222 protein-coding genes and 1 riboswitch (2 of these 223 only partly in view) are annotated in these 230686 nt (G+C 57.1%); of the genes, 128 read left to right on the top strand and 94 right to left on the bottom strand.

The window, feature by feature from the left end:
- Positions 1-799, bottom strand: the 5' portion of a protein-coding gene (locus B150_RS0108245) for an MFS transporter (RefSeq protein WP_020399435.1). The gene continues 563 nt to the left of window position 1, outside the view; the window shows 799 of its 1362 coding nt (coding positions 1-799); its start codon is at positions 797-799; the stop codon falls past the left edge of the window.
- Positions 800-949: 150 nt separating this feature from the next.
- Here B150_RS0108245 and B150_RS0108240 point away from each other — a divergent pair, with 150 nt between their 5' ends.
- Together B150_RS0108240 and B150_RS0108235 are read left to right on the top strand one after the other, a co-directional pair.
- Entirely contained in the window at positions 950-1975 is a 1026-nt protein-coding gene (locus B150_RS0108240) for a LacI family DNA-binding transcriptional regulator (RefSeq protein ID WP_020399434.1), read from the top strand.
- Between the two features lie 206 nt (positions 1976-2181).
- Positions 2182-4719: a glycoside hydrolase family 3 protein gene (locus B150_RS0108235; protein WP_020399433.1), complete on the top strand. Its 2538-nt coding sequence runs from the start codon at positions 2182-2184 to the stop codon at positions 4717-4719.
- A 119-nt stretch (positions 4720-4838) separates the two neighbouring features.
- On the opposite strand, the gene nhaC is transcribed toward B150_RS0108235, so the two are convergent.
- Positions 4839-6323 (bottom strand): Na+/H+ antiporter NhaC, encoded by a 1485-nt coding sequence (gene nhaC, locus B150_RS0108230; protein WP_020399432.1) that lies wholly within the window; start codon positions 6321-6323, stop codon positions 4839-4841.
- A gap of 268 nt (positions 6324-6591) precedes the next feature.
- On the opposite strand from nhaC, the gene B150_RS0108225 reads away from it, so the two are divergent.
- Complete coding sequence (locus tag B150_RS0108225; protein ID WP_020399431.1) at positions 6592-7953, top strand: amidohydrolase family protein; 1362 nt, start codon at positions 6592-6594, stop codon at positions 7951-7953.
- A gap of 3 nt (positions 7954-7956) precedes the next feature.
- Positions 7957-9165 (top strand): dipeptidase, encoded by a 1209-nt coding sequence (locus B150_RS0108220; RefSeq protein WP_020399430.1) that lies wholly within the window; start codon positions 7957-7959, stop codon positions 9163-9165.
- 3 nt (positions 9166-9168) lie between these two features.
- Here B150_RS0108220 and B150_RS0108215 read toward each other — a convergent pair whose 3' ends face one another.
- Both B150_RS0108215 and B150_RS0108210 read right to left on the bottom strand, forming a co-directional pair.
- On the bottom strand, positions 9169-9672 hold the full coding sequence (locus B150_RS0108215; RefSeq protein WP_020399429.1) for a hypothetical protein: 504 nt from the start codon (positions 9670-9672) through the stop codon (positions 9169-9171).
- Between the two features lie 50 nt (positions 9673-9722).
- Complete coding sequence (locus tag B150_RS0108210) at positions 9723-10268, bottom strand: methylated-DNA--[protein]-cysteine S-methyltransferase (RefSeq protein WP_020399428.1); 546 nt, start codon at positions 10266-10268, stop codon at positions 9723-9725.
- A gap of 243 nt (positions 10269-10511) precedes the next feature.
- Between B150_RS0108210 and B150_RS0108205 the strand changes: the two genes are divergently transcribed.
- The 6 genes from B150_RS0108205 (at position 10512) to B150_RS0108180 (ending at position 15732) form a co-directional block, all read left to right on the top strand.
- Positions 10512-11159, top strand: coding sequence for a penicillin-binding protein activator LpoB (locus B150_RS0108205; RefSeq protein ID WP_081611368.1), 648 nt, complete (start codon positions 10512-10514; stop codon positions 11157-11159).
- 77 nt (positions 11160-11236) lie between these two features.
- Entirely contained in the window at positions 11237-12862 is a 1626-nt protein-coding gene (locus B150_RS20215) for a hypothetical protein (RefSeq protein WP_020399426.1), read from the top strand.
- Entirely contained in the window at positions 12862-13344 is a 483-nt protein-coding gene (locus tag B150_RS0108195; protein WP_020399425.1) for a putative periplasmic lipoprotein, read from the top strand. Before B150_RS20215 ends, B150_RS0108195 begins: the two co-directional genes overlap by 1 nt.
- Positions 13345-13346: 2 nt before the next feature.
- Positions 13347-14267, top strand: coding sequence for a hypothetical protein (locus tag B150_RS0108190; protein WP_020399424.1), 921 nt, complete (start codon positions 13347-13349; stop codon positions 14265-14267).
- A gap of 101 nt (positions 14268-14368) precedes the next feature.
- Positions 14369-15070, top strand: a complete 702-nt coding sequence (locus tag B150_RS20210; protein WP_020399423.1) for a sigma-70 family RNA polymerase sigma factor — start codon at positions 14369-14371, stop codon at positions 15068-15070.
- On the top strand, positions 15067-15732 hold the full coding sequence (locus B150_RS0108180; RefSeq protein ID WP_020399422.1) for a ChrR family anti-sigma-E factor: 666 nt from the start codon (positions 15067-15069) through the stop codon (positions 15730-15732). The genes B150_RS20210 and B150_RS0108180 overlap by 4 nt, the downstream gene beginning before the upstream one ends.
- Here B150_RS0108180 and rnr read toward each other — a convergent pair.
- The 12 genes from rnr to B150_RS0108120 form a co-directional block, all read right to left on the bottom strand.
- On the bottom strand, positions 15719-18022 hold the full coding sequence (gene rnr, locus B150_RS0108175; protein WP_020399421.1) for a ribonuclease R: 2304 nt from the start codon (positions 18020-18022) through the stop codon (positions 15719-15721). The genes B150_RS0108180 and rnr overlap by 14 nt on opposite strands.
- A 65-nt stretch (positions 18023-18087) precedes the next feature.
- A complete protein-coding gene (topA, locus tag B150_RS0108170) occupies positions 18088-20622 on the bottom strand; it encodes a type I DNA topoisomerase (RefSeq protein WP_020399420.1) in 2535 nt (844 codons plus the stop codon).
- A 132-nt stretch (positions 20623-20754) separates the two neighbouring features.
- The gene (gene dprA / locus B150_RS0108165) at positions 20755-21879 is read right to left on the bottom strand and encodes a DNA-processing protein DprA (protein ID WP_020399419.1); all 1125 of its coding nucleotides are present in this window, start codon (positions 21877-21879) and stop codon (positions 20755-20757) included.
- Positions 21880-21930: 51 nt separating this feature from the next.
- Complete coding sequence (gene plsY / locus B150_RS0108160) at positions 21931-22530, bottom strand: glycerol-3-phosphate 1-O-acyltransferase PlsY (protein ID WP_020399418.1); 600 nt, start codon at positions 22528-22530, stop codon at positions 21931-21933.
- 42 nt (positions 22531-22572) lie between these two features.
- Entirely contained in the window at positions 22573-23817 is a 1245-nt protein-coding gene (locus B150_RS0108155; protein ID WP_020399417.1) for a dihydroorotase, read from the bottom strand.
- Complete coding sequence (locus B150_RS0108150; RefSeq protein WP_020399416.1) at positions 23814-24818, bottom strand: aspartate carbamoyltransferase catalytic subunit; 1005 nt, start codon at positions 24816-24818, stop codon at positions 23814-23816. Before B150_RS0108150 ends, B150_RS0108155 begins: the two co-directional genes overlap by 4 nt.
- Positions 24819-24887: 69 nt before the next feature.
- On the bottom strand, positions 24888-25457 hold the full coding sequence (locus tag B150_RS0108145) for a carboxymuconolactone decarboxylase family protein (RefSeq protein ID WP_020399415.1): 570 nt from the start codon (positions 25455-25457) through the stop codon (positions 24888-24890).
- A gap of 73 nt (positions 25458-25530) precedes the next feature.
- Positions 25531-25884, bottom strand: coding sequence for a winged helix-turn-helix transcriptional regulator (locus B150_RS0108140; RefSeq protein ID WP_020399414.1), 354 nt, complete (start codon positions 25882-25884; stop codon positions 25531-25533).
- A 5-nt stretch (positions 25885-25889) separates the two neighbouring features.
- Complete coding sequence (locus tag B150_RS20205) at positions 25890-26393, bottom strand: GNAT family N-acetyltransferase (RefSeq protein ID WP_020399413.1); 504 nt, start codon at positions 26391-26393, stop codon at positions 25890-25892.
- Complete coding sequence (gene ruvX / locus B150_RS0108130; RefSeq protein WP_020399412.1) at positions 26383-26841, bottom strand: Holliday junction resolvase RuvX; 459 nt, start codon at positions 26839-26841, stop codon at positions 26383-26385. The genes B150_RS20205 and ruvX overlap by 11 nt, the downstream gene beginning before the upstream one ends.
- Complete coding sequence (locus B150_RS0108125; protein WP_020399411.1) at positions 26838-27992, bottom strand: DUF3089 domain-containing protein; 1155 nt, start codon at positions 27990-27992, stop codon at positions 26838-26840. The genes ruvX and B150_RS0108125 overlap by 4 nt, the downstream gene beginning before the upstream one ends.
- A gap of 14 nt (positions 27993-28006) precedes the next feature.
- Positions 28007-28570 (bottom strand): GNAT family N-acetyltransferase, encoded by a 564-nt coding sequence (locus B150_RS0108120; protein ID WP_020399410.1) that lies wholly within the window; start codon positions 28568-28570, stop codon positions 28007-28009.
- 134 nt (positions 28571-28704) lie between these two features.
- Here B150_RS0108120 and B150_RS0108115 point away from each other — a divergent pair, with 134 nt between their 5' ends.
- The 6 genes from B150_RS0108115 (at position 28705) to B150_RS22280 (ending at position 34884) form a co-directional block, all read left to right on the top strand.
- Positions 28705-29271 (top strand): PAS domain-containing protein, encoded by a 567-nt coding sequence (locus tag B150_RS0108115; protein WP_020399409.1) that lies wholly within the window; start codon positions 28705-28707, stop codon positions 29269-29271.
- Between the two features lie 121 nt (positions 29272-29392).
- Positions 29393-29683, top strand: a complete 291-nt coding sequence (gene gatC, locus B150_RS0108110) for an Asp-tRNA(Asn)/Glu-tRNA(Gln) amidotransferase subunit GatC (RefSeq protein ID WP_020399408.1) — start codon at positions 29393-29395, stop codon at positions 29681-29683.
- A gap of 9 nt (positions 29684-29692) precedes the next feature.
- A complete protein-coding gene (gene gatA / locus B150_RS0108105) occupies positions 29693-31174 on the top strand; it encodes an Asp-tRNA(Asn)/Glu-tRNA(Gln) amidotransferase subunit GatA (RefSeq protein ID WP_020399407.1) in 1482 nt (493 codons plus the stop codon).
- A gap of 5 nt (positions 31175-31179) precedes the next feature.
- The gene (gene gatB / locus B150_RS0108100; RefSeq protein ID WP_020399406.1) at positions 31180-32667 is read left to right on the top strand and encodes an Asp-tRNA(Asn)/Glu-tRNA(Gln) amidotransferase subunit GatB; all 1488 of its coding nucleotides are present in this window, start codon (positions 31180-31182) and stop codon (positions 32665-32667) included.
- Between the two features lie 121 nt (positions 32668-32788).
- Complete coding sequence (locus tag B150_RS0108095) at positions 32789-33253, top strand: hypothetical protein (protein ID WP_020399405.1); 465 nt, start codon at positions 32789-32791, stop codon at positions 33251-33253.
- A 302-nt stretch (positions 33254-33555) separates the two neighbouring features.
- Positions 33556-34884 carry a glycine zipper 2TM domain-containing protein gene (locus tag B150_RS22280; protein ID WP_155859982.1) on the top strand — a complete coding sequence of 443 codons (1329 nt, stop codon included), beginning with the start codon at positions 33556-33558 and terminating at the stop codon, positions 34882-34884.
- 163 nt (positions 34885-35047) lie between these two features.
- Here the strand turns inward: B150_RS22280 and B150_RS20195 are convergent, their stop codons facing one another.
- Positions 35048-35632, bottom strand: a complete 585-nt coding sequence (locus B150_RS20195) for a glycine zipper domain-containing protein (RefSeq protein ID WP_155859981.1) — start codon at positions 35630-35632, stop codon at positions 35048-35050.
- Between the two features lie 230 nt (positions 35633-35862).
- Here B150_RS20195 and B150_RS20190 point away from each other — a divergent pair, with 230 nt between their 5' ends.
- The 3 genes from B150_RS20190 to B150_RS0108070 all read left to right on the top strand — a co-directional run bounded on the left by B150_RS20190 (position 35863) and on the right by B150_RS0108070 (position 38378).
- A complete protein-coding gene (locus tag B150_RS20190; RefSeq protein ID WP_020399403.1) occupies positions 35863-37041 on the top strand; it encodes a sensor histidine kinase in 1179 nt (392 codons plus the stop codon).
- 213 nt (positions 37042-37254) lie between these two features.
- Entirely contained in the window at positions 37255-37533 is a 279-nt protein-coding gene (locus tag B150_RS0108075; RefSeq protein ID WP_020399402.1) for an SEL1-like repeat protein, read from the top strand.
- A 74-nt stretch (positions 37534-37607) separates the two neighbouring features.
- A complete protein-coding gene (locus tag B150_RS0108070) occupies positions 37608-38378 on the top strand; it encodes an SDR family NAD(P)-dependent oxidoreductase (RefSeq protein ID WP_202899797.1) in 771 nt (256 codons plus the stop codon).
- Between the two features lie 79 nt (positions 38379-38457).
- On the opposite strand, the gene B150_RS0108065 is transcribed toward B150_RS0108070, so the two are convergent.
- From B150_RS0108065 to B150_RS0108045, 5 genes are all read right to left on the bottom strand, one after another.
- Positions 38458-41139, bottom strand: coding sequence for a zinc-dependent metalloprotease (locus B150_RS0108065; protein WP_020399400.1), 2682 nt, complete (start codon positions 41137-41139; stop codon positions 38458-38460).
- Positions 41140-41327: 188 nt separating this feature from the next.
- A complete protein-coding gene (locus B150_RS0108060; RefSeq protein ID WP_020399399.1) occupies positions 41328-41669 on the bottom strand; it encodes a hypothetical protein in 342 nt (113 codons plus the stop codon).
- A 68-nt stretch (positions 41670-41737) separates the two neighbouring features.
- The gene (locus tag B150_RS0108055; RefSeq protein ID WP_020399398.1) at positions 41738-42253 is read right to left on the bottom strand and encodes a DUF6702 family protein; all 516 of its coding nucleotides are present in this window, start codon (positions 42251-42253) and stop codon (positions 41738-41740) included.
- Positions 42254-42266: 13 nt separating this feature from the next.
- Positions 42267-43418, bottom strand: a complete 1152-nt coding sequence (locus B150_RS22275) for a sensor domain-containing diguanylate cyclase (protein ID WP_081611367.1) — start codon at positions 43416-43418, stop codon at positions 42267-42269.
- Between the two features lie 203 nt (positions 43419-43621).
- Positions 43622-46000 (bottom strand): M1 family metallopeptidase, encoded by a 2379-nt coding sequence (locus tag B150_RS0108045; RefSeq protein ID WP_020399396.1) that lies wholly within the window; start codon positions 45998-46000, stop codon positions 43622-43624.
- 232 nt (positions 46001-46232) lie between these two features.
- Between B150_RS0108045 and B150_RS0108040 the strand changes: the two genes are divergently transcribed.
- The 3 genes from B150_RS0108040 (at position 46233) to smpB (ending at position 48422) form a co-directional block, all read left to right on the top strand.
- The gene (locus tag B150_RS0108040) at positions 46233-46781 is read left to right on the top strand and encodes an EF-hand domain-containing protein (protein ID WP_020399395.1); all 549 of its coding nucleotides are present in this window, start codon (positions 46233-46235) and stop codon (positions 46779-46781) included.
- Positions 46782-47028: 247 nt separating this feature from the next.
- Positions 47029-47919, top strand: a complete 891-nt coding sequence (gene dapA / locus B150_RS0108035) for a 4-hydroxy-tetrahydrodipicolinate synthase (RefSeq protein WP_026168273.1) — start codon at positions 47029-47031, stop codon at positions 47917-47919.
- An 8-nt stretch (positions 47920-47927) separates the two neighbouring features.
- Positions 47928-48422: an SsrA-binding protein SmpB gene (gene smpB / locus B150_RS0108030; protein WP_020399393.1), complete on the top strand. Its 495-nt coding sequence runs from the start codon at positions 47928-47930 to the stop codon at positions 48420-48422.
- On the opposite strand, the gene B150_RS0108025 is transcribed toward smpB, so the two are convergent.
- The 3 genes from B150_RS0108025 to B150_RS0108015 all read right to left on the bottom strand — a co-directional run bounded on the left by B150_RS0108025 (position 48419) and on the right by B150_RS0108015 (position 50962).
- Positions 48419-49210, bottom strand: coding sequence for a cyclic nucleotide-binding domain-containing protein (locus B150_RS0108025; RefSeq protein ID WP_020399392.1), 792 nt, complete (start codon positions 49208-49210; stop codon positions 48419-48421). The two genes, smpB and B150_RS0108025, sit on opposite strands and share 4 nt — an antisense overlap.
- Before the next feature lie 423 nt (positions 49211-49633).
- Positions 49634-50269, bottom strand: coding sequence for a uracil-DNA glycosylase (locus B150_RS0108020; protein ID WP_035922500.1), 636 nt, complete (start codon positions 50267-50269; stop codon positions 49634-49636).
- Between the two features lie 90 nt (positions 50270-50359).
- Entirely contained in the window at positions 50360-50962 is a 603-nt protein-coding gene (locus B150_RS0108015) for a LabA-like NYN domain-containing protein (protein WP_020399390.1), read from the bottom strand.
- Between the two features lie 147 nt (positions 50963-51109).
- On the opposite strand from B150_RS0108015, the gene folK reads away from it, so the two are divergent.
- The 10 genes from folK to parC all read left to right on the top strand — a co-directional run bounded on the left by folK (position 51110) and on the right by parC (position 61145).
- Positions 51110-51691: a 2-amino-4-hydroxy-6-hydroxymethyldihydropteridine diphosphokinase gene (gene folK, locus B150_RS0108010; protein WP_020399389.1), complete on the top strand. Its 582-nt coding sequence runs from the start codon at positions 51110-51112 to the stop codon at positions 51689-51691.
- Between the two features lie 132 nt (positions 51692-51823).
- Positions 51824-52126: a DNA-directed RNA polymerase subunit omega gene (gene rpoZ, locus B150_RS23615; protein WP_025896584.1), complete on the top strand. Its 303-nt coding sequence runs from the start codon at positions 51824-51826 to the stop codon at positions 52124-52126.
- Between the two features lie 191 nt (positions 52127-52317).
- Complete coding sequence (locus B150_RS0108000; protein WP_025896583.1) at positions 52318-54453, top strand: RelA/SpoT family protein; 2136 nt, start codon at positions 52318-52320, stop codon at positions 54451-54453.
- A gap of 102 nt (positions 54454-54555) precedes the next feature.
- The gene (pyrE, locus tag B150_RS0107995) at positions 54556-55140 is read left to right on the top strand and encodes an orotate phosphoribosyltransferase (RefSeq protein ID WP_020399386.1); all 585 of its coding nucleotides are present in this window, start codon (positions 54556-54558) and stop codon (positions 55138-55140) included.
- Positions 55141-55155: 15 nt separating this feature from the next.
- Entirely contained in the window at positions 55156-55734 is a 579-nt protein-coding gene (locus B150_RS0107990; protein ID WP_020399385.1) for a DUF2062 domain-containing protein, read from the top strand.
- A 12-nt stretch (positions 55735-55746) separates the two neighbouring features.
- Positions 55747-56481 (top strand): pyridoxine 5'-phosphate synthase, encoded by a 735-nt coding sequence (locus B150_RS0107985; protein ID WP_026168271.1) that lies wholly within the window; start codon positions 55747-55749, stop codon positions 56479-56481.
- A complete protein-coding gene (gene rnc / locus B150_RS0107980; RefSeq protein WP_020399383.1) occupies positions 56478-57140 on the top strand; it encodes a ribonuclease III in 663 nt (220 codons plus the stop codon). The genes B150_RS0107985 and rnc overlap by 4 nt, the downstream gene beginning before the upstream one ends.
- Positions 57140-58042, top strand: coding sequence for a GTPase Era (era, locus tag B150_RS0107975; protein WP_020399382.1), 903 nt, complete (start codon positions 57140-57142; stop codon positions 58040-58042). Before rnc ends, era begins: the two co-directional genes overlap by 1 nt.
- Positions 58043-58051: 9 nt before the next feature.
- Positions 58052-58795, top strand: coding sequence for a DNA repair protein RecO (gene recO / locus B150_RS0107970; RefSeq protein WP_020399381.1), 744 nt, complete (start codon positions 58052-58054; stop codon positions 58793-58795).
- 97 nt (positions 58796-58892) lie between these two features.
- On the top strand, positions 58893-61145 hold the full coding sequence (parC, locus tag B150_RS0107965) for a DNA topoisomerase IV subunit A (protein WP_020399380.1): 2253 nt from the start codon (positions 58893-58895) through the stop codon (positions 61143-61145).
- A 60-nt stretch (positions 61146-61205) separates the two neighbouring features.
- Here the strand turns inward: parC and B150_RS0107960 are convergent, their stop codons facing one another.
- A complete protein-coding gene (locus B150_RS0107960; RefSeq protein ID WP_020399379.1) occupies positions 61206-61592 on the bottom strand; it encodes a VOC family protein in 387 nt (128 codons plus the stop codon).
- Between the two features lie 242 nt (positions 61593-61834).
- On the opposite strand from B150_RS0107960, the gene B150_RS22270 reads away from it, so the two are divergent.
- Positions 61835-64009: an ATP-binding protein gene (locus B150_RS22270; protein WP_020399378.1), complete on the top strand. Its 2175-nt coding sequence runs from the start codon at positions 61835-61837 to the stop codon at positions 64007-64009.
- Between the two features lie 3 nt (positions 64010-64012).
- On the opposite strand, the gene B150_RS0107950 is transcribed toward B150_RS22270, so the two are convergent.
- The 7 genes from B150_RS0107950 to B150_RS20170 all read right to left on the bottom strand — a co-directional run bounded on the left by B150_RS0107950 (position 64013) and on the right by B150_RS20170 (position 73555).
- Positions 64013-65593 carry a TRAP transporter large permease gene (locus tag B150_RS0107950; protein ID WP_020399377.1) on the bottom strand — a complete coding sequence of 527 codons (1581 nt, stop codon included), beginning with the start codon at positions 65591-65593 and terminating at the stop codon, positions 64013-64015.
- Positions 65594-65596: 3 nt separating this feature from the next.
- Positions 65597-66094, bottom strand: a complete 498-nt coding sequence (locus B150_RS0107945) for a TRAP transporter small permease subunit (RefSeq protein ID WP_020399376.1) — start codon at positions 66092-66094, stop codon at positions 65597-65599.
- A gap of 3 nt (positions 66095-66097) precedes the next feature.
- Positions 66098-67228, bottom strand: a complete 1131-nt coding sequence (locus B150_RS0107940; protein ID WP_155859980.1) for a TRAP transporter substrate-binding protein — start codon at positions 67226-67228, stop codon at positions 66098-66100.
- A gap of 177 nt (positions 67229-67405) precedes the next feature.
- Positions 67406-68143, bottom strand: coding sequence for an arginyltransferase (locus tag B150_RS0107935; RefSeq protein WP_020399374.1), 738 nt, complete (start codon positions 68141-68143; stop codon positions 67406-67408).
- A gap of 20 nt (positions 68144-68163) precedes the next feature.
- The gene (locus tag B150_RS0107930; protein ID WP_020399373.1) at positions 68164-69996 is read right to left on the bottom strand and encodes an SLC13 family permease; all 1833 of its coding nucleotides are present in this window, start codon (positions 69994-69996) and stop codon (positions 68164-68166) included.
- Positions 69997-70129: 133 nt separating this feature from the next.
- On the bottom strand, positions 70130-71038 hold the full coding sequence (locus B150_RS0107925; protein WP_026168270.1) for a flagellar motor protein MotB: 909 nt from the start codon (positions 71036-71038) through the stop codon (positions 70130-70132).
- A 63-nt stretch (positions 71039-71101) separates the two neighbouring features.
- On the bottom strand, positions 71102-73555 hold the full coding sequence (locus tag B150_RS20170) for a penicillin acylase family protein (RefSeq protein WP_020399371.1): 2454 nt from the start codon (positions 73553-73555) through the stop codon (positions 71102-71104).
- Positions 73556-73695: 140 nt separating this feature from the next.
- Here B150_RS20170 and B150_RS0107915 point away from each other — a divergent pair, with 140 nt between their 5' ends.
- From B150_RS0107915 to B150_RS0107885, 7 genes are all read left to right on the top strand, one after another.
- Positions 73696-74580, top strand: a complete 885-nt coding sequence (locus B150_RS0107915; protein WP_020399370.1) for an NAD(P)-dependent oxidoreductase — start codon at positions 73696-73698, stop codon at positions 74578-74580.
- A 97-nt stretch (positions 74581-74677) separates the two neighbouring features.
- Positions 74678-74932, top strand: coding sequence for a metal-sensitive transcriptional regulator (locus B150_RS0107910; RefSeq protein ID WP_020399369.1), 255 nt, complete (start codon positions 74678-74680; stop codon positions 74930-74932).
- A gap of 16 nt (positions 74933-74948) precedes the next feature.
- Positions 74949-75482 carry a rhodanese-like domain-containing protein gene (locus tag B150_RS0107905; protein ID WP_020399368.1) on the top strand — a complete coding sequence of 178 codons (534 nt, stop codon included), beginning with the start codon at positions 74949-74951 and terminating at the stop codon, positions 75480-75482.
- A gap of 151 nt (positions 75483-75633) precedes the next feature.
- Complete coding sequence (locus B150_RS0107900) at positions 75634-76422, top strand: hypothetical protein (protein WP_155859979.1); 789 nt, start codon at positions 75634-75636, stop codon at positions 76420-76422.
- Positions 76419-76628, top strand: a complete 210-nt coding sequence (locus B150_RS0107895) for a hypothetical protein (RefSeq protein ID WP_020399366.1) — start codon at positions 76419-76421, stop codon at positions 76626-76628. The genes B150_RS0107900 and B150_RS0107895 overlap by 4 nt, the downstream gene beginning before the upstream one ends.
- A 165-nt stretch (positions 76629-76793) precedes the next feature.
- Positions 76794-77405, top strand: a complete 612-nt coding sequence (gene rpsD / locus B150_RS0107890; RefSeq protein WP_020399365.1) for a 30S ribosomal protein S4 — start codon at positions 76794-76796, stop codon at positions 77403-77405.
- A 54-nt stretch (positions 77406-77459) separates the two neighbouring features.
- Positions 77460-78299, top strand: coding sequence for a hypothetical protein (locus B150_RS0107885; protein WP_020399364.1), 840 nt, complete (start codon positions 77460-77462; stop codon positions 78297-78299).
- 301 nt (positions 78300-78600) lie between these two features.
- On the opposite strand, the gene B150_RS22265 is transcribed toward B150_RS0107885, so the two are convergent.
- The 4 genes from B150_RS22265 to B150_RS0107865 all read right to left on the bottom strand — a co-directional run bounded on the left by B150_RS22265 (position 78601) and on the right by B150_RS0107865 (position 80671).
- A complete protein-coding gene (locus tag B150_RS22265) occupies positions 78601-79488 on the bottom strand; it encodes a hypothetical protein (protein WP_025896579.1) in 888 nt (295 codons plus the stop codon).
- Between the two features lie 53 nt (positions 79489-79541).
- Positions 79542-79844, bottom strand: a complete 303-nt coding sequence (locus B150_RS20160) for a hypothetical protein (RefSeq protein ID WP_155859978.1) — start codon at positions 79842-79844, stop codon at positions 79542-79544.
- A gap of 175 nt (positions 79845-80019) precedes the next feature.
- Positions 80020-80265, bottom strand: coding sequence for a hypothetical protein (locus B150_RS0107870; protein ID WP_020399361.1), 246 nt, complete (start codon positions 80263-80265; stop codon positions 80020-80022).
- Between the two features lie 223 nt (positions 80266-80488).
- Complete coding sequence (locus B150_RS0107865) at positions 80489-80671, bottom strand: hypothetical protein (RefSeq protein WP_026168269.1); 183 nt, start codon at positions 80669-80671, stop codon at positions 80489-80491.
- A gap of 124 nt (positions 80672-80795) precedes the next feature.
- On the opposite strand from B150_RS0107865, the gene B150_RS0107860 reads away from it, so the two are divergent.
- Positions 80796-81275: a GNAT family N-acetyltransferase gene (locus tag B150_RS0107860; protein ID WP_155859977.1), complete on the top strand. Its 480-nt coding sequence runs from the start codon at positions 80796-80798 to the stop codon at positions 81273-81275.
- Between the two features lie 280 nt (positions 81276-81555).
- Positions 81556-82227, top strand: coding sequence for an outer membrane protein (locus tag B150_RS0107850; RefSeq protein WP_020399357.1), 672 nt, complete (start codon positions 81556-81558; stop codon positions 82225-82227).
- 89 nt (positions 82228-82316) lie between these two features.
- On the opposite strand, the gene B150_RS0107845 is transcribed toward B150_RS0107850, so the two are convergent.
- Positions 82317-83243 (bottom strand): LysR family transcriptional regulator, encoded by a 927-nt coding sequence (locus B150_RS0107845; RefSeq protein WP_020399356.1) that lies wholly within the window; start codon positions 83241-83243, stop codon positions 82317-82319.
- 113 nt (positions 83244-83356) lie between these two features.
- Here B150_RS0107845 and B150_RS0107840 point away from each other — a divergent pair, with 113 nt between their 5' ends.
- The 7 genes from B150_RS0107840 (at position 83357) to B150_RS0107810 (ending at position 91415) form a co-directional block, all read left to right on the top strand.
- Positions 83357-83746 carry a VOC family protein gene (locus B150_RS0107840; RefSeq protein WP_020399355.1) on the top strand — a complete coding sequence of 130 codons (390 nt, stop codon included), beginning with the start codon at positions 83357-83359 and terminating at the stop codon, positions 83744-83746.
- Positions 83747-83848: 102 nt separating this feature from the next.
- Positions 83849-83975: riboswitch (TPP riboswitch) on the top strand.
- Complete coding sequence (gene thiC / locus B150_RS0107835; protein WP_020399354.1) at positions 83971-85809, top strand: phosphomethylpyrimidine synthase ThiC; 1839 nt, start codon at positions 83971-83973, stop codon at positions 85807-85809. It overlaps the preceding riboswitch by 5 nt.
- 77 nt (positions 85810-85886) lie before the next feature.
- Positions 85887-86207 carry a hypothetical protein gene (locus B150_RS0107830; RefSeq protein WP_020399353.1) on the top strand — a complete coding sequence of 107 codons (321 nt, stop codon included), beginning with the start codon at positions 85887-85889 and terminating at the stop codon, positions 86205-86207.
- A gap of 69 nt (positions 86208-86276) precedes the next feature.
- On the top strand, positions 86277-87593 hold the full coding sequence (locus B150_RS0107825; protein ID WP_020399352.1) for an alkaline phosphatase PhoX: 1317 nt from the start codon (positions 86277-86279) through the stop codon (positions 87591-87593).
- Positions 87593-88024 (top strand): DUF3574 domain-containing protein, encoded by a 432-nt coding sequence (locus B150_RS0107820; RefSeq protein ID WP_020399351.1) that lies wholly within the window; start codon positions 87593-87595, stop codon positions 88022-88024. Before B150_RS0107825 ends, B150_RS0107820 begins: the two co-directional genes overlap by 1 nt.
- Positions 88025-88234: 210 nt before the next feature.
- Positions 88235-90400 (top strand): catalase/peroxidase HPI, encoded by a 2166-nt coding sequence (katG, locus tag B150_RS0107815; RefSeq protein ID WP_020399350.1) that lies wholly within the window; start codon positions 88235-88237, stop codon positions 90398-90400.
- 181 nt (positions 90401-90581) lie between these two features.
- Complete coding sequence (locus B150_RS0107810) at positions 90582-91415, top strand: hypothetical protein (protein WP_155859975.1); 834 nt, start codon at positions 90582-90584, stop codon at positions 91413-91415.
- An 85-nt stretch (positions 91416-91500) separates the two neighbouring features.
- Here B150_RS0107810 and B150_RS0107805 read toward each other — a convergent pair whose 3' ends face one another.
- On the bottom strand, positions 91501-92391 hold the full coding sequence (locus B150_RS0107805; protein WP_020399348.1) for a LysR family transcriptional regulator: 891 nt from the start codon (positions 92389-92391) through the stop codon (positions 91501-91503).
- Between the two features lie 151 nt (positions 92392-92542).
- Here B150_RS0107805 and B150_RS0107800 point away from each other — a divergent pair, with 151 nt between their 5' ends.
- The 3 genes from B150_RS0107800 to B150_RS20155 all read left to right on the top strand — a co-directional run bounded on the left by B150_RS0107800 (position 92543) and on the right by B150_RS20155 (position 94152).
- Positions 92543-93529: a DMT family transporter gene (locus B150_RS0107800; RefSeq protein WP_020399347.1), complete on the top strand. Its 987-nt coding sequence runs from the start codon at positions 92543-92545 to the stop codon at positions 93527-93529.
- 68 nt (positions 93530-93597) lie between these two features.
- Positions 93598-93801 carry a hypothetical protein gene (locus B150_RS0107795; protein ID WP_020399346.1) on the top strand — a complete coding sequence of 68 codons (204 nt, stop codon included), beginning with the start codon at positions 93598-93600 and terminating at the stop codon, positions 93799-93801.
- A 96-nt stretch (positions 93802-93897) separates the two neighbouring features.
- Positions 93898-94152: a glycine zipper domain-containing protein gene (locus B150_RS20155; protein WP_020399345.1), complete on the top strand. Its 255-nt coding sequence runs from the start codon at positions 93898-93900 to the stop codon at positions 94150-94152.
- A gap of 7 nt (positions 94153-94159) precedes the next feature.
- Here the strand turns inward: B150_RS20155 and B150_RS0107785 are convergent, their stop codons facing one another.
- A complete protein-coding gene (locus B150_RS0107785) occupies positions 94160-95107 on the bottom strand; it encodes a sulfite exporter TauE/SafE family protein (RefSeq protein ID WP_020399344.1) in 948 nt (315 codons plus the stop codon).
- A gap of 173 nt (positions 95108-95280) precedes the next feature.
- On the opposite strand from B150_RS0107785, the gene B150_RS0107780 reads away from it, so the two are divergent.
- Positions 95281-96006 carry a cytochrome b/b6 domain-containing protein gene (locus B150_RS0107780; protein WP_020399343.1) on the top strand — a complete coding sequence of 242 codons (726 nt, stop codon included), beginning with the start codon at positions 95281-95283 and terminating at the stop codon, positions 96004-96006.
- A gap of 36 nt (positions 96007-96042) precedes the next feature.
- Here B150_RS0107780 and B150_RS0107775 read toward each other — a convergent pair whose 3' ends face one another.
- From B150_RS0107775 to B150_RS22260, 9 genes are all read right to left on the bottom strand, one after another.
- Positions 96043-96438 (bottom strand): hypothetical protein, encoded by a 396-nt coding sequence (locus tag B150_RS0107775; RefSeq protein WP_020399342.1) that lies wholly within the window; start codon positions 96436-96438, stop codon positions 96043-96045.
- 11 nt (positions 96439-96449) lie between these two features.
- Positions 96450-96890, bottom strand: a complete 441-nt coding sequence (locus B150_RS0107770) for a thiol-disulfide oxidoreductase DCC family protein (protein WP_020399341.1) — start codon at positions 96888-96890, stop codon at positions 96450-96452.
- Positions 96883-97344 carry a hypothetical protein gene (locus B150_RS0107765; protein WP_020399340.1) on the bottom strand — a complete coding sequence of 154 codons (462 nt, stop codon included), beginning with the start codon at positions 97342-97344 and terminating at the stop codon, positions 96883-96885. The genes B150_RS0107770 and B150_RS0107765 overlap by 8 nt, the downstream gene beginning before the upstream one ends.
- 25 nt (positions 97345-97369) lie before the next feature.
- On the bottom strand, positions 97370-97768 hold the full coding sequence (locus tag B150_RS0107760; protein ID WP_155859974.1) for a hypothetical protein: 399 nt from the start codon (positions 97766-97768) through the stop codon (positions 97370-97372).
- Positions 97769-97876: 108 nt separating this feature from the next.
- Entirely contained in the window at positions 97877-98428 is a 552-nt protein-coding gene (locus B150_RS0107755) for a GbsR/MarR family transcriptional regulator (RefSeq protein ID WP_020399338.1), read from the bottom strand.
- Between the two features lie 147 nt (positions 98429-98575).
- Positions 98576-99403 (bottom strand): DUF4062 domain-containing protein, encoded by an 828-nt coding sequence (locus tag B150_RS0107750; RefSeq protein WP_020399337.1) that lies wholly within the window; start codon positions 99401-99403, stop codon positions 98576-98578.
- Between the two features lie 43 nt (positions 99404-99446).
- Positions 99447-100067 (bottom strand): HD domain-containing protein, encoded by a 621-nt coding sequence (locus B150_RS0107745; protein WP_020399336.1) that lies wholly within the window; start codon positions 100065-100067, stop codon positions 99447-99449.
- 54 nt (positions 100068-100121) lie between these two features.
- Positions 100122-101492: an MFS transporter gene (locus B150_RS0107740; RefSeq protein WP_020399335.1), complete on the bottom strand. Its 1371-nt coding sequence runs from the start codon at positions 101490-101492 to the stop codon at positions 100122-100124.
- Positions 101482-102105: a PadR family transcriptional regulator gene (locus B150_RS22260; protein ID WP_020399334.1), complete on the bottom strand. Its 624-nt coding sequence runs from the start codon at positions 102103-102105 to the stop codon at positions 101482-101484. Before B150_RS22260 ends, B150_RS0107740 begins: the two co-directional genes overlap by 11 nt.
- A gap of 185 nt (positions 102106-102290) precedes the next feature.
- Between B150_RS22260 and B150_RS0107730 the strand changes: the two genes are divergently transcribed.
- Both B150_RS0107730 and B150_RS0107720 read left to right on the top strand, forming a co-directional pair.
- Positions 102291-102791 (top strand): DUF3291 domain-containing protein, encoded by a 501-nt coding sequence (locus B150_RS0107730; RefSeq protein ID WP_020399333.1) that lies wholly within the window; start codon positions 102291-102293, stop codon positions 102789-102791.
- A 307-nt stretch (positions 102792-103098) separates the two neighbouring features.
- Positions 103099-103863 (top strand): class I SAM-dependent methyltransferase, encoded by a 765-nt coding sequence (locus B150_RS0107720; RefSeq protein WP_020399331.1) that lies wholly within the window; start codon positions 103099-103101, stop codon positions 103861-103863.
- Positions 103864-103917: 54 nt separating this feature from the next.
- On the opposite strand, the gene B150_RS0107715 is transcribed toward B150_RS0107720, so the two are convergent.
- From B150_RS0107715 to B150_RS0107700, 4 genes are all read right to left on the bottom strand, one after another.
- Positions 103918-104409 (bottom strand): GNAT family N-acetyltransferase, encoded by a 492-nt coding sequence (locus B150_RS0107715; RefSeq protein WP_020399330.1) that lies wholly within the window; start codon positions 104407-104409, stop codon positions 103918-103920.
- Positions 104410-104434: 25 nt separating this feature from the next.
- Complete coding sequence (locus B150_RS0107710) at positions 104435-105490, bottom strand: aldo/keto reductase (RefSeq protein WP_020399329.1); 1056 nt, start codon at positions 105488-105490, stop codon at positions 104435-104437.
- A 33-nt stretch (positions 105491-105523) separates the two neighbouring features.
- A complete protein-coding gene (grxD, locus tag B150_RS0107705) occupies positions 105524-105856 on the bottom strand; it encodes a Grx4 family monothiol glutaredoxin (protein WP_020399328.1) in 333 nt (110 codons plus the stop codon).
- A 104-nt stretch (positions 105857-105960) separates the two neighbouring features.
- The gene (locus tag B150_RS0107700) at positions 105961-106194 is read right to left on the bottom strand and encodes a BolA/IbaG family iron-sulfur metabolism protein (RefSeq protein ID WP_020399327.1); all 234 of its coding nucleotides are present in this window, start codon (positions 106192-106194) and stop codon (positions 105961-105963) included.
- A gap of 472 nt (positions 106195-106666) precedes the next feature.
- Here B150_RS0107700 and B150_RS0107695 point away from each other — a divergent pair, with 472 nt between their 5' ends.
- From B150_RS0107695 to B150_RS0107675, 5 genes are all read left to right on the top strand, one after another.
- Entirely contained in the window at positions 106667-108061 is a 1395-nt protein-coding gene (locus B150_RS0107695) for an MBL fold metallo-hydrolase (protein ID WP_155859972.1), read from the top strand.
- Positions 108062-108071: 10 nt separating this feature from the next.
- Positions 108072-109016 (top strand): glycosyltransferase family 8 protein, encoded by a 945-nt coding sequence (locus tag B150_RS0107690; protein WP_020399325.1) that lies wholly within the window; start codon positions 108072-108074, stop codon positions 109014-109016.
- Positions 109009-110043 carry a glycosyltransferase family 2 protein gene (locus B150_RS22255; RefSeq protein ID WP_020399324.1) on the top strand — a complete coding sequence of 345 codons (1035 nt, stop codon included), beginning with the start codon at positions 109009-109011 and terminating at the stop codon, positions 110041-110043. Before B150_RS0107690 ends, B150_RS22255 begins: the two co-directional genes overlap by 8 nt.
- 64 nt (positions 110044-110107) lie before the next feature.
- Positions 110108-110953 (top strand): alpha/beta hydrolase family protein, encoded by an 846-nt coding sequence (locus tag B150_RS22250; protein ID WP_020399323.1) that lies wholly within the window; start codon positions 110108-110110, stop codon positions 110951-110953.
- A gap of 62 nt (positions 110954-111015) precedes the next feature.
- Positions 111016-111429: a DUF1330 domain-containing protein gene (locus tag B150_RS0107675; protein WP_020399322.1), complete on the top strand. Its 414-nt coding sequence runs from the start codon at positions 111016-111018 to the stop codon at positions 111427-111429.
- A gap of 126 nt (positions 111430-111555) precedes the next feature.
- On the opposite strand, the gene B150_RS0107670 is transcribed toward B150_RS0107675, so the two are convergent.
- Positions 111556-111969 (bottom strand): hypothetical protein, encoded by a 414-nt coding sequence (locus tag B150_RS0107670; RefSeq protein WP_020399321.1) that lies wholly within the window; start codon positions 111967-111969, stop codon positions 111556-111558.
- 242 nt (positions 111970-112211) lie between these two features.
- On the bottom strand, positions 112212-112655 hold the full coding sequence (locus B150_RS0107665) for a DUF6694 family lipoprotein (RefSeq protein WP_020399320.1): 444 nt from the start codon (positions 112653-112655) through the stop codon (positions 112212-112214).
- Positions 112656-112828: 173 nt separating this feature from the next.
- Here B150_RS0107665 and B150_RS0107660 point away from each other — a divergent pair, with 173 nt between their 5' ends.
- Positions 112829-113278: a hypothetical protein gene (locus B150_RS0107660; RefSeq protein WP_020399319.1), complete on the top strand. Its 450-nt coding sequence runs from the start codon at positions 112829-112831 to the stop codon at positions 113276-113278.
- 24 nt (positions 113279-113302) lie between these two features.
- Here B150_RS0107660 and B150_RS0107655 read toward each other — a convergent pair whose 3' ends face one another.
- The 5 genes from B150_RS0107655 to purC form a co-directional block, all read right to left on the bottom strand.
- Positions 113303-114463 (bottom strand): hypothetical protein, encoded by a 1161-nt coding sequence (locus B150_RS0107655; RefSeq protein WP_155859971.1) that lies wholly within the window; start codon positions 114461-114463, stop codon positions 113303-113305.
- 92 nt (positions 114464-114555) lie between these two features.
- Entirely contained in the window at positions 114556-116760 is a 2205-nt protein-coding gene (gene purL, locus B150_RS0107650) for a phosphoribosylformylglycinamidine synthase subunit PurL (RefSeq protein ID WP_020399317.1), read from the bottom strand.
- An 11-nt stretch (positions 116761-116771) separates the two neighbouring features.
- The gene (gene purQ, locus B150_RS0107645) at positions 116772-117434 is read right to left on the bottom strand and encodes a phosphoribosylformylglycinamidine synthase subunit PurQ (protein ID WP_020399316.1); all 663 of its coding nucleotides are present in this window, start codon (positions 117432-117434) and stop codon (positions 116772-116774) included.
- Between the two features lie 5 nt (positions 117435-117439).
- The gene (purS, locus tag B150_RS0107640) at positions 117440-117679 is read right to left on the bottom strand and encodes a phosphoribosylformylglycinamidine synthase subunit PurS (protein WP_020399315.1); all 240 of its coding nucleotides are present in this window, start codon (positions 117677-117679) and stop codon (positions 117440-117442) included.
- An 81-nt stretch (positions 117680-117760) separates the two neighbouring features.
- A complete protein-coding gene (gene purC, locus B150_RS0107635) occupies positions 117761-118531 on the bottom strand; it encodes a phosphoribosylaminoimidazolesuccinocarboxamide synthase (protein WP_020399314.1) in 771 nt (256 codons plus the stop codon).
- 210 nt (positions 118532-118741) lie between these two features.
- Between purC and B150_RS0107630 the strand changes: the two genes are divergently transcribed.
- The gene (locus tag B150_RS0107630; protein ID WP_020399313.1) at positions 118742-119065 is read left to right on the top strand and encodes a DUF1476 domain-containing protein; all 324 of its coding nucleotides are present in this window, start codon (positions 118742-118744) and stop codon (positions 119063-119065) included.
- A gap of 58 nt (positions 119066-119123) precedes the next feature.
- Here the strand turns inward: B150_RS0107630 and B150_RS0107625 are convergent, their stop codons facing one another.
- Positions 119124-119738, bottom strand: a complete 615-nt coding sequence (locus tag B150_RS0107625) for a hypothetical protein (protein WP_020399312.1) — start codon at positions 119736-119738, stop codon at positions 119124-119126.
- 27 nt (positions 119739-119765) lie between these two features.
- Positions 119766-120419 carry a hypothetical protein gene (locus B150_RS0107620; RefSeq protein ID WP_020399311.1) on the bottom strand — a complete coding sequence of 218 codons (654 nt, stop codon included), beginning with the start codon at positions 120417-120419 and terminating at the stop codon, positions 119766-119768.
- A 285-nt stretch (positions 120420-120704) separates the two neighbouring features.
- On the opposite strand from B150_RS0107620, the gene B150_RS0107615 reads away from it, so the two are divergent.
- The 3 genes from B150_RS0107615 (at position 120705) to B150_RS0107605 (ending at position 125887) form a co-directional block, all read left to right on the top strand.
- Positions 120705-122768 carry a tetratricopeptide repeat protein gene (locus B150_RS0107615; protein WP_040565255.1) on the top strand — a complete coding sequence of 688 codons (2064 nt, stop codon included), beginning with the start codon at positions 120705-120707 and terminating at the stop codon, positions 122766-122768.
- Positions 122769-122865: 97 nt separating this feature from the next.
- A complete protein-coding gene (locus B150_RS0107610; protein ID WP_020399309.1) occupies positions 122866-124044 on the top strand; it encodes an MFS transporter in 1179 nt (392 codons plus the stop codon).
- Between the two features lie 106 nt (positions 124045-124150).
- Positions 124151-125887 carry an amidohydrolase gene (locus B150_RS0107605; protein ID WP_020399308.1) on the top strand — a complete coding sequence of 579 codons (1737 nt, stop codon included), beginning with the start codon at positions 124151-124153 and terminating at the stop codon, positions 125885-125887.
- A 62-nt stretch (positions 125888-125949) separates the two neighbouring features.
- Here B150_RS0107605 and B150_RS0107600 read toward each other — a convergent pair whose 3' ends face one another.
- Positions 125950-126225 (bottom strand): Lrp/AsnC family transcriptional regulator, encoded by a 276-nt coding sequence (locus tag B150_RS0107600; RefSeq protein WP_020399307.1) that lies wholly within the window; start codon positions 126223-126225, stop codon positions 125950-125952.
- Between the two features lie 233 nt (positions 126226-126458).
- Here B150_RS0107600 and B150_RS0107595 point away from each other — a divergent pair, with 233 nt between their 5' ends.
- The 3 genes from B150_RS0107595 to B150_RS20135 all read left to right on the top strand — a co-directional run bounded on the left by B150_RS0107595 (position 126459) and on the right by B150_RS20135 (position 130278).
- Complete coding sequence (locus B150_RS0107595; RefSeq protein ID WP_020399306.1) at positions 126459-128045, top strand: phytoene desaturase family protein; 1587 nt, start codon at positions 126459-126461, stop codon at positions 128043-128045.
- A gap of 202 nt (positions 128046-128247) precedes the next feature.
- The gene (locus B150_RS0107590) at positions 128248-128550 is read left to right on the top strand and encodes an STAS domain-containing protein (RefSeq protein ID WP_020399305.1); all 303 of its coding nucleotides are present in this window, start codon (positions 128248-128250) and stop codon (positions 128548-128550) included.
- 36 nt (positions 128551-128586) lie between these two features.
- Positions 128587-130278: an ATP-binding SpoIIE family protein phosphatase gene (locus B150_RS20135; RefSeq protein ID WP_020399304.1), complete on the top strand. Its 1692-nt coding sequence runs from the start codon at positions 128587-128589 to the stop codon at positions 130276-130278.
- A gap of 8 nt (positions 130279-130286) precedes the next feature.
- Here the strand turns inward: B150_RS20135 and B150_RS20130 are convergent, their stop codons facing one another.
- The gene (locus B150_RS20130) at positions 130287-131471 is read right to left on the bottom strand and encodes an aminotransferase class I/II-fold pyridoxal phosphate-dependent enzyme (protein ID WP_162139674.1); all 1185 of its coding nucleotides are present in this window, start codon (positions 131469-131471) and stop codon (positions 130287-130289) included.
- Between the two features lie 154 nt (positions 131472-131625).
- Between B150_RS20130 and B150_RS0107575 the strand changes: the two genes are divergently transcribed.
- Complete coding sequence (locus B150_RS0107575) at positions 131626-132858, top strand: sensor histidine kinase (RefSeq protein WP_162139673.1); 1233 nt, start codon at positions 131626-131628, stop codon at positions 132856-132858.
- The gene (locus B150_RS0107570) at positions 132858-133907 is read left to right on the top strand and encodes a response regulator (protein WP_020399301.1); all 1050 of its coding nucleotides are present in this window, start codon (positions 132858-132860) and stop codon (positions 133905-133907) included. The genes B150_RS0107575 and B150_RS0107570 overlap by 1 nt, the downstream gene beginning before the upstream one ends.
- A 23-nt stretch (positions 133908-133930) precedes the next feature.
- Here B150_RS0107570 and B150_RS0107565 read toward each other — a convergent pair whose 3' ends face one another.
- A complete protein-coding gene (locus B150_RS0107565; RefSeq protein WP_020399300.1) occupies positions 133931-134845 on the bottom strand; it encodes a LysR family transcriptional regulator in 915 nt (304 codons plus the stop codon).
- Between the two features lie 185 nt (positions 134846-135030).
- On the opposite strand from B150_RS0107565, the gene B150_RS0107560 reads away from it, so the two are divergent.
- On the top strand, positions 135031-135513 hold the full coding sequence (locus tag B150_RS0107560; RefSeq protein ID WP_020399299.1) for a tetratricopeptide repeat protein: 483 nt from the start codon (positions 135031-135033) through the stop codon (positions 135511-135513).
- A 62-nt stretch (positions 135514-135575) separates the two neighbouring features.
- On the opposite strand, the gene B150_RS0107555 is transcribed toward B150_RS0107560, so the two are convergent.
- Entirely contained in the window at positions 135576-136514 is a 939-nt protein-coding gene (locus B150_RS0107555; RefSeq protein ID WP_020399298.1) for a hydroxymethylglutaryl-CoA lyase, read from the bottom strand.
- A 337-nt stretch (positions 136515-136851) separates the two neighbouring features.
- On the opposite strand from B150_RS0107555, the gene B150_RS0107545 reads away from it, so the two are divergent.
- The 6 genes from B150_RS0107545 to B150_RS0107520 all read left to right on the top strand — a co-directional run bounded on the left by B150_RS0107545 (position 136852) and on the right by B150_RS0107520 (position 143492).
- A complete protein-coding gene (locus tag B150_RS0107545) occupies positions 136852-138864 on the top strand; it encodes an elongation factor G (protein WP_020399296.1) in 2013 nt (670 codons plus the stop codon).
- A 114-nt stretch (positions 138865-138978) separates the two neighbouring features.
- A complete protein-coding gene (locus B150_RS0107540; protein WP_020399295.1) occupies positions 138979-140421 on the top strand; it encodes an alpha/beta fold hydrolase in 1443 nt (480 codons plus the stop codon).
- A 10-nt stretch (positions 140422-140431) separates the two neighbouring features.
- Positions 140432-141184, top strand: coding sequence for an ABC transporter ATP-binding protein (locus B150_RS0107535; protein WP_020399294.1), 753 nt, complete (start codon positions 140432-140434; stop codon positions 141182-141184).
- Positions 141181-142350: an ABC transporter permease gene (locus B150_RS0107530; RefSeq protein ID WP_020399293.1), complete on the top strand. Its 1170-nt coding sequence runs from the start codon at positions 141181-141183 to the stop codon at positions 142348-142350. The genes B150_RS0107535 and B150_RS0107530 overlap by 4 nt, the downstream gene beginning before the upstream one ends.
- A gap of 21 nt (positions 142351-142371) precedes the next feature.
- The gene (locus tag B150_RS0107525) at positions 142372-142878 is read left to right on the top strand and encodes an RNA polymerase sigma factor (RefSeq protein WP_020399292.1); all 507 of its coding nucleotides are present in this window, start codon (positions 142372-142374) and stop codon (positions 142876-142878) included.
- On the top strand, positions 142875-143492 hold the full coding sequence (locus tag B150_RS0107520; RefSeq protein WP_020399291.1) for a hypothetical protein: 618 nt from the start codon (positions 142875-142877) through the stop codon (positions 143490-143492). The genes B150_RS0107525 and B150_RS0107520 overlap by 4 nt, the downstream gene beginning before the upstream one ends.
- Here the strand turns inward: B150_RS0107520 and mnmC2 are convergent.
- Entirely contained in the window at positions 143468-145363 is a 1896-nt protein-coding gene (gene mnmC2, locus B150_RS0107515; protein WP_162139672.1) for a tRNA (5-methylaminomethyl-2-thiouridine)(34)-methyltransferase MnmC2, read from the bottom strand. The genes B150_RS0107520 and mnmC2 overlap by 25 nt on opposite strands.
- Before the next feature lie 130 nt (positions 145364-145493).
- Here mnmC2 and B150_RS0107510 point away from each other — a divergent pair, with 130 nt between their 5' ends.
- The 4 genes from B150_RS0107510 to B150_RS0107495 all read left to right on the top strand — a co-directional run bounded on the left by B150_RS0107510 (position 145494) and on the right by B150_RS0107495 (position 149134).
- Entirely contained in the window at positions 145494-146024 is a 531-nt protein-coding gene (locus B150_RS0107510) for a gamma carbonic anhydrase family protein (protein ID WP_020399289.1), read from the top strand.
- 77 nt (positions 146025-146101) lie between these two features.
- Complete coding sequence (locus tag B150_RS0107505; protein WP_020399288.1) at positions 146102-147061, top strand: DUF2336 domain-containing protein; 960 nt, start codon at positions 146102-146104, stop codon at positions 147059-147061.
- A gap of 36 nt (positions 147062-147097) precedes the next feature.
- The gene (locus B150_RS0107500) at positions 147098-148231 is read left to right on the top strand and encodes an aminotransferase class V-fold PLP-dependent enzyme (RefSeq protein ID WP_020399287.1); all 1134 of its coding nucleotides are present in this window, start codon (positions 147098-147100) and stop codon (positions 148229-148231) included.
- A 411-nt stretch (positions 148232-148642) separates the two neighbouring features.
- On the top strand, positions 148643-149134 hold the full coding sequence (locus B150_RS0107495; RefSeq protein WP_020399286.1) for a lysophospholipid acyltransferase family protein: 492 nt from the start codon (positions 148643-148645) through the stop codon (positions 149132-149134).
- 1 nt (position 149135) lies between these two features.
- Here B150_RS0107495 and B150_RS0107490 read toward each other — a convergent pair whose 3' ends face one another.
- Complete coding sequence (locus tag B150_RS0107490) at positions 149136-150560, bottom strand: FAD-binding oxidoreductase (protein ID WP_020399285.1); 1425 nt, start codon at positions 150558-150560, stop codon at positions 149136-149138.
- Entirely contained in the window at positions 150560-151516 is a 957-nt protein-coding gene (locus B150_RS0107485; protein WP_020399284.1) for an L-threonylcarbamoyladenylate synthase, read from the bottom strand. The genes B150_RS0107490 and B150_RS0107485 overlap by 1 nt, the downstream gene beginning before the upstream one ends.
- A gap of 106 nt (positions 151517-151622) precedes the next feature.
- On the opposite strand from B150_RS0107485, the gene B150_RS0107480 reads away from it, so the two are divergent.
- The 7 genes from B150_RS0107480 to B150_RS0107450 all read left to right on the top strand — a co-directional run bounded on the left by B150_RS0107480 (position 151623) and on the right by B150_RS0107450 (position 159958).
- The gene (locus B150_RS0107480) at positions 151623-153416 is read left to right on the top strand and encodes an acyl-CoA dehydrogenase (RefSeq protein ID WP_020399283.1); all 1794 of its coding nucleotides are present in this window, start codon (positions 151623-151625) and stop codon (positions 153414-153416) included.
- 27 nt (positions 153417-153443) lie between these two features.
- The gene (locus tag B150_RS20125) at positions 153444-154661 is read left to right on the top strand and encodes an MBL fold metallo-hydrolase (protein WP_020399282.1); all 1218 of its coding nucleotides are present in this window, start codon (positions 153444-153446) and stop codon (positions 154659-154661) included.
- Positions 154662-154757: 96 nt separating this feature from the next.
- A complete protein-coding gene (locus B150_RS0107470; protein WP_020399281.1) occupies positions 154758-155015 on the top strand; it encodes an exodeoxyribonuclease VII small subunit in 258 nt (85 codons plus the stop codon).
- A gap of 11 nt (positions 155016-155026) precedes the next feature.
- On the top strand, positions 155027-155923 hold the full coding sequence (locus B150_RS0107465; RefSeq protein ID WP_020399280.1) for a polyprenyl synthetase family protein: 897 nt from the start codon (positions 155027-155029) through the stop codon (positions 155921-155923).
- 72 nt (positions 155924-155995) lie between these two features.
- Positions 155996-157942 (top strand): 1-deoxy-D-xylulose-5-phosphate synthase, encoded by a 1947-nt coding sequence (gene dxs / locus B150_RS0107460; RefSeq protein ID WP_020399279.1) that lies wholly within the window; start codon positions 155996-155998, stop codon positions 157940-157942.
- A gap of 14 nt (positions 157943-157956) precedes the next feature.
- Entirely contained in the window at positions 157957-158700 is a 744-nt protein-coding gene (locus B150_RS0107455) for a TlyA family RNA methyltransferase (RefSeq protein WP_020399278.1), read from the top strand.
- Complete coding sequence (locus B150_RS0107450) at positions 158693-159958, top strand: class I SAM-dependent RNA methyltransferase (protein ID WP_020399277.1); 1266 nt, start codon at positions 158693-158695, stop codon at positions 159956-159958. Before B150_RS0107455 ends, B150_RS0107450 begins: the two co-directional genes overlap by 8 nt.
- 14 nt (positions 159959-159972) lie before the next feature.
- Here B150_RS0107450 and B150_RS0107445 read toward each other — a convergent pair whose 3' ends face one another.
- From B150_RS0107445 to B150_RS0107435, 3 genes are all read right to left on the bottom strand, one after another.
- Positions 159973-160944 (bottom strand): alpha/beta fold hydrolase, encoded by a 972-nt coding sequence (locus B150_RS0107445; protein ID WP_020399276.1) that lies wholly within the window; start codon positions 160942-160944, stop codon positions 159973-159975.
- Between the two features lie 61 nt (positions 160945-161005).
- On the bottom strand, positions 161006-161620 hold the full coding sequence (locus B150_RS20120; protein WP_020399275.1) for a DUF2306 domain-containing protein: 615 nt from the start codon (positions 161618-161620) through the stop codon (positions 161006-161008).
- A gap of 22 nt (positions 161621-161642) precedes the next feature.
- Complete coding sequence (locus tag B150_RS0107435; protein WP_020399274.1) at positions 161643-162404, bottom strand: MipA/OmpV family protein; 762 nt, start codon at positions 162402-162404, stop codon at positions 161643-161645.
- A gap of 284 nt (positions 162405-162688) precedes the next feature.
- Between B150_RS0107435 and B150_RS22245 the strand changes: the two genes are divergently transcribed.
- Positions 162689-163540: a LytTR family DNA-binding domain-containing protein gene (locus tag B150_RS22245; RefSeq protein WP_025896526.1), complete on the top strand. Its 852-nt coding sequence runs from the start codon at positions 162689-162691 to the stop codon at positions 163538-163540.
- A 1-nt stretch (position 163541) separates the two neighbouring features.
- Here the strand turns inward: B150_RS22245 and aroC are convergent, their stop codons facing one another.
- From aroC to B150_RS20105, 4 genes are all read right to left on the bottom strand, one after another.
- Positions 163542-164615, bottom strand: coding sequence for a chorismate synthase (aroC, locus tag B150_RS0107425; RefSeq protein ID WP_020399272.1), 1074 nt, complete (start codon positions 164613-164615; stop codon positions 163542-163544).
- Positions 164616-164622: 7 nt separating this feature from the next.
- Positions 164623-165444, bottom strand: a complete 822-nt coding sequence (locus tag B150_RS0107420; RefSeq protein ID WP_020399271.1) for an enoyl-ACP reductase FabI — start codon at positions 165442-165444, stop codon at positions 164623-164625.
- Positions 165445-165517: 73 nt separating this feature from the next.
- A complete protein-coding gene (locus B150_RS22240; RefSeq protein WP_020399270.1) occupies positions 165518-166516 on the bottom strand; it encodes a YihY/virulence factor BrkB family protein in 999 nt (332 codons plus the stop codon).
- Positions 166513-167478: a DnaJ C-terminal domain-containing protein gene (locus tag B150_RS20105; protein WP_025896521.1), complete on the bottom strand. Its 966-nt coding sequence runs from the start codon at positions 167476-167478 to the stop codon at positions 166513-166515. The genes B150_RS22240 and B150_RS20105 overlap by 4 nt, the downstream gene beginning before the upstream one ends.
- 149 nt (positions 167479-167627) lie before the next feature.
- On the opposite strand from B150_RS20105, the gene pdxH reads away from it, so the two are divergent.
- The 9 genes from pdxH (at position 167628) to B150_RS0107365 (ending at position 177334) form a co-directional block, all read left to right on the top strand.
- Positions 167628-168230 carry a pyridoxamine 5'-phosphate oxidase gene (gene pdxH, locus B150_RS0107405; RefSeq protein WP_020399268.1) on the top strand — a complete coding sequence of 201 codons (603 nt, stop codon included), beginning with the start codon at positions 167628-167630 and terminating at the stop codon, positions 168228-168230.
- Between the two features lie 150 nt (positions 168231-168380).
- Positions 168381-170525 carry a methyl-accepting chemotaxis protein gene (locus B150_RS22235; RefSeq protein ID WP_020399267.1) on the top strand — a complete coding sequence of 715 codons (2145 nt, stop codon included), beginning with the start codon at positions 168381-168383 and terminating at the stop codon, positions 170523-170525.
- Between the two features lie 113 nt (positions 170526-170638).
- Positions 170639-172087: a coniferyl aldehyde dehydrogenase gene (locus B150_RS0107395; RefSeq protein WP_020399266.1), complete on the top strand. Its 1449-nt coding sequence runs from the start codon at positions 170639-170641 to the stop codon at positions 172085-172087.
- A 25-nt stretch (positions 172088-172112) separates the two neighbouring features.
- Complete coding sequence (locus B150_RS0107390; RefSeq protein ID WP_020399265.1) at positions 172113-173249, top strand: iron-containing alcohol dehydrogenase; 1137 nt, start codon at positions 172113-172115, stop codon at positions 173247-173249.
- Position 173250: 1 nt separating this feature from the next.
- Positions 173251-173697, top strand: coding sequence for an acyl-CoA thioesterase (locus B150_RS0107385; protein WP_020399264.1), 447 nt, complete (start codon positions 173251-173253; stop codon positions 173695-173697).
- A gap of 29 nt (positions 173698-173726) precedes the next feature.
- Positions 173727-174530 carry an SDR family NAD(P)-dependent oxidoreductase gene (locus B150_RS0107380; RefSeq protein WP_020399263.1) on the top strand — a complete coding sequence of 268 codons (804 nt, stop codon included), beginning with the start codon at positions 173727-173729 and terminating at the stop codon, positions 174528-174530.
- 12 nt (positions 174531-174542) lie between these two features.
- Entirely contained in the window at positions 174543-175310 is a 768-nt protein-coding gene (locus B150_RS0107375; RefSeq protein ID WP_020399262.1) for a glucose 1-dehydrogenase, read from the top strand.
- Positions 175311-175321: 11 nt separating this feature from the next.
- A complete protein-coding gene (locus tag B150_RS0107370; protein ID WP_020399261.1) occupies positions 175322-176395 on the top strand; it encodes a phosphotransferase family protein in 1074 nt (357 codons plus the stop codon).
- A 186-nt stretch (positions 176396-176581) separates the two neighbouring features.
- On the top strand, positions 176582-177334 hold the full coding sequence (locus B150_RS0107365; protein ID WP_020399260.1) for a class I SAM-dependent methyltransferase: 753 nt from the start codon (positions 176582-176584) through the stop codon (positions 177332-177334).
- Between the two features lie 38 nt (positions 177335-177372).
- Here the strand turns inward: B150_RS0107365 and B150_RS0107360 are convergent, their stop codons facing one another.
- The 3 genes from B150_RS0107360 to B150_RS0107350 form a co-directional block, all read right to left on the bottom strand.
- The gene (locus tag B150_RS0107360) at positions 177373-178236 is read right to left on the bottom strand and encodes an acyl-CoA thioesterase (protein WP_020399259.1); all 864 of its coding nucleotides are present in this window, start codon (positions 178234-178236) and stop codon (positions 177373-177375) included.
- 24 nt (positions 178237-178260) lie between these two features.
- Complete coding sequence (locus B150_RS0107355) at positions 178261-179040, bottom strand: class II aldolase/adducin family protein (RefSeq protein WP_020399258.1); 780 nt, start codon at positions 179038-179040, stop codon at positions 178261-178263.
- Between the two features lie 86 nt (positions 179041-179126).
- On the bottom strand, positions 179127-180551 hold the full coding sequence (locus tag B150_RS0107350) for an MATE family efflux transporter (RefSeq protein WP_020399257.1): 1425 nt from the start codon (positions 180549-180551) through the stop codon (positions 179127-179129).
- 265 nt (positions 180552-180816) lie between these two features.
- Between B150_RS0107350 and B150_RS0107345 the strand changes: the two genes are divergently transcribed.
- The 18 genes from B150_RS0107345 (at position 180817) to B150_RS0107260 (ending at position 201657) form a co-directional block, all read left to right on the top strand.
- Entirely contained in the window at positions 180817-181986 is a 1170-nt protein-coding gene (locus B150_RS0107345) for an acyl-CoA dehydrogenase family protein (RefSeq protein ID WP_020399256.1), read from the top strand.
- 11 nt (positions 181987-181997) lie between these two features.
- Positions 181998-183134, top strand: coding sequence for an acyl-CoA dehydrogenase family protein (locus tag B150_RS0107340; RefSeq protein ID WP_020399255.1), 1137 nt, complete (start codon positions 181998-182000; stop codon positions 183132-183134).
- Between the two features lie 8 nt (positions 183135-183142).
- The gene (locus B150_RS0107335; protein WP_020399254.1) at positions 183143-184876 is read left to right on the top strand and encodes a class I adenylate-forming enzyme family protein; all 1734 of its coding nucleotides are present in this window, start codon (positions 183143-183145) and stop codon (positions 184874-184876) included.
- A 17-nt stretch (positions 184877-184893) separates the two neighbouring features.
- A complete protein-coding gene (locus tag B150_RS0107330; protein ID WP_020399253.1) occupies positions 184894-186129 on the top strand; it encodes an acyl-CoA dehydrogenase family protein in 1236 nt (411 codons plus the stop codon).
- Positions 186130-186139: 10 nt separating this feature from the next.
- On the top strand, positions 186140-186928 hold the full coding sequence (locus B150_RS0107325) for an SDR family oxidoreductase (RefSeq protein ID WP_020399252.1): 789 nt from the start codon (positions 186140-186142) through the stop codon (positions 186926-186928).
- Positions 186929-186960: 32 nt separating this feature from the next.
- Positions 186961-187425, top strand: coding sequence for a MaoC family dehydratase (locus B150_RS0107320; protein WP_020399251.1), 465 nt, complete (start codon positions 186961-186963; stop codon positions 187423-187425).
- A gap of 35 nt (positions 187426-187460) precedes the next feature.
- Positions 187461-188381: an SDR family NAD(P)-dependent oxidoreductase gene (locus B150_RS0107315; RefSeq protein ID WP_020399250.1), complete on the top strand. Its 921-nt coding sequence runs from the start codon at positions 187461-187463 to the stop codon at positions 188379-188381.
- A gap of 11 nt (positions 188382-188392) precedes the next feature.
- Complete coding sequence (locus B150_RS0107310; protein WP_020399249.1) at positions 188393-189574, top strand: acetyl-CoA C-acyltransferase; 1182 nt, start codon at positions 188393-188395, stop codon at positions 189572-189574.
- A 78-nt stretch (positions 189575-189652) separates the two neighbouring features.
- The gene (locus B150_RS0107305; RefSeq protein ID WP_020399248.1) at positions 189653-190627 is read left to right on the top strand and encodes an NADPH:quinone oxidoreductase family protein; all 975 of its coding nucleotides are present in this window, start codon (positions 189653-189655) and stop codon (positions 190625-190627) included.
- Between the two features lie 82 nt (positions 190628-190709).
- Positions 190710-191783, top strand: coding sequence for a glycosyltransferase family 2 protein (locus B150_RS22230; protein WP_081611359.1), 1074 nt, complete (start codon positions 190710-190712; stop codon positions 191781-191783).
- A gap of 31 nt (positions 191784-191814) precedes the next feature.
- Positions 191815-193086 carry an NDP-hexose 2,3-dehydratase family protein gene (locus B150_RS0107295; protein ID WP_162139670.1) on the top strand — a complete coding sequence of 424 codons (1272 nt, stop codon included), beginning with the start codon at positions 191815-191817 and terminating at the stop codon, positions 193084-193086.
- Between the two features lie 100 nt (positions 193087-193186).
- A complete protein-coding gene (locus tag B150_RS0107290; protein ID WP_020399245.1) occupies positions 193187-194254 on the top strand; it encodes a patatin-like phospholipase family protein in 1068 nt (355 codons plus the stop codon).
- Between the two features lie 46 nt (positions 194255-194300).
- A complete protein-coding gene (locus B150_RS0107285) occupies positions 194301-195992 on the top strand; it encodes an AMP-binding protein (RefSeq protein WP_020399244.1) in 1692 nt (563 codons plus the stop codon).
- 32 nt (positions 195993-196024) lie between these two features.
- Complete coding sequence (locus tag B150_RS0107280; protein ID WP_020399243.1) at positions 196025-196783, top strand: SDR family NAD(P)-dependent oxidoreductase; 759 nt, start codon at positions 196025-196027, stop codon at positions 196781-196783.
- A gap of 89 nt (positions 196784-196872) precedes the next feature.
- On the top strand, positions 196873-198618 hold the full coding sequence (locus tag B150_RS20090) for an ATP-binding protein (protein ID WP_020399242.1): 1746 nt from the start codon (positions 196873-196875) through the stop codon (positions 198616-198618).
- A 140-nt stretch (positions 198619-198758) separates the two neighbouring features.
- Positions 198759-199040: a hypothetical protein gene (locus tag B150_RS0107270; RefSeq protein ID WP_020399241.1), complete on the top strand. Its 282-nt coding sequence runs from the start codon at positions 198759-198761 to the stop codon at positions 199038-199040.
- An 83-nt stretch (positions 199041-199123) separates the two neighbouring features.
- Positions 199124-199417 (top strand): hypothetical protein, encoded by a 294-nt coding sequence (locus B150_RS0107265; RefSeq protein WP_020399240.1) that lies wholly within the window; start codon positions 199124-199126, stop codon positions 199415-199417.
- 71 nt (positions 199418-199488) lie between these two features.
- Positions 199489-201657: a TonB-dependent receptor gene (locus B150_RS0107260; RefSeq protein WP_020399239.1), complete on the top strand. Its 2169-nt coding sequence runs from the start codon at positions 199489-199491 to the stop codon at positions 201655-201657.
- A gap of 67 nt (positions 201658-201724) precedes the next feature.
- Here B150_RS0107260 and B150_RS0107255 read toward each other — a convergent pair whose 3' ends face one another.
- Positions 201725-202711: an isoaspartyl peptidase/L-asparaginase family protein gene (locus tag B150_RS0107255; protein ID WP_020399238.1), complete on the bottom strand. Its 987-nt coding sequence runs from the start codon at positions 202709-202711 to the stop codon at positions 201725-201727.
- A gap of 175 nt (positions 202712-202886) precedes the next feature.
- Between B150_RS0107255 and B150_RS0107250 the strand changes: the two genes are divergently transcribed.
- Positions 202887-204680, top strand: a complete 1794-nt coding sequence (locus tag B150_RS0107250; protein WP_020399237.1) for a DUF885 domain-containing protein — start codon at positions 202887-202889, stop codon at positions 204678-204680.
- Between the two features lie 180 nt (positions 204681-204860).
- Positions 204861-205862 (top strand): cysteine synthase A, encoded by a 1002-nt coding sequence (locus B150_RS0107245; protein ID WP_020399236.1) that lies wholly within the window; start codon positions 204861-204863, stop codon positions 205860-205862.
- Here B150_RS0107245 and B150_RS0107240 read toward each other — a convergent pair.
- A complete protein-coding gene (locus B150_RS0107240) occupies positions 205859-206521 on the bottom strand; it encodes a cysteine hydrolase family protein (protein ID WP_020399235.1) in 663 nt (220 codons plus the stop codon). The genes B150_RS0107245 and B150_RS0107240 overlap by 4 nt on opposite strands.
- A complete protein-coding gene (locus tag B150_RS20085) occupies positions 206518-207003 on the bottom strand; it encodes a MarR family winged helix-turn-helix transcriptional regulator (RefSeq protein WP_020399234.1) in 486 nt (161 codons plus the stop codon). The genes B150_RS0107240 and B150_RS20085 overlap by 4 nt, the downstream gene beginning before the upstream one ends.
- 180 nt (positions 207004-207183) lie before the next feature.
- Here B150_RS20085 and B150_RS0107230 point away from each other — a divergent pair, with 180 nt between their 5' ends.
- Positions 207184-207594 carry a disulfide bond formation protein B gene (locus tag B150_RS0107230; RefSeq protein WP_020399233.1) on the top strand — a complete coding sequence of 137 codons (411 nt, stop codon included), beginning with the start codon at positions 207184-207186 and terminating at the stop codon, positions 207592-207594.
- On the opposite strand, the gene B150_RS0107225 is transcribed toward B150_RS0107230, so the two are convergent.
- A complete protein-coding gene (locus B150_RS0107225) occupies positions 207591-208064 on the bottom strand; it encodes an Lrp/AsnC family transcriptional regulator (protein ID WP_020399232.1) in 474 nt (157 codons plus the stop codon). The genes B150_RS0107230 and B150_RS0107225 overlap by 4 nt on opposite strands.
- Positions 208065-208239: 175 nt before the next feature.
- Between B150_RS0107225 and ald the strand changes: the two genes are divergently transcribed.
- Genes ald through B150_RS0107210 form a run of 3 tightly spaced genes read left to right on the top strand, consistent with a single transcriptional unit; the run spans position 208240 to position 211432 of the window.
- Complete coding sequence (gene ald / locus B150_RS0107220; protein ID WP_020399231.1) at positions 208240-209358, top strand: alanine dehydrogenase; 1119 nt, start codon at positions 208240-208242, stop codon at positions 209356-209358.
- Between the two features lie 25 nt (positions 209359-209383).
- On the top strand, positions 209384-210346 hold the full coding sequence (locus B150_RS0107215; RefSeq protein WP_020399230.1) for an asparaginase: 963 nt from the start codon (positions 209384-209386) through the stop codon (positions 210344-210346).
- 51 nt (positions 210347-210397) lie between these two features.
- Positions 210398-211432: an EAL domain-containing protein gene (locus B150_RS0107210; RefSeq protein ID WP_026168256.1), complete on the top strand. Its 1035-nt coding sequence runs from the start codon at positions 210398-210400 to the stop codon at positions 211430-211432.
- On the opposite strand, the gene B150_RS0107205 is transcribed toward B150_RS0107210, so the two are convergent.
- Entirely contained in the window at positions 211429-211887 is a 459-nt protein-coding gene (locus B150_RS0107205; RefSeq protein WP_020399228.1) for a MarR family winged helix-turn-helix transcriptional regulator, read from the bottom strand. The two genes, B150_RS0107210 and B150_RS0107205, sit on opposite strands and share 4 nt — an antisense overlap.
- Before the next feature lie 153 nt (positions 211888-212040).
- Here B150_RS0107205 and hppD point away from each other — a divergent pair, with 153 nt between their 5' ends.
- The 6 genes from hppD to B150_RS0107175 all read left to right on the top strand — a co-directional run bounded on the left by hppD (position 212041) and on the right by B150_RS0107175 (position 219104).
- Complete coding sequence (gene hppD, locus B150_RS0107200) at positions 212041-213129, top strand: 4-hydroxyphenylpyruvate dioxygenase (RefSeq protein ID WP_020399227.1); 1089 nt, start codon at positions 212041-212043, stop codon at positions 213127-213129.
- Between the two features lie 70 nt (positions 213130-213199).
- Positions 213200-213751 carry a VOC family protein gene (locus B150_RS0107195; protein WP_020399226.1) on the top strand — a complete coding sequence of 184 codons (552 nt, stop codon included), beginning with the start codon at positions 213200-213202 and terminating at the stop codon, positions 213749-213751.
- A gap of 46 nt (positions 213752-213797) precedes the next feature.
- Positions 213798-214805: a fumarylacetoacetate hydrolase family protein gene (locus tag B150_RS0107190; RefSeq protein WP_020399225.1), complete on the top strand. Its 1008-nt coding sequence runs from the start codon at positions 213798-213800 to the stop codon at positions 214803-214805.
- A 14-nt stretch (positions 214806-214819) separates the two neighbouring features.
- Positions 214820-215473 (top strand): maleylacetoacetate isomerase, encoded by a 654-nt coding sequence (maiA, locus tag B150_RS0107185; protein ID WP_020399224.1) that lies wholly within the window; start codon positions 214820-214822, stop codon positions 215471-215473.
- A 35-nt stretch (positions 215474-215508) separates the two neighbouring features.
- A complete protein-coding gene (gene phhA, locus B150_RS0107180; protein WP_020399223.1) occupies positions 215509-216390 on the top strand; it encodes a phenylalanine 4-monooxygenase in 882 nt (293 codons plus the stop codon).
- Positions 216391-216698: 308 nt separating this feature from the next.
- Positions 216699-219104: a TonB-dependent receptor gene (locus B150_RS0107175; RefSeq protein WP_026168254.1), complete on the top strand. Its 2406-nt coding sequence runs from the start codon at positions 216699-216701 to the stop codon at positions 219102-219104.
- A 60-nt stretch (positions 219105-219164) separates the two neighbouring features.
- Here B150_RS0107175 and B150_RS22225 read toward each other — a convergent pair whose 3' ends face one another.
- The 10 genes from B150_RS22225 to B150_RS0107125 form a co-directional block, all read right to left on the bottom strand.
- Positions 219165-219623: a YybH family protein gene (locus B150_RS22225; protein ID WP_020399221.1), complete on the bottom strand. Its 459-nt coding sequence runs from the start codon at positions 219621-219623 to the stop codon at positions 219165-219167.
- Between the two features lie 67 nt (positions 219624-219690).
- Positions 219691-220020: a helix-turn-helix domain-containing protein gene (locus B150_RS0107165; protein WP_020399220.1), complete on the bottom strand. Its 330-nt coding sequence runs from the start codon at positions 220018-220020 to the stop codon at positions 219691-219693.
- 100 nt (positions 220021-220120) lie between these two features.
- The gene (locus tag B150_RS0107160; RefSeq protein WP_020399219.1) at positions 220121-221245 is read right to left on the bottom strand and encodes a Glu/Leu/Phe/Val family dehydrogenase; all 1125 of its coding nucleotides are present in this window, start codon (positions 221243-221245) and stop codon (positions 220121-220123) included.
- A 379-nt stretch (positions 221246-221624) separates the two neighbouring features.
- On the bottom strand, positions 221625-222152 hold the full coding sequence (locus tag B150_RS0107155) for a hypothetical protein (RefSeq protein ID WP_020399218.1): 528 nt from the start codon (positions 222150-222152) through the stop codon (positions 221625-221627).
- 116 nt (positions 222153-222268) lie between these two features.
- The gene (gene lpdA / locus B150_RS0107150; RefSeq protein ID WP_020399217.1) at positions 222269-223666 is read right to left on the bottom strand and encodes a dihydrolipoyl dehydrogenase; all 1398 of its coding nucleotides are present in this window, start codon (positions 223664-223666) and stop codon (positions 222269-222271) included.
- Positions 223667-224965, bottom strand: a complete 1299-nt coding sequence (locus B150_RS0107145; protein WP_020399216.1) for a dihydrolipoamide acetyltransferase family protein — start codon at positions 224963-224965, stop codon at positions 223667-223669. It abuts the gene before it with no gap.
- Positions 224966-224967: 2 nt separating this feature from the next.
- Positions 224968-225981, bottom strand: coding sequence for an alpha-ketoacid dehydrogenase subunit beta (locus tag B150_RS0107140; RefSeq protein ID WP_020399215.1), 1014 nt, complete (start codon positions 225979-225981; stop codon positions 224968-224970).
- Positions 225982-225983: 2 nt separating this feature from the next.
- Entirely contained in the window at positions 225984-227210 is a 1227-nt protein-coding gene (locus B150_RS0107135) for a 3-methyl-2-oxobutanoate dehydrogenase (2-methylpropanoyl-transferring) subunit alpha (protein ID WP_020399214.1), read from the bottom strand.
- A 515-nt stretch (positions 227211-227725) separates the two neighbouring features.
- Positions 227726-229942 (bottom strand): TonB-dependent receptor family protein, encoded by a 2217-nt coding sequence (locus B150_RS20075; protein ID WP_020399213.1) that lies wholly within the window; start codon positions 229940-229942, stop codon positions 227726-227728.
- Positions 229943-230248: 306 nt separating this feature from the next.
- Positions 230249-230686: the 3' end of an isovaleryl-CoA dehydrogenase gene (locus B150_RS0107125; RefSeq protein ID WP_020399212.1), read on the bottom strand. Its footprint extends 729 nt past the window's final position; 438 of the gene's 1167 nt are visible here — the last part of the coding sequence; its start codon lies off the right edge, out of view — the gene reads right to left on this strand; its stop codon occupies positions 230249-230251.

The raw sequence follows: 230686 nt of genomic DNA, 5'->3' as shown, positions 1-230686 counted from the left end.
TGCGGTCGCCGAGGTGGGTCTCGAAATAGTAAAGCAGGGTTTGCGCGACTGTGTTGGTGGCAATGGTTACAAGGCTGATGCCGCCCACGATGAGGAGGAAAGGCCGGTTCTGGAAAATGGCCGCAATGCTGGCGCTGCCCTCCTTTGGCGCGCTGTGCCGGTTGATGGGATTGGCACTTTCCCGCGACAGCAGGGCACACGCCACCAGCACAACAATGGCAACCACGCCGGCTACGATGCCCATGTAGAAAAACGCGGTGGGGTCATCATAGTTTTCCTGCAGCTTTTTGGCCGTGAAGCTGATGAAAACGCCGCCCATGAAACCAAAATACATGCGGATGCCAGCAAGGCGCGTGCGGCCGTCAAAATTGCGCGTCACCCGTGCGCCAAGCGCGGAATAAGGGATCGAAACAATGGTATACGTCGTGCGGAACAACAGCAGCGCCAGGCTAGCATAAATGATCTGGCCGCTTTCGGTCCCCATATCGAGGGGGGAGAACATGAGCATGAAGGAAAGCGAGAGCGGCACCGCGCCGTAAAGAAGGTAGGGCCTGTATGGCCCAAGGCGCGATTTTGTGCGGTCCGCGATATAACCCATCATGGGGTCAGAGACCGCGTCCCAAAGGCTTGCCATCAGGAAGATGGTGCCAACCACACTGCCGGAAAGGCCCAGCACATTGGTGAAGAAATAGAACAGGAAAAAGCCTGTTCCTTGCCAGAACAGGTTAAGCGCGAAATCCCCCGAGCCATAGCCAAGGAAGGTCGGCAGTTTCGAGTTTTGGCGGCTGCTACTTCCCATCGCGGCGCTTGAACTCTTTTCTTTTCAAGTATTTGCAATAATGACAGCGCTATCATGTTCGCGTGACATTCGCAACGTACTTGTTATAGTGGACTTATGATCCGCATTCACGCATCAATATAGCGGCAAATAGGCTGGGCTGGCACAAGAATGGCAAACGGAAAACCAAAAAACGCGACGATGAGCGATGTGGCGCGCCTTGCTGGCGTGTCGATGAAGACCGTCTCGCGGGTTTTCAATAATGAAAAATATGTCAGCGAGGACAAGAAGAAAAAAATCCTCGAAGTCGCCGCCGAGCTGAACTTTCGCCCGTCCTTGCAGGCGCGCGGCTTGGCGGGTAGCAAATCCTATATCGTCGGCCTGTTTGTTGATGACCCGAGCGGGGATTATATCAGCAAGGTTTTGCGCAGCATCCTCAACCGCTGTGAAGCCATTGGCTGCCACTTGGTGGTCGAAGTATTCAAGGAGCAGGGGGACGAGGCCAAGCTCCGTCAGGTGCTGAACAGCATCAAGTTTGATGCGGTTATCCTGTCCGCGCCCATCTGCGACGACATGGTGGTGCTGAATGCCTTGCGCGCGAGCGGTGTACCAACAGCGCGCATCGCGGCGGGCGTTACAGCCGATGATATGGTCAAGGTCACCATTGACGAATTCCAGGCCGCCTTCGAGATGACGGAATATCTTATCAGCATGGGGCATGAGAAGATTGCCTTTGTAAAAGGTGACCCGAACCACGCCTGTTCCGTGGACCGGGAACGCGGCTATATTCGCGCCATGCAAACCCATGGCTTGCGCGTAAAACACGAGATGGTGGTGGCAGGCATGTTCTCTTACGCGAGTGGCAGGGCGGCGGCTGAGGCATTGCTGGCGCTTGAAGATAAGCCAACAGCGGTTTTTGCCTCCAACGATGAGATGGCATCGGGCATTCTGGCTGTCGCGCGGGAGCGGGGAATGAAGGTGCCGGAGGAGCTGTCGATCGCGGGCTTTGATGATGATGCGATTGCCTCTATCGTCTCACCGGCGCTCACGACCGTGAAACAGCCGGTTGAAGAAATGGCACGTACTGCCTTCGACCTTGTCATGAAGACGGAAGAGGGGGAGGAAGACGCAGTTCTGACGCCGTCTGTACACAGTTTTTCCCTTGTTAAACGGGATTCCGTCGCGAAGCTGGCTTGATCCCAGTTCATTTAAATTAAGACAGCGCTGTCATATTTTTTCTGGACATTTCGCCGGATTCTGTCAATTTTAAATGACAGCGCTGTCTTATTTGGCAGGCGCACGAAATTCATGCCGCGAGGGGAAGGAACTGGCGGCGAAAAAGGGTCGGACCTTGGGGGAGGTTACACACTGCCATTCTCCCGAGGACACATCTGGAGAAAATTATGTCCATCCATGTCACGTTGAAAAAGCGGAGCAAGCTTTCTGCTATCGCCAGCCTGATGCTGTGCGCATCCGTACTGCCATACACCACCGCCTGCGCGACCGAAGCTGACTTCTGGCCCGCTGCGGAAAGCCCGGTGAAGAAGGACGCGGCTCAGGAAGCGCAGATCAAGGAAATCATCTCCCGCATGTCGGTGGAGGAGAAGGTTGGCCAGATCATGCAGGTGGAAATCCAGTATGTGACGCCTGACGACATCATCAAATATCATGTGGGCTCTGTTCTCAATGGTGGTGGTTCGCTGCCGAACCGCAACAAGCACGCCACACCGGGCGAGTGGCTTGCGCTTGCGGACAGCTTTTATAAAGCCTCGATGGACGACAAGGACGGCGGTGTCGCGGTGCCGATCATTTGGGGCAGTGACGCTGTGCACGGCCACAACAACGTGATTGGGGCGACGATCTTCCCGCACAACATTGGCCTTGGTGCGATGAACAACCCGGAGCTGATGAAAAAAGTGGGCGCTGTTACCGCGCTTGAAATGCGCGCGACCGGCATCGACTGGACCTTTGCGCCGACAATTGCTGTGGCCCAGAATGACCGCTGGGGCCGTACCTATGAAAGCTATTCCGAGAAGCCTGAGATCGTAGCCGCTTATGCGCGCGCCATGGTGCTGGGCCTTCAGGGTGTGCCGGGCACAGATGAGTTTCTGGACGTGAACCATGTGGTGGCGACCGCCAAACACTTCCTCGCTGACGGCGGCACCGAGGATGGTGACGACCAGGGTGATGCCAAGATTTCCGAGAAGGAACTGAGGGACATTCACTCAGCCGGGTATACCGCCGCGATCGAAGCGGGTGTGCAAACGGCGATGGCCAGTTTCTCGTCCTGGAACGGCACCAAGATGCACGGTAACAAGTACCTGCTGACCGACGTGCTGAAGGGCCGTATGGGCTTTGATGGTCTGATCGTGGGGGACTGGAACGGCCACGGCCAAGTGCCGGGCTGCAACAACGCTTCCTGCGCTGCTTCTGTGAACGCTGGCCTCGACCTCTTCATGACCATTGAAGACTGGAAAAAGCTCTATGCGAACACACTCGAGCAGGTGAACGCGGGCGAGATCCCGATGGCGCGCCTTGATGATGCGGTGGCCCGTATCCTGCGCGTCAAACTGCGCGCTGGTCTGTTCGAGAAGGGCATGCCGTCTGCGCGCGGTGTCGCGGGGCAAGACGATATCATTGGCCGGGCGGAAAACCGTGCGGTAGCACGGCAGGCTGTGCGCGAGAGTCTCGTGCTTCTCAAGAATAACGGTCAGGTGCTGCCAATCCAGCCGGGTAAAACCGTGCTGGTGGCAGGGGATGCCGCTGACAATATTGGCAAACAGTCCGGTGGCTGGACCATTAGCTGGCAGGGCACGGGTAACGTGAACAGCGACTTCCCGGGTGCCACGTCCATCTTCAAAGGCCTTGAGGACGCGGTGGAAGCTGCGGGCGGCGATGCTGTACTGTCTGTGGATGGCAGCTACGAGACCAAGCCTGACGTGGCGGTCGTTGTGGTGGGTGAAAATCCCTACGCCGAAGGGCAGGGTGACATTGAAACGCTTGAGTTTGAGCCGGGCACCAAGTCCAGCCTCAAGCTGATTGAGAAACTCAAGGCCGACGGCGTGCCTGTGGTGACCGTGTTCCTGTCTGGTCGCCCCATGTGGGTAAACCCGGAACTGAACGCATCTGATGCATTCGTCGCCGCGTGGCTGCCGGGCACGGAAGGCGCGGGGATTGCGGACGTGCTGGTCGCAGGCGAGGACGGCAAGGCAGCGCATGACTTCAAAGGGCGGCTCTCTTTCTCCTGGCCGAAGTCGCCGCTGCAGGATGTGCTGAACCCGCACCATGAAAATTATGATCCGCTGTTCGCTTATGGCTATGGCCTTGATTACACGAGCGATGTGACCGTGCCGTCCGACCTGCCGGTGAATATTGAAGGTGTTGCCTCCACAGACGTGGCGGACATCAAGCTTTATGCGGGCCGCACCATCGCGCCTTGGATGATCATCCTCAGCGATGCAACATCCTTTGCGCAGCTGAGCGGCGCCTATGCTGCACTGCCGACGGAAAGCGCACGCATTGCCCAAGTCGACAAGGACATTCAGGGCGATGCGCTCCGCATGGAAGCGCTGCATGATACGGCAGCGAATGTTGCCATCAGTGCGGGGCCAGCGCTTGACTGGTCGAAGGAATACAAGGCGGACGCCGCCTTTGTGTTTGATCTCAATGTTGCTGCGGCGGGTGCAAATGGCGCCATGGTCAGCCTTGCTTGCGGTGAAGGCTGCACGCGTGAATATGACCTCACCGCCACTTTCCGCCAGATTGAAGGCAAGGGCTGGCAAACGGTTACCGTGCCGCTGTCGTGCCTCGCAGAAGAAGGTGACAGCTTTGACAAGGTGTCTGAGCCGTTCCGCCTGACCGCAGTTGGCAAGGCCGATGTGACGGTCGCGAACATTGCGCTGAAGCTCGGTGTTGGCAAAGACGCCAAGTGTCCGATGTAGCGTAAAAAGTTACCTCACCCACTGTTCCTCCCGCCTCCTCTTCCCGCGGAGGGCAGTGAAAGAAAAACCCGGCCAGTTATGGCCGGGTTTTTTGTTGGGTAAGGATTTACCTGCCAGGCTTACGCGTCCGCAGATGCCAGCCTTTCTTCATTCTCGGCTTTCACAATCTTGATGTTGAAGAAGCCGTAGATGATCGCAACGATCGGGTTGAGAATATTGAAGAAGGCGTAAGGAGCGTAGGCGAAGGTGGCAACACCAAGCGTGGTAGCCATGAAGGCACCACAGGTGTTCCACGGAATAAGCGCTGAGGTCATGGTGCCCGCATCCTCAAGCGTGCGGCTGAGGTTTTGCGGTGCAAGGCCACGGCGCTTGTATTCCATCATATACATGCGGCCCGGCAGCACGATGGCGATATACTGGTCACCCGCCACAATGTTCATGCCGATGCTCGTCAGTACTGTGGTGAGGATGAGCGACCCTGTACCGCGCACACCTGTGAGTGCGGCGGTTACAATACGGCCAAGGAAGCCCGTTTTTTCCATGATGCCACCGAAACACATGGCTGAGATAATCAGCCATACGGTGTTCAGCATGCTAGACATGCCGCCGCGGGACAGAAGCTCGTCAAGCGTGCCGTCGCCGGTGTTGGCGGTGTAACCGTCGGCCATGGCGGTCCACAGCGCCTTGAGCGTTGCCAGCACATTGCCGCCGGTCTCTTCGCCGCCGCCAAATGCGATGGTTGCATCCGCCTGATAGAAAGCTGCCACGAGGCAGCCAACCAAAGCACCAATGGTGATGGTCGGCAGTGCAGGCACTTTCCTGAGTGCCAGCGCGAGCAGCACAATGAGCGGAATGAAGGCCGGGAACCCGAGGTTATAGCTCTGTTCCAGTAGCAGGCGCGTGCTCTCGATACTTTCCACCACGCCGTCACCGGTGCTGAGACCGGAGCCGAGCCAAGTAAAGAGCACGAGCGAGATCAGAAGCGACGGTGTTGTGGTCCAAAGCATGTGGCGGATGTGCACAAAGAGGTCCACATTCACCATGGCAGGCGCAAGGTTGGTAGTGTCCGACAGTGGGGACATCTTGTCACCAAAGTAAGCGCCGGAGATCACGGCACCTGCGGTCATCTCAACCGGCACGCCAAGGATGCTCGAGATACCGATGAGCGCGAGACCGACTGTTGCTGCCGTTGTCCAGGAACTACCGATAGAGGCCGCGACAAACGCACAGATGATGAGCGACGCGGGCAGGAGGAACGCTGGGTCCAATACCCCAAGGCCGAAGTGAATGATGGCGGGCGCGGTTCCAGCGAGCATCCAGCTACCAATCATGGACCCAACCATGAGAAGGATGAGGCAGGCGCGCATCGACAGCATGATGCCGTGCACCAGCGCGTCTTCAAGCTCAAGGTAGGTTTGGCCGCGCCACATGGCGATGGCGATACCAACACCGGACGCCATCATCAGCGCAATCTGGTTGGGGCCGTAAGATGAATTATCTGAGAAGAGATAAACGGAACAGGACAGCATCACGATCAGCGCGATCAGCGGCGTCAAAGCTATCCAAAGCGGAATTTTTGAAGAATCGGGCGTGTTGTTATCCACGAAGGTCCCCCCACACTAGGTACAGAATTGTTGTCATTGGACGGCGGCGCCGTCACGCCCGCGCTTTCTGTATCCCCACTCCCCATGATTGGTTGGATACTGGCGGGCTTCCCTAGCGGCATCATGCCGATTTTTACCGCCGCTGCCAGCAAAAATACGGGGATTGCGGCGATTTGATCCACGTGTGATCGGTTGCGGTACGCCCCAAAGCTGTGGCAGGCTGTCGCCTCAGATCAGGTTCCGATCAAGTTCAGGGGAGCGAGTGACTATGGTTCGCGGGGTAAAGGCGGCGCTGTGTGCGGCGCTGATGTTGGGCGTTGCCGCAAGCGCGGTGGCAGAGGAAATGGGCGCGCCTGCACGCGCTTACGTGGGCGTCACGCTTATTGACGGCACCGGCGCTGAGCCGCAGCCGGATATGGGGGTGCTCATCGAGAATGGCCGCATCACGGCAGTCGCGTCATCAGCGGATCTCCGCAAGCAGGCGCCTGAAGGCACCAAAATTGTCGATGCAAGCGGCCACTATCTGCTGCCGGGCTTGATTGACAGCCACGTGCACTTGGCCACGGTCCCCAATGCCACAAAGGCAAAAGCTTATATGCGGCGCTATATTTATAGCGGTATCACCAGCGTGCGGGATATGGCGGGCGATATGCGTGCACTGGCGGAGCTTGCGCGGGAAAGCCGACTGCAGAAAATCCCCGCGCCGGACCTTTATTATTCTGCCCTTATGGCGGGCCCAAGTTTCTTCCAGGACCCCAGGCCTGGCGCGGCAGCCGAGGGGGAAGTGCCCGGCGCCGTGCCATGGATGCAAGCCATCACACCGGAAGTGGACATGAAACTCGCGGTCGCGCGCTCCATCGGTACATGGGCTACGGGCATCAAGATTTACGCGAACCTGCCGGCTGACGAAGTGCGCCGCATCACGGATGAGGCGCACACACAGGGTATCAAGATATGGGCGCATTCCATGGTCTTTCCGGCGTACCCGAGCGAAGTCGTGGATGCAGGCGTGGATGTGATTTCCCATGTTTGCCGCCTCGCGTTCGAGATCGCAGGCGAGCGGCCTGACGTTTACCACCATAAGGTGGCGCTTGATTTTGATGCCCTAGACCCACGCTCACCGGTGGTGGAAGGCATCTATAAGGATATGCTTGCGCGTGGCACCATTCTGGACGCGACCGTTTGGCTTTATGCAAACCGGGAGGCTCGTGAGGCCGAAAAACCGGCAGACAAACGCGATAGCAGTATCTGCCCCGCCGGTTTCGCAGGCAAGCTGACCGAAGCGGCATTTGATGCGGGCGTGGATATTTCCACCGGCACAGACGGCATGCTCTCCTTCGATGCAGCATATCCAGCCCTTTTTGATGAGTTTGACGTGCTGGCTGACAAAGCCAATATGCCGCCGCTGCAGGTCATCCGCTCCGCCACCTATGTGGGAGCAAAGGTTTTGGGGCTGGAGGACGACCGCGGCACGGTTGAGCCGGGCAAACGGGCGGACCTTGTGTTCCTTGCGCAGAACCCGCTTGAGGATATTGCCAACATGCGCTCCGTCATCCTGACTGTGAAGGGCGGTGCCGAATACCCGCGTGAGAATTATCACGGCATCAGTAAAGACGAAGTGGGGGAATAAGCCATGACAACAGACCTTAAACTGGCGCTCGCGCGCCGTGATTTCCTCCGTCTTGCCGGTGCCGGGCTTGCCGTAATGCCGATGGCGTCCATGGACAGCGTTTCTGCGTTCGCGGACGGTGAAACTTGGAATGGCCTCAAGGACGCAATCCTGATCAATAACCTTGGCGGTATTTCAAACCCCAATGTACGGCTTGCCAATTTCCAGAAGAAGAAAGAAACCGGCAACCCGGTGATGGCGAAAGCTGGCATCAGCCTTGACGAACGCGCGCTTGAGGACATGATCGCCTCGGGCACCACGGCAATCAACATGACACTTGGTTATGTATCGGGCGACATGGACCCCTTTGCCTACAGTGTGCAGGAAATTGCCAACTGGAACCGCCGCATTCGCCGCTATGATAACAAGCTTCTCAAGGTCTGGTCGGCGGCGGATATCCGCCGGGCCAAAGCGGAAGGCAAGGTGGGCATCATCATGGGCTTTCAGAACGCCGCGATGATGGGCGACGATGCCGCGCGCGCCGACACCTTCGCGGGGCTTGGCGTGAAAATCATCCAGCTGACCTATAATGTACGCAACCAGATTGGCGATGGCAGCATGGAAGCGGAGAACAAGGGCCTGACCGACTTTGGCCGCGAGGTGGTCGAACGCCTGAACGACGCACGTGTGGCGGTGGATCTGAGCCACAGTGGCGAACAAACCTGCCTTGATGCCGTGCGCGCTTCAAAGGCGCCCATCTGCATCTCCCATACCGGCTGCCGCGCGCTGGCGAACCTGCCGCGCAACAAGACGGATGAGGAACTGCGCCTTGTGGCTGAGAGGGGTGGCGTTGTGGGCATCTATTTCATGCCCTTCCTCAAGGAAGACAGTTTCCCCAATGCAATGGATGTGGTCCTCCATATCGAACATGCCATCAAGGTATGTGGTGAGGACCATGTAGGCATCGGTACCGATGGCGGCACCACAGCGGTGGATGACCTAGAAGGCTACCGCGCTGTAATTGATAACGAGATCAAACGCCGCCAGGCTGCGGGCATTTCCGCCAAGGGCGAAAAACCGGGCGTGGTACCCTTCATTCCTGACCTTCAGGGGCCGGGCCAGTTCCAGAAGCTTGCGGATATGATGCTGGCCCGTGGCCATAGCACGGCACGCATCGAGAAGGTGCTCGGCCTCAACTTCCTGCGTTATTACGAGAACATCTGGGGCGAATAGGGCCTACCAGCGCATGTGTTCCATGAAGATTGCGATCACCGCCCGGTCCTGAAAACCGACCGGGTAGTGCACCATGGCGTCCTCCAGCGAGAGAAATTTGCGCTCGGACCCCGGCGTGGGCGCGAGCGGCACGTCATCGTGATGGTAGACATAATAAGCCTGAAGCCATAGCCGTACGTGGGCAAGGTAGGTTTCGCGGTGCTCAAAGCCTTTTGCCTGCACATCCAAACTCTCGAGGAATGATGTGCAGTCATGTGCGTAAAGGCGGTCACGCTGTTCTTTCCAGAGCGCGTCAAGCGCCGCATGTTCTTTTGACAGTGGATCGGTCCTTACATAGCCGGGCAGGTACCAGAAGTCTTTACTTGATGCGATACCACGCGGGTCACCTACCTTCACGTTGCGCTCAAGCATGATGTTGCAGTCTTCATCAAGGAAGACCCACACTTGCAGGTGCGCTTTGATGGTAATGGTATTCTTGTTCGCTACCATGGCTGTGTCCCCCGTCATCACCCTTCCCGGGTAGCAGAAAATGCTGCGTCATGGAAGCCGGGGAGGATTTACATGTCCGCGAAATCGAACAGGGTAGGCGGCTCAGGCTCTATCGCACCTTCAATCTCCAGAAGCCTGCGCTTGCTAGCTACACCGCCGGGGGCAGAGAAGCCGTGCATGGCGCCGTTTGCTGCAACAATGCGGTGGCAGGGGATGATCAGCGGAATAGGGTTGTCGCCAAGCGCACGACCAACGGCTTGCGCGGCACCCTTGTCGCCAATCGCTGACGCAAGCATACCGTAGGTAATGGTCTTGCCGTGCGGAATTTTGAGCGCTTCGGCATAGACCCGTTTGTTGAAGGCCGAGACCTTGCGTAAGTCCAGCCGGGTGTTGGAAAGATCGATATCGGCACCATCCAGAAGTGTCCGCGCGGCATCTATGACCAGAAGGATATCTGCAGGAATATCAGCCGGCAACTGATGGTACCCGTCTCCTGCGCCAGATTGCGCCGACTGTGCGATGTCAGGCAGCCTAAATCGGCAAACGCCGTGATTGGTCCAGCTGATTTCGCACAGGCCAACGGCCGACATGAAGTTTGCTGTGCCATCTTCCATTAATTCGATCCTGTATGATTCGTTGGGTATGCGACCATAAGACTCGGTAGCGGCCTAACGTCAAAAATCAGTATTACTTTGTTGCACGACACAGATGTCGTTTTCAACGCCCACAAGTGTTGCCTTCTTTCAACTTTATGCTGAAAAGCTTCAAGTAATAGGTACCTAAATTTTTGATGACTTGAATTATATTTAAATCGTCGCTAGCGTTTTTTACAGCTAACGCTTTGATGGGGGAGGTTTATGACCTTTAATCGCGCTTCTTGGAAACGCGTAACGCAGTGTGCGTGCGCATCCACAATTGCCCTGTTGCTTGCCGCTTGCGGTACTGACAATTCGCCGGGCGTCTCTACAATCAACCAAGACCCTGGTCGTCAGGGTGCCGTTGCTGGTGTGGGTATCGAGTCCAACGATATTCAATCCATGACGGACCGCATGATGCGGGACATGCTTGCTAACCCGATGCTTGCCAACGCGGCCAACCCGCCGCAAGTTATCGTGGATAGCGAGTTCTTCATGAATGACAGCACCCAGCGTATCAACAAGGACCTGATCACGAACCGGCTTCGGGTAAACCTGAACCGTGCGTCGCAGGGCCGCATGGTATTTGTGGGCCGCAACTATTCGAACATGGTTCAGCATGAACGCAACCTGAAGCGTGATGGTGTGGTTGATACCGGCACCCGCGGCATGACCGCAGCGCAAGCAGGTGGTGACTACCGTCTTGGTGGCACGATCGCATCGGCTGACAGCCGCGATGCACGGACCGGTATGGTTCAGCGCTATACGCAGATCACCTTTGAAATGGTGGATCTTGAGCGTGGCGTGATCGTCTGGAGCGGCATGTACGAGCTTTCCAAAGCTGCCGCGGACGACGTAGTCTATCGCTAAAATTTGTACAGGGCGGCAAGGGGTTGCCGCCTTTTTTCTTATGTTCTGTTCTAACTAGTCGCCAAAGGAGTCGAGCGATGACGATCTCTGCTGGCCGAATTTCGGCCATTGCCGTTGCGAGTGTTCTGTTCTTCCAAACCGCTTATGCCGAGGATAGCGAGCGCCTTCTGGAGCTGCGCGCTAACCCGCCAATCTCTGCTGAAGCTATTCAGCAGGAGCAAAGCCTGTCCGCGCGCTATGAGGAGCTGCAAGGCGCCCTCAAGCAAAAGGACCTGAGCAAGGAAGATAAAAAAGCACTCAAAGCTGAACTAAAAACCGTTAAATCTGAACTGAAGTCGATCCAGAAGGCCAACAAGAAGGCCAGCAAGGACTACGACAAGGAAGTGGCGAAGCTTGAGAAAAACCTTCGGAAAACCTACGGCATGGGCCCGTATCCTGCGGATACCCGACTGTATGTTGAAAGCCGTCCGGAGCCTTTGCAGCCTTATTACCGCAGCCTTTTCATTGAAGGTGAGCGTAATGCGGTGCTGAACTTCAACCGCCTTGGCCTTGCCGCCATGGAACTCGGTTACCTTGACCATGCTGAATGGGCGTTCGACCGTTCGATCGACAAGATCGAAGCGATCTTTGCCGACAATGATCAGGCAAAAGCGGCCAAGTCCAAATTCCAGGCGGAAAGTGTAAAAGAATACAAGGGCGAGCCCTATGAGCGCGCCATGGCCTACTACTATCGTGGCCTCCTGTATCTTGCGCGTGATGACTATGAAAACGCCCGCGCCATGTTCCGTTCCGGCGAATATCAGGACACCGTTTCTGAAGCCGAGGATTTTCAGGCTGACTTCGCGCTTCTCAACTATCTTGATGGTTGGGCGCTTCAATGTCAGGGCCGCAGCGGCGACGAATCTTACGCCAAAGCCGCAGAATTTCGTGAAGGGCTGACCGCGCCCGCGCCAGATCACAACATGCTGTTTGTGACCGAGCTTGGTGCTGCCCCGGTCAAGTTCGGTGATGGCCAATACAAGGAAATCCTCAAGTTCCGTCCGGACCAGCAGTTTGGCGAGACCTCAGCCCAGCCGATTGTTGTGAATGCAGACAGCGGCGTGGTTCATGCTTCACCAGCAGCCTATGTGGTAGAGGACATCTACTTCCAGGCCTCCACCCGCGGCGGTCGCCCGGTTGACGGTATCCTTGAGGGCAAGGCCCAGTTCAAGGAAACGACGGCAGCTGTTGGCAACGCGATGAACACAGCCGGTACGGTAACAGCACTTGCTGGTCTTTATGGCGGCAACAGCGATACGGCGCTTGTGGGTGCTGGTATCGCGCTCATCGGTGGCCTGTTCGGTGCCGCGTCTGAGGCTGCGAAACCGGAAGCAGACACCCGCCAGTGGGATAACCTCCCGCACTTTGTCTCGGTCGCGACCGACAAAGCGCCGGGTAATGGTTATGTCTACGGTGCTGAATTCTCCGGCACTGGTGCACAAATCCCAGAAATGCAAAGCGCGGCCATGGTTGCTGGCGGTGATGCCTGTACCGTGGTTTGGACACGTTCGCGGTCCGCAACTGCGGTGGGTGAATCCAGCCCAGGTGCGCGCCTTGACTGGAACCAAATGCGTAAACAACCGGAAGCCGTCCAGCGCATGGATGTTGCCTTCCGCACCTGGCTTAACGCTGAAACGCCGGGTGAGGTCATGGGAGCCGAGTGATGAAAAAACTCTTGAAACCGTTTGTGGTTGCAGTGTCGGCAGTTCTCGCGTCCAGCGTGATGATGACTGGCAGTGCAAGTGCTCAGAAGGTTGTTAAGTGCGATTTTCGTGGTTTCAAAAGGCTGGGCCCATCGGGCCCGGCCATCGTTTCCGGCGTGCCGGGTACGATGACGCCAATCGCGCTCAATTCTATCCAGATCATTGATAAGAACATCGCCAAGAAGATCCTGCCGCAGGCGGTTTTCGCCCGTCGCACGGATACCGGCACGCTTGAGGTGATGGCGCGGCTCATCAACTGTACTGACTATCCGCAGGAAGTGCTTGTGCGCACCTCTTTCCTTGACCCGGACCAGTTCCCGGCAGAGCCGGAAACCGCTTGGCAGCGTGTGTTCCTGCAGCCCAAATCAACGGCTGTCTATAGCGAGATGTCCACCTCCATGGATATCGGCTACTACCTCATTGAAGTGGATGAAGGGGAATAGTCATGAAACGCATGATCGGTGGTGCAAGCCTTGCAGTCCTGTCGGCAGTTCTGATTGCCGGGCCGGAAAATGTTCAGGCGGCGCAGGAGATGCGGCAAGGTGTGCCAGCGGTCCTGACCCCGCGGGAAGTCGAGCCACTTCCTGACCCAACCCCGGCGATCAACGCTTTCCGCGAAGAAAACAAGCGGGTCAAACGCCCGCGCTTTGTCGTCTTCTGGAACCGCGATCTCTCGGACGAAGTTGTCACCTACTATATTGACTATCAAGCCCGCGGCCTTGAAGTACGCACGCCTGAAGTGACGCGTGAGCGTACGACCACGACCAACATGCACACCCACTATAATGGTCAGCTGCATGGTGAGCGCGAAGTGCGTGACACGGTCCGCGGCAATCCGGGTAGTGTTTCCGCGCAGGCCTATGATTACAGCGGTACTGTGCGCCTCAATAAAGATCAGGCGCGTAAAAACCTTGAGGAAATCCTGAACTGGAAAGTGCAGGGCGGCTTCAAGAACCTGATGATCAAGGGCGGCGCCCGCCTGATTGACCGTGACATGATCAACCGTGTCGAAGGTGCCGGCGCGCAGTCCAACGAGCAGGTGAACACCCACGCCATCGAGATCAACGCCATGCTTGGCAAGGCAGACTATATGATCGAGGTGCTGCTCGCGCCGAGTGCGGAGAGCGAAAGCGGCCTCGCGTTCCAGGTGAATGTCGTTCAGATCGAGACCGGCGAAACCATCACCAGCATGTATAGCGACGCCATGCCGCCGACCCGTGAAGTGAAGCAATATGAAGCGACACGCAATGGCTTCAAGGAATATTATGAGGTCGAGGGTTATAGCGAACAGCGCGTCGGTGAAGAGCTTGCCATCCGTACCATGATGGAACTGACTGACTATTGGCGCATGATGGCTGATAGCTGATCTCAGGCGAGAAAACCATTCAGAAGGCGGTCCCATTCGGGGCCGCTTTTTTTTAATTATCGAGTGGTCCGGATGTCAAATGCCAGCGTAAAAGAGGCATGATGGCAAAAACGCCCGAAAATATTGCAGCCCCCAAGGATGCGCCGTGCGGCAAGATGGCCGTGCGGCGCTTGACAGAAGAGAGGGCAGGTGCTTCGCTGGAAGCGGTCAAACCGCAATCTGGTGAGGTAAGGAATATTTTCAGCGCACGGAAAGACACAGCTGCCTCGCATGAAATGCTGGTGCTGCGTATCGCGGAGCACCGCGACCGCTCCGCATTTGCTGAGCTCTTCTCGCATTATGCACCGCGCCTGAAGTCGTATCTGATGACTTTGGGCCTCGATGACGAGAAAGCCGAGGATATCGCGCAGGAGGTGATGGTCACGCTGTGGCGCAAGGCGGTGCAGTTTGACCCCGAGAAAGCGCGGCTGTCCACATGGCTTTTCCGTGTGGCCCGGAACCGCTTTATCGATCACACGCGCAAACAGAAATATACCGAGGTGGATGCGGACGATCATGTAGCCCATATGGTTGCACCGGAACAGACCGATACTCCAACCCTGCAGCGGCAATATGCCGAACGGGTGTCGGCTGCCATGGCGGAGTTGAAACCCGCGCAAAAGCAGGTGATAGAGCTTTCTTTCTATCACGAGAAATCACATTCCGAAATCGCGGCAGAGCTGGAGTTGCCGCTCGGAACCGTTAAATCAAGGATCAGGATCGCCTTTGAGGCCCTGCGTAAAGAGTTGAGGGATATGGCATGACGGCACATACAGGTCTTCTGCCCGATGAATGGCTGGTTTCCTATGCAGCAGGCGCACTCACGGAGGCGCAGGCGCTCGTGGTGGCTTGCCACGCGGAATATCATGACGAGATGAAAGAGCGTATCGCGGATGCTGAAGCCGTGGGTGGTGTGCTCCTTGAGGGTGTCGTGCCCGCCCGGCTTTCTGTTGGCGCGCTTGATGATGCTTTCAAAGCCATTGAAGCGCTTGAAGACGAGCCGAGCTCGGTTAAGCCTACTGCTCCTGCGTTCACGGACCCCCGTATGCCGGCGCCGCTCGCGGCACTTCTTGGCAAGGGCTTTGACGAGCTCAAGTGGGGCTTTATGGGGCCGGGCATGAAAAAGCTGATGCTCAAAACCTATGAGAATGGTGAGCGCCTGTGGCTACTGCGCGCGAAGGGCGGTACGGAAATGCCGTTCCACGACCACCGGGGTCTTGAGTTCACGCTTGTGCTGACCGGCGGCTACAAGGTTGGCGATGCGCACTACACGCCCGGCATGATGGAAGTGGCGGGGCCTGAGGATACGCACCACCAGCCGATCATTGATGAGGGTGAGGATTGTATCTGCCTTGCGGTGACCGATGCGCCCATCAAGTTGCACAGCTTTGTCGGGCGCATGTTCCAGCCCTTTATCGGCCTCTAGACTTCGCTTTTTTGGAAGATGCTGACGGCTTGCCCCGGCCCCGCGCCGGGCGACCGCCTGAACGTGCGTGACGCGCACCGAGCTTCTTATGCTGCTTGCGGGACGTGAGGCCCGGGATATCTTCATCCTCGCGCACCAGATTGAGTTTCAGCCCACCTGTGAAGCGGTTGGCTTCCGTCAGCCGCACCTTGATGCGGTCACCAAGCTTGAATTCCTCGCCAGAACTTTCACCCACCAAGCGGTGGTGCGCTTCATCATGGCTATAGAAATCCATGCCGATTTCCGAGATCGGGATCAGGCCATCACCGCCTGACGGCTCAAGGCTCACGAACAGGCCAAAGCGGGTCACGCCGGTGATGCGGCCCATGAACTCGTCGCCCACATGGTCAGCCAGATAGTTGGCCAGATAACGGTCGGTCGATTCACGCTCCGCCGCCATGGCACGGCGTTCGGTACTCGAAATCTGCTCACCAATGCTCGACAGCTTGTCCATCTGCTCATCTGTCAGCCCATCCTTGCCGAGGCCAAGTGCACGGATAAGCCCGCGGTGTACGATCAAGTCGGCATAGCGGCGGATCGGCGAGGTGAAGTGGGCATAGCGGGGCAGGGCCAGGCCGAAGTGGCCCATATTATCTGGCGAATAATAGGCCTGCGTTTGCGAACGCAACACAACCTCGTTGACCATATGCTCGTGCGGGCTGCCCTTGACCTGCTCAAGGATGCCATTGAACAGCCGCGGCATCATCACATTGCCGCGCGACAGGTTGAGGTCAAGCGTGCCAAGGAATTCGCGCAAGGACTCCATCTTGTCCATCGGCGGTTCCTCGTGCACCCGGTACATGGCGGTCACACGGTGTTTCTCAAGCTCCTCGGCCGCACACACGTTCGCGGTGATCATCAATTCCTCGACGATCTTGTGAGCATCAAACCGGTCGCGAAGGGTGATCGCCGCCACATGGCCGTGGTCATCCAGCTGGATTTTGCGTTCCGGCAGGTCAAGTTCAAGCGGTGCGCGTTTCGCGCGCGCCTTCATGATGGCTTTGAACGTGCCGTAGAGTGGCTTGAGGACTGGCTCAAGCAGTGGTTCGGTTAGTTCGTCCGGCATGCCGTCCAGCGCTGCCTGCGCGCGCTCATACGAGACGTTGGCAGCGCTTTTCATCAGGCCACGAACAAACTTGTGGCGGATTTTCTGACCGTCCTTATTGAACCAGATATGCACCGCCATGCAGGCGCGTTCTTCGCCTGGCATCAGGCTGCAGAGCCCCGCCGACAGCGCTTCCGGCAACATAGGCACCACGCGGTCCGGGAAATAGCAGCTGTTGCCGCGCTTCAGTGCTTCGCGGTCGAGCGCATTGTCGGTCTTCACATAGTGCGCCACGTCGGCGATGGCGACGATGGCGTGCCAGCCGCCCGGGTTATCCGGGTTATCGTCCGCTTCAGCCCAGATGGCGTCATCATGGTCGCGCGCGTCAGAGGGGTCGATGGTAATCAGCGGAATGTCGCGCAGGTCTGTGCGGTTGCCGAGGGTGACGGGCTTGGCTTTCTCCGCCTCGCGGATCGCGTCTTCCGGAAATTCATAAGGAATATCAAGGCTGTGGATCGCGATCATGCTGATCGACCGCGCGTCTGACACGTCGCCCAGCCGCTCTTTCACCCGCACACGTTTTGCACCCATGTGCTTGCGGGAGGGAACGGGTTCGGCAAGCACAAGCTCACCCTCAACCGCGCCGTTCACATCGCCTTGGTCAACCCAGTATTCATCCCGGTTTTTCTTGTCGGTCGGGTGGATGCGACCACCATTGGGGCCGCCATGAAACACCCCCATGATCGACGCAGGTGCCGGCTTCAATATCTTGAGCACAGACGCACGGTAGACAGGTGGCTCGTCTTTCACGCAGGTAAGGCGTACAAGTGCTCGGTCACCAGGTCCCATGGCCGGGCCGGGCTTTTTGCCCTTCTTGGCACTGAGGAAAATACGCGGCGGTTTGCCTTCACCCTCAAAGTTCACCGGTTTAACGACGGCATCACCTTCGTTCGTGAGGCCCGCGAATTCAACAACTTGCACGCCGGGCAAGCGGTCAGCCGGGCGCAGGGATTGCCCGACATCTTTTGTCAGCATGCCGTCGTCCGTCAACTCGCGGATCAGTTTCTTGAGGAAAACCTTATCTGGCCCCTTCACGCCAAAGGCGCGGGCGATATCCCGTTTTGTGACTTTGCCACCCGGAAAGGTGCGGATGAAGTTCATCACTTCTTCACGACTGGGAAGCTGGCCGGGTTCGTATTTCGCCAAGGGCGGGTCCTTTCTTTTACGCGAGTGTAGCGCGTAAGGGATTATGCTTCAAAAAAAGCGCCCGGTCAGGACGCTTTCTTTTTCTTTCTCGCCGGGGCTTTTTTCTTGCCCGCTTTTTCCGCGAGCCATCCGAGCGCCTGTTCCAGCGTCACGCTCTCTGGCTCGGTGCCTTTGGGGAGCGTCGCGTTGGTGCGCTTGTGGTTCACATAAGGGCCATAGCGACCATCGAGCACGCGGACCGCGTCGCCGTCATCCGGGTGTTCGCCCAGTTCCTTCAGCACGGTCTTGGCGCTGCCGCCTTTCTTTGCTGCAGCATCCGCGAGCAGGGCTACAGCGCGGTTGAGGCCCACATTGAACACTTCCTCAGTGGAGGCGAGTTTACCGAACGTGCCGTCATGCGCCACATAGGGGCCGTAGCGGCCGATGGCAGCAGTGATCGGCTTGCCGGTCTCAGGGTGTGTGCCCACTTCACGCGGGAGCGAGAGCAGCGCAAGCGCCTTCTCAAGGCTCAGGCTCGCTGCATCCATATCCTTCGGGATGCTGGCGCGCTTCGGTTTTTCGCCCTTCTGGGCTTCACCCACCTGAATGTAGGGACCAAAACGACCTGTGCGTACGCTGATTGGCTCGCCGGTCTCGGGATCATCACCCAGATTGGCTGGCTCGTCAGCGCCTTCACCGTCTTCGCCATTGCTGCCGAACGGGCGGGTATAGCCACATTCCGGATAGTTGGAACAACCGACAAAAGCGCCATAACGGCTGGTCTTGAGGCCAAGGCGGCCGTTTTCGCAGCTCGGGCACTTGCGCGGGTCCTTGCCGTCTTCGGTTTCTGCGAACAGCATGGGCTCGAGATATTCATCAAGCGCATCAATGACTTCGGCGTTACGAACCCCAAGGATTTCTTCGGTGCGCGGCTTGAAGGAGGCCCAGAATTCCTTGAGGACTTCTTTCCACTCTTCTTCACCAGCTGAGATATGGTCGAGCTGTTCTTCAAGGTTCGCGGTGAAATCATATTCCACATAGCGCTGGAAGAATTTCTCGAGGAAGGCGGTTACAAGGCGGCCTTTATCCTCGGGGATGAAGCGGTTGCGCTCCATATGCACATAGTTCCGCTCACGCAGTACCGTGAGGATGGATGCATATGTGGATGGGCGGCCAATGCCGAGCTCTTCAAGGCGTTTCACCAGCGAGGCTTCAGTGAAGCGTGGCGGCGGGTCGGTGAAGTGCTGCTTCGGCGTGACGCTATCAAGCGTCAGGACTTCGCCTTCCTTCATCTGCGGCAGGCGGGTGTCTTCCTCGTCACCGTCATCGTCCTTGCCTTCCTGATAGACTGACAGGAAGCCTTCAAACTGGATGACTGTACCGGTTGCGCGCAGCTCGGCCGACTGGTCCTTGTTAAGGATGGTTACCGTCGTGCGCTCAAGCTGGGCGCTTTCCATCTGGCTCGCGATCGTCCGGCGCCAGATCAGCTCATAGAGCTTCTGTTCGTCACTGTCGAGCGCATGGGCAACATCAGCGGGTTTGCGCATCGGGTCGGTCGGACGGATGGCTTCGTGCGCCTCCTGGGCGTTTTTCGCCTTGGTTTTATAAACACGTGGGCTATCCGGCAGGAATTTCTTGCCAAAACGGTCTTCAATCACCGCGCGGGTCGCGTTCAGCGCTTCCTGTGCGATGGTCACGCCATCCGTACGCATATAGGTGATAAGACCCGTAACCTCACCGCCGATGGACTTACCTTCATAAAGGCTTTGCGCCACACGCATGGTGCGGTTGGCCGGGAAGCCATACTTGCGTGCGGCTTCCTGCTGCAGGGTCGATGTGGTGAACGGCGGCTGCGGGTGGCGGCGGGCAGGCTTGCGCTCAACCGACGTGACCGTCAGCGGCGTGCGTTCCACCAGCGCGGCTGCCGTCTTGGCCTCTGCCTCGTTACTGATGCCGTACTTCTTGATCTTCTCGCCGTTCATGGCGAAGAGGCGGCCGATGAGCGAACGGTCACCGCTTGCGCTCAGCGCAGCCTCGATGGACCAGTATTCCTGCGCGCGGAATTTCTCGATCTCGCTCTCACGCTCACAGACAAGGCGGAGGGCGACGGACTGCACACGGCCAGCCGAACGTGCGCCCGGCAGCTTGCGCCACAGAACCGGCGACAGGGTAAAGCCCACAAGGTAATCAAGCGCGCGGCGGGCGAGATAGGCGTTGACCATCTCTGTATCAAGCTCGCGCGGTTCGGCCATCGCCTTCAGGATCGCGGATTTGGTGATCTCGTTAAAGACCACACGTTTGACTTCCACGCCCTTGAGGGCGCGTTTTTTCGCCAGCACCTCAAGCACGTGCCAACTGATTGCTTCCCCTTCACGGTCGGGGTCAGTCGCGAGATAGAGGCGGTCGGCGTCTTTCACCGCTTTTGCGATGTCGGTGAGGCGTTTGTTCGAATCACGGTCAACGACCCAATCCATCGCAAAGTCCTCATCGGGCTTTACGGAGCCGTCCTTGGCAGGCAAGTCGCGGACGTGACCAAAACTGGCCAACACCTTGTAATCCTTACCAAGATACTTGTTGATGGTTTTCGCTTTAGCGGGTGATTCTACGATAACGACGTTCATACGTCCGTCTGTCCCTATCCTTGCTGGTTACGTGCGTGTCAGGTGGACCTTCTGCCCATCACCTAGTTCGAAGCCGCGCAGATTGCAATGCCTTCTTGTATATGGCCCTGTAATTAAAGTGCGGCGGAAACCTCATGCGAGGCTGACTTTTCCGCCTGCGTGACGGGTTATTTCGCCCGCGATCTCATGCTCCATGAGCGCGACCAGCACCTCATCAGCGCGCATGCCGCTTATCCTGATCACCTCATCCACATGTACAGCGGTGTGGCTGAGGAAGTCGAGGATGTTGCCACCGGCTTCAGGTGCGCCATTGTCGGTAGCAGGCAATGTCTCAGCGGTTGGCGTTGTCGTGCGTATACGAATGACAGGGGTATCCGGTTTGATGGGAGTCAGTTCCGCAAAGATGTCTTCTGCATCCTGTACGAGCGAGGCGCCGTCCTTGATCAGCTTGTTGCAGCCTCGCGCACGGGCATCAAGCGGCGAGCCGGGTATAGCAAACACATCGCGGCCTTGCTCCAGCGCAAAACGCGCTGTGATGAGCGAGCCGGAGCGCTCCGCCGCTTCCACGACCAGCACACCATCTGACAGGCCAGAGATGATGCGGTTGCGGCGCGGGAAATGCCGTGCCTGTGGCTGGGTCCCGGGCGGCATTTCGCTAACCACAAGGCCGCGTTCGGCAATTTTATGGAAAAGTTCCGTGTTCTCGCGCGGGTAAATCACATCAAGCCCGCCAGCCACACAGGCGACGGTGCCGCCTTCCAGTGATGCTGCGTGGGCCGCCGTATCAATACCGCGCGCGAGGCCAGAGATAACGGTCACCGCCGCATCAGCCATCGCGCCTGCAATCATTCGCGTCAGTTTCTGGCCATTGATGCTGGCGTTGCGCGCACCCACGATCCCAAGCGAAGCGGGCGGTGAGATGAGGTCGTGCGAACCAAGGGTATGCAGTAGTGGCGGCGCATCCCCCGTCGCAGCAAGCCGGTAAGGGTAGAGCGCCTCGCCATGAAAGATTGTGCGTGCACCCAATCTGTGCGCGGCTTCAAGCTCCCGCTCACACGCGTCTTTTGTCGCGACACTACCGCCGCGTTTGCGTTTGGCGAGGAGGGAGGGTAGGGCGTCCAGCGCGGCTGTACCGCTGCCGTAGCGTTCGATCAGATTGCGAAACAGGATGGGGCCAATGCCGTCTGTACGGATGAGGCGCAGACGCGCCAGCCGCTCAGAATGCGAAAACTCCCCAAATGTTTCCGTTTTGTTCATGGGGTGAGACTGGCGCGAAAGTGCGCGCCTGTCAATGGAATTGGAAAAAGACTATTTGTCTTTTTTGCCGATTTTCGGCTCTTCACCGCGAAGAATACGCTCAATATTCGTCTTGTGACGGATATAGATGACCAGGGTCATGAAGGCGATTGGCAGCCATGTGTCCGGCCCGATCAGATAATAGCTGACAAGCGGTGCGAGCAGCGACGCGACCAGCGCGGATAGCGATGAGATGCGGAAGATCGCGGCGGACAGTAGCCAGATGCCAGCCGTGGCAAGGCCGAGCATCCATGATATGGCGAACAGTGTGCCCATGAATGTGGCAACACCCTTGCCGCCCTTGAAGCCAAGGTAGACCGGAAAGCAGTGGCCAATGAAGGCCGCAGCACCTGCAAGCGGCGCAAGCTCTGGCGAGATGAAGTGGCGGGTGATGAGCACAGCGATTGCTGCCTTGCCTGCATCCAGCACGAGGGTCGCGAGCGCAAGGTCCTTGCGCCCGGTGCGCAACACGTTCGTCGCGCCAATATTGCCCGAGCCGATATCACGGATATCCCCAAGGCCAGCCATACGGGTGAACACAAGGCCAAATGGCACCGCGCCCAGAAGATAGCTCAGGATAAGGACAATGCCGGTCTCGATTGTAAAGCTCATCTGCGATCTCCCCTGCGCATTACCCTGCGCATCGCGTTACCTTCAGGCAGCGGTATAAAGTGGCTTCCCTGCCACCACCGTCTGCCAAACCTGCCCCTGAACCGGGAGCGTGTCAAATGGCATGTTCTTCGCGCTCGAGACCAGATCATCTTGCGAGATACGCCATGGTTTCTCCGGGTCGAAGATCACAAGGTCAGCTTGCACACCTTCCTTGAGGCGGCCCATGGGCAGGCGCAGGAGGTCAGCTGGTGTGCTGGTGAGCGCGCGCAGGAGCGTCATGAGCTCAAGCTTGCCCGCATGCACTTGTGCGAGCGCTAGCGGCAGCATGGTCTCAAATCCGACAACACCTTCAGCGGCCTGACCAAAGGGCAGGCGCTTCACGTCCGCGCTTTTGGGGTCATGGTCCGATACGAGCGTGTCGATGGTGCCGTCCGCAAGGCCGGCGATCAGCGCCAAACGGTCCTCTTCCGAGCGCAGCGGCGGGCGCACCTTGGCAAACGTGCGGTAGCCTTCAAGCGCGTTATCGTTGAGGTGCAGATAATGCGGCGCGACCGAGCAGGTGGCGCGCACACCACGTTTCTTGGCGGAGCGGATGGCGTCCACCCCTTCACGGGATGAGATCAGCGCGAAGTGGATACGGGCGTCCGTCAATTCAGCGAGGCGGCAGTCACGCTCAATCTGAATAACCTCAGCGGCAGCTGGCACACCGGAAAGGCCAAGCCGCGTCGCGATTTCGCCCTCGTGCGCGACAGCGCCACTTGCGAGGCTCTTGTCCTCGGCGAACTGAACGATAAGTGCATCAAAGTGGCCCGAGTATTCGAGCAGGCGGCGCATAACCTGGCTATCGGACACAGGCGTGCGGCAGTCGGTAAAGCCCACGGCGCCCGATTGCATCATCTGGCCGATCTCGGCGATCTGGCTTCCCTGCATGCCGCGTGTGGCGGTGCCCATGGGGAATACGTTCACGGTTTCACTGTCTTCCGAGCGGCGGCGGATACGCTCCACAACCGCGTCGGTGTCGATCACCGTGGTCTGGTCCGGCTGCAGGATGACGGTGGTGATGCCACCCTTGAGCGCGGCTTCGGCGTCCACCCGGTGGGCGCGCATATCAATAAAACCGGGGCACAGGATGCGGCCTTTGCAGTCCACAACCTTGGCGCCCTCGGGGGCCGTTTCATCCGCGCCAAAAGCTTTGATTTTTTCGCCTTCGGTGACGAGCGTGCCTTTGGTGTCGAGTCCCGATGCGGGGTCGATCAGGCGGGCATTGATGTAAGCTGTCATGCTCATTGTCCGTCCTCCTCGCGCAAGCCGCGGGTCAGGATGTCAAGGCAGGCCATGCGCACGGCGACGCCCATTTCCACCTGTTCTTCAATCGCCGACCGGTCAAGGTCGTCCGCCACATCGGAGGAGATTTCAACGCCGCGGTTCATCGGGCCGGGGTGCATCACCAGTACGTCTTCCTTGGCGTATTTGAGTTTTTCATGGGTCAGGCCCCAGAATTGGTAATATTCCCGGAGGGAAGGCAGGAAGGCGCCTTGCATGCGCTCCTGCTGCAGGCGCAGCATCATGACCACGTCAGCGCCTTCGAGGCCTTCCTCCATGCGGTGGCAGATTTCGACACCGAGCCGGTCCACATCCTTCGGCAGGAGGGTGGAGGGTGCAACAAGGCGTACCCGCGCGCCCATAGCGTTGAGGAGGTAGATGTTTGAGCGCGCAACACGGCTATGCGCCACGTCGCCTGAGATCACGATGGTCTGGCCGTGGATGCGGCCCTTGCGGCGACGGATGGTGAGGGCATCGAGAAGCGCTTGCGTCGGGTGTTCCGACCGGCCGTCACCGGCGTTGATCACCGCGCAGTCCATTTTCTCAGAGAGAAGCTTCACCGCACCGCTGTCCGCATGGCGCATTACCAGTACATCAGGGCGCATGGCATTGAGCGTCGCGGCAGTATCCAGAAGTGTTTCACCCTTCTTGATCGAACTCGTACCCGTGGACATGGAGGTTACTTCCATGCCGAGGCGCTTGCCCGCGATCTCGAAGCTCATCAGCGTTCGCGTCGAGTTCTCGAAGAAGAGGTTGATTTGGGTCAATCCCTCACATTTGTCGGTAGACTTTTTTGCCTGCCGGTTCTGCTCGGCATAACCGTCAGCTGTATCAAGCAGATGCTTGATTGCCGTGGGGTCCAAGCCCCAGATGCCAAGAAGGTGTTTGTGAGGAAAAAGCTCGCCCGAGGGCGGAGAAACTTCCGCGCGCGGGTAGGGTGCCGGTCCGGTCGAATGCGTGCTCATCAAGCTGGCCTTATAGGGGCAAATGCCCCCTGCTGCAAGATGCTTGTGTACGCTTTTGGCGCCTGTTTTTTATCGGTAGGCTGCGAAAGTGTCTGCCCATGGCTCGCCTTGTTCGCACACAGTATTGGCAAGGCCCGCAATCAGCCGGTACCAGCCAACAAGGCAGATGATGGCAAGGATGGTGGCTTCATCAAAATGCGCCTTCAGTTTTTCGCGCACGGCAGGTGCGATGGTTGCAGTCTCCATCAACTGATCACAGGCAGAGAGTATAGCTTGCTCAGGCGCTGGCCAGTGCGGCGATTCGGATGCGCCGAATGTCAGTTCCTGAATGTCGACTGTGGAGAGTGAGGCTTCGCGGGCGAATGCGGTGACATGCACACCCCATTCGTATTCGCATGCGGCTTTCGCGCAGGTGCGCAGGATGAGCATTTCACGAAACCTGACCGACAGGATGGATTTGGGGCCAAGGAAATATGAGCCAAGCCCGCGCATGGCCGTCATCAGGCCATCGTTCCTGGCAAGGCTGCGGAAAAGCGCGAGGGGCTCGAACGGGGCACCGGGTGGCATCCAGCGCTTAAGCATCGCTTCTGTATCAGGTTCATATGGCGGGGTGAGCGGCGGCACGAGGGACATGGTCATGAAGGACTCCTGTTTAATTGCTACTAAAAAAGTAGCATTCAGGTAGCCGCATTCAAGGGCGGAGTGCCGAAATTTATTCAGATTGTTCGATAAGGACGCGCCAGTCTTCGGCCCATTTGTTGAGAGGACCCAGCGATTTGATCAGCTTTTCGCCGTGATCGGTGAGGGCCCACCGGCGGTCATCGTCTGCCGCGACAACTTTTGCTGTAGCCAGTTCGCCAAGGCGGGTGGAGAGCACACTCGGTGACATGTTTTCGCAGCGTGCCTGAAGGTCGCGGAAGCCGACAGCGCCGTCCCGAAGTTCCCAGATAATACGGAGTGTCCAGCGGCGACCGAGAAGGTCGAGTGCCGCCATGATAGGCCGGCCTGTGCGCGAACTTTTGGTGGGGCGTCCCGGTAATGGTGTTTTGCTGGTGCCTTTCGGCATAAAGTCTACTCCCGGTAAAAGGCGTCCTCATAGAGCACGTGACCTGCGTGCCCGTCAAGCGCACCTTTCCAGCATTCGAGCGCAAAAAAGGCGCTCTCACGCGTGCTGTCGTCACCGTATGTGAGGCCGAATTCCGATGCAGGGCGAAAACCGTGTTTGGCATAAAACTCTGCGTGGCCGACAAGCACAACCGCATCAACTTCGATATAATCGAGGCTCTCAGTGAGGAATTTGCTGCCCACGCCCTGGCGCTGGTGCGCGGAATCAATTGCCATCGGGCCAAGGCCCCAAATCTGGCGTTTGCTGTCCACACCTTCTATGCGCACGCGAGTATAACCGATATATCCCACCAGCGAACCATGGTCCCACAGCCCATGCTCCGCACACATCTTGCGCGAATTACGCAGGCCGGAGACAAGGTTTGCTTCAAATTCTGTCGGGAAATTGGCGCGCAGCAGGTGGTCTATATTGGGGGCTGATTCAGCGTCGAGGTTGGGGTCAAAGCGCATGGAGGGCTCCTTGCAAAATATAGGCGGCCGCCATTTTGTCGACGAGTTCCTTCCGCCGCGCACGGCTCCTGTCCGCCTCGATGAGCGTACGCTCAACTGCGGCAGTAGAAAGGCGCTCATCCCAAAATATTTGGGGAAGGTCGCTTAGTTTTGCAAGGTTGTCCGAAAAGGCTTTGGTGCTTTGGCAGCGCGGTCCTTCGCTGCCGTCCATATTGACGGGCCAGCCAAGAACAAAGCCACCAACGCCCTGTTTTTGCACAATATCCAGCAGTTTCGCGGCATCGTCCTTGAACTTGGTACGCTTGATGGTCTCCATCGGTGTCGCGATGGTCAGCGTGGTATCTGAAAGGGCGAGGCCGATGGTTTTTGAGCCAATATCAAGCCCCAGAAGCCGCGCGCGGCGCGGCAGCAGGTCTTTCAGTTCCCGAACGCTGGTTACGACACTCACCGGTGCGTCTCCAGCCACGTTTTGGCACGGTTTGCGGCGTTCGCACGGATGTTCATGTAAAAGAGGTTATAGTCATAGGCGTGGTAGTTCTCGCCCGTCATCATGAACTCGCGCCAGCTGCCTTGCGGTGGCTCGGTCAGGTAAAGGATGCCGCGCTGGCCACAGCGTGCGCCGGTAAGGCCTGGGGTAGGTGCGGCGATGCCTTCAGCACCCGATACCAGTTCAACAGCACCCAGATTGGCGTCCTTCGGTGCCTTCGCGCCCACATGCCAGTTGAGCGGATTGGTGCAGAGCATAGTGGTGCCCGCGCGCGGTTTGCCGTTCAGGCCCGGCGTTTTGGCGAACATCTCGAGAATGCCGGATGGGTCACCGTCCTTCGAGAAGCTTTGGAACGAAACCACACAGCCCGTGTCTTTGGGGCTTTCGCACGCGTCAATGCCGCCAAGAGGGGCAAGGTCGCCTTCAAGGCTGACTGGCCAGCCGATGATGTAAGCCGCGATCATGCGTTCCTTGAGGTCTTCGTTGATGGCAATGCGTTCGGCGAGCAGCAGAAGGGCATGCAGCGCGCCTTGGCTGTGGCCCGCAAGGATGAAAGGCCGACCATCGTTGTCGTTTGCCATATAGTGGTCAAACGCCGCCAGCACGTCAGCGTGGGCTTTGACGAGCGCCTGAACGCCTTGGCCGCTGTCGTCAAAGAAGGCGCCGAAGGCGGCCTGGCGGTATTTTGGTGCATAAACCTGCCCCGCGAGGCCGAAGGCGCTGGCCTGATATTTGAGGGCAAAGTTGGCGCGGCGGCCAAGGGCTGCTTCGTCACCGTCAAGCGGGGCGTTCCAGCGTTCTTTTGAAAGATATGTCGTGGGGTGGATATAGAATACGTCGGCTTCCGGCACCTGCATGGTTTGCATGATACCTTCTGGCAGCAGAAGCGCATTTGTGCTCATGCCCGGGCGTGCGGCCCATGCCGTTTCGCTGGAATAATCTGGCGCTTCGGTTGCTTCTTCGGTGGCGATTTCATGGCTTGGTACAAACGCCCATTTCATCATGGTGCTTTCGTTCGAGGTGAACAGCACCCCGGCAATCAGGATCAGCACGATAACGCCTGCGATTGCTAGCAGGAATTTGGCTGCCGGTGCGGTCTTGTGTTTAGCCATGATCTCTCTCCCCTTCAGTGCCCACGCGGTGGGGTCATTTTATCGTTCTTTGGCCAGAACGCCATGATATGGTCGTCGGTGACGGTACCGTCTTCATACCGGATCACACCGCGCCGTGTTCCCTCAAGGACAAACCCGATGGACCGGTACAGCGCCAGTGCCGCCAAATTGTCCGCATGCACGTGCAGTTCAATGCGTTCAAGCCTTGCATGCTTTTGCACCCAATCAGCGAAATGCAAAAGTAGTTTTTTGCCAATGCCGCGCTTTCTGAAACCTGCGTGTACCGACATGGCGATGGTGGTGCTATGGCGCACACGCTGGCGTTTATCTGTCCAGCATTCCAGCATACCCACGATGGTGTCATCCTCAAACGCGAGCAAGCAGGTCTCGTCAGGGTTCACACCTTTCCGCGCGAGCCAGAATCGCTGCCTGAGGGTCGAGGCGCGGAACTCACCGGGGCGCGTGATCATGCCGGTGCCCTCAGTATAGATGGCGCGCACATAGGCATTGAGGGCGGCGGCGTCCGAAGGGCGCGCAGCGCGGATGGTGATGGGCTTCTGGTCTGGTGTGTCATTCATGAGGCCGATTTGGCGGTGTACAGGACATTAAATCAAGGAGAAATCGGAGTACACACATGGCTGTGACGTGAAGTTTTTGAAACATGTGGACGGTGTAGGCGCAGGGCGGTATTTTCCCTATTGGCGAACAGGCGGTGCCAGGACCACCGATCGCCAATAGGGAGGTCCTCATTTCTTCTTTCGATACAGACATTGACGGGATTGGTGAGAAGGAAGGCTACGGTCTTGGTGACTATGAATTGCATGGCACCGATGTAGCGCCCAAGCTGGGTGCGGACTTCGTCCATATTCTCAGCTATTTTGAGGGCAAACGCGGCGGCAGGCAGTTCAATAGTCGGTCTGATGTCTCTCCATCCGACCTCAAGGACTATTTACCTTGGGTGGCTCTTCTTGAACCAATCTGGGGTGAGGGCGGCGGTGTTTGTGACGCCAGGGTCACGCTCCACGGTTCGCAAGCTGCAGCTGCCTATAACGATGTCACCGGCAAACGTGTACGCGATGTGCATAAGGAAGAAGTCGCCAACCGCGTTATCGCGTCACTTGATGCATCGGTAAAACGCGGGCAGGGCGTCATTGGCCGTAGCGAGGAACGCACGGGCCCGCCGCCTCATGTTCGCCTGAATATCCTTTATCTGCCGCTTTCCGCTGACGGCAGCATGATCAGCCATTTTTTCGCCTACGGGCGGCTTGATCGGCTTTGATGGCGCTGGTGCCCGAGTAAACTTTCGCACACCGTGCATTCCCGCTTGCCGTACGCGTGTTCAGGCGCTAAGTTCCGCGCAGAATTCAACGGTTTTTCCTGACAGTTCATAGGGAATTTTCATGTCGAACATTGACAAGGCGACCGTGGCTAAGATTGCCCGGCTTGCACGCATTAAAATTGAGGACGAAAAGCTGGAGCCGCTTGCCGGTGAGCTCAACAACATCCTTGGCTGGGTGGAGCAGCTTGACGAAGTAAACACCGACAATATCGAGCCGATGTCGAGCGTGGTGGATGCCAAGCTCCGCTGGCGCGCCGATGAGGTAACCGACGGCGACAAGCAGCAAAGTGTGCTCAAGAATGCGCCGCGCGGTGAATACGGCTTCTTCGCCGTCCCCAAAGTGATCGAGTAGGACTGGCCAATGACTGACCTGACGAAACTCAAGATCGCGGAAGCGCGCGATCTGCTGAAAAAGGGCGATATTTCTGCCCGCGAACTGACGGAAGCGTACATCAGCGCGGTGGAAGCTGCCGACGCGCTCAATGCCTATGTCGCCAAAACGCCGGAGATGGCGCTTGAAATGGCAGACAAGGCCGACGCTATGATCAAGGCGGGCGGGCAAAAAGGCATGACCGGTATTCCGGTTGGCATCAAGGACCTGTTCGCGACCAAAGGTGTGCACACGCAGGCGTGCTCGCACATTCTTGACGGTTTCAAGCCGGAATATGAAAGCACGGTTTCCCAGAAGCTTTGGGATGACGGCGCTGTCATGCTCGGCAAGCTCAATATGGACGAGTTTGCCATGGGCTCCTCTAACGAGACGAGCTACTACGGCCCGGTGAAAAACCCGTGGCGCGCAAAGGGCTCCAACAATGACTTCGTGCCGGGCGGTTCCTCGGGCGGTTCGGTGGCGTCTGTCGCCGGTTACTGCGCGATGGGTGCAACGGCATCTGACACGGGTGGTTCGATCCGCCAGCCTGCTGCCTTCACCGGCACTTTTGGTATCAAGCCGACCTACGGGCGTTGTTCGCGCTACGGCATGGTGGCCTTTGCCTCAAGCCTTGACCAGGCTGGCACCATCACCCGCGACGTGCGTGACGGCGCGATCATGCTTGAAAGCATCTCGGGCTTTGACGCGAAGGACAGCACCTCCGTTGACCTGCCGGTGCCGAACTTTGAAGCGGCGCTGACGGGCGATATCCGCGGCATGAAAATCGGTATCCCGCAGGAATATCACCTCGCTGGCATGCCGGCTGAGATCGAAGCGCTGTGGCATCAGGGTATCGAGTGGATGAAAGCTGCGGGTGCTGAGGTTGTCGACATCAACCTGCCGCACACCAAATACGCACTGCCGACCTATTATATCGTGGCACCGGCTGAGGCTTCCTCGAACCTCGCGCGCTATGACGGCGTTCGTTATGGCCTGCGTGAGACGGTTGAAGGCGGTGGCCTTGTCGACATGTATGAAGCGACCCGCGCCGCCGGTTTCGGTGACGAAGTGAAGCGCCGCATCATGATCGGCACCTATGTGCTGTCGGCTGGCTACTATGACGCCTATTACCTCAAGGCGCAGAAGGTGCGGAAACTTATCTCCGACGACTTCAAGCGTGCATTCGAGAAAGTGGACGCGATCCTGACACCGACAGCACCAAGCGCGGCTTTCGCCTTCGGTGAAAAGTCGGACGACCCGATCGCCATGTACCTCAATGACGTGTTTACCGTGCCGGCGTCGCTTGCCGGTATTCCGGGCTCGAGCGTGCCTGCGGGCCTCGACGCAAACGGTCTGCCGCTTGGCCTCCAGATCCTCGGCAAGGCGTGGGACGAAGAAACAGTATTGAAAGTATCGGGTGTGATCGAGGAAGCCGCAGGCTTCACGGCGAAACCTGAAGAGTGGTGGAGGTAAGCGTCATGGGTAAATATATCGTACAAGGCGCAACCGGTGATTTTGAAATCGTGCTCGGGCTTGAAGTCCACGCGCAGGTGATCTCGAACGCGAAGCTCTTCTCGGGCGCGGCGACTGAATTCGGTGCGGAGCCGAACGCGCAAGTCAGCCTCGTAGACGCGGCCATGCCCGGCATGCTGCCGACAATCAACGCTGAGTGTATCCGCCAGGCGGTGCGTACGGGCCTCGCGCTTGGTGCGCAGATCAACAAATTCTCGGTGTTTGACCGCAAGAACTATTTCTACGCTGACCTGCCGCAAGGCTACCAGATCAGCCAGTTCAAGCATCCGATTGTGGGTGAGGGCACGGTAACGCTCGACCTCGCAGACGGCTCGACCAAGGAAGTCGGTATCGAGCGTATCCACCTTGAGCAGGATGCGGGCAAATCGATGCACGACCAGCATCCGCAATATACCTATGTGGACCTGAACCGCTCTGGTGTGGCGCTGATGGAAATCGTCTCCAAGCCGGATATGCGCAGCCCCGAGGAAGCCGGTGCTTACCTCACCAAGCTTCGCACCATCCTGCGCTATATCGGCAGTTGCGACGGCAACATGGAGCAGGGCAGCATGCGCGCCGACGTGAACGTGTCCGTGCGTCGCCCGGGCGAGCCTTTTGGCACGCGCTGCGAGATCAAGAACGTGAACTCGATCCGTTTCGTGCGTCAGGCGATTGAATATGAAGCGCAGCGTCAGGTCGATATCATCGAGGCTGGCGGCAAGGTAGACCAGGAAACGCGCCTGTTTGACCCGAACAAGGGCGAAACACGCTCGATGCGTTCCAAGGAAGAAGCGCACGATTACCGCTACTTCCCGGACCCCGACCTGCTGCCGGTTGAGTTTGACGACGCCTTCATTGAAGCTGCCCGCGCAAGCCTGCCGGAACTGCCTGACCACAAGAAAGCCCGCTTCGTTGAGGAACTTGGCCTGCCGGACTATAACGCCAGCGTGCTGGTGGCCGAGAAAGAGTCGTGCGACTATTTCGAGGACCTGATCGCAGCCCTCGCGAAGAAAGTTGGCAAGGACGTCAAGGACGTGGCCGCCAAGGCATCGAACTGGGTCACAGGTGACCTCTTTGGTGCGCTCAACAAGGCAGGCAAGTCCGTGACCGAAAGCCCGGTATCGGCGGCACAAGGCGCTGATCTGCTGGCACTCATTGAGGACGGCACCATCTCCGGCCGCATCGCCAAGGACGTGTTCGAGATCATGTTCGAGACCGGCAAGGACGCAGACGTGATCGTTGAGGAAAAAGGCCTCAAGCAGGTGTCCGACACTGGCGAGATCGAAAAGATCATCGATGAAGTGATCGCGGCAAACCCGGGCCAGCTCGAACAATACCGCGCCGGCAAGGACAAACTGATCGGCTTCTTCGTTGGCCAAGTGATGAAGGCAACGGGCGGCAAGGCCAACCCGGGCCTCGTCAACCAGCTCCTGAAGCCGAAGCTGGACGGCTAGGCATCCGGTACAAAATACAGATTATGAGGCCCGCTTTGGCGGGCCTTTTCTTTTTCAGCTTCCTTGCCGTATTTCTGCCGCGACTGTGCTATAATGGTCAGGTGGATAAGGAGCGAAAACCGTGAACACCATGAACATTGCGATCGTCTCAGCCTGCCTGTTAGCTGCAAGTCCTGTGCTTGCAGAGGACGCTGCGCCGGGTTTTGAGGATGCACAGCGCCTTTGTGACGCTGAACGGTGCTCGCTCTTCACGTCGCTACCGGCGGCAGCACCAGAGGGGCTCGTGCCCCTCAGCATGCGTGCTGAAAGAAGCTACCGCACGTCAGGTGACGGCATAAGCCTTGTTGACGTGGGCCTCGGTGGTCTCGCAGGGTCCCTTATTGGTGACGAAATCGGCGGCCCAGCGGAAGCGGTGGTGTTTGGCCTTCTGGGTGCCGGGCTTGCGCTTGGTGGTGTTGGCAAAGACATCGACGAAGAGGAAGCCCGCCGCCGCGATGAAGCATGGCGGCGCGGTGATGACATGGTCTACAACCCCGCGCACCCGCTGCCGTTCAACGCACACTGGCTTGGCTCCCGCAAGAAATAAGCTGCCGAGTTACGCTAATCCGCTGTTATTGCGTGTATTTTCGGGTCTTGTGTGCCTCGGGCGCGAATCTGGAATAATTTGCCACAATTTTGCCTTTTCAGGTTATCATCTTAAAACTGATGATGGATGCAGATGCACCTGCGCCGGGAAGAGCCACAAGAGCTCGCCACAGTATGGCCGGTTAAGGTGAGATGGGGGAATGTGCTGGACCTTGGAAAATATTTCCAAAATTTCGCAAATCAGGTTCATGCACCGTTCAGTTTCAGCCCGCTAAGATTTCTGCAATGATAACGGAGGTTGAAATGCTGAGAAAATCTCTACTCCTACTGACGACAGCGATGCTGATCGTGCCGAGCACGGCATCATTTGCAGACCGAGACAAGAAAGAAGATCGCCGCGAACGTGCGCGCCAGGAAGCGCCCTCGCGACCGCAGGCTAAACAGCAGCGTGCGCCGCGTAACGAAGCGCGCCCGCAGCGTGCTGACCGCCGCGATGTTGCCGCACAGTCCGGCAAATACCGTAATAATGACCGCCGTGACGTGTCGCAGCGCAGTAACACGCCGCGTAATGTGTCGCGGGCAGAGCGGCCACGCAACGTGGAGCGCGCGCAGGACCGCACGCGCACGAACCGTAATAAAGAATTCAACCATACACGGCCAATGCCGGTGCGTGACCGGGACACCACGTCTCGTGTGAACCGTGACGTACGGCGTGACCAGTCACGCGATGTGCGCAACGTTCGTCGCACCACTGATACGTCACGTGTTGCGCGCAACAGCACGCGTCCGGTTGACCGGCGCGATGTGATGGGCAGCAACGCCTTCAATACGGACTATAAGCGCCGCACCAATAGTGTGCCGACAAGCTATGGCAACCGTAATGACCGCAACGTGAGCTACGACGACCATCGTCGTGGCGGTAACGATCATCGTGGCGGGCGGGATGGTCATCGCGGTCGCGACCATGACCGTGGCCGCAACGATCACCGCTATGATCACCGTGACCGTCGTGACCATGGCTATCGCGGTCGCAGCCGGACAAATGTCTATATCGGTTTTGGTACCTATCCCTATGGCTACTGGGGTCGCCACAACTATTATGGTCACTATAGCTACGGTGACTGGCCGTTCTATTCCGGCTACTGGCATGCGCGTGCGCATTGGGCCTGGAACGGGCACCACAGCCACTATCACTATGGCGGCTATTGCCCGGGCCTGAGCCATGGCTACACCACCAACTATTATTATAACGAGCCTACCTACCACACGACCTATTCGTCCTCGAATTCGGGGAACGAGGTGGCTGGCACCATCCTTGGTGGCGTAATCGGCGGTATCCTTGGCTCGGAAATCGATGGTGGCCGTAACCGTACGGCAGGCATTGTTGTCGGTTCGCTTCTGGGCGCGACGGTGGGTAACTCAATCGCCCGCAGCAACAGCAGGACGGTGTCCAGCTACCGCTACAGCGCGGACGACAACTATTACTACAACGATGTAGATGCCGACGCCTATCGTTACGAGAACGAAACATACTCAGCACCGTCAGGTGCCGAGGTTCGCAAATGTATCGAATACGATGTACGGGCTGGCAACTATGTCTGCCGCCGCTGGATCGTCGAATACGCCAATTAAAGCGTGCAGGTTTAGAAGTCACATCAAGGCGACCTTTCGGTCGCCTTTTTGTTTGGCTGTGCAGGGTGGTGGGCTACTCGCGCGGTACCGGCCATAAGAAAAACGGCTGGAAAACCAGCCGTTTTGTCAATGTTAGGAACGCTAAGCAAAGAGGGCGAGTGAATCAGTTTCCCTTGGGTTCAATCACGTCATCTTCGTCAAAAGGCTCCATCGGCGGTACGTCCCGGTAGCGCGTGTCGCGGCTGCTGGTTTCCACGCCGCGATTGTCTTCATAGGCGCTGTGATCCAGGATCACGCGGCTGCGGTCGCGGGCAAAAACCACAACAACCGGCGTACCGTCTGCAAACGGATGACGGTCTTCCTGTACGATCGAGATCAACGCCCCGCTTTCGGTGCGGATAAGATATTCAAAGCCACTCGATTTGCTGGAAGACTTGTCGACGCTGTTACCAATAAGGCCACCGAGCAGCGCACCACCGATGGCGCCGATGATGTTCTCTGCGCCGCTGTTGCCGACAGTGGAACCAGCAGCCGCGCCAACGCCCACGCCGACCGCGGTGCCCACACCGCTATTTTCGCCACGGATTTCGACCCAGCGGTAACTTTCAACCACACCGCGCTCAACACGGCGGGCCTCACCGACGGCACGGCCTTCATAGGAATGGGGTGACATATTCTGGCTGCATGCCGTTGTCATCAGGGCAAGTGGCAGCGCTAGGGCTACCAGTCTGGATTTTGTTTTCATCATGCTTTTCAGCTCCTCGCTGGCCTCATTCCCCAGTTTTGGACGGGAAAGCGGCAGTTTGAAGGCGGTTTGGTACTTTGCGTGCACTATGACACATGCGGCTGAATAGGCGATGAACAGGGGCAAGGCCCGCCCGGCAGATAGTGTTTTCTTTTTCTTGAGCGTGCTCAGGCTTTGTCATGAGGCCGTAACGAATTCCCGGCATCTTGACTGCTAGTCTAGGAAGAGCCTGTATGAGTAAGCCTTATATCATATCCATGCCCATAATCCCGGTGCCGCCACATGCCACATGTGGTGAGGTTTATGAGCGTTTCCATACAGATCCTGATCTCGTTGCCATCCCTGTTGTGACCGGGGACAAGCCTGTTGGCCTTCTCAAGCGCATCGATTTCCTCATTCGCCTTGCGGACCGCTATGGCCGCCCCCTTTATGAAAATCGGCCTGTCGCCCAAATCATGGACGCCAACCCGCTGATTATTGAAAACAATGTCGCGCTCGACCAGCTCAACCGCGCGCTGGTGGGTGAGAACAAGGACAGCCTGCAGGCAGGCTTTATTGTGGTGGAGGATGGTGTTTATGTTGGCATCGGCACAGCTTATACGCTCCTCAAAGTAAATATGGAACGTGCCGAGCGGCGGATGAAGGACCTTGAGGTCGCGCGCATGGAGGCTGAAGCCGCGACACGTGCCCGTACCCAGTTCCTCGCGAACATGAGCCATGAGCTGCGTACACCGCTGAATGCCATCATCGGCTTTGCGGAGTTTATCATGTCCGAAGATGTGCGTGGCCGGGATATCCGCGACCATCGTGGCTATATCTCCGACATTCGTGATAGCGGCAAACATCTGCTGAGCATGATCAACTCGATCCTCGATCTCTCCAAGCTCGAAGCCAGCGCTTTTGTTCTGAGGGAGGATTACGAGTCCCCGCGGGAGATCACAGGGCAGGTGGTGCGTATGATGGAAGGCATGGCCAAAGCGCGGGGTATTGTGATCGAGCATAAGTCCGGCGGGCATCATTTCGACCTGCATGCCGATATTCAGGTGGTCAAACAGGTGCTGATCAACCTGATCTCGAATGCGATCAAATTCTCGCCCAACGGTTCTGTCGTGAGAGTCTATGACCGGCTGAACCGGGACGGATGTATCGAATTCCAGATCGCGGACAGTGGTCCGGGCATGACGCCGGATGTAATGAAACGTGTGATGCAGCCTTTTGTACAGGCGGATACGGGCCTTGCCCGCAAGCATGACGGCACAGGGCTTGGCTTGCCGCTGGTGAAAGCCTTCATGGATGCCCATGGCGGTGCGTTCACGCTCACGAGCACGGTTGGCGTAGGCACAACGGCCCAGGTTGTCTTCCCCGCAGGCCGCGCGATCGAACATCAAACCGCGCTCTACGCCACTATCTGACCTATGCTCCTTATAAATGCACCCCATGGGTGCGCTTGTTGTTCCGGTTCGCCGATTTTTTTGATATGCTCAATTCATAAAGCGCGCCCATGAGAGGCGACGCGACTATAAAGTCCGCCATATAACAACATCCTGCCTGCCTCGGGTTACGGTCTCTACCGTGACAGGGAATGCGCTTGTTTGCGCGCCCGAAAAATGGACGGAGCACTCAAAATGGGTCAAAAGGACAGAGATTTATATGACTATGTGACCGAGCGATTGGCCAAGGCTGAAGCGGGCGCTGCTGACGCTTTCTATGACCTTGGGCTTCTGTATTCAACCGGCCACGGCGTGGACCAGGATTTTGTGCAGGCGCACAAATGGTTCAACCTCGCCGCTATCCGGGGTCTTCGCCGCGCGGCTGTTGACCGCTGCGAACTGGCCAAAGACATGGACACATTGCAAATCGCCGAAGCACAGCGCCAGGCACGTGAATGGTTGAATACCCACTAGGGCCTCTCATGTCGCGAGCCTGTAGCCAAGTCTGATCCACTCGTTATACTGACGCCAAATCAGGGAGTGTCAGTATGTCCAGTCTTACAATGAATCTAGAAAACCAGACTATTCTTGTGACCGGTGCCTCGCGCGGCATTGGGGCGGCGACTGCGCGTGCGCTACTCATGGCTGGTGCCAATGTTATTGGCTCCTATGCGCGGGCGCCGGGCGAGCTTGATGCCTTGGCAAGTGAATATGGGGCAGGCAGGCTACTGGCCGTTCAGTCCGACCTTGGGGAGGCGGGTGCCGCGGATGCGCTCTGGCATCAGGCACTGGCGTTCAAGGGCGATATCACAGGCCTCGTCAACAATGCCGGGGTAATGCCCGACACGCCGCTTGATAGCGCGGACAGCAAATGGGCGGCGGATTGGGCCCATATCATGGCTGTGAACGTTCAGGCCGTGGCGGACCTGTGTCGTCGCGCGATCCTGCATTTCGAGAGCCGAGGCGGGCAGGGTCGCATTGTCACCATCGCCAGCCGGGCAGCCTTCCGCGGTGATGGGCCTGACTATATGCATTATGCCGCTAGCAAGGGGGCTGTTGTCTCGCTCATGCGCTCTATTGCGCGGGCCTATGCACGGCAAGGCATCTACGCTTTCCTAATCGCGCCCGGTTGGGTGAAGACCGATATGGCTGCCGTCGCCTACGAGCCGGGTAACGAATGGATGCTGGATGAAATCCCGACAGGGGAGGCCGCACCGCCTGAGAATATTGCCAACATGTCGGCCTTCCTGCTCTCGGGTCTGTGCGATCATTCCACAGGCGCAACGTTTGATATCAATGGTGCCAGCTACGTGCGCTAACGCTGCACACAAAGCGCACACCTGTTGCACACACAAAAACGGCGGCCGAGGCCGCCGTTTCTTATTATATTTTAAATCTTTAGCCCTTGTTTACTTCCAAGGCCTTGTCGATCAGGTAGGCGATATGGTCACGGTGTGCGCGGGTTGCCGCGTCACCACGCCAGCGCGCCATGTCTCCCCGAAGTTCCTTCAGGTTCGCATAGGCGTTTGACTGCGCGATATAGTCATGGTCCGTTCCATTCAGGATCTTGATCAGTGCGTTCACATACATCACCTGCAGTTCCTGCCGGAAGCTGTTGACCGTGCCCCGGCTGTCATCCTGGAAGATGGCTGCTGTCAGGTCGCCCATCATCTCTGTCAGGGTATAGCTGTTGCCGTAAAGCGCGCTGTCGGTGATACGCATCATGGTAACAGGGTGCAGCAGGTGATTGAGGATATCCGCCTGAATGGCAGCGGCGCGGCCATGCACCTTCGGGTCCTCAGTGCCTGCGAAGTGGAAGAAACCACGACGCTGGATCGCAAGCGACTGCAGCAGCGACGCATCAGCCGCAAAAGCATCGGGCGCGAATATATAGTCGCGCAGCAGCTTCATGGCCTGGCGCTGTTTGTCTTCCGGTACAGGGCGGTAGGGCGCCTTGGCGCCGCCCTGTCCTTGTACCGCGCGGTCAACATAGATACCGCCAATGTAGCGGGATGCTACACGGCCTTGCCATGCCATATCGGCGGTCAGGATCAGGTAGGCGTTGCGCAGTTCCTGATAGCTGTCGCCATTCGCGGCGAACTTCTGGCGAAGTTTGCCAAGGGCTTCCTGCTCAAGCTTCAGGCGGTCTTCCGCGAACTGAACGGCATCGTCGGTCATGTCGTAGATGTTCACGCTGGGGTCGATACCCTTGCCGGCGGTGCGCATGTCATCCGCGTCGTTACCAAACGCCAGTGCCTTCTCGGTCGAGCGCGCAAGGTGCGCTTCCCGTTTCACAGGGTCGTCAAGCTCGGGATCGTAACCGAACTGGATGGCCCAGATGTCATAGTCGCCGGGACGCACGGTGTAATAGTGCGCCTGCTTTTCGCCGGGAGGGGCAAAGTTGATGCTGGGGTAGTCCATGACAGACCCCGCAAGGCCATTGCCTTGCTTGGAGATGTCATAGGCTTCCTTGTAGGCGCGTGCCTGCGTGGCCTTCATGTTGTGGTTGAGGCCAAGTGTATGCCCCACTTCGTGCAGCATCAGGTAGTAGATCGATTCTTCCACCAGTTTCTCGCTGGCTTGCGGGCCGACAGACAGCACAGAGCTCAGCGTTTTACCCACAAGGTTGTTGAGCTGCAGATGGCCCGCCATGTTACAGTTGCGCTCATGCGCGCGCAGGCGTTCCATGAAGGATGCTGTTTCCTTGTCTGCAGCTTTCTGCGCTTCAAGGCCGAGGGCCGCGCTCTCGAACACTTTGGACGCGTTCATGCGGTTGGTGAGAAACGTATATTCCAGCATGATGTCGGCACCAAGGATTTGGCCCGTGCGCGGGTTGGTGAAGCTTGGGCCATAGCCGCCGAAGGGCGGCTGCGGGCTTGAGGTCCAGCGCAGCACGTTATAGCGAATGTCGCCCGCGTCCCAATCCGCATCATCAGGCTGTTCCTTGACCACAACAGCATTCTTGAAACCGGCTTCCTCAAAGGCGATGTTCCAGGCTTCAACGGCCTTTTTGATGGTCGGGCGAAGCTCGGTCGGCGTGGTGTTTTCAATCCACCAGACGATGGGCTCTACCGGCTCGGATACCTTCGCGCTCGGGTCTTTCTTGACCAGATGCCAGCGGTTGATCATGTCACGCCACGGGGCCGCGTCGCGGCTCGTCATGTCGTTCACATAATCAAGGAAATAGCCGACACGGGCATCATCGAACCGCGGTTTGAAATCATTTTCCGGCATCGCAACAAAAGTGTGCTGCACCTTTACGGTAACGTTGCGGGCGTCTGTGATGTCAAACCAGTTGCCGTAGTTTTGAGGGCTTGGGTTCGAATAGACATAGTCCACCACCACAGCAGTGTTTTCAGGGTAGTTGTGGATTTCGTCGATCTTGGTTTTGGAAGATGACAGCTTGCCAAGGTTGAAGGATTCCCAAGGCTTCTGGCGCGGGTCTCCACTTGGCTTGACCTGGTCAAAGGTCTCATCCGTGAACAGATCATCGGCCTTGATCAGGTAGCTGTTGCCGTCCTCGGACTTGGCTGCGATCTTGTGCACCGAAATGCTGGAATTGCTGATGTTGGCGTCTGCCGCGCGGGAAATGGCATTATCAGGGTCGAAGTAGAAATAAGGGTTTACCTCGACAAACTCGATCTGATCGAAGTGTTTCTCGATCTTGAACACCTTCTGCTGGCGGTATTGGCCACGGAAATGGCCACCTTCAACAACACCGTCGGCAGTGTGGGAGAAATAGATGAATTCCTTGCCCAACTGGTCGGCGCGCACTTCCATCATCAGGTCGCCTTTTTCAGGGTCCTGATACAGTTTGAAAAGGCCGTCCATCGCGGTTTTGCCTTCAACGAGGTCGGCGATGGTTTTCTCTTTTTTCTTTTTCTTCTTGTCGGATTTGTCCTCGTCCGACGCTTTGTCTTCTTCCGCTTTCGCCTCATCGGGCGCCGCTTCTTCGTCCTGCGTGGCCTGAGCCGGTTTTGCAGGCTTCTCATCCTGTGCATAAACTGGAACGGCGATGGTCATGGCGCTGAGCGCGACCCCCGCAAGTAGTGCCTGAATGCGTTTATTGAGCTCGTTCACCCAGTGTCTCCTGTCGTTGTTATTGTAGCCTTTTGGCCAGCCCCCAGCCTGCACAGCCTGTGACGATCCGCGCAGGAAGGACTGAGTTTCGACCGATCAGGCATGATGTGTCAATGCCGTGCATACCCCCCGGTCGCGGGAGGCACACAGCCTGTCGCAAAGATTGGAATTTTCAGGGAAAACGGCGCCTAGCGTTCGCTTTTGACGGCCTGTTCAAACAATGGCAGGAAAGCCTTGCAACCGCCTTCGGGCTCCTTGGCGCTGGCTGCGGTCATCAGATTCTTGAATTCGATCTGCAGCACAACTTTTTCGTATTCATCTTTTGCGAGCGCGCGCAATTTGCCTTCGCTGCGGCCAATATATTCGTCCACCAGTTCTTCATCGGCTTTGCAGTAGCGGGCGCCGCCAGCCATGCGAGCGCTGTCCTGTGCCACAAGCACGGGATCATCGGCCCAAGCGTGCACTGGTGCTGTGCTCAGGGCCGCGAGAAGTGCAACGGTTGCTGTCAGTGTTGTTTTTGCTTTTGACATGGTCATTCTCTTTGTTGTGCCAGCAAACAATAATGGCGCAGATTGTGGCAAGCAAGTGGTGATCGCGGTTAGAATTCCATCAATACCGGTCCGGTGCCGGAAAGGATTTCACCGGCCTTGCGCACACCGTTCACCTGCGCCATCACGGAATTATTCTGTCCCGGCAGTTCATCAAGGAACAATGCGTTCATGAACTTGATGGATTTGGGTGCCTTGGGCCAATTGGTTTCCATGTAGATGAATACGGTCTGGCCCTGCATCTCCATACCGAGATAATTGATTTCGGCATAGTCGCTGTCCAATTCAAGTGCGGTTTTGCTTGTCACCAAGGGGCCTACAGCCGCTTCAAGCTTGGGGAAATCGTCTTCGTTGAGGAAGGTCAGGCGTTCATTCAGATCAAGCGACAAGTGCGCCTCAAGCTCGTGCGCGTGCATCTGCATCACCAGTTCCACCGAATTGTCGTTCGCGTTCCATTCAATGGAGGTGAAGGTCGCATAGACATTGTGGGCAGTCGCGGCAGCAAAGGGCAGCAGCATAAGGGCGGCAGCCACAAGGGCATGGCGAAGGCGGAGGAGCTGGTGCACTATGAGTATTCCTCTAAACAGACGCATATTCAAAGCCGACCACGCGGTTGCGGCCGTAAGCCTTGGCGCTATAGAGCGCCTGGTCAGCGCGGTCGAGCGCGGGTTCGATGGTCACCTCACGCGGCATCCACTGTGCGACACCGACACTGGCAGTGAAGCGGAACTTTTCGTTGTCACTAACGGTCTGGTGATGCGCTGTGGCGCGGCGAATTTTTTCCGCGAGTGTAATGGTTTCATCCTGATTGAAGCCAGGAAGGATAACCGCAAATTCTTCGCCGCCCATACGGCCAACAAAACCGCGCTCACCCACGGCTTCACTGACAATGTTCGCAAAATCGCGGATGGCCACATCGCCGGCGGCATGGCCATAGGTGTCGTTGATGCGTTTGAAATGGTCGATATCCATCATCACAACCCAGATCTCGGACCCCATGGTCGCGTCCGTCACTGCTTTTTCGCCAAGCGCAGTGAAGCGGCGGCGGTTCAGGAGGCCGGTCAGCGAATCTGTGTTGGCGAGGCGGGTAAGCTCCGCCTGCTTGGCTTCAAGCTCGGCCTTTGCGTGATATAGCTGTTCAGCGAGTTCCGCTGTGCGCGCGGCATCCGCCTCCACCATGGAACGGTGCATCGCGCTGTCACTGTCAGCCAGTTGCATATGGGTGATGTCGCGCAGGATCCAGAGGCGTTCGCCCTTCTTGGGCACGGGGCGCGTTGTGCGCTCAACCGTGCGGCCATCGGCGAGATAAAGCATTTCAGAGAACTGGATATCGGGGGAGGCGAGAACGGCCTCAACCACCTGGTCTGCCTGAGACCGGTCCGTCAGCATACGGTGCCAGTCTTCAAACAGGGTCTTGATATGGGTCGGTTCCTCGTCGAGATCGAAGAGCGTGAAGGCGCTGCGGTTCAGGACGGTGATGCCACCATTGACGCTGGAGACAATCACGGCGTCAGGCAGGGCGTCGGGGTCGATTTTGGCTTTGTGGCCGGGTGTCGCGGCGGCTGCCAACATATTTTCGCGGATCAAAAGGGCCGTAAGGCCACCGGCCATCAAGACAGCGCCGGTAAACAGAATAGAGCCGACAACCGGGCCGTCTGCCACCTTCGTCAATAGAAGAAGGGCGAGAGTCCCAAGTCCCAATCCTACCTTGAGCGTCGCGCGAATAGTCATCGAGCCTGTTTTTTACCTCCGATCCCTGTGCCGGAAAGGACCCTACCGTGTCCTTTTTGTCAAGGAATTATACCGTACCCTGCCAAGCTGTCGCACCAATCTATACCGCACCGGCTTAACAAATATTTTAGGGCAATTGCGTGACCAAATAAGAAAAAGGGAGGCATGGCCTCCCTTTCCCAAGGTTTACGATCTGTGTGAGATCAATCCTTCGGCTTGTCTGCCTTTTCCGCTTCCTGAGTATCGAGATATTCTTTCATCAGGTTACGTTGTTCGGCACGGTTCTTGTAGAGCTCGACACGGCTCATATGGGGCTTCGGAGGCCACACATTGTTTGCCTTCTCCGCGTCGGCGATCTCGTTATAGGGGTCGAGCGTCACGGATTTGATCTTCTTGTCGCGAACAAGAACCTTGGTGGCTTTCCTGGGGCTCTCCCGCCAGATTTCAGCGGCCACACGGACTTCCTCGTGACTGCCGTCCTCGAACTCGACATCAAGCACAAGCGGCATAACAAGGCCGCCAATGTTCTCGAAGTCGATGAAATACAGCTCGTGGCCGTATTTCAGCAGTTCTTTCTGCCAGTCCTCGAGGCCTTTCAGCATGCCTTCATAAGCGTCTTTCTGCTTCTTGGTGACAATGAAATCATCGTTTTCATTGTAGAAGTCGAGAAGCTCGGGGAAACGGTCAACACGGCGCGGCATACCGTCGGCCTTGTTGCGCATTTCCGCGATGTAACGCTCGTTCTCAAGGCTCTCCTGACGGTCGAACTCGTTCTCAACCTCAGGATTCTGCGTGCCGATACGGGCGTGGGTCATGCCGGTGATAGCAATATCCACATGGTCGGTGGTGTAGAACCAGCCGCGGAAGAACCAGTCAAGATCCTTGCCGGAAGCATCTTCCATGGTGCGGAAGAAATCAGCCGGGTAGGGGCGCTTGAATTTCCAGCGGCGGGAATATTCCTTGAACGCGAAGTCAAAAAGCTCACGGCCCATGACGGTCTCGCGCAGGATGTTGAGCGCGACAGCGGGCTTGGTGTAGGCGTTCGGGCCGTAGCCAATGATGCTGTCAGACTGTGTCATGATCGGCGTCTGGTTCGGGCTGATCATGTAAGGAATGGCCTCCTTGGCACGACCATAGCGCGACGGATAGTCGGCTTCCCACTCACGCTCTGCCTGGCTCTGGAGGAAACTGTTCAGGCCTTCGTCCATCCATGCCCAGTTACGCTCATCAGAGTTTACCACCATCGGGAAATAGATATGGCCAATCTCGTGAATGATCACAGAGATAAGGCCGTATTTCGCCCGTTTGGTATAGGTGCGAACTTCTGTGCCGTCGTCTTTCTTCTCGATCACCGGCTTCGGGCCGTTTGACGTAATCATCGGATATTCCATACCGCCGCCGATCGGGCCGTTCACCGACCATGCAACAGGGTAGGGATATTCGAACGAATAGCGGCTGTAGGTGTCGAGCGTGTGCGCAATCGAATGAGTGGAATATTTGTCCCAAAGCGGCATGGCCTCATTGGGGTAAAGCGACATGGCCATAACCGTGCGGCCGCTTTCCGGCATTTTCACGCCAAGTGCGTCCCAGACAAACTTGCGCGAGGAAGCAAAGGCGAAATCGCGAACGTTATCAGCCTTGAAGTGCCATGTTTTGGTTTTGTCCGTGCCTTCTTTCTCGTTCTCAAGCGCTTCGTCGCTGGTGACGATGAAAACAGGGCGGTCAGCGGTCTTGGCTTCGTCCAGACGCTTGCGCTGGTCCGCGCTCAAAACGTCCTTGGCGTTCTGAAGTGTACCGGTGGAGCCAACGATATGGTCAGCCGGTACGGTGATCTCAACGTCATAGTCGCCAAATTCAAGCGTAAATTCGCCAGTGCCGAGGAACTGCTTGTGCTCCCAGCCGGCGAGGTCAGTGTAGGCCGCAAGGCGCGGGAACCACTGCGCGATAAAGAAGACATCGTTGCCGTCGCGGCTATAGGGCTCGTAACCGCCCCGTGCGCCCATGGCCTTGCCCTCGGGGATGTTGAAGCTCCAGTCGATATCGAAGCTGAAGGTCTCGCCCGGCTTGAGCGGTTTATCAAGGTCGATGCGCATCATCGTATCGTTGATGGTGTAGCGCACGTCCTTGCCGCCGGACTTAACCTTGGACAGTTTGAAACCCCACTCGTTGTCTTCCGTGCGCGCAAGGAAACGCAGCGTCGAGAAAGACATCTTCTTCGAAGCTTCGCGGCCCATTTCCATGGTGGCATAGGCGTCGGAGTGCTTGGAGAAGCGGTTCTGGTCAAGCTGCAGCCAGAGGTAATTCAGCGTATCCGGCGAATTATTCTGGTAGACAACGCTTTCGCTGCCACTGATGGCGCGGTTTTTCTCATCAAGTTTTACCTTGATCTTGTAGTCGACTTCCTGCTGCCAGTAGGCATGGCCCGGTGCGCCTGAACCTGTGCGGTAGACGTTCGGTGTTGGCAGGTGCTCTTCGAGCTGGCGGAATTTATCCTCAAAGTCGCCTTTGGTCTGCTTGACGGCTTCTGCATGTGCAGCTCCCAGCCCCAGGCAAAGCGACAGTATGATCCCTGTGAGACGCATGAATTCAGTCCCTTTTTATTCTTGCGGTTGGCCCCTTTGGTGTTGATTGCGGGAAGGTAGGGCAGAAACGGGGGCTAGGCAAGCGGGCGCACCCTTTGCCGGTAACAAAACGGTGATCAGCGGACTGCGAAGGGTATAACTGCACGTTTCCGTAGAAGGGGTGTACGCAGCGGCGAGGCGCGGCGAAGACACTAAGAAACAACGTTCTGAAACGAATATAAGGAACCTAAAAATGAAAATGTCAGGCAAGATTATCAGTGCAGCCCTTCTTGGTACCATGATCGCAGGTGCGTCCTTCGCGGGCGGCGGCAAAGGTGAACGCTTCAAGGAGTTGGACAAAAACAGCAATGGCGTCATCACTCATGACGAGATGATGGCTGCAGTCAAAACCCACTTCGACAAGTTCGACACAAACGGCGATGGTTTCCTGACGCTGGCGGAGCTCCCGAAAGAGATGCCGATGCCGGAGCGCATGGAAAAACGCATGGAAAAGCGGATGGAGAAGATGGCCGAGCGCGCTGAGAAAGCCGGTCGCGACTTCGACGAAGACGACTTCGAGGGCCGCTTCAAACCCACACGTCTCCGTTTTGTCGCCAAACATGACCGCGACGGTGACGAGCAGGTGTCGCTTGAGGAATTCTCAAGCCGCGCGGTGCAAATGTTCAAACGTGCAGACGCCAACGGCGACGGTGAAGTCACCAAAGCTGAGATGGATGAAGCCGGTAAACATCACCGTTTTGGCAAGAAAGGTGGTTGGGGCGAACGCGGTAAACGCCGCTAAGCTTCAGACGACTTCCGGGGAAAACTGCTGGTCCTAAGCTCACCTCTCTGGTGACCAACCTTGAATGCTGAAAGTGTGCGCCGATTGTCCTTGCTCCCAGGTGGGTATGGTCGGCGCACATATCATTTTTTGCCACAATCAAAACCTATACGGTGACGTTAGATAAACTGCCGTGCACATACTCTTGCCCTTTTGAGGGGCGGGCTGTAGGGTGCGCGATATTTTTGCACCTGAAGAGGCCCCGACAATGCTGAAAGGCTCCATTCCCGCTCTTGTGACCCCGTTCACCGATACTGGCGACGTTGACTACGACCGTTTTGAGAAGTTTGTCGACTGGCAGGTGAAACAGGGTTCGCATGGTCTGGTGCCGGTTGGCACGACCGGCGAAAGCCCGACCCTTAGCCATGAAGAGCACCGCAAGGTGGTGGAACTATGTGTTGAGGTGGCGGACGGCCGTGTGCCGGTAATCGCGGGCGCGGGCTCAAACAACACGCGCGAGGCCATCAGCCTCATCCAGCACGCCGAGAAGGTGGGCGCGGACGCAGCACTTGTTGTAACCCCTTATTATAACAAGCCGAGCCAGGCAGGCCTTTATGCCCACTTCAAGGCGCTGCATGACGCCAGCAACCTGCCGATTGTGATTTATAACATCCCGGGTCGTTCGGTTGTCGATATGGCGACGTCAACCATGGCGGAGCTGTTCGAGCTGCCGCGTATTGTTGGCCTCAAGGACGCGACGGGTGATCTTGACCGCGCCGCAAGCCAGCGCGCCACCATGGGGCCGGATTTCATCCAGCTTTCGGGTGAGGACGCAACCGCCCTTGGTTTCATGGCCATGGGCGGCCACGGCTGTATATCGGTTACTGCAAACGTGGCGCCTGCGCTTTGTGCACAGTTCCAGGAAGCCTGCATGGCGGGTGACTATAAAGCCGCACTCGCGCTGCAGGACCGCCTGCTTGGCCTGCACCGCTGCATGTTCATGGAGCCAAGCCCGGCACCGGCCAAATATGCGCTTTCACTTCTTGGCGTTTGCCGTGAAGATGTGCGCATGCCGCTGCTGCCGGTCACGGACACAGCACGTTCCTTTATCGCCAGCACCATCAATGACCTGGGGCTGGAGCCGGTGAACTTCGGATAAAAGCGTTTATGGCTGGCAAGAACAAAAATTCGGACAAGAACAAGAAGCTTGGCAACCGCGTGGCGGCCGACAACCGCAAGGCGCGGCACCTTTTCCATATTGAGGAAGAACATGAGGCCGGCATTTCGCTGCAGGGTACCGAGGTGAAGTCCCTGCGCTCGGGTGAGGCCAATATCCGTGAAAGTTATGCCGAGGAAAAGGACGGCGAACTCTGGCTCGTGAACGCCTATATCCCGGAGTTTTCCCACGGTAACCGCTTCAACCACGAACCGCGCCGTCCGCGCAAACTGCTGATGCACCGCCGCGAGATTGGCAAGCTTGGTGGTTTGATCCAGCGCCAAGGGTACACGCTTGTGCCGCTCAAGATCTATTTCAATGATCAGGGCAGGGCGAAGGTGATGATCGGCCTTGGCAAGGGTAAAAACGTGCGCGACAAGCGCGAGGACGTGAAACAGCGTGACTGGGACCGCCAGAAAGCACGCCTGATGAAAGACCTCGGTTAGCCGAGGTCGATATCCTCAGCTGGCGGAATACTGATGAGGAACCGCACCGGGCTATCGGGCCCACCAGCCACGACCTGATTACGCCCAACTTTCAGCTTCGCCGTGGCTTTCAGGGTATATTTACCGAGCTTCTCACCGTTCACGAGCGTGCCTTGCGGCGCGCCAAGGTCACGCACCCACAACGCGCCGTCGCGCCGGACAATCTCAAAATGATTGTCTGCAAGTTCGGATACGCCTTTGAGCGGCACCTTGAGGCTGAGCGGGCTGATGACACAGTGCCCGTCGCGTGAGGCAACGTTGCCAATGGTGAAGGGGAATTCAGTCAGTTCCACAAATGTCAGCAGTTTGTCTGCCACCACGCGGGATAGTCCTTCAATCGTGGGCTTGCTGCTTTTGAAGTGGTGGGCTTTCAGTTCCGTAGAGCCTTCAATCGCTTCCTTGATGGCATAGGAACTGCGCAGGCGTGTGGCAAGTGTGTGCACCACATGGCGCACCAGCGGGTCAGAGAAGCTTTTGCGGAAAGCTTCAGCTGAGATGAAAAGGGCAGTGGTAACTTTGGACGCTTTTGCGGTTACCGAATGGTTCTTGCGTTCAATAACGCTGACTTCACCAAGAAGTTCGCCGCCGCCTAAGGATGCAATATGGTGTCCGGTGTCGCCTTCATGTCGCCAGATCTCGACCTGGCCATCCAAAATCATGTACACACCGTCTGACGCGCTGTCCTGCTCGTAGATGGTGTCCCCGACATGGAAGCGGATTTGTTCCCCCATACTGGCAGTATCGGTCATGATGCCGTTTTCCTTCTGTCAGCCCCAACCCGATTCTATCCGGTTTTTGTGCGCGCTGCAATTCCCGGTAGCTTTTCCAAGTCATTCTATCATAAGCCGTTTCTGGCATATCTGGTAGCTTTAGGCGAATTTTAAGGAATTTCTGGTGGTATGGAGATGTACCGGGCGTTGCCAGACGCACGGGACAAGGGCACCAAATGTCCGAGGCAAGTTCCTCCCCTCGATCATTTGCCGGATATTCGCGGTGCCGTCGCCCAAGCGTTAGGGCAGTTACGGCGGAACAGCTATCCGTCAAGGGGTGCTCCCCGGGACCTGAGCAGTCCCCCGGGTTGGGCCCGAGAGTATAGAGTAAAGCATCATATTCTCAGTTTCGAGTACGCGCGGCGACAATCCCCCAGGTTGTCGCCGTACTCGTGTCTGCAGTCAGGGTTGAAGCGCGCGGGCTGCAGTTTTCAGTGCATCCATGAACATCTCTTCGGTCAGGCGGCCGGTATTCACATTATAGCGCGAGCAGTGATAGGTATCGACGAGCGTAAGACCGTTGGGGAGTTGGTGTACTGCGGCGTGCGCAAACTTATAGTCCGCAAGCTTGAAGCCGAACGTGCGCACAGCGCTATCGTGCGCCACTTTGCCTAGCGCGAATATGACCTTGAGGCGGGGCAGGGCGTGCATCCGTGCCATGAGATATGGACGGCAGTTGTTCACCTCCGGCCCCGTCGGCTTGTTTTCAGGCGGCACACAGCGCACCGCATTAGTGATCATGACATCCTTGAGTGCCAGCCCGTCATCGGCATGATTGCCGTTTTCACCCACAGTCCAGCCCATGGTAGCAAGGCATTTGAACAATAGTACGCCGGAAAAATCGCCGGTGAAGGGCCGTCCGGTTTTGTTCGCTCCCTGCAAGCCCGGTGCGAGGCCAAGCACAAGGATGCGGGCGTCAGCGTCGCCGAAGCTTGAGACCGCACCGTTGAAATAGTCGGGATAAAGCTTCTCGTTCTGGCGTCTGAATTTCACAAGGCGCGGGCACTTGCGGCACCCTACATCGGGTTCCGGCTTCATCGCTTTTGCTGTGCGGGACGATTTGATCATGGGCCATAAATAACAAAAGGCGGCAATGATGGCCGCCTTTTTTCGCTCTGGCTTGAGCTTTTAAGCGTGTTGACTCTCAAGCTGTTCCTCAAACCCTGCGTCAAATGCCGGCGTTTCCGGGCGGCGGTGGCCGCTACCTTTGCGGCCAATGATGCCGCGCAGGTCCTCAAGGTCGACAAATTGGTCAGCCTGACGGCGCAGTTCATCGGCAATCATCGAAGGCTGCGTGGAATTGGAGCTGACGACGGTCGCGCGCACGCCTTTACGCTGCACAGCCTCGAGGAGGCGGCGGAAGTCCCCGTCGCCGGAGAACAGCACTACATGGTCAAGCGCCTCGGCGATATTGAGCATATCAACCGCAATCTCGATATCCATGTTGCCTTTGATCTTGCGGCGGCCATGTTCGTCGGTGAATTCCTTCACAGGCTTGGTCACAAGGGTGAAGCCGTTATAGTCCAGCCAGTCAATAAGCGGGCGCAGCGGCGAATATTCCTGATCCTCAAGAATGGCGGTATAATAAAATGCACGAATGAGCCGGGCCTGTTTCGAGAAATGGGCGCGCAGGCTTTTATAGTCGATTTCCATGTCTAGGGCACGGGCAGTCGCGTAGAGATTTGCGCCGTCTATGAACAGCGCGAGGCGTTCCTCGGGATAGAAAATCATCGCTTGGTCCAATCATAAAATAAAAATATAAGTCTGCGTGACAAAACAGGAATGCAGAGAATACAAGCATCCAGCCACGCCGTTAATTAATGGTAAATATGGCGTTATATGTCCAGTGCCACAAGGGGGCGATCAAGTAATTGTTATATGGTTATAGCTGTCACAAAAACTCAAATACTACTTGCGTTTGGTGGTAACTTGCCGTCCCCGGCGGGGGAGCCGCGCGCGACGATCGCCGCCGCCGTCGCGGCGCTTGAGGCACGCGGGTTTGAGCTTGTGAGCGCATCTGCCCACTACCGTACGCCAGCGGTGACCTTGGAGGAAGGTGTTGTCAGCCCGCCTTACGTGAACGCCGCCGCCCACTTCCGCACCAGCCTGACGGCTGATGAAGTGCTAGCCGCCACGCAGGAAACCGAGCGTGAGTTCGGCCGTATGCCAGCCGCCCGCTGGACCGCCCGCCCGCTTGACATCGACCTGCTTGCTTATGGTGACGCTATCTTGCCGGACGCTGCACAGTGGCGCAGTGTGGCTGGGAGCGCGGACCCTGCGGCCATCCTGCCGGAGCCCGTGGTACCGCACCCGCGCCTGCATCTGCGCGGATTTGTGCTGGCGCCGCTTCTCGATATCGCGCCTGCATGGCAGCACCCGGTGCTTGGCAAGACAGTGCGCGACATGGCCGCTGACGCAAAAGCGGACGGTGCGTTCGAGGGCATCGAAAAACTTGCCTAAGGCGCGGGCTATGTCGCAAAATAGGGCGATTCACCGCTTTACAGGCTTATGCTTGCCCTGTATAAGCGGGCGCTCGTATCGAGGGCAGGCGCACAGGCGCGCCCTTTTGAACAAGAATTTGGAGAATACAGCATGGCTCGCGTTACCGTTGAGGATTGTGTAGACAAAGTCACCAACCGGTTTGATCTGGTTCTGTCGGCTGCACAGCGCGCTCGCCAGATTTCGAGCGGCGCTCCGCTTGAAGTTGACCGCGACAATGACAAAAACCCTGTCGTTGCCCTGCGCGAGATTGCAGACGAAAAAGTGGTGGCAGACAATCTGATGGAAGCCATCATCCATGGCATGCGCAAGGTTGTTGAATCGGATGAGCCGGAAGAGGTTGATCTGTCCATCCTTATGGCTGGCATGGAAGACGGTGCGAAAAAAGGCGAATAAGCCCGCTTTTTCACTGTTTGTGAATTTGAAAAGCCCGGTGGACACACCGGGCTTTTTCTTTGCGCAAAAGGCCCCTCATTTTGTGATAACGGGCTGGATAAATTCTCAGGAATAGTTATTTCTTTAAGATAACAAGAAGCGCCACCCAAGTGTGTTGTGTCCTGCCGGGTGGGTAAAATGGGAACGTGCCGGTGATCCGTCAGTTTGAACTAGTTGAAACAGTCAGAGCCTACGACAAGAACATAGATGAAGCCCTTCTGAACCGGGCCTATGTGTTTGCCATGAAGGCGCACGGTACGCAGATACGGGCGTCTGGTGACCCGTATTTCTCCCACCCGCTTGAAGTGGCGGGTATCCTCACGGACATGAAGCTTGACTGCAACACCATTGCGACCGCGCTTTTGCATGACGTGGTTGAGGATACGGTCGCGACAATCCCCGAGATTGAAGAGCTGTTTGGCCCCAAGGTGGCCGAACTGGTGGACGGCGTTACCAAGCTTTCCAAGATTGAGATGCAGACCGAAAGCCTGCGCCAGGCTGAGAACTTCCGCAAGTTCCTGCTGGCCATGTCGAACGATATTCGCGTGCTTCTCGTCAAGCTTGCCGACCGTTTGCACAATATGCGCACACTTTTTTATATCAAAAAGCCGGAGAAGCGCCGCCGCATTGCCATGGAAACCATGGAGATTTATGCGCCGCTCGCCGAGCGTATCGGCATGCACGCCATGAAGGACGAGCTGGAACATCTTTCGTTCCAGCATATTGACCCCGAAGCGATGGAATCCATCAACGCGCGCCTGCATTACCTCATTGAGGAAAGCCCGGACCTTGAGAAAGACATGGTCGGCGCGCTCACGAAACTGATGGAAGAACATGGCATCAGCGCCAATGTCAGCGGCCGCATCAAGCGCCCGTATTCCATTTGGCGCAAGATGGAGCGGCAGAACATTTCGTTCGAGCAACTGTCTGACGTGATGGCTTTCCGCATCAAGGTAGACGATGTGGACACCTGTTACCGCGCGCTCGGCATCGTGCACCAGCGCTTCCCGATGGTGCCGGGCCGCTTCAAGGACTATATTTCGACGCCCAAGCGCAACTTCTACCGCTCGATCCACACCACGGTGATGGGGCCGCAGAACCATAGGCTTGAAGTCCAGCTCCGGACCCACAAAATGCATGAGCAAGCTGAGCTTGGTGTGGCCGCGCACTGGCAGTACAAGCAGCAGGCTGACAATGTGGAAGGCTCGCAATACCGCTGGGTACGCGAACTTCTGGAAATTCTTGAACACACAAACGACCCTGAGGAATTCCTTGAGCATACCAAGCTTGAGATGTTCCAGGACAAGGTGTTCTGCTTCACCCCGAAGGGCGAATTGATCTCGCTGCCGCGCGGTTCCTCGACCGTTGATTTTGCCTATGCGGTGCATACCGAAGTGGGTGACCACTGTGTGGGCGCGAAGGTGAATGGCCGCATGGTCCCGCTTCGTCATCAGATTGAAAACGGTGATCAGGTCCAGATCCTGACGTCAAAGGGCCAGTCACCGTCGCCGCGCTGGGAAAGTTTTGTGGCAACAGGTCGCGCCCGCGCCGCCATCCGCCGCCACGTCAAATCCAAGGAAAGGGTGGAATACAGCCACCTTGGTAAAACGCTCATTGAGAAAGCCTGCCGCCGCAATGGCCTTGATTTCTCAAGCCAGGTGATCGTGCAGGCCGCCAAGGTGTTGAACCTTGATGACGCTGACATGCTTTATGCGCTCGTGGGGCAGGGCACCTTGCAGGAAGATGAAATCCTGCGCGCGGCCTTCCCGGGCTTCAAGGAAGATGCGCGTGGGGAGGGACTGCCCACAGTGCACCATGACTGGGAAGCGGTGGATGATAACGCAATCCCGATTTCCGGCATGAAAGAAGGCGCGGTGCATTTTGCGGACTGCTGCCACCCGGTGCGGGGTGACCGTATTGTGGGCATTCGTGTGCCGGGCAAGGGCGCTGAAATCCACACCATCGACTGTGGCACGCTGAAGGATTATGACGACCGGCCCGACCTCTGGATCGACCTGCGCTGGGAAGATGACGACAAGGACAACGCCTTCTACGCGGGGCGCCTGCGCCTTGAAGTGGTGAACGAACGCGGTGCGCTTGCAGCGATTGCTGCAACGGTCTCGAAGGGCGGCGGCAATATCTCGAACCTCGTGATCCCCGAGCGTGACCCCGAGTTCTATATCATGATTGTTGACGTGGAAGTGCGCGATGTGAAGCACCTCAATGACATCAGCCGTGCACTGAGAGTTAGCCGGGTCATCAGCCGCGTTGACCGCGTCGCGGGTTAAAAGCGTCGCACTACAGTGATTTTTCTTGACGGCGCGGGGCGGTGGCTCTATCCGCGCCACTAAGGTATTTTGACCGCATTCCCAGCCACAGGAGCAAGACCCATGGATCAGGAAATGGTTCTCGATGAATTTCGCGCAGCCGGTGCCCTTCTTGAAGGTCACTTCAAGCTGTCTTCCGGCCTGCACAGCAGCGTTTACCTTCAGTGCGCGCGTGTGCTGATGGACCCGGCGCGTGCCGGTCGCCTTTGTGCGGCCTTCGCGGACAAGCTGCGAGCCACCGGCGTTGAAATCGACCTCGTGGTCAGCCCGGCCATGGGTGGCGTGATCGTGGGTTATGAAGTTGCGCGCCAGCTTGGCGTAAACGGTATCTTTACCGAACGTGTGGAGGGCGAGTTTGCCCTGCGCCGCGGCTTTGAAATCCCGGAAGGCGCCCGCATCCTGATGATGGAAGACGTGATCACCACCGGTCTTTCGTCGCGCGAATGCATCAAAACCATTAACGAATGGGGTGGTAATGTTGTGGCAGCCGGTGCGCTTATCAACCGTTCCGGCGGCAAGGCGGACGTTGGGGCACCCATCACCGCGCTTGTGACCATTGATGCACCGACCTATTCACCTGATGCCCTGCCGGATGAGCTCAAGGCCATTCCGGCCATCAAGCCGGGTAGCCGGGGCCTCAAGTCCTAGAACAGGAAACCAACCATGCTGTTTCGGCGGCGCGTAGCACTTACAACTTGGCGGAAGGTTGCAGGTTTCCTGTGGCCCCGGTCAGGCTGGAAGCGCGCAGCCATCTACACATGGCACCGCATTGCGCGCCTGCCGGGCACCACGCACTCCATTGCGGCGGGCGTGGCCTCGGGGGCCGCGGTTTCCTTCACCCCGTTCCTTGGCCTTCACTTCCTGATGGGCTTTGCGGTGGCTTGGGCGGTGCGTGGTAATCTGGTGGCCTCTGCCATCGGGACAGCGGTGGGAAATCCGTGGACTTTCCCGTTTATTTTTGCGCTTACGGGGCAGGTGGGCTCGCTTCTGCTTGGTGAACATGTGGCCGGACATGTGCCAAGCTGGAGCTGGGATGCACTCCTTGATGCACCTTTTGAGTATCTATCCTCTTTCCTGCCAGTTGTTTTTCCGCTTATTGTAGGCGGCGTGCCGATTGCGATAATCGTGTGGCTTCTGTTCTATTTTTCGTTCAAAGCCCTTCTTAGCGGATATCGCGCAGCGCGGCAACTAAGGTTACAAGAAAAAAAAGCACGTCTCGCATCCACGAACCCCGAGGCGTAAAAAAGGCAGGTTATGAGAAGGAATAAATTGCGCCTTGGCGTGAATATTGACCATGTGGCAACCATCCGGAATGCCCGTGGCATCAGGCACCCCGATCCTGTCCGTGCGGCAGGCCTTGCTGTGCGTGCGGGCGCTGACGGTATCACCGCGCACCTGCGCGAAGACCGTCGGCACATCTCCGACGAAGATATCGCGGCGCTTTCGGATGTTCTTACCGTTCCCCTCAACTTCGAGATGGCGGCGACGGAAGAGATGCTTGAAATCGCGCTCCGCCACAAACCACACGCAGCCTGCCTTGTGCCAGAAAAACGTCAGGAACTGACGACCGAGGGCGGCCTTGATGTGGCTGGCCAGTTTGACCGCCTCAAGCCTTTTGTCGACACGCTCGGTAAAGCTGGTATGCGTGTGAGCCTGTTTATCGATCCGTCGAAAGAACAGCTTGATGCCGCCAAGGCACTTGGCGCACCAGTCACGGAAATCCACACCGGCGCTTACTGCGAACTGGTGGGCGAACCGCAGCGGGAGGAGCTGGAGCGTATCCGCAAAGCGGTGCAATACGGCCATTCGCTGGGTATTGAGATGCACGCTGGCCACGGCCTCGCGTATGAGACAGTCGGCCCCATTGCCGCCATGCCGGAACTGATGGAACTGAATATCGGCCACTTCCTGATCGGCGAAGCCATTTTCCATGGCCTTGAAGCGTCGATCGCGGAAATGCGCCGCCTGATGGACGAGGCACGCGCATGAGCGGGCCGGTGACCATTGCGGGCTACACCTTCCAGAAACCGAGTTATCTCGAGGAAGCGCTGACCCACCCTTCACTCTCCGGTACGCACAACTATCAGCGCCTTGAATTCCTCGGCGACCGCGTGCTGGGCCTCGTGATCGCCACGTGGCTGCTTGAAGCCTATCCGGGAGAGGCAGAAGGCAAGCTCAACCGCCGTTTCACCGCGCTCGTGCGCAGGGAGACTTTGGCGGAGATGGCCTGCCACCTTGGCCTTATGTCATCGCTCAAGCTGACGCCGGGTGCTGAGGCTGAAGGCACGCGCGAAAAAGAAGCCATCCAGTCGGACGTGACGGAAGCAGTCATCGGCGCGATGTATCTTGATGGCGGGTTTGATGTGGCTAGCGCCTTCATCCGCAAACACTGGGCGCCGCTCATGAAGGAAGGCCCAAGCGCGTTCAAGGACGCCAAGACCCTCCTTCAGGAATGGTGCCAGGCACGCGCGGTTGCGCTGCCGCAATATAAGCTGGTCGAACGTACCGGACCGGATCATAATCCAGAATTCACCATCGCCGCGATGGTTGAGGGCCACGGCGAGGAAATCGCCACAGGTGGTGCCAAGCGGCAGGCGGAACAGGCCGCCGCAGGTGCGCTTCTCGCGCGCCTTACAGGAGAAAAGTAATGAGTGAGAATACGACCCGCTGCGGTTTTGTCGCCATCATCGGTGCGCCGAATGCGGGCAAGTCGACACTGTTGAACGCGCTTGTTGGCGCGAAAGTGGCGATTGTGACCCACAAGGTTCAAACCACCCGCACGAAAGTGACGGGCATCGGCATGTATGAGAACACTCAGCTTGTGTTCATCGACACGCCGGGCATTTTTGAACCCAAGCGCCGGCTTGACCGCGCGATGGTCAATGCTGCCTGGAAAGGCTCTGAGGACGCGGAAATCACCGTGCTGCTCATTGACGCCAAGAAGGGCCGCAACGAGGAAGTTGAGCGTATCATCACCGGCCTCAAGAACGCCAAGCGTCAGGCTATCCTTGCGATCAACAAAATCGACACCATCAAGCGCGAACAGCTGCTCGCGCTCGCGCAGGACCTGCACGAAACAGGTGTGTTTGATGAAGTGTTCATGATTTCTGCCCTCAAGGGCGACGGCGTGGGTGACCTGCTCAAGCATCTGGCTTCCCGCGCGCCCGAAGGCCCGTTCATGTACCCCGAGGACCAGATCGCGGACGTGACACTGCGTATCCTCGCCGCTGAAATCACGCGCGAGAAGATTTACCTGCGCCTGCATGACGAACTGCCTTATGCCACCACGGTCGAGACCGAGAAGTGGGAAGAGCGCAAGGACGGCAGCGTGCGCATTGAGCAAGTGATCCACGTTGAACGGGACAGCCAGAAAGGCATCGTGATCGGCAAGCAGGGCGCCATGCTCAAGCTTCTCGGCCAGATGGCACGTGAAGACATGGAAGCAAGCTTCGAGCGCCGCGTGCACCTTTTCCTCCACGTTCGTGTGACCGAACGCTGGGCCGAAGACCGCACCGTCTATGAGGACATGGGCCTCGACTTCGTGGAATAAGCCGAAGCGATGGAATGGCAGGATGAAGGCATTGTTCTTTCCGCCAGCCGCCTTGGTGAGGCGGATGCCGTTCTTGAAGTGATGACACCTGCGCACGGTCGTGTGCGCGGGTTTGTCAAAGGCGGCCTTGGCCGCCGCAACAAAGCCAACCTGCAGGTGGGTAACCGGCTTTCCGTCACATGGTATGCGCGGCTTGAGACCAATTTGGGCCGTTTTACCATAGAGCTCCTGCACAGCCCTTTGGGGCAGATGATGGGGGAGGGCGCGCGCATCAGTGCGCTTTCGGCCGTCACCGCCGTTGTCTCCTCCACCTTGCCCGAGCGGGAGGCGCACGCCAGCGTGTTTGAAGGGCTTGAAGCTATCCTCAATCTTCTCGAACACGAAGACGGCACCGCCGCCATGTGGGGCGCTGCGCTTGCGCGGCTTGAAGTCGCCGTGCTCGCTGAGCTTGGTTATGGCCTTGACCTCACAAAATGTGCGGGCACAGGTTTGGGCGAAAACCTCGCCTTTGTCTCACCCAAAACCGGGCGGGCAGTCAGCCTTGAAGCGGGCGGACCCTATAAGGAAAAACTGCTCCCGCTCCCTGCTTTCATGACAGGCGGTAAACTGGTGGATGCAAGCGCGGATGACGCGCTGGATGGCCTGCGCCTTACCGGCTATTTCCTTGAACGCAACGTATGGGCAGTGCACGCCAGCCAGCAGCCGCCCGCGCGGGAGCGTTTCATAGCCTCCATCCGCCGCCAGAGCGCGTAAATCAGCTTGACCACCCCTCGTGGCACAGGCCAAAATCTTCTGTGGATAACCACAACATCTTGTAGCCTTTTATATTCGCCTTGTTATAGTCGAGACCATGACGACACATCCTGAATTTAGCGACAATATCATCGAGGCACCGTTCGCGAACGCACTGAGCGAGCGCTACCTTGCCTATGCCATGTCCACCATCATGTCCCGCTCCTTGCCGGACGTGCGCGATGGCCTCAAGCCCGTGCACCGCAGGCTTCTCTATGCGATGCGGCTTTTGAAGCTTGACCCCAAGACGGGCTACAAAAAATGTGCCCGTGTGGTTGGTGACGTGATCGGTAAATACCACCCGCACGGTGACCAGTCGGTCTATGACGCGATGGTGCGCCTCGCGCAGGATTTTGCGGTGCGTTTCCCGCTTGTGGACGGGCAGGGCAACTTCGGCAACATCGACGGCGATAACGCGGCGGCGATGCGGTACACCGAAGCCCGCCTCACCGAAGTCGCTGCCGTGCTCATGGAAGGGCTTGAGGAAGACGCGGTCGATTTTCGCGAAACCTATGACGGCGAAGATTCCGAGCCTGTCATCCTGCCGGGCTGCTTCCCGAACCTGCTGGCGAACGGGTCGAGCGGTATCGCGGTTGGTATGGCGACCAATATTCCGCCGCATAACGCGGGTGAGCTGATTGACGGCCTGCAGCTTCTTATTGAGGCGCGCCGTGACCCGAGCCGCGAAGTAACCGTACGCGACCTGATGGAACGCATCCCGGGCCCGGATTTCCCGACCGGCGGCCAGATTGTCGAGAACCGTGACACGATCGAACACGCCTATGAGACCGGTCGCGGTGCCATGCGTGTGCGCGCACGTTGGGAAAAGGAAGACCTTTCCCACGGCCAGTATCAGATCGTGATCACCGAAATTCCGTATCAGGTGCAGAAGTCGAAGCTGATTGAAAAGATCGCCGAGCTGATTGGCGACAAGAAGCTTCCGATCCTGACCGACGTACGTGACGAATCGACCGAAGACATCCGTATCGTGCTGGAGCCCAAGAACCGGGCCGTGGACGAGAAAGTGTTGATGGAGAGCCTGTTCCGCATGACGGAACTTGAAGTGCGCTTCTCCCTCAACATGAACGTAATTGCCTATGACGGGCGGCCGCGCGTGCTGTCCCTCAAGGAAGTGCTGGACAGTTTCCTCGATCACCAGATCGACGTGCTGATCCGCCGCTCCAAATTCCGCCTCGACAAGATCGAGAAGCGGCTTGAAATCCTCTCAGGCTACCTGATTGCTTACCTCAACCTTGATGAGGTGATCCGCATTATCCGCGAGGAAGATGACGCCAAGGCGTCCTTGATGAGCACCTTCAAGCTGACGGAAAACCAGGCGGAAGCCATCCTCAATATGCGCCTGCGCTCACTGCGCAAGCTCGAGGAAATGGAAATCCGTACCGAACACGCCAAGCTTGAGGAAGAGAAGAACAAGCTTGAAGCCCTGATTGGCTCAAGCGCGCTTCAGTGGATCGCGGTTGGCGACAAGCTCTCTGAAATCAAGGAAAAATTCGGACCCGAAACGGTCCTTGGCAAGCGCCGTACCCGCTTTGGTGACGCGCCGGTGGCCGAGATTGTGCCGATTGAAGCGATGATCGAAAAAGAAGCGATCACGGTTCTCTGCTCCAAACGCGGCTGGATCCGTGCGCTCAAGGGTCACGCCAAGCCGGAGGAAGAGCAGAAGTACAAGGAAGGTGATGAGGAGAAGTTCCGCTTCCACGCCTATACGACCGACAAGCTGTTCCTTTTTGCCACCAACGGCAAGATGTACACGCTGGGCGCTGACAAGCTGCCGGGCGGGCGCGGCAACGGTGAGCCTGTGCGTCTGATGGTTGATATGGATGCCAACGACGAGATCGTCGCACTGCTGCCTTACCAGCCGGGCGGCAAGCTGTTTGTGGCTTCGTCCATCGGCAAGGGCTTTGTGACGGAAGCGGACCAGGCTGTCGCCATGAAGAAGGGCGGCAAGCAGCTTCTGAACGTCAAGGACGACGTGGTCGCGACCCACTGTTTTGCCGTGGACGGTGACAGTGTTGCTGTGATTGGCGAGAACCGCAAACTGCTGGTGTTTGACCTTGAGGAAGTGCCGACCTTGGCGCGCGGCCAAGGTGTGGCGCTGCAGCGCTACAAGGATGGCGGCATGGCGGACGTAACCATCTTCCATAAGGCCGAGGGTCTGACGTGGCCGATGGGCGGTAATTCCGACCGCTGGCGCACGGAGGTTGACCTCGCACCCTGGACTGGCAAACGCGGCAACGCCGGGCGGTTGCCGCCCATGGGCTTCCCGCGGTCCAACAAGTTCCGCGGATAGAACAAGAGAAAAGCGCCGGAAGTTCCGGCGCTTTTTCGTTTCTGGCTAGATTGGATGCCGTTATTTCTTCGGGCTGTAGTTGAAAGCGTTCAGCTTGTTGCCATCGAGGTCGCGGAAATAACCGGCGTAAAAGCCCATCTCTTCCGACCCGCGATAGCCCGGTTCACCCTCGCAGGTGCCACCCAGCTCAATCGCTTTGTCGTACAGCGTCTTCACTGTCTCCTGATCGGGCGCCGAGAGCGCAATCATCACGCCGTTGCCGACCGTCGCTTCATTCTTGTCATTGGGGTAGGTGACAACAAACATGGGCTTGCCCGGCTCTGTCGCCCAGCCTTTGAAACCGTCCCAGTCCCATGCGCGTTTCGCGCCCAGTATGCCAAGTAGCTCGTCATAGAAGGCTGCTGCCTTGTCCATATCCTTGGTGCCGACTGTCGTGTAACCAATCATTTTTTTCTCCCTCGATTGATGAAAACTCGCTCAATAAGGGATAGGACTGTTGGTGGTTGCGTGCAATTGCCCAAAGTTGCAGGCTTGGCTTTGCACTTTTGAATAAGATGTGGACCGGTGCGTTCTTGTGGGTTTAATTTCCCATTGTGGCGCTTGAGAAAACAAAGTGTTAGCCTTGCCCGCGAATGATGGCGCCCCGGAATGGCGGTAATGGGTAAAAGACCCTAATCCAGAGATACAGTGTGGAAGACCTGAGAAAACTTGCGGAAAAATTCAAGACTTGCTCTGACGACGAGCGGCTTGATCTGCTGGCTTCCATCCAGCGCCGCGAGATGCACTTGCGGGTGCTGAACAGTTTCGCCGTCTCCCTGATCCAGATCACCAATTCCGATGATCTCGCGTGGTATGTCGCCAAGGAAGTTGTGGCAAAGCTCGGCTTCGTTGACTGTGTGTTTTACGAATTTGATGCGGTACGCGAAAAACTGGTGCAGCGTGCCGCCATCGGGGAGAAGAACCCGGAAGGCCGCACCATCCGCAATCCGATAGAGATTGTACCTGGTGAGGGTGTGACCGGTACGGTGGCACAAACAGGCAAGGCCTTGCTGATCCCTGACGTGCGCAAGTTCGAAGGATATGTCGCCGATATCGGGGCACCGGGGTCCGAGCTTTGTGTGCCGCTCACCTACGGCAATGAAATCCTCGGGGTGATCGACTGCGAAAACCCGGAGGTGGGCCACTTCAAGGACGACCACCTGGAGATACTGCAAGCCATTGCCTCACTCGCGAGCTCGAAACTGGCGGAATGCCGTGCGCTCAAGCAGATGCAGGGGCAGGCGCAGATTTTGCGCCGCGTGCGCGAAGCGGTTGTGGTTACCGACGTTAGCGGGCTGATTACCGACGTGAACGAAGGCGCGACCAAGCTGTTTGGCCATTCGCGTGATCTGCTGGTTGGCCGACGTGTCAGCACCCTGATGGCGGACGATAACAATTGGCGCTGGGACCGCATGTCCATCCTTGGCGGCATCCGCGACAGCGGCGAGTGGCGCGGCTACCTCGACATGCTGGCGGGCGACGGCGAGGTGATGACCGTTGACGCCAGCCTGACGACGCTTGCCGACCAGAAGGGCCGCGTTGCTGGCATCATCAGTGTCGCGCGGGATGTGACAGACCTCCTGAAGGCTGAGCGTGCCATCCTTGAGAAAAACGAGGCGCTTGAAAGCAAACAGGTCGAGCTTGAAAAAGCACTGGTGGAAGGCGAAGCCGCCCGTCGCGCCAACCGCGCGAAGGATGTGTTCCTCGCGAACACGAGCCACGAGCTTCGCACCCCGCTTGCCGGTGTCATTGGCATGATCAACCTGCTGGCGGACACCGGTCTCAGTGACGAGCAGGTGCAACTGGTGGAGACCGCGAATGTCAGCGCGCATTCGCTCCTGACTATCATTGACGACATCCTTGACCTCGCCAAAATGGAAGTGGGTACGCTGAGCCTCAGGGAAGCGGCGTTTGACCCGGTAGACCTTGTGGTCAAGACAGCGGCTACTCTCAAGCCAGCCGCGAGTGCCAAGGGCCTGCAGCTGAATGTGAGCGTAGCGGACGATGCGCCGCGTTCGGTCGTAGGCGACGCAAGTCGCATCCGGCAAATCCTTTTCAATCTGGTCGGCAATGCAGTCAAGTTCACGGAAGAGGGGCATATTGATATCGTGCTCGATTTCGACCGCGACGAAAATGGCCTGCATTTCATGATGGAAGTGCGCGACACCGGCATCGGCTTCAGCAATAGCGAGCGGGAGAAGATTTTTGCCCGCTTCGAGCAGCTGGATGCATCGTCTACGAAAAGCATTGGTGGCACCGGGCTTGGCCTCTCCATCTCGCGCGAACTCGCGCAGATGATGGGCGGCACCTTGCGGGCCAGTGGCCGGGAAGGTGAGGGCGCGACCTTCTACCTGCACCTGCCGGTGCGCGAAGGCCATGCTGAAGCCGCGCAGACGCCGCTCAAGGCCATCAGTGCGGAAGAATATGAACCCGAGTTCGGCCCGCTCAAGGTGCTGATCGCGGAAGATAATGCCATCAACCAGATGCTGATTGAGAAAATCCTTGAGCGTTACGGCTGGGAACTCAAGCTTGTGAGCAATGGCCGCGAGGCTGTTGACCTTGTGGAGCAAGGTAGCTTCGACCTTGTGCTGATGGATATTCGCATGCCGGTGATGGACGGGGTGACGGCCACAAGGGCGATCCGCGCGAGCAGCGGCCCACAGGCAGGCACCCCGATCATTGCGCTCACGGCCAACACCATGGAAGACGACAAGCAGGTCTATATGGAAGCGGGCATGGACGGTGTTGTCGGCAAGCCCGTTGACCGTGCAACGCTGCTTACGGCCATCGGGCAAGCGCTTGAAATCCGCCGCCGGGTATCCTGACCGTTAGAACAGTTTTGACGGCAGCCAGGTGACAAGCTCAGGCTCGAGCGCGATCAACAAGAGCGCCAGCAGCTGGATAATCACAAACGGAATGACACCCTTATAGATGGCGATGGTGGGCACACTTTCAGGCACCACACCGCGCAGGTAGAAAAGCGCAAATCCAAAAGGCGGTGTCAGGAAGCTGGTTTGCAGGTTCATGGCAATCAGCACACCCAGCCAGATGGGCCCATAGGTACCGTCCATCGCGAGAAGGGCGGGGGCGACCACCGGCACCACCACAAAGGTGATCTCGATAAAGTCGAGGAAGAAGCCGAGGATGAACATCAACACCATGACAAGAAGGATTGCGGTCCACTGCCCGCCAGGCAGGCCGTGTAACATGCCTTCAATCGCATCGTCACCGCCAAGGCCGCGGAACACGAGCGAAAAGAGCGCTGCGCCAATCAGGATGGCGTAGATCATGGTGGAGATGCGCACGGTCGAGCGCATGACTTCGCCAAGCACACCAATGCGGTGCGTTTGCAACAGCGCCCAGCCAAGGCCAATCGTGAACAGAATGGTCAGCAGGGCGGCACCAAAGTACGCCATGCGGTCCGCATCTGGCACAACAGCGCGGCTCATGCGCAGGTCCATGGTTGCGGCGATGACGAGAAGCCCGACAAGGGCGGCGAGCGAGAGTATCACCGTCAGACGTGTCTTGCCGCCAAGGCGCGCGGCACCAAGGAAGATAGCGCCGATTGCACCCACGGATGCCGCCTCGGTCGGTGTTGCGATACCGGCGAGGATGGAGCCGAGTACCGCCACAATCAGCACCATGGGCGGCGCGAGCGCGAGGAACAGACGGCCATAGAAAGCAGCGTCAAGCGCTTCCCCTTCTTCGCGCGGGATGGCGGGGCTTGAGGACGGCTTGAGGACCGCAATAATCACCTGATAGATGATGTAGAAGCCGACAAGGATAAGCCCCGGTATCAGCGCGCCGGCGAACAGTTCACCCGCGCTCATGGGCGAGGGGGAGAAATTGCCAGCGTCGAGCTGTGCCTGTTGCCACGCGCTTGAGATAACGTCCGCAAGCAGGATGAGTACAATCGAAGGCGGAATGATCTGCCCCAAAGTGCCAGCTGCCGCAATGGAGCCCGTGGCGAGCGACTGGTCATAGCCGCGTCGGAGCATGGTGGGCAGCGAGAGGAGCGCCATGGTCACCACCGTCGCGCCCACAATGCCGGTGGAGGCTGCGAGAAGCGCGCCCACGAGCGTGACGGAGATACCAAGCCCGCCGCGCAGGCGTCCAAAAAGGCGGCCCATATTCTCAAGCAGGTCTTCCGCCACGTTGGATTTCTCCAGCATCACCCCCATCGCCACAAACAGGGGAATGGCGAACAGCAGCTCATTCCTGATGACGTTGCCAAACAGCCGGTTGGGCAGGATTTCAAGGAAGGTGGCGTCAAGCGTGCCGGTCGCGATACCGATCAGGCCAAACAGCAAGCCTGTGCCGCCCAGGGTGAAGGCAACGGGAAAACCGCTCAGGAGCAGGCCCACAAGCGCCACAAACATGCTGATGACAAGAATGATGGACATATCCATGGCCTAACGCTCCATCAGCTTGGCGGTGTTACGCATGAGATCCGCGAGCGCATGCAGGCTGAGCGTGAGCGCGAACAGCAGAAGCGTGGCCTTGAGGATATAGACGTAAGGCAGCCCGCTTGCTTCCACGCTGGTTTCGCCAATTGCCCAGCTATCGAGCACGAAGGGCACTGCCGACATCCAGAAAAGGATGAGGAACGGGATGAGAAGCAACAAGGTGCCCAGAAGATTGACGACGGCTTTGCCGCGTTCCGAGAATTTGGAATAGAAAATATCCACGCGCACGTGCTCACCGCGCACAGCCGTATACCCCGCGCCGCCAAGGAACATGACAGCGTTGATATACTGCAGGCTTTCCTGAAGCTGGATGCTGCCAGAGGCAAAGACATAAACCATCAGCACGACAGCAAACTGCACAAGCACCAGCGCGAGCGGCAGGATTGCAAGAACCTGTCCGCTCTTTTCCGAAAAAGCGTCAATCGCGGCAACGATGCGGTGCATGGCTTAGCTGTCGATCAGGCTGCGGGCGTGGGCAAAGGCTTGCTCGGAAATCGCACCCCAGCGTATACCTTCGGCGCGTGCCTTGTGGAAGCTTTCGAACACACGGGCGGTCAGGTCGTCGGTCTTGGCGGCATCGGCCAGCACTTCCGCCGACAGCTTGCCAAGCGCGATCAGGATATCGTCGCTGAATTTCTTGAGCTTCACGCCATGTTCGTTCACGAGGGTATCGAGCGCGCGGGCGTTGTTCGCATTAAATTCGGCAAACATGATATCATTCTCAGCTGCGGCCGCCGCACGAATGATTTCCTGCTCACGTGGGCCCATGTCGTCCCAAAGGTCTTTATTCAGGCCGAGGGAGAGCGACGCACCCGGCTCGTGGATGCCGGGGTAATAATAGTTTTTCACAATGGTGTGGAAGCCGAAGGCGAGGTCGTTCCAAGGCCCGATCCACTCGCTCGCATCAATGTTGCCCTGGCTGAGAGCCTGGAAAATCTCACCGCCCTGTTTGGTCACAGGGGTTGCGCCAAGACGTTTCATCACTTCACCGCCAAGGCCGGGCATACGGATACGCAAGCCTTGAAAATCCTCAACGCTGTTGATGTCCTTCTGGAACCAGCCACCCATCTGCACGCCTGTGTTGCCCGCGAGGAAGGGTTTGATATTGAAGCGGCCCGAGAGTTCGTCCCACAGTTCCTGCCCGCCACCAAAGCGGACCCATGCATTCATTTCCTGCGCTGTCATGCCCATGGGCACTGCGGCGAAGAAGTTGAAAGCGGGCGACTTGCCCTGCCAATAATATTCGGCGGCGTGGTACATGTCCGCCTTGCCCTGGCTCACGGCGTCAAAACCGCCAAGTGCACCCACCAGTTCACCGGCGGCATAGACCTTGACGGTGATGGAGCCGTCAGACAGCGCTTCAATGCGCTTTGCGAGACGCTCAACACCCGTGCCAAGGCCGGGGAAATTCTTCGGCCAGCTGGTAACCATCTTGAGTTGGCGCTGTTTGGAGATGACGGCAGGCCCGCCCGCGCACTCTTTTGCTTCGCTTGAACAGGCGGAGAGGAGGGCCGCACTGCCGGCAAGGGCGACACCGCCCAGAAGTTTGCGTCGGCTCAGGCCGTTTTCAGGCTGCATGCTGTTTTTTGTTTTTGTTGCTGATGGCTGCTGATGCGTGGCTTTTTTGCGCAAGACGCTACTCCCCCTAACCAAAAATCCTGACGGCCGGTCGTGCCTTCCAGCGCGGGTAATCTCGTGCTCCGGACCGCCGGGCCACAGTATAAAGCGGGAACGTCGCGGGGCAAGAGAAGACGGTTATTTTGCCTCGTCTTCGGGCGTAATTTCGTACCAGCCGTTTTGCCCAAGCCTTTCAAGCGGCCTGAAGCGGCCCTTGTAGCTCATCTTGGGGCTGCCTTTGACCCAATAACCCAAATAAACATAAGGCTGATTCGCGCGGCGGGCACGTTCGATATGGTCGAAAATCAGATAGGTGCCAAGGCTGCGGGCAGCCTCGGAGGTCTCGTAAAAGCTATAGATCATAGACAGGCCGTCGGAGAGTTCATCCGTCAGCGCCGTGGCCATCAACTTGCTGTCGATCGCGCGGCGGTATTCCACCAGCACAGTCTGTACCGGGCTGGTTTCCACCATGTCCTTGAATTCTTCCGCGCTCATGTCCGCCATGGTGCCGTCAGCGTGGCGAGCGTTCAGGTAATTGGCGAGAAGCTGATATTGTTCGTCCGTCACCACGGGCGGGCGCACTTCGGCCTTGAGGTCTGTGTTGGCTTTCGCGACCCGGCGCAGGGAGCGCGTGGGGCGGAAGTCCTTGACCCTGACCCTAACGGAAACACATTCCGAGCAGCCTTCACACGCCGGACGGTAGACAACAGACTGGCTGCGCCGAAAACCCACACGGCCAAGCGCTTCATTGAGCGCGGCAGCGTCCGGGCCTTTCAGTTCCGTGAAAACCTTGCGCTCCACCTTGCCGTCCAGATAGGGGCAGGGTGACGGTGCGGTCACGTAGAACTTCGGGAATTGCAGCCCCTGGTCGGTCATGGGCGGAAACCTCTCCTTCCTTAGAAGAGGTTATAATACCACGGAATGAACAAGGTGAAAGTCATCCAGATAACAAATATGAGAGGCGTGCCCACGCGCATGAAATCAACGAAGCGGTAATGACCCGGTGCCATGACGAGCAAGTTGGTCTGATAGCTCATGGGCGTGGCGAAACTACAGTTCGCACCGAAGATCACCGCGAGCAGGAACGGCATGGGCTCAACACCCAGTTCCGAAGCGATGGAAACGGCAATCGGTGTGAACAGAACCGCCGTTGCGTTGTTCGACAGCACGTTGGTGAGCATGGCAATGAGCAGGAAGAAGCCCGAAAGCAGAACCCAAACAGGTGCGCCGCGCAGGCCCTCAATGACGGCATGGGCAAGCCATGTAGCACCACCCGTGGCCTGCATGGCAGCACCGAGCGCGAGTGCGGCACCCACAATGGTGAAGACGCGGCGGTCAATGGCACGGCCGGCCTGACGCACGTTCAGGCAGCGGGTGACCATCATCAGCGTGGCACCAATGAGGGAGGCCACCACAATCGGCATGATCTCGAGCGCTGCGACGGTCACGACGCCCGCAAAAATGGCTAGCGCGCGCCAGGCATATTCCTGCATCGGTACGTCGCTGGCGGACGATTCCATGAGGAGCACGTCGCGGTTGTCACGGAGCGCAAGCACAGCCGAGCGCGAACCCATCACCAAAAGCACATCACCCGCCTCAAGGCGCAGCATGGAAAGTGCGGCGCGGATCATGCGGCTGCGGCGCTGTACGCCGAGCACCGAGACGCCTGTTTCAGCCCGGAAACCCGTTTGCGCGAGTGTGCGGCCATCCATGCGCGACGCGGGTGCGATCACGGCTTCCGCAATCACGCGGCGTTCGCCTGCCTTGTCGTCCACATCCTCGCCTTCCGCGCTTGAAACGAGGTCGGGGGAGGCATTGAGGAGGTCTGTCATCACAGACCGCGTCGCGGCCACCAGCACAACGTCACCAACCTGCAAGGTGATATCGTCGTAAGGTGGCAGCAATTTCTCGCGCCCGCGCTCAATCATGCGAACCGTGACTTCCTTGAGGCCGGGGAACATGCCAGCAACTGCGGTTTGGCCCACAAGGCCGTTATCGGGTGTAAGCTCCATCTGGAACAGGAACTGCTTGCCGCCACCACCGGCAAGACGTTTGGCGATGCCCGCGCGGTCTACAAGCAGGCGCGGTGCGATGGTCACCACATAAAGGAAGCCGACAAAGGCCATCACGGCACCCGGCACGGTAAAGTCAAAGAAGCCGATAGATGGGCCGCCAACCTGTTCATAGGCGCCGATGGCGAGGAGGTTGGTGCTGGAGCCGATCTTGGTCATGTTGCCGCCGAGGATGGCAACAAAGCTGAGCGGCATCATCACCAGCGCGACTTTTTTGCCAAGCCGTTCGGCAAGCGCCGCCAGAATTGGGATAAAGATCACGACCACAGGGGTGTTGTTGAGGACCGCCGAGATCACCATCACCACAACAAAGCAGGCCAGAATAACAGTGCGAGGTGAGTTTTTGCCGAGCCTGACAAGTGTTCGCGCCGGGCCATTGAGGGCCCCTGTCTGCACAAGCCCTTGCCCGACGACAAGCAGGGCCATGATGGTGATCAGCGCGGGGTCAGCGAAGCCTTGCAGCAGGTCACGGACGGTGATCAGTTGTTTGCCGTCATCGCCATATAGCGGCACAATCTCGAAAAGCGCGAGCAAAAGTGCGACCGTCGCTATGGACGAGATTTCAAGCGGAATCTTGTCATAGGCATAGGCCACAATGGCGCCCAGCACGATGGCGAAGGTCAGCCACATTTGAATGGTTGGTACAACAAGATCCATAAAACGAGGGATTTCCGTTTGCCTGATGCCCGCTGTTGCGGCGAACCGCGCGAGACTCGTGTCCTTAGCAATTTTTACCGTCCCACCACGGGGGCGACAAGGCAAAATTCCTGATGAGCGGCTATGCGTGCGCTTAGTTGCTGTTTGTCAGGTTAGGGGGAACCACCGGTGCTTCACGCAGCACAAGTACGGTAATGCGGCGGTTTTCCGTACGGTTAGGCTGGTCAGGATACAGTGGATCGGTGCCTGCTTTACCAATAACCTCGGAGATACGGTCAGTGGAAACACCGGCCACATCAAGCTCACGCCGGGCCGAGTTGGCGCGGTTCGCGCTCAGTTCCCAGTTGCTTTCGCCCTGCGGGCCGAAATAAACGCTGCCGTCAGTGTGCCCAAGGATGGTCACGCGGTTTGGCAGGGTCTGGATCGACTTGCCGATTTCCTGCAGCATCTTTTTCGCGAATTCATAAAGCTCGTCCGTGCCGGATTTGAACATGGCGCGGCGGTCTTTGTCGATCAGCTGGATTTTCATGCCTTCTTCAGTGATTTCCATGATCAACTGATCAGAGACCTTGGCGAGCTCAGGCGATTGCTGGATCGCGAGGCGCAGTTGTTCCTGCAGCTGGCTGAAGGTGGCATCCTGCTGGGCCTTGATCCGCTCTGACAGTTTGTCCCCGTAACCACCATCCTCTGCGGAGCCGGTCTTTTTGCCTTGATCTGGCCCCGACTGCGGCGGTCCCGGAACGCTGATGGCAACAATCTGCGACGGGTTGGAGCCCATCGAGTCAGAGGAGGGCGCGTTGATAGCCTCCGCCCCCGTGCGGCCCGAAACGGCAGCTGTTGTGGGCGAGAAATAGTCGGCTAGGCCTGCCAGCGTTTCTGGCGGTGCCACGTTCAGGAGCCACAGCAGCATGAAGAAGGCCATCATCGCAGTGGTGAAGTCGGCATAGGCCACTTTCCAGGCACCGCCATGGTGGCCGCCGCCTGAAACTTTCTTCACCTTCTTGATGATAGGACGAACATCATTGTCGTCTTTTTTCGCCACTTCAGTCTCCCGAACCACGTGATCTACCGCTCAGGATAGTCACTAACTTTCCTTATGTTAAGGTTAATCTGTTGCCTTCGGGTTAATGACCAGCACCTGATTTGCGCCTTTGGTCACCGGCCCCGACGTCGGGATGGTGATATAGTCACCACTTTTCCACAGCCGGAACATGTCCTTGAAGTTCGCCGAAAGCGGGTTGCCGCTTTGCCCTGTCGGGATGACATAGAGCGAACGGTCAAGGTCCGAGAGGTCGAAGATACCGCGGTAGCTTGGGCCGAAGCTTGAGGTGTTCAGGTCTTTTTCGCTCTCGCTCACACCTGCCACATTGATGGTGTTGCGGCTGCCGCCAATGGGTGTCTTTATTTCGAAAAAGTCTTTGATGAAAGGCGCTTGGCTCATGGGCCTGTGAGTTTGGGTGAGCGTGTGTTCCACGCCCCAGTCCCATGTTTCCCAGTCCCCCTTCATTCGGGTGGCAAGCGTGTCCATCGCCTCAAGGAAGGCGGCTTTCGCAAGCTCCGGGCAGGTCTCAACCTTGTCTTCCGTCGTCACGTCATCGCACCACAGCAGGGCTTCATCCTCCGGCATGGCGGGCAGGTGGTAATAGTCTGCGCTCAGGTCAGGGCGTTCGTCTTCCGGCAGGCTGTAATAAAGGCTGTCACGCAAAAGGCGGGATTTGATCGAGGTATAGTCGCCCGCCATGTCGCCTAGTTCATCAGCCATCAGTTTGCGTTGATAGGTGCGCATGAATTCATGGAAAATGAGCGGCTCGGTGCGGCGGGCATCCATGGTGCCGTCCCAGTTCAGGACAGCATTGGCGGCCGGGTGTACATCACGCAGGTGATGCCTCAGCACATAAACCATATCCCGCGCCATGTCTGACGTGATGTCATGGTGCAGGTGCTTGAAGGTGCCGGTGGTGTGCTTGGGTACGCTTTTCAGTTCCGCACGGATGCGGTTGCCGCGGTAGGGCAGCGCCCAGTCACGCGTTATGAAATGCGGATAATCCTCATCCACGATCTTCTCGTTCGCGGTCGCGATGATGCCACCATCGGGGTTATAACGCGTGGGCAGGTCGTCATAGGAGACATAGCCTTCCCAGTCGTACTTCGCGTCCCAGCCCGGTGAGGGCAGGCGGCCCATAATCTCGTTCCCCGGCTTGCGCACGGGCACGAGGGCGGGAGCGTAATAGCCAATATTGCCGTCCACATCGGCGTAGATCATATTCTGTTCCGGGCCGAAATAGTGGCGGCCAGCGGTTTTGAAGCTTTCAAAGTCGGTTGCGCTTGCAAGCCCGCGCAAGCCCGCCACGGCAAAGTCGGTCTCATTCAGCGCGGTCCAGCGCAGCGCCAGCACATACCCTTCGCGCACAAACTCGCCGCTCGTGCCCACAACGTCGCTCACGACCGGCCCATGCCGGGTTTCCTTGACTGTCAGCACCACGTCGTCCGCGTCCTTCACCTTTATGATCTCTTCGCGCGTGACGAAGTCAGCGGGGCCGTCCGGGGTGAGGTAGCTTTTGCCGTCCTCCAGAACCTTCTCCACATAAAGGTCCTGAATGTCGGGGTAGGTATTGGTGAAGCCCCAGGCAATGCGGTCATTGCGGCCAAGGATAATGGACGGCGTACCGGGGAAGCTGACACCCACAAGGTTCGCGCCTGTGGTGGTGTTGTTCAGCCGCACCAGATACCAGATGCTGGGTGTGGTGAGGCCAAGGTGCGGGTCGTTGGCCAGCAGCGGTTTGCCGCTTTGGGTATGGTCGCCGCTCACGACCCAGTTGTTGGAGCCGTAACCTTCGGGCATCTCTTCGCCCACAAGGGCAATGGCGCTCTCGATATTGGTTTCACCGTAGATGGCAGCAAGGTCAGGCAGCGGGGTTTCAATTTCACCCGGATAGCTGGGGTAGAGGCTTTGAACATGTGCGGGGCTCAGTTTGGTGAGGAGGCGGGCGCGCGCGAGTTCCGAACGCATGTTGCCCGACAGATCAAGCCACATCATCTTCTGCCATACGAGTGTATCCACCGGCTCCCAGCGGGTGGGGGTAGTGCCGGTCAGCACAAATTCTGGCGGCCACGCGCCCTTGTGGCTGTCGATATAGGCGTTGACGCCGGCGGCATAAGCTTCAAGCGCCGTGCGGGTTTCATCATCCACATGTTTAAGTGCGCTTTCCGCCGCTTCCGTGAAACCGAGGGTGCGGAAATATTTATCGAAGCCAAGGCCAGCCTCACCCAGTACCTCGGCCACGCGGCCATGACCGATGCGGCGGTTCATTTCCATCTGCCAAAGGCGATCCTGCGCGTGCACAAAGCCCATGCCGAAATAGAGGTCATTGTCGGATGCTGCCGCGATATGCGGCACACCATGTTTGTGCCGCGCGATGGTGATGGGGGCGGATGGGCCATTCAGCTCAATAGTGCCTTCAGCCTGTGGCAGGCTGCTCCTGAGCCATGCAAAGCCTAGAAGGCCAACAAGGGCCAGGAATGAAAAGACAAAAATCGACCAGAATTTAAGCGCGCGCATGCTTTTTACGCTCCCCCAATGATGCCTACTGGACATAGCGCCCCGTGGCCCTTACCAAGTTACCGGACCGTATCAAGCACCTTACATACTGGACGGTCAAGTCCGGTAAAGCGGGTGGCAGCGCAGGAAGGAAATCAATCATGGCAACAGTAGCATTCTTGGGCCTAGGCGTTATGGGCTTTCCCATGGCAGGGCATCTCGCGAAGGCGGGGCATAATGTCACGGTATATAACCGCACCGGTGAGAAGGCCGAAAAATGGCTGGAAACTTACGCTGACGACGCAGCGGGCGAGCTTTACACCGCACCAACCCCCGCCGGTGCCGCGGCAGATGCAGACATCGTTTTTGCCTGCGTGGGCGCGGACAAGGATGTCGCTGAAGTCTGTGTCGGCGAAGAGGGCGCTTTTTCTGCCATGAAGGAAGGCGCTATTTTTGTTGACCACACCACAGCATCGGCCGACTGCGCGCGCACCATGGCGGTTGCAGCACAAAAAGCCGGCCTTGCGTTCATTGATGCGCCGGTTTCTGGCGGTGAAGCGGGGGCTGTGAACGGTGTGCTGACCGTGATGTGCGGCGGCGACACGGCAGCGTTCGAGAAGGCCGAGCCTGTGATGCAGGCTTACGCCAAGTCCGTGAAGCTGCTGGGCGCGGCGGGTGCGGGCCAGCTTACCAAAATGGTGAATCAGATCTGTATCGCAGGCGTTGTACAGGGCCTCGCGGAAGCGCTGCATTTCGCCATGGAAGCCGGGCTTGACGCCAAGGCCGTGGTGGACGTGATCTCGAAGGGTGCCGCACAAAGCTGGCAGATGGAAAACCGTGCCTCCACCATGATCGACGGCAAGTTCGACTTCGGCTTCGCCGTTGACTGGATGCGCAAGGACCTTGGTATCGTGCTGAGTGAAGCCAACAGCATGGGCGTTTCGCTGCCCGTCACTGCCCTTGTCGACCAGTTTTACTGCGACGTCCAGAAAATGGGCGGTAACAGGAACGACACCTCGAGCCTCATCCGCCGCTTTCGGGGGTAGAGCAGCAAACAAATTCAGGGGGTGGCGCGGGCTGCCCCTTGTATTTTTTATCTTCATCATTATACTATAGGGGGTATAGTATTTAAAAGGTGATCCCATGATCGGTGACAAAGACAGAACGGCGATGATCAATCGCCTTGCGCGCATTGAAGGGCAGCTTCGCGGCATTCAGAAGATGATGGCCGCGGATACGCCGGACTGCGAGAAGGTGGCGCAGCAAATGAGTGCGGCAAGGAAGGCGCTCGACAAAGCCGGGCACACCATGCTGGCGTGCATGGTGGAAGCGCACATCAAAGCCGGTGATGAAAGCAGTCTCGACGATCTCGGGCAACTCATCAGTAAATACGCGTGAACGGAGTGTGAAAGTCATGAACAACCTCAAAAAAATTCCAGCAGCAGAATTCAAAGCGCTGCGCGACAAGAAGGGCGACCTTCATGTGATTGATGTGCGCACCGGTGCGGAATACACCGCCTGCCACGTAAAAGGTGCAAAACATTATCCGCTGCAGGACCTGGCGCCCGGTGAAGTGCTTCAGGGCGTGGGCGGCAATGACGAGCCGATCTATGTGCTCTGCAAAGCCGGTGGCCGCGCGCAGAAGGCAGCTGAGGCGCTCGCACCAACCACCACCCGTGATATTGTGGTCGTGGAAGGTGGCACCGATGCCTGTGTTGCCTGCGGGGTTGACGTAAATGCGCGCGAAGGCGGTGTCATCTCGCTTGAGCGGCAGGTACGTATTGCAGCGGGGGCGTTGGTGCTCACCGGTGTGCTGCTCGGCTGGTTTGTGGCACCGGGCTTTTTCGCGCTGTCCGGCTTTGTCGGCGCAGGGCTGATGTTTGCCGGTATCACCGATACATGCGCCATGGGCATGATGCTCGCGCGTATGCCGTGGAACAACGCCTGATATGATGGTCAGGCCCTGCGGTGAGCGCCGCTCGGAAGCGTCGCAATCGGCGGGATCTGACCTAATTATCTTATAATTGTAGCAGTACACCTTCAGGTGTTATCATTCTCCCGGGAACGTGGGCGACCCGATCGCTCCGAGGGGGACTATCATGAAACATCAGGTATGTGTGACTTTGTCAGCTTTGCTCCTCGCCGCCTGTACAACAACCACAGGCACAGGACGTGGGCCAGCATCCTATCCGTCGGCCGATATCTCTGGCGGTGGCATTCAGTCCAACAGATATGCAATCCGTAATTTTGTCGGATATGGTGCCCAGAGATCGATGTCTGTGGACGGCTTGGCTTATGTGGCATTCCCTGAACGCCCCGCTACAGATGAGGAATATGCGCGGCGCCGGATGATCTGTGAAGCCTATGTGCTTGCTTTCAGTTCGTCTGCCGAGGCAAGCGGACTTCCGGGCAAAAAGTTTGTCACCCTTTGGCCGCTCATTGACGACGGCGTAGCGGAATATCTCGTTGCACGGTCTGGTCAGCAGATTGTGGATGCCGGTGATTGTGCAGGGGCAGTCAATTTCTATGACTATGTTGCAGCAATGGAGGTAATCTCATCTGCGCGCCGCTCGAAAGACGAGCCGGCGCTTGAAGGGAGGGGGCCTTTCCTGCTGGCTTGGTCGCCGGCTAACGAGAAAGGTCAACCGGGCGCTTTGGCGCTTGTGCTGGATTTCTCCCGAGTGGAAGAGCGTGAGAATGTCGTCCGCCTGATGCGCAAATGGCGAAATGACATCATTACCGAACCAAGCCTTTGGGATAACGGCTGGAGCGTGCTTGAGCTCAAGGTTGCCATCACTGAGATGCTGGAAAGTATTGGCCCCGGTCTCGTGACTTTCTCAAACTGGCTGCTTGCGGATGAGGATGAGGAAGAAAGGACTGTGCAATGACCAGGAAATTCGGCCTGCCTGCTCTCTGCGGGATTTTAATTGCCACGATGCTATATTGGTGGCTGGATTTCGGCTTCTCCGAACCGGCAACCTTCGCACTCTATTTTATTGCAGTTGCCGTGGCTGAGATTGTGGCTTCAGTGGTGCGTGCAGGGCGCGGAACTGAGGGCGGCGCAGCAGCGGAGGAGCATGAAGCGCAGGGGTAGGGCGGATTTCCGCGCATTTTGGTTGACAAAGGTACGGCTTCCCTATATCTCCCGCCCGTTAATGAATGGTTCTGGCAATAACGCTAAGAACCGCACGGGTACCATAGTGCACTGGTTTTCGGACAGCACACCGCCCGTGGCGCTTATTTGAAAGGAGCGATTCGCATGTCCAAGCGTATCCAAGCGAAATATAAAATTGACCGCCGTATGGGCGAAAACATCTGGGGCCGCGCTAAGTCCCCGGTGAACAATCGTGAATACGGCCCGGGTCAACACGGTCAGCGCCGCAAAGGCAAACTGTCTGACTTCGGTATCCAGCTTCGTGCAAAGCAGAAGCTGAAAGGCTACTACGGCAACATCACCGAGAAACAGTTCCGTCGTTACTACGATGAAGCTGTACGCCTTCGCGGCGACACCGGTGAGCAACTGATCGGTATTCTTGAGTGCCGTCTGGATGCCGTTGTATACCGTGCCAAGTTTGTACCGACCGTGTTCTCCGCACGTCAGTTCGTGAACCACGGCCACGTTCTCGTGAACGGCAAGCGTTGTAACATCCCGTCCCGTCTGCTGAAGGCTGGTGACGTTGTCGAGATCCGCGAAAAATCCCGCGGTGTTCCGATGGTGATTGAAGCACAACAAAGCCCAGAGCGTGAAGTTCCGGAATACATCGCAGTAGACGGCTTCAAAGCTACCTACGTACGTATCCCGACGCTCGACGAAGTACCGTACCCGGTTATCATGGAACCAAACCTCGTGGTGGAATTCTACTCCCGTTAATCCGGGGGCAGGGCCGACCGAGGCACTGGACAAATTCTGGAAGGCCGCCCGCATTTGCTGGCGGCCTTCCTTCATTTCAAGGGTTTTGGCGCTGTGTTCTTCTTCATCTTTTCCCCCAACAATGCCGGCAAGACGGTGATGTCCCAGTATCTGGCGGCGTGTCTTGCGGGGCGCGGTTATCTGCCGCCCTTTGGTCACGGGGAAGGGCAGATGATGCCCAAGGTGAAGGAGATGATGCGCGCCAGCCCCTGGGATGCTGACGCACACATGGCATGGGGGTATATCCGCAAAGTGTGGCAGGAGGCGCTTGCGGCAAGCGGGAAGCAGGTGTTCATTGAGGCATCGCCGCCTAACATGATGCGCGTGCGTGCCATCCGTAAACACTTCGCGGGTGACATGAAGGCGGTCATCAGCACCAGTGCGCCCATGCGTCAGGTGGCGTCTTGCCTGCGCAACTATGGCACGGCCCCGCTTGAAGCTGCGCGCATTGAAAGGGTCACGCACCGCGTGATCCGCCGCGCGCGTGTGCAGGCGCAGAATATGGCTGATTTCCCGGATATTCCAGCCATCACCTACGAAGCCTTCTGCCGGGAACCCGCGCTGCTTGCACAGGCGTTTGATGTCGCACCACCGAAAGGTCCAATCAAGATACAAGGCAAGAAGAACTCTCTCATTTCCGGTATCAGGGACCTCAGCGTGCGCGACTGTGCTTTCCTGACTGAAGGAGAATACCGCCAAGTTTATGCGCTGTTGGCGGAAGAGGGTGCTTTATGGTCCACCCTTGGCGTGACAATTGAAAGCTGGGACGATTTTTACCACAAGCATGCCAGCGCGCGGGACTTCGATATCGGGCGCGAGCGCCGCGCCGACTGGGATACCATCCCGAGGGGGTGACAGAGACTGCGTCCGAGCTTATCCCGCGTATGCCGGTACGCAAAATACCCCTTCGGGCTAGCGGTTTTTCCCATAAACATAGCGCGAGCGGTTCGCGCCTCCTGGCATGGATTCCCGCCAGACCTGTTTCTGTTTGCAATTGCGGCACAGACGTTCGCCTGACCAACTGCTGGGAAACAGTGATTTGCAGGAGAGGCAAGCCCTTGTTTTGGGCCGGTTCCACACGGGGTCGGTCTCCAGCGCGGGTTTGGCGTCATCCTCAGGCCCGTCTGGCGCCTTTTGCGCTCCTCTCAGGGGTGCTTCAGCGTGCAAGCTCACAGTGGTTTCCTTCCCGTCTGTAGGGTTTGTCACAGGTCCAGTCGTTGCCGCGATGGTCGATGTGGGCATTGTCGGGGATTTGAAGCTCAACGCAGCGGTTGATATCCAGCCTGTAGCCGCGCGCACATTCCCATCCCTCACCGTAGGAACTTTCGACATAATAGGCATTGTCCGGAACTTTTATCGCAACGCAGCTGTTGCCGGTCGCGCGGTAGCCACGGTCGCAATTCCAGCCACTACCGTATGACTGATTGCTGAGGTAACCGTTTTCGGGCACTGGAATCTGGACGCATCTGTTGTCTTTAGCGCGGTATCCGCGTTCGCATTCCCAGCCTTTGTCATCATAGATGGAGCCCGAGAGATAGGCGTTCGCCGGAACCTCTACCGCGATGCAGCTGTCGTCCGTCATGCGGTATCCGCGCTCGCAGTTCCAGTCGCGGCCATAGTTGGCGTGCGTCAGGTAAGCATTTTCAGGGACAGTGATGGCCACACAGGCGTTGTCATGGGCCTTGTACCCACGGGCGCATTTCCAACCCTTGTCGTAACCGGTGCCGGATACATAGGCATTTTCAGGCAATGCAATCGGTGCACACGCCTCGCCGGACTTCATGAAGCCGTGACGACAGGCCCAGGCGTCGCCATAAGACATGCCGGTCAGATAGGCGTTTTCCGGAAGGTTGATTTTTTTGCAGGCGTCGCCGGTGCGCGAATAGCCTGTGTCGCAGTCCCAGCCGCTGCCGTAGCTGTTGGCGTGGGCGTTGGCGGGGGGTGGCTGTGGCGCCGCAAGCGTTGCGGTGGTCGCATAGGCCAACAGGAAAAGCACGGTGAGCATGAAGAATGCCCCGTCGCGCCAGAGTCTGGTGTGTAACATTTTATATCCTTTAGTGTGGACGGCGTGCCCACAAACAGCCGCGGTATTCAGGTTCATTCCTGTCCGCGAAGGCGGTATGGCCCGCGCGCCGAGGCAAAATCTTCGAGGTCTGGTACCCCGCCATAGGGATCTTCAGCGATCCAGAGCATGCCTTGGTCTTTCACCGGCTGCGGGGCATGGAGTTCTGTCTGGATGGCGGCGCCCTCGTGCTTGTGCCGCGAGGCACTGTCCCTTGCTTGGTCGCGCAGGATTGCAGCGTCCAGTTCGCAGGGGCTGATCGTCAGCCATTCCACTGTGCCGGGTTTGCCGGGCGGCAGCTGGAATGTGGTTTGGGTGCGGCGATAGGCAGGGGTCATTCCCCCCTCCAGTAAAACTTCTTCTGTGGTGAAGAGGTAGGTGCCTGCCGGGATTGTTTTCTTGAAACCTCCCACGCGGAATTCGTTGTGGAAGGTAATTGCTTTTGAATGTGACCGACTGGCCATTGCATATGTCCGGGTTGGGCGGGTAGGGAGGCTTTGCCTCCCTAAGCCGTTAGTTTGAATTGGAGGGAGAGGACGGCGCGGTTTTTTTTTCCGCTGTCGCTCCGGATTTGTCCTTGGCTGCCTGTGCCGCGCCTTTGATATCAAGCTTGCGGGGTGGCTCATCCTGCGCTGTGGCCTTGCGGGGTTCGTTGCCCTCAGGGGCGCCTTTGGTTGCGGCAAGGTTCTGGTTTGACGCGTTTATTTTGGCGGCTGAGGCGTTCGCCTGTTTTCCGCTCGACATTTCTTTAAAACTCATATTGTTATCCTTTTAAAAATATAGATATATTATTTAATTAAGATGGTTATTATTTTTTATATTTCAAGGTTTGGGTTATTTTTAATAAATAAAACTGACTTTTATTTTTTATTATTTTAATAATTATTCCATTTTTATTTGTTCGGTGCAGGCAGCAAAATGCCGTCGCCCGCAGCGATCAGGACGTTGCGGGCGGCAGTTTGTTTGGAAATTCGGTGAGCGATCAGCCTGCGCGTTTTGCCTGCGCAATGGCATCCTTGAGCGTGGTGTAACGAAACTCGCCGAAGTGATAATAATTTACCGAGACACGCAGAATGCCGTATTTGGCCATTTCTTCCAGCTCAGTCGCATCCGTTGATGGCTTGTGGGAAGTTTCTGCTTGAGCTTGTTGATTGCTGGACATCATATGTCCTTTCTGAAAGCGGCATCAGTTTGCCGTGCTTTACATATGGGGCGTGGCGTGGTGGTTTACTACGCTGTGCTGGAGAACTATTTTGCCGGAAGAGCAACGAGAGTGGGAGCAGGGACAAGTGGCGGACTTAAATCTTAGGCCGGTGCGGGACGATGATGCAGAAGGGCTGATTGCCCTTATTGGCGGCATTTTCAGCGAATATGAAGGCGTTTACCTTGAGCCCGATGACCTCGATAGCGACCTGCAGGCCTATAAAACCTACATGGACAGCCAGGGCGGTGAAGGCTTTGTGATTGACGGCGACGGCAAGCTCTTGGCCTGCGTGTCCTATTGCCCGATTGAAGGCGACCGTTTCCAGCTCAAGCGTATTTACCTGAGCAAGGACCTGCGCGGCACCGGCATGGGCCTCAAGCTCCTGCATCATGTGGAAGACCTGGCGCGGGCACGAGGCGCCAAAACCATGGAACTGTGGTCCGACACCCGCTTTACCCGCGCCCACAGCTTCTATGAGCGCGAAGGATACCAGAGACAGCCGGAAACCCGTGATCTTCACGACAGCTCAAACACCACTGAATATCAGTTCATCAAGCAACTGTGATGGATTGGCGCCCGATGCGCCCTAAAACATGCATACAGCCGCGATTTCCCAGTCGCGGCTGTTTTTTATTGCATATGCAATATTTGGCGTGTTTGACCTTCATGTCGCTACCGGAATGATTGCTTTTTTCTGTGTCTGTGACGCTGTCTGGAAAATGATTTCTCTACTCAAATAACTGTTATTTTTCATGGCGTTATATGTGAAATTCCGTGAATGGAATTCAGCGTTCTCTGCCCTTAGGTAAGTGCCATCATCAATTTTGAACCGATGGATTATCAGAATGGCAAATTCCCTCTCCTTCATTCGCGCCGCCGCAATTGCTGCGGCTGGCATCACTGGCCTGACGGCCGCAACTGCTGCTTCCGCCGCTGACGGTATTTATGTATCCGGCAGCATCAGCGCGACTGAGCTCGGCCACAGCATCAGCCGCAACACCGGCGTTCATGAAGAGCCGAGCATCAGCACCCTCACCGAAGAAACCGACGTTTCGCTGCGCCTGGGCCTTGGCTACAAACATCACGTAACGGACCGCGCCTTTGTTGCGGTCGAAGCCTTCTATTCGTGGGAAAACGGCTCCACGCGCTCGCTCAACGGCGTGCTCGCAAGTGAACTTGACCTCGATGCTACTTTCGGCGGCGACGCGCGTTTTGGTTATGACGTGACCGAAAACTTCGCCGTCTATGGTCTCGCGGGTGTGACCTGGGTCGATTTCGACAATGACACTGGCTATACCTTCGCGCCGCCAACCCAGTTCCTCTCCGACACTCAGGCTGGCTTTACCTACGGCTTTGGTGCGGAGCTGGCGCTATCGGAGCGTATCTCCCTGATCGGTGAATACCGCATCACGAACGATATTTCCTTCACGCCAAACGCTGACCGCGTGGGCGAACTGGTGAATGCCAACAGCATTGACCTGAGCAGCATGCGCCTTGGTGTGAACTTCTCTTTCTGACAACCGGTCTGGCTCCCACGCCTTGAACCTTCCTGATGGCGGGTTCTACCGGACTTGCCTGCATGGTCCCTCGGCCGTGCAGGCTTTTTTTAAGTGTCACTTCGCCGGAACGCGTCACTTAACGGGGCTGCTGCGAGGGTGTCGCTGATGGCGTCCACCAGTGCTTGTTTGCGCCTGCTCAGTTGCGGCAAGGGCAGGTGGCTAATGTAAAAGGTGCCGCCGAAGGGCGCGACCGCGTCGTCCATCAGGGAGATGAGGTTCCCCGCACCGCGGTCCATCACCATGAAAGCGGGCAAAAGCGCGACGCCAAGCCCGGCGCGCGCGGCCTCGGCAAGGGCGAAGCTGTTGCTGAAAACCCGAACCTTAGGCACGTCCGCCAGAGACATGCCATGCGCATCAAGAAAGTTTTGCCAACTGGGGGATGCATTGTGGCCGCGCAGCAGCAGGGAGTGCGTTTTGAGGTCATCCGCGCTCTCCGGTGTGCCGTGTACGGCAATATACTCCGAACTTGCCACCATGCGCTTGGGTGCGTGGGCGAGCGTGCGGTGCACAAGTCCGTCCCCCTCGGGTTTTGACCTGATGGCGAGGTCAACCGCCTCACGCTCCATGTCCGTCATGTCGTCGCTGACCTTCAGGATAACTTCCAGATCGGGCGCAGTGTGCGCGAGCCGCGCCAGCGCATGCGGCATGACGATGCTGCCAAAATCCACCGGCACGGTGACCGTCAGCTTCCCTTCAAGCCTGTCAGGCGCGAGGCATTCGAGCGTGACGGCAAGGCGGCGGTCCATCGCCGCATAGTCATCCGCCAGTGCGCGTCCGGCGGCGGTTAATTGGACATGGCTGCCCGGCGCACGCACAATCAGCCGGATACCAAGCTTTTTCTCCAGCTCCCTGATCTGATAGCTAATGGCGCTTTGGCCCACATTGAGGTCAGCCGCGGCCTGCGTGAAGCTCAGCCGGTTGGCGACCGCAGCAAAGAAGGGCAGGTGAGTGAGGATATGGCTTGGTATAGTCATCAGAAAATTCAATCTATTATATCAGATATGTGAATTTTACAGATGCATGGGCACTGGTGCAAGTAGGGCGGGACCAGAACATAACTCCTTCCACGCACTTCAGGGGAAAAGCCTTGCACATCAACCATGTCGCGATCTGGACTGACCGGCTTGAGGAGCTTGTCAGTTTCTACAGCACGTATTTTTGTGCTGTGGCCGGGCCACGATATGACAACAAGAATAAAGGCTTTTCCTCCTATTTTCTTTATTTCGCGAGCGGTGCACGGCTGGAGCTTATGAGCATGCCGGGCATTCGTCCGCGCTTCCGCTCTGAGGCGGTGCAGGACGGCGGGCTTATCCATCTGGCCATGTCCACCGGCTCGAAGGCTGCGGTTGACGCGCTCACGAAGCGTCTGATAAGCGAGGGGTACACATGCCTTGAGCCCGCGCACCATACCGGCGACGGCTATTATGAGAGTACGGTCCTCGACCCCGACGGCAACAGGATCGAGATTACCGTTTAATGCGAAGGGCTTGGCCGCAAACAGGGTTTTGCGGCCTATCTATTTTCCCCCGAAATCCCTTGCGGGGGGGCGCGATGACGCGTACATAAGGCACACCACAAACCGCGTTCCGAGGGGAGCCCGCCATACACGCAAGTGCAGGCAAGGGGCTGAGAGTTTGCGAGGCCGCAAAGACCCTTAGAACCTGATCTGGCTAACACCAGCGCAAGGGACGGAGCAATCATATGCCTGATACAGCGAACACCAATTTTAATGTCACGACCGGCGAACTGCCGGGCTCGAAGAAGATTTATGTGCGGTCGGAACTTGACCCCACCATCCGCGTGCCGATGCGCGAAATTCATTTGCACCCCAGTGCCAATGAAGTGCCGGTACGGGTTTACGACACCTCCGGGCCATACTCGGACCCCACTGCCAAGATCGATATCTACGAAGGCCTTGCGGAGCTGCGCCGCGCGTGGATCGAAGGCCGTGGCGACGTTGAGGAATACGATGGCCGCGAAGTAAAGCCTGAGGATAACGGCAAGGTGGACGGCGACTATCTGGCGCCTGAATTCCCCGTGCGCAAACGCCCGCTCCGTGCCAAGGCTGGCGCCAATGTCTCGCAGATGCATTATGCCCGCAAAGGCCTGATCACGCCGGAGATGGAATTTGTCGCCGTGCGCGAAAACCTTGGCCGCAAGGTAATGGCCGAGAAGCTGAAGCGCGACGGTGACCCGATGGGCGCCAATATCCCCGATTATATCACGGCGGAATTTGTCCGTGACGAGATCGCGGCGGGCCGCGCCATCATCCCGAACAATATCAACCACCCGGAAAGTGAGCCGATGATCATCGGCCGTAATTTCCTCGTCAAAATCAACGCCAACATCGGCAACTCGGCGGTCTCCTCCTCCATCGCGGAAGAGGTGGACAAGATGGTCTGGGCCACGCGCTGGGGCGCTGATACGGTGATGGACCTCTCCACGGGCCGCAACATCCACAACACCCGTGAATGGATCCTGCGCAACTCGCCGGTGCCGATCGGCACGGTGCCGATCTATCAAGCGCTTGAGAAGGTGGACGGCGTCGCCGAAGACCTGACGTGGGAGATTTACCGCGACACGCTCATCGAGCAGTGTGAGCAGGGTGTTGACTATTTCACCATCCACGCCGGTGTGCGCCTGCCGTTCATTCACCTGACGGCCAAGCGCGTGACCGGTATCGTCTCACGCGGTGGCTCGATCATGGCGAAATGGTGCCTCGCGCACCACAAGGAAAGCTTCCTCTATACGCATTTTGAGGAAATTTGCGAGATCATGAAGCAGTATGACGTGGCCTTCTCACTTGGGGACGGCCTGCGTCCGGGCTCCATCGCTGACGCCAACGACGAAGCCCAGTTTGCGGAACTGCGCACGCTTGGTGAGCTCACCAAAATCGCGTGGAAACACGACGTACAGGTGATGATCGAAGGCCCGGGCCACGTGGCCATGCACAAGATCAAGGCGAACATGGAAGAGCAATTGAAGCACTGCCATGAAGCGCCTTTCTACACATTGGGCCCGCTCACGACCGATATCGCACCGGGCTATGACCATATCACGTCCGCCATCGGCGCGGCGCAGATCGGCTGGTATGGCACCGCGATGCTCTGTTATGTGACGCCGAAGGAACACCTTGGCCTGCCGGACCGCAACGACGTGAAGGTGGGTGTGATCACCTACAAGCTCGCCGCCCACGCGGCTGACCTCGCGAAGGGCCACCCGGCATCGCAACTCAGGGATGACGCAGTAAGCCGCGCACGCTTCGAGTTCCGCTGGGAAGACCAGTTCAACCTGTCGCTCGACCCCGAAACGGCACGGGACTATCACGACCAGACTTTGCCGAAGGAAGCTCACAAAGTGGCGCACTTCTGCTCCATGTGCGGGCCGAAATTCTGTTCGATGAAAATCACCCAGGAAGTGCGCGACTTCGCCGCGGCGAAGGAAGAGGCGGAGACCGGCATGAAGCAGATGTCCGAAGAGTTCAAAAAACGCGGCGCCGACATCTACCTGCCAGCCGACGAAGTGCAAGCAGCGGAGTAGGTTTCACCCTTACACGCTTGACGAGAATGAGAAGGCCGGGGCAATCTGCCCCGGTCTTTTTTATTGGGGGTTAAAATATGACCATGAAGGTTGTAGAAGTCATCAAATTCGGCCAGCTAACGCCGGGTACTATCTTCAAGATCGGATTTTTGTGTAACGCCTACCTCTGGGGGATAATGTGCCTTGTGTGCGGGGTTTTGGGTGCAATTGGCCTTGATCTGGTCAGGTTGAACGGAAAATACGTTTATGGGCTGAACGCAATTCTGACAGCATTTCTGCTGTGGGTTGTCATGACGCTAATGGGGGCATTTTTCCTTTTCCTTGGCGGTCTGGTGGCCGGTTGGTTCTCACGGTTTTTTGATACGGGCGAACTACGTTTTGAGACTGAGGAAGAATAAATCTGTAGCGCTTGACCATTAGACAGAGACCGGGGCACCATGCTCCGGTCTTTTTGTATGGGGGAGGGAATGATGGCGAATAGGTTCAACAGGCGCGGGTTTTTGGCTGCTGTGGCTGGTACGGGCGGGGCGATGCTGGTGCCGGGAACGCTTGGCGCCACGCTATTGAGCCTGTCGGCATGCGGGAGTGCTGAGCGGCCGAAGCTCGGGCCCGGCTTGAAGCCTGACCCGAACGGTATTGTCGACCTGCCCGAGGGCTTCACCTACAAGGTCATCTCCATGGCGGGTGAAATCATGTCAGACGGCCTTGAGGTGCCCGGCTATCATGACGGCATGGGTGCGTTTGAGGGGCCGAATGGCGAGACCATTCTGGTGCGCAACCATGAAATGCCGCTCTTTTTCCCCAAGGACCCACCATCACCGGTGCCGGATATGGCTTATGACCCTGCGTCCGCGGGCGGCACCACGACCATCTGGCTCGACGCTGACCTCAATGTGCTCAAGCATCACCTGAGCCTGACGGGCACCATCCGCAACTGCTCCGGCGGGATAACGCCGTGGGGCACGTGGGTGAGCTGCGAGGAAGCGGGTTATGACGGCTGGGAAATGGGCAAACGCCACGGTTATGCCTTTGAGGTGGACCCGATGAACCCGCTGATGCGCATCGAGCCGATCAAGGCCATGGGCCGCTTCAACCATGAAGCCATCGCCGTGGATGCGAGCGGTGTCGTGTACGAGACCGAAGACAACACAGAGGGCTGTTTCTACCGCTATATTCCGCGCACCGGCGGACGGCTGATGGAGGGTGGCACCTTGCAGGCGCTCACCTTCACTGACGGCCGCAAACACACCACCGATGAACCGCTGGAGCCCGGCCGCGCGCATGACTGCGACTGGGTCACCATCGACGAGCCGGACCCGGACGAGAACACCGTGGCCGAGGAAGCGCAATCGAAGGGCGCTGCCATCTTTGTGCGCGGCGAGGGCATCGTGACCGCACCCGACGGCATCTATTTCACCTGCACGTCGGGCGGCGCGGAAAGCCTTGGGCAGATCTTCAAATATATCCCAGGGTCCACACCGGACGAGGGCGGGCAGATCATGCTCGTGTTTGAGGCCACCGTCGCCGGTGCGTTAGAGATGCCGGACAATATCGTCATGAGCCCCTGGGGCGACCTCATTATATGTGAGGACTGCGACCAGGACAGCCAGCGCCTTGTGGGCCTGACGCCGGATGGGCGGCTTTACCACATCGCGGGCACCACCATTTCCGAATGGGCGGGGGCCTGTTTCTCCGCCGACGGGCGCACGCTTTTTGCCAATATCCAGAAGGACCCCGGCCGCACCATCGCCATCCGTGGCCCCTGGCAAAGCCTGAGGGCTTGATGCTGCGCCGCCACCATACCGTCGCGGCAGCCCTCATGCTGCTGCTAGGCGGCTGCATGGCCGCGCCGTCCTGCCTGCCGGGGGAGGAGGGCTTTATGGAATCCCGCCTCTATTTCGGCCGCAGCATTGCGGGCCAGCCGGAGCCGGACGCGGTGACGGAGGCAGACTGGGCCGCCTTTGTGGCCGCTGAGATCACCCCGCGCTTCCCAAACGGTTTCACCGTGCTCAATGGCACCGGCCACTGGCGTGGGGACGCGGGCGGCACGACGGAGCGCGAATACAGCAAGGTGCTGGAGGTACTGAGCCCCGCGCCTGAGCGCGCTCAAGCGGCAGAAAAGCTCAAGGCGATCGCCAGTGCCTACCGCGTCCGCTTCCGCCAGCAATCCGTGCTGCAATCAACCAGCACAGTGTGCACGCGTTTCCACGACTGAGATCAATTCACAGTTTTTAACAACGCCTCACACGCCGCTGCCACATTAGCGCGCTATCCTGATGACTGATCGAATTTTCCTTTTGAAGTCATTCAATAAACAAATTTAGACGATCAAGACATCTAGGGTAACAATATGGTATGTAAGAACGGTGAGGCACATTTCAGTTCCGATTACGCCGTTCTCCCCAAACGCAGATTGGAGCCAATCATGGACGAGAAAATCAAAACCACTGGCGGTAAATGCCCGGTCATGCATGGTGGTCACACCGCTTCCGGCAAATCCAACCGGGACTGGTGGCCGAATGCGCTCAATTTCGACATCCTGCACCAGCACGACACCAAAACGAACCCCATGGGTGCGGACTTTGACTATCGCGAAGAGCTGAAAAAGCTTGATGTCGAGGCGCTCAAGAAAGACCTCAAGGACCTGATGACCGACAGTCAGGAGTGGTGGCCGGCGGACTGGGGCCATTATGGCGGCCTGATGATCCGCATGGCGTGGCACGCGGCGGGCTCTTACCGCATGGCGGATGGCCGCGGCGGTGCGGGCACCGGCAACCAGCGTTTTGCCCCCCTCAATTCCTGGCCCGATAACGTGAACCTTGATAAGGCCCGCCGCCTGTTGTGGCCGATCAAGAAGAAATACGGCAACCAGATCAGCTGGGCTGACCTGATCATCCTCGCGGGCAACATGGCGTATGAGAGCATGGGCCTCAAAACCTTCGGGTTCGCCTTTGGCCGCGAAGATATCTGGCACCCGGAATATGACACCTACTGGGGGGACGAGAAAGAATGGCTCGGCTCCACCCGCTATGATGGTGATGACCGCAAAACCCTCGACAACCCGCTCGCTGCTGTGCAGATGGGCCTCATCTACGTGAACCCCGAAGGCGTGAACGGCAACCCGGACCCCTTGAAAACGGCCATCGACGTGCGCGAAACCTTCGCCCGCATGGCGATGGATGACGAGGAAACCGTGGCGCTCACCGCGGGTGGCCACACCGTCGGCAAATGCCACGGTAACGGCGACGCTGGCAATCTGGGGCCGGACCCAGAGGGCGCACCGCTTGAAGAGCAGGGCCTCGGCTGGATCAACCACAAATCCCGCGGTATTGGCCGCAACACGGTCACGAGCGGTATTGAAGGCGCGTGGACCAGCGAACCCACCAAGTTTGACGGCGGGTATTTCGACATGCTGTTCGGCCATGAGTGGGAGCTGAAGAAAAGCCCCGCAGGCGCGCACCAGTGGGAGCCGGTTTCAATCCGGGATGAAGACAAGCCGGTCGACGTGGAAGACGCAAGCGTCCGCCACAACCCGATCATGACCGACGCTGACATGGCCATGATCAAGGACCCGACCTACCGCGAAATCTCGGAACGTTTCCATAAGGACCACGACTATTTCCGTGAAACCTTCGCCCGCGCTTGGTTCAAGCTCACCCACCGCGACATGGGACCAAAGGTGCGTTACCTCGGCCCGGACGTGCCGGAGGAGGACCTCATCTGGCAGGACCCGATCCCGGTTGGTCCCACAGGCTATGACGTTGATGCCGTGAAAGCCAAAATCGCAGCCTCCGGCCTCACCGTCACGGAGCTGGTGACCACCGCGTGGGACAGCGCGCGTACTTTCCGCGGCTCTGACATGCGCGGCGGCGCCAATGGTGCCCGCATCCGCCTCGCACCCCAGCGTTCCTGGGAAGGCAACGAACCCGCACGGCTTGAAAAAGTGCTCGCGGTGCTTGAGCCTATCGCGGCTGAGTTCGGCGCGAGTGTTGCGGACGTTATTGTGCTCGCCGGCAATGTGGGCATCGAGAAAGCCGCGAAAGCCGCCGGTGTGGACGTGACCGTGCCGTTTGAGCCCGGCCGTGGTGACGCGACCGATGAGATGACCGACGCGGCATCCTTTGACGTGCTGGAGCCGATCCACGACGGTTATAGAAACTGGCTGAAGAAGGACTTTGCCGTCAGCCCCGAAGAACTGATGCTCGACCGCACCCAGCTTATGGGCCTGACCGCGAATGAGATGACGGTGCTTGTGGGCGGCATGCGGGTGATTGGCACCAACCATGGCGGAACAGCGCACGGCGTGTTCACCGACCGCGTGGGCGCACTCACCGCTGACTTCTTCGATGTGGTCACTGACATGCGCTATGCGTGGAAACCGAAGGGCGACGGCACCTATGACGTGACGGACCGCAAAACCGGCACAGTCAAATACACTGCCACGCGGGTGGACCTTGTGTTCGGCTCCAATTCCATCCTCCGCGCCTATGCGGAACTGTACGCGCAGTCAGACAGCACGGCCAAATTCGTGAACGACTTCGTGACAGCATGGACCAAAGTCATGAACGCCGACCGCTTCGATATCCGGTAGGCGAGGGCGGTAGAGCCAAAGAGTGAGAAAGCTTCGGCCAGGGCCGGCGCTTTTTTGTGAGCTACCTTCGAGAATGTAAGGGAAATTACGCACCCTGTTACAAATCAAGCGCTTGATGTTGCTGCGAGAAAAAGGTATCCCTGAAGGGAATGATGATTTGGGGATTTTTGGAGATCACCTCATGAAAATGAAGGCACTTTTGGTTGTGGGTATGGCAACTGCTGCCATGTCCGCAGCGGTTGTTCCGGCACAGTTTCAGGCTGCTGAAGCGTTACAGGCGTCACAAAACGCCCCGTTGCCGCCAGCGCTGCAGGCCGCTATCAATTCTGGCAACACTGGCGCCATACAATCTGCCATCAACGCGCTTTCCGGCGGTAACCCGCAGGTGGCGATGGCGCTTGCCTCGCAAGTGGTTCAGCGGGCCCGTCAACTTACAGCCACCAATCCGCGGGCTGCTGTTGCGGCTGCTGCGGCTGCCGCCAATGTGGCAAACACGCCAGCTATCCTGCAGGCGAGCCCGGCAAGTGCTGCGGCCGTTGCGGGCGCTGCAGCCGATGTTGCAAACTCGCCAGCTGTACTGCAAGCGAGCCCTGACGCTGCTGCGGGTGTCGCGGCTACGGCGGGCAGCGTTGCCCAAAACCCTGCCGTGATAGCAGGAGCGCCAGCAGCAGCAGCGCAGATTGCTGTCACAATCTCCCAAATCGCGGCTAATCAGTCAGTCGTTCAGGCGAACTCCGCCGCGGCGGCGCAAGTGGCTGCTTCTGCGCAGACTATCGCCAACAACCCAACAGTTCGGGCTGTTGCACCTCAGGCTGCGAACCAGGTGGCACAAACTCAGAACTCGGGCAGCAACACTGGCAGCAACACTGGCAGCAACACTGGCAGCACACAGACCGGGCAGCAAAACGGGCCGCAAACCGTGCAGACGCAACAATTCACGGGAGTTACGCCAGGTACGACTGAAGTGCCGGTTGTGATTGAAAACCCGAACCAGTCAGGCTCGCCAACCCGTTAGAGACATCCTCCCTTACCAGTGGTAAGGGACAAGAATGAGGAAACCGCCCGCGTTTGTTGGGCGGTTTTTCTTTTGTCTGCCGTCGTCAGGCGCTTTTCAGTATGTCGCTGAGGAAATCAAGAAACGCTCTCAGCTTTGCGGTCTCGAACCGTCTGGCCGGGTATATCGCATATACGGGATGCTCGGGGCCGTGCCAGCCTTTTAGGGCGGGGACGAGGGTGCCTGCGGCCAGCTCCTCGCGCACATACATGTCCGGGATCATGCCGATGCCGAAACCGGCCACCAGCGCGTGGCGGATGGCGATGGAGGATGACACCTTATAACGCCCCTGCACAGGCACCAGATGGGTTTCCTCCCCCTTATGAAGCGGCCAGCCGTGCGTGTGGGTCGAGAGGGAGAAGGCGATGCGTTCATGGTCTTCCAGTTCACGCGGGTGCGTGGGCCTGCCATGTTTCTTCAAATAAGCGGGGGAGGCGCACACCACATGGCGCATGGTGCTGAGCTTTTTGGCCATGAGTGAGCTGTCCTCAAGTTTCGCGCTGGCGCGGATCGCCACGTCATAACCTTCCTCAACGATATTGACGATCCGGTCCTCGAGGCTCAGGTCGAGCGTTACCTCGGGGTAGGCGCTCAGGAACTCGGGGATACGCTCCGTCAGCGCCGTGAGCGAGAAAGTCATGGGAGCGGAGACACGCAGGTGCCCGGCGGGCGTGGCTTTCATCTCGCTCACCGACTGGTCGACAGCGGCGAGGCGGTCCAGCACGCGCACAACCGACTTGTGGTAGAGGCTGCCGGCTTCCGTCAGGCTCATGCGCCGCGTGGTGCGGTTGATAAGCTGCGCGCCCAGGTGCTCCTCAAGCTCGCGGATATTCTTGCTCACCGCGGCGGGCGACAGGCTCATGCGCTTGGCGGCGGCGGCAAAACTGCCGAGCTCCGCCACATGGCGGAAGATCCTGATGGCTGTCAGCTTGTCCATATCTCACCCTTATTATTCACTTTTGGTAAATAGTCATAACACGATTATGCGTGTTGAGATATGGGCATTGAAGGCTTAGATAACAGTCAAACAAAGGCCCACTGGCACCTCCCCGCCATCTGCCGGGCCACTAAAGACAGTGAGAAAGATCATGAGCACGAGCCATTCGGGCGCGCTGAAAAGCCGCGCCAGCAGCAAGCTGCACCCCAAGTCTCAGCCGTCCGTCACCACGGAAGGCCTGTTGCCGCGCCCGGTGCTGATCGCGCTGTTGCTCGCCACCAACGGGTTTCTGCTGGCGGCGACCTTGGTGCTCTCGCGCAAGGCGCAGGCGCTGGGCATCACGCCCATTTCCTTCGGGTTCTGGATGAGTGTGGGGGCGGCGCTTCTGCTCGCGCTCTATGCCGGGCGGCATATGCGGGATTTGGCCAACAGGCGCATGGCCACGTTCGGCAGCATTTCGGGGCTTACCTCGCTCGCCATACCGCAGCTTATCATGTTCACGGTGCTCAGCCATATCGGTGCGGGGCTCGCGAGCCTTGTCTACGCGCTGCCGGTGCTGCTCACCTTCCTGTTCGCGCGCATGCTGGGGCTTGAGGGCAAAAACGGCTTCCGCATGGCGGGGGCGCTCGTTGGTACCTTTGGCGCCACGCTCCTGCTCATGCCCACAGAAGGCGGCTTGCCAACCTCCGCACTGCCGTGGATGGCGCTTGCGCTTCTGGTGCCTGTCATCCTTGCGAGTGGGAACATCTACCGCGCTGTGGCGTGGCCGGTGGGCGCCAAGCCGCAGGTTATGGCGGCCACCACGCTCGGCACGTCTGTCATTGTGTTCGCGGTTGCGGGCCTCGCCTTTGGGGTGGACTTTGATTTCACGAAAGTGGACGGCGTGTGGCCCTTCATTGCCGTGCAGTCTTTTGTCTCCGCCGGGCAGTTCCTTGCCTACTTTGCGCTCCAGCGTGTGGCACCGCCGGTGATCTTCAGCCTCATCGGCCAGATGACGCTGCTCTTTGGCCTGCCCATGGGCGCGGCGTTTCTGGGCGAAACCTATACGGTGATGACATTCGTGGCCGTCGGCCTGATGGCGCTGGGCCTCATCGGTGTGGTTGGCGGGCCTGTCTTCAAGGCGCGGTTGCGGAAATAGGGCATTCACCCTTTATGGGGGTAAAAATACGCCTTATGCTGAGGGCTGCACCGATATGGGAGGCCAGCATGGCAGATAAAACGACCGTGAATGAGCAGGTGACCGACAGCGTTACGGAAGCGGAGGCTGTAGGCGAGAGCCAGCCGCCCGCGCAGGCGCCGGTGAAGCTGTTTGAGAATATGGTCAAGGACCAGGAAGAGCAGTCGACCGACAATGGCATCGCGGGGGAAAAGGGCATTTCGGACCTTCTGGGCCTAAAAAAACGGCGCTGAACAGCGGCGTGGGTAGGCAAACGTGTGCACTTTCGCCCGGTTTTTCCTTTCAAAACAGCGATGGTCCTCCCATATATGGGGGAGGAGGACAGAATTATGGAAGAAGATAACGACAAGGGGGCGCTGCCCAAGGCACCGCCTTATGTACCGCCCGCTGAACGCGGTAAAAAAGGAAAAGAAGGCGAAAACGCGCTCGCGCTTGGTGTTGGCGTCGGTGTGGCGCTGGGTACGGCCTTTGGCGTGGCGCTCGGGAATATCGGCCTCGGTATCGCGCTTGGTATCGCCATTGGCGCGGGGCTCGGCACCGCATTTCAGGCCAAGGCAAAACAGAAAAAGGGCGAGGAGGGCTGATCGCCCTTCACGCCACCCACATCAGGTAGGCGCTTGAAAGCGTGATCCAGAGCGCGGCGAATATCTTGAGCCGCCGCGCGCCCAGAAACAGCGCAAAATATTTCGCAATCGCACCCCCCATGACCGCACCGGGGATGAGGAAGATCAGGAGCCCCCAGGGCTGCGGGTCCGTGAGCAGATGATGTGTGACCCCGGTGAGCACCGATAGCGCGCTCACCATCACCGCCGCGGCGGCCGCTGTCACCAGCGGGAAATTGCGGATGAACAGGTAAAGCGCCACCAGTTCTCCCACACCGACGGAGAAAAACGCTGTCGCCACCCCGCCGATGGCCCCCAGGCACACGAGTGCCACATAGTCCCCCCGCGCGGGTGTGAGGCGCACATGGCTGTGCTTCGGCCCCACAAGTGTGGTGAGGAGCAGCGTGAGCCCGAGCGCTACCGACAGCGCCTTGAACCAGTAGAGCACAGCCTCAGGCGGCGCATCGAACGCGACTTGGGTTATGAGGAGCGCGGGCAGGGCAGGCACAAGGATAAGCGCCAGCATGCGGAAAAAGGCCGCGGGCGGCACACCGGTGTCCGCCTGCCGGTGGTCATAAATCCGCCAAAGCCAGCTGAGGGACCCTGTGCTCATGCCAAAGGACTGGATGATGAAACTCATGCCGACAATCTGGCTCGCGGCAATGGCCACAAGCCCGGCCTCGCCTAGGTATTCAAATGCGGGCAGGAACACCACACCGCCGCCCACGCCGGTCGAGTTGGCGATTGTCGCCGCACCAAGCCCGACGAGGAACAACAGGAACGCAGTCACGCCGTCCGCCGCGCTCGCCATACCGCTTGTGAACACGAGCGTATAAGCCGCGAGGAGCGCACAGGCGCCAAACGCGATGAACGCCAGCACGCGGGCGGGCGGCTGGTGGGGCAGGGAAGCCTGATTGTCAGTAAGCTCAGGTGGCATAGAAGGCTCGGCAGGGGTGGTCGGAACGCTAGCTTACATCTTTACATGCGGGCCACGCCGCCGTCATGCACAATTGTAACTGCGCCCCTGTGGGCCATTGACCTTTGTCATTTTCCCACGTGCAGTCTGGTGGCATGATGGAGCCTTACGCCGCACATAGGGGGAGCATGGTTATGGCCGACACAAGCGTGACATCATACAAGGTTTGGGACGTGCCGGTACGGCTGTTCCACTGGATCAATTTCCTCAGTGTGCTGACGCTCATCGCCTTCGGCCTCGTGATCTACAATGGCGGCGCGCTCGGCCTCTCGAACGAGGGCAAGGCGCTGATGAAAACCCTGCATGTGTGGGCGGGTTATGTGTTTGCCGTCAACCTCGCCATCCGCCTTGTCTGGGCTTTTATGGGCAATGCCCATGCACGCTGGTCGGCTATACTGCCGGGCGGGCGCGGCTATGGTGCGGCGCTCCGCGCCTACATTCGGGGTGATGGCACCGCGTGGCTTGGCCACAATCCGCTGGGCCGCCTGGCGGTCACCGCCATGCTGCTGGCGCTCATCGGGCAGGCGGTTACCGGCCTTGTGCTCGCGGGCACCGATATCTATTACCCGCCCTTTGGCGGCATGATCGCGGAATGGATCGCCGCTGACGGCGTGGACCCATCAAGCCTCGTACCCTATGGCCCCAAGGAGCTGCTGGACGCCGCCGCCTACCAGGACATGCGCGCCTTCCGTAAACCCTATATCGAGGTGCATGAATGGCTGTTCTTCACACTTCTCGGCCTCATCACCCTCCATATCGCCGCTGTCGTGATGGCGGAAATCCGCCACGGCGGCACGCTTGTCAGCGCCATGTTCACCGGCCGCAAACACTATGACCGCACGCCGGAGGATAAGGGCTGAGGGGGCATTAGCCCCCTCCTTTGACTTAGGCGCCAGTTAGCGGCTGACCGCCGGGAAGCGTTTGAGCTGGGTGTCATCCACATCCGCGAGCAGATTGACGACCGGCCGTGCGGTCGCGACGAGCACAAGGATGCCGATGCCCGCAAGCACGGCGAAGAACATCAGGTTGCCGCCCGTTGTCTCGCTCAGGCGGAAGAGTACATCTTCAACCCCGTTCAGGCCGCGTGGCGGCTTGACCTGCAGGAATACGCGACCGAGTGCGAGCGTGCCGTACACAAGCGCGAGGATGCGCACGGTGGCCAAAGGCACCTCGGTGCTGCAGCGCACGATGGCCTTCAGGAGCACCCCGCCCGAGCGCGCGAACAGGAAGGTGATGGTCAAGGCAACCGCAAGGTTGAAGACGATATAGGCGATATAATAGCTCATCAGCATGATAGCCTCCTTCAGGCTTGGTTGGCAGGATTGCCGGTTGGTTTTTCTTGCGCGCTCTGGCGTGTGAGTCTCAGGCGATTCCACTCATAGATGGCGCGGGAGAGAATATGGTCATACAGCCAGCATGTGCTGCCATAGACGAAGGGCAGTTCAATCACCTTTGCCACCCAGCGCCAGCGCGGGATCGCGCGCCACAGCACCAATAGCCCGTCCACCCCCACCCGCGGCACGCCGCGTTCGTCGGTCACGTAAATCTTGCGGTAGGCCATGTCCTGCGTGATGCCTTTGTGGCCGAGCGCACCTGCGTTTTCGGGCTTCGAGATATCCACCCACTTGAGCGGCGCGCCCGCGTCCTCAGCATGCGCCTTGTAGCGCATCATCTCATGCCGGCACACGGGGCAGGCACCATTATAGAAGCTGGTGGCGCAGGTGTTCTCTGGCGTTTCAGTCATGGCTGTCTCCTTTTCTAATCCTTGGGCCAAGCGCCCAGTAAATAAACCCACCCACAAGGCCGACGGGGGCGGCGAACAAGCTGCTGCTAAGGCCTGCTGCCCCAAAGTCACCGCGCAGCAGGGTTGTGAGGATGCTGCTCATGAGCACGCCATAAAGCAGGCACACGGGCAGGCTTTCGCCAAACGCCTCGCGCATCAGCAGCCAGAGCAAACCGGTGGGTATGGTGGCGACGATCGCAAACACGAAACCGCTAATGAGCGCGAAGAGGACAACGAGCAGCCAATTGCTGTCGGGTGCCGAACCGGAGAGAAACATCGCACCAAACCCGACCGCCGCCGCGGTGAGCACATAGGCGATGAAAATATCGGCGAACACGATGTAAGTGCCGACAACGGTGTCCCCATGGTGCGCGTTCTGATGTCTGCCGTAGTTCAGTTTTTGAGTTCTGATCATGACGGGTGCTCCTGCGCGTATAGCGTCAAAGGGCCAGGGTCACAGGTTTGCGTTCCATCTTGCGGGCCTTGAGCCAGTAGACGAGGCCTGCAACCAGGCCAGCCAGTGCGCCCAGAAAACCGGCCAGAAGCCAATCCTCTGCGGGGGCGAAGATGATGAACGCGGCAATACCGGCAACACAGCCGAAGGGGATGCAGGTATAGGCCTTTTCACCCACCAGTTGGCGAACCATAAACCAGATGAATGCGAGGACCGGCGTGGCGGGGACGGCGAATATCAAGCCATAGAACAGCCCAAACACCATGCCGCCAAGCCCGGCAACGCTGCCGATGAACAGGGCCGCCGCCATGAAGCCGCAAAATGTGCACCACCATGTCTGGCCGAAGGTCAATTGAGGGTCTCGCTCCATATATTCGATCACCATCTCATCCTCCTTCATTTAGTTCCGTTATTTCTGTCACGAGAGAAATGTCGAGGTAAAATTTTTTGAAGCCAAAGCCGGGCTTCCCGGTGGGGAAGCCCTTGGTATTCCTCAGTCTGCCGCGCTGTCTTTCGCTTTGCCTTTGGGCAGGAAACGGGCGACGCTGGTGCCCATTTTCATCAGCGCTATCAGGGTGGTTTTGGGCAGGCGCTGCATCTTCTCGTACCATTCGGTCAGGGTTTCGATGAACTCCAGCATGCGGACCATGCGTTCTTTCACCTGTGGGTCGATCTCCGGGTCATCCTCCGCCTCAAGCCTCGTTTGCCGCAGTACTGAAAGCGTGGGGTCAATCTCCCGCCGTTTGCGTTCAGACACGATGGTCAGAAGCATGGTCCAGAGGTCTTTTTCAGCGGTGAAATGGTCCCGCCGGTCACCAAGCTTCTGCTCGACCCTGATCAGCCGCCAGCTTTGCAGCTCTTTGAGCGACGTGGAAACGTTCGAGCGCGCGATGCCAAGGGTCTCCGAAATCTCCTCCGCCGTCATCGGCGCGGGGGAGAGGTACAGGAGCGCATGGATCTGCGAGACCGACCGGTTCACCCCCCAGCGTGTGCCCATCTCACCCCAGTGCAGGATGTAACGTTCAATTGTCGGGGTCATCTTCATGATCTGCTGTCTCGTCAGTAATTTCTGTCATGACAGAAATTACTGAATGCGAAGGAGCGAGTCAACAAAAGATTTAAATGATCAGGCTCGGGGTGATTCAGTTGTTTCTCGCCGTGTTGGGAAGCTAAATTTTTATGTCGCTTGAGATTAAAGAAGGTTACTGGCCTGGAGATAGCCTTCATTTGTAATTTCAAACATCGAACCGTTATTGTTCCCTGGCTTTACCAACTTTCGTCTGAGTAAATCTTCAATTGCTCCTTCCCATGGAGCGATTTCTTTGCGAACTGCGGAATGCGCAAACACCTTTTTTCCAACTGTAATTTCCGTCCCTGAACTGTCCCGAATGACCCAAATACGACCATCATCGTCATCTATCGCGGCACGATAAAGGACCTCAGCTTCTTCGGGTAGCGAGGTTTGACTAGTCGAGTCTTGTGTTTTCGTGTCAGCGGAGGTCTCTAGTGCTGGCGCATATTCGTTAAGTTTTTGGTGTAATTGCCGCCGGAGCCTTTCCCTAAACTGTTCAGGGCTTTTAAAGCTTTGAAATAACCCTTTTGACTGACAACTGTCTCTGAACTTACGCAGTTTTTCATATTGCGTAGCGTCAAGCATATCAGGCGCTACTTCTCTAGTTGAGAAGTACAACATAGTAGGTTTTTTGGAGCTAATGTGTCGTTGGATCTCTTCTACAGTTCCACTTTCATATGTCTCTGTGGGGGTTCCTAGTCTAGTCCAAAATACTCCCACTAAAATGTCCGCTTTGTCCGCCACTTGGCGATTTATGATGGCTTGAGGGGGTTCTCCCATTTCGGGACTAGAGTGGGTTTCCCAACCTAAAGGCATTAGAACAACTTTGCGGCTTTCAGAATATATGTAGTTCCATTCCATGATTACTTCTCGAGCGATGTCCCGCTCTTCTATTACATCGCCGGGCGACGCGATAAATACGGTATAAACTGCTGCTCTGTAGCTCATGATGTTGCCGATATTTTGCTTTCGACTGAATTTACTGCAACATTCAAAGCCGCTCAATCTCCGCTTTGATATTCTCTCTCGCTTGCGCCTCGAAGCGCTCCCTGAACAAGGGTGTCAGGTAAAGCTGTTTGCGGCGCAGGCAGCCTTTGAGGAAGTGCTTGCGGCCTAGTTTGAAGTTCCAGTCGCTCACATGGGCGAATTCCTGCCGCACATCCGCGGCGTAGCGGGTGTAGCGCTCCGGCTTCGCGCCCAGAATTGCCATGTCGAGGTCGAGGAAGGGCTGGATTTCGGTGTTTTTTGAGCGGTGTTCGCGGCTTGCGATGATCATGGCGGTCACGCGGGCCTGTTCGATCTGGCTCAAATTCAGGCGCGGCATGAACTGTTCGGCCAGCTCGGCGCTCAGGTCCTCATTATGTTTTGATCCTGCCTCATAAACCGCGTCATGGAACCAGATGGCGGCGTCGATCACCGGGGAGGTCAGGCCTGCCTCATCCGCGAGGGTGAGCATTTCATCGATATGTTCCATGGTGTGGTAATGGCGGCCGTCCTCGCTCATGCGGGTCGAGAGGTCGTTATAGACGAGGATGCTGTCCTCGCCCGCGCCGAAGGTGTCGCACCAGCGGGTGCGGCGGGCATCGTCACTGAGTAATGTTCTGACGGTCATGAGGGGAGTATGCACCGGCGAGGGCACCGGTGCATAGGTTTTTCGGGCGGGGCTTTATGCGCCCGCGCCCACGTCCCGCATCGGGCGGATGAGGAGGGCGCTTGCCGCCACGATGCTGAGCGCCACACCGCAGATGAGGAAGAAGGTGACAATCTCAACTTCCGTCAGCAGCCAACCGGCGACCGATGCCGCGATGGGGGCCATGCCCATGACAATGAACATGAAAAAGCTCATCATGCGGCCCATTTGCGCGGGCGGCGTGCGGCCCTGTATCCAGGAGATGATTTTCACCTGAATGATGCCGCCAAGGATGCCAGCGCCGAACATCAGCGCACCACCCGCAAGCGTGGAGTGCACAAAGGCAAAGGCCGCGACCGCAAGGCCGATGAAGATATCGACCGTCAGGAAAGTGCGGCCAAGGGTGCTGAAGCCGAACTTCACGCCCGCGCCTGCGATGATTACGCCCGCCAGCACACCCGCGCCGTGGGACGCCATGATGGTACCGAAGGAGGCCGCGCCGCCATCAAGCCGGCTTTCCGCAAACACGGGCAGGCCCACCTGCATGGGGCCAACCACCAGAATCTGGATCAGCGCCATATAGGTGAAGAGCGCGCGAAGCTCGCCGTCCTTCAGGATGTTCATGATGCCTTCAAACATCAGCTTGATCACGCCCGTGGGTGCTGTGTCGCCTGCCGGGCCCTTGGCGTCCGGGCGCAGGTGCACGGCGATGAGCATGACGGCGGAGAGGAAGAAGGTGAGCGCATCAAAGGCGAACACGATGGCGAGGCCGGTGGCTTCGGCTGCCAGCTCGCTCTCAGCCACCACGCCGCCATTAAGGCCCGGTGAATTCAGGCCGTCCGCACCAAAAAGCGCGATGACAAAGCCTGCGATCAACGGGCCGATGAAAAAGGTGACTTGCCGCATGCCCATCATCAGGCCGTTCGCCTGCGCCAGCTTCTCGCGCGGTACCACAAAGGGCAGCATGGAGCTGCCAGCCGGGTAGGCGAAGGCGGAGGCGAGGCCAATGGCTGCGGCGAGAATGTATAGAAGCGGCAGGGTCAGTGCGCCCATGTAGACAAGCGCCGCCAGCGCGCCCAGAAGCGCTGTGTTCACATATTTCGACCATATGAGTACCGACTTCGGCGAATAGCGGTCCACAATCGCGCCGCCCAAGAGGATGAAGGCCGCGCGCGGGATGCCGACAACCGCCAGCACAAGGCCAAGCGCCATGGGGTCGCCGGTCAGCTTCAGGGTCAGCCACGGCAGGCCGATGAGCGTGAACTGGTCGCCCACCATGGAAATAAAGCCCGACAGCATCAGCCAGAAGAAGCTGCTGTTCGGTTTTGTGGGCTGCTCGGCCGCGGTTTGGGCCGTGGTGGCGTCTGTGCGTGCCTCGGCGGTCATGGTTGTATCCTCAGCGGTCATGTCCTGTTTCCTCAAGGGTGCCGACGAAGTCTTCGATGGCGGATTTTATCTTGTTATGGGTATCGTCAGTTGTGGTGTCGGTGAAGTCACCGGCACGCAGATGAAAGGCCAGCTTGTCCAGCCAGTCAAGCTCCACGCGCTGGTGGGCGGCGGCATTTTCAAGGCCTAGGCGCATGCCAAGGCTCAGGTGTTCGCCCGCGGCTTTCAGGAAGGCCTCAGTCGCGGGCAGATTGCGGCGAATTTCCTCCGCGCGTTCGGCCACGATATCCGCGGCTTCCGCCTGGTCAGCAAGCGGCAGGAACAGAAGCGCGGGGAAAAGCGGGTGGTAGAACTTTTTGTTGCCTGCAAGCGTTTCGGCCATCAGGTCTTCAAAACGCGCGCGGCCATCGGCCGTGAGGCCATAGATCGTGCGTTCGGCGCGTTTGCCTACGCTTTCGCGCCCGCGTTCCTCAATCAGGCCGTCGTTCGCGAGGCGGCGCACGGCGTAATAAAGTGTGCCGACATCAAAGTCGATATAGGTTTCCGCGTGGGCCAGCTTGAGGCGGCGCTTGATTTCATAGGGGTGCATGTCGCCCCGGTGCAAAAGCCCGAGGATCAGGATTTCGGCTTTCATAATATGCTCTCGCTGTTGTTATTAGTTTAATTAAACTAGTTTGAATAAACTAATATGATCATTCACCGCATGCAGCAAGCATATTCTAATGCCTGTGCTTAGAATTCCTGCATTTACATCCGCGCCCATCGTTCCCATTTCAAAACCCAAGGGGTTCATCATGATCATGCGAGGAGGACGCAAGCATGAAGAAAACGGACAGCGCGGCAGCATTCCAGCTCGCCCAGCTCAATATCGGCAAAATCAAATACCCGCAGGACAGCGAAGAAATGTCAGGCTTCGTGAACGCGCTTGATGAGATCAACGCGCTGGCCGAGGCCTCGCCTGGCTTTGTCTGGCGTCTCAAGGGCGATGCGGGTAACGCAATGGACTATACGGTCATCGACGGCGAGACGCTGGTGAACATGAGTGTGTGGCAGGACCGCGAGAGCCTGTTTGACTATGTCTATAAAACCGCGCACGCCAGTTTCCTCGCGCGCCGTAAGGAGTGGTTCCATATGCCCAGTGAAGGCCATATGGCGCTCTGGTGGGTGAGGGCGGGGTATGAGCCGACACTCGATGAAGCTGTGGAGCGGCTGAAGTATTTGCGCGACCATGGCCCGACGCCAATGGCCTTCACCTTCAAACGCGCGTTTGACTTTGACGGTGAACCCCTCGCACCAGCGGCACAGATGGCGAAAGTCTAAAAGGGTGAAAAATCGCGGGTGATTGTGCGGCTGATGTGGTAGAATTTGCGCGGCGGTGAAGCGCTGTTTGACGCACCGGCGAGCGGGCGAAATGTCCGCACATTTGCCGCACAAAACCCGCGCATATCCCGCACACTTTCCGCACACATTAGCGCGTTTCCCGCACACTTCCCGCACAGGTTCCGCACACATTTGCGGGCGTTTTCGCCCGCCCATGCCTTCACGGCAAAATGATTTTCCTGTGAGGAAGGCGCTCACTAGGCTGTCTCAAGACTATCTAGTCCACGTCAGAGGAGGAGTGGGGAAAATGAAAAAATATCTTAAACTGATGGCTTCAGCTATTGCTGTAAGCTCTTGTATTTACGGCACTTCATCGGTTGTTGTAGCTGACGATGCCATCGCGGCAGCCATCGCGCATCCGGACCGTCCGGCCGAGGAAAAGGCGCGCGACGCGGGCCGTAAACCAGCCGAAGTTCTCAAGTTTGTTGGCATTGAGCCCGGCATGACCGTGCTCGATATCAATTCCGCCGGCGGCTACTATACCGAAATCCTCGCCCACCTTGTGGGCCCGGAAGGCAAGGTCTATGCCCACAATGGCCCGGTTTACTGGGACTATGTGAAGGATAGCGTTGGCAAACGCTACGAAGGTCGGCTCGAAAATGTCGAGCTTCTGCATCCCGATACCGAAGCGGTTGACCTGCCTGAAGGCAGCGTGGATGCGGCGGTGATGGTGTTGGCGTACCATGATTATTATTTCGTCCACAAAGCGCGGGCCGAGCCCCAGGCAGACGTAGATTCTGCTTTAAAATCGTACCTTAAAGCACTGAAAAAAGGTGGAAAAATTCTGATCATTGACCACGTCGGTCCGGTGGGTGCGGATGCGGCTACCATCAACCAGATTCACCGTATCGACCCGGCGCGGGTGAAGGCTGAGATGACCGCTGCGGGCTTTATGCTCGTCAAGGAAAGTGACTTGCTGGCGAACCCGGCAGACGGCCCAACCGAAAGCCCGTTCCGTGCGGAAATGCGCGGCAAGACCGACCGCTTCATTCAGGTTTATATGAAGCCATAGTCTTCTAACTGTCTGTAATTAAAAGAAAAGGCGCCTCATTCGGGCGCCTTTTTTTCATACTAGCGGCCTTAGCATATAGCTTGCGGTTCCGTCATAGCTCGCCAGCTTCTTCGCCAGCTTCTCGCTGGTATGGTGCCGGAAGCCCTGTTTTTCCCAGAAGGGTTCAGTGCCGTTCACGGCCACGATGCTGATCTGTTTGAAACCGGCGTCAGTTGCCTTTTCCACAATGATTTCAATGGCCTTGCCTGATGCGCCTGTACCGCGTGCCTCAGGCGCCAGCGCGATATCATGGATATGCACGATGTCCGTCTGCACCGGCGCTTTGCCGATCAGGGCATTGAGGGCTGGCGGTTTTTCAAACTCGACCGGATGCACCAGGGTATAGCCATGAAGCCCACCGTCGCCCTCCAGCACAAGGCAGGCTTCAGGAAAGAAGGTGCGGCGTTCGATGATCACATCATCGTCCTCAGGGTGGTCGAGATGAATGACAGCGGCAAGGTCAATCACTTGCTGCATGTCAGCCTCTGTCATCTGGCGCCAGCGCATAACTTTTTCTCGTATTCTCAAGGTGTTAGGGGCAGGGGAAGGTGATGTCGTTGTCAATCTTGTCGCATTCCTTCAGGAGTGCGGGGTCAAACGACAGTTCCACAGCGCGCAGTTGTTCGTCAAGCTGCGCAAGCGATGTGGCGCCAATGACGGCCGAGCTTACAAAGGGCTGCGCCAGGACAAAGCCGATCGCCAGTTCGACACCTGAAAGACCATTCGCCTTTGCTAGTTTGACGTAACGCTTTGTGGCCTTGAATGTTTTCTCGGTCCAGTAGCGTGGGAAGCGGTCATGCCATGTGGTCATGCGCGCGCCCTCGGGCCGTGCACCATCAAGATATTTGCCGCTCAGAACACCGAAGGCGAGCGGAGAATGGGCAAGTAAGCCAACCTGTTCCCGGATGCCGATTTCGGCCAATGCGACCTCATAGGTACGGTTCAACAGGCTGTAGGGGTTTTGTGTTGAAGCAATGCGCGGCAAACCCATGGTATCCGCGAGCTTCAGGGCATGCGTAATACCCCAAGCGGTTTCATTGGAAAGGCCTATAGCGCGCACTTTGCCTGCGTCCACCAGTTCCTTCATTGCGCTCAAGGTTTCCTCAAGTGGTGTCGCATCACCGCCATCCATGTGCTTGTAACGCAAGTGCCCAAAGCAGTTGGTTGGTCGCGCCGGCCAGTGTAGCTGGTAGAGGTCGATATAATCGGTTTTCAGCCGCTTGAGACTGGCATCACAGGCCTCAAGCACAGACGCGCGGTCCGGGCGGGTTTCGCCGTCATGCAGGTGAGGGCGCATGTAGTTCATGCCGCGCCCCGTGCTGGCGACTTTGGTGGCTAAAATAATATCGTCCCGGCGCCCACTTTTCGCGAGCCAGGAGCCGATGATTTCCTCGGTCCGGCCATAAGTCTCGGCCCGGGTAGGCACGGCATACATTTCCGCCGTGTCTATGAAATTGACACCGGCATCCAGTGCGCGGTCGATCTGGGCGTGGCCCTCGGCTTCCGTATTCTGTTCACCCCATGTCATGGAGCCAAGGCAGATTTCGGAGACGGTCAGGCCACTGGTGCCCAATTCACGGTAGCGCACTGGGGTTTCCTTTTTTGCTTTGGAGCGGCAGAATTATGCGGCTTTTACGCCTTTGTCCGCGAAAAGCTGCTGCAGTTCGCCGCTCTCGAACATTTCACGCACGATGTCACAGCCGCCAACAAACTCACCCTTCACATAAAGCTGCGGAATGGTCGGCCAGTCAGAGAATGACTTGATGCCCTCACGGAGGTCGAAATCTTCGAGCACGTTATAGCTTTCATACGGTACACCCATGTGGTTGAGAACCTGGGCAACAACACTTGAGAAGCCACACTGCGGGAAGATCGGTGTGCCTTTCATGAAAAGCACCACATCATCTTTTGCTACATAGTCCTGAATACGGTCTTGAACCGATTGTTCACTCATCACGAAGATCCTTTGATTTGCGCGTTTGCGCTAGAAATAAGACGCTTTCCGGCCATTGCCAAGGGGATGCGTCAAAATATGACTGAATTTATCCGGTATAGCCGCTATTCAGGAATGCTGGTCTGCAGGGCGAGGGCGTGAAGCTCACCACCCATGCGGCCCTTGAGGCTTTTGTAGACAAGCTGGTGCTGCTGCACACGTGACAGACCGCGGAATCCTTCATAGGTCACATGAGCGGCATAGTGGTCGCCGTCCCCGCGCAGATCCTCGATCCGCACTTTGGCGCCCGGCAGGTCTTCCTTGATCAGGCGTTCAATTTCTTCAGCAATCATGGCCATAACTGGTTCCCTCAATACGGATTGGATGCGCATTCATCCGTGTTCGTCCCACTATAGCAGGGCGGTCACGTGCGCGTCATCTTTTAGCGTGCTTTCTTCATACCGACGTCACAATTCGCTGGCAACGTTCGAGTAATTCGCTCCTAAATTTTTTCTAGGTGCGAACACGACTGATTGACAGTAGTCTCGCTTTTACAGTAAGTGTAGCAGCGACATTTCACGAGCAGCCCATTGGGTTGCGGGGGTCGGTAAAGGCGCTAACGCCGGTTTTATTCACCGGTAGCCTAGCCGAAAATACTAGGGAGCGGCTGAGGATATTCCAGCTTAAATCCTTTATATTCTCGATCTGGGCCGGTGGGATGACCACCGGCCCAATTCGTTTTCAGGGCTACGGGTGGGGTATTGCGTTGCAATTCGGTAGACGAGTGGACAAAATTGGCCACGCTTGTGGCACGTCAGGGAGGCAGTTGAGGTGGGCAGTTTAAAATTCAAGACGATGGGCAACGCAACCGTTCAGTTATGGGAAGGCGATAAGCCGATCCTCACGACGGACCCTTGGCTTGTCGGCCGCGCGTATTTTGACAGCTGGGCGCTTCATCACCCTATGAGCGACGCGGAAATCGAAAGCGCAAAAAACAGCGACTATCTATGGATTTCTCACGGCCATCCTGACCACCTGCACTGGGAATCACTAGCCTTGATGCCGAAGGGCAAAAAGGTGTTTGTGCCCAATCACTATCACGATGAAATTTCGGAACTGCTGCGAAATGAAGGCTTTGACGTAGAAGTCATGGAGTATCGCCGCTGGTACCGCTTGAGTGAAAATCTCGAAATTCTGTGTATCGATAATATCAACCAGGATGCCATTCTGGTCATGCGTTTTGGAGATGCGCTCCTGATCAATTTGAACGACTCTCCACTGTGCGGCGAACGCAATTTCTTTCGGTCTCTGACCTCCGCGCACCCAAACGACAAGATTTACATTTTCAAGCTTATTGGCGTTGCGGCTGATATGCTCAACTATGTTGATAGCGACGGAAAGTTCATCACCGACCCGCCAGAGCAATATAAACCTGGCTGCATCCAGTCTGCGGCCGCGCAGATTGCCGACCTTGGCGGCCGTCACTATTGCGCATCTTCGTCCCAGCATATCTATGCCCGCGCTGATAGCCGTTGGGCTAATGCCTACGACATGAACCACTTTGATATGGTCAAATACTGGAACCAGCCCTCGGTTCGCGTGATCGAGCCGTTTGTGACCGTCGATCTTGAAACCGGAGAGCGCGCCCTCGATTGGCCATCGCTTAAGGCTGATGAGAGCCAGATGCTGGAAGGTACAGGGCCCGATGATTGGAGTGAGAAGCTGACCGAGGAAGAATGGCAACGGGTAACCGCCTTTTTCCAGCAGTTCGAGACGGTAAAAGATATCGTCGACTTTATCGACCTTGATGTGGGTGGTGAACGGCGTCGCGTTTTTGGCGGTGAAGCCCCGAAGTGGCGCAAGCCCCGCGGCGTGCGTTTCATGGTGCCGCGCTATTCGCTTCTTGAGACAGTGCAGTGGGGATATTTTGATGACCTGCTCATCGGTAATTTCATGAAGACCGAGCTGATCAACATGCGCCTGTACCCCGATTTTTCACCGCGGATCGCCAAATATGGCGGCAATGCCAAGGTTTATGACAACAAATCGCTGAAGGCGATGTACCGTCATTATTTCTGGCGTAATCCCATAGGAGTGGCGGGCTTTTGGCTGCAGAACTATTGGCAGGTAAAAGTGGTGCGTGACATGAGCGACCTGACCGAGCGCCTTGGTATCAAGCCGCCGATCAAATGGCTTTATAACAAGGCCCGGCGACTGGTCGCTTAAGGGGGCGGGTGTGACGTACAGCCATATTGATCCTGACCACGGGTATTTCCTGCTGTGTGCAAATGACCGGTATGCGCCACATGTCGCGGCCTGTATTGCATCGCTTTTGGCCAATAGCAGCCTGAAGTTTCACGATTTCCGTATCGTTGGTGATTTCAAGGATGAGGCCATTGCAGAGAAGTTCAGCGCTTTTTTTGCTGACTACCCGTCAGCGTCCTATGAAATCATCGATTTTGCCGTCGACGACCATGCTGAGCTGCCGACGGCGCAGCACTGGTCGTCAGATACATTCAGCCGCTTTTGGGTCCATGAATTTTTCCCCGAAGGCGTCAGCCGAGTGCTTTATCTGGATGCTGACATGATTGTCGTGCGTGACGTTGCGCCGCTATGGCGTATGGATATGGCGAACAAAATCTTCGGAGCGGTGAGCATTCCTGGCTCCGAAATGACCGCGAAGCTGAGTATTCCTGAGGAGTACGGCTACTTCAACAATGGCGTGCTGTTGTTTGATCTTGCCCGCTGGCGTGCGCGGCAGCCGCTGCCCATGCTCCTTGACTATATCAACGCTCATGTCGCTCATCTCGCCTATCTGGACCAGGATGTGCTGAATGCGTGCATGCACAAAGATCGTTTTCCGCTCGACTACCGTTGGAACATGATTGCGCCCTTTACCTGGCCTGAAAGTTTCATCCCGCTGCCGCACGCGGAACAGAAGCGGATTGTACGAGAAGCAGCCATCGTTCACTACAACGGGGCTTCAAAGCCTTGGCAGTTCCTGAATAATCATCCCTACAAGCGGCATTATTGGAAGTATCTGAAGCAAACCCCGTGGGCAGGTATGAAAATGCAGGACGCCTCGCTTTCAAACCTGCATAAGTGGCTGTATGACCGGCTGGTACCTTGGCAACTGCGCAAGGCCGTTGACCGCATGCGGAAGGCCGGTACTCATGACTAAGCGGCCGCGCGTAAGCGTTATCGTATGCGCATACCAAACAGGCGAGAAAATTCGGGCCACGATAGAAGCGATCCTTGCTCAGGACTATAGCGACCTGGAGCTTCTGGTGATCGACGATGCATCGGGTGACGACACGACGGACCTTGTGCGCAGCTACACGGATGAACGCCTCAAGCTGATAGTCAATGAGGTCAACCTTGGCGTTGTGGGAAGCCGCAATAAAGGCCTGCAGCTTGCACAGGGCGACTATATCGCAACCTGTGACCATGACGATGTCTGGCGGCAAGGCAAACTCACCGCTCAGGTAGAGTATATGGACACACACAGCGACTGTGGTGTTGTGGGAACCGGTTGGCTTGTCCATAGCCCCAATAGGACGACACTAAATTCAAACGAGGATGCCGGGCCTGCACTCTTGAAGTGGCGGCTGTTGCACCGCAATTGCTTGCTGCATTCCAGTTTGCTCATGCGCCGAAGTGTTATCGAGGAACACGGGATCTCATACCATGAGGGCTTGCGCTTTGCCGATGATTGGCAACTCATCTGGCAGTTTGCCAAGGTTAGTCAGCTTGGGTCACTTACGCCTGTGTATGTGGATTATTACCTGCACGGTGAAAACTGGAGCCTCAAGCGCACAGCTGAAATGCACCAAAACGGCACCGAGAATATCCGGATGATCCTGTCGGAAGTTCTGGGGCGTGGCATAAGCTCACAGCTCGCGTCCGATTATTTTGACGCAGCGGTGCGCGGCAAAGCTTGCCCAAGTGCCGCAGCTTTGATGGTTCAGGGCACGCTCCTCGATGAATTGCATGTTGCGATGAACAAGGCGCAATCGGACGCCGGTCATGAGGTTGAGGCGGGGGCAGCACGTCTGTGGTGGCGTATGGTACGCGCATTCTCTGCCGAGCATGGCTGGCGGTCGCTCGCATATTATGATGAAATTCCGCTGGGGCGTGCTAATCCTGTGGGTGCGTGGGAATATGGCGCCTCGGTTGCGAAGGCATGGTTCCGGTCAAAGCAGGGATAGAGCACCAACATTAAGAACAAGCTGGCAAAAGCCGGGCGGGCAAAAGATGGTCGGGGAGGACCGAATGACAGCAGAGTGGCATATGCTGGAGGCCGAGGACAGTACGACAGTACCGGTGCAGATATATACTGCCATTGGTAAAGCCAAGGCCACGGCGCTCATGCTGCCGGCGCTTGGTATTGCCGCGAAGTTTTACCGCCGCCTGGCTGAGGGTTTGGCCGGAGCCGGGATCGATACCGTGCTGATGGAACAGCGCGGTCATGGCGAAAGCCCCTACCGGGCCAAACGCGGGCAGGGCTTTGGCTATACCGAATTTCTCGATACCGATGTGCGCACCGCGCTTGATTTTGCGCGCGGCCTGTCGAACGGGCGGCCGCTTTATATGGGTGGCCATAGCCTTGGCGGGCATATGAGCGCGATCACCGCAGGCCGTGACGGCGCAGACATCGCGGGCGTTATCCAGCTTGCCTGTGGGTTCCCTTATACGCGGCTCTATAGCCGCAAGGCTGCAGGCAAGATCAAAACACTGTGTGCGCTTATACCACCCGTGACTTTTTTCTGCGGCTTTTTCCCCGGTGACCGCGTGGGCTTTGGCGGGCGTGAATATTCCCGCCTGATGCGCGACTGGCGCGACTGGGCGCTGCACGGCACCTATGACTATGGCAATGTTACAGGCGTTGAGGATGATATTGCGGCCTACAAGGGCCGCGTGCTTTCAATCGCATTCGAGGATGATTTTTTCGCTTCCGACCTCGCAGTGGAATATAGCCACAGCCGCTTGAAGAATGCGGAGGTTACGGCGATCAAGCTGGGTGCGGCAGAACAGGGTGAATACCTTGGCCACTTCAACTGGGCGCGAAAGCCAGACGGAGCGGTTGCCGCAATCGTGAACTGGATTGGCGCTACTTAGCCTTGCCCTATGGCCACTTTCCCCTAAGTCACACAGGAACAAGAGGAAAGGGAGCACCACGCATGAGCCACATCGACCCCGAACGCGAACAGTTTGATGCCTTCAAGGACCTGCCGCGCGATACGCCGATCAATATGATCAATCTCGTCCGCCTACGTGACAAAGCTGTTTATGAGGACGGTACAGAAACCACAGGCGCGGAGGCTTACGCCACTTACGGCAAAACCAGCGGGCCTATCTTCAAGCGGGTGGGCGGCACCATTGTGTGGCGCGGCGCGCCGAAGTTGGTGCTGATTGGCCCGACCGATGAAGCGTGGGACGTGGCTTTTATCGCGCGCTACCCGAATGCAGGCGCCTTCATGGAGATGGTGACGGACCCTGAATACCGGAAAGCAGTCCAGCACCGGCAGGCTGCGGTGCTGGATAGCCGCCTTATCCGCTGTGAGGAACTGGGCGGTAGCAAGGAATTCGGCTGATTGCGGCTCAAGCCCAAAAAAATGGGCGCCACGCGGGCGCCCATAAGTGCTGGGGAAACAAAATGGGGAAGGGCAGAGTGCGCCCCTTACTCAATACCTGGGGGTAGGAAACTCAGGACGGCAGAGTTAGCCTGCCATCGAGACAACGTCCTCAAACGTTTTACCGTCGAGCTGGTCGCCATATTTGTTGTAAACGGCTTCGGCCAGTACCGGGTCAACCGTGATATCCATGCCTTCCGGGCTTTCCGCGCGCTCGGCTTTACCTTCCATGCCGGAAAGTTTGGCCAACGCTTCCGTCAGCTCAGCGCGGTTCTCTTCAGAGAGGGAGGCGCGCATGAAAGCAAGGCTTGTCTTGAATTCCTTGAGCGACGCGGTTTCCAGCACCACTTCCTGGGTGCCTTCAAAGGTATCTTTCTCAAGCGTGTTCTCAGCCACCGGGTCACCCATCTGGGCGTCACCCGTCGTTGCGTTATCACCATCACAGCCGGCAAGCATGGCCGCTGTACTGATCGCTGCAATTTTCATCCAACCGTTCATCATCTCAACTCCCTTGATCGGAATATTTGTCGAGAGGGCCGGCCCGGTGGGGCGGGGAGGGGAGGAAGACCCGAAGCCGGGACCAGACCCTCTCTACAATTTCGATTAAAGCGAATTGCAGGTCAGGAAAAAATACGACTTGAAGGGCGCGGATATAAAAGCCGCATAAGGGCCAATTTCGGCCTTAATTCATGAAAAAAGGCACCGCAATAGGGTGCCTTTTCATACTTTAGCCGTGAGTGAGCTTATTCGCCCTGCGCCATGGCGATAACGTCTTCATAGGTTTTGCCGTCAAGCTGTTCGGCCATCTTTTCATAGAGGATATCAACGACCGATTTGCCGTCGCCCATATCGCTCATCATGTTTTTGCCAGCGTCCATCATGCTCTGGCCTTCGCCGGACGCCTTGACAGCAAGGTCGCTGAGCGCCGTGGTAAGGTTCGCGCGTTCTTCCGCGGACAGCGCTTCCTTCATGTTGGCAATGCTTTCCTTGAAGGCCTCGAGCGAGGAAGTGTCGAGCTTCAGGGCTTCTGCCACTTGTTCCATGGTGCCCATGGCATCCATTTCACCAGTGGCCGGGGCTTCTGCAGCTGGCATTTCCTCGGCTTTTTTCTCTTCTTCGTTTTTGTCGCCACAGGCAGCGAGTGCAAACACGCTGGCAATGGCGGTGATCTTGATCAGTGCTTTCATTGTACCGTCTCCGTTTAAGTTGCCCCTGTGCGGGCTTACTCAGGACTGATACTGCGCTTTCCTTGTAGCATAATTGTGGCGTGCGCGTTAGTGGCCTCAATAAATTATGCTTTTGGGCACGCGGGTTTATCCGGTAAACTGCGCGTCATGGGATTATCAGGGAAGGGACTATCATGAATACATCGCTCAGCCGTGCCGGGCTTTTGACAGCTGTCGGCGCCATTCTCGCCATCGTGGGGCTTTTTTCGCCGATGCTCGACATCGGCGGCATGGGCACGGTGGCTTATGCCGATGTGGCGGAGACGGACGCCTATATCATCGCGGCCCTCGCGGCCATTGCGGTGATCGTGCTGTTCCTCGGCAAAACCAAACTCGCGCTGCCCGCCGCCCTCGGTGCGTGGATCGTGCTGCTGTGGCCCATCCTCAAAAATATGGGCGGCGAGGACGAGGGCATCATGGGCTCGGTCAAGGACATGGTCTCCAACCCCGCACAGAAGATGGCCGAGGAAGTGACCGAAAAGCTCTTCACCAACGTGCTCGACCTCGAGTGGGGCGGCTTCGCCTTCCTCATCGGCATGCTCCTGATGCTCATCAGCAGCGTCGTGGTGTTCGGGAGAAGGTAAATGGTCTGCTGTTGCTAGTTCTAGTCATACGACGTCGAAATTTACTGTAAAAAGTTGCTTGTTTGTAGCTTGTTCGATGCATGCAACTTTGATCAGCTTAGATTGAGGCTCATGATGGTCAAAGCGTTGTAGGCTCTCTCGAAGAGTCTGCTTTGCCATCTCATTAGTAACTTTCGTGCCTGGTGTATTTATATTGAATTCTATGGTTCTGTTGTGGACCTCATCGAGGCGCCGGTATGTTATCTGAACGGTTAATTTCACTATCATTCCCAATGCTTTAGCTGTTGCCATATACCTTTCGGATAGTTCAGGTTGAAACATCAATGTGGCAGCCTCTCCTGCCAATTGCTGAACGATAAACAAGGCGAATTCTGAAAGAGTGGCCGCTGCGGCTTGCTCATGCGGCTTCCAACCCTGCTTATGCTTCTTATTTCCATGGAAATAGAAACCTCTTTTTTCGACTAAGTGTTCTATTATTTTTTTTAAGCTCGGTTTGGACTGCAAGAGAGTTGCGGTTTCATCATTCTTGCTTGGAATAATTTGATATTCTGAAAGCTCGTGCGTGATTGCTGCAGTCAGCGATGGATTGGACAGGAATTCACTTACTAGTTGCTCTTTTTTGAACTTCCCGTTTCCGCAGACAGCCTCTAGGTACAAAAAAGAGTATCTATAGGAATCGATGTATTTTTTATCAAAGAAGGCTGAGCGGGCTGCATCTTGGAGCGTGGCTTCGAATACTGGGCCATCCTCCTTTTCTGCTGCAAGTGATGCCCTGAAAAACATGTCAAAGGGTATGTATGTTTTCTCATTTAGCCTGGAATAAGTTATGGCCGGAATGGGTATCATGTCCTGTTCTTCTAAGGTTTCTGCGTCGAAAGTAGCGGAAACCTCACCGGCTTTAATTCGGACGTGAAAATAGCATTGCAGGAATGAAAGTAGATTTGACAGTTGTTGCTCAATGGATGGTAGGTGCGGCGAGTCAATAGCTATCGACAGTGCGGATTTCGCAACGTCCGTTTCCGTTTGCGGCGCATATTCTATAGGTTGTCCGACAAATTTTATTTCAATCGCTTTGATCACCTCATTTTCTTCAATTAGACGAGCAGTGCCTCCGATCATAGGGAATTCCCATGAATCATTGGTTCGAAAGGTAGGCTCAAATGGGATGGTATAGGTAATCTGCATTTAAAAACCTTATCGGCGTCGGCTGATAGGTGGCAATAAAAAAGGCGCCCTGAGAGGCGCCTCTTGTTTGTCTGGAGCTATAAGCTCGCCGTTTAGCTGGCGTTGGCCATATAGTTTGGCAGCCAGCCTTCATGGGCGGACTTGAGGGCTTTGAGGTCCAGCTTCACGGCACCACCGTTGACGTTGATGCTGTCACCACCGGTTTCACCGAGTACGGTGACCGGGATGCCGGCGTCTTTGGCTTCCTTGCGGATTTGCTCTGCCGTGTCAGCGTCGGTGGCCACAAGGTAACGCGCCTGGCTTTCCGAGAACAGGTGTGCGTGGAGGGGGAGGGTGTCATCCACCGTCACATCCACGCCCACACCGCCTGCCATCGCCATGTCCGCCAGCGCGGCGATCAGGCCGCCGTCAGAAAGGTCATGACAGGTGGTAACCTGGCCGTTCTCGATGAGTGCCCGCACGAAGTCACCGTTGCGGCGCTCGACCGCGAGGTCAACCACCGGCGGCAGGCCCGCGTCTTCGCCCACGATTTCACGCTGGTACAGGCTTGCGCCCAGCTCGTCCTTGGTTTCACCAATCAGCACCACGGTCTGGCCCGCGCCCTCGAACGCGATGGTGGCCATGCGGTCGATGTCCTGCATCACGCCCACACCGCCGATGGCGGGGGTGGGCAGAATGCCTTTGCCGTTGGTCTCGTTATAAAGCGACACGTTGCCGGACACGATCGGGTAATCGAGCGCGCGGCAGGCTTCGCCCATGCCTTCAAGGCAGCCAACGAACTGGCCCATGATGTCCTTACGCTCCGGGTTGCCGAAGTTCAGGCAGTTGGTGATGGCAAGCGGCAGCGCGCCCACAGCGGTGATGTTGCGCCATGTCTCTGCCACGGCCTGTTTGCCGCCCTCAACGGGGTCTGCAAAGCAGTAGCGCGGCGTGACGTCCGTGCTGATGGCAAGGCCCTTCATGGTGCCGTGCACACGCACAACAGCCGCGTCACCGCCCGGGCGCTGGATGGTGTCACCCATGACCATGTGGTCATACTGTTCCCAAATCCAGCGACGCGAACACAGGTTCGGCCCGCCGATCAGGTCCATCGCGGCCTTGTTCAGGTCATCCACAGCTTTCACGCTCACGGCTTCCCGCTTCGGGGTCGGGACCCACGGGCGGTCATACTCGGGCGCGTCGTCTGTCAGGCTATCGAGCGGGATATCGCCCACTGTCTCGCCCTTGAACTTGAGCGTCAGCTTGCCGGTGTCGGTGATGTGGCCGATCACGGCGAAATCCAGCTCCCATTTCTCGAAGATGGCTTTTGCCATGTCTTCGCGGCCTGGCTTGAGGACCATGAGCATGCGTTCCTGGGATTCCGAGAGCATCATCTCATAGGGCAGCATATTAGCTTCGCGCTGCGGCACGTTATCGAGGTTCAGTTCAAAGCCCACACCGCCTTTGGAGGCCATCTCAACGCTTGACGAGGTGAGGCCAGCGGCACCCATGTCCTGAATGGCGATGATGGCGTCGGTTGCCATTAGCTCAAGGCAGGCTTCAATCAGCAGCTTCTCGGTGAAGGGGTCGCCTACCTGTACGGTTGGGCGTTTCTCTTCACTGTCGTCGGTGAATTCAGCCGAGGCCATGGTGGCACCGTGGATACCGTCACGGCCGGTTTTGGAGCCGACGTAAACAACAGGGTTACCAACGCCAGCCGCGGCGCAGTAGAAGATTTTCTCTGCGTCCGCGAGGCCAACGGTCATGGCGTTCACGAGGATGTTGCCGTTATAGGACGGGTCGAAGTTCGTTTCGCCGCCTACGGTTGGTACACCCACGCAGTTGCCGTAGCCGCCAATACCCGCCACAACACCGCCCACAAGGTGGCGGGTTTTAGGGTGGTTCGGCTCACCGAAGCGAAGCGCGTTCATGTTTGCCACCGGGCGCGCGCCCATGGTGAACACGTCACGCAGGATGCCGCCAACACCGGTGGCCGCGCCCTGGTAAGGCTCGATATAGGACGGGTGGTTGTGGCTCTCCATCTTGAAGATGGCGGCCTGACCGTCACCAATGTCGATCACACCAGCGTTCTCGCCCGGGCCCTGGATAACCCAAGGTGCCTTTGTCGGCAGTTTCTTGAGGTGCAGGCGCGAGGATTTGTAGGAGCAGTGCTCCGACCACATCACGCTATAGATGCCGAGTTCCGTATAGTTCGGCTCGCGGCCCATGGCGCGTTTGATGCGCTCATACTCTTCAACCGTCAGGCCGTGTTCCTTGACGAGTTCCGGGGTGATCTGGATTTCGTTACCGTTTTTCATGTCTTTTCCCCTTAGCCCAACCGGTTCATGACGGATTCGAACATCTTGCGGCCGTCAGAGCCACCAAGTGCCGGTTCGATCATGCGTTCGGGGTGGGGCATCATGCCAAGCACGTTGCCGCGGGCGTTCATCACGCCTGCAATGCGGCGCTGGGCCCCGTTGATGTCGCTTGCGTATTTGAACGCCACCTGGCCTTCACCTTCGAGACGGTTGAGTGTCTCATCATCAGCGAAATAGTTGCCGTCATGGTGCGCGACGGGGATGGTGATTTCCTGGCCCTTGTCGTAGGCGTTCGTGAACATGCTGTCGGCGTTCTCGACCGTGAGCGTCACGTCCTTACAGACAAAGTGCAGGTTGGCGTTGCGCATCAGCGCGCCCGGCAGCAGGCCGGTTTCCGTCAGTATCTGGAAGCCGTTGCACACACCGAAGGTGGGTACGCCGTCTTCCGCGCGTTTGATCACTTCTTTCATCACGTGTGAGCGCGCGCTCATCGCGCCACAGCGCAGATAGTCGCCGTATGAGAAGCCGCCGGGCAGGGCGATGAAGTCGACCTTGTCGAAATCATATTCCTGGTGCCAGACCATGAGGGGCTTGGTGCCGGTGATTTTCTCCAGCGCCACAGCCATATCCCGGTCGCAGTTGGAGCCGGGGAAAACGATAACCGCGGATTTCATGGGCTCTACTCCAGCTCGATGGAGTAGTTTTCAATCACGGTGTTGGCGAGCAGCTTGCGGCACATCTCGTCAACGGATGCCTCTGCTTTCGCGCGGTCGGTCTCACTGAGTTCAAGCTCGATGAATTTGCCTTGGCGGGCTTCGTTCACGCCGTCAAACCCCATGTTGGAGAGGGCATGTTCGATTGCTTTGCCTTGGGGGTCCAGAACGCCGTTTTTAAGGGTGACGTGGATGCGGGCTTTCATGAGGCTCACTTTCTTAAGTCTTGGTCGCCCTGTGCGGGCGTATGGTGGTGGTCGCGTGAAAAAAGAAAGAGACCAGAAGGGTTACTTCTGGTCCTTGTTTCTGTGGTCTGCGAATTCGGTGATATCTGCGGACGGCAGGATACCAAGGCGGCGGGCGACTTCCTGGTATGCTTCCATTTCACCGCCGAGGTCACGGCGGAAACGGTCCTTGTCGAGTTTCTCTCCGGTTTTCATGTCCCACAGGCGGCAGCCGTCAGGGCTGATCTCGTCTGCGAGCACGGTGATGCACTCGTCGCCTTCATAGAGGCGGCCGAATTCGAGTTTGAAGTCCACGAGCTTGATGCCGATACCGGCAAAGAGGCCCGAGAGGAAGTCATTGATGCGGAACGCATAATGGGTCATTTCCTCAAGTTCCATCTCATCGGCCCAACCGAAGGTGAGGATATGTTCCTCGGCAATCAGCGGGTCGCCAAGTTCATCGGACTTGTAGCAGAACTCAATCAGCGGGCGCGGCAGGTGTGTGCCTTCCTCGATACCGAGGCGCGACGAGATGCCGCCAGCTGCGATGTTGCGAACGATCACTTCAACGGGAATGATCTCGACCGCTTTGACAAGCTGCTCACGCATGGTGAGACGCTCGATAAAGTGGTTCGGGATGCCGATGTCGGTCAGCGCCGTGAAGATATATTCGGAGATGTGGTTGTTGACCACGCCCTTGCCTTGCAACGTACCCTTTTTCTGGGCGTTGAACGCGGTTGCGTCGTCTTTGAAATACTGGATGATCGTGCCCGGCTCCGGCCCTTCGAAAAGAACTTTGGCCTTGCCTTCGTAAAGCTTGTTACGGCGGGACATAGATTGCCTCTTCCTCAGCTTGAGGGATGTCAGTGGGTTGCGCGGGCGCGAACATAACCGAGAAGGTTGGCGGCGACAATCTTTCTGTAATAATTTGCAATAAGTTTTGTTTGCGCTATGGAAATGAGCAAGCAAATTACCTTAATAAAGGTAATGCTGTGGTGTTTAACGATGTCTCACCGTGAGACTCGGACAGGAGGAAGTAAAGCCATGACCACTTTTGACGGTCGCGAAAAAGCGTTTGAAGACAAGTTTGCCCATGATGAGGCCATGCTCTTTAAAGCGCGGGCGCGTCGGAACCGGCTGTTCGGCGAATGGCTCGCGGGTGAGCTTGGAATCACTGGCGATGCCGTGAAAGATTATGCTGCGTCTGTTGTCAAAGCCGACCTCGAAGAGGATGGCGACGAAGACGTGATCCGCAAGGTGATGAAAGACATCGAGGAGAAGGGTGCAGATATCTCCCGTCACCGTGTCGAGAAACACCTTGAAGAGATGTTCGCGGTTGCCAAGGTGCAGCTGATGCAGGAAGCCTAAGTCAGGCTGCCATGCTGAATGTTAAAAGAAAACGGGGCCAACTGGCCCCGTTTTTTATTTATGCAGTTACTGCCTGACGGCGGCGCCTGCGTTCGCGGCGCGCAATCATGACAATGCCCGGCAGCAGCAGCAGCGCAGCCATGGGTTCAGGCACCGGCGATGTGGGCGGCGTGACAATCGGCGAGTTACCTACCGTGAAGGTCATGCTGTCGTCCCACTTGCTGGCACCACCACGGGCGTAGCCACCACCCGGCAGCGCAATCACGTCACCATAAGAGATCACGTGCAGGCTGATGAAGTAGGTGCCCGGAACATCGATCACCGTACCAGCACCGGTCGCAATGGTTTTTTGCAGGTTCGGCGCTACGTCACCCTGATGGTAGGTGTATTGTTGCAGCCAGTTGGTCCAGCCCGCGTCTTCCTGGCGTTTGATAAACCATTCAATGCCAAATTTGTTGGTGCTCGGCAGGTCGCAGATCGAATAGCCGGCGAAAGTCGAGCCACAGGCGTCCAGTGTAATGCTGGTGCCAAGCGATACCGGCGCATAGGTGCCAGCATCTGCTGTAAGTGCACCCTGAGGCACGTAGGTCGCGTTCGCGGGGGCAGCAAGAGCGCCCGCAAAGCCTACGGCGAGGGAGAAAACAGCCAATTTATTCCGAAGAAAATTGACCATGATAATATCCTTACAAAATGCCTGAGATCAGGCGGTTAAAGCCTTTGCACTCTGGCGGCGACGGCGTTCACGGCGCGCCACAAGTACAAAAGCGGGGAGTAGCATCAGTGCGGCAGCGGGCTCTGGCACGCTGGTCGCAGCATTAACTGTAAAATTCGTATATCCGAGGCTGGTATTTGTGGAGCCGTCGTATGTCAATTCTGTGTCATTGCCGGTAGCGCCGTAGCTGCCATAGGGCAGGGGAACATAGACATTACCCGCAACGGCGACATAGAGGCCGATCAGATAGTTGCCGGCCTGGCTGAAAAAGGTGCCCGCGCCGGTGCTGATCGTGGTCTGGAGGCCATTGGTGACATTGCTGCCCTCGAACCAGGAAAGGATCTGGTAGTTGCTGGTATTGTCTGCGTCGACGCCAATCCAGCCCAAGGTGAAGTTCTGGAGGTTGCTCAGGTCGCAAATCGAATAACTTTGAGAGTTGCCGTCCGCCCGGTGGAACGTGGAACCACATGCATCGAGAGAAACGCTGTCGCCAAGCGAGACAGGACCATAGGAACCCGGGTCGGCAAGAACGTCGAAATAGTTATAGCCATAGGTAGCCTGGGCGCCTGACGTTGCCATGAGACCGAAAAGCGCAGCAGCGCCGATCTTCGCAAAAGCGTTTTTGAGTTTAGCAGACATCATCCCAACCTGTGTTCTTGCGTTGCATTCCAACCGGACATTCGTATCCGACTTATCGTCCTTTTGACGATTTCTCCATTACGTATGCCATATAATTCTAAAATAGGGAATATTCACTTAAAATTTTATTAAATATTGTAACAAGTACATTTGACCTCTGTCATAGGGTTGTTATCATGCTGCTTTATGGACATGCTTTCGGGCGTACTATAGAGTGACACCGGGGACAGGGGAGCTCCCGTTTTCACGCTTGGCGCTTGCAGCGGTACCAACGAACTGGGGATATTCATGAAGTCTTTTTCTCTACCACTTTTGCTTTCCGCGGCAGGATTGCTTGCGGCCTGTGGTGGCTCTGATTCCGAAGAGAAAGAAAAAATCGATTATGCAGCCTTTGATGATGCCGACGTCAAGAAGCTTGTAGACGGCGGCGATTACGAAAAAGCGCTGGAAATCATCAAGGCACAGGACGAGATGGAAATCTCGGACAAAGCCGATTTCATGACCGCTACCGAAATCTACCTCAGTCTGATGGATGGTGTGGCTGCCGAAGTTGCCATTGAAAAGGCGCGTGATGCCGGTGCGTCGGAAGCCGATGTTTCGATCAGCTTGGGGCGCGCCTTGATGCTGCAGGGCAAATTTGATGAGGCTGAGAATATTCTCAAAAACACCGAATTTGAGGGCGAGGACAAGTTTCAGGCCTTCCTGCTGCGGGGTGACATTTCCGAACAAAAGGGAAAATCCGAGGAAGCGGTCGAGTTTTATGAAGCTGCTGCCAAGGAGCGCCCGGAAGACTTCCGTGGTCATCTGGGGTTGGCGCTATTGTACCTGAATAACGGGCAACTTGATATCGCCAAGGGTTATGCGGACACGGCAGCGTCGCTCATAGAGGCAGACCCGATTGTCAGCTATGTCGAAGGTGCAATAGCCCGGTATCAGGGGCGCACTGAAGAAGCCAAGGCCCACCTCCTGAAAGCGACAGAGCTTCACAAACGGAATATGCTCGCCTATTTCGAGCTTATTGGCCTCTACATCGAGGGCGGTGAGATGGATGCGGCGCAAAAGCAGCTCGATGCTGTTTATGCGATTGCGCCCAATAGTCCGATGGCACAATACTACAGCGCGCTCATGCTCGCGATTGAAGGCAAGCCGAAAGAGGCAGAATATCTACTGCTGCGCACCGGTGATTTCACACGGACGTTTCCGCCTGCTGCGCGGACGTATGGCCATGTTGCTTTTGAGCTCGGTAAATATTCAACTGCCCAGCCTTATCTTGAACGCTCCCTGCAGCGCGCGCCGGCAGATCGCCCTACGCGTCTGATGCTGGTTGAGTGTTTGACCCGCCGCGGTCAGCCCGCCAGGGCGCTTCTATATCTAGAGCCCCTGATCGGTGAAGACAGCACAGACGTTGAGGCCATGTTGCAGGCGGCCGCAGCCTATGGTGCGCAAGGAAAGTTGGAGCAAACACGGGCGTTTATTGAGCGGGCAAACCGCGTGGCGCGGGCTGATGCCAACACAGATCCGCAGGTCATTCAGCAGCTTGGCCAGCGGCTTGCGCTTTCCCACTTTATCAGTGGTGAGGAAGACAAGGCGATTTCCGAGTTGCAGGCGCTCTACTCCGAAGGTGGTGGTGATATCGAGAGCCTCGCGCTGCTTGCCAACATGCAAATGGAAAACGGCGACTTGGATGGTGCAGTTGTGACGGCGGAACGCGTTGTTGCCATTGATTCCAACAATCCGGTTGCACATAACCTTCTCGGCGCCATTGAATACCGCAAGCGCAACCTTGATGGGGCGATTGAGCACTATAACAAAGCTATCGAGGCTAATGGAGACTACCAGTCCGCGCTCAAGAACCGTGGTCTGGCGTTCCTCACATCCGGTAAGTTTGAACAGGCGCGCGATGACTTCAACGCTGTGCTGAGTAAAGGAGCGGAAGACGCTCAGGTTCATGCGATGCTAGGCCGCGCATACCTTGAACTCGGGAATGGCAATGATGCCGCCACCCATTTGAAGCAGGCGGAGGCGATTATTCCGGAATCAGCGATCATCGCGACCGACCTCGCCGAGGCTATGGCCCTCTCGGGCTTCAAATCCTCCGCCATCACGCAAGCAAAGAAAGCCAGGAAGCTGGGTGAGCGGGATCGCAATCTGGTCCTATACCTCGACGATCTCATCGCAAAATGGGAAAAGGAAGAGGCTCTCGCAAAAATTGAGGCAGAGGCCGAGCGTGAAAAGCGCCGCGCAGAAGCTGCCAAAAAGCGCGAGGCTGAAGAAAAGGCCCGTCAGGCGATCATCGACGACGGGAGCCTCAAGGACGAGGAAGAGAAACCAGAGGACAAGCCCAAGCGCTAGACCTCTGTGACAATACGTTTTAAGAAAGGGCACCTTGATGGTGCCCTTTTAGTTTCGGCATGGTTCTTTGCCGTGCATCTGGTTTAGCGGAGCATTTATGCCGGTTCTTTTTTTGGTGATTTTTGTGGTGATGGGCAGTTTTGCCCTGCTGTTGCCGTCCATCATGTTCGTGCTTCAGAACATGGGTGCCAGTGAAGCAATGGCGACACCCATTCTGGCAAGTTACGGCTTCGCGCAGTTTCTTTCCGGCCCAATATGGGGTCGACTGTCGGACCGGGTGGGCCGCAAGCCCGTCCTGGTCGGTAGCCTTGTGCTGGCGTCGCTTGCTTATGCATTCATCGCATTAGGCGCAGACAGTGTGCTCAAGCTACATCTGGGGCTGGTGTTTACCGGGCTTTGTGCCGGCAACTCCGCTGTACTTTATGCCGCTGTGACGGATCTAACCGGTCAGGAGGGCAGGGCCAAAGGCATGGGCATCATTGGCGCAGGTATTGGCCTCGCGTTCACGGTTGGGCCTGCAATTGGCGCAGTGCTAGGTGGCCGTAGCGCTGACGTGGCCACCATAGCTGCACCAGCACAGCTTTCGATGGTTGCATGTCTCATTGGCGCATTGGCGGTTTTTGTTTTGTTCAAGGAGAGCATGGGGCGTGACAGCGTGCCCGCGACCAAGGGTGTCGGCCGTATTCAGGCCATGTTCCAGGTCGCCCGGCAGCCGCTTCTTCTGCAGCTTAGTTTTGTCATGTGTTTTTTCACCTTCGGCCTTGCGATGATGGAATCCATCATGTCGTACCTGATGAATGACAAACACGGCTGGGGGCCGCGCGACCTCGGCATCATGTTTGCCTATTTTGGTCTCATACTCATTGTGGTGCAGGGCGGTCTTGTTGGGCGGCTTACCACCCGTTTCGGCGAAATGGTGCTGGCGAAAACAGGTATTGTCTTCATGGCCATCGGCCTTGGCGCCATCGCCTACTCGCCTATTTCGGCCGGGGTGTTTTTCGGTCTGACGTTCGTGAGCGTAGGAACCGCCATTTTCAATACATCGGTGCTTTCGATCGCATCGAAGGGTAGCGAAAGCACGGAACGCGGCCTCGTGATGGGGGTGTTCCAGAGCATGCAGGCCTTGGGGCGTTCTATCGGTCCCATCCTGACAGGGCTGCTCTACGGTGTGTTCCACGAACTTCCCTTTGTGGTCAGTATCGCCATCATGGCCGCGCTCGTTATCTGGATTACAGCTATCTTCACGCTGATGCGCCGCGCGGAAACGCCAGCCTGACGGCTTGGGTTTGGTTGCCAACACAATTTAAGAATGCCCGCTTGAACCGGAGGGCGAGTTCTGGCAGCATGGGTTCAAATGTGATCACATTCTTGGGGAGCTTCAAATGAAACCGGTTTTTCTGGCAACAACCGCTGTGGCCTGCCTGCTTTCTGCCTGTGCAGAGAAGCCAAGCACGCCAACAGCTGACCTCGTGCTGTCCGGCGGGCAGATTTATACCGTCGATTCTGCATCCAGCGTTGTTTCTGCTGTGGCGGTTGCGGGCGGCAAAATCGTTTATGTCGGCGATGATGCCGGGGCCAAAGCCTATATTGGTGATACGACGCAGGTCGTGGAGCTTGATGGTCGCACTGTCTTCCCGGGCTTTACCGACAGCCATGCACACTTGCCTGATGGTGGCGGTACGCTGCTAGGTCTTGGCCTTGGCGGCATTGGAACGGCAGAGGAAGTGCTTGCCGCCGTCAAATCATATGCTGACGCCCATCCGGAGCTTCCAGTAATCGTTGGCTCTGGCTGGGAACTTAGCCTGTTCGCAGAAGCCAATCCGTCGAAGGAGCTTCTGGACGACATCGTGCCTGACCGGCCGGTGTTCCTTTCGGCCGCAGACGGCCATAACGGCTGGGCTAACAGCGCGATGCTTGAACTTGCTGGCATTGACGAAAATACCGCAGACCCTGAAAACGGCCGTATCGAGCACGGCGAAGACGGCAAACCTTCGGGCACCCTGCGTGAGTCTGCAATGGGCCTGCTTGTGCCTTTCCTGCCGGTTTCAGGCCTTGATGACGTGCTGGCATACCTTGATGCGGGTATCAATTACCAGCTGTCCCACGGCATCACGGCAAGTATTGATGCCGCGATCATGGATGACATGCTGGAGGAAGCGTATCTCAAAGCGTCTGAACGCGCTGACCTGCCTCAGCGGGTGCGTGTGTCACTGCTGGCTGCCGATGAGATGGTGACGTCCAAGGTAACGCTTGAGAATGTGGATAAGACGGTCGCCAAGGTCGCGAAGCGCCGTGAGGCTTACCGCGCGCGTAGCAAGGGCCGCGTGAACGCAGAAGCCGTGAAGGTATTTGTGGACGGCGTGGCGGAGAACCACACCGCCGCGATGCTCAAGCCCTATGTTGGCGCACCACTTGGCGACGCGCATCGCGGTGAAACAAACCTGACGCCTGAAGCGCTGGCAGCCTACGCGACAAAGCTGGATGCTGAGGGCTTCCAGGTTCATATGCATGCGATTGGCGACAGGGCGGTGCGTGTGGCGCTTGACGCCGCTGAAGCTGCAAAAACGGCCAATGGCGACACGGGCAACCGCCACCACATCGCCCATCTCGAGATCGTACAGCCGGAAGATATCAAGCGCTTCCCGGAGCTGGGTGTGACCGCCAATATGCAGACCCTGTGGCATTTCCGCGATGCCTATATCACCGATCTTACGGAGCCTTTCCTTGAGAAAGACGTGCAGCGCTGGCTCTATCCGGCGAAAAGCTTCAAGGACGCTGGCGCGCGTATTGTTTGGGGTAGCGATTGGCCGGTTTCGACAAGTGACCCGTTTGATTCCATGGAAGTCGCTGTGCTGCGCCGTGACCCACATGCGGATGGTGGGGAAACCTGGCTGCCGGAAGAGGCGCTGAGCGTGGATGACATGGTCCGTGCGCTCACCATCGAGGGTGCTTACCTGATGGGGCAGGAGGACATGCGTGGTTCACTCGAAGTGGGCAAGCAGGCTGATTTCATCATCCTTGACGCCGACCCCTACAAGGTTGAGCCCGCTGACATCAGCGAAATTTCGGTGACGGCGACTTATATTGACGGTGAAAAAGTCTATTCGCTGGCGAAATGACCCGCACAAAACAAAAGGGCGCATCACGGTGCGCCCTTTTTGCGTTCATCAGTCAGGATCGCTTAAATGTCGTCAGGGCCGACGTCCAGCTTCTCTTCGGTGAAGGCATTGAGCCCGATGATGGTGTAGGTATCTTTCACACCCGGGGCCGTTTGTACCGTTTTCGTAATGAAGCGGCCGATTTCCTGCTCCGACGACAGCTGGAATTGCGCCAGCAGGTCATAGTTGCCTGAGGTGGAATAGACGCTACGGACTTCGGGCACCGTGTCAGCAAGGTGGGCCGCGACATCGTAGGTACGCCCCAGTTCACATTTGATCATGACAAAAACGGTTTTCATTCAATGACTTCCTGTCTGGTGGGCCATAGGGTGCTGCAATCCTGCATGCCCGCTTGTATCCAATTGTTGCTGGCTTGTGAAGCCCGGATACGGCACCATGGCTGAAAAGCACATGAAAGTCGCAAGCGGCTGTGCAATATGTGTGTCGGGAGTGTGCATGATGTGCGCGGGATTTGTGCGGCACATGTGCAAATTACGAGGTTTGTGATCACAGGCCTTTGGGGAGGGAATATATGTATGATGTAGTGATTGTGGGCGGTGGGCATAATGGCCTGACCTGTGCGTTTTATCTCGCCAAAGCGGGGTTGAAGCCACTGGTGCTTGAGAAGCGCTCTGTGGTCGGCGGCGCTGCCGTGACGGAGGAATTCCATCCGGGTTTCCGTAACTCGAGTGCATCCTACACCGTCAGTCTCCTCAACCCAAAAATCATCAAGGATATGGAGCTTGCGCGGCACGGACTGAAGGTGGTTGAGCGCGCGGCGTCGAACTTCTTCCCATTAGATGACAAGAATTACCTAATGTTCCCGTCCGACGGTGCGGCAAAACGGCGGGAGTTTGCCAAGTTTTCCGAGAAGGACGCCCAAGCGCTTGAGCGCTATGAGGACGATATTGAAGCCGTAGCTGATGAATTGCGCGCGCTGCTGCTGAAATCCCCGCCGAACGCAGCCGGTGGTATGCGAGACCTGATGCAAGCTGCGTCCCTCGGGCTCCGCACACTCAAACAACCCATTGAGGCGCAGCGGCTTTTCCTTGATATGGCGACCCAGTCCTGCGCCGACATGCTGGACCGCTATTTTGAGAGTGACGTGATCAAGGCCGCCTACGCGTTTGACGGTATCGTTGGGGCGTTCACCAGCCCGCGCGCGCTGGGTACTGCTTATGTGCTGTTGCACCACTGTTTTGGCGAGGTGAACGGCAAAAAAGGCGCATGGGGACACGCCATTGGCGGCATGGGGGCGATTACGCAGGCAATGCTCAAGGCTGCGAGCGAAGCTGGCGCCGAAGTACGGACAGACTGCGAAGTTGCGGAAGTGCTGACGGGGCCCAAGGGCGCGTGCGGTGTCCGCCTCGCCGACGGCACCGTCATTGACGCGCGTGCCGTGGCGGCCGGCGTGGCGCCCAAGCTGCTGTTCTCCAAGCTGGTGGATGAAAGCCTGGTGCCTGAGGATTTCTCCAAACGCATCAAAGGACTTACGAGCGGCTCGGGCACCTTCCGCATGAATGTGGCGCTCAAGGAACTGCCGCAGTTCACCTGCCTGCCGTCTGATGGCGTGGCACCACACCATTCATCGGGTATCGTCATCGGCCCATCCATCGAATACCTCGAGACAGCCTACCTAGACGCCAAGCGCGACGGCTGGTCAAAGAACCCGATTGTGGAGATGCTGATCCCCAGTACCCTTGACGATAGCCTCGCACCTGAAGGGCAGCATGTTGCAAGCTTGTTCTGCCAGCATTTTGCGCCGCACCTGCCGGATGGCAAAAGCTGGGACGATGTGCGCGAGGAGGCTGCGGACTGTATTATCGATACGGTCAATAAATATGCGCCCAACTTCAAGGACAGCATCATTGCGCGGCAAATCCATAGCCCCTTGGACCTCGAACGTAAGTTCGGCCTTGTGGACGGGGATATTTTCCATGGGCAATTGACACCAAACCAGCTTTTCAGTGCGCGGCCAGTGCTTGGGCACGCTGATCACCGTATGCCGCTCAAGGGGCTTTATCTTTGCGGTTCAGGCGCGCACCCGGGTGGTGGTGTGACAGGGGGGCCGGGTCACAACGCTGCAGCAATTATTTTGCAGGACATCAAAAAGCGGTAATTTAATACCGTTATAAAGCGATAATTTAATACCGTTATACGGGCGTTGTTAAATGTCGCTTAACCGGTTCGCTGTAGCGTCAACAACAAGGGTGCAGAGGATAAATCGTTAACCTTTGTACCCTATAGCTGTTTTCCCGCGAAGCCCGTACCAAACCGGGCAAGCTCTAACGTCCGTTCCGAACCTGGTAAGGGGTATATACATGGAATATCGCATCGAATCCCGCGACGATAACACCGCGAAAGTTGTGTTCAGCGGCGATATTACTTTTTCTGAAAACGTAGCTTTCCGCCAACTGCTGAAAGATCTGTCGGCCAAAAACCCGAAGGCGTGTGTTTTTGATCTCTCCAACGTCAGCATGGTTGATTCTGCTGGCCTTGGCATGTTCCTGATCGCCCGCGACCAAGCGGAAACTGGCGGCTGGCGCCTCAGTGTGAAGGGTGCAAGCGGTCACGTGGCTGCGATGCTCAAGCTTACCAAACTCTCTGACCTTCTCGAAGGTTAAGCACGCGGAGACCAAACCCGTACAGGCAGGAATTTTATGACAGATATCGAGAAGGCAGGGACCAAGGAGCCCGGTCGTGCGGCGGCAGTAGCCGATGAAGTCAGTGCAGCCAAAATTCTCGTCGTCGATGATATGCCGCTCATGCGCGCCATGATCGGAACCTGCCTAAAACGGGGTGGTTTCACCAATATCTCCTTTGCGGAAGACGGGCAGGAAGCACTGGACAGGGTCGCGGCAGACATGCCGGACCTTCTGGTGCTTGACCTGAATATGCCCAAGGTCTCCGGCTATGACGTCTGCCGTGCCCTGCGCTCGAAGCCCGAAACCTTGGCTCTTCCTATCCTGGTACAGTCCGCGTCAGAGACAGCGGAGGAGCGTGTCGAGGTTTTTGCAGCCGGCGCGACCGATTTTGTATCGAAACCCATCAACCAGCCAGAATTGCTCGCGCGTGCCCGCATGCACCTTGAGAACAAGTTCCTGATCAACAGCCTCAGCAACTTCCACAGCCGCATTCAGGCAGAGCTTACCATGGCGCGGGAAATGCAGCATTCACTGCTACCGGCGCAGGATTATGTGGACGAGCTGGAGCGCCAGAGCGGCAGCACGATTGAGGCCTTCTATAAGGCATCCTTTGAGCTTGGCGGTGACCTGTGGGGCTGTTGGCCGATTGGCGACCAGAAAATGGGTGTCTATGTGCTCGATATCTCCGGTCATGGGGTGAGTGCGGCGCTCAATACCTTCCGGGTTCACGCCACCATGGCACGGTTTGAGGCTTACCGGGAGGATCCGGCCGAGTTTCTGACCATGCTGAATTCAGCGCTGCAGCCTGCATTCCCACTCGGTCAGTTTGCGACCATGTTTTATGGTGTTATCGACTTCAGCACTGGCGATATGACCTATGCGGGTGCGGGTGCGCCGCGCCCCATGGTGCTTGACGCGAACGGTGGTGTGCGCCTCCTCGACAGTTCAGGGCTGCCTGTGGGCATTATCAGGGCACCCAAATATGAGAACCGTACAGACCGGCTTGACGAAGGCGAAAGCCTGTTCTGCTATTCCGATGTGCTGACGGAAGCAACAGGGCCCGACGGTGATTTCCTGAGTGAAGATGGCTTCGTGAAATTTGTGTCCGATTGCGAGCTTGAAGGTGCACGTGTGACACTCGTGGAACGCCTGCTGGAGCAGTTCTACATACGGGTGCCTGGCGCATTGCCTGATGATCTGACCGCAGTAGCAATCCACCGTGCGCCGGACTATGCGGCCCTTGGCGATGATACGAGCAGCGGCAAATACGTGTTCAAGACGCGCCGGGAAGCTAAAAAAGTCGCCACACGCCTTGCTGCCATCAGCCATGAACCTGTCGGGATTGCCATCGGACTGATGGAGCTGTTTGTCAACGCGATTGAGCACGGTTGCCTTGGTATCGGGCACAAAGAAAAAGGCCAGCTACTTGAAACGGGTGGTCTGAACGATGAAATCCATCGCCGCCGCAAACTCAAAGAATATGCGAAGAATGAAGTTGTCGTCGAATTTGAACGCACAGACAGCACACTCGAGATTGTGGTCAGGGACCCGGGTAAGGGGTTCCTTTATCAGGAATTCCTTTCAGACGACGAGGGCCATGAGAAGAAGCACGGACGCGGCATCTTCATGGCCAAAAACTGCTTTGATGAGTTGCACTATCGTGGCTGCGGCAACGAAGTGCGTGTCCTCCACCGTTTCCCGGAATAGCACTGTTCCTATGCCAGAAGGGTAGGCCATCCTCTCATATCGATCTTCTGTTTTGCAGCGGCGCAGACATCAAGCGCATGATGCAGTGCACCTGTGTCGAGGCTCGCGTTTAGTGTGAAGCGCAGCAGCATGCGGTTCTCAGGTGTCGCCGGCGGGCAGAAGACTGAACCCAGCAATCCGTGTTCGTCAAGAAAGCGCCGGAAGGTGACTGTGTTTTCCAGTGTCCCGGTGACGATGGAGATAATCTGGCTGTCGCTCTCGCATACATCATACCCAAGCGCCAAAAGGCCGGTACGCAGGAAGCGGTGATTGGCATGCAGCTGTTCCGCCCGCCATGGCTCCGCCGCGATAATATCAAGCGCCGCATTAAAGCCTGCCACTTCATACCCGAGCACCGATGTGCTGAAGATCATCGGGCGGGCTTCATAGCGCAGATATTCCATATTGCGCGCTGACCCCACAACCACGCCGCCCCGCGCCGCCATGGCCTTCGATAGCCCGATGGTGCGGAAATGAATACGGTCGGCGAGATCAAGGTCAACGGCAATGCCGCCGCCATGCTTGCCGTGGCATCCAAAGGAGTGCGTTTCATCCACAATGATGGCACAACCTCCGGTCTCCGCCGCGTCCACAAAATCGCCAAGCGGGCACAGATTGCCGTTGGTGCTATAGAGGCTATCCACAATCACAAGGCCGGGACCATAGCGATCAATCTTGCGCTTCAGGTCCTCGACATTATTGTGCCGGAAAGGGCGTGCTCGCGCACGGGCGCAGAGAATACCTTCCCAGAGCGACGCATGCGCCATGATATCGATATATACAGGAGTGTCTGGTTTCGCGAACGCCTGGACCACGCTTGTGTTGGCATTGTAGCCGGACATCATTAACACGGCGTCTTCGGCGCCCGTGACTGCTGCTATGCGCCGTTCAAAGCCCCGGTGCAGATCTTCGCGCGCGTGCGAGAAAACGCGTGAGATTGCATCACCGTGGCCTGCTGCCAGCAGCACCTCAGCTTTAGCGCGGGCGATGCGCTCATCAGTTGCAATTGAAAGATAGTCGTTTGAACGCATGTGCACGGCGTTCATTGGTGCCGGCGAGTTTGTGAGCGTCGCGCGTCCCCAGTGTTTCTCATAAGGGTCAGTCAACTCCTCGTCCGTTATGGAGGTAATAAAGGGCGGATCGATTGCATTCATGCATTCACTGGTGTTTTTTATGCTAACTATGGTAGAGTTGGCCATGGGAAGATCCTTTGCTGCTATTCGGTGGTGTTTTGGCCGCGCCACAGCGTCGGCTACGAATAAGAGTAGCAAAAAGTACAATTTATAAACGAATTATATGGTAATGCGCATGGCTGGTGTGCTGGGGAAATTCAGGAACAACTTTGACTTAACGCGCGCCAAGGTGCGGGCGGGGGCGCTCCTCGGTATCCTCGGCTTTCCTGCCTACTATCTGATCTGGCATGATATTTACCCACAAACGTATGAGAACGCCGCGCTCAGGGCGCTCTGTGTTGGTGTGTTGGTTATCTGGCTGGTGGCGGATCGGTTCTGTAGCGATCTTTCTGCATTTTTTCAGACGCTGACCTATGCTGCGCTGGTGATTTGCCTGCCATTTTTCTTTGGTTTCATGTTTCTCGCGAACGACGGTTCTGCAGTTTGGTTGGGTTCGCTTATCTGCGGCATGCTCTATCTCGCGGTCGCGGTTGAAATCGCGAATTTCTTTTGCATGTTCCTGATGGGCAGCGCGGTCGCGGTGCTCGTGTTTTTCGGTGTCGGAGACACGGTGCCGGACTATTACGCACTCGCAGAATCGCTGCCGGTGGTGCTTTTTGCCCTTGGCGGCGGGCTTGTGCTCAAGTTCGCGGAAGAGTGGACCATTCAAGCGAACCAGCGCAAAGCGGTGGCGCTTGCGGGCTCAATCGCACATGAGTTGCGCACACCGCTTCTCGGCATCCGGTTGGAACTGGAGAATTTCTCTGGCCTGAGTGACGCAAAAAATTCCGACGAGATCGCCGAAACACTGGCGCACTGCAATTTAAGTTCACGACGACTGAGCAGGCACGTGCAGAAGGCCTCTCATATCGTTGATTGCCTGCTGCTCAATGTGCGTGAGGAGAACTTCGACAGGAGTGGTTTTTCGCACCACTCCATGCGCAGGGTGCTCGTAGACGTCATGTCGCGCTACCCGATGAGCGAAAGCGAGCGCGGTCTTATCAAGGTGCGTGCAGATGAGGACTTCACCTTCTGGGGTGATGACCTCCTGATGGCGCATGTGCTGATGAACCTGCTGAAGAATGCGTTTTCAGCCGTCGCCGCGGCTGAGAAGGGTGATGTGGAGATATACCTGACGCAAGAGCAGGGGCGGAACGCCATGTGCGTGCGCGATACGGGCAAGGGCCTGCGCGCCGACGCGCGGTCCAAGATATTTGAACGTTTCTACTCGGAAACCAGCGGCGGCGCTGGTTTGGGGCTTGCCTTTTGCCGGCGGGTGGTCGACAGTTTTGGCGGGGCTGTGGAATGCTATTCTGAGGCAGGCAAGTTTACCGAGTTCCGCGTTCTGTTACCTGCTGGAGAGGGATAATGGTGGGGTCGTATCACCCAGAAATTCCGGTTTACCATCCGTGTACCGCGCTACTTCTTGATGATGATGAAGATTTTCTGGCCTCGCTGAAGGCCGTTCTCGGCCGCGATGCTGCGGTGCTTGGATATTCTTCCCCAGGCTGCGCGCTCAAATGCCTCGCACGTGCCCAGGCAATCGCGGAAGATACCTTTGACGTGTTCGAACGCTACAGCGCACATGCGGAAGGGGCGGGTGCTGAGGTAGGCGACCACCTGCTGCTGCTGAAATCCTCCCGCCTGCGCCGGCTTGCAACTTCGAGCAGCCGCTTTGAGATGATCTCGGTTGTCATTGTCGATCAGGTGATGCCTGCTACCAGCGGGCTCGAATTCTGCGCCAGCATCGCGGACATGGGCGTGAAAACCATTTTGCTGACCGGGCAGATGAGTGACGAGGCAACCATTCGCGCCTTCAATGAAGGGCTGATCGACCGCTTCGTCTCCAAAAACGACCCGGATGCGCTCAAGAAAATCAAATCGATGATGGCCGAATTGCACCGCGATTATATGGCCGACAAGCTCGAGCCGCTCACCAAAGCGTTGCGGGCGTCTGGCAATCATAGCCTTGACCGTTTTGACACCGTGGAGCTGATGCACAGCATCCATGCCATGTTCCCTTATAGCGAATATTATTATCTGCCGAATTCCCGCGGTTTCCTGCTGCGCGATATCGAGGGTCGGGAGCAGTTTTGCTTGATTGGCAGCGTGCGTGAGCAAGCTGAGATGGCCGATGTCGTGGAAGACATGCTCGGGCCATGTGACGAGGCGGAGGGCCTGCGCCGTGGCAATCTGATTGCGTGGGACTTCTTTGATGATTTTGGCGACGCGGAACCATGGCATGACCGCCTCGATGACCTGGTGTTCCCGTGCCGTACGGTGGGGGATCTGGCATGGGCGCTGATCCCCGCTGAGCGGCTTCCCTACCGGGTGGGCTTGTCAGACCCGTCCTGGGCATCATACCGGGCCCGCATGCAGGCAAAGCCCATCAACTGGGTTGGCGGCAGCGCGGCCTGAGCCGCGCAACACGCAAATTCCTATTATTCGGCAGCCGCCGCATGGAAGCGGCCCGCAAAAGCTTCCGACTGTTCCATCAGCATATCACCAAGGAAATCATACATCGCGCGGATACGCGCACTGCGCCGCAGTTCCGCGTGACTGACAAGCCAGATGTCAGTGCTGAAGACCACAAGGTCGTCAAACAGGCGCACGAGGTCAGGTTTGTCCTTCGCCATAACGCAGCTATAGGCGCCGATGCCGAACCCGCTTTCAACCGCTGTTGCAAGTGCCATCATGCTGTTGGAACGGAAAGTGGCCGAGCGGGCAAGGGAGTAGACCTTGCGTGGGTCGGTTTTGGTATGCGTGAGGATTTCATCATGTGGCAGGATGAAATTGTGTTCCTTCAGGTCTTTCAGCGCGTCAGGCACGCCGCGCGCCTCAAGGTACGACCGACTGGCATAATAGCCATAGTTCATGGTGACGGTGCGTCGTGCCACAAGGTCATTCTGCACTGGCCGAAACATGCGGAGCGCGATATCAGCCTCACGCCGCAACAGGTCTGAGACCGCGTTGTCCACTTTTACGTCCACGGTGATGCCGGGGTACTGTTCGATAAAGGGGCCGAGTTGCTCCACGAGCCAGATGGCGCCAATCGCTTCAATACAGGAAATCATCACCGAGCCCGAGAGGCTGCTGTCGTGACCAGTCACCAGTCGTTCGATCGCGTGCACATCATCTTGCATGTGGCGCGCGTGGTGGCGCATCTGCTCACCAAGCAAGGTCATTTCAAGCCCCGCACGTGTGCGCGCGAACAGCTCCGCCCCAATGTTCTCCTCAAGCGCCGTTAGGCGGCGGGAGAGGGTGGGCTGGCTGACATTCAGTTTACGCGCAGCCGCCGAAAGCGAGCCATGTTCTGCCATGGCCAGAAAATATTTAAGGTCTTCCCAATCGAGCATTGCATCATCCTTCCCTGTGCGATGTGGCTGCCCTGTCACGTCACCTATATGGCAATTCAAATATGAATATCAACGCTGCAGAAATTGTCAATTACCATCCATGTTCGTATTACCATATTAGCCTCGTTGGCAGCGATATGCTGCGGACCCATCGGGCCTGAAGCCCCAATGCGAGGAGACAAAAGATGTTTGGTTTTTCAAAGAATGCGGTACTGGCCGCAACAGTAGCAGTAATGAGTTTTGGTGGTGGTGCGTCCGCGCAGTCGGTCAAGACAATCTATGTCGGGCAGGATGTGAATATTGAGCGCGGTATGTCCGCCCTGCGCTCCGGCGACCTTGATGGGGCACTCAAGCACCTGCGCCGCGCGGCCCGTGGTGATATCGGTGCTGAGCGCCTTGTTCCAGTCCTGAGCAATATCTGCGCGATTGAATACGCCCGCGGCGAACTTGATGCGGCAGAGGAAGCTTGTGACCGCGCGATCAACGAGGATCGTTCCTTCTGGCGCGCGTATGTGAACCGTGGCAACGTGCACAAGGCGCGCGGCGACTACGCGGCGGCAAAGGCCGACTATGAGCATGCTGCAGGTATTGACCGCAATGACCTGTCGGTGCAGGCGCTGGCAAGCCTGGAGGCCTATGCCGACAAATTGGTGGCCGAAGCCAAGTAACGTCTATCAGTAAAGACGATGCGAGGAAGAAAGACTGGGTCGCCCGCGTGGGCGGCCCGCTTTTATTGGCCGGTAGGGAAGCCGCCAGCTGCTGCTACCATTGCTGGGGCAGGGCGACCGAGAATGTCTTCAATCCAGTGCGAAAGGGCTATGGCCTTCTCGAGATCCACACCTGTCGCTACGTCAGAACGGTCAAGCATGTATATCAGGTCTTCGGTGCCGATGTTACCAGTTGCACGCGGCGCGAACGGGCAGCCACCAAGGCCGGCGATGGAACTATCGAGCACATCAACACCCGCTTCATAAGCCGCCCACGCGTTGGCGATGCCGGTGTTGCGCGTGTTATGGAAGTGCGCACGCCAGGTGATATGGGGCAACGCTTCCTTAAGCTGTGTCATCAGCCGCGTAACCCTGTAGGGTGCTGCGACGCCGATAGTATCAGCGATGGCAATCTCCCGCGGTTCGGCTTCAGCGAGGGATTTGGCCATGTCGATGACAACATCCTCGCTCACTTCACCTTCAAAAGGGCAGCCGAATGCTGTTGAGATGGTGACCTGTGCCTTGATGCCGTCACGCTTGGCGAGCTTGATGATCTCTTTGGAGACTTCAACGGATTCGTCCCGCGTCTGACCCTGGTTCTTCTCGCCGAAAGTGTTGGACGCCGTGGCTACGCAGCCGACCTCATCAACGCCGCGTTTGTTGCCGGCGCGGGTCTCGAGCGCGCGCAGGTAGCCGCGTTTGTTGAGCACGAGGCCGACATATTCCACATCCTTGATGTCTGGCAGGCCCGCAATCACCGCTTCGGCGTCCGCCATTTGAGGTACGAGTTTGGGGTGTACAAAACTTGCGACTTCAAGGCGCTTGAGGCCCGCGTCCATCGCGCGGGTGATGAGGGTGAGCTTCTGTTCAGTCGAGAAATGAACTTTCTCATTTTGCAGACCATCACGGGCGCCGACTTCGACAATTTCAACAGTGCGATTTTCTGCCCGGTGTTCAGCCATGATCTTCCCTCATCTTTGACATGCCTCCTAGATAGCCATGTTGCAGTGCAATATCAACCTGCGAGGCGGGGCCCGCCAGTCTATATTTTACGACTCGTGCCATTACATTTCCTAATGAAATGCAGACACGGGCAGGAAATCATGAATTTGCTGTTCTTATATATTTCAAACTCTTACGTGGCTGTTTTCAAAATCTTGTTCCGCTTTTTGCAATTCCACGTCGGTTTGATACGCTTGTAGCTGTCCGCTTGAAAAAGCACACCCATGCCTGCGCCCGGTTGAGTGGTGGAACAGTGTTCCGCCAGCCATGAAATGCAACCAAGGGACGGAGGTAAAGATGACCAGTGGCACACAGACAAGCCCGCGGGTGGTAGCGCTCGTGGGCCCCTATTCGAGCGGAAAAACCACGCTCCTTGAAAATATTCTTTTTATGACAAACACAACCCGCCGCCGCACGAATGGTGAGCGGGTTTTTGCTGACGACAGCATTGAAGCAAAGATGCTGTCGATGGGTGTTGATATCAATGTGGCGGAGGCTGAATACCTCGGTGACCGCTATATCTTTGTGGATTGTCCGGGCTCGATTGAGCTCTTGCAGGAAATGCGCAACGCCGTTCACGCGGTTGATGTGGCTGTGGTGGTGGCAGAGCCTGAGCCGGACAAGATACAGGCGTTAAGCCCGCTCCTGCATGAACTTGAAGCCGACGACATCCCCCACCTGTTGTTCATCAACAAGATTGACCACAGCAATGTGCATATCCGTGACCTTGCGGCCGCGCTTGATGAGGTGAGCGCGCTGCCGTGCGTGCTCAGGCATGTGCCGATCAGGGACGAGGGGCAGATCAGCGGTTTTGTCGACCTCGCGTCACGCCGCGCGTACCGCTACGGCACCGATGGCAGCCGCGAGATCACCAAAACAGCGGACAGTTTTGTCGAGCAGGTCAAGGATGACCGGTTCGAGATGATGGAGCGCCTCGCCGATTTCCACGACGACCTGATGGAAGAACTACTTGATGACATCGACCCGTCTTCTGAGGAGATATTCCATGACCTGGCGACGGACCTGCGCGCGGGCAATATCATGCCCGTGCTGATGGGAAGTGCGCTCAATTCATATGGCATCCGGCGGCTGATGAAGGCGCTTCGCCATGAAATGCCGGACTTCGGCATGGCTGCAGAACGCATGATGCCAACAAAAGCAGGTGACGCAGCCGCCTATATCCTCAAAACCAAATATGTGCCGCATATGGGCAAACTGTCATTCGCGCGTGTCATCAAGGGCGGCCTGTCGGATGGCACCTCGGTGGGCGACGCGCGCATCAGTGGTCTTTTCAGCATCAATGGTCCTGAGCTCAAAAAATGCACGAAGGCACAGGCGGGTGATCTGGTAGCGATAGCCCGGCTTGAAGGGGCGGGCACCGGTGACACCATCGGCGGCACGGGCGCACCGCGGCCTGAGCGCTTGCCTGCGGTATATGCCCAATCGATTGAGGTGCCGGACCGTAAGGACGAAGCCAAACTTTCTGAAGCACTCACCAAGCTTCTGGAGGAAGACCCGTCATTTGAGGTGGAGCACCGCGAGGACACCGGGCAGTTGCTGCTGTGGGGGCAGGGTGAAATCCACATGCGCACCGCACGCTCAAGGCTCACAGACAAATACGGGGTCAATGTACGCTTCTCCTTCCCGCGTATTCCCTACAAGGAGACCATTCGCAAGGCCCGAATACAGCATTCGCGTTACAAGAAACAGTCCGGCGGGCACGGCCAGTTTGGTGACGTGGTGATTGAGGTGAAACCGCGTGAGCTTGGGCAGGGTTTCGAGTTTGAAGAGAAAATCCACGGTGGCTCCATACCCAAACAATATATCACCAGCGTGGAAGCCGGGGTGAAAGACTATCTGAAACAGGGTCCGCTTGGTTTCCCGGTCGTGGATGTATCTGTCACCCTGAAGGATGGTCAGGCACACAGCGTGGATAGTTCGGACATGGCGTTCAAGATGGCGGGGCGGATGGCGATGGCGGATGCGCTGCCGGGCTGCGAGCCGGTGCTGCTGGAACCCATTGAGCATGTGCGTGTGATGGCGCCGTCCCCCCATATGGCGAAAATCAATGCGATGATCACAACGCGGCGAGGGCAGATCATGGGGTTCGACGCCCGTACCGGCTGGCCAGGCTGGGACGTGATCGATGCGCAGATGCCAGCGTCCGAGATGCAGGACCTGATCATTGAGTTGCGTTCCGTCACCCAAGGCACGGGCACTTTTGAGCACAGGTTCGACCATCTCAATGAAGTCGCCGGGCGCCTCAAGGATGATGTGCTTTCTGGCCGTGTGGCCGAGCGGCGGCACTAGGCGCGGCGAACCAGTGTTTTCAGCGGTTTGAAGAAAAGGAGAAAATTTTTTGTAAGGTTTTTCCGGCATCCCGGACTGTAGGTTCTGAGAACGCAAGTTCGAGAGGAGAGACCTTTGAAAAATATAAGCCGAGTAGCGACAGCAGCCCTCGGCCTTGGACTGGCCGCCCTGAGTGCCCCGTCCAAGGCTGAAGAGGGGGCAGGGTTTGAACCCTGTTACCTTTCGGGCCTTAAGGAAAAAGTGAAGTGCACCAGTTTTGATGTACCGCTGGATTACGCAAATCCGGAAAGTGGTACCATTACCGTGCATGCCACCATTGTACCCGCCCTTTCCAGTAACCCTGCCGAAGACCCGTTTTTTGTCTTTGCCGGTGGCCCCGGCCAAGCAGCGGGTGATTATGGCATGCTGGTCCGGTTGGCGTTTGATCCCATCCGTACCAAACGCGACATTGTGCTTTTGGACCAGCGCGGTACCGGCCGCTCCTCCGGCGTGCGCTGTGACGGCGATCAACTGCCGGAAACGCTTGAAGAAATGTCGGCGATTGCTGCCCAATGCCGTGAGAATGCGCCTATGGATGTGCGCTTCATCACTATGGAAAATGTGGTGCGGGACGCCGAGGAAGTGCGGGCGCATCTGGGATATCCTGCGCTCAATCTCTGGGGTGGGTCATATGGTACGCGTACCGTGGCGCTTTACCTGCGCCGCTATCCTGAACGCGTACGCAGCATCATTGTAGATGGCGTTCTGCCGCCTGATGTCTCCCTGTTTGAAACCGCACCTGCAAGCGCTGAACGCGCCAAACATATGATCGCTGAGGACTGCGCGCAGTCCCCCGCATGCGCTGAGCGTTTCCCGAACTTCGAGGCAGATGTCGATGCCCTGATGGCGAAGGCAAAAGAAGGTGGCTTGAAGTTCGAAGGGCATGATCCCTTGAGCGGTGAACCGCTTGAGATGACCATGATGTTCGGTTTTGTCGTCGAGGCGCTGCGTGGCTCGTTTTATACGGCTGACAACACTACCTATGTACCGCTCGTCGTCGACAAGGCGATGAACGGTGACCTTGCGCCGCTCGTGGCATCTTTGTTCAGCGGTACTGCGGTGTCTGACACCATGTATCTGGGCGCGACCTATTCGCTGCTGTGCGGCGACGAAGTACCGCGGTTGAGTGATGAGCAGGCGCTCAAGGCAGCCGAAGGTAGCTTTGCAGGGGATAGCTATTATCAGTACTGGAGTGCGGGTTGCAAAGGCTGGACGTCTGAGCCGGCGATGGCCGACGCCCTGACGCCAATTTCAAGCGATGTGCCCGCACTTGTGCTCTCCGGCAACCTTGACCCGGTTACACCGCCATCAATGGGCGAGCACTTTGTGCAGGGCTTTCCGAATGGTCGTCACATCATTGTGCCGGGCACTGGCCACAACACCGGCCATATCGCTTGTATGCCAGAGGTGATGAAACAGTTTGTCGAGACCTTGGATGTAAACGCGCTGGACGAAAGTTGTTTCACCCATCTTAAACGCCTGCCGCTTGCGGTTGGTATCAATGGCAACGTGAAATAAGGGGGCGGCGATGATTGAGATTAACAATATAGCCAAGAATTTTGGTACCGTTCAGGCCGTGCGCGCTGTCAGCTTCACTGCAGAAGACGGCATGATCACGACGCTTCTGGGCGCCAATGGCTCCGGCAAGTCCACCACGCTCCGTGCGGTTGCCGGGCTCTTGAAGCCTACAAAAGGCACTGTGACCGTTGACGGCATTGACGTGACGCAAAACCCGCTTGCGGCACAAGCGCGCCTCGGTGTGTTTCCTGACCAGTTTGGCCTCTATACCCGGCTGACGACACGAGAGCATATCGGATATTTCGCTGAATTGCAGGGCCTTCGAGGCACAGAGCGCGACAAAGCGGTGGAAGAGGTCACACGTCTTCTGCACATGGAAGACATCCTTGACCGTAGGACGGAAGGCTTCAGCCAGGGCCAGCGCATGAAGGTGGCGCTTGCGGGTGCCATCGTGCACCGGCCCAAGAATATAGTGCTTGATGAACCAACACGCGGGCTTGATGTGATGAGCATCAGGCTGCTTCGCGAAATCCTGCTGGGCTTGAAGGCGGAAGGGCACTGTGTGCTGCTGTCTTCCCACGTCATGGCGGAGGTTGAGGTGCTTTCGGACCATGTGGTGATGGTAGCCGAAGGTGTGGTCTGTGCTGATGGCAGCCCGAAATCGCTCGTGGAAGCCAGCAAACAACCAAACCTTGAAGAAGCGTTTGTCGCACTCACAAACGCTGCCATCAGTACCGGAAAAACGGAAAGGAACGTGGCATGAACCGCGCAATTTTCACCATCTACCGTAAGGAAATGAAGGACATGCTGCGTGACAAACGTGCGCTCATTGCCATTGTTTCCTATGTCTTCGGTTTCCCGCTTCTGTTTGCTTTCCTCTTTTACCTGATGGCCGATGACCGCGCGGCTGATGTTAAAAGCCTGGTGGCGATTGACGGCATGAGCGAGGCGCCTGGCTTGGTCGCGTTCCTTGAGCGCGAAGGCTTTCAGGTGAACGAAGCAGAGGCCGAGGGTGTGCCAACAGGGTTGCCTGCAGGCGCAGACGCGCTCATTGTGCTGCCCGATGATTATGCTGAGCGGCTGAAGAACGGTCAGTCCGCCCGTGTCTGGCTTTATGTGGACGAGACTTCAAAAACCACGTCTGAGCGTGGTAGCAAGGTTGGCGCAGCCCTCATGGCCTATAACCAGCAGGTTGCCGGCGTGCGGCTGATTACCCGCGGTATCCCGACGGGGCTGATGTCACCGCTGCAGGTCCAAACAGCGGATATCTCCAAGGCCAGTTTCCTCAACAAGGTGATGGGCAATATGGTCATGCTGCTGTTCACGCTGGCACCCTTTGTGGTGGGCCTCAGTGTAGCGCTCGACGCCTTGGCCGGTGAACGGGAACGGCAAAGCCTTGCGTCCTTGATGGCGCTGCCCATTTCTGGTGGCACTGTCACGCTCGGTAAATGGGCAATGGTAGCAAGTTTTGGCCTGATCGGTTCGCTCGCGACCATGACGGTTAATCTGATTGCCTTGAACCTGATCCCGGCGGACATGCTGCCCTTCGCGCTCAAGGTCACGGCGCCCGGGTTGATGCTTGCTATCTTCCAGATGATCACCCTGTGCATGTTTGTCGCCAGCCTGCAGCTTGTGGTCAGCATCCACGCCAAAAGCTTCAAGGAAGGCCAGACCTACATGTCCATGATGATGATGGTGCCTGCGGTGGTGGGCTACGCCAAGATATATGGCGACAGCAAACTGCCGGAATTTGTGAACTATCTGCCGATTTTCTCGGACATGGAAAGCCTTGGCAGCATCTTCTTCTCAGGCGTGGTGGATATCGAGCTGACACTGTCTGCCATTATTGCAGGGCTTGTCGGCACAGCGCTTTGCCTTACACTGACAGTCAAACGGCTGACGAGCGAACATATGCTCGCGGACGCCTGACGATAACGCTTGGGGGCAAGGGTGGATTTCAAAGCAGTACTTTCGGACTATGGCCCGATGCTGAGCCGGATCGTGGCGTCCTATGAGGCGGATCCGGCGCAGCAGCAGGAGGTGCTGCAGGAAATCTCCCTTGCGCTCTGGCAGGCGCTGCCCAAGTTCCGCGGCGAAGGCAGCCTGAAGGCCTTCGTGGCGCGGGTGGCTCAGAACAGGGCAGTGACCCATGTGGCGAAGGCGGCCTCCTTGCCAAGGAAGGCAGAACTTGATGAGCGGCTGGCATGCGCGGCCGATGGCCCCGAAAAAAGTCTTGAGAAAGAACAGCAGCGCGCAATGCTACTGGATGCGGTGCGAACACTGCCGCTAGGGCTTCGTCAGGTGACAACATTGGCGCTTGAGGGCTTCTCACACCGTGAAATCGCCGAAGCCCTTGGAATAACTGAAAATAATGCGACAGTGCGCTTTGCCCGCGCCAAGGAAGCTCTCAAGCTTGCCATGGTTTCGGGGCCCCGCGTGCGAGGAGGCGTGTCATGAGCGACCGCAAGGACGATATGAACCCCGGCCAACCGGATTGGGATGACCTTAAAGGCTTGTGGCAGGAAAGCCCCGCCGTTGACCTTGGCAAACTTGCCCGCAATGCACGGTTGGTATGGTGGCGCATGCGTATCATTGCTGCCTTTGAGATGCTTTGCTGCATCGCCGGCGCTTTGGTTTTTGCCTATATGATCTATGACGCGGAATCCAATGCGCAGCTCGTGTTTGGGGTGTTTGGCGTGCTGTTCAGCCTTGGCGGCGGTTATGGTTGCCTTTGGGTGCGCCGCAACGCGTGGGGTGCACCAGATGATAATGCGCTTTCCCTCGTGAGGCTACAAATCAACCGGGCAGAGGCCGCGATCAAATACGTTAGTCTTAACAATTGGCTCGGGCTCGGTGCGGTTGCGATTTTCCCGCTGGCTTACTGGGTTATCCATGACGGTACGCGCGAACTGACGCCCGAACGGCTCGATAATTTCAACAAGATGGTTGTGGTCGCCGCCATTGTCATGGGCGTGTCCATCATTGGCCTGTGGCCTTACGGCAAACGCAAGAAGCGCGAGCTTGCGGAGCTGAAGGAGCTTGAGCGTCAGCTGTTGGACGAGAGCGACTGACCGCGAATAATTGCACGGATCAGTCCACGCATGGGGTGAACAGCAGCAACGAGGTCATTTGGTAACGGAAGCGGCTCACCACACAGGCTTGCCGCGAGATAATCCGCCATCATCGGACCATACTGATATCCCTTGGAGCCAAGCCCCGTGAGAATGCTGAGGCCAGCCAACAGCGGCGGTTCCCCAAGTTCACGAATGTTTGCATCCCGCCCGAGCGGTGCGTATTGCGTGCGCGCAAGTGCGGCATCAAATGCGGGTCCAGCGTAGGGCAGGTGGTCAGGCGTTGTGGCGCGAAGGCCCGCCCATGAGCCTGTGATACGGTCGCGCGGGAATTCCTGCCCCATGACGGATGTGTAGGTGGCAAGGATGCGCTCACGGTCTTCTGGCCTTGGCTGAAAATCGTCGGCGCCATAGGTATCCAACCTGTCGAAAGTTGAGCCCAAGGTCTGCTGGCCTGAAATAGCCGCAGTCAGGTACCCACCATAGGCGAGCGAGCCGTCCGATAGACTTGCTGAGCATATTTCTACTTGCCCACGGTTGGGGCGGAGTGGCGGGCAGCCAAAGGGTGCCAGCAGCCGGTCACTTTCGATACCCGCAGCGACAATGACATGGGCAAAGTCTCGGCTTTCACCTTCAGCCTGAACCCTCCAACCATCGGCATGTTTGGTGAGCGCAGTAACGTTTGCTCCGACAAGTGTGACGCCGTCCAACAAGCTCTCAAGTGCGGTGGTGGTGTCAATGCTGCCGCCACGGGGCAGGACGAGTGTGTCGTCCGCCTCGCGCAACCAGTCATCAGACCAGTCCAGATGCTTGGCAATGGCTTTCAGGCGATCCGCATCTTTTGCATTTTTGGGGTGCATGGTTATGCCGTGCGCTTCCGCCCATGCCTGAGTGTAGGGCGCGAACGCAGTGCTGTAGGCATACGCGGATGTGAAAAACTCCGCTACAGGCTGATGGTCGAGGAGGAAGCGCGGGGCGAGGATCGCGGCCGGTACCTGGCTAGCGCAGGGGTGTCCGGGGCTCCTGTAGACTGTAACGTCGCGGCCACGTGCCTCGAGGGCATAGGCCATGCTGGCGCCCGCAATACCGCCGCCGATGATTGCCATTGGCCCGTCCGCTGCTGGTGAGAGCTGTGCCCATTCAGGCCACACAGTTTGCTGCACGGTCACGAGGGACTTGTCCTTCATTTCGCCCACCAGCCGTTCGCGCTTGGTGCCGTAGCCTTTCACCTTTGACACATCAAAGCCCCGGGCAATCAGGCCACGCCTTACAAAGCCAGCCGCGGTGAAGGTCGCAAAGCGTGCGCCGGGCTTGGACAGCCGCGCGATTTGGTCGAATAAGGCGTCAGACCACATCTCGGGGTTTTTGGCAGGTGCAAAACCATCAAGGAACCAGGCGTCGACCTCCGCATTAAGCCGCGCATAGCCCTTGGCGGCGTCACCAAACATCAGCAGCAGGTTGACCTTGCCGCCGTCAAAGTGTCGTTTGTGGAAACCGGGGGCCGCGGGTGGCCATGCTGCACGCAAAGCCGCGGCATACTCCGCAACCTCGGGGAAAGTCTCGTGGGCGGCCTCTAGCGCACGTTCTGTCAGTGGATAGCCTTCAACCGAGATGAACGTCAGGCGGCCGCGCGCACCGCTTTCGCGGAAGGCCTTCCATGTGGCTAGGAAATTGAGGCCGGTGCCAAAGCCTGTTTCAGCAATGACAAAATGGTCGTGATCTCGCCAGATGTCCGGCGCGCCAACGCCATGCAGGAACACATAATTTGTTTCCGCGAGACCATTTTCGGCAGAGTAGTACACGTCGCCAAAGTTGGCGGAGACAGGCGCGTTGTCGCGCCATGTTAGCTCGGAATGTTCAATTTTCTTCATGCCGGTCATCACAGAATGTTGTCCGCGTTTGATAAACCATGGCTTGGCTTTTGTCGCGCGGGAATTACTCTTAAATTATTGGCAAGAATTGATATTCGTGTAGACTTACACATAAGCAAGTGGGGGATTTATGCTTTATGAACTAGATGGCGTCAGGCCGAACCTCGAAGACGATAGTGTCTGGATCGCTGATAATGCGGCGGTTGTCGGTAATGTCCATCTGGCGAGCCAGTCCAGTGTTTGGTTTGGTGTCACCATCCGCGGTGACAATGATCCCATTCATATCGGCAAGGGCAGCAACATTCAGGACAATTCGGTGCTGCATACAGACATAGGCGCCGCTATCACTATCGGTGAAGACGTAACCATTGGTCACAAAGTGATGTTGCATGGCTGTCAGATTGGTGACCGCAGCCTCATTGGCATGGGCAGCACAATCCTGAATGGTGCAAAAATTGGTGCCGGTTCCATCGTTGGCGCAAATAGCCTGATTACTGAAGGTAAAGAGTTTCCGTCCGGTGTTTTGATCGTCGGCTCTCCGGCCCGCGTGGTGCGCGAGTTGAAAGAGCAGGAAATTGAGATGATCAAGCTATCCGCGAAAATATACAAAGATAACGCGGTACGTTTTGCAAAAGGTTTGAAGCCGGTTACTTTTTGCTAGGAATTTTTATGCAAAACTCGTATCTGCACCCGCAATCAGAAGAAAAGGCACGGCGCCAGATGTATTGGGTGACCTGAATGAGTATCGATGTAGCGCATATGCAAGAGTTGAGAAATATCGACCTTGAGGCCCGGGTGGAGATCGCCCGGAAGGTTGGGCGTATTCTCACGCGTGAAAGCGAAGGCGGCGAGCATGAAGATGCGCTGCAGCTTGCCCAGTTGCTTGTCGAGGACGCTGCTGTTTCCGTGCGTGAAGCGCTCGCGAAAGAACTGCGTTCGTGCAGCTTCCTGCCCAGCGATCTTGTTGCGCATCTCGTGCAGGATATCGATCAGGTCTCCATGCCGTTCCTGATGGCGTCCCAGGCAATTGATGATGCCTTCCTCGAAGACATTGTACGTAGTTGTGGTTCTGCCCAGCAGGAAGCTATTGCTCAGCGTAGCCAGCTTTCTGAAGCGGTCAGCTACGCCATCAGCGATGTTGGCAGTCTTGGTGCGGTGAACACCCTGGTAGCGAACGAGGGGGCTACCATGTCCTCCCGCAGTCACAATCGTGTGATGGAACGCTTCCCGGAAGAGCGCAGCCTGATGGAAAAAATGTCAGAGCGTGCAGACCTGCCAGCCGAGCTCGTTGAGCGCATTATCTTCAAGGTCTCGAAGCGCTACGGCGAATATCTCTCGGAAAAGTTTGGCCTTGCGACCGATTATGCGTCCTATCTGGTGTCGATGGCGAACCGTCAGGTATTCTCGCGCACACTTGAAATGGCGCCGCAGAGCGAGATCAAGAATTATCTGCAGCAACTCCATTCGGTCGACAGCCTGTCGTCTGACGTGTTGCTCAACTATCTCCAGAATGGCAATGTCCGCCTGTTTACCATGGCGCTTGCCGTTCGGCTTGACCGTTCCTATGAGGCGGTGGAGGCAAAACTGGCGCTCGGTGACAAAAAGATCGTTGCGCGCCTTCTGGAGGCGGCCGGTTTCTCCAAATCGGTCATTGGTGTGCTCCTGATCGCGTTTGAAAGATTGATCCGCGGCCACTAGTGCAAAAGGCCCGGACGCCAATTTTGCGAGGGCCAAATGACCATACTTTCCCCACACCGTGCGCTTTTTGATATGCCGCGGGATACCTGCTATCTGAACGCTGCCTACATGACGCCGCTGACCAAGGCGCAAGTTAAGGCCGGGCATGCAAGCCTTGAGCTTTCCTCCCATCCCTGGGATATGGGCGCGGAGGACTTTTTCACGGATACGGAACGTACGCGGTCGCTTGCGGCTGAAGTGCTGGGCGTCACGGCTGATGACCTCGCATTTGTACCAGCCGCGAGCTACGGCACCGCGACAGCTGCGAAAAACCTGCCGTATGAAAAAGGCCAAGCCGTACTGGTGCTTGAAGAGCAGTTTCCGTCAAATGTCTACGAATGGCAGGCGCTGGTGGAGCGAAAGGGCGGTGACATTATTACCGTTCCAACCCCCGATGACGATGACTGGACGGCCGGGGTGCTAGAGGCGCTGGAAGCCCATGGTGACCGTATCGCCATTGCTGCCCTGCCAAATGTATACTGGTCATCTGGTGCCCGGCTTGACCTTGTGACCATCTCTGCACGTTGTAAGGCCATTGGGGCGGCCCTTGTGCTTGATCTTTCGCAGTCCCTTGGTGCGATGCCAACGGACCTCAAGGCTATCGATCCTGACTTCGCGGTGGCCGCGGGGTACAAATGGATGTTCGCGCCTTACGGCCTTTCCGTCATGTATGTCGCGCCGCGCTGGCATAACGGGGCAGGGCTTGAGCAGCACTGGATCACGCGCAAGAATAGTGAGGATTTCCGGGGCCTCGTGAACTATGTGCGTGAGTTCCAGCCAGGCGCGCGGCGGTTTGATATGGGCGAGCGTTCGCAAATGGTGTTGATGCCGATCTGGGCGGAGGGCCTACGCCAACTGGCCGAATGGAAAGTGCATAATATCGCCGCGACACTTGAAGCGCTGAACGGACGTTTGGCAGATGTTGTCGGCAATGCTGGCTTCACATGTGTGGACACCACAAAACGCGCGCCGCATATCCTTGGCATCAAAGTGGGTGATAAAGCCGCTGAGGTTGGTGCCCTCCTGAAGCACAACAAAATCTCTGCCAGCTTCAGGGGCAATATGTTGCGCCTGGCACCTCACATGTGGGTCGACGAGGAAGACGAAGCCCGTTTTGCAGAAGTTTTTTAGCCTGAGTGCCGGTTGTTCCAGATTGATGCACTGTTTCAATTTGAGACATTAAATTAAAAACAGTCTTGTCTCAAATATAGACTGAAACTTGTAAGTCATTGTTTTTGTGTAGCGAAAATTCTGGCATGGCGCTTGCGATTATCAAGGCACCTAAGGATTTTTGCCTGAGATCTGAAGGTGCTCAAACGAGTAAAAATAGCGCGGCTCCATTTTGCCTGAGTGGAGTCGCGCTCTTAAACTACGTGGCGGACGGGAAACCCCTTGTCCGCCCGTTTTTTATCCGCTAGGGAACATCGCTCGCGGGGGCATAGGGGTGTTTCAGTCGTGCGTCTTATCTACGATAATCGTTTTTTCTCTGGTCTTTTGAATGTGCTGGGGCGCGTTATTTTACGTGCCGGTAGGTGGAAGATTGTGGGCGAAATTCCGCCCATTCCCAAGTTTGTCGCCGTTGCAGCGCCGCACACCAGCAACTGGGATTTCCCGGTGTTCATGGCCGTGGTGGGTGTTCTGAGAATTCGCGTACGCTTTTTGGGCAAACACTCGCTTTTCCGCGGGCCATTTGGTTGGCTGTTCTATTGGCTTGGCGGCATTCCTGTTGAACGTGAGGCAGGGGGCGCAGCAGACGTTGTCTCTAAAGCCTGTGAAGCTTTCCAAAAACATGACGAATTGATCCTTGGCCTGGCCCCGGAAGGTACCCGATCAAAAGTCGATAAATGGAAGTCGGGATTTTACCGCATTGCAGTTGAAGCCGGGGTGCCGATTGTGCTCGTGTTCTTGAACGCAAAAACGCGCGAGCTCGGCATTGGTCCCACATTCCTGCCAACCGGTGACCGGGACGCCGATATGGCGGTCATCCGCGCGTTTTATGCCGACAAAGTGGGCATCAACCCGCGCAATCAGTAGCCTAGGCTTCCGGGAACAGAACGCCTGGGTTCATGATATTCTTGGGGTCGAGCGCGGCCTTGATGGCGCGCATGGCAGTGAGCGACGCTGATGCTTTCAGCCGGGATAGCTCTTCGCGCTTCAAAGTGCCGATGCCGTGTTCTGCCGAGATGGAGCCATCAAATTCCATAACGATATCATGCACGAGCGTTGAGACTTCCTCCCAGTGCGCGAGGAAATCTTTTTTATCCGCGCCTAAAGGCTGCATCAGGTTGAAGTGGATGTTGCCGTCGCCAAGGTGCCCGAATGCGACAAGCCGGGAGCCGGGACAAATTTCGAGAACGGCCATTGACGCACGTTCAAGAAAGGCCGGTACTTTTGAAACAGGCACTGCGATATCGTGCTTGATGCTGCCGCCTTCGTGCTTTTGTGCTTCCGACATGCTTTCGCGTAAGCGCCAGAAATTCTCGGCCTGTGCGAATGATGAGGCGAGGGCGCCATCAACGATTGTGCCGCTTTCAAGCTCGCCCTCCAGCCAGGACGCAACATCAGCTTCAAGCGCGGCGTCAGTGCGACTGGTCGCAATATCGGTGAGTACATACCAGGGGTAAGTGCCACCAAGGGGATCAGTGACACCCGGAATATGCTTGAGAACCAGATCAAGTCCGAAACGCGGCATAAGTTCAAACGCAGACACCCGGTCACCGCTGGCTTTGCGGGCGGACGCCAGAAGTTTGAGCGCGTCAGACGGTGTTTCTACTGCCAGTAGGCATGTGTGTTTCTGGGCTTCGCGCGGATACAGTTTGAAGGTTGCCCGCGTAATAAGCCCAAGCGTGCCCTCCGCGCCAACCAGAAGTTGGCTGAGGTTGTAGCCAGTGTTGTTTTTCCGAAGCGCGGTCAACTCATCAACGATATCGCCATTTGGCAGAACCGCCTGCACACCCAGTGTCAGCGCGCGGGTCGTGCCGTAGCGCAGCACGTGAATGCCGCCCGCATTGGTGGAGACCACGCCGCCGACAGTGCAGCTACCCTCGGACGCAAGCGAAAGCGGGAACAAAAGGTCATGCTCGGCAGCTTTGGCTTGAAGTTCAGCAACGGTGCATCCTGCGTCAGCGGTAATGGAGAAGTCGCCCGCATCCACCTCGCAAAAGCTGTTCATGCGGCGGGTAGACATCAAAACTTCGTTTCGGCCCTCAAGCCCGGGCGTACTACCGCCCACAAGGCCGGTATTGCCGCCTTGCGTTTTGATTTTGATGCCGTGCTCAGAACAGTAGCGAATAAGCGCCTGCGCTCTCTCAGCACTCTCGGGCATAAGCATCAGCGCTGCATTGCCCTGAAATTTATCCCGCCACTCAGTGAGATGAGGAGCGATCACCGAAGGGTCGGCCGTGGCAGCTTTTTCGCCCGCCAGTTCCATCAGTTTTGCAATATGCCCGTTTATGCTCATCAGCTATTCCTTGGCGCTGCTGCGCGTTTGAGGCGGTCGTTGATGGCGATGCCGATACCGGACATAGGAACAGGGGCGACGGCAATTGCGCGTGCCCCTGCGGCATCAGCGGTGCGGAGTGTACGAAAGAGTTTCCGCGCTGCTTCCCGAAGGTCACCAGACAGGCTTAAGGTAAAATCGCCCGCGACATCACCGAAACCGACCAGCACTTCATCATCTGCCGCGTCAGTCGCGTTCAAGCGAACGGGCGCATTTGGTGCGTAGTGGCTTGCAAGCTGGCCGGGTGCCGTGATCTCGCTCTCGTCCCGGTCGTAGACAGTTTCACCAGCCGCGTCGGCGATTTCGTCCACCGTTACTGTACCGGGGCGCAGCAGGTATAGCTTGCCTGCGGTGACGCCGATAATGGTCGATTCAATGCCTTCTTCGGTCTCGCCGCCGTCAATCACCATGGCGATCTTGCCGCCAAGGCCAGCGAGCACGTCGGCAGCTGATGTGGGCGACAGGCGGCCCGATGGGTTGGCGCTGGGCGCAGCGATAGGGTGGCCGAGGGCACGGATAAGCTGGCGTGTGCTTTGACGGGCTGGGCAGCGAACCGCGAGGGTGCTGAGCCCAGCCGAGACAGGCGCTGCGACATTGGCGGTTTCCAGTCGCGGCAACACAAGGGTGAGAGGGCCTGGCCAGAATCGCTCCATCAGTTTTTCTGCGATGGGTGGTATTTCAACATAGCCCCGGGCCATCTCAGCGTCAGACACATGGCAAATAAGCGGATTATTCGACGGACGGCCTTTCACAGCGTATATTTGCTGCACTGCACAAGTTTCCGTAGCGTCCGCGGCAAGGCCATAGACGGTTTCGGTCGGCACCGCGACAAGATTTCCGGCACGTAAAAGTTCGACAGCGCTTGAAATCGCACCATCTTCGTGTTCAGAAACGACTTGAGTATCGAATATTGCCATGCACAAATTCTGCTCAACGGGACAAAGCATTTGATCAATATAAGCTGATAGGCGTTTGGGCGGGGCCTGACAATGCCTATTTGGCGCGCAACCGGGATTAGAGACGATGACAGACTACCGCGCACCCCTTGAAGAGATTGGCTTTGCTCTGGAAGTATCAGCAGGCATGAAGGATTGGTCGAGCCTTCCGGGTTTTGAAGAAGCGGGCGAAGACCTTGTCTCCGCCGTGCTTGAAGAGGCCGGTAAACTTGCGAGCAGCGTGATTGCTCCCACCAACCGCATTGGTGACGAGATTGGTGCCAAGTGGCAAGACGGCGATGTCATCACGCCGGACGCTTTCAAGCCCATGCATCAAGCCTATGTGGAAGGCGGCTGGTCGACACTGTCGGCGGACCCGGAACTGGGTGGGCAGGGGCTGCCGAACACGCTTTCCATCGCTGTGACTGAAATGGTGACCTCCGGCAACATGGCCTATAGCCTATTGTCGCTGCTGACTGCAGGCGCGATTGAGGCGATCAACGCGCACGGTACGGATGAGCAGCGAGAGACCTATCTGCCCAAGATGATTTCGGGTGAGTGGTCGGGCGCGATGAACTTGACGGAACCGGCTGCGGGATCTGACGTCGGTGCGCTGCGCTCCAAGGCTGAAAAGCAGGCAGATGGCAGTTATCTGATCACCGGCCAGAAGATTTTTATCACTTGGGGTGAGCATGACCTCGCCGAGAACGTTATTCACCTCGTGCTGGCACGGCTGCCGGATGCGCCAGCTGGCACCAAGGGTATTTCCATGTTCCTCGTGCCCAAGTTCCTCCTGAACGCGGACGGCACGCCTGGCAAGCGCAACGACGTGCGCTGTGTGAGCCTTGAGCACAAGCTTGGCATTCATGCGAGCCCGACCTGCGTGATGTCCTTCGGCGACGAAGGCAACTGTGTTGGGTATATCGTCGGCGAAGAGAACCAGGGCATGCGCAACATGTTCACCATGATGAACCACGCCCGTATTGGTGTGGGCCTTGAAGGCGTTGCAATTGCCGAACGCGCCTACCAGCATTCAGTCGCCTTTGCACGTGACCGCGTGCAGTCCGCAGCTATTGGCGCCAAGTCACGTGACAGTGTCACCATCATCCACCATCCGGACGTGCGCCGCATGCTGCTCACGATGCGTGCAACGACCGAGGCGGCACGCGCCATAATTTACCGCAACGTGTGGGCGCTTGATCGTGCGCATCGCCACACGGACGCTGATGAGCGCGCGAAGGCGAAGGGTGAAGCCGATCTGCTGACGCCGATCTCCAAAGCCTATTCAACCGATATTGGTGTTGAGGCATCGTCGCTAGCTGTGCAAATCCATGGCGGCATGGGCTTTGTTGAAGAAACAGGCGTCGCGCAATACTACCGCGACAGCCGTATCGCGCCGATTTATGAGGGTACTAATGGCATTCAGGCGCTTGACCTTGCTGGCCGCAAGCTAATGGCGGATGGCGGCGCGCATTGGCGTGCGCTGATCACCGAGATGAAAGATGCGCTGCCCAAGTTCACTTCACTCACCGAGCAGTCAGCTATTGAGCTGAAGGCGGGTATCCACGCGCTTGAGGCTGCGGCTGAGCATCTGTTTGCGAACGGTTTTGACGGGATTGTTGATACCGCAGCTGCTGCAACGCCGTATCTGCGCCTTTTCGGTAGCGTGGTGGGTGCATACCTGCTGGCCGAGCAGGCGGAAGTGGCTGCGGCCCGTCTTCAGGGCGGTGAAGGTAACCCATCATTCCTCAAGGCGAAGCGCACCACGGCGCAGTTTTTTATCGAACAATTGTTGCCTTCTGCGACGGCGCTTCTAGCTCCTATCAAAGGTGGGGCATCGTGCCTCATGGAAATGGAAGAGGAGAGCTTCGCGCGCAACTGAGCCAGACTTTTGCCGTGATATAGAGTTATGGAAACCAATGATCGACAAAAGCCTGTGACGGAGCTTGACGGCTCCGACGTTGCAGATCACCGCTCCGACAAACGTGAAGCCGCTGAGGCCCGCGAACTTGCGCGTGCGAAAGAGGAAGGGCTGACCTTCCTTTTTGATGAGGTTCCATCAGGGGACACTGCAATAGAAGTCGCCAAGGGCGTGTTCTGGGTGCGTATTCCGCTGCCGTGGTCTCTCGACCATATCAACGTCTATTTGTTTGACGAGGGTGATAGCTGGACACTGGTCGACACCGGCTCAAACGGAAGCCGCGGGAAAGCCGCGTGGGAGGCGATTGAAGCATCGCTGCTCGCTGGCAAGCCCATCAGCCGCATTGTCGCTACCCACATGCACCCGGACCATCTGGGCCTCGCGGGCTGGCTTGCGGAGCGTTTTGGTGCGCATTTTGTCATCACACAGACCGAATATCTGCTCGCCAGTAGCTTGTGGCTTGGTGGCACCGAAAGTGTGCCGGAACACGAGGTGCAGTTCCTGTTTGATAACGGTGTTGACCGTTCTTTTGAGCCGATGATCCGCAGCGCGCGGTTCGATAATTACAGGCGCGGTGTGTCCGAGCTTCCGCCAACCTACGAACGCATCGAAGATGGTTCGCTTATTACCATGGGCGGCCGCAAGTGGCGTGTGGTTGTCGGGCGCGGGCATAGCCCCGAGCACGCTTGCCTCTCGTGCCTTGATGAGCCGCTGTTTATTGGTGGTGACCAGATACTGCCGAGCATTACGTCCAATGTATCCGTGCACGCGCGGGAGCCGATGGCAAACCCGCTGGCGCACTGGCTAACATCCCTTGACCGCATGCGCGGTGTGCCGGGCGATCCTATCGTGTTGCCAAGCCATGGCCGTGTTTTCAGGGGACTACAGAACCGTATTGATGCCCTGATTGGCGGGCATGTCACCAAGCTGCAGGCATTGCACAAACACTGCACAAAACCCCGCACACCGGTGAAGACCTTTCCGGCGCTTTTCCGCCGCAAGATCAGCGGTATGGATTTTTATCTCGCCCTCGGTGAAGCCATGGCGCACCTGCACCTGCTGGAAAGCCTTGGTCTGATGAAACGAGAGACGCTTGATGGTGTTCATCATTTCACAGCTCAAGGCGAGTTTGATGCAGACACGGTGCTTGATGCCACCCGTGCCTTGCCGGGTGTTGCAATGCGTCCACTCGCCGACGTTTATTGAGAGACGTTCGCATCAATAACCTTTGCGTCGACGTGATGGCAGTCCTATAACTGCCAAACAAAATAAACAGAATTTCTCGGGTAATGGATGAAGTGGATGTCGGACAATTCAGGCAAGAATGACGATTTGAATGCGATGAGCTTTGAACAGGCTATGGCAGCACTTGAAGAAGTGGTGGGTCGGCTTGAATCAGGGAATGCCTCGCTCGAACAGTCGATTGAACTGTATACCAAAGGCACTGCACTCAAGGCGCACTGTGAAGCGAAACTCAAGGACGCGCAGGCGAAGATTGAAAAGATCACGCTCGATGCTTCCGGCAACGCTGCTGGCACTACCCCGCTTGACGTAGAATAGGCTGGGACCCTGTGGACGACAATTCCTCCCTCAAAGAAGCTCTGAGCGCCACATCGACCGCTGTTGAACGGGTGCTGGAGCCATTTCTGGCGCTCTCAGGTGGCCCGGAAGACCGGGTTATTGAAGCGATGCGTTATTCCGTGTTTTCAGGCGGCAAGCGGCTTCGGCCTTTCCTTGTGCTCGCGAGTGCGGAACTTTTTGGGGTCGACCGCTCGCAGGCGCTTCGTGTGGCAGCGGCAATCGAATGTGTGCATTGTTATTCGCTCATTCATGATGATCTGCCCGCAATGGACGATGACGACCTGCGGCGCGGCAAACCAACTGTTCATATCCAGTTCGATGAAGCAACGGCGATCCTCGCAGGTGACGCGCTGCAGGCCCTTGCCTATGAAATTCTCGCCAGCGAAGAAACCCACGCTGACCCTTATGTGCGTGTGGCGCTCGTGAAGGAGCTGGCGCGGGCGTCCGGTCATCACGGCATGGTGGGGGGGCAGATGATCGACCTTACGGCTGAAGACCACGACATGGACGAAATGTTCATCTACCGCCTGCAGCAGATGAAGACCGGCGCGCTTATCAGTTTCTCGGCCGAAGCTGGTGCCATTATGGGGCATGCCAGCAAAGGAGCGCGTGCGAGTATTCAAGGTTATGCCCGTGATCTCGGTCTAGCATTCCAGATCGCAGATGACCTATTGGACGTAGAGGGTAGCGAAGAAGAAGTCGGCAAAGCTGTTGGCAAGGACGAGGACGCTGGCAAGGCGACCCTTGTGACCCTTATGGGGCTTGAGCGCGCGCGTAATCAGGCGCGCATTCTTTCCGATCAGGCTATTGAACATTTGGCCGGTTTCGACGATAAAGCGTCGCTTTTGCGCGCCGTTGCCCATTTTGCTATAAATCGTCGCGCCTGACGTAAAATGAATACAAGCCGTCGTGTGACGGATAAAATGCAGCTAATCAGGCGCTGAAGAAGGACAAGAGAGTTGAGCGTACGCCCAGAAACGCCCCTGCTGGACACAGTATTGACGCCGGAAGAGCTGCGCAAACTGCCACCAGCCAAACTCAGGCAACTCGCAGACGAACTGCGCGACGAGATGATCAGCGCGGTTTCCGTCACTGGTGGGCATTTTGGTGCGGGCCTCGGTGTTGTTGAGCTGACTGTGGCGCTTCACTATGTTTTCAATACACCAGAAGACCGGCTCATCTGGGACGTTGGTCACCAGGCATACCCCCACAAGATTTTGACCGGGCGGCGTGACCGTATCCGCACCATTCGCCAGCCGAATGGCCTGTCGCCTTTCACAAAACGTGGTGAGAGTGACTATGACCCGTTTGGGGCAGGTCACTCCTCAACTTCTATCAGTGCAGCGCTTGGCATGGCTGTCGCCAACAAGATGGCGGACAAACCGGGCAAGGCAATCGCCGTGATCGGTGACGGCGCCATGAGCGCAGGCATGGCCTATGAAGCCATGAACAATGCCGAACAGGCGGGCAACCGCCTTGTGGTCATCCTCAATGACAACGACATGTCGATCGCGCCTGCGGTGGGTGGCCTCAGTGCCTATCTCGCCAAGATCGTAAGTTCACAAACCTTCCTCAGCCTGCGCGGCTTCGGCAAGAAGCTGATCGAGATGCTCCCGCGTCCGCTCGCGGACCGCGCGCGGCAGGCCGAGGAATACGCCCGCGGCATGGCGGTAGGTGGTGGTACACTCTTCGATGAGCTCGGTTTCTACTATGTTGGTCCCATTGACGGCCACAACCTTGACCACTTGCTGCCGGTATTGGAGAATGTGCGCGACGCCAAGGATGGCCCCATCCTCGTGCATGTGGTGACGGAGAAGGGCCACGGCCACCCATTTGCAGAGCCCAATCAGGAAAAATACCACGCTGTGCCACAGTTCAATGTGGTGACTGGCGAGCGGAAAAAATCGGCGCCCGGCGCGCCGACTTATACCAACGTGTTTGCAGAAGCCCTCGGCACTCTCGCCGAGAAAGACGAAAAAGTGGTGGCGATCACCGCCGCCATGCCGTCTGGCACAGGCCTTGACAAATTTGGCAAACGCTTCCCGGACCGCACGTTCGATGTGGGTATTGCGGAACAGCACGCTGTGACTTTCGCGGCCGGTATGGCGGTCGAAGGCTACCGGCCGTTTGTCGCCATCTACTCCACTTTCCTGCAACGTGCCTATGACCAGATTGTGCATGACGTGGCGGTGCAGAACCTGCCTGTACGGTTCATGATTGACCGCGCAGGCCTTGTTGGCGCGGACGGCCCGACCCACGCCGGCAGTTTTGACGTCACATACCTCGCGAGCCTGCCGAACATGGTGGTTATGGCGGCGGCTGATGAGGCTGAGCTCGTTCACATGGTAGCGACAGCGCATGCGCTGGATGACCGCCCCTCCGCCGTGCGCTATCCGCGCGGTGAAGGTATGGGCGTGCCGCTGCCGAAAGAAGGCAAGGTTCTTGAAATCGGCAAGGGTCGTATCGTCAAGAAGGGCAGCAAGATTGCGATCATCTCGCTCGGCACCCGTCTTGGTGAAGCCCTGAAAGCCGCTGAAGACCTTGAAGCGCGTGGTCTCTCCACAACTGTTGCTGATGCGCGCTTCGCGAAACCGGTCGATGACCAGCTGATCCGTGACCTCGCAGCAAGCCATGAACTCGTTGTTACCATTGAAGAAAACTCCATTGGCGGCTTTGGTGCGCATGTGATGGATTTCCTTGCGGAAGAAGGCATTCTTGATGGCAACCTGAAGGTTCGTGCCATGAAACTGCCGGACCGTTTCCAGGACCACGGCAAGCCGGAACAGATGTATGAAGATGCAGGGCTCAACGCCTCAGGCATTATCGCAACGATCCTGAAGGCGCTCGGGCGCAATGATTTTGGCCAGTCCGAGGACGCCGATATCGCCGCAGTGACCAAACGCTAGGCGGGGACTGCGCCATGGCAGGCAAAACAAGGGTTGATGTAGCGCTGGTGGACCGCGGGCTTGTAGAAAGCCGCGCGAAGGCGCAGGCGCTCATCATGGCTGGTGTTGTTTTCTCGGGCGAAACCAAAATCCTCAAAGCAGGGCAGCAAATCAAAGATGACGCGCCACTTGATGTGCGCGGCAAGGACCATCCGTGGGTAAGCCGTGGTGGCTTGAAGCTTGAAAAAGGCCTCACTGAATTTTCTGTCGATGCCAATGGTGCCGTTGTTATTGATGTTGGCGCATCAACGGGCGGGTTCACGGATGTCGCTCTCACAAACGGGGCAAGCCGTGTTTATGCTGTTGACGTTGGCTCTGGCCAGCTGGCCTGGAAGCTGCGGCAGGATGAGCGTGTTATTGTGCTTGAGAAAACCAACGCCCGTTACCTGAGTGATGTGGAAATCCCTGAACCGGTTGATCTTGTGGTTTGTGATGCCAGTTTCATCTCGCTCAAGACCGTGCTGCCGGCAGCGCTTGATCTTGTGAAACAGGGTGGGCAGCTTATCGCGCTTATCAAACCGCAGTTTGAAGTGGGGCGGGAGAATGTAGGCAAGGGCGGTGTTGTCCGTGACCCGGAACTGCATAAATCGGTCTGTGAAGATATTCGCGCGTGGCTTGATGGTCTGGGTGGGTGGAAAGCTGAAGGCTTGACAGAAAGCCCGATCAAGGGCCCGGAAGGCAATGTGGAATTCCTGATCCACGGGGTGAAACATGGCTGACATTCTTGAAGTAGAAATTACAAGCCTTGGCGCGCAAGGTGACGGTGTCGGCGACGCTGATGGAACGCCTGTTTTTGTGCCTTTCACCATGCCGGGTGACATTGTTAAGGCGGCTGTCAAGGACAAGCGCCGCAATGGGCTTTATACAGAGCTTCTGGATGTCATAAGTCCAAGTGTACAGCGGCAGGAGCCGCCGTGTCAGCACTTTGGTGCCTGTGGTGGCTGTCAGCTACAGTTCATGAATGACGCGGTTTATAGTTCATGGGTGCGGGAACGCGCGAGCATGGCATTGGCTCATCACGGTTTTACCGATGTGCCGGTCCTTGACCCTGCCATCAGCCCGCGGGCAAGTCGCCGACGTGTTAGCCTCAAGGCGCTCAAGACAGTGTCTGGCGTGGTGCTTGGCTTCAACGAACGGCAGAGCCACAAGGTCGTGAACTTGAAAGCCTGCCCGGTTACCCGCGCCGAGCTGACCTCGCTTTTTGATCCCTTGCGCAAAGTTCTTGGTGCAACACTGGCGCAAGCAATGGCTGCGAACGTGCATATGACGCTGACAGCCACGGGTGTGGACATGATGATCGATGCACCTATGTCGCTTGATCTTGCGGCACGCGAACGTCTTGTTGAGTTCGTAAATGCCCATGATATCGCGTCGCTGCACTGGCAGGAGCAAGGCTTTCTGGACCCTGTTGCCATTCGCCGCGAACCAGTGATGGATTTTGGTGGCGTGCATGTGCCGTTGCCGCCGGCTGCATTCATTCAGGCAACTGATGAAGGCGAAGCCGCTCTCGCGGGTGCTGTTGTTGCAGCGTGTGAAGGTTACGGCCGTGTGGCAGATCTTTTCTCTGGCATCGGTACGTTCACTTTCCCGCTTGCCCGAGGCCATCAGGTCATGGCCGCGGAAGGTGCAAAATCAGCGCTAGACGCGCTTAAAGCAGGGGTGTCCACGGCAACGGGCCTGCGGCAGGTGATCACCCGCCACCGGGACCTTTTCCGTCAGCCCATCAGCGCGGCAGAGCTCGATAAAATCGATGCAGTGGTGTTTGACCCGCCGCGCGCAGGTGCCGCGGCGCAGGTTGCCGAGATTGCGAAGTCGACCGTGAAGCGTGTAGTAGCCGTGTCCTGCAACCCCAATACCTTCAGCCGTGATGCACGCACGCTGGTGGATGGCGGGTATACGCTTGATAGCGTGTTGCCGGTGGACCAGTTCCTTTGGTCGCCGCACCTTGAACTTGTGGGCGTTTTCACCCGCGTCTAAGGTGCCTCAGGTGATTAATCGCTGACGGCGGTCAGCCCAGCCACAAAATTATCAACTGCTGTAGCGGAAATCGCCGCATTCTCTTCGTGCGGTAAGTGCCCGACGCCGGGGTAGATTACAAGTTCGCTGTTTGCGATGCGCTTGTGCATCTCGTCGCCCACTTCAACGGGGATAAGCTGGTCATCTTCGCCCCACATGATGAGTGTCGGGAGTTTGATCTTTTCGATCTCTATTGGCCAGCGACCCTCGCGGTACCAGGCAAACCGTTTGCCGGTTGCTTCGCGGTTGCCGGGGTGACGCGCCAGTTCCCAGTAGAGATCAATCATCTGTTCAGTCACAAATGCATCGTTGGAAAAACATTTGCGCAGACCTTCTGCGACGATGCTGCGCGGTGTGATGTTTTCCAGTATCCAGTCACTGTACCAATGACCGGCGAGAGAGAAGGCAAGGGGGCGGTCCACCTTTACCTTGGTGTTCGCGGGCACTTCAATGCCAGCGGCATCCACGAGAACAAGGCCGGCCAGTTTTTCTGGGTGTTCTAGCGCATAGGCAAGCGTGACGCCGCCGCCCATGGAGTTGCCAGCGAGCACAAAATGCTCGAGGTTCAGTTTGTTCACAAATTCATCGACAAAATCGACCATGCCGCCGGTCGTATAGTCACCACTCGGCGTAGCGCCGGTGAGGCCATGGCCGGGAAGGTCCACCGATATCACGAAATAATTGGCGTCCAGTATGTCTGCCCACGCTTCCCATGTATGCAGCGAGGCGTTGGAGCCGTGGAGGAGCACAAGCGTGCGGCCTTCAAAATTGCCGCGCATGCGGAAGTGCGCGCGTGCGCCTGAAGGCAGGTCGAGAAAGTCTGAGGAACCCGTTGCGTACTTTGCAGCCAACTCGTCATGCGGGATGTCAGGTGTCCAGGCGCGATAGGCCAGCAGCGCTGTCACCAGCACCAACGCAATGCCGAAATACTTGATCCCTTTTTTCATCAAAGTCTCCTCCCGCCGCTGTCTAGCCTACCGCACAACGGCGCAGCAGGCTAGACAGGCTTTATGTACGGGCAGAAGCAGGGAAAGGGTGGGCAGGGGGCACAAGATACTTTTCAGCCACCAGCAGGTTAGGAACCCAGCATATCCAAGCGATCAGGCTGTATGCCCATGGCTCGTCACCGTAACCAATGACGCCAGCGACAAGTAGATAAAGCCGCAGCGTAACAGCTGCAAAAGTGAGGGCGTAGGACCTGATCATCCAGCGCCGATGTTCCGCGATACGACGAAGTCGTATGGCATGCCATGCAGCGGACGTTGTCGCAATCCAGCCCAGCGCAAGCAGAGCAAAACCCACCGCCGCGATATGCCCTGACGGTGAATAAAGCGCGAGAACAAAGCCACTGATCGCGCCGAGAAGGCAACTTGTTACATAGCCATAGCCCAAAGCCCGGTGAACTGCCGGGCGTCGTTCACGAATGGACTTGCGAAACTGAAATGCGCCAGCTGCTAGAGCCAAAGGCGAAAGCGTGAAATGCAGGTAACCTGCGATAGGGCTGTGCAGCAGGTGAAAGCCCATAGGGCCGTCAGTGGCCTCTGCACTCAGGTAGAAGCGCAGAGACAGTACTGCGATCAGTGCTGCAAGTATGGTCATCATGAACCAACGAATGTTTGCCATGGGCTCCTCCCGATCTCGGGCATCAGAAATTATAAGCAAGGCCAAGGCCGACACTGACGTCGTATTTTTTATCGACGCCCGGGTTGTCGCGAATATTGCTGTCCAGATAGGTGCCTTGTGCGAACCCAATAACCGTCCAACTGTTGGAGATATTGTATGTGGTTGTCAGGCCTGCCGAAAAATTGAGCGCTGACCCTGTGACCGTGTAAAGCGGTAGGACGGGATCATCCTTCTCGATCATTTTGGCCTGCTGTTTGGCGGTGACGCCCCACATATGATTGGCAAGCTTTTCGTTTTGCCATGTCACGCCGATAGACGGGGAAATGGTAAGCTTATCGAATGTGAAGTCATATTCGTAGGAAGCGCCGAGCTCAATTCCATTGTGGGTGTCAGTAACGTCATGAAGTGCGGTGAGGGAAAGAAGGCCAAATGCACCGCTCAGTGACGCAGCGAGGCCGGTATCAGCGGTTACCTTGTCCCGGCTCTCCCCCGGCAGCATGCGCGCCGCCGCGACGATATCGAGCTCAAAGGACAATGGGGCATTTTCCTGCGGTTTGACCAGCCGGTAGCCAAGGCGGGTGGCGTCGATAAAGAAGCGTTCGCCGCGGTACGCGACATAAGGAACAACGGTAATCTGGTTATCTTCGGCTGCGAAGGGCGTCACATAGCCCATGCCGAGTGCGCCAACGGACCATTTTGGTGGTCCGTCCTGTGCCGATACCGCCATTGGCTGGAAGGTTGCTGCTGCGAAGCTCAAAAGGCTGATTTTGAAGAAACGTTTCATCGTATACCTGTTTTGTGTTGTCAGAGAACTTGCCTGCACACCGTGCCATCATCGCTGTCGTGACCGGGGTTGGCTCGCAGATCGTTATGGCGGCCAATCGCTGCTCGCAAAGGCAATTGCCTGAAAGCGCAGATTTACCGCGCGAAAACGCTGCTTCGAAACCAATGACAAATTCATGCGTATGAAATTGTGGCTTCGGAAATGGTGGGTGGGCGCTTTAACAATTGCCAGCGAGGGAGTGATTGGTAAAAGTAGCGCAAATAAGAACAGTAGGTGCGGCAGCGGTGACTTTTGAAAAACTGGAAAGAATATGGGGCGAGAATGATCGTGGCCTGATGATCAAAAAAACAGCGATCATGATTTTGGCTGGCATGATCCTCGGTGTCATCACCCCCTACGACAGTTCTGAAATGCCATACGCGTTCCTGCGTTATGCCTATTGGCTTGGCACAGTTCTCATCGGCTTTGCGCTTGCCATACCATTCGGAAGATTATGTTTCGAGCGAATGAACGGTCGTGCCATAGGTCCCTTAAAGGCATTCCTGATTTTCAGCGCCGTGATTTCTGTGCCGATTTTTGCCGTGGTCGTCATTGCTGATCTGGTGATCTATTTTTCGTTCCTGAGTGCCGAACCATTCACGACTGCATCGCTATATAATTTCCTGACCGAGCTGGTGCCTATTGAGTTTGGATCTGCGACGCTTGGCTATCTGGTCTGGTACGCTAAGGTGTTCATCATTGTGGCGCTGATTTATGGTGCGGCGAGTTTTATCCTTGAACGGGGGCTGGAGCCTGACGCGGAGGATGTGCCGCGGTACCGTGCTGGGCAGGTGTTCCTCAACCGCCTGCCGTCGCGCTTGGGAACATCACTTACGCATCTGTCCATGGAAGGGCACTATGTGCGGGCGCACACGGGGAAGGGCGATGCGCTCATCCACATGCGGCTTGCAGACGCACTGGTTGAGCTTGAAGGGTATGCTGGCATGCAGGTTCACCGGTCACACTGGGTGGCTTTCGATGCCATTGAACGGATCACCAAAGACGGCCGTAGGCGCTTTGCCGCGTTGACGACGGGTGCTTCTGTGCCGGTTTCACAAACCTACTATGAGCAGTTGAAAGAGCTCGGCGTTTGCTGAGCTAGCCGCACTGAGCGCGGTGCAGCATCATGTGGTCGGCGAGCACGACGGCCATCATGGCTTCGGCGATGGGTACGGCGCGGATGCCCACACATGGATCGTGGCGCCCTTTGGTCATAACATCCGTTGCCTCACCATCCAGATTGACACTTTTGCGCGGTGTGAGGATGGAACTGGTCGGTTTAACAGCGAAGCGGGCAACAATCGGTTGTCCGGTTGAAATACCGCCGAGGATGCCGCCTGCTTTGTTCGAGAGGAACTCAGGCTTGCCGTCTTTGCCGGGCACCATTTCGTCCGCATTTTCCTCGCCCGTAAGGCACGCAGCCTCAAAACCGGCGCCAATTTCAACGGCCTTGGCAGCGTTGATACTCATGAGCGCGGTTGCGAGGTCGGCATCGAGCTTGCTGTATATGGGTGCGCCCCAGCCCGCTGGTACACCCTCTGCCACTACCTCGATCACGGCACCGATGGAGCTACCAGCCTTGCGGATGGCTTCAAGCTCATTCGCCCACTGTGCAGCCATCTCTGCATCAGGACAGAAGAAGGGGTTGTTGTTGACTTCATCCCAGTCGAAGCGGTCATAGTCGATTTTTGAACGGCCCATTTGCACCATGGCGGCGCGAATGGTGACACCGTCACCGAGCACCTTGCGGGCTACGGCCCCCGCTGCGACACGCGCCGCGGTTTCGCGCGCGCTGGAGCGCCCGCCGCCGCGATAGTCGCGGATGCCGTATTTCGCCATATAGGTATAGTCGGCGTGGCCGGGACGGAAAGTCTTGGCAATGTCGCCATAGTCCTTCGAGCGCTGGTCGGTATTCTCGATCATCAGTTGGACGGGGGTGCCCGTCGTTTTACCTTCAAAAACACCTGAGAGGATTTTCACAGCGTCGGGTTCCCGGCGCTGTGTGGTGTATTTATTTTGGCCAGGCTTGCGTTTGTCCAGAAATACCTGAATGTCGGCTTCCGTCAGGTCCAGCATCGGGGGCACACCATCGACCGTGGCGCCAAGCGCCGGGCCATGGCTTTCGCCCCAGGTGGTGAAACGGAACAGTCTGCCGAAGGTATTATAGGACATATGCGCCTTATTCCTTGTCCATGATCTCGATAAGCTTTTTCATCGCTTCATCGTCGGTGGGCATGCAGGTGGTGGAGAAACCGCTGTCCACATGGTGGGTCTCGCCCGTTACACCCGACGAGAGGTCGGACAGCAGGTAGAGACCGGCACCGGCCACGTCATCAAGGGTGATGTTGCGGCGGAGTGGTGCGTTTTTCTCGTTGTATTTCAGAAGCATGCGAAAATCGCCGACGCCGGACGCGGCGAGCGTCTTCATCGGGCCTGCGCTGATGGTGTTCACACGGATGCCTTTTTCGCCAAGATCGCGAGCCATATAACGTGTGCTGCACTCAAGCGCCGCTTTGGCAACGCCCATCACGTTATAATGCGGTACAACCTTTTCCGAACCATAGTAGGATAGGGTGACCATGCTGCCGCCATTCGTCATCATCTTCTCAAGGCGCTGAGCCACAGCGACGAAGCTGTAGGCGGAGATGTTCATGGTCATCAGGAAGTTGTCGAGGCTGGTGTCGATATAGCGGCCGCGCAGCTCGTTCTTGTCCGAATAACCGATGGCGTGCACGAAGAAGTCGATGCTGTCCCACTTCTGGGCGAGCTTATCGGCCATGGCGTCGATTGAGGCAGCGTCTGACACGTCGCACTGCACGAGGAAATCAGAGCCGATGGATGCCGCGAGCGGCTTTACGCGCTTCTCAAGCGCTTCACCCTGGTAGGAGAAGGCAACTTCAGCACCATGTTCGGCACAGGCTTTGGCAATGCCCCATGCCATTGAGCGGTCATTGGCTACGCCCATGATCAGACCGCGTTTTCCTTCCATCAATTTCGTCATTATCGCCCCTCTTTTCTTCTGTTAGGCCGAAATTTCGGCGCATCCTACACCAGAAACCTTCGCCGTCAATCGCTTAACTACCGCTGTTCTTGTTCTCGTCCGGTGTCTGCGCCGCGGTAGTTGCACTGTCCGTCTTTACTTGAGCTTCGACAAAATCCTCGGGTGCTTCAGCGTCAGGTGGCAGGTCAAGGCTGTCCGGTTCCTTGTTGTCGCGCCCCTCAAAGGTGTAAGCCGCGTTCAACTCCGCGCCCAGAACGAAGCCTACGCTGACAAAAAAGCAGAACAGCTGCATAACAACAACGCCAGCGAGCGAGCCGTAGGTTACATCATAGTTCCCGGCGTATTTCAGGTAAATACTCAGCCCACGTGCCGTAGCCAGCAGAACAAGGAGGCTCAAAATGGTGCCAGGCAGACGTACCGGTTTATTGACCCGCCGCGGTGTCAGCGCCACGAACATGGTGTATAGGCCCAGCATCAGTACAGCGGGGCTCACAAGCAGGCTCATATATTTCCATACGAGCAGCAATGTTTCTGAGATTGTGGAAGGAAACAGGCTGATGAAGCCAGCAATCATGGGCGGGCCAAGGACCTGCACTGACATGCCGATGGTGATGGTCACAGCACCAAAGACGACAATTGCGAGGCTTTCGAGCCGTCTGATCCATAACGCCCTGGCATGTTCGCGCCCAAATGCCTTGATGAGCGCGCCGCGTCCGGCCTCAATACCGTTGGCCGCAGTCCATATGGTGAAGAGGATGGAGCCGGTCAGGATCTCAGCGCCAGTTGATTCAATGATTCCGCGGATCGGCCCGTCCAGGACTGAGGCCACTTCAGGCGGCAGCACTGAAAGCATGAACTGGATGGCTTCAAGCCCGCGCTCTGTCTGGCCCATAAAGCCCGAGATCGCGACAAGGAAAATAATGGCAGGGAAAAGGGATAACATGGTGAGGAAAGCCATGTTGCCCGCAGCATCAAGCCCGTTGTTACCAAAAAACTGGGCAAACGCGCGAAGCCAGACCTTGCGGTGCCGGTCAATGGCGGGCGGCAAGATGCTCTTTCTCTCTTCGGTCAATTGAGCCCTGCTTTCCGCCTGAGGGCGTCACCGTCGCCTGCGCCCCATTCTTTCACCAGTTTTTCAAGGTTGAGGTCACGGTCGCCAGGCAACATGATCTTGAGGGTGACATACATATTGCCGGTCTCGTCACCGCGCTGCACACCTTTTCCTTTAAGACGGAGGCGTTTGCCGGTGGAACTGTTCTTCGGGATGCGAATGGTCAGTTTACCCTTGGGCGTGGGTACTGTTATATCGCCGCCAAGAACCGCCTCATCAAGCGCGATCGGCAGGTCCAGCAGGATGTCGAGCCCATCGCGTTTGTAGTAGGGGTGGGGTGCAACATTCACTTCAACAAGCGCGTCGCCTTTCGGTGCACCGCCAACGCCCGGGCCACCTTGCCCAGACAATCGAATTACCTGGCCGTCCTTGATGCCGGACGGGATTTTGATGTCAAGCGAACGACCGTCGTTAAGCGAAATACGGCGCGTGCCGCCGGTGATCGACTCTTCAAAGCCGACCGTGATTTTATAGTTGATGTCGAGCCCACGCCGGCGCGCCGCCGCTTCATAGGGGTTCTGCTTTGCGCCGCCTGAGGTTGAAGAGCCTCGCTTGCTTGCGCGCCCGGCGGCGGAGCGGAAGAAGCTGGAGAAGACGTCACTGGCTTCTTCAAAATCAAAAGCATCGTAGCGGTCGTCAGAGCTATAGCGGCGTGCGCCGGACTGTCGCCCACCAAAGCCACCAAAGCCTGCAGGGCGTTCATTGCCGTTGTCATCGATCAGGCCGCGGTCATATTTGGCGCGTTGTTCCTTGTCGCCAAGCACAGCATAAGCGGCCGATACGCGCTTGAACTCGTCAGCGACGGTCTTATTGTCCTTGTTGCGGTCAGGGTGCAGCTTTTTCGCAAGCTCGCGATAAGCTTTTTTGACCTCGTCCTGGCTGGCACCGCGAGAGACGCCCAATATGTTGTAAAGATCGCTCATAAGATTGTATCGAGAAGTAAAACCATATACTAAAACAACTGCTTGGCTATCATATAAGGGATACGGATTGGCACGCAATATAACAGTGCAATTAGAAGTATCCGATTGATAGGCATAGGTCATCATTTTGCACGCGCGAGGTTGGTATCATGAGCGAAAAAACAGCAGCATTTGAAGAACCTTTCGGTCGTTTGCAGGAATGGCTGGCGGAAGCCGAGGAAAGTGAACCCAACGATCCGACGGCTGTAGCGCTCGCAACCGCGACAAAAGACGGCTTTCCAAGCCTGCGCATGGTGTTGATGAAGGGCTGCGACGAACGAGGTGTGGTTTTTTATACCAATCTTGAAAGCCGCAAAGGCGTGGAGCTGGCTGAAAACCCCAATGTGGCAATGCTTTTCCATTGGAAATCGCTGCGGCGGCAAATTCGCATCGAAGGTGCCGTGGAACCAGTGACGACAGAAGAGGCAGATGCCTATTTTGCGTCGCGTCCGCGCGCCAGCAGGATCGGGGCATGGGCCTCAAAGCAGTCGCGCGAAATGGCAGGGCGGTTCGAATTTGAAGCGGCCATTGCACAATATACCGCCAAGTTCGGGGTGGGTGAGGTGCCGCGGCCGGAAAACTGGTCTGGCTTTCGCCTTAAACCAAAGTATTTCGAGTTCTGGCGTGACCGTAAATTCCGCCTTCATGAACGCATTACATATACGTTGAATGAAACCGGTTCCATCTGGGGTTTAGCTGAGCTTTATCCCTGATTTCCGCAGTTTCCTGCGCTTTGTCTCTCAAAATTGTGACAGATTGGAAACAAAACTGTCACAGGCTGAGCCTAGGCTCTCGCACAAATAATCAGGCTGATTCCCCGCTGCACTCAGGCAGGCAGCGCAGCTATGTGCGAGGCTCTGGTAATGCGTTTTTCCGTTCGTCTTCGAATTCTTCTGGGTTTTGCGGCGGTCATCCTGACCCTTGCGGCTGCAAACCTCATTTCGGCTTTTGGGTTGCGAGGGCTGGATGGTGCCTCGAATCAGATCATCGCGAAAACTGACATTGTGCGGTTCGTGAATGATTATACGTCAGACGTCGCAGCACAAACCATGTCGCTCCGTTCCTTTGCATTCTCGGGCCTTGAAACTGATAAGGAAACCATGACCGAGGCGCGGGCGCGGGCAGAACAAAGCCGCAAGCAGGTCGAAAAGCTGCTGCTCTCGAATGGCGAGGAGACAACAGTCGAAGAGCTGAACGCGGCTGCCACAGCATTCGATGAAGTCTTTACCGCGATGGAAAACCGTTTGGGCAATGAAGGCGATGCCCTTCAGGTGGTGGTCAACGGTGTTGGTAAACTTGACGAGAGCGCAACCAACCTAGTGTCCTTCCTGAACACGCGCGGCCCGGATGAAAAGGCGTTGGCGGTGCACGTCCTTCCGCTCGTCGCGACATTCAACCAGGCTGCCGTTGCCTATGTTTCATCGGGTCAGCAGGCTGATTTTGATACGGCCATTGGCGCATCTGAGCAGCTGGACGAACTGGTAACGCAGGCAATGCAGTTTATGCGCGGTGTGCCGCGGCGGGAACAAGCTGTTGTGCGTTATGTGCGTCGGGATGGTGACGTTATTCGCCAAAGCCTGCGTCAGAAGCAGGCTACGGCATCTGCCGTACATTCGGCGCTAGACCAGTTGGATAGCGCCGCAAGCCAGATTGCCGCGGTGACGGAGCGTATCAAGTCCAGCTCGCGCGCAGCGCAGACTTTGGCGCTCAATAACATGATGCGTGCAGTCGACGCCTCGACCCGCCAAAGTCTTATCGGTCTCGCCATCGGAGCGCTGATTGCCGCTATGCTGGCGTGGTACATTGGTCGCTCGGTCGCTAGCCCGCTGGCGCGGATTACCGATGCAGTGACGCGTCTCGCGCACGGTGACAAGGCCGTGAGTATTCCGCACACTGACCGTAGCGATGAACTCGGCCGTATGGCAGAGGCCGCGACCGTGTTTAAGGACAAGGCATTTGAGCTTGAGCGCATGGCTGAAGAAAAGCGTGTGAGCGAAGCTGCAGCTGCTGAGGCTCAGCGCCAGCATGAGCGTGAGCAGGCGAATGTATTGCAGCGGCGTAAAGCGGAAGAGGAGCAGGCGAGGGAAGAGCGGCGTACCGCGCGTCTTCAGCAACGCCTGCAAATGGCTGACGCGTTTGAGCGTCGCGTGATGGGTGTTGTTGAAGCAGTCAATAGGGCGTCCAAGCAGATGGCCGATGCCTCTGCCTCCCTCGTGGAAAACGCTCGGCAAACCAATCATCAGGTCAGCAATACCCATAATGCTACGTCCGAGGCGTCCGGTAACGTGCATGCGGTTGCTGGTGCGACGGAAGAATTGTCAGTCTCCTTCCGTTCTGTACGCAGTGAGCTTGGCCACAGTGCGGAAGTCGCGCAAAGTGCGGTGACTGAGGCGACGCGTACCACGGAAACCGTGGCAGGTCTTGCAACTGCCGCAGATCAGATTGGCGTTGTTGTCAAGATGATCCGCGATATTGCTGAGCAAACCAACCTGCTTGCGCTTAACGCAACCATTGAAGCCGCGCGCGCGGGCGATGCAGGGCGTGGGTTCGCCGTGGTGGCACAAGAGGTGAAAAGCCTCGCGGCGCAGTCTGGTCGTGCCACCGAGGAGATCGCATCCTATGTGTCCGAAATTCAGCGGGTATCAGGCGATGCTGGCGGTGCGATTGAACGCATTGGAGATATCATCCGTGAGATGAGTGAAGTGAGCCAATCTGTTGTTGCCGCCGTCGAGCAGCAGGCCGCTGCGACCGAGGAAATTGCCAAGAATGTACAACATGTCTCGGCGGGCACGTCACTTGTGCGCGATAGCGTTACGATTGTGGGGCAAGCTGCGACGGAGACAGAGGCTATGACGACAGAGCTTCAGCATCAGGCAAGTCACCTGATGGATGAAGCAGACAGCCTCAAGCGCGAAGTGGAGCGTTTCCTCGCGGAAATCAGGGACACCAAAGAAGAGGGTGTCTCGACCACGGCTGCGCCGTCCATGCGACTGTTAAAATCAGCTTGATAAATGCGAATAGTATTCACTTTTTGATGATGTCACCGATTTTGGACTTTGAAGTCCAGAAAATAGGTACTACTCTTGCGGCTTGATGTTCCATCGTCGAAAGGGGAGTGACCATGGACGGCACGGTAAGGGTCGAAACGCCGGAAGCGGAAATTGCAGCAATTCTGAAGGCACAGCGCGCCAGCTATCTGGCTGAGGGCGAAGTGACTGCCGCGGTGCGAAAAGACCGCTTGAAGCGCGCGCTCACATGTCTGATGGATTACAAGGATGATTATATCCGGCTGATTTCCGAGGATTTCGGCAACCGGTCGGCGGAAACCACGCTTTTTGCTGACGTCGTGGCGTCTGCCGGCGCCCTCAAGGATGCAATCAAGCATGTTGAGAAATGGATGAAGCCGTCCAAGCGCTCGGTCCAGTTTCCGCTCGGTCTTCTTGGCGTTAAGGCGCAGGTCGTCCCGCAGCCGAAAGGGGTAATCGGTCTGATCACGCCGTGGAACTTCCCCCTGACGATGGTTTTTGTGCCGCTCGCACAAATGTTGGCAGCGGGCAACCGTGTGACCATCAAGCCAAGCGAACACACACCGCGCACATCGGCCTTCCTCAAGGAAGTTTTTGCCAAACATTTCTCGCAGGATGAAGTTGCTGTAGTGAATGGTGCGGTGGAAACGAGCCAAGCCTTCTCGAGCCAACCCTGGGACCACTTGATGTTCACCGGCGCGCCGATGGTCGGCAAGCTGATCATGCGTGCCGCGAGCGAACATCTGACGCCAGTCACGCTTGAACTGGGAGGCAAAAGCCCGGTGATTGTGGGCAAAAGCGCGGACCTAGATGCTGTGGTCGAACGAGTGGCAACCTTCAAACATATGAATTCAGGACAAATTTGCCTCGCGCCTGATTATCTGAATATCGACAGTAGCCGCCGCGACGACTTTGTCGAGCGCTATACCAGGAAGGTCACCAGCATGTATCCAACTATGCTGTCGAACGACCAGTATACCTCCATCATCAGCGCCCGGCACCGAGAACGGCTTGAGGGTTATATCGAGGACGCGAAGGCCAAAGGTGCTGATGTGCGCATCATCAACCCGGGGAACGAGGATTTTGCCGGCCAGAACCAAAGTAACAAGCTGCCATCCGCGCTGATTCTTGACCCGACCGACGACATGAAGGTGATGCAGGAAGAGATTTTCGGCCCTATCCTGCCGGTGCGGACATATGAGAGCACCGATGAGGTGATTTCCTATGTGAATGACCGGGATCGGCCGCTTGCGCTCTACTACTTCGGCAAGGATAAGGCCGAGGAGGAGAAGGTTTTGACCCATACGACTTCTGGCGGCGTGACCGTGAACGACGTGCTGTGGCATGGTGCGCACGAGAACCTGCCGTTTGGCGGCATCGGCAATTCCGGTATGGGGCGCTATCACGGTTATGACGGCTTTCAGGAATTCAGTCATATGAAACCGGTGCTCCGGCACCCAAAATTATCGATCGGGGCTGTTCTCGGCATCGTGCCGCCCTATACTGATAAACTCCGGAAAAATGTTGAACGCCAGCTAAAGTAATCGTGGCTGGCAGACAGGGTGCCAGATGATTGCTTTCAATTTCAACAGTGTCGCTTCGGTTCTGGTTGAGGACGGGGCGGCAAACCAGCTTGGTTCTGTTTTGCGCGCGCGCTTTGGTGCGGAGCGGCCTTTCATTGTCACCGACATGGGACTCGTGAAACTGGGCATGCTTGCCAAGGTGCAAGCGTCGCTTGATGAAGCCGAACTTGACCATGCGCATTTTGACGGCGTTGAGGCCGACCCTTCCGAGGCTGTCGTTTTGAAAGCGGTTGAAGCTGCAAAGGCGCACAGGGCTGATGTCATTGTCGGTTTTGGTGGCGGCAGTTCGATGGATGTGGCGAAGCTGATCGCCGTGCTCGCAAGCGGCGAACAACAGCTTTCAGAGATTTACGGCATAGACCAGATCAAGGGAGGGCGTTTGCCGCTTGTGCAGGTGCCGACAACGGCGGGCACGGGCTCGGAAGTCACTCCTATCTCCATCGTCACCACGGGCGAGACTACAAAGATGGGCGTGGTGGACGCCACCATGCTGGCGGATCTCGCTATTCTCGATGCCACACTGACCACCGGCCTGCCGGCCCATATTACGGCGGCGACCGGCATTGACGCCATGGTGCATGCGATTGAGGCCTATACCTCCAGGCTCAAGAAGAACCCGATTTCGGACGGGCTCGCGCGGCAAGCACTCCTGATGCTGGGGAACAATATTGTCACCGCCTGCAATGACGGCGGCAACCTTGATGCCCGCCGCGCCATGCTGATTGGCGCCATGCTGGCGGGCCAAGCCTTTGCAAATGCCCCCGTTGCTGCCGTACACGCGCTGGCATATCCGCTTGGTGGTCATTTCCATATCCCGCACGGGTTATCAAACTCACTCGTGCTGCCGCATGTGCTGCGCTTTAACGAGGAAGCGGCGGGGCATCTGTATGCCGAGCTGGCGGTACTTGCGGGGCAGGGGAACAGTGCGGGGGATTTTATTGCTTGGATGGACCGTATCGCCGACGAGACCAAGGTGCAACGCCGCCTGCGTGATGTGGGCATCAGCCACAACGACCTGCCGATGCTGGCACAGGATGCCATGCTGCAGACGCGCTTGCTCGTGAACAATCCACGCGAGGTGACGCTTGATGACGCCCGCGCCATCTATGAGGCTGCGTGGTAACATGGCGGGCGAGAAGACCGAACCACGGCCGCTTTCGGCCTATCATCATATCGCGCCGATCCAGACACGCTGGATGGACAATGATGTCTATGGCCACGTGAATAACGTGGTCTACTACAGCTATTTCGATACGGCGGTGAACCGTTTCCTGATCGAGGGCGGCGTGCTTGACATCCATGACGGCGATGTCATTGGCCTCGTGGTCGAGACAGGTTGCCGCTATTTTGCGTCGCTCGAATTTCCGCAGTCTATTCAGGCCGGTATTGGCGTCAGCCATATCGGGCGTTCGAGCGTGCGCTACGAGATCGGCCTGTTCGCGGACGGTAGCGATACCCCCGCTGCTGAAGGGCATTTTATCCATGTTTATGTGGACAAGGCCACGCGGCGCCCCACTTCATTACCTGAACGGTTCAGGAGCCTTCTGGAGACAATCCGGATAGAAGCCTGAGCGCCACGGTTTGGAGGGAGCCAGAATTTATGGACGTTAAAGGTAAGGTCATTGCCGTTACGGGCGGCGCGAGCGGAATTGGCGCAGCGCTGTCGAAACTTTTTGCGGCTGAAGGGGCAAAATTTGTTGCCCTCGCCGATATGGATGAAGCGGGCGCACGGGCTGTCGCCGCGGAGATCGGCGAAGGTGCTAAAGCTTACAAACTTGATGTAACCGACGAGGCTGCAGTCGCTACCTTCGCGCAGTCCGTTGAAGCTGACGCTGGGCCGATCGACCTCTATTTCTCGAACGCGGGCATCATTTTTTCCGACGCGCCGGACTGGACCGCAATCAGCCAGACCAACGCGCAGTGGGACAAGATCTGGCAGGTGAACGTGTTCGCGCATGTGCTTGCGTTGCGCGCGGTGCTGCCGCAGATGCTCAAGCGTGAAGGCTGCGGTTTTGTTATCACCGCCAGCGCCGCGGGGCTTCTCAGCCAGATTGGCGATATCAGCTACTCCACCACCAAACATGCGGCAGTGGGTTTTGCGGAAAGTCTTGCCATCAACCATGGCGATGACGGACTTTATGTGGCCTGCCTATGTCCGCAGGCCGTGACGTCCAAGATGACGGCAGGCGCCGAGAAATCGTCTGCTGCGGGTGACGGCATCATGCCGGCGGACGAATTTGCGCGCCGCGTGCTTGCTGGCATGCGCGAAGGTCGCTTCATGATCCGTCCGCACGAGCAAGTGGAAGGCTATTTCCTCAACAAAGCCAAAGACTATGACCGCTGGGTTGGCGGCATGCGCAAGTTCCGCCGCCACCAGATGGCGGCAACCGGCAAGCCGCTATAAGGGAAGAGAAGAATGGACTATACAAAACTAATGGATTTCACCGGTAAGGTGGTTTTTGTCTCGGGCTCCAGCCGGGGTATTGGCGAGGCGATTGTGCGCGCGTTTGCTGCAAACGGCGCCAGAGTGATCGTCTCCTCCCGTGACCAGGAAGCCTGCGAGGTTGTTGCGGAAAGCATCCGGGCGGATGGCGGCGATGCGAAAGCCAAAGCGGCCCACGCTGGCAAGATGGACGATGTGCATGCGGTGTTTGACTGGATCAAGTCGGAATATGGCCGCCTCGACGTGCTGGTGAACTGCGGTGGCACCAACCCGTTCTACGGCAACATCGGTGACACACCGGAAGCTGCGTTCGACAAGACGATCGACGTGAACCTGAAGGGCCCGTTCTATCTCTCTGCTGAAGCGGTGAAAATGATGAAGGTGCAGGGCGGCGGTGCCATCGTGAACGTGGCGTCCATTAACGGTATTTCGCCCGGCCACCTGCAAGGCATCTATTCCATGACCAAGTCTGCCATGATCAATATGACCAAGGCTTACGCGCGTGAATACGGTCATGACGGTATCCGTGTGAATGCCATCTGCCCGGGGCTTGTGGATACCAAGATGACGGCTGTATTCACGTCGAACGAGGATATGCTGTCGAAATACACCAGCCAGTTCCCGATTCCTCGTGCGGGCAAGCCCGAGGATATGGTGGGCGGGGTACTGTACCTTGCCTCTGACGCTGCGGCGTTCACCACCGGCACTACGCTGGTGATGGACGGCGGCTGGACCGCGTAGGGGAGGCTTGAATGACAGAAGAACTCAACAAAACCGTCAGTGTGCGTGAAGGTGAGGAGCTGGATGCAGGGCTTGTCGACAGCATTATCAAGGAACGCATTGGCGGTCTTGAAGGCACACCGGTAATTCGCCAGTTTGCAAGTGGTCATTCGAACTTGACCTACTCAATTCAGTATCCGAACAAAAACTTTGTCCTGCGTCGGCCGCCTTTTGGCACGCGGCCCAAATCAGGACACAGCATGATCCGCGAATACAGCGTGATGAATGCACTCAAACCGGTATTCCCAGCCGTGCCGGAGACCTATTTCCATATCCCGGACGAGGACAGCCCGCTGGGAGCCGAGTTTTATGTCATGGAACAGGTTGATGGTCGCAAGCTTGACCGTACCATCCCTGAAAGCTGGGGCTTCGGTGAGGAAGAGGGGCGCAAGCTTTGCCTGTCGTTCTTCCACAAGCTTATCGACCTCCATAAAGTAGACTATAAGGCTGCGGGCCTTGAAGACTTTGGCAAGCCGGAAGGCTATGTGGAACGTCAGGTACTTGGCTGGAACCGCCGCTATGAGAAAGCCACGACAGATGATGTTGAGGATTTTGCCGACGTTCGCAAATGGCTTGAGGACCATATGCCGGAAGGTGAAGTGGGTCATGCGGTGCTGCACGGTGACTACCGCCTTGATAACGTGATTCTATGCGAAGAAAACCCGTTTGAAATCAAGGCGATCCTCGACTGGGAAATCAGTGCGCTCGGCGACCCGCTCATGGACCTTGGCAATACGCTGGCTTATTGGTCGCAAAAGGGTGACCCCGACGAGATGATAGCCATGTGCATGCAGCCCTGCATGGCGCCTGGGATGCTGACGCGTGAGGCAATCTGCGAGATTTACGCGAAAGAGACAGGCTACGACCTGTCGAAGTTTGACTACTATCTCGTCTATGGTGTGTTCCGTCTTGCGGTGATTATCCAACAGATCTACTACCGCTACTATCATGGCCAGACCAAGAACAAAGCCTTCGCCAAATTCGGCATTCGCACCAATCAGCTTGGTAACTACGCCCGATTTTTGATTGAAAAATCAAATATTTAATTACTGATTTCAGGCTGAAATCGAGAATGCACCACAAAGCCGTTTTGTGGTGCATTTTGTTTACCTTTCTATGATCAAATGTTTTTGATTGGGCGTCACCGGTGGATTTGATTGATCCTCCAACCCCATCATGTTTTAAGGTTTTGTGTCACTAAATCGGGTGGGGCCCGACAAGGGGATAGAGTATTGTCTGAAAAACTTGCGTTTTCGCTGGCGCTTGACCTGATGTTCAACGGTCAGGACATGGATTATTGCGAGCGACCGATCAGCCTGACCATTCTGGACCAGATGGCAATGTTCGGCGACCTGCCAGACCGCGCCCACGTGGCTGTTGTGGCTGCGGGGGGTGGCCGCCTTGTGCGGACGCTGTCCGAGCGCGGCTATAATGTCGATGCGTTTGAAGGACGCACGGAGTGTTTTGAGCATCTGGAGCGGGTTTTCAGTAAAACGCCGTCCGTACGCGTGTTGCAGTCTCGCCATCTTGAGGACCCGACGCGCCGCAGCAAGCTGCGCTACGACGCCATGTTCTGCATGGACGATCTGCGGGCTTTCCGTGAGGATCACGAGTGGACTGAACATGTTCAGGCCATGATCAAGGAAGACGGATATTTTGTGTATTCGCAGATGTCGAACAATCTGCCGACGAAAAAGAATACCCTGAGCCGCTATTTCAACCTTGCTGGCAACTATAACGTTTCAGAGGATACGTCCCAGATGGTGCGCGACAGCTATATGGGCCTCGCTCATTGGGAGCCGGACGAAAGCGACAAACGCACCGCGCTTGAAGCACTCGACATGGTGAAATCGGGCCGCCAGTTACGCCGCAGCATTCGCGACGGCGCTGAAGTGCGATACGTCGTGTGGCGCAAGAAGCCAAAGGCAGGCAAGCCGAAACCAGCGCAAACATCGTCGCCGTCCAAGATTTGGCCTCGCGACTAAGGCCAGCGAAAAAGGGAAGGGCGGTAAAACCGCCCTTTTTATTTGTCTTTGTGAAGCCTGAGAAGCGCCTCTTGCGAGGTGGAGGCGAGTAGGCGCCCGCCACGGTCATAAAGCGCACCGCGCGCAAGGCCTCGGCCTTTGCCGGTCCAGTAACCGTCCGTCCGGTAGAAAATCCAGTCGTCTACCCGGTAGTTGTTCCGGTGGAACCACATGGCATGATCTAGGCTTGCCACCATCTTCAGCCGTGGGTCACGCGGTATCATGGCGTGAGGCCTCAGGTTCGCGGAAAGGAAGGCAAAATCCGAGATATAGGCCATAAGGCGTCCGTGAAGGGCCTGATCACCCTCAATAGGTTCCTTTAGCTTGAACCAGTAGCCGGTCTCCGGGCTCTTGGGTTTCGGGTTCTCAAGATCCATGCGGTCGATTGAGCGCATCTCAAACGGCATGAAGGGCTTGTCCTTCGGTTGCTTGCCGAAAGCGCGGAGTACGCGGGCGTAATACTCCTCATCGTCATCCAGATCTTCTGGCATCGGAACTTCTGGCATGTCGATCTGATGCTCAAGCCCATCTTCACCAACGTGGAACGATACGGAAATGGTGAAAATGGCTTCCCCGTTCTGGATAGCCACCACACGCCGGGTGACAAAGCTGCGGCCATTGCGAATAGGGTCGACATCATAGATGATCGGTTGGTCCGCAATACCGGGACGCAGGAAATAGCAGTGCAGCGAATGCAATAGGAAACCGGTTTCGACCGTCAAGGTCGCGGCTTCCATCGCCTGCGCCAGGATATGCCCACCGAACACATGCTTGTTGGGCCATTTATTCGGCTCGCCACGGAACAGCAGGTTGTCCAGCCGTTCGATGGCAAGCTCGTCAATAATCGGTTGTACGGTGCTCATAAAACCTCGTTGTGGCTTGCCGTGTTAATCACGGAAGCTGGGGTCCAGCCGGTCCATCTTGCGAAGGATCGCGGGCCAGACAAAATTGTCCGCGCCGTTCGCGCCTGCCACAACCCGCACATCGCGCATGGCGTTGTCCATGGCTTCCTTGCTGGGAGAGTGGAGCTCCGCGCCCGCACTTTGGGTCAGTATCTGAACCCGACAGGCCTTTTCAAGGAAGAACATCATTTCAAAGGCTTTAGCGACGCTTTCGCCCGCCGTCAGGGTGCCATGGTTTCTGAGGATCAGGCAGTTTTTAGTGCCCATATCAGCGACCAGGCGTTCTTTCTCACCGTCATTCACGGCAAAGCCTTCATAGTCATGGTAGGCCACGGTCATCCATGGCGGAATGCTGCTTTGGCACATGGGCAACAAGCCGTCTTTTTGGTTGGACACTGCGATGCCGTAATCCGTGTGCAGGTGTAGCACACACATGGCATCGTCACGGGCTGCGTGGATGGCGCTATGGATGACAAAACCTGCTGCATTGGGGATGAACGGCGTATCCATGAGCTGTTTGCCGCTTAGGTCAACCTTCACAAGGCTCGAGGCTGTGATTTCCTCAAACATCAGGCCAAGTGGATTGATGAGGAAGTGATGGTCTGTGCCCGGAATGCGGGCAGAAATGTGTGTGTAAATCAGGTCATCCCAGCCGAGATGGGCCACCATGCGGTAGGCCGCCGCCAAGTTTACACGCGTTTCCCATTCAGCCGCAGACACCTTGTCCTTAACTGACCCGATATCAAGCATTCCCGGTTTTGCCATATTCCCCTCCTGACAGCTGGCGGACTGTATTCCTTGAGGGAAAAGATAGCGCGAATTGCTGCCCCGTCCAAAGCCCAAGGAACTTTTTATTTACCTTGAGCGTTATCGCCGCCATTTCTTCGCGAGAAGAAGGAGCGCACGGCAACGCGGCTGATGCCCGCCACGCTTTGGATTGCGATGGGTGCATGCGGATGATCCTCAAGCTCATGCCAGTTGATTTTGCGGAAGCGCAGGATGAGAAGCGCGGCCTTGATGGTGTAGTCGGCAATGATGACTGCATACATGGCCTCAACCGGGCCACCCAGTGCGCGAACAATGAGGCCGATTGTCAGGCGTCCTACGATCATGCCCGCGAACGTCACGACAAGTGGAAATTTGGTGTCGCCAGCCCCGCGCAGCGCGCCGCCAATGGCAAATTCAACTGCCATCAAAGGTTGTACGATTGCGAGGATAAGCACAAAAAATTCAGTATGCTCTCGCACTGCCGGGTCTGACGACAGCACGGTGGCAATCGGGTCACGAAAAATGAAGGTCAGGATGGCAAGCAGGGACATGCCCAAGATGGCAAGACGCATGGCGGCCCAACCGCTGGCAACAGCGCCCGCGGCGTCCTTGGCACCCAGCCGTTGCCCTGCGAGGGTTGCACTTGCGGTGCCAAAGCCAAGACCCACAACAATAGTGACGCTAAGTACGGTAATCCCAATTCCGTAAGCCGCAAATGCTGCCGTGCCATATGCAGAGATCAACATCATGAAGAGCAGGAAGCTGACTTGGATTAGTATCTGCTCAAGTGCAGCCGGTGTGCCGATGCTCGCGAGCAGCCTCAAGCGACGGGTGTTGAGGGCATCATCCAGTTTTGGCGCCAGTACATATCGGCGCTTCAGCCAGCAGACGGCAAACCACAGCACTACAAGCGATTGCCCACCTGCCGTGCCCCACGGGATACCGGTGACGCCCATCTCCGGGACGCCAAAGGCGCCGTGCACGCAGATGTATGACCCAAGGATGCTGAGTGCAGCCCCACAGGCTATGAAACGTAATGGCCGTATGACGTCACCAATCGCACGGAATGAGGTTGCGATGGTGAGCATGAGAGAGAAAACGATATTGAGCAGACTGGCGGGGCGAATATAGCCAACAGCCAGAGCCTCGGTTTTTGGGTCGAGGTTGAATAGATGAACAATCTGCGGCGCAAACAGGAAGGTAATGAAGCCGAGACCCAGTGAAATAAGGACTGATAGCACAAGCGAACTTGTTGCGGCGGCCGAAGCCTCGTCGCCATCATCTGCTCCCCATGCTCGCGCCACAACGGCAGTTGTCGCTACCGACAGCGCCATTGATGCTGCCATCAGCAGAAAGTGCACTCGTCCACCCGTTACCACGGCGGCACTCGCTTCGCGGCCAAACGGCGCGACGATGGCAAGGTGCGCGAAGGATATCGCGACCATGAGCACATTGCTGGTGATGTTGGGCCCCGCGAGCCGCCAGACCGTTTTATACGAAAATGCCACTATCGATCCCTGACAGATAGACCAGAAGGGTGAACTAGCGCGAATTGACGTTACGGCCAGTGGGGGCTCGCTCAAAATTCACCACTATGAAAAATATTCAACAATCTTTGTGCCGTCGCCTTGAAGCGGGGAGAAACCGACTTAATCCTTACCATTAGTTTTCAGGCGCCAGAACCGGCTTAACGTAAAGAAGATGAGCCAGTATGCCTGAAGTTTCCGGCCATCGGGAGGGCCGGGAAGGGGAAATTGAAGAGGGATAAGGTTTATGAGTGATCTCGAAGCTTTCCGCGCAGAGACGCGTGCGTGGCTAGAAGACAATTGCCCGCCGTCCATGCGCACGCCAATGAAGGGCGAGGCCGACTTCTGCTGGGGTGGCCGCAAGTTCAAGTTCCAGAGCGACGACCAGAAAAAATGGCTCGAGCGCATGGCATCACGCGGCTGGACCGTGCCCACATGGCCGAAGGAATATGGTGGTGGCGGTTTGTCGAAAGACGAAGCCAAAATCCTGGCGTCCGAGATGAAGCGTATCAAGGCGCGCTCGCCGCTGACATCCTTCGGTATCTGGATGCTCGGCCCTGCGCTGCTCAAGTTCGGCACGCATGAACAGAAGCTCGAACACCTGCCACCGATCGCACGCGGTGAAATTCGTTGGTGTCAGGGCTATTCCGAACCGAACGCAGGGTCTGACCTGGCGTCACTGGCCACGAAAGCCGAAGACAAGGGCGACCACTATATCATCAATGGCCAGAAAATCTGGACATCCTACGCCGACAAGGCGGACTGGATCTTCTGCCTGATCCGCACCGATACTTCTAGCAAGCACGAAGGCATCAGTTTTATCCTGTTCGATATGGCGTCTGAAGGGGTGTCAACGAAGCCGATCAAGCTGATTTCCGGCTATTCACCTTTCTGCGAAACCTTCTTTGACGATGTGAAGGCATATAAGAAGAACCTCGTAGGCGAAGTGAACAAGGGCTGGACTGTTGCGAAATACCTGCTGACGCATGAGCGCACGGGCATTTCCGAGATGGGCCTGCCTGTACCGCTGAACCGCCTTGCGGTTGACAAACTGGGCACCAACGGTGCGGGTGAGCTGTCCGAGACAATGCTCAGACACCAGATTGCCGAACATGAAATTGACGCCATGTCGTTCATGTTCACGATGGAGCGGGCACAGGATGAAGTGAAAGCGGGCAACGAGATGGGGGCTTATTCCTCATTCCTCAAGGCATACGGCACCGAACTCAACAAGGACCGACACGAATTGATCGTGAAGATCAACGGTTCGGACGCGTTTGAGTGGGAAGGCCAATTCTCCAACAATGGTGAGATCGCGCGTTCGTGGCTCCGTACCAAGGGTAACTCGATTGAGGGGGGCACCACTGAGGTGCAACTCAACATCATCTCGAAACGTGTTCTCGGGTTGCCGGGTTAGGGAGACGCATCATGGCATTAGTACTGAATGAAGAGCAGCAGCTCCTGAAAGAATCCGCAGAGGGTTTCCTTACTGAAAAAGCTCCGGTCAGCCAGCTTCGTAAGCTGCGTGATGACGCAGACGAGACAGGCTTTTCAAAAGAGCTGTGGACAGAGATGTCCGAAATGGGTTTTGCGGGCCTTCTCGTTGACGAAGAACAGGGCGGTACCGGTTTTGGATATGTGGGCGCCGGCATCGTGGCGGAAGCCATGGGCAAAACGCTTTCAGCTTCGCCATTCATGGCGAGCGGTGTGGTAGCGGCCTCGGTGATCAAGGCTGCCGGCAGCGATGCGCAAAAAGAAGCGCTTTTGCCCGCCATCGCAGCAGGCGAGGTTATTGTGACGCTCGCGGTCGATGAAACCAGCCGCCACGCGCCGGAAGAGACCGTGCTGAAAGCCGAGAAGTCAGGCGACGGCTACAAACTCTCGGGCATGAAGACTTTTGTTCCTGAAGGGCATGTGGCGGACAAGATCATCGTGCTTGCGCGCACGAGCGGCGAAGCCGGGGATACGGAAGGCCTGAGCCTTTTCCTCGTCGACCGCGGCGCGAGCGGCCTGATCGTGGACCGCACGGTTTCCGTCGATAGCCGCAACTGGGCGAAACTGACGTTTGAGGGTGTAAGCGCTGGTGCAGATGCTTTGTTGGGCCGCGAGGGCAAGGCTTATGGTGCCCTTGATGGCGCGCTTGATGGTGCGCGCATTGTGGTCGCCGCCGAGCTTCTCGGTATCGCGCAGCACTGCTTTGACGAAACGGTCGAATATCTCAAAGAACGCAAGCAGTTTGGCGTTCCAATCGGCTCGTTCCAAGCGCTGCAGCACCGTGCGGCGCAGCTCTATAGCGAAATTGAGATCACGCGCTCTGCGGTTCTCAAGGCGCTGCAAATGGCCGACGCCGGCGGCAATGTGTCGTGGTTTGCAAGCCTTGCCAAAGCGAAGGCCAGCAAGACGGCAGAGCTTGCCACCAATGAAGCGATCCAGATGCACGGCGGCATCGGCATGACCGACGAGTTCGACATGGGTTTCTACATCAAGCGTGCCCGCGTGCTGCAGCACCTCTATGGTGATTTCAACTATCATGCGGACCGTTTCGCCCGCTGTTCTGGCTACTGAGGCGCACGATGGGAGCTTTTGACAACCTTCAACTGCCGACGGTCGACCCGGCAACGCCGATTGACAAGGTGATCGGCTTGCTTACGAAGCCGGGCATGCCGTTCACAACAGATGAAATTGACATTGGCGGCGTCAAGCACACCGCCTTTGTCAACCAGCCACCGAGCCTCAGGGACGCCTTCATGATGTTCCTCGGCCATGCCGAGCGTGAATTCCTCATCTACGGCGATGACCGGTATACCTACAAACAGACGGTCGCCATGGCGTCGCAGTTTGCGCAGGCGCTAGTGGACGATTTTGGCGTGAAAAAGGGCGACCGGGTTGCGCTTTCCATGCGCAACTATCCCGAATGGCCGATTGCCTACATGGGTATCGTTGCCGCTGGCGGCATCGCTGTGCTGATGAACGCCTGGTGGAAAGAGGAAGAAGTCGCCTGGGCTATGGAAAACTGTGGCGCCAAGCTCGCGGTTACCGATGCCCCGCGCATGGAAACCATGCGTCCACTGATGAAAAGCGGGGAACTTAAAGTCATCGTCGCGCGCGATGCGTTTGAGGCGGCCGAGGGGCTTTATGACTTCGCCAGCACGCTCGAAGGCAAAAAGCCGCTCATATGGCCGCAGGTCGAGCTTGGCCACGAGGATGAAGCGATGATGCTTTATACCTCTGGCTCCACCGGCTTTCCGAAAGGCGCACTTTCAACGCACCGGGCGGTTGTCTCGGTGATGATGAACTGGGTGTGCATCGCCTTGGCAATGAAGATGCTCGGTCGCCTCAACCCGGACCCGGATTTCCAGCCGGTGATGCTGGCGACCGTGCCGTTTTTCCATGTCACCGGGCTACTGCCTGTGCTGCTGGTGTCGGCCACCCTTGGCCGCAAGCTCGTGTTGATGCACAAATGGGACGTGGAAGAAGCGTTCAGGCTGATCGAAGCTGAAGGTGTGACCGGCATGACAGGTGTGCCGACCATGTCTTTCGAGATGGCCACATCGCCGCTTCGGCACAAATATGACCTCTCGACACTTCAGGACTTGGGTGGTGGCGGTGCCGCGCGCCCGCCAGAGCATGTGAAGCTCATTCGTGAGGCTTTCCCCAACTCGAACCCGGGTATTGGCTATGGCCTGACCGAGACCAACTCACTGACAGCTGTGCTGTCGGCGGACGAGTATGTCGAACGTCCGACCAGCACTGGCAAGGCCACGCCGCCGCTGATCCACGTCAAGATACTGCACCCGGCGACGGGGGAGGAGATGCCGACAGGACAGGCCGGCGAGATTTGCATCAAGAGCGTGACCAATATCCGCGAATACTGGAACAACCCGGAAGCGACGGCACGCGCCTTCAAGAACGGCTGGTTCCATTCCGGCGATGTGGGCTACGTTGACGAGGAAGGTTACATCTACATTGTCGACCGTCTGAAAGAGATCATCATCCGCGGCGGAGAAAATATCTCGACCCTTGAGGTGGAGGCTATTCTTCACGCGATCCCAGGCGTTCAGGACGTGGCTGTTTTCAGCCTGCCGGACGAACGCATGGGTGAACTTGTGGGTGCGGTCGTCTCCTCCGAGGAAGACCTTACGGAAGAGGACATCAAGGACGAGGTTGGTAAACATCTCGCGGGCTTCAAGGTGCCTGAGAAAATCTGGATCACGAAAGATCCGCTGCCGATGATTGCCTCAGGCAAGATCGACAGGAACGGTATCAAACAAACGTATCGGGACCGCTGGCGGTCCGAAAAAGTGTAAGAGGAAGGATTAGGATCATGTCCATGGATCTGGGACTATCAGAACGGGGTAAGGAACTGCGGGACAAGGTTCGCGCCTTCATTGACGAGCATGTGGTGCCCGTTGAAGACGAATACCACCATCAGGTGGGGAGCACCGGCAACCGGTTCGAATTCACACCGCGCATGACCGAAATCCTTGAGGACCTGAAGGCGAAAGCCAAAAAAGAGGGTCTCTGGAACTTCTGGCTGACGGATTCCAAAGAAGGCTATGGCCTGACGACCGTTGAATACGCTTATCTCGCCGAGGAAATGGGCCGGTCGCATCTTGCCGCGGAAAGTTTCAACTGCTCTGCACCTGATACCGGCAACATGGAAGTGATTGAGCGTTACGGCACGGACGCGCACAAGGAAAAGTGGCTCAAGCCGCTTCTTGAAGGCAAAATCCGCTCCGCATACCTGATGACGGAGCCCGATGTGGCATCATCTGACGCCACGAATATCTCCATGAGCGCGGTGCTGGACGGCGACCACTATGTGCTGAATGGTGAGAAATACTGGGCGTCTGGCGCCGGTGATCCGCGCTGCGCGGTCTATGTCACCATGGTACGCACGGACCCTGATGCACCGCGCAAGAACCAGCATAGCATGATCCTTGTGGAAGCCGGCACGCCGGGCATCGAGATCCTGCGCCCGATGATGGTGTTCGGCCATGACGACGCCCCGCACGGTCACATGCATATCCGTTTCACCAACGTGCGGGTGCCGAAAGAGAACCTTGTTCTCGGCGAAGGCCGTGGTTTTGAGGTGTCCCAAGGCCGCTTGGGCCCGGGCCGTATCCACCACTGCATGCGCTCAATTGGTGCAGCGGAACGCGCTCTTGAACTTCTGATCAAGCGCTCGCTCTCGAAGGAAGCCTTTGGCCAGACGCTCGTCAAACTTGGCGCCAACTATGACATCATCGCGGAAGCACGGATCGAGATCGAGATGGCGCGCCTTCTCTGCCTCAAAGCCGCACACATGATGGACACCATTGGCACACAGGCCGCGCAGCCCTACATCAGCCAGATCAAGGTTGTGGCGCCGCGTATGGCACTGAAGGTCATCGATGAAGCCATGCAAATGCACGGCGGACAGGGTATCAGCCAGGATACGCCGCTTGCCAACATGTGGCACGGCCAGCGTACGCTCCGCTTTGCGGACGGCCCGGATGCGGTACACCGTATGGTAATCGCCCGGACTGAGCTCAAGAAGTACCGCTCCAACAGCGCGTAAGGCACATATCATGGACCTTTCAACCCTTTACCAGATCGGTGGCAAGGTAGCCCTTGTCACCGGTGGTGGCTCCGGCATCGGGGCCATGGCGACCGAAGCGCTCGTTCGCGCGGGATGCAAGGTCTATATTGCCTCGCGCAGGCTCGCGAGTTGCGAGGATGTGGCGCATGAGCTGAACGCGGTTGGCCCGGGTGAAGTGATTGCGCTGCAGGCCGACCTCTCGACCCCTGAGGGTACCGAGGGGCTGGCGAAAGAGATTGAGGCACGCGAAGGCAAGCTCGATATTCTCGTCAACAACTCGGGCATGACGTGGGGAGCGCCGTTTGAGGACTTCCCGCGCCAGAAATGGGACGATGTATTCCGCCTGAACGTGACGGCGGTTGCTGATCTTACCCGCCTTGTGCTGCCACTTCTAAAAAAGGCTGGCACCAAGGAAGATCCTGCCCGGGTTGTCAATCTTGGTTCCGTCGTGGGTACACGTCCGGTTTCGAACACCGCATATTCTTACGGCGCGTCGAAGGCGGCTGTTCATCACCTGACCAAAATTCTCTCCAACGAGCTGGCGAAGTTCCACATTACCGTCAACGCCATTGCGCCGGGCCCGTTCCCGAGCCGGATGATGGCTTTTGTGACGGAAAATGAAGAACGTCGCCGGGCGCAGGAGGAGCGTGTGCCGCTGCACCGCTGTGGCGAGCCAGAGGATGTGGCAGGGCTGCTCATTATGTTGTGTTCGCGGGCCGGCAGCTATATCACGGGTGGCATTATTCCGCTTGACGGCGGCATTTCCGCGCTACCTTAAGCATTGAACAATTCTTCAGACAGGGAAGCATCATGGCGATCACTGTAAGCAAAGACAAACTCAAGGACTACATTGGCAAGGAAACGGGTGTTTCCGATTGGTTCAAGATTGACCAAGAGCGCATTAATGCGTTTGCCGACGTTACGCTTGACCACCAGTTTATCCATATCGACCCGGAGAAAGCTGCCAAAACGCCGTTTGGCACCACCATCGCGCACGGCTTTCTCACGCTTTCCATGGCACCTTACCTGATGGCGGATGCCGCCATTGGCATCGAAGGCGCCGTGATGGGCATCAACTATGGCTCGGACAAGGTTCGGTTCATGAGCCCGGTGAAGGTGAACAGTGAAATCCGCGCGCGTTCGAAGCTCCTTGAAGTTCAGGAAAAGCCGGGCAACCGCTTCCTGCTCAAGACCGAACTGACGATGGAAATCAAAGGTGAGGACCGCCCCGCACTGATCGCCGAATGGCTGACCATGCAGGTCCTTGCAGGCTAACTATTTTAATTTATTAGTGAATTGTGGAGAGTGTAATGAGCATTCGCTTTGATGACCAAGTTGCGATCGTAACTGGTGCCGGTGGTGGCCTTGGCCGCACCCACGCGCTTGAACTGGCGCGCCGCGGCGCCAAGGTTGTGGTGAACGACCTCGGCGGTAACGTGCATGGTGAAGGTGGTTCGAGCGCCGCTGCAGAAGCCGTCGTGAAAGAGATCGTGGACGCAGGCGGCGAAGCTTTCGCCCACGGTGCCAACGTGGCGGATGAAGCCCAGGTTGCAGACATGGTCAAGAAAACCATGGAGAAATGGGGCCGCATCGACATCCTCGTGAACAACGCCGGTGTCCTGCGTGACAAAACCTTCGCCAAAATGGAAATCGCCGATTTCGAATTCGTGGTGAAGGTTCACCTGATGGGCTCTGTCGTCTGCACCAAAGCTGTGTGGGACATCATGCGCGAGCAGGGTTATGGTCGTATCGTTATGACCACATCATCCTCGGGCCTTTATGGCAACTTCGGGCAAAGCAATTATGGCGCGGCCAAGATGGCGCTTGTGGGCTTTATGAACACGCTGTGCCTTGAAGGCGCGAAATACAATATTCGCGTCAACAGCCTGGCGCCAATGGCGGCCACACGCATGACAGAAGGCCTGCTGCCTGAGGAAGCGCTGAAGCTTTCGACACCGGAATCGGTGACCGCTGGTCTCATTACGCTGTGTGACAAGGACGCGCCGAACCGTACGATCCTCGCGGCCGGTGCAGGTGGTTACGCCCGCGCGGTCGTTTATGAGACCGACGGTATCTATCTGACGCCGGACGAGCAAACGCCTGAAAACGTGCGCGCCGGCATGGCTGACATCAATAACCCTGAAGGCCAGAGAGAACTGGTGCAAGGCGGTCAGCAATCGATGAAATTTGTAGGAAAAGCCGCAGCAGCGCTCGGCATTAAAATGGGTTAAGGAGCAGAGACATGCGGGAAGCAGTCATCGTATCAACGGCGCGTACGCCAATCGGCAAAGCCTATCGCGGCGCCCTCAATGCAACCCTGTCGCCGACCCTTGGCGCACATTCGATCAAACACGCTGTTGCGCGTGCCGGCCTTGAAGGTGGCGAGATCGAGGATGTGATCATGGGTTGTGCGCTGACCCAAGGTTCCTCCGGCCCGAACATCGGTCGTCTGGCGGCACTGCGCGCTGGCCTGCCGGTAACCGTATCGGGCATGACAATGGACCGTCAGTGCTCCTCGGGCATGATGGCGATTGCCACGGCTGCCAAGCAGGTGATGTATGACGGCATGGACATTGTGGTGGGTGCAGGCCTCGACAGCATCTCCGTTGTGCAGAACGAGCATATGAACCGCTGGCAGGCTGTGGACAAGAGCCTCGTGGAAATGCACCCGGCGACCTATATGCCAATGCTGCAAACCGCCGAGATCGTGGCAGAACGCTATGGCGTTACCCGCGAAGCCATGGATGAATACAGCCTCCAGTCCCAGCAGCGTACCGCAGCCGCGCAGGCAGCTGGCAAGTTTGACGACGAGATTGTTCCTATCTCCACCAAAATGGTGCAGGTGAACAAGGAAACGAAGGAAATGACCTTCCACGATGTCACGCTGGACAAGGACGAAGGCAACCGCCCGGAAACCACGCTTGAGGGCCTCTCGGGCCTCAAGACGGTGATCGAGGGTGGTACCATCACGGCAGGTAACGCCAGCCAGTTGTCGGACGGTTCCTCCGCTTCTGTGGTGATGGAAGCAAAGGAAGCTGAAAAACGTGGCCTGAGCCCGCTGGGCTACTACCGCGGTATCGCGGTTGCCGGCCTTGAGCCTGACGAAATGGGCATCGGCCCGGTATACGCCATTCCGAAGCTTCTGAAGGCCAATGGCCTGACGATGGATGACATTGGTCTTTGGGAGCTCAATGAAGCGTTTGCAGTGCAGGTGATCTATTGCCGTGACAAGCTTGGCATCCCGAATGACCTGTTGAACGTCAACGGCGGCGCCATTTCCATCGGTCACCCTTACGGCATGTCGGGTGCGCGCATGGTTGGCCACGCGCTCATCGAAGGCAAGCGTCGCGGCGCCAAATACGTTGTCTGCACCATGTGTGTAGGTGGCGGCATGGGCGCGGCTGGCCTCTTCGAAGTTGCGTAAAGACTTCGGCTAAGTTTTCAGGAGGCGGGCTGGGCCAAAGGCCAGGGCCCGCCTTATCTGTTTCAAGGGAGAATTCTGATGAAAGCAGTAAGATGCGGCACGCTTGGTGCGCACACCGGATTGACGGTTGAGGACATCGCAGCACCGACGCCGGGCAAGGGCGAAGTGCTGATTGACGTGAAGGCCGCGGGCCTCAATTTCCCGGACGTGTTGATGGTTGCAGGCAAATACCAATTCCAGCCAGAACTGCCATTCACGCCTGGCGGCGAAGGGGCTGGTGTTGTTGCTGAGCTGGGTGAAGGTGTCACCAACGTCAAGGTTGGTGACCGGGTGATCTTCTTCAACCAAACCGGTGCGTTTGCGGAGAAAATCGCTGCGCCCGCCAAAACACTGGTGCCGATCCCGGCGAAAATGCCGTTTGAAGTGGCAGCAGGTTTCACCATCACTTATGCGACGAGCTATCATGCACTGAAGCAGCGCGCCGATATTCAGAAGGGCGAAATTCTGTTGGTGCTCGGCGCGGCTGGTGGTGTGGGCCTCGCGACCGTTGAGCTTGGTAAAGCCATGGGCGCTGTTGTGATCGCGGCTGCAAGCACCGATGAGAAGCTTGAGGTTTGCAAAAAGGCCGGCGCTGATCATGTGATCAACTACTCGACCGAAGACCTCAAGGCGCGGGTGAAGGAAATCACCGAAGGTAAGGGTGTAGACGTAATCTATGACCCGGTAGGCGGTGCCTATACCGAAGCTGCGCTGCGTACCATGGCGCCAAACGGGCGTTTGCTGGTGATCGGTTTTGCGGCTGGCGATATTCCAAAACCGCCACTGAACCTGTGCCTGCTCAAGCAGTGTTCTATCGTCGGCGTATTCTGGGGTAACTGGGCGCGTGCCAACCCCGGCCTTCAGGTTCAGAACATGATGGAAATGTTCGCAATGTTCGAGCAAGGCACCATCGACCCACTGGTGAACGACGTGTTCTCGCTTGATGACGTTGTGGAAGCCTTCTCCTGCCTTACTGAGCGGCGTGCCAAGGGTAAAGTCATTCTGAAGCCTTGAATGTAAGGCCTTAAATAAGCTTGCGGAGCGCCAAGGCGCTCCCTATGCTGTCGACCCGTTTCAGACGTCTGAGAATTTTCCCATGGCCAGGGTCACCATAGTGGTGGCGACATATAATCGCCCCCAACTCCTCAAGCATACCATAGCGTCAATCCTCAAACAGACGTTTGAGGATTGGATATTGCTTGTCGTCGGTGACCAGTGCGCGGATGAAACCCGGGAGTTGATGGAAAGTTATTCCGACGACCGCATTTTCTACCTCAACCTTGAGACGCGCTGTGGCGAGCAATCGGGCCCCAATTCTGCGGGTTTTTTTGCTGCATCAACCGAATATGTCGCCTTTGCAAACCATGATGATATCTGGTTGCCGGACCATCTTGCGCACGCGGTTGCAACGTTGGATCAAGGGCACGCTGATTTCTTTGGCGCGGGGGCTGGGCTGACGACGCTTGATGTGCGGCGCAATATACCAGTGGTCTGGGAGCGAACACCGGCAGAGCGCCAGGTCAGCCAATCCTACTTCAACATGCCCGTGCTATTTGAGCCGGTTTCGGCATGGGTGGTGCGCCGTTCGGTGTTCGAGGTGGTTGGTGCATGGCGTCCGGCCTCAACCATTTACCGGACACCGCTTGAGGACTGGGTTTTAAGGCTGTGGCGCAAAGATGTGCCTTGCCATTTCGATAACAAGATCACGGTTCTTTACTGTAACGCAGAGAAAACCGCTTGGCAGCGCGAGGGCAGGGAAGGTTCACTCTACGGCAAGACCGAAAGCGAAGGCGAATATTGGAATGAGCAAATTGACCAGGTGGGTGCGGAACGTTTCCGGGAGATGACCGAGCAACACCTGAAAGCCCTTGAGGGCTTAAGGAACTGGACATTTTTGAAGTACCAGTATCAAGGCACGCAAAAAACCTGGATATTTGAAAGTCTGCTCACCGAAGCAACAGCAAGGCTTTGCAAGGAAACAGGATGGGATGGTCATGCGGAAGCATGGAAAATACTTGGCGGCAAAGCTGGTTATGCGCTTGATGTCATGCTGAAGCGGCGCACAGGTGAAGCGCTGCCCTCGCACAAGGATTGGCGCGACGTCAGCACAGATGCACGCAAGCGGCTTGAAAGTGACGCGCGTTGGCAAAGGATGAATGGCCATGCATGAGTGGCTTGAGGAACGCCGTGCGCAAAGCCGCATGCAATTTGAAGCCATTCCTTTCGCCGAGAGCCGCGAGTGGCTGGTTTCCGGCGAAGCCTTAAGGCACCAAACCGGGAGTTTCTTTTCGGTTGAGGGAGTACAGGCGACATCAAACTTCAAACCGCTCAATGGCGTCTGCCAACCCATCATCAACCAACCTGAGGGCGGGATTCTCGGTTTTCTGGTTCACGTCGGCGATGGCGACACCAAATGGCTGGTACAAGCAAAGGCCGAACCCGGCAATATGAAGGCTGTACAACTGGCGCCAACCGTTCAGGCGACCTTCAGCAACTACATGCGCAAACATGGCGGTGCCGCTACAGAATATCTGGAGTATTTTACCGCCACGAATGCGGTCTTCGCGGCAGACAGCTTGCAATCTGAGCAAGGGACCCGTTTCCTGCGCAAGTTCAACCGCAACTGTGTTGCGGAACTGGCCGAGCAGATTGACGAAGTGGCGACATGCTTCCGCTGGCTGACGGCTGCTGATATGCGAACGGCGTTGCGGTCAGATTATGCCATCAATACAGATGCACGATCGGTCATTGTTTGTGCGCCGTGGCTTTACATAGCGGGCGACGGGGTGCCATTCCAGCGTGATGAAGCAATTCAGCTAGGCTTTGATGTGTCATATCGCGAGCACTCAGAAGGGTGCAGTGCCGGGCAACTCAAAGACTTTTTGTATCAAATGCGGCAGGATGTTGTGCTTGTGACCACGACAGTTGCACTGAATGCCCTTGATGGGTGGGACATTCAGCCATCTCGTGTCGTCGCTGCAGGAGGTACTGTTTCTCCACTTGAAGTGCGGCACTATCAAGTGAAGGCGCCAGAACGGGAGAAAACTGAGTGGGACCAACCGCTTATGCTCTCCTCCTCAGAGGACGAAGTGGTGTTGTTTTCGCAGGTGCGTGATGGCGTGCTCAAGTTCCTTCTCAGGCCCGCATATGAGCTCGGCCTTACAGGTGGAGTTGAGTTTGGTCCCAGTTACAAGGCTGAAAATGCGCATACGCAGCCGGATTGGCTGAACGAACTTGTTCGAGCGCGCACTGGTACGCCGCTTGTGGAGATCAGGCAATCCGACGAGGGTGGTCGCTTCATGCTGGCGTGTTCACGCTATGCGGTCGAACGACTTGACGAAGGTGTCTGCCTGCCTGAAGAGACCGGATCATTCTGGGTAACATTGGGTGACCTTGAAGGGCTGTGCCGTGAAGGCGGCCTTCTCACCAATGAAGCGCGTTCCATCGTCTCTCTATTGCTTGCTTTTGCTTGATTTTGAAGCTTTCCTGAAATTCTGGACCGATTAGTCTTGAAAAAGCGGTCGAGCCATTTATTTTCGTCACTAAGCCAGAACACCTACGATTGGGGAATATATGCAGGCCCTCAGGCTTGTTGCCGGAAAAACAGCGAAAAAACGTATTGAAAGTGAAGGTCTCACGCCTTCGCTTATCCGTATGGTTGTGGGTGCGTCCGGCGGGCCGAAGTGGCTTGTGCTTCGCGGTCTCGACGATTTTGTTCTCGGCCAGTGGCTGCCGCAGGCGACGCAGAAAATAGACCTCGTTGGGTCCTCCATCGGCGCATGGCGCATGACAATTGCAAGCCACCCTGAACCACGGCGTATGCTGAACGAGTTTGAGCGCGCGTATTTTACCTTCCGTAAAGAAGACGGCAGCACGCCAAAGGCTGTAAGCCTCGCGTCTTACCGTATCCTTGAAGAGGTGCTTGGCCAGACAGAACGTGAAGCAATTCTCTCAAATAGCAACCGCAACCTCAACATCGTTGCGGTGCGCTGTGAAGGGCCAACAGCCAGCGAGAGCCGCTTCGTGGAAGGTGCGGGGCTGCTTGCGGCCGCGTCTGCTAATGCAATCAGCCGGGCGGCGCTTGGCCGGTTTTTCCGCCGCGCTGTATTTTACTCCGGTGACACAGTTGCGTGTTCGCCGCTATGGCAGGATTTTGCCCGCATAGACGTGAAACTGCGACAGTCGTCCGTGCATGACGCGCTTATGGCGTCGGGCTCCATTCCGTTTGCAGTTGACCCTGTGGTTGATATCGAAGGCGCGCCGCCGGGCGTTTACCGGGATGGTGGGGTGATCGACTATCATTTTGATGTGCCTTGGTCATACGCCGACGGCATCGTGCTTTACCCGCATTTTTACAGCCATCTCACGCCGGGTTGGTTCGATAAACTGCGGAAAAACCGCCGGGCAGGGGCCGATGTGCTTGACGAGCAACTGATTTTGGCACCCAGCGACGAATTTGTTGCGGCGCTACCGGGCGGGCGCATTCCTGATAGGAAAAACTTTACCGAACTCGAAGATAATGAACGCTGGGCCTATTGGCGTACGGTGATTGATGAAAGTTACCGTATGGCCGAAGAATTTGCCGAGCTGCTCGACAAACCGGACAAGCTTATGAGCAGGCTTGAAGCTGCGCCGGAATGACGAATAATACCTGGGAAGGGTGGGAATAAAAATGGAAGGTTCTAGAATGGCGCAAGTAACATTTACCGAAGAGGATATGCTCGCGAACCATCTTGGTGAGCTGGTTGACGCTTGTGTCGCTGAACATGGAGATAAACCCTCCGTCAGTTGTGTGTTGCCGACAGGGCACCACCACACACTGACGTTCGGTGATGTGGGACGTATGTCCGATGCTGTTGCGGCTTATCTGCGTGAAGATCTTGGCCTGAAGCCGGGTGACGTGGTTGCGGTGCAGTGCCCGAACACATTGGCATACCCGGTGCTGGCATTTGGTATTCTGAAGGCTGGTCTGGTCGCGACCAACGTCAATCCGCTTTACACCACTGACGAGACCAACCATCAGCTCAAGGACAGCAAGGCCAAGGTCTGGTTTGTCATCGATGTATTTGGTGACCGTATCCGCCAGTCAATAGAAGGAACGTCAGTCGAGCGTGTTTATACTCTCTCGCTTGTGGACCTGTTCCCGGCGCTGCCACGTAAGCTGCTCGGTTTTGCTCTTAAATACGTGAAAAAGGCTGTGCCACCCCTGAACGCGCCAACAGCAGGGACACTCTCAAGCGTACTGAAGGCTGGCCAGAAGCATCTGACGCGTGGGCTTGATGTTGCGAGCTACCGTAGAGGCAAAGGCGCGGACGAGGTTGCCATTTTCCAGTATACAGGCGGCACCACTGGCCGCAGCAAGGGGGCGGAGCTGACCCACGGCAACGTGGTGGGGAATATCTCGCAGGCAAACAAGCGCAATGATATCGAACGGGAAGACGGCGAATGCATGATGCTGATCCTGCCGCTTTACCACGTATATGCGCTGGCGGTTGGCATGCTCAACAGCATGTACACAGGGGTGCATGTGGTGCTCGTGCCAGTGCCGCGTCCGCTATCCAACCTCAAGCCGGTGTTTGAAAAGTTCAATATCACCGTCATGCCCGGCGTGAACACGCTGTATCTTGGTCTTTTGCATGAGGAATGGTTTGTCAAAAACCCGCCGACCACGCTGAAATTCTGTTTTTCTGGCGCGGCGCCCCTGCAGCCCGCGACAGCTGATAAGTGGGAAAAACTGACTGGCGCAGCCATCTATGAAGGCTATGGCCTGACGGAAGGTACCTGTGTGGTCTCCTCTATGCCGTTCAATATGCCGCCCAAGCGCGGCACCTGCGGCATTCCTATACCGGGCACAGAAATCCGCATCGTGGACGAAGATGAGAACGAGTTACCAATAGGCCAGCCGGGTGAGCTGTGGGTCCGTGGCCCGCAGATCATGCGCGGCTACCTGAATAATCCTGAAGCAACGGCTGAGACCATTACCAAGGACGGTTGGCTCAAGACCGGTGATATCGGTGTGATGGACGACGAGGGGTATCTCTCTATCGTTGACCGCAAGAAAGACATGGTCATTGTCTCGGGCTTTAACGTGTACCCGACGGACGTGGAAGATGTGCTGACGCGCTTTGCACCGGTGGCCGAGGCTGCAGTGGTTGGCGCACCAGATGATGAGAGCGGCGAAAAAGTGGTCGCTTACATTGTGCGTGGTGACGCAGCCCTCACGGAAGAGGCGGTAATAAGCCATTGCCGCGAACACCTTACCGGCTATAAGGTGCCGAAGACGATCAGGTTCGTGGATGAGCTGCCAAAGTCCCCTGTGGGCAAGGTTTTGCGCCGCGAACTGCGCGATATGGCACGGGCTGAGGCGACCGCAAGCTAGGCGGCCCCTCACCGCAAGCGGGAGGAAGCCTCATGGATCTCGGACTGTCAGGAAAACGTGTACTGGTGACCGGTGGCACGCGCGGCATTGGTGCTGCGATCGTGGACTGCTTTCTGGCTGAGGGCGCGAAGGTTGCATTCTGTGCCCGCGACGCCGCGCAGGTGAAAGCGCGTGTGTTAGAACTGCAAGCGCAGGGGCACGAAGTGGCCGCTACTGCCGTCGATGTCTCTGACGCCGAGGCATACGCAAGCTGGCTATCCGGGAGTGTTGAAGCGCTTGGCGGTGCCGATATTTTTGTGCCGAATGTGAGTGGTGGTGCACAAGCGGGCGAAGAAGGCTGGAAATCAGCCTTTGACGTTGACCTCATGGCCACGGTCAGGGGCTGCGAGGCGATGTTGCCACATCTCGCCGCATCAGGCGCTGGCGCAATCGTGGTGATTGCCAGCATCGCCGGACTAGAAGATTTTGGTGCGCCTAGCGCCTACAATACGGTCAAGGCTGGCCTGGTGGCTTATGCGAGCCAGCTTGGTGCCGTTGCCGCACCGCACGGCATACGTGTGAACACGGTGTCGCCAGGCCCCATTCACGTTGATGACGGATTTTGGGGCAGTGTTAAACGCGCGCAGCCGGAAACCTACCAGGCAACTGAGGCGCGCCATCCGCAAGGCCGCCTTGGTACGGTGCGGGAAGTTGCGAACTGTGTGGCTTTCCTTGCCAGTCCGGCCGCCAGCTGGGTCACGCGCACGAATATGATTGTCGACGGTGGTTTCACAAAGCGCGTGCAGTTCTAGCATGGTGCATCTGTCGGTTGCCTAACGGGCAGGAACAAAGTACCTTCGATGCCGCGCCTTAGTGTGTTGAAACCAAGTACCGGATCCGTATGTCGAAATCGCTTAAAGCACTTCCGTGGATTTTGAGCCTTACCGCCGCAGGTGGGGCGTGTATCCCGGTCATGCTTGCGCCCGGTTCTCCTGTTTCCTTCCTTGCGGTGCTTGCCGCTGGCTTCCTTGGGGGCATTGTGGGTGTTGCCCTTCAAATCACCTTTGAGCGCCGCATCGTCAAACCGGCGGAAGCTTTTGTCGAGGGTGTACAGGCTGCGGTGTTGACCGGTGAGGCGATTTCCGAGGAAGCAGAAAGCGCGCTTGAGGGGCAGGAGGAACTGCTCTCCGTGCTGGCGCACCTGCGAAAGGCCACGGAAAATACCCGTGCGCGCCTCGCCGAATTTTCCGAGGTGGAATATAACCTTCAGCAGGTTGTGCAAGACAAGCGTCGCAACGAGGCTGTGCTCAAGGAGCAGCGCGAAGCATTTGCCAAGCTCGCCAACGAGCTTTCAAAAGCCCGTGACGCAGCCGAATCTGCGAACGTTGCCAAGTCTGAATTCCTTGCGACCATGAGCCACGAAATCCGCACACCGCTCAACGGTGTGATAGGCATGATCGACCTGCTGATGGACACCGAACTGGATGAGAACCAGCACCATTTTGCCGTGACACTCCAGCAGTCCGCACAAACATTGCTCACCGTGATCAACGATATTCTCGACATTTCCAAGCTTGAGGCCGGCAAGGTCGAGCTGGAAAATCAGGCGACACGTCTTGAGAAAGTCATCGGTGATACCGTTCATTTCCTTGAGCCGAAGGCGACTGAGAAGGGCCTTAGTGTTTCGTGGCAGTGTGACAAACATTTGCCCCCGGTTATTTATTCTGACCCGACGCGACTGCGGCAGATCCTTTTCAACCTTGTCGGCAATGCGATCAAGTTCACCGAACGTGGCGGCGTGATCATCCGCGCAGAGCAGGAAAACCGTGAGGGCGACCAGATACGAGTTAAAATTTCGGTTGTGGACACCGGCATTGGCATCAGCCGCGACGCGCAGCGCAAACTGTTCCAGAAGTTCACCCAAGCAGACGCCTCCACAACACGGCGTTTTGGTGGGACGGGCCTGGGGCTCGCGATCTGTAAGCAGCTTTGTGCGCTGCTGGGTGGCGAGATTGGTGTCACAAGCGAGGAGGGCGACGGAGCGACTTTCTGGTTCACCTTCCTCTGCGAGGAAGCTGATGAAGCGGACATCGTGCCGGATGCCATGTTCGACCCCGTGTCCACGCTTGTGGACGGTGAAGCGCGGCGGAAGCTTAAAATCCTTGTGGCGGACGATAACCTGATCAACCAGCGCATCCTTGCCAATATGCTTGGTAAGCTTGGCCACGACCTGACGGCGGTTGAAAACGGCGCGCAGGCATGCAGCCTAGTGGAAGAGCGTGATTTCGACCTGATCCTGATGGATATCCAGATGCCGGTCCTTGGTGGTATCGACGCCACCAAATGGATACGGGCGATGGAAGGTGTCAAAGCCAAGGTCCCGATCGTTGGCTGCACTGCTGACGCATTCCCTGAGCAGCTTGAACGGTTCAAGCAGGCAGGGATGGAGGACGTTGTCACCAAACCCATCAATCGGCGCCAGCTGCTGCTGGTGATCAATCAGGTGCTGGGTGAAGAAATCCACCGCACGTCACTTGATGTCGACCGCTTCGACGGGACGGACAAACCTGAGGACTTCCTCGCCGATAAAGTTGTCGGCACAAAGCCCATTGACCCGCTGGACGCACTGCTCGACGAACTCGGTTAGTCGTATTGCAGAAACGCTTCGTCGTGTGATATTTGATATATGCTACACTATAGCATAGGTGCCCACATTGGGGCGTCACGCATGTTGCATGATCAGCAGGGAACAGAATGGCAATTCACTCGACATTGCGGAAAGGGAAGTTGGCAAGGTTTCTACCTTGGCTGATTGGCCTTTTTGTTGTCGCGCAGATCATTGCCAGCGCACACGCTGCCGCCTACGGCGAAAGTAAACATTCCCACGACGGGCATCCCTGCATTATCTCGACCGTGTGCAAACAGGCATCCAGCGCGGATCTGACGAGCCCGGTTCTCACGATTGTTGCGCCGGAATGGCTTGAGCATCATCAGACCGCGCAGGTCAGCATCAGCGCATCACCAGACGCCGAATATTCTGCCATCAGGGCACCCCCTCGCCATCACTAGGCCAGTTGCCGGATTTTCCCGGTCTGTTTGCCGCCATGCGTTTTACGCGACTGGTGGCTTTCAAGTGATGTGAGAGAGAAGTTTTGACACGTTTCATTCATATGCAGTCCGTGCTCCGGGCCCTCATCACCATGGTATACATGGTGTTGCAGTCGGCGCTCGCGGTGCATGTCATCGACCATGCGGCTGATACGCCGGTCGAGCGTGGCTGTATCCTTTGTAAATTTGCAGAGAGCACCCCGGATGTACCCGGTGCTGCGCCTGCGATACAGGTGCCGGAAGACTATGCTGTCTCCTATCTGTTGCCTGTGCCTGCTGCTATATCAGCGCCCACATCAAGCCTTGGCCACATCCGGGCACCACCGCTGTTTTCCTGAGCCAGATCGCAGTTAGTCCGCGGGCACGATGGTCCGCGAAGTTACCTATTTCAGGGATTCAGGAAACAAAAATGATACGTTTTTCAGATGTAAACCACACCACCAAACGCTTGCTGTTGGCAACATCCTCTTTTGCTGCCATCGCGTCAGTGTCCCCATTCGTGCACGCTGAAGCGCCGCCTCACGAAGACAAGATGGAAGAAATCGTTGTCTCCGGCGCTTATGAGGGGCGCAAGCTGGGTGAAACCATCCTCGGCGCGACCATCATGCGCAAGGAAGATATCCTGCGCCAGCTTGATGGTTCGCTCGGGGAAACTTTGAAGCACGAGCCCGGCATGTCGTCCACTTTCTTTGGGCCCGGAGCCAGTCGCCCCATCATCCGCGGCCTGGGTGGCGACCGCATCCGTGTACTTGACGCGGGTATCGGCTCAATTGACGCATCGTCTACAAGCCCTGATCACGCAGCAGCGGTTGAACCTGCGCTCGCGGAGCGTATTGAGATCCTGCGTGGCACAGCCATGCTGATGTATGGCAGTTCGGCCGCGGGTGGTGTTGTGAACGTCTTTGATGGCCGCATTCCCACATTTGTGCCTGAAGGTGGCGCGGAAGGTGCGTTCCGCTACAGCCACTCCACCGTGGATGACGGCGACGAGTTGACGGGCGCAATCAATNCCCGCGTTGCTAAGCTTGGTGGTGCTGACCTCGTGCTGCACGGTGATGCGCTTTATCGCAAAACCGAGGATTATAAAATTCCGGGGTATTCGGAATCCGCAGCCCTCCGCGCGCTCGAGGAAGAAGAGCACGACCACGAGGAAGGCGAAGACCATGATGAAGATCATGAAGAAGCGTTCGGCGTAGCTGAAAATTCGGCAACCGAAACGAAGGGCGGCTCCGTCGGTGCCAGCATGGTGTTCGATAACGGTTTCTTCGGCATCAATGTGCGGAAACTCGATAGCCAATATGGAGTGCCTGGGCACAGTCATGGCCATGAAGAAGAGGGCGATGACCACGAAGAAGAAGATCATGAAGAAGAGGGCCATGATGAGGAAGGCGTGACTATCGACCTTGACCAGACCCGTTTTGATCTGAACGGTGAACTGGAGGGTGATTTTGGCTGGTTCCGCAAAGCCAAGCTGCGCTTTGGCTACGCCGACTATGAACATGCCGAGATCGAGGGCGGCGAAATCGGCACTGTATTCAGCAATAAAGGCTGGGAGGGCCGCCTTGATCTTGCCGAGAAGGGTGGCGAGACATGGAAAGGCTCAACCGGCTTCCAGATGCGTCGACGCGATTTTTCGGCTATCGGCGACGAAGCCTTTGTGCCTTCGACCGTCAGCACGCAAATGGGTGTCTACACCGTCAAAGACTTCACGCTGGGCAGGTGGCAGCTTGATGTGGGGGGCCGGTACGAGCACACAAAATATGAGGTTGATGCCACACCGAACGATGATCGTTCGTTTGATGGGTTCAGCCTCTCAGCTGGGGCAGGGTACGACCTTGGTGAGGACACCTTCGTCGGCGTGTCGGTGTTCCGCACCGAGCGTGCGCCATCCACGGAAGAGCTTTACTCGAACGGCCCGCACCTTGCTACCAGCGCCTTTGAGCTTGGGGATAACACGCTTGGTCTTGAAACCGCACTCGGCATTGAAGCAACGTTCAACTATTCGACGGAAGAGTTCAGTTTTGTCCTCAATGGCTTCATGACCGACTATGATGATTTCATCTACGAGCGTGCGACGGGCGACGAGGAAGACGGTCTTGAGGTATTTGCCTTCACCGCACAGGATGCTCGCCTCTATGGCTTTGAAGCCAAGGCCGAATTCCACGCTGGGACCTATGCTACCGAAACCTTTGGAGACATTGACCTGCACCTCGATGCCCAGGCCGACATGGTGCGGGCGAAGCTGAAGGATGTTGCAGGCAATGACAACCTGCCGCGTATCCCACCATTCTCTGCACTTATCGGGGTCGAGGCCCGGGCAGATCTCTTTGATATCCGGACCGAGCTTGAATACGAGGCGGAGCAAAACCGCATAACCGCCCATGAACTGCCGACAGATGACTATCTCATCTGGAACGCCTATCTGACCCTGCGTCCGTTTGATAACAAGGACCTTGCGTTTGAAGTGCGCGGCAACAACCTCGGCAACGTGGAAGCGCGGCAGCATACCAGCTTCCTGAAGGACCTTGTGCCGCTACCGGGCCGGAATGTGAAATTCTCGTTCCGAGCTGCATTCTAGAATAGTAAAAAGGGGAGCAAAGATAATAGTTTGCTCCCCTTACTTTATGTCATTTATTGGCTGAAGTTCAGTCTTCGTAGATCGCCACTTCCGCATCCATGACGCTTGTCACCCGGCCACGGAACATGCCTGGTGTATTGAACGGCATCACGGTGTTGCCGTCCTTGTCGACAGCAATAATGCCGCCGTCACCGCCCATTTTCACCAGTTGGTCCTTGACCACACGATTGGCTGCATCCTCAAGGCTCAGGCCTGCATATTCCATCAGTGCACAGATATTGCGGGCAACGGTCGCGCGGATGAAATACTCACCGTGGCCGGTCGCTGACACTGCACAGCTTTCATTGTTGGCGTAGGTGCCCGCGCCGATGATGGGTGCATCACCCACACGGCCATGCGATTTGTTGGTCATGCCGCCTGTGGATGTGCCGGCGGCGAGGTTACCGTGTTTGTCACGCGCCACAGCGCCCACGGTGCCAAACTTATAGTCGCCATTGGTGATATCCTCGACCGACGAATGTTTTTTGCCGTCGTGATCCAGGATCGGGCCTTTTTGCTTGGCTTTGGCGTCCTGCAACTGGTTCCAGCGGTATTCGGTATAGAAATACGCGTCGTCTGCGCGCTCGATACCGTTTTCGTCCGCAAACTTTTCCGCGCCCGGCCCCTGCAGCATGACATGCACCGATTTCTCCATCACCGCGCGGGCGAGGGTGATCGGGTTTTTCACGTTCGTAACGCCGGAGACCGCGCCTGCATTCAGGTCTGAGCCGTCCATGATCGAGCTATCCAGCTCGTTCTTGCCTTCGGCGGTGAACACCGCACCTTTGCCCGCGTTGAAGTGGGGCGAATTCTCAAGCACCTGAATGGTCGCGGTGATGGCATCTAGCGCCGTACCGCCTGAGGACAGGATAGTCTGTCCGGTCGACAGCGCCTCATTCAGGGTGGCGCGAATATCAGCCTCAAGTTCCGGTGTCAGTTTGTCCCGCGTGATGGTGCCTGCGCCACCGTGGATCACAAGGGCGTATTCCGGTTTGCTGTCATCTGCTGCTGCCATGTTTGTCCCTCCGGCTACGGCACACAGGAACGCCGCAACGGTCATTGTTTTTCTAAGCCACATAATGTCCTCCCATTTGACTTGCGCGCGATTGTTCCGCATGAAAGAAATACATTCAAGGACGGATATCACCGCCCGGGCGGAAAAATTATCTGTGAAATTGGGGAGGATAGAGATGCAGGCGATTGGCTTGAAGCGCATTTTGGGCGCGTTCCTGATTGCGGTCTTTGCTGCAAGTGGGGCTGCGATGGCGGCGCCTAGTAAGAAGGAAACCAACGCACTTTATGTACTGTTCCAGAAAGAGCGCGAAAACCACTATAAGGAAAATCCGGGCTCTGGCCCGCGCGGCAAACCACGCCCCGTGGCAGACCGCATGCCGACGGTGACGCCTGAAGATGAAGCACGGCGCGAGGCGGCAGACAAAGCATTCCTCACCGAGCTCCTCTCCATCAAGCGCGACAGGCTTTCGGACGAAGACCAACTCAATTACGACATGTTCCGCTTCATGATCGAAAGCCGACTGACAGACGCGAAATACCGCACTTGGCGTATGCCACTTTATTCCGATAGCGGCTTCCATACCTGGCCGACGCGTATGGGGGCTTCGGTCAATTTCCGCAAGGCAGATGATTACCGTGCGTACATCAAGCGTATGGAAGACCTGCCGCGTTACCTGAATGAGAACATTGCCAACATGCGTGTTGGCATGGATGAAGGCTTCACCATGCCGAAGGTGGTGCTGGATGGCCTGTTGCCGTCATTTGCGGCCATTGTGAAAGAGAACGCGGAAGACAGCACCTTCTATGACCCGTTCCGCAAGATGACCGATAGCATCAGCGCGGAAGAACAGGAGGCCCTGCGTACGGAAGCCAAGGCCGCGATTGAGGGCGAAGTGATGCCTGCCTATGCTGCGCTCAACACCTTCATGACCGAGGAATATTACCCGGCAGCGCGCGAAAGCATCGGTGTGAGCGAAACACCTGGCGGCACGGAATATTATGAAGCCATGGTGCGCTACTATACCACGGTGTCTGACCTGACGGCGGAAGAGGTGCATGAAATCGGCCTTCGGGAAGTGGCCCGTATCCGCGCCGAGATGGAAGAGATCATTCAGGAAGTGAAGTTTGAGGGCAGCTTTGCCGAGTTTCTTCAGTTCTTGCGCACTGATGAGCAGTTCTACGCCAAATCGCCCAAAGAACTCTTGATGCATGCATCCTATATCGCGAAGAAGATCGACGGCCGCCTGCCGCAGCTGTTTGGCAAGCTGCCGCGCCAGCCTTATGGTGTTGAGGCGGTGCCTGAGGTGCTTGCACCCAACTATACCACCGGCCGCTATTCCGGTGCACCGCTCGATGCACCGCGGGGCGGCTATTACTGGGTGAACACCTATGCGCTCGACAAGCGCCCGCTGTACACACTTCCTGCGCTCACGCTCCACGAAGCGGTGCCGGGCCACCACCTGCAAATCGCCCTCTCGAAAGAGCTCGAGAATGTGCCTGAGTTCCGCCTTGGCATATATCCGCACGCCTTCGGTGAGGGCTGGGGCCTTTATAGCGAACGCCTCGGCCTTGAGCTTGACATCTACGAGACACCTTATGAGCGTTTTGGCCGCCTGACCTATGAGATGTGGCGCGCTTGCCGCCTTGTGGTCGATACCGGCATGCACATGAAGGGCTGGACGCGGGCCGAGGCTATCAAGCTGATGGAAGAGAACTCCGCACTGTCCACGCACAATATCCGCACGGAAGTGGACCGCTATATCTCATGGCCGGGGCAGGCGCTTGCTTACAAAATGGGTGAGCTGAAGCTCGTTGAGCTGCGCGAGCGGGCATCCAAGGCGCTCGGTGATCGTTTTGACGTGCGTGCCTTCCATGATGCCGTGTTGTCTTCGGGTGGTTTGCCGCTTGACCTTCTGGAGGCGAAAATTGATCGCCTGATTGCGGAAGGCTTGGAAGAGAAATCCAACTAACAATACATGTATAGAAAATCACACAGGCGCTTTGGCGCCTGTTTTTTATTCTAGCAGAAAAATTTTCTAGTAAACTTCCAAAAGTCGCTTGATATTGATCTTGAAATGGCGCAATGCCATGCCACTTAAGAACCTGCTTCTGATATATGCCTGCAACTGAGGGCGAGAGTGGAGAGACAGATGAGCGAGCGTACCGGTGCCTTGGCTGCCATTGGCAACACACCCCTTATCAAGCTGAAATATGCATCCGAACTGACGGGCTGCACCATTCTTGGCAAGGCGGAATATGCCAATCCGGGTGGGTCGCTCAAGGACCGTCCTGCACTCAATATCATTGAGGAAGCCGAGAGGCGCGGCGAGTTGGAGCCGGGTGGCCTGATCGTGGAAGGTACCGCGGGCAACACGGGCATTGGCCTTACGGTTGTCGCGAACGCCAAAGGCTACCGCACGCTTATAGTGATGCCGGAAACCCAGTCTCAGGAGAAGATTGATACGCTCCGCACTATGGGCGCGGGGCTCAAACTTGTGCCGGCGGCACCCTATTCGAACCCCGGGAACTTCAACCATGTCGCCAAGAGGCTCGCGGAAGAGCTGGCTTCAACGGAAGAACACGGTGTTATCTGGGCTAACCAGTTCGATAATACGGCGAACCGTGAAGCCCATATCAAAACCACAGCGCGCGAAATATGGGCGCAGACCGACGGCAAGGTTGATGCCTTTATTACCGCGGTCGGTTCGGGTGGTTCGCTTGTGGGTACCGGCATGGGCCTCAAGGAATTCAACAAGGATATTGTTGTGGCACTTGCGGACCCTATGGGTGCCGCCATCTACAACTATGTCAAACATGGGGAACTGAAGGCTGAAGGCAGCTCCATAACCGAGGGCATAGGGCAGGGGCGCATCACCAAAAACCTTGAAGATGCGCCCATCGATGAAGCCTTCCAGATCCCGGATGAAGAAGCGTTGCCGATCGCCTTTGACCTGTTGCGCAAGGAAGGCCTGTGTGTAGGCTCCTCGACCGGCATTAACGTGGCGGGTGCCATTCGCCTCGCGCGCCAGATGGGGCCGGGGCACACGATTGTCACGCTTCTGTGCGACAGCGGCCTTCGCTACCAGTCCAAGCTCTTTAACCCTGAATTCCTGCGCTCAAAGAATCTGCCGGTCCCTGGCTGGCTCGACTAAAAAGCTGCAGCCACGCTGCTGAACCGTGCGCCCGCTTCCTTGAGGTGCTGGCGCACCTTTGTCCAGCGATCCGGGAACACCGTCAGCGTCGCATCTTCAATGATCGTGACATCATAGTCCCGGTTTCTTCCGCCGAATGACGTGTTTTTGATGCAATAGCAGCCATCAATGCCCGCGATATAAAGCTGGCTGATTTTGTTGGCTGCCAGCCAATCTTCAAAAGCAAGGGTGGAGAAGGCGTCCCCGCGCTCTTTCTCGAAATCGGCGGTCGGGCTCACTTTGATACGGTCATCGAAATAGATCCCGGGGTTGCCTGCAAGCCCCTCAGGCCCCGCGAGCATGCGGTTGACGGCAATTTTCAGTTTGCCGTGGGTGACCTGCCGGATGGTGACGACGGGCATGTTTTGCGCTTCTGCCTTGCGGATCAGCGCGTTTACATTGCCGATAAGCGTCTCGACATCTTCCGGGCGATATGAGTTTTTGCCTTCGCGGCGGGTATAGTCTGACTGCATGTCGATGAGGATAAGGGCGCTGTTGCTGCGTTCCTGCTTGTTAATTGGCCGCCCCTTGGTTGGCGTCAGGAGCAGGTAGATACTGGTCATTACCCAGAGAATAAAAAGCCCCAAGGCGGCGCAAAGGGTGTATAGCGGATAGATCATTTTTGATTTTCTTTCGCTGTCGTGGTCCGGGCGGGCAAATCTTCAAAAAACCGGTTGAGCGCGGATTGCACACGGCAAAAGGCCCGTAGATCCTCTTCGGAATGGCCTTTCATAAAGGCGCGTAAGTATTCCTGTTCTTGTGCCCTGATGGCTTTGATGGCTTCGCGGCCTTTGTTCGTCAGGCGATAAACATGAGCCCCCTTGCGGGTCGGGCTGGGTTTGCGCTCAACAAAGCCCGCGTCTGCCGCTTCACCGAGCATGCGGTGCGCGAACTGGCGGGTCAGGTTCAGGTGTTTGGTGACTTCGGGCAGGCTGGCGTTGTCTGCTGCGAACAACACCTCCAGCACGGCCCGCACACCCACCGTAACGCCTGTTCCTTTCAAGGTGGCATCAACTGCCGCGACAATATTGCGGATAAGAGGCCGTGTGGTTTGCACGGCGTCATAAAGGGTGAGGTCAAGGCTTTTGCGGTTATCGGTCATGGCCTCAAAATGCCACCGACATATAAAATGTCAACTAAGTTGACAAATAAAGTTATATGACAGGTAACGCTTTACCGCATAGGGGTGCCAACCCGCCGCAATCCGCATGTGTTAGAAGCCAGTTTCCTCCTCCATAATTTTAATGCTACGCTTGAGCATACATTGAGGAGGGGAGGGCTTATGTTCCTGTTTGAACTGGAAACTTATACCAGCCGGCTGCGGTTGATTGGTCTGCTTGCGCTTGTTGTCGGCGTGGGTGCGTGGGCGCTGGATTTGACGGGCGCAGTCTATGAATGCCCATACTGCCGCACACAGCGTACTGTCATTGCTCTTTTGGGCATCATCCTGATGCTGCCGAATCCGCGACACTGGATTTTGCGCTTTATCGGTAGCGTGTTTGCTTTCCTTGGCGCCTTTGTCGCGGCCTTCCAGAACTTTAACGGTTGGAAGAAGGTCTCTGCGGGTACCTTCACCTTTAATGAAAAAATCTATGTCGACCCATTCATTCTGTCGGGCTGCGCACTTTTCATCATCATTGGCCTCACGTGGCTTTTGATGCTGCCTGCGCCCAACAAAGCTGAAGACGCCTAACGGTTCTGCGCGGACAGGGGCAGCCTTGTCCGCTTCAGTACCGTCCTTAGCGCAAAGCTTGAGTGGATGCGCGCAACGCCGGGCAAGCGGGTGAGGGTGTTGTGGATGCGCTCATAGTCCGGCGCGCCCTTGACGACAACACGGATCATATAGTCCACATCCCCGCTCATCAGATAGCATTCCATCACCTCCGGCACGCTGCGCACCGATTCTTCGAACTTGCGCAGTTTCTCTTCCTGCTGGTCAACAAGCGACACCCGCACGAATACCGAACCAGGCAGGCCGACGGCGGCCGCATTCACATTGGCGGTATAGTGAGTGATGACGCCTTTTTCATCGAGGTTCTTAACCCGCCTCAGGCACGCGCTTTCCGACAGCCCCACCTTTTTTGCGAGCTCCACATTTGACTGTCTGCCGTCTTGCTGCAGGGCGTCGAGGATCGCACGATCAATCTTATCAATGTTAATCATTCGCAGATTCTTGCTTATAGATTTAAAATATTGGTCAATTCATGTGCGAAGGTGCGATAAAACGAATGTCTTTGCAAGGACATTCCAAGCGCATTCGCGTAGATTGAGCGCCATGTGACGGGGAGGGTGATGACACCCTTTTCCAGTGCAAGCACCAGTATCTGAGGAGGGAATAATGCTTGTAGGTGTTCCAAAGGAAATCAAGAACCGCGAATATCGTGTTGGCCTGACGCCGGCTTCCGCGCGCGAGCTTATCGACAACGGCCACGACGTGATCGTGCAGAAGAATGCCGGTTTCGAAATCGGCTTCACTGACGACATGTACGAAGCTGTTGGCGCCAAGATCATCGACACGGCTGCCGAGATTTTTGCCAAAGCCGACATGATCGTGAAAGTGAAAGAGCCGCAGGCTGTTGAGTGTGAAATGCTCCGCCCGGGTCAGATCCTCTACACCTACCTGCACCTCGCGCCCGATCCCGAGCAGACACAAGGCCTGATCAAGTCCGGTGCTATTGCCATCGCTTACGAGACCGTGACGGACGCTTTTGGCGGCTTGCCGCTCCTCGCGCCGATGTCGGAAGTTGCTGGCCGTATGTCCATCCAGGCTGGCGCACACGCGCTTGAAATGAGCCAGGGCGGCCGTGGTATGCTGCTTGGCGGCGTACCGGGTGTGGCGCCTGCAAAGGTAACCGTGATCGGTGGTGGTGTTGTTGGTACCAACGCGGCACGCATGGCTGTGGGCATGGGCGCGGACGTGACCATCCTCGACCGTTCGATCCGTCGCATGCAGCAGCTCGACGATATCTTCAAGGGTCAGGTGAAGACGGTATTCTCCACCAATGATGCGGTTGAAGAGCATGTATTGGCGTCTGACCTCGTGGTTGGCGCGGTCCTCATCCCCGGTGCGGCTGCACCGAAGCTCGTTTCCCGTGAGCAGATCGGCAAGATGATGCGCGGTTCCGTGCTCGTTGACGTAGCAATCGACCAGGGTGGTTGTTTCGCGACCTCCAAAGCCACGACGCACGAAAACCCGACCTACATCGTTGACGAAGTGGTGCATTACTGCGTTGCGAACATGCCGGGCGGCGTTGCACGCACGTCCACGCTTGCGCTCAACAACGCGACGCTCCGTCACGCTGTGGCGATTGCGAACAAGGGCTGGAAAAAAGCGCTCGCTGACGACAAGCATCTCCTCGAGGGCCTGAACGTTTGCGAAGGCAAGATCACCTATGAAGCTGTCGCGCGCGACCAGAACCTGAATTACGTTCCTGCACTGGAAGCTATTGGCGCGTAACGTAAACTGGGATAAAAGGGCGGGCATGAACAAGATGCCCGTCATTCAGGTATATGCTTTAGGCGGAACCATTGCGATGACCCCCGGGGACACCTCGGGGGTTACGCCGACCCTTAGTGCAACAGACCTCATCCGCGCTGTGCCGGATTTGCAGGACCTTGCCGAATTTCGCACTGATACCCTTGTGCAAAAGGGCAGCGCCAACCTCACCTTCGATCTGATCGCCGACCTTTGCGCCCGCGCGGAAGCTTCTGACGCTGACGCCTTCATAGTGACCCAAGGCACAGACTCGATGGAGGAAACCTCCTTCATCGCAAGCCTCATCTATAAAGGCAAAAAACCGCTTGTGTTTACAGGCGCCATGCGTTCGCCGAACCAAGCGGGCGCTGATGGGCCCGCAAACTTGCTTGATGCGGTACGTGTAGCCCTTGCAACGCCTGAAGGCTGTGTGAGCCTTGTGATGAACGGTGAGGCTCATGACCCCTGGCATGTTGCCAAGGAGCATACGTCCACCTTGCAGGCCTTCACATCCGAGCCCGGGCCTGTGGGCACGCTCTCGGAAGGAACGGTGTATTGGCGGCGCCAGGCCCGTGAAGCGTTGGGCTTGCAGGGAAGGCCCGCCGCCGTCGCGCTTCTGAGTGCCGTGCTTGATGATGACGGGCGCCTGTTCGACAGTCTGGCCGGGCTCGGCTATGACGGGGTGGTCATTGAAGCCTATGGGGCTGGGCATCTATCGGAACTGTGGGCCGCAAAAGCCGAGGCACTTGCGGCAAAAATGCCTGTTGTCCTAGCTTCCCGGGCCCGAGGTGGTCGTGTGTTTGAAAATACCTATGGCTACAAGGGCGCAGAGATTGACCTGATTGCGCGCGGCCTTGTGCCCGCGGGTGGCCTGCGGGGCCGTAAGGCTCGTATCCTGCTCTCGCTCCTTCTGGGGGACGGAGCGGCCAATTGGAAACAAGTCTTTACGACTTTGGCAAAAAGTGTTTGAGTGCTAAACAATAGCCATAAACAAGCCGCTGACAGCTTGAGAGGTCACGTGTTGCCTGATGAATCCTTATATCCCTATGTGACCGGTGTCGGGCATGCATTCTTCTGGTGTCCTGATGATGCACTTGCGCTCAAGGTGCGTGTGGCACTGACGGATTCGGATGTGATCGAAGTGCCTCTGGGCGAACCTGGTGTTATCTGTTTCCTCTCCGACGATATGGAAAGCTTGTTGCCAATCCTTGAGCAGCGCCTCTTGGTTGAGGAACGCCGCGCGGTGCGCGCGCTTCTCTCCGGCAGTACCCGCCCAAGCCTAAGGGAATTCGGCAGCATGCAGTCCCTGCAAGAGCTTGGTCTCAGGCTTTCTGCCCGGTGGCTTGGCGATATGCTGATGGAGCGGCGCTATAAGTCATTGCTGCAGCCGATTGTCTCCGCGGCCGACCATAATGAAATTTACGGTTATGAGTGCCTGATCCGCGGTTTGCACACAGATGGCACCGATATTCCGGCGCCGGTTCTTTTTGAGACTGCCGACGAGGCGGGTATGATCTATGCGCTCGACCTCGCCGCCGGCGAAAGCGCAATCCGTACGGCCAAGCACTTTGATATCAAGCAGAATGTTTTCGTGAACGTACTGCCCTATAGTGTGGACACGGAAGAGGGGCTTGAGATCTGGCTGCACTCCGTGGTCGGTGAAGGTGGTTTCCCGCACGAACAACTTGTGTTCGAGATTGTGGAAAGCCAGCAACTGCCAGACTTTGAAACGCTTCAGCGGCTGGTTGGTCGCCTGAAAGATCGCGGTATCCGCATCGCGCTTGATGACTTTGGCACCGGGTTCAACAACCTTGCGACCATTACACAAATCCTGCCGGACTTCATCAAGCTTGATAAGTCGTTGACGCGGGACCTTGTGGAAGATGGACGTAAATGGACACTCGTCGCCAATATCGTTGATTCTGCCAAGCAGTCCGGCATCAAGGTTATTGCTGAAGGTGTTGAGGATAAAAAGACCGCCCGCATGCTAGAGAGTGCGGGCGTTGATTATCTGCAGGGCTATCTGTTCGGCTATCCAGCTGATACACCGCTTTAATTTTCATCCGCATGTAATTGAATATCCTCAAGTTTGTTGAGGAGAGACATGAGCGTGAGTTTCTCGGGCTCGCTCAGTTTGTCGAGGATTTTGCTCTCGTACCCCAGCGCGATCGGGATAACCTCGCGGTAGATTTTCTGACCTTCTTCCGAGAGTGCGAGCACCGAACGGCGTTTGTCCTCGGGCGAGAAATGGCGCTCAAGCCTGCCGCTTTCCAGTAGCTTGTTGACCGCGCGGGACACCGCCACCTTGTCCATTGCCGTGCGTTCGGCCACTTGTGCGGCGGAAAGGTCCGGCTCACCGCCAAGGACGGCCATCACGCGCCACTCCGGCAGGGTTAGCTGGAACTGTTCCTCGTAGCCGTCCGCAATTGCGCGGCTGATGCGGTTCGAGAGAACCGAAAGCCGGTAGGGCAGGAATTCCCCCAGATGCAGCGTATTTTCGTTATTTTTCATCGTCACCCCATTTACGCCTATTGCAATTAGTTACGAATGAAACTAATATAGCGTCAAATATAAATCGGCACCAGTATTCAAGATAAAAGCAGGCCGCGTAAAGGCCAATGGTGCCAATCTCATAATGTATAGAGAATGATGGAGTGATTGAACATGGCCGATCTCTTTGAAAACCCAATGGGCCTGTGCGGTTTTGAATTTGTTGAATTCACCGCGCCGGAAAAGGGCCTTCTTGAGACCACTTTTGAAACGCTGGGCTTCACGCGTGTTGCCCGTCACCGCTCAAAAGATGTTGAACTGTGGCGCCAAGGCGATATCAACTTCATCACCAACTACGAGAAAAACTGCCCGGCCTATTATTACGGCGAAGAGCACGGTCCGTCCGCGTGTGGCATGGCTTTCCGCGTGAAAGATGCGCACAAGGCCTATAAGATGGCGCTTGAAAAAGGCGCGCAGCCGATTGACACCGTAACCGGCCCTATGGAACTGCGCCTGCCAGCTATCAAAGGTATTGGCGGTGCTGCACTCTATATGATCGACCGTTTCAAGGACGGCGAAAGCATCTATGACATCGACTTCGAGTGGATCGAAGGTGTGGACCGCCACCCTGAAGGCTGCGGTTTCAAGGTTATCGACCACCTGACCCACAACGTTTACCGCGGCCGCATGGATTACTGGGCGAAGTTCTATGAGAGCTTCTTCAACTTCCGCGAAATCCGCTACTTTGACATCAAGGGTGAATATACCGGTCTCACTTCCCGCGCCATGACCGCGCCGGACGGCCTGATCCGTATCCCGCTCAATGAGGAAGCTGCTGGCGGCAACGGCCAGATCGAAGAATACCTGATGGCCTATAACGGCGAGGGCATCCAGCACATCGCATTCTCCTGCGATAACCTGCTGGAGTGCTGGGACAAGCTCAAGGCCAAAGGCGTGCCGTTCATGACCGCACCGCCGCAAACCTACTATGAGATGCTGTCCGAGCGCCTGCCGAACCACGGTGAGCCGGTTGATGAACTGCAGAAGCGTGGTATCCTCCTTGATGGTTCCACCGAGGATGGCGACCCACGTCTGCTGCTGCAAATCTTCTCTGAAACGCAAGTGGGCCCGATCTTCTTCGAGTTCATCCAGCGCAAGAAAGACGAAGGTTTCGGCGAAGGCAACTTCAAGGCGCTCTTTGAATCGATGGAGCGTGACCAGATCCGTCGTGGCGCGCTGAAGGTTGACGAAAACGCAGCCTGATAAGGCATGAGGCGGGGCTGCGCATGCAGCCCCATCACCCTCACGTGTAGCAATCGTTCGGAGAGACACCATGAAGCTAGAGCGCATCCACCACGTGGCCTACCGCTGCAAGGACGCCAAGGAAACCATCGAGTTTTACCAGAAGCACCTGAACATGGACTTCCAGCTCGCAATTGCGGAAGACCATGTACCTTCAACCGGTGCCTATGACCCCTATATGCACATCTTCCTTGATGCCGGGAATGGCAACGTGCTCGCCTTCTTCGAGCTGCCAAACCAGCCGGAGATGGGCCGCGACGGCAACACGCCGCAGTGGGTTCAGCATATCGCTTTCGAGGTTGAGAGCATGGACGTGCTCCTCGAGGCTAAGAAAAACCTTGAAGCTGCTGGTATCGATGTGCTTGGCCCGACCGACCACACCATCTTCAAGTCGATCTATTTCTTCGACCCCAATGGACACCGTATCGAGCTTGCGGCCAATACGGCGAAGCCGGGCATGCTTGAGGAACTCAAGCGTGTGGCGCCTGCAATGATCGAAGAATGGTCGAAAACCAAGAAGGCTCCCCAGCATGCAGCCTGGCTGCACGGCAACGGTGAATTCAAAGGGGCAGGCAGCGAATAACTCGCGCCGCCCATAGAATAACTTCAAGATTTCAGGATAGAGATATATGAAACTGGCATCCCTCAAGCACGGCCGCGACGGCAAACTTGTCGTGGTTTCAAAAGACCTAAAGCGCATGGCTGACGCGGGCGATATTGCGCCCACGATGCAAGCCGCGCTCGATGACTGGGCTTCCGTGCTGCCGCGCCTGCGTGCGCTGTATGAATCGCTCAATTCCGGCGCCGAGAAAGGCGAAGTCTTCAACGAGGCAGATTGCGCGTCGCCGCTGCCGCGTGCATTCCAGTGGGCGGATGGTTCAGCCTATGTGAACCACGTTGAACTGGTGCGTAAGGCGCGGAACGCTGAAATGCCGGAAACTTTCTGGACCGACCCGCTGATGTATCAGGGTGGTTCAGACGCTTTCCTCGCCCCGCACGAACCGGTGAAAATGCCGCAGGATGAAGGCTGGGGCATCGATTTCGAGGCTGAGATTGCAGTGATCACCGACGATGTGCCCATGGGTGTCGCGACCGAAGACGCAGGTAAGCACATTAAGCTCCTGATGCTGGTGAACGACGTGTCGCTCCGCGGTCTGATCCCCGGTGAGCTTGCGAAAGGCTTTGGTTTCTTCCAGTCGAAGCCTTCAAGCGCCTTCAGCCCCGTCTGCATCACGCCGGACGAACTGGGCGACGCGTGGGACGACACGAAGGTCAACCTGCCGCTTCTGTCGCACTATAACGGTGAGCTGTTCGGCAAACCTGAAGCCGGTGTGGACATGACGTTCAACTTCGCGAAGCTTATCTCGCACGCAGCGAAAAGCCGCCCGCTCGGTGCTGGTGCCATCATTGGTTCGGGCACTGTATCGAACAAGCTTGATGGCGGTCCTGGCAAACCGGTTGCTGAAGGTGGCGTTGGCTACAGCTGTATCGCCGAAATCCGCATGATCGAGACCATCGAGCACGGTGCACCCAAAACCAGCTTCATGAAGTTTGGTGACACCATCCGTATCGAGATGCTCGACCGTGACGGCGCATCAATCTTTGGTGCGATCGACCAGGTGATCGAGAAAGCATAAGGGGAGAGCGGCAGATGCGTACACTTTATGGGTATTTCCGGTCATCCGCGGCGTACCGTGTGCGCATCGCCCTCAATCTCAAGCAACTTGAGTGTGAGCATAAAGCGGTAAACCTGATCCCAGGCGTGAGCGAGCAGAAGTCTGACGCTTACCGCGCGATCAACCCGCAGGGCAGGGTGCCGTATTTCATTGATGGCGATGTGAAGCTTTCGCAGTCGCCCGCCATCCTTGAATATCTGGATGAAGTCTATCCGGATGTGCCGCTGCTGCCTGAAGGTGCGGCGAACCGCGCTTATGTGCGCCAGCTCGCAAACATCATCGCCTGCGATATCCATCCGCTGAATAACCTCGCTGTTCTCGGCAAGCTCAAAGGCGAGTTTGGCGCGGACGATGCTTTGGTCAAGAAATGGTACGGTGACTGGATCACCGAAGGTTTTACGGCGCTCGAGAAAATTGTGAGCGGAAGCGCCCACACTGGCGAGTTCTGTTTTGGTGACACGCCTGGTCTCGCGGACCTTTACCTGGTGCCGCAAATGTATAATGCGCGCCGGTTCAATGTTGATACCGGCCCGTTCCCGACGCTTGAGCGTATTGACGCCAGCTGCAACACCCTTGAGCCCTTCATCAAGGCGCTGCCGGAAAACCAACCGGACGCACCTAAAGCCTGAAGCGCGGCTCAAGACATGGTCATGGAGAGTAAGTCATGAAGATTAAAACAAGGCTTGGTCGAGAAGTAGAGGTCAATGAGGATTATACCGTTGACCAGAAGTGGGAACATTTCACCGCAGAAGAACATGACCGCTGGGACCGGCTGTATGCCCGTCAGGTGGAAATGCTTGAAGGCCGCGCGTGTGACGAGTTCATGCAGGGTCTGAAGCTTTTGAAGCTGTCGGATGGCGGTATCCCGAAGTTTGAGGAACTGTCCGAAAAGCTGCAGAAGCTCACCGGCTGGACCGTGGTGGCTGTGCCTGACCTCGTGCCCGATGAGGTGTTTTTTGACCACCTCGCCAATCGCCGCTTCCCGGCGGGTAATTTCATCCGCAGTGAAGCGCAGCTTGATTACCTGCAAGAGCCGGACGTGTTCCATGACGTATTCGGCCACGTGCCGCTGCTCGCAAACCCTGTGTTTGCTGACTATATGGAAGCATACGGCAAGGGCGGCCAGCGCGCGATGGGGCGCGGGGTGCTCAAGAACCTTGCACGGCTTTACTGGTACACGGTGGAGTTTGGCCTCATCAACACACCAAAAGGCATGCGGATTTATGGTGCCGGTATCGTAAGCTCAAAGTCCGAAAGCATTTTCTGCCTTGAGGACAATAGCCCGAACCGCATTCACTTTGAGCTCGTGCGCCTGATGAAGACCGATTACCGCATCGATGACTTCCAGCAGACCTACTGGGTTATCGACAGCTTTGAAGAGCTTCTTGAGGCAACCTATCAGGATTTCGGTCCGCTTTATGATGAGCTTGAGGCTAATAAAACCGTCATTTCGCCGGATACAGTGCTCGAAGGTGACCGTGTGCACAATAACGGTACGCAAGCCTATGCCAAGGCCGGCGGCCGCCTCGCACGCGAAGCAAGCTGATACAAGAATAACAAAATGGGCTGGACTTGAGGGCTGTCGCATTGCGGCAGCCCTTTTCTTATGTCCGGAGTGTGTCAGCGCACGCGAGATGCGGGTTACAACCTCTGCGCATAGTGTTTTGTTTTTATTTGCGTTTTGTCAGCGCTGTCAGTGAAAAAATCACAAAAATATGTTCCCAACACTGCGCGCCTATTCGTCTCAAATATGCAGGCGGTTTTACCGCCTGTGGCGGGTGCCAAGGTCAAAAAATTCGGTACCTGTCTGTTACGTTGGGAAGAAACAAACCAAACCTAGGGAAGGGTTCTAACATGAGAACAAAGTACGCGCGTCCGCACATGGGCGTGTCCGTGCTTACGCTTGTGCTTGGTGGCGGGCTTAGCCTGCCGGCCGTGGCGCAAGAAGTTGCACAGGACAGCAAGGGTTTCGCACTTGAGGAAATCGTCGTAACAGCAACCAAGCGTGCATCCAGCATTCAGGATGTTCCGTTTTCCATCAACGCACAAACGCAGGCAGACATCCAGCGCACCGGGGCCAAAAGCCTTGAAGACCTCTCGCGCAACGTGGCTGGCCTGATGATCCAGAACCTCGGCCCGGGTCAGAGCCAGGTTGCGATCCGTGGTGTGTCCGCTGGTCAGATCGTCCGTGACCAGCCAGGTGTGAAGGAACAGGTTGGCGTCTACCTTGATGAGAGTGTGATTTCGCTTTCGCTTTTCACACCTGACCTCGATCTTTTTGACCTGAACCGCGTTGAAACGCTGCGTGGCCCGCAAGGCACGCTTTTTGGCTCCGGCTCTGTGGGCGGTACCATTCGCTACATCACCAATCAGCCGAACGTGGAAGAGTTTGAAGGCGTCGTCGAAGGCGACCTCAACACCATGTCCGGCGGCAGCGTCGGCGGCCACGTCAAGGCAATGGCCAACGTTCCAATCTCCGAGGGAACCTCGGCGGTACGTATCGTTGCCTATCACACCGAATATGGTGGCTTCATTGACGCAATCCGCCCGAACGGCAGCATCACGGAGAACGTGAACAACGGCACCCGCACCGGTGGCCGTGTGGCCTTCACCTTCCAGCCGTCCGAGAACCTGACGATCACCCCGCGTGTGATCTATCAGGAAATCGACATGAACGGTTTCAACCGTCAGGAAGTCTACAACCTCTATGCCAACCCGTATCAGACCGACCCAACCGTGTTTGAAGAACGCCAGCAGTTCCTCAAGCTTCGTGAAGGCTTTGAGGACCAGACCCTCATCGCGGACCTGACGGCAGAAATCGGCTTTGACGGTTTTGATGTGACCTCCATCACCAGCTACACGGACCGCGATATCCTCGTGAGCCGCGACGCAAGCGCGCTGACGGGCAGTGTGTCGGTTGACCTCGGTTACCCGGATGCGGCCATCCGCCTGCCGTCCAACCTGCGCGACAGCACGGAAGTTGAGCAGTTCACACAGGAAGTTCGTCTCTCCAGCAATGGTGACGGGCCGCTCCAGTGGATTGTTGGTGGCTTCTATGCAAACACCGACCGCTATTACCAGCAGTATCTGCCGACGCCGGGCTATGACGCCTTCACCGACGCAGTGCTGGGCGACGGCACGGCAGAAGCAACCCGCATGGGCGTAGCACCAGTAGACTCGCCGTTCTATTCCGAGCTCCCGTACACGCTTGAGCAGATCGCCGTCTTTGGTGAGCTGACCTATGACGTGACGGATCGCCTCGAGCTGACGGCTGGCGGTCGCTACTATGACTATAAGGAAGAGCGCAGCGTAACGCAGGTTGGTCTCTTCGGTAACGGTGTGGTGGATCAGGTTGACGAAACGTCGGCCAACGGCTTCACACCACGTTTCCTCGCACAGTACCGTGCAAGCGACAGCGTGACCATCAACGCGCAAGTCTCCAAAGGCTTCCGTCTTGGCGGCGTGAACGACCCCTTGAACACCGCGCTCTGTAACGCTCAGGACTTGGAAATCTTTGGTGGCTTCCAGGACTATGACGATGAGACGCTATGGAACTACGAAGCTGGCGTGAAGGTACAGGGCTCCAAGTTCAGCTTGAATGCGGCTGCCTTCTATACCGACATCTCCAACCTTCAGGTCACCTTGGACGCGGGTTCGTGCTCGTCGCGTATCTCCTTCAACGTACCGAAGGCTCACACGCAAGGTCTTGAACTTGAGTTCAAGGCACGTCCGTTCGAAGGTCTCGACCTCTCGTTCGCCGGTACTCTCCTTGAATCACAGTTTGATTCAACGGTTGAGGACAGCACGGGTGCGGTTCTTGGCGGCGTTCGCGACGGTAACCGTCTCGCATCGGTGCCTGAGTTCAACCTTGGTGCAAGCGCAACCTACAGCTTCCCGTTCGATGTTGCGGGTGACGATGCTGAGGCCTACTTCTCGGCCACGTTCCAGCACCGTGGCAGCCTCTATACCCAGCCGTCCGATCAGGAGCCGGGTGCAGGCAACTTCGTATCCGGCCTGCCGTATCGCGGCGCGACGGGTGATGAAGTTACAGCGCTTGACCTTGAGCTCGACAGCTACCAGACGGTCAATTTCAGCTTCGGCATCAACTGGGAAAGCATGGAGTTCATGGCCTATGTGAACAACGTGTTTGACGAGAATGCCAACCTGTCGTTCGACCGTGAGCGTGGTGGCCGTGCGCGCCTTGGCTTCCGCACCAACTCGCCGCGTACGTTCGGCCTGATGATCCGCAAGCACTTCTAAGGCTTCCGGATACAGCATGAATGAAGAGGGCGGTGCCATTGCGCCGCCCTTTTTATATTCTCAGTTCTTTTTGCCGTCCCACGGGCCGGGGCTTACGTTGCCGCCGTCAAGTACAGCTTTCCACACGCCGTCGCGCTTTTCCCACACGGTCATGTATTTGCCATGGCTTTCACGCCGTTCGCCGTCCCGCATCATGGAAAACACATAGGTGCCCCACGTGTAGGCGAGGTCACCAGACGCGGCGATCTTGCCGTACTGGGGGGTCCAGTCCAGCTTGGCGTCTGGCGGTAATTGTTTGAGGCCGGACACGATAACCTCAACGCCGAATACCGGGTGCGCGCCGCCATCAAGTTTCACTGCATCATCTGCGAGATAATGCGCAAAGGCGGCAGCGATACCGTCCGTGCCGGACATGGCGGCAAAGGCGCTGTCGACCGCCATGATATCCTCTTCCATGGCTTGGCCGGGTAGTGCAATGGCGAGCGCGAAGGCAGCGCCAATGATTGTTTGTTTGATCATTCTATCCTCCCTGTTTGGATGGGGGAGAATATCATTCTACTGGGCCGGGAAAAAGCTGGCTATTGGCTTAGTAGCCAAAGCTTGCAAGCAGGGTGCGGATGGCCACCAGTACAAAAAGCGCGGTGACGATGATTGTCGGCCAGTTGTTTTTGCTTTTTGGCGCATCGAAGCGGTTTGCCACGTCATTGGGCAGCAGCATGCGCACGGGTATACCCAGTGCGCGGGAGAGGGCGCTCAACTGTGCCTCTTGATATTTTGCGCCACGTTCGATGGCGTAAAGGTCTTCGGCCTCGATATCAGCACGGTCAGCCAGTTCCTCAACGCTCCAACCCTCAGCCATGCGCGCGGCACGCAGGTTGGAGGCGAGGCTTTCGGTGCTGATATCTTCTTTTTCCATGCATTCTTCTTTAGCGGGCGCGCGGGCAAAGAAAAAGCCCCCATGCACGCGGGCATGAGGGCTTTTGCTGTTTTTTAGGCGAGTAGCCTTTTTTATTCGCTTACTCAGCGGCAGCGGCGAGCTTGGCTTCGTTTGCCTTGCGGATGATGTCTTCCGCCATCTCGTTGGCGATAACACCCGTCGGGCGGCCTTGTTTGTCGCTGGCTTCGTAGATTTTCGTGAGCGTTTCACCAATGCGCAGGACTTTGGCTTCGCGTGCAGCATTGTCTACTTTTTCTTTGTAGACTTCGGATTCAACCGAGATGATGCCGCCGGCGTTGATCACATAGTCAGGCGCATAAAGAATGCCGCGCTTGCGCAGTTGCTCGTCTTCCTTGCCTTCGGTCTCAAGCTGGTTGTTCGCCGCACCTGCAATGATCGTCGCCTTGATATCACCAAGGGTCTTCGGGTTCAGCGTACCGCCCAGGGCACAAGGCGCGTAAACGTCACAGTCTACAGCGTGGATTTCGTCCGGGCTCACCACCTCGGCTTCGCCGCGCTCAAGCACAGCTTTGATGTTCGCGTCCACGATGTCGGTCACGATAACTTTGGCGCCAGCATTCCGCAGGTGGTCAACAAGATATTGGCCAACGTGGCCGAGGCCTTGTACGGCCACGCGTACGCCGTTCAGGTCGTCTTTGCCAAGGCGGTGCTTGACGGAGGCCTGAATGCCGGTGAACACGCCAAGGGCAGTGTGTGGCGACGGGTCGCCGGTGCCGAAGTCGCCACCATCAAGGCCGCAAACATAGGCGGTCGTCTCGGACGCTGCTGCCAGCATGTCCGGGCTCGTGCCAACGTCTTCAGCGGCATAATAGTTGCCGCCGAGGCGGTTGATCATGCGGCCGAAGGCGCGCATCAGCTCAGGCGTGCCAAGCTCGCGCGGGTTACCAATGATGACAGACTTGCCGCCGCCAAGGCGCAGGCCAGCCATCGCATTCTTGAAGGACATGCCGCGCGAAAGGCGCAGGACGTCGTAAACAGCATCTTGTTCGCCGCGGGTTTCCGCAACGTCGATCGGGGCGGAGCGACGGTGAATGGCAGCATAGTCCCAGAAACGGGTGCCGCCCGTGGCCGGGCCGAGCGCCGTTGAGTGAACAGCGATGATTGCTTTGAGGCCGGTGGCTTCGTCGGAACAGAATACGACGTTCTCGTGGTTCCTGAAGCTGCGTGAATCGAATACGGGCATTTATGTGATCCCTTCCAAGTTGATATTACGTTCCGGGCCGCCGCCCGTTGAACGCACCTCAAACTCCCGCCTGCTCCTCCGGTCTGTCTGCGCCTATATGATAGCAGACCCGCCGTGTTTTTTCATTATTCCCTACGGGGTTCGAGTTGGAGCGGAGTATGTCACCGTTCGCACGAAATGAGCTTTCGAAGTTTGCAGATTTTCGCAATCTTCTGTCTGTTTTCAGGGGTGTTTTGAAATTTGTGGATAGGCACAAGAAATATCATGCTAATGCACAACTTTCTCTACCAGTGCCATGGCTGTGACGCTACGGAAACCGGGGCTTTCAAAGGCTCGTGATAAAATAGTGCAGATGCAAAAAGGGCGCCCGTCGGTGACCCTATTGCGCGCTATCTATAAATGTGAGGGTGAGTGTCGCAACCACTGCACGCAGGTTGCTGGAATTGTGCAAAATAACTTCGTATTCGCCGGCTTGTGCGGGCAAGTCGTGACAGGTTGGTCCGTACTCTAAGGGCTCGAGAGTGCCCTGCAGGTTGGGTTCTTTGCTAAACTGTCCTGTATAGCTTACCGTCAGGCCTGATTTAGGGCTTGTGTCTCTGTCAACGGGGTGACCGTCCGCAACAATTTCCCAAAGGCATATTTTGGCACTTTGGTTTGGCCCTACGATGAAGTTCGATGAATTGAACTTGAGGCCAGCCGATAAGCCTTCCTTTGCCGGCTGGAGCCCTTTAATATTATCCAACAGGTGGAGAGTTGCTTCGCTCTGTTTTATCGTTGCCTCTATTCTGAATTCCCAGTCTTGTGGCACGTTTTTTTGGCATTCTTCATCGCATTCTTGGGCTTGAAGTTGAGAGCAGTTTGCCGCGACCATTAGCGCCAATGAAAAGATAACCCCAGATTTGAGCACTGTTCCGCCTCCGCTTTGGACTGAGAAGTGTTAGTGTGCGCCAGCGGGTTTAGCATTTCAAATAAAAAGCCGGGCAAAAGCCCGGCTTCTCAGAAGATTGGTGTTGCTCGCGGGCCTTAGATATGCAGCGCGTGGCCAAGCGACTTGAGCGCGGCTTCCTGGAAGCCTTCGCTTTGTGTCGGGTGGGCGTGGATGGTGCCGGCGATATCTTCAAGCCTTGCACCCATTTCAAGCGCGAGCGAGAAGGCTGCCGACAGTTCCGATACCCCTTTGCCAACCGCCTGGATGCCAAGGATCATGTGGTTGTCGTTGCGGGCAACGATGCGCACAAAGCCGTCCTCTGATTCCATGGTCATTGCGCGGCCATTGGCCATGAAGGGGAACTGGTCCACCTTGATGTCATAACCAGCCTTTTTGGCTTCCTCAGCCGACAGGCCTGCCGTCACCAGCTCAGGGTCGGTGAAGCAAACAGCCGGGATCGAGACCTTATCGAAGGTGCGGTTTTTGCCCGCGATGATCTCCGCCACCATTTCACCCTGCGCCATGGCGCGGTGCGCGAGCATCGGCTCGCCCGTCAGGTCACCGATGGCGTAAACGCCGGTCATGGAAGTCTGGCATTTGTCATCGATTGCGACCACACGGCCATTCATGGTGAGGTCAAGGCCCTCAAGGCCCCAGCCTTCCGTCTTGGCGCGGCGACCAACGGTGACGAGGATCTTGTCAGACTTGATCGTCTCTTCCTTGCCGTCCTTGGTCTCAACCACAAGCGACTTGCCGTCTTTGGAGAGGCCTTTCGCTTTGGTTTCGGTCATGACCGTGATGCCAAGTTTCTTGAGGTTATTCACAACCGGCTTGGTGAGGTCCTTGTCATATTGCGCCAGCACACGCTCAAGCGCCTCAACAACGGTGACCTTGGAGCCCATCTTGGCGTAAGCGATGCCGAGTTCAAGCCCGATATAGCCACCACCGATAACGGTGAGCTTGCCGGGCACCTTGTCGAGCGACAGCGCTTCCGTGGATGAGATGATATCTCCACCAAAGGGCAGGGATGGGATCTCAACCGGTACAGACCCGGTGGCGAGGATTACATTCTTCGCTTTCACGGTCACGGTGCCGTCTTCGGTCGCGACTTCGCAGGTCTTGCCGTCAACCATGGTGCCCCAACCGGCCACATGGCGAACCTTGTTCTTCTTGAAGAGGCCACCGATACCGCCCGTGAGGCGTTTCACGATGCCGTCTTTCCACGCCACGGTTTTCTTGAAATCGAGCGTCGGTTTCTCGACTGAGATACCGAGCGCGTTCTCGCCCGTGAAATGCATCACCTTCTCGAACTCGTCACCAGCGTGGATCATCGCTTTTGAGGGGATACAGCCCACGTTCAGGCATGTGCCGCCCAGGCTCTGGCCTTCAACACATACGGTGTCGAGGCCAAGCTGGCCCGCGCGGATTGCGGCGATATAACCGCCCGGCCCGCCACCAAGGACAAGGACTTCACATTCAATCGTCTTCGTCATTTATACCTCCATGAACAGGGTAGCCGGGTTTTCAAGGAGCGTACGGATCTCCTGGATATACTCAGCCGCGTCATAGCCATCGACGATACGGTGGTCGAAGGAAGACGACAGGTTCATGATCTTGCGCGGTACAAAACCGCCATTCTGGAACACAGGACGCACAGCAACCTTGTTCACGCCAACAATCGCCACTTCAGGGCTGTTGATCACGGGCGTCGAGACAATGCCGCCCATCCGGCCGAGCGAAGAGAGCGTGATGGTTGAACCCGTCAGCTCTTCGCGTTTGATCGAACCGTCACGCGCTGCGTTGGCGAGGCGCTGGACTTCATTGGCGATACCCCAGACATCAAGCGCTTCCGCGTGGCGCACCACAGGCACCATCAGGCCACCCGGCGTTTGGGCCGCCATGCCGATATGCGCCGCACCATAGGTGTAGAGCATGTCTTCATCGTCGTCATAGTGGCTGCTGAGTTTGGGCTGTACCTTCAGCGCCCGCGCCATCGCCATCATGATGAACGGCAGGATGGTCAGCTTCGGCTGGTCCGCCTTCTTCGTCGCGTTCAGGTGTTCGCGAAGCGTCTCGAGGTCTGTGACGTCCACTTCCTCCACATAGGTGATGTGAGGGATGCGGCGCTTGGCGTCCTGCATGCGTTCCGCGATTTTGCGGCGAAGGCCGATGACCCGCGTTTCGCTGACGTCCGTGTTCGGGCGGCGGCCTGAGCCAACCGCAACCGGTGCACTGTCGCCAGAGATATAGGCATCGAGGTCTTCATGGCTGATACGGCCAGCAGGGCCCGTGCCATGCACATATTGAAGCTTGATGCCAGCATCCATCGCACGCTTGCGCACGGCGGGCGAAGCCACAGGCTTTTCACCTTCGGCACGCGGTGCGCCGGTTTGCGCTTTCACGGCAGAAGGCTTCGGAACCGGTGCCTTTTTGGGCTCAGGCTTATTTTCCGCCTTCTTCGGCTCAGGTGCCTTTTCAGGCTCCGGTGCTTTCTCTTCTGCCTTCGGGGCTTCTTCGGCTTTCGGCGTGTCGGGGATGTTGTTGCCTTCCCCTTCAACCTCAAGCGCGATGATCACGGTGCCAACGGCGGTCATCTCGCCAATCTCGCCCATGATTTCCTTGACCGTACCGTCAACGGGGGAGGGGATCTCCACCGTTGCCTTGTCGGTCATCACAGCCGCCAGCACGTCGTCTTCCTTGACGACATCGCCAACCTTCACGTTCCATTCTACGATTTCAGCTTCGGTGATACCTTCGCCGACATCAGGCATGCGAATCTTGTGAACACCCATGATCAAGCCTCCATCATCGCTTTAAGTTCTTTGCCAACACGTGCCGGCCCCGGGAAATAGTCCCATTCCTGCGCGTGCGGATACGGGGTATCCCAGCCAGCAACACGCACAACCGGGCTTTCAAGGTGGTAGAAACAGCGTTCTTGCACCTGTGCCGCCAGTTCGGCGCCAAAGCCGGACGTCAACGTTGCTTCATGCAGCACCATGCAGCGGCCGGTTTTCTCAACCGACTGCACGATGGTATCGATATCGAGCGGCATGAGCGTACGCAGGTCGACGATCTCGGCGTTGATGCCGGTCTCGTTCACAGCGGCTTCCGCCACATAGACCATGGTGCCATAGGTGAGGATGGTCACATCCGCGCCTTCACGGAACACCTTCGCCTTGCCGATTTCGACCGTATAGTGGCCTTCCGGCACTTCACCGAGCGGGTGCTTGGACCAGTTCGACGCCGGACGGTCATGGTGACCGTCAAACGGGCCGTTATAGAGGCGCTTCGGCTCAAAGAAGACGACCGGGTCGTCATCCTCGATGGAGGCGATCAGCAGGCCCTTGGCATCATAAGGGTTTGACGGGATCACCGTCTTGATGCCCGACACGTGGGTAAAGAGCGATTCCGGGCTCTGGCTATGGGTCTGACCGCCAAAGATACCGCCGCCACAAGGCGTGCGGATGGTGATCGGGCAGGTGAAATCCTTGTTCGAACGGTAGCGCAGGCGCGCCGCTTCCGAGACAATCTGGTCATAGGCCGGATAGATATAATCCGCGAACTGGATTTCGACACACGGGCGAATGCCGTAAGCACCCATGCCGATGGCGGTACCAACAATACCGCTTTCGTTGATCGGGCTGTCGAACACACGGCTGGTGCCGTATTTCTTCTGCAGGCCTGCGGTACAGCGGAAGACGCCGCCGAAATAGCCCACATCCTCGCCGTAGACGACCACATCGTCGTCCTGGCCCAGTTTCACATCCATCGCGTCGCGGATGGCTTCAATCATTGACATGCGCGGCATGGTTATACTCCCATCTTCTGACGCTGTTCACGAAGGTGCCGTGGCATTTCCTTGTAAACGTCGTCGAACATGTCTTTAGGGCTCGCACCCGACCCCATGACGCCGTAGCTCTCGGCTTCCTTGGTCGCAGCGCGGATTTCGTCGTTATACTCGGCTTCGGCCTGAACCTGCTGCTCGTCGCTCCACATGCCGCGGGCGACAAGATGGTTCTTGAGGCGAAGGATCGGGTCACCAAGCGGCCACGCGGAAGACTCTTCCTTCGGGCGGTACTGGCTTGGGTCATCAGACGTCGAGTGCGGCGCCACGCGGTAGGTTACCCATTCAATCAGGGTCGGTCCAAAGCCGCGGCGGGCACGTTCAACGGCCCATTTGCTTGCAGCATAAACCGCAAGGAAGTCGTTGCCATCTACGCGCAGGGCAGGGATATCATAACCCAGTGCACGCTCGGCGAAGGTCGCATGATCACCGCCCGCGATACCGCGGAACGAGGAGATCGCCCACTGGTTATTCACCACATTGAGGATTACCGGCGGCTTATAGACGGACGCGTTCACGAGCGAAGCGTGGAAGTCGGTCGCGGCAGTGGAGCCGTCACCAATCCAGCCAGCGGCAATTTTGGTGTCGCCCTTGATCGCCGAAGCCATCGCCCAGCCAACAGCCTGGATGAACTGGGTGCCAAGGTTGCCGGAGATGGTGAAAAAGCCGTGCTCTTTCGACGAATACATAATCGGCAACTGGCGGCCTTTGAGCGGATCGCGCGAGTTCGAGAGGATCTGGCAGATCATGTCGACCATTGGATAGTCGGTCGAGAGCAAGAGACCCTGCTGGCGATACGTCGGGAAGTTCATGTCGCCCTTCGAGAGAGCCGCACGGAAACCGACCGCAATCGCTTCCTCGCCGGTACACTTCATATAGAAGGATGTCTTGCCCTGACGCTGAAGGGTCATCATGCGTTCGTCATACGCCCGCACGCGGATCATGTTCTTGAGGCCCGTGAGCAGAACATCATCATCGAGCCCTTCGGCCCATTCGCCAACGGCTTCGCCCTCAGTGTTCAGCACGCGGATCATGGTGGAGGCGAGCTCCTTCATGTCGGCGGCTTTGCTATCGACGGCCGGTCGCCGTACCGAGCCCGCTTCCGGAATCTCGATGCCGTCAAAGTTCGGCGCGTCGCCGGGGCGACCCGGCGGTTCAGGTACGTGGAATTTTAGTGGTCCATAGTCAGACATAACGCTTCACACCCTCTTGCGTGGTTATCAGCACAGGGTTCCTCACCCCTTGAAAATATGTCAGCAACCCTGACGTATTTTCCGAAAAAATCAATCTTTTTTCTCTACCGCATTCTTCGTCAGATTTTGGCCTTTGGTTTACGGTCTGCGACGCATCGCCTCGCAACTTTTGCGAGAATATGCGTGTGATCACCTGATTTTTCAGGGCCATCACTTCCCAACCCTAACCAAACTGCGGGTTTCCCAGTATGTATTATGGCAAATTTTTTGTGAAATGAGCTTTCGAACATCGCATGATTTGGCATTCATGCAGAAAGCTTTTGGGCAGCAGTTGTAATTTTCCGAACGCAGGCTTTGAATTTTCAGCGATTGTTGAAGAATGCTGAACTAGGCCATTCTGAAAAAAGGGCTTTTCCTGATTCTCGAATGTCATGCCATTCGAGGCCTGATCCATAAAATAAAACCGGGAAGCAGATGCTGCTCCCCGGCTTTCAAATCTAGGCTTGTCAGTTCGCTTAGAACGTGAATTTCGCCCCGCCGATAATCGTGCGTGGTTTGCCCGGGCGAAGGCCCATCGGGCGGCGCGCGACGGAGTATGTTTCATCAAACAAATTGTCGACGCTGGCAAAAAGCTCGAGATTTTCGGTCAGACGGTAGTGGGCGGAGAGATCAGCCACAATACGGCCATCGATTCTCTCCCCCTCAGGAATGCTGCCGCTGCCCGCTTGGGTGCGCGCGGCGGAGACATAATTCACCTGGAATGTGGCGCTGAACACGTCATTTTGCACGCCCGCGCTTGCGGTGAACTGATGGCGCGAAAGGTAGGGGAAGGCGTCCCCACGCACCACGCCACCCCAGAATTCATCGTCAAAACTCGAACGGAATTCGGCGTCGGTGAAGGTGTAATTTGCGCTCAGCGGCATGGTCCAGCCGCCGTCCAGCATCACCGCATACCCGGCCATGGCTTCAAGGCCGTAGATGCGCGCTTTGCCGCCGTTGAACTGGTCGCCGATATCGCAGTCACCCGGCTGGCCGGACGCTGCCGTACAGTCACCATGGATGTTGCTGTAGTCTGAGAAGAAGGCAATTGCCTCGGCATAGAAACCGTTTTTGTCATAGATCACGCCAGCTTCGACGTTCAGGCTCTTTTCTTCGCGCACGTCCGCATTGCCGGCACCCGGCGGGTTGAAGCCCTTGAACACACCGCCTGTCAGGGTCAGATTGTCATCAAGCGCGTAGCTGATGCCGACGCCCGAAACGACAGCGTCAACTTTGGTTTCCGGCTTTGCTGTCGCCACGCCCGTGCGGTTCGGGTCGGTGCCAGCCCAGTCAGTGCGGTTCAAGCGAATGCTCTCGAAACGGATGCCCGGCACGATCGTCCAATTGCCAACATTGATGGTGTCCTGTGCGAAAAAGGCCCAGGCCTCGGCTTCCACAAGGCGGTTGCCTGCGGAGCCCAGTGCTGTCTCGGCTGCGAAAACCAGTTCGCCATCCACCATGGTGTAGGTTTCGTCGTTCTGCAGCCGGTCCTCATAGTCCTCGTGGTAGCGCACGGAAAACTCGAGGTCATGCTCGGCAGAACCGGTCGTGAACGGGAAAGCAACAAGCGACTGGATGCCTTTGGCTTCGTAAGCGCGGGCGTTGTGGCGAATGCGGATCGCGCCTTCCGGGCTATCTTCCTCGCCCTTCAGCCACGCCAGTTCCGTCGCGCAGATATGCTCGTTCGCGAGCACAAAAGCGCCGCTTGTGCTGCCGCAGCTGTCTGTCGTCGCACGCAGGTCATTGAACTTGAACCAGTCACGCTCGAAGCTGTTTTTATAGGCCGTGGTCACCACCTCAACGTCACCGATTTTCATCTGGTGGGTCAGCTGGATCTGCTCGTGGTTCGTGTCCATATGGTCAAGCGCGCTTGCGGCATACCGCTGGTAAGCATTGGCCGCGAAGTCGCGGTCCGAAAGGCCAAGGTAGGTTTCGTCAGAGTCGTTGTTGGTCTTGGAAAGCTTCAGGGTCAGCGACTGCTGGATTTCGGCATTCTCGTCCGTCTTGATGCGGAACTTGCCAAGGTAATCCTCAATCTCATATCCGGTTTCCCCGCCGCCCGGCAGGGTTTTGAAACCGTCGCTTGAGGAGCTGAAAAATTCCACCATGCCGCCAACATGATCACCCGAGGCGCCAATGCTGCCATGCGTGGTGAAGAGATTGTCCTCGCCAATGCGCACGTCAGCAAAACCACCGAATTCGTCAGGGATGGCGCGGCTCACAAGGTTGATGGCGCCGCCGACCGAGCGCGGGCCGAACTTCACGGCGGCAGAGCCCTTGCGCACTTCAACCGCCTGCATGCGTGCCGCAGTCGGGAAATAATAGGCCGACGGTGCGGCGTAGGGGGCAGGAGCGATCAGTACGCCGTCTTCCATCAGGGTGATTTTGGCCGACCGGTCAACGCCAGAGCCACGCAGGCCGATGTTGGGACGCAGGCCAAAGCCGTCCTCTTCCTGAATGTTCACGCCGGGTACAAGGCGCAGGGTGCGCAGGATGTCCTGATATTTGAAGACTTCGAGGTCTTCTTCGTTCAGGCGAGTAGCGGCCCCCGGGATTTTTGCACGTTCGGTATATTCGCCCACCACCTGGATACGTTCAATGTCAGCATATTCAATCGCGGCGCTTTCGGCCAGCGTCGGGGTAGCGATTGCCAGCGAGAGAAGGGAAGTACCAGTGCGGAAATATGAACGCATGAACAGCTCCAGTTATTCAGAATGAGTTGCAGAATACGGGCTGGAGCTAGCACCCGGTTTTTCTTGTCGCAAGTCATTCTTAGAAGCGATTGCAGTGTTTGCGTCCGAGTGGTGCATTTAGGTCACATTGCGTTGCTTATGGCGCACCAGATGTGATAAAATCGGTCCTGCGTTCAATGGGCGGAAAGCCATAAAAAAAACCGCGCAGGTCTCGCACATTTCATGCACAAATCCCGCGCGGTTTTCGCTCACTTCCCGCACAAACCCCGCACACATTCCGCACAGGTATTGCGCAATTTTTTGCCCTTAGGCGGTTTCGTTGAACAGTTCCCGGCCAATCAGCATACGGCGGATTTCCGAGGTGCCGGCGCCGATCTCATAGAGCTTGGCGTCGCGCCAAAGGCGGCCGGTTGGATATTCGTTGATATAGCCGTTGCCGCCCAGTGCCCGGATCGCTTCTCCCGCCATCCAGGTTGCTTTCTCGGATGTGTAGAGGATGCAGCCAGCCGCATCTTTACGCGTGGTTTCACCCCGGTCGCACGCCTCCGCAACTGCGTAGACATAGGCGCGGCAAGCGCCCCATGCGGCATACATGTCCGCCAGCTTGCCTTGCATAAGCTGAAACATTCCAATGGGTTGGCCGAATTGCTCTCGCTCGTGAACATAAGGGATCACAGTATCAAGGCAGGCGCGCATGATGCCAAGTGGGCCGCCAGACAGCACCACACGCTCATAATCAAGACC

The sequence above is a fragment of the Kordiimonas gwangyangensis DSM 19435 = JCM 12864 genome (assembly GCF_000375545.1).
In the GTDB taxonomy this organism is placed as follows: domain Bacteria; phylum Pseudomonadota; class Alphaproteobacteria; order Sphingomonadales; family Kordiimonadaceae; genus Kordiimonas; species Kordiimonas gwangyangensis.
Note: the sequence above shows the minus strand (reverse complement) of the source record. Positions and strands in the feature narration are given on the sequence as shown.

What these genes read in the sequence shown, in the direction of transcription:
- B150_RS0107545 (WP_020399296.1), top strand. Translation starts at nt 136,852, where the DNA reads ATGACCAGTGGCACACAGACAAGCCCGCGGGTGGTAGCGCTCGTGGGC.
- B150_RS20105 (WP_025896521.1), bottom strand. Translation starts at nt 167,478, where the DNA reads ATGAGCGATCTTTACAACATATTGGGCGTCTCTCGCGGTGCCAGCCAG.
- gatB (WP_020399406.1), top strand. Translation starts at nt 31,180, where the DNA reads ATGGGTAAATATATCGTACAAGGCGCAACCGGTGATTTTGAAATCGTG.
- B150_RS0107740 (WP_020399335.1), bottom strand. Translation starts at nt 101,492, where the DNA reads ATGACCGCTGAGGATACAACCATGACCGCCGAGGCACGCACAGACGCC.
- B150_RS0107670 (WP_020399321.1), bottom strand. Translation starts at nt 111,969, where the DNA reads ATGATGAACGGTTGGATGAAAATTGCAGCGATCAGTACAGCGGCCATG.
- B150_RS20170 (WP_020399371.1), bottom strand. Translation starts at nt 73,555, where the DNA reads ATGCGCGCGCTTAAATTCTGGTCGATTTTTGTCTTTTCATTCCTGGCC.
- B150_RS0108235 (WP_020399433.1), top strand. Translation starts at nt 2,182, where the DNA reads ATGTCCATCCATGTCACGTTGAAAAAGCGGAGCAAGCTTTCTGCTATC.
- B150_RS0107605 (WP_020399308.1), top strand. Translation starts at nt 124,151, where the DNA reads ATGAAACCGGTTTTTCTGGCAACAACCGCTGTGGCCTGCCTGCTTTCT.
- B150_RS0107985 (WP_026168271.1), top strand. Translation starts at nt 55,747, where the DNA reads ATGAGAAGGAATAAATTGCGCCTTGGCGTGAATATTGACCATGTGGCA.
- B150_RS0107455 (WP_020399278.1), top strand. Translation starts at nt 157,957, where the DNA reads ATGGCAGGCAAAACAAGGGTTGATGTAGCGCTGGTGGACCGCGGGCTT.
- B150_RS0107750 (WP_020399337.1), bottom strand. Translation starts at nt 99,403, where the DNA reads ATGAGCTACAGAGCAGCAGTTTATACCGTATTTATCGCGTCGCCCGGC.
- B150_RS0108205 (WP_081611368.1), top strand. Translation starts at nt 10,512, where the DNA reads ATGACCTTTAATCGCGCTTCTTGGAAACGCGTAACGCAGTGTGCGTGC.
- maiA (WP_020399224.1), top strand. Translation starts at nt 214,820, where the DNA reads ATGCGTACACTTTATGGGTATTTCCGGTCATCCGCGGCGTACCGTGTG.
- B150_RS0107900 (WP_155859979.1), top strand. Translation starts at nt 75,634, where the DNA reads ATGAAACATCAGGTATGTGTGACTTTGTCAGCTTTGCTCCTCGCCGCC.
- B150_RS22260 (WP_020399334.1), bottom strand. Translation starts at nt 102,105, where the DNA reads ATGAAAGCCGAAATCCTGATCCTCGGGCTTTTGCACCGGGGCGACATG.
- B150_RS0107620 (WP_020399311.1), bottom strand. Translation starts at nt 120,419, where the DNA reads ATGATGTCTGCTAAACTCAAAAACGCTTTTGCGAAGATCGGCGCTGCT.
- B150_RS0108145 (WP_020399415.1), bottom strand. Translation starts at nt 25,457, where the DNA reads ATGACCATGTCCCTCGTGCCGCCGCTCACCCCGCCATATGAACCTGAT.
- B150_RS0107360 (WP_020399259.1), bottom strand. Translation starts at nt 178,236, where the DNA reads ATGAGCACCGTACAACCGATTATTGACGAGCTTGCCATCGAACGGCTG.
- B150_RS0107175 (WP_026168254.1), top strand. Translation starts at nt 216,699, where the DNA reads ATGAGAACAAAGTACGCGCGTCCGCACATGGGCGTGTCCGTGCTTACG.
- katG (WP_020399350.1), top strand. Translation starts at nt 88,235, where the DNA reads ATGGACGAGAAAATCAAAACCACTGGCGGTAAATGCCCGGTCATGCAT.
- B150_RS0107905 (WP_020399368.1), top strand. Translation starts at nt 74,949, where the DNA reads ATGAACAACCTCAAAAAAATTCCAGCAGCAGAATTCAAAGCGCTGCGC.
- B150_RS0107765 (WP_020399340.1), bottom strand. Translation starts at nt 97,344, where the DNA reads ATGATCAGAACTCAAAAACTGAACTACGGCAGACATCAGAACGCGCAC.
- rpoZ (WP_025896584.1), top strand. Translation starts at nt 51,824, where the DNA reads ATGGCTCGCGTTACCGTTGAGGATTGTGTAGACAAAGTCACCAACCGG.
- B150_RS20090 (WP_020399242.1), top strand. Translation starts at nt 196,873, where the DNA reads ATGTCGAAATCGCTTAAAGCACTTCCGTGGATTTTGAGCCTTACCGCC.
- hppD (WP_020399227.1), top strand. Translation starts at nt 212,041, where the DNA reads ATGGCCGATCTCTTTGAAAACCCAATGGGCCTGTGCGGTTTTGAATTT.
- B150_RS0107610 (WP_020399309.1), top strand. Translation starts at nt 122,866, where the DNA reads ATGCCGGTTCTTTTTTTGGTGATTTTTGTGGTGATGGGCAGTTTTGCC.
- B150_RS0107505 (WP_020399288.1), top strand. Translation starts at nt 146,102, where the DNA reads ATGAGTATCGATGTAGCGCATATGCAAGAGTTGAGAAATATCGACCTT.
- purS (WP_020399315.1), bottom strand. Translation starts at nt 117,679, where the DNA reads ATGAAAGCCCGCATCCACGTCACCCTTAAAAACGGCGTTCTGGACCCC.
- B150_RS0107575 (WP_162139673.1), top strand. Translation starts at nt 131,626, where the DNA reads ATGGCTGGTGTGCTGGGGAAATTCAGGAACAACTTTGACTTAACGCGC.
- B150_RS0107215 (WP_020399230.1), top strand. Translation starts at nt 209,384, where the DNA reads ATGAACAAGATGCCCGTCATTCAGGTATATGCTTTAGGCGGAACCATT.
- pyrE (WP_020399386.1), top strand. Translation starts at nt 54,556, where the DNA reads ATGGATCAGGAAATGGTTCTCGATGAATTTCGCGCAGCCGGTGCCCTT.
- B150_RS0107470 (WP_020399281.1), top strand. Translation starts at nt 154,758, where the DNA reads ATGTCGGACAATTCAGGCAAGAATGACGATTTGAATGCGATGAGCTTT.
- B150_RS0107205 (WP_020399228.1), bottom strand. Translation starts at nt 211,887, where the DNA reads ATGAAAAATAACGAAAATACGCTGCATCTGGGGGAATTCCTGCCCTAC.
- B150_RS0108240 (WP_020399434.1), top strand. Translation starts at nt 950, where the DNA reads ATGGCAAACGGAAAACCAAAAAACGCGACGATGAGCGATGTGGCGCGC.
- B150_RS0107600 (WP_020399307.1), bottom strand. Translation starts at nt 126,225, where the DNA reads ATGAAAACCGTTTTTGTCATGATCAAATGTGAACTGGGGCGTACCTAC.
- B150_RS0107375 (WP_020399262.1), top strand. Translation starts at nt 174,543, where the DNA reads ATGGACTATACAAAACTAATGGATTTCACCGGTAAGGTGGTTTTTGTC.
- B150_RS0107555 (WP_020399298.1), bottom strand. Translation starts at nt 136,514, where the DNA reads ATGGCTGAACACCGGGCAGAAAATCGCACTGTTGAAATTGTCGAAGTC.
- B150_RS0107755 (WP_020399338.1), bottom strand. Translation starts at nt 98,428, where the DNA reads ATGAAGATGACCCCGACAATTGAACGTTACATCCTGCACTGGGGTGAG.
- B150_RS0108025 (WP_020399392.1), bottom strand. Translation starts at nt 49,210, where the DNA reads ATGACCGATACTGCCAGTATGGGGGAACAAATCCGCTTCCATGTCGGG.
- mnmC2 (WP_162139672.1), bottom strand. Translation starts at nt 145,363, where the DNA reads ATGAAGAAAATTGAACATTCCGAGCTAACATGGCGCGACAACGCGCCT.
- B150_RS0107850 (WP_020399357.1), top strand. Translation starts at nt 81,556, where the DNA reads ATGGCAAATTCCCTCTCCTTCATTCGCGCCGCCGCAATTGCTGCGGCT.
- B150_RS20215 (WP_020399426.1), top strand. Translation starts at nt 11,237, where the DNA reads ATGACGATCTCTGCTGGCCGAATTTCGGCCATTGCCGTTGCGAGTGTT.
- B150_RS0108140 (WP_020399414.1), bottom strand. Translation starts at nt 25,884, where the DNA reads ATGCCGAAAGGCACCAGCAAAACACCATTACCGGGACGCCCCACCAAA.
- B150_RS0107915 (WP_020399370.1), top strand. Translation starts at nt 73,696, where the DNA reads ATGGCAACAGTAGCATTCTTGGGCCTAGGCGTTATGGGCTTTCCCATG.
- B150_RS0107355 (WP_020399258.1), bottom strand. Translation starts at nt 179,040, where the DNA reads ATGGCAAAACCGGGAATGCTTGATATCGGGTCAGTTAAGGACAAGGTG.
- B150_RS0107500 (WP_020399287.1), top strand. Translation starts at nt 147,098, where the DNA reads ATGACCATACTTTCCCCACACCGTGCGCTTTTTGATATGCCGCGGGAT.
- pdxH (WP_020399268.1), top strand. Translation starts at nt 167,628, where the DNA reads ATGAGCGAAAAAACAGCAGCATTTGAAGAACCTTTCGGTCGTTTGCAG.
- B150_RS0107825 (WP_020399352.1), top strand. Translation starts at nt 86,277, where the DNA reads ATGATGGCGAATAGGTTCAACAGGCGCGGGTTTTTGGCTGCTGTGGCT.
- B150_RS22230 (WP_081611359.1), top strand. Translation starts at nt 190,710, where the DNA reads ATGGCCAGGGTCACCATAGTGGTGGCGACATATAATCGCCCCCAACTC.
- B150_RS0107655 (WP_155859971.1), bottom strand. Translation starts at nt 114,463, where the DNA reads ATGCAGATTACCTATACCATCCCATTTGAGCCTACCTTTCGAACCAAT.
- B150_RS0108125 (WP_020399411.1), bottom strand. Translation starts at nt 27,992, where the DNA reads ATGGCTAAACACAAGACCGCACCGGCAGCCAAATTCCTGCTAGCAATC.
- B150_RS22275 (WP_081611367.1), bottom strand. Translation starts at nt 43,418, where the DNA reads ATGACTATTCGCGCGACGCTCAAGGTAGGATTGGGACTTGGGACTCTC.
- B150_RS22250 (WP_020399323.1), top strand. Translation starts at nt 110,108, where the DNA reads ATGACAGCAGAGTGGCATATGCTGGAGGCCGAGGACAGTACGACAGTA.
- B150_RS0108075 (WP_020399402.1), top strand. Translation starts at nt 37,255, where the DNA reads ATGGGTCAAAAGGACAGAGATTTATATGACTATGTGACCGAGCGATTG.
- B150_RS0107810 (WP_155859975.1), top strand. Translation starts at nt 90,582, where the DNA reads ATGAAAATGAAGGCACTTTTGGTTGTGGGTATGGCAACTGCTGCCATG.
- era (WP_020399382.1), top strand. Translation starts at nt 57,140, where the DNA reads ATGAGTGAGAATACGACCCGCTGCGGTTTTGTCGCCATCATCGGTGCG.
- B150_RS20125 (WP_020399282.1), top strand. Translation starts at nt 153,444, where the DNA reads ATGGAAACCAATGATCGACAAAAGCCTGTGACGGAGCTTGACGGCTCC.
- dprA (WP_020399419.1), bottom strand. Translation starts at nt 21,879, where the DNA reads ATGAACAAAACGGAAACATTTGGGGAGTTTTCGCATTCTGAGCGGCTG.
- B150_RS0107285 (WP_020399244.1), top strand. Translation starts at nt 194,301, where the DNA reads ATGGCGCAAGTAACATTTACCGAAGAGGATATGCTCGCGAACCATCTT.
- B150_RS0107250 (WP_020399237.1), top strand. Translation starts at nt 202,887, where the DNA reads ATGCAGGCGATTGGCTTGAAGCGCATTTTGGGCGCGTTCCTGATTGCG.
- grxD (WP_020399328.1), bottom strand. Translation starts at nt 105,856, where the DNA reads ATGAGTGAACAATCGGTTCAAGACCGTATTCAGGACTATGTAGCAAAA.
- B150_RS0107310 (WP_020399249.1), top strand. Translation starts at nt 188,393, where the DNA reads ATGCGGGAAGCAGTCATCGTATCAACGGCGCGTACGCCAATCGGCAAA.
- B150_RS0107510 (WP_020399289.1), top strand. Translation starts at nt 145,494, where the DNA reads ATGCTTTATGAACTAGATGGCGTCAGGCCGAACCTCGAAGACGATAGT.
- B150_RS0108210 (WP_020399428.1), bottom strand. Translation starts at nt 10,268, where the DNA reads ATGGAAGATGGCACAGCAAACTTCATGTCGGCCGTTGGCCTGTGCGAA.
- B150_RS0107700 (WP_020399327.1), bottom strand. Translation starts at nt 106,194, where the DNA reads ATGGCCATGATTGCTGAAGAAATTGAACGCCTGATCAAGGAAGACCTG.
- B150_RS0107330 (WP_020399253.1), top strand. Translation starts at nt 184,894, where the DNA reads ATGTCCATGGATCTGGGACTATCAGAACGGGGTAAGGAACTGCGGGAC.
- B150_RS0107870 (WP_020399361.1), bottom strand. Translation starts at nt 80,265, where the DNA reads ATGAGTTTTAAAGAAATGTCGAGCGGAAAACAGGCGAACGCCTCAGCC.
- B150_RS0107800 (WP_020399347.1), top strand. Translation starts at nt 92,543, where the DNA reads ATGAGCACGAGCCATTCGGGCGCGCTGAAAAGCCGCGCCAGCAGCAAG.
- recO (WP_020399381.1), top strand. Translation starts at nt 58,052, where the DNA reads ATGGAATGGCAGGATGAAGGCATTGTTCTTTCCGCCAGCCGCCTTGGT.
- B150_RS0107760 (WP_155859974.1), bottom strand. Translation starts at nt 97,768, where the DNA reads ATGGTGATCGAATATATGGAGCGAGACCCTCAATTGACCTTCGGCCAG.
- B150_RS0108015 (WP_020399390.1), bottom strand. Translation starts at nt 50,962, where the DNA reads ATGATTTTCTATCCCGAGGAACGCCTCGCGCTGTTCATAGACGGCGCA.
- purQ (WP_020399316.1), bottom strand. Translation starts at nt 117,434, where the DNA reads ATGAAATCCGCGGTTATCGTTTTCCCCGGCTCCAACTGCGACCGGGAT.
- B150_RS22265 (WP_025896579.1), bottom strand. Translation starts at nt 79,488, where the DNA reads ATGTTACACACCAGACTCTGGCGCGACGGGGCATTCTTCATGCTCACC.
- B150_RS0107770 (WP_020399341.1), bottom strand. Translation starts at nt 96,890, where the DNA reads ATGACTGAAACGCCAGAGAACACCTGCGCCACCAGCTTCTATAATGGT.
- phhA (WP_020399223.1), top strand. Translation starts at nt 215,509, where the DNA reads ATGAAGATTAAAACAAGGCTTGGTCGAGAAGTAGAGGTCAATGAGGAT.
- rpsD (WP_020399365.1), top strand. Translation starts at nt 76,794, where the DNA reads ATGTCCAAGCGTATCCAAGCGAAATATAAAATTGACCGCCGTATGGGC.
- B150_RS0107560 (WP_020399299.1), top strand. Translation starts at nt 135,031, where the DNA reads ATGTTTGGTTTTTCAAAGAATGCGGTACTGGCCGCAACAGTAGCAGTA.
- gatC (WP_020399408.1), top strand. Translation starts at nt 29,393, where the DNA reads ATGTCGAACATTGACAAGGCGACCGTGGCTAAGATTGCCCGGCTTGCA.
- B150_RS20195 (WP_155859981.1), bottom strand. Translation starts at nt 35,632, where the DNA reads ATGATGAAAACAAAATCCAGACTGGTAGCCCTAGCGCTGCCACTTGCC.
- B150_RS20075 (WP_020399213.1), bottom strand. Translation starts at nt 229,942, where the DNA reads ATGCGTTCATATTTCCGCACTGGTACTTCCCTTCTCTCGCTGGCAATC.
- B150_RS0107490 (WP_020399285.1), bottom strand. Translation starts at nt 150,560, where the DNA reads ATGAGCATAAACGGGCATATTGCAAAACTGATGGAACTGGCGGGCGAA.
- B150_RS0108060 (WP_020399399.1), bottom strand. Translation starts at nt 41,669, where the DNA reads ATGTCAAAAGCAAAAACAACACTGACAGCAACCGTTGCACTTCTCGCG.
- B150_RS0107715 (WP_020399330.1), bottom strand. Translation starts at nt 104,409, where the DNA reads ATGCGCTGGCGCCAGATGACAGAGGCTGACATGCAGCAAGTGATTGAC.
- B150_RS22235 (WP_020399267.1), top strand. Translation starts at nt 168,381, where the DNA reads ATGCGTTTTTCCGTTCGTCTTCGAATTCTTCTGGGTTTTGCGGCGGTC.
- B150_RS0107930 (WP_020399373.1), bottom strand. Translation starts at nt 69,996, where the DNA reads ATGGATCTTGTTGTACCAACCATTCAAATGTGGCTGACCTTCGCCATC.
- B150_RS0108215 (WP_020399429.1), bottom strand. Translation starts at nt 9,672, where the DNA reads ATGACGGGGGACACAGCCATGGTAGCGAACAAGAATACCATTACCATC.
- B150_RS22280 (WP_155859982.1), top strand. Translation starts at nt 33,556, where the DNA reads ATGCTGAGAAAATCTCTACTCCTACTGACGACAGCGATGCTGATCGTG.
- B150_RS0107990 (WP_020399385.1), top strand. Translation starts at nt 55,156, where the DNA reads ATGCTGTTTCGGCGGCGCGTAGCACTTACAACTTGGCGGAAGGTTGCA.
- B150_RS20210 (WP_020399423.1), top strand. Translation starts at nt 14,369, where the DNA reads ATGGCAAAAACGCCCGAAAATATTGCAGCCCCCAAGGATGCGCCGTGC.
- B150_RS20190 (WP_020399403.1), top strand. Translation starts at nt 35,863, where the DNA reads ATGAGTAAGCCTTATATCATATCCATGCCCATAATCCCGGTGCCGCCA.
- B150_RS0107675 (WP_020399322.1), top strand. Translation starts at nt 111,016, where the DNA reads ATGAGCCACATCGACCCCGAACGCGAACAGTTTGATGCCTTCAAGGAC.
- B150_RS0107590 (WP_020399305.1), top strand. Translation starts at nt 128,248, where the DNA reads ATGGAATATCGCATCGAATCCCGCGACGATAACACCGCGAAAGTTGTG.
- B150_RS0108040 (WP_020399395.1), top strand. Translation starts at nt 46,233, where the DNA reads ATGAAAATGTCAGGCAAGATTATCAGTGCAGCCCTTCTTGGTACCATG.
- B150_RS0107730 (WP_020399333.1), top strand. Translation starts at nt 102,291, where the DNA reads ATGAAGAAAACGGACAGCGCGGCAGCATTCCAGCTCGCCCAGCTCAAT.
- B150_RS0107960 (WP_020399379.1), bottom strand. Translation starts at nt 61,592, where the DNA reads ATGATTGGTTACACGACAGTCGGCACCAAGGATATGGACAAGGCAGCA.
- B150_RS0107380 (WP_020399263.1), top strand. Translation starts at nt 173,727, where the DNA reads ATGGACGTTAAAGGTAAGGTCATTGCCGTTACGGGCGGCGCGAGCGGA.
- B150_RS20205 (WP_020399413.1), bottom strand. Translation starts at nt 26,393, where the DNA reads ATGCGCTTTGACCCCAACCTCGACGCTGAATCAGCCCCCAATATAGAC.
- B150_RS0107910 (WP_020399369.1), top strand. Translation starts at nt 74,678, where the DNA reads ATGATCGGTGACAAAGACAGAACGGCGATGATCAATCGCCTTGCGCGC.
- B150_RS0107245 (WP_020399236.1), top strand. Translation starts at nt 204,861, where the DNA reads ATGAGCGAGCGTACCGGTGCCTTGGCTGCCATTGGCAACACACCCCTT.
- B150_RS0107140 (WP_020399215.1), bottom strand. Translation starts at nt 225,981, where the DNA reads ATGCCGCGCATGTCAATGATTGAAGCCATCCGCGACGCGATGGATGTG.
- B150_RS0107530 (WP_020399293.1), top strand. Translation starts at nt 141,181, where the DNA reads ATGAACCGCGCAATTTTCACCATCTACCGTAAGGAAATGAAGGACATG.
- B150_RS0107665 (WP_020399320.1), bottom strand. Translation starts at nt 112,655, where the DNA reads ATGAAAGCACTGATCAAGATCACCGCCATTGCCAGCGTGTTTGCACTC.
- B150_RS0107305 (WP_020399248.1), top strand. Translation starts at nt 189,653, where the DNA reads ATGAAAGCAGTAAGATGCGGCACGCTTGGTGCGCACACCGGATTGACG.
- B150_RS0107780 (WP_020399343.1), top strand. Translation starts at nt 95,281, where the DNA reads ATGGCCGACACAAGCGTGACATCATACAAGGTTTGGGACGTGCCGGTA.
- B150_RS0108155 (WP_020399417.1), bottom strand. Translation starts at nt 23,817, where the DNA reads ATGAGCATGACAGCTTACATCAATGCCCGCCTGATCGACCCCGCATCG.
- B150_RS0108220 (WP_020399430.1), top strand. Translation starts at nt 7,957, where the DNA reads ATGACAACAGACCTTAAACTGGCGCTCGCGCGCCGTGATTTCCTCCGT.
- B150_RS20135 (WP_020399304.1), top strand. Translation starts at nt 128,587, where the DNA reads ATGACAGATATCGAGAAGGCAGGGACCAAGGAGCCCGGTCGTGCGGCG.
- B150_RS20085 (WP_020399234.1), bottom strand. Translation starts at nt 207,003, where the DNA reads ATGACCGATAACCGCAAAAGCCTTGACCTCACCCTTTATGACGCCGTG.
- B150_RS0107480 (WP_020399283.1), top strand. Translation starts at nt 151,623, where the DNA reads ATGACAGACTACCGCGCACCCCTTGAAGAGATTGGCTTTGCTCTGGAA.
- B150_RS0107865 (WP_026168269.1), bottom strand. Translation starts at nt 80,671, where the DNA reads ATGATGTCCAGCAATCAACAAGCTCAAGCAGAAACTTCCCACAAGCCA.
- B150_RS0107395 (WP_020399266.1), top strand. Translation starts at nt 170,639, where the DNA reads ATGGACGGCACGGTAAGGGTCGAAACGCCGGAAGCGGAAATTGCAGCA.
- B150_RS0107345 (WP_020399256.1), top strand. Translation starts at nt 180,817, where the DNA reads ATGAGTGATCTCGAAGCTTTCCGCGCAGAGACGCGTGCGTGGCTAGAA.
- B150_RS0107570 (WP_020399301.1), top strand. Translation starts at nt 132,858, where the DNA reads ATGGTGGGGTCGTATCACCCAGAAATTCCGGTTTACCATCCGTGTACC.
- B150_RS0108070 (WP_202899797.1), top strand. Translation starts at nt 37,608, where the DNA reads ATGTCCAGTCTTACAATGAATCTAGAAAACCAGACTATTCTTGTGACC.
- B150_RS0107820 (WP_020399351.1), top strand. Translation starts at nt 87,593, where the DNA reads ATGCTGCGCCGCCACCATACCGTCGCGGCAGCCCTCATGCTGCTGCTA.
- gatA (WP_020399407.1), top strand. Translation starts at nt 29,693, where the DNA reads ATGACTGACCTGACGAAACTCAAGATCGCGGAAGCGCGCGATCTGCTG.
- folK (WP_020399389.1), top strand. Translation starts at nt 51,110, where the DNA reads ATGGTTATAGCTGTCACAAAAACTCAAATACTACTTGCGTTTGGTGGT.
- purL (WP_020399317.1), bottom strand. Translation starts at nt 116,760, where the DNA reads ATGAAAAACGGTAACGAAATCCAGATCACCCCGGAACTCGTCAAGGAA.
- B150_RS20160 (WP_155859978.1), bottom strand. Translation starts at nt 79,844, where the DNA reads ATGACCCCTGCCTATCGCCGCACCCAAACCACATTCCAGCTGCCGCCC.
- B150_RS0107435 (WP_020399274.1), bottom strand. Translation starts at nt 162,404, where the DNA reads ATGAAACGTTTCTTCAAAATCAGCCTTTTGAGCTTCGCAGCAGCAACC.
- B150_RS0107775 (WP_020399342.1), bottom strand. Translation starts at nt 96,438, where the DNA reads ATGCTGATGAGCTATTATATCGCCTATATCGTCTTCAACCTTGCGGTT.
- B150_RS0107420 (WP_020399271.1), bottom strand. Translation starts at nt 165,444, where the DNA reads ATGACGAAATTGATGGAAGGAAAACGCGGTCTGATCATGGGCGTAGCC.
- B150_RS0107805 (WP_020399348.1), bottom strand. Translation starts at nt 92,391, where the DNA reads ATGGACAAGCTGACAGCCATCAGGATCTTCCGCCATGTGGCGGAGCTC.
- topA (WP_020399420.1), bottom strand. Translation starts at nt 20,622, where the DNA reads ATGAACGTCGTTATCGTAGAATCACCCGCTAAAGCGAAAACCATCAAC.
- B150_RS0107615 (WP_040565255.1), top strand. Translation starts at nt 120,705, where the DNA reads ATGAAGTCTTTTTCTCTACCACTTTTGCTTTCCGCGGCAGGATTGCTT.
- B150_RS0107485 (WP_020399284.1), bottom strand. Translation starts at nt 151,516, where the DNA reads ATGGCAATATTCGATACTCAAGTCGTTTCTGAACACGAAGATGGTGCG.
- B150_RS0107325 (WP_020399252.1), top strand. Translation starts at nt 186,140, where the DNA reads ATGGACCTTTCAACCCTTTACCAGATCGGTGGCAAGGTAGCCCTTGTC.
- B150_RS0107940 (WP_155859980.1), bottom strand. Translation starts at nt 67,228, where the DNA reads ATGCAGCCTGAAAACGGCCTGAGCCGACGCAAACTTCTGGGCGGTGTC.
- B150_RS0107595 (WP_020399306.1), top strand. Translation starts at nt 126,459, where the DNA reads ATGTATGATGTAGTGATTGTGGGCGGTGGGCATAATGGCCTGACCTGT.
- B150_RS0107935 (WP_020399374.1), bottom strand. Translation starts at nt 68,143, where the DNA reads ATGACCGACCAGGGGCTGCAATTCCCGAAGTTCTACGTGACCGCACCG.
- B150_RS0107135 (WP_020399214.1), bottom strand. Translation starts at nt 227,210, where the DNA reads ATGTCTGACTATGGACCACTAAAATTCCACGTACCTGAACCGCCGGGT.
- B150_RS0107720 (WP_020399331.1), top strand. Translation starts at nt 103,099, where the DNA reads ATGAAAAAATATCTTAAACTGATGGCTTCAGCTATTGCTGTAAGCTCT.
- B150_RS0107445 (WP_020399276.1), bottom strand. Translation starts at nt 160,944, where the DNA reads ATGAAAAAAGGGATCAAGTATTTCGGCATTGCGTTGGTGCTGGTGACA.
- B150_RS20130 (WP_162139674.1), bottom strand. Translation starts at nt 131,471, where the DNA reads ATGAATGCAATCGATCCGCCCTTTATTACCTCCATAACGGACGAGGAG.
- B150_RS0107280 (WP_020399243.1), top strand. Translation starts at nt 196,025, where the DNA reads ATGGATCTCGGACTGTCAGGAAAACGTGTACTGGTGACCGGTGGCACG.
- B150_RS0107335 (WP_020399254.1), top strand. Translation starts at nt 183,143, where the DNA reads ATGGGAGCTTTTGACAACCTTCAACTGCCGACGGTCGACCCGGCAACG.
- B150_RS0108045 (WP_020399396.1), bottom strand. Translation starts at nt 46,000, where the DNA reads ATGCGTCTCACAGGGATCATACTGTCGCTTTGCCTGGGGCTGGGAGCT.
- B150_RS0107785 (WP_020399344.1), bottom strand. Translation starts at nt 95,107, where the DNA reads ATGCCACCTGAGCTTACTGACAATCAGGCTTCCCTGCCCCACCAGCCG.
- B150_RS0107160 (WP_020399219.1), bottom strand. Translation starts at nt 221,245, where the DNA reads ATGCCCGTATTCGATTCACGCAGCTTCAGGAACCACGAGAACGTCGTA.
- B150_RS22255 (WP_020399324.1), top strand. Translation starts at nt 109,009, where the DNA reads ATGACTAAGCGGCCGCGCGTAAGCGTTATCGTATGCGCATACCAAACA.
- B150_RS0108225 (WP_020399431.1), top strand. Translation starts at nt 6,592, where the DNA reads ATGGTTCGCGGGGTAAAGGCGGCGCTGTGTGCGGCGCTGATGTTGGGC.
- purC (WP_020399314.1), bottom strand. Translation starts at nt 118,531, where the DNA reads ATGTCCCGCCGTAACAAGCTTTACGAAGGCAAGGCCAAAGTTCTTTTC.
- B150_RS0107195 (WP_020399226.1), top strand. Translation starts at nt 213,200, where the DNA reads ATGAAGCTAGAGCGCATCCACCACGTGGCCTACCGCTGCAAGGACGCC.
- B150_RS0107945 (WP_020399376.1), bottom strand. Translation starts at nt 66,094, where the DNA reads ATGCACCGCATCGTTGCCGCGATTGACGCTTTTTCGGAAAAGAGCGGA.
- B150_RS0107190 (WP_020399225.1), top strand. Translation starts at nt 213,798, where the DNA reads ATGAAACTGGCATCCCTCAAGCACGGCCGCGACGGCAAACTTGTCGTG.
- B150_RS0107895 (WP_020399366.1), top strand. Translation starts at nt 76,419, where the DNA reads ATGACCAGGAAATTCGGCCTGCCTGCTCTCTGCGGGATTTTAATTGCC.
- B150_RS0107830 (WP_020399353.1), top strand. Translation starts at nt 85,887, where the DNA reads ATGACCATGAAGGTTGTAGAAGTCATCAAATTCGGCCAGCTAACGCCG.
- B150_RS0108195 (WP_020399425.1), top strand. Translation starts at nt 12,862, where the DNA reads ATGAAAAAACTCTTGAAACCGTTTGTGGTTGCAGTGTCGGCAGTTCTC.
- B150_RS0107145 (WP_020399216.1), bottom strand. Translation starts at nt 224,965, where the DNA reads ATGGGTGTTCACAAGATTCGCATGCCTGATGTCGGCGAAGGTATCACC.
- B150_RS20155 (WP_020399345.1), top strand. Translation starts at nt 93,898, where the DNA reads ATGGAAGAAGATAACGACAAGGGGGCGCTGCCCAAGGCACCGCCTTAT.
- rnc (WP_020399383.1), top strand. Translation starts at nt 56,478, where the DNA reads ATGAGCGGGCCGGTGACCATTGCGGGCTACACCTTCCAGAAACCGAGT.
- B150_RS0107520 (WP_020399291.1), top strand. Translation starts at nt 142,875, where the DNA reads ATGAGCGACCGCAAGGACGATATGAACCCCGGCCAACCGGATTGGGAT.
- B150_RS0107390 (WP_020399265.1), top strand. Translation starts at nt 172,113, where the DNA reads ATGATTGCTTTCAATTTCAACAGTGTCGCTTCGGTTCTGGTTGAGGAC.
- parC (WP_020399380.1), top strand. Translation starts at nt 58,893, where the DNA reads ATGACGACACATCCTGAATTTAGCGACAATATCATCGAGGCACCGTTC.
- B150_RS0107370 (WP_020399261.1), top strand. Translation starts at nt 175,322, where the DNA reads ATGACAGAAGAACTCAACAAAACCGTCAGTGTGCGTGAAGGTGAGGAG.
- B150_RS0108180 (WP_020399422.1), top strand. Translation starts at nt 15,067, where the DNA reads ATGACGGCACATACAGGTCTTCTGCCCGATGAATGGCTGGTTTCCTAT.
- smpB (WP_020399393.1), top strand. Translation starts at nt 47,928, where the DNA reads ATGGCTGGCAAGAACAAAAATTCGGACAAGAACAAGAAGCTTGGCAAC.
- plsY (WP_020399418.1), bottom strand. Translation starts at nt 22,530, where the DNA reads ATGAGCTTTACAATCGAGACCGGCATTGTCCTTATCCTGAGCTATCTT.
- B150_RS0107225 (WP_020399232.1), bottom strand. Translation starts at nt 208,064, where the DNA reads ATGATTAACATTGATAAGATTGATCGTGCGATCCTCGACGCCCTGCAG.
- B150_RS0107315 (WP_020399250.1), top strand. Translation starts at nt 187,461, where the DNA reads ATGAGCATTCGCTTTGATGACCAAGTTGCGATCGTAACTGGTGCCGGT.
- B150_RS0107535 (WP_020399294.1), top strand. Translation starts at nt 140,432, where the DNA reads ATGATTGAGATTAACAATATAGCCAAGAATTTTGGTACCGTTCAGGCC.
- B150_RS0108020 (WP_035922500.1), bottom strand. Translation starts at nt 50,269, where the DNA reads ATGAAGCCGGAACCCGATGTAGGGTGCCGCAAGTGCCCGCGCCTTGTG.
- B150_RS0108120 (WP_020399410.1), bottom strand. Translation starts at nt 28,570, where the DNA reads ATGAATGACACACCAGACCAGAAGCCCATCACCATCCGCGCTGCGCGC.
- B150_RS0107240 (WP_020399235.1), bottom strand. Translation starts at nt 206,521, where the DNA reads ATGATCTATCCGCTATACACCCTTTGCGCCGCCTTGGGGCTTTTTATT.
- ald (WP_020399231.1), top strand. Translation starts at nt 208,240, where the DNA reads ATGCTTGTAGGTGTTCCAAAGGAAATCAAGAACCGCGAATATCGTGTT.
- dapA (WP_026168273.1), top strand. Translation starts at nt 47,029, where the DNA reads ATGCTGAAAGGCTCCATTCCCGCTCTTGTGACCCCGTTCACCGATACT.
- B150_RS0107320 (WP_020399251.1), top strand. Translation starts at nt 186,961, where the DNA reads ATGGCGATCACTGTAAGCAAAGACAAACTCAAGGACTACATTGGCAAG.
- B150_RS0107795 (WP_020399346.1), top strand. Translation starts at nt 93,598, where the DNA reads ATGGCAGATAAAACGACCGTGAATGAGCAGGTGACCGACAGCGTTACG.
- B150_RS0107565 (WP_020399300.1), bottom strand. Translation starts at nt 134,845, where the DNA reads ATGCTCGATTGGGAAGACCTTAAATATTTTCTGGCCATGGCAGAACAT.
- B150_RS0108150 (WP_020399416.1), bottom strand. Translation starts at nt 24,818, where the DNA reads ATGAGCACGCATTCGACCGGACCGGCACCCTACCCGCGCGCGGAAGTT.
- thiC (WP_020399354.1), top strand. Translation starts at nt 83,971, where the DNA reads ATGCCTGATACAGCGAACACCAATTTTAATGTCACGACCGGCGAACTG.
- B150_RS0107255 (WP_020399238.1), bottom strand. Translation starts at nt 202,711, where the DNA reads ATGGCAGCAGCAGATGACAGCAAACCGGAATACGCCCTTGTGATCCAC.
- lpdA (WP_020399217.1), bottom strand. Translation starts at nt 223,666, where the DNA reads ATGACGAAGACGATTGAATGTGAAGTCCTTGTCCTTGGTGGCGGGCCG.
- B150_RS0107295 (WP_162139670.1), top strand. Translation starts at nt 191,815, where the DNA reads ATGCAATTTGAAGCCATTCCTTTCGCCGAGAGCCGCGAGTGGCTGGTT.
- aroC (WP_020399272.1), bottom strand. Translation starts at nt 164,615, where the DNA reads ATGTCCTATAATACCTTCGGCAGACTGTTCCGTTTCACCACCTGGGGC.
- B150_RS0107745 (WP_020399336.1), bottom strand. Translation starts at nt 100,067, where the DNA reads ATGACCGTCAGAACATTACTCAGTGACGATGCCCGCCGCACCCGCTGG.
- B150_RS0107290 (WP_020399245.1), top strand. Translation starts at nt 193,187, where the DNA reads ATGCAGGCCCTCAGGCTTGTTGCCGGAAAAACAGCGAAAAAACGTATT.
- B150_RS0107660 (WP_020399319.1), top strand. Translation starts at nt 112,829, where the DNA reads ATGAATACATCGCTCAGCCGTGCCGGGCTTTTGACAGCTGTCGGCGCC.
- B150_RS0107385 (WP_020399264.1), top strand. Translation starts at nt 173,251, where the DNA reads ATGGCGGGCGAGAAGACCGAACCACGGCCGCTTTCGGCCTATCATCAT.
- B150_RS0108190 (WP_020399424.1), top strand. Translation starts at nt 13,347, where the DNA reads ATGAAACGCATGATCGGTGGTGCAAGCCTTGCAGTCCTGTCGGCAGTT.
- B150_RS0107230 (WP_020399233.1), top strand. Translation starts at nt 207,184, where the DNA reads ATGTTCCTGTTTGAACTGGAAACTTATACCAGCCGGCTGCGGTTGATT.
- B150_RS0107340 (WP_020399255.1), top strand. Translation starts at nt 181,998, where the DNA reads ATGGCATTAGTACTGAATGAAGAGCAGCAGCTCCTGAAAGAATCCGCA.
- B150_RS20120 (WP_020399275.1), bottom strand. Translation starts at nt 161,620, where the DNA reads ATGGCAAACATTCGTTGGTTCATGATGACCATACTTGCAGCACTGATC.
- B150_RS0107165 (WP_020399220.1), bottom strand. Translation starts at nt 220,020, where the DNA reads ATGGAAAAAGAAGATATCAGCACCGAAAGCCTCGCCTCCAACCTGCGT.
- B150_RS0107625 (WP_020399312.1), bottom strand. Translation starts at nt 119,738, where the DNA reads ATGGTCAATTTTCTTCGGAATAAATTGGCTGTTTTCTCCCTCGCCGTA.
- B150_RS0107845 (WP_020399356.1), bottom strand. Translation starts at nt 83,243, where the DNA reads ATGACTATACCAAGCCATATCCTCACTCACCTGCCCTTCTTTGCTGCG.
- B150_RS22225 (WP_020399221.1), bottom strand. Translation starts at nt 219,623, where the DNA reads ATGATCAAACAAACAATCATTGGCGCTGCCTTCGCGCTCGCCATTGCA.
- B150_RS0107450 (WP_020399277.1), top strand. Translation starts at nt 158,693, where the DNA reads ATGGCTGACATTCTTGAAGTAGAAATTACAAGCCTTGGCGCGCAAGGT.
- B150_RS0107630 (WP_020399313.1), top strand. Translation starts at nt 118,742, where the DNA reads ATGACCACTTTTGACGGTCGCGAAAAAGCGTTTGAAGACAAGTTTGCC.
- B150_RS0107950 (WP_020399377.1), bottom strand. Translation starts at nt 65,593, where the DNA reads ATGGATATGTCCATCATTCTTGTCATCAGCATGTTTGTGGCGCTTGTG.